Annotated in this window: 206 protein-coding genes, 1 tRNA gene, 2 pseudogenes and 1 riboswitch (1 of these 210 only partly in view); of the genes and pseudogenes, 134 read left to right on the plus strand and 75 right to left on the minus strand. The window is 73.7% G+C overall.

All coding sequences use genetic code 11. The annotated features are described in order from the left end of the window. Positions 1 to 169 precede the first annotated feature (169 nt). The 8 genes from BDZ31_RS16575 (at position 170) to cobM (ending at position 9480) form a co-directional block, all read left to right on the plus strand. Positions 170 to 865 (plus strand): VWA domain-containing protein, encoded by a 696-nt coding sequence (locus BDZ31_RS16575; protein ID WP_343075611.1) that lies wholly within the window; start codon positions 170 to 172, stop codon positions 863 to 865. Beyond that, positions 862 to 1485 carry a cob(I)yrinic acid a,c-diamide adenosyltransferase gene (cobO, locus tag BDZ31_RS16580; RefSeq protein WP_183343471.1) on the plus strand — a complete coding sequence of 208 codons (624 nt, stop codon included), beginning with the start codon at positions 862 to 864 and terminating at the stop codon, positions 1483 to 1485. Before BDZ31_RS16575 ends, cobO begins: the two co-directional genes overlap by 4 nt. Before the next feature lie 62 nt (positions 1486 to 1547). Then, positions 1548 to 2930, plus strand: coding sequence for an alkaline phosphatase family protein (locus BDZ31_RS16585; protein WP_183343472.1), 1383 nt, complete (start codon positions 1548 to 1550; stop codon positions 2928 to 2930). Further along, a complete protein-coding gene (locus tag BDZ31_RS16590; RefSeq protein ID WP_183343473.1) occupies positions 2927 to 4561 on the plus strand; it encodes a cobyrinic acid a,c-diamide synthase CobB in 1635 nt (544 codons plus the stop codon). Before BDZ31_RS16585 ends, BDZ31_RS16590 begins: the two co-directional genes overlap by 4 nt. After that, positions 4558 to 6567 (plus strand): bifunctional adenosylcobinamide kinase/adenosylcobinamide-phosphate guanylyltransferase, encoded by a 2010-nt coding sequence (locus tag BDZ31_RS16595; protein WP_183343474.1) that lies wholly within the window; start codon positions 4558 to 4560, stop codon positions 6565 to 6567. The genes BDZ31_RS16590 and BDZ31_RS16595 overlap by 4 nt, the downstream gene beginning before the upstream one ends. After that, a complete protein-coding gene (locus BDZ31_RS16600) occupies positions 6564 to 7244 on the plus strand; it encodes an adenosylcobinamide amidohydrolase (RefSeq protein ID WP_183343475.1) in 681 nt (226 codons plus the stop codon). The genes BDZ31_RS16595 and BDZ31_RS16600 overlap by 4 nt, the downstream gene beginning before the upstream one ends. Beyond that, positions 7241 to 8719: a precorrin-6Y C5,15-methyltransferase (decarboxylating) subunit CbiT gene (cbiT, locus tag BDZ31_RS16605; RefSeq protein ID WP_183343476.1), complete on the plus strand. Its 1479-nt coding sequence runs from the start codon at positions 7241 to 7243 to the stop codon at positions 8717 to 8719. The genes BDZ31_RS16600 and cbiT overlap by 4 nt, the downstream gene beginning before the upstream one ends. Next, entirely contained in the window at positions 8716 to 9480 is a 765-nt protein-coding gene (gene cobM / locus BDZ31_RS16610; protein ID WP_183343477.1) for a precorrin-4 C(11)-methyltransferase, read from the plus strand. Before cbiT ends, cobM begins: the two co-directional genes overlap by 4 nt. Here cobM and BDZ31_RS16615 read toward each other — a convergent pair. Beyond that, the gene (locus BDZ31_RS16615; RefSeq protein ID WP_183343478.1) at positions 9429 to 10769 is read right to left on the minus strand and encodes a cobalt-precorrin-5B (C(1))-methyltransferase; all 1341 of its coding nucleotides are present in this window, start codon (positions 10767 to 10769) and stop codon (positions 9429 to 9431) included. The genes cobM and BDZ31_RS16615 overlap by 52 nt on opposite strands. 236 nt (positions 10770 to 11005) lie before the next feature. On the opposite strand from BDZ31_RS16615, the gene BDZ31_RS16620 reads away from it, so the two are divergent. Further along, on the plus strand, positions 11006 to 11740 hold the full coding sequence (locus tag BDZ31_RS16620; RefSeq protein ID WP_183343479.1) for a cobalt-precorrin-6A reductase: 735 nt from the start codon (positions 11006 to 11008) through the stop codon (positions 11738 to 11740). Positions 11741 to 11889: 149 nt separating this feature from the next. Here the strand turns inward: BDZ31_RS16620 and BDZ31_RS16625 are convergent, their stop codons facing one another. The 8 genes from BDZ31_RS16625 to BDZ31_RS16660 form a co-directional block, all read right to left on the minus strand. Beyond that, on the minus strand, positions 11890 to 13710 hold the full coding sequence (locus BDZ31_RS16625; RefSeq protein WP_183343480.1) for a precorrin-2 C(20)-methyltransferase: 1821 nt from the start codon (positions 13708 to 13710) through the stop codon (positions 11890 to 11892). A 3-nt stretch (positions 13711 to 13713) separates the two neighbouring features. Beyond that, positions 13714 to 14346 carry a precorrin-8X methylmutase gene (locus tag BDZ31_RS16630; RefSeq protein WP_183343481.1) on the minus strand — a complete coding sequence of 211 codons (633 nt, stop codon included), beginning with the start codon at positions 14344 to 14346 and terminating at the stop codon, positions 13714 to 13716. Then, positions 14343 to 16184: a hypothetical protein gene (locus tag BDZ31_RS24570; RefSeq protein ID WP_221243138.1), complete on the minus strand. Its 1842-nt coding sequence runs from the start codon at positions 16182 to 16184 to the stop codon at positions 14343 to 14345. The genes BDZ31_RS16630 and BDZ31_RS24570 overlap by 4 nt, the downstream gene beginning before the upstream one ends. Positions 16185 to 16243: 59 nt before the next feature. Further along, positions 16244 to 16987, minus strand: a complete 744-nt coding sequence (locus tag BDZ31_RS16640) for a CbtA family protein (RefSeq protein WP_183343482.1) — start codon at positions 16985 to 16987, stop codon at positions 16244 to 16246. A gap of 10 nt (positions 16988 to 16997) precedes the next feature. Next, positions 16998 to 17216, minus strand: coding sequence for a CbtB domain-containing protein (locus tag BDZ31_RS16645; RefSeq protein WP_183343483.1), 219 nt, complete (start codon positions 17214 to 17216; stop codon positions 16998 to 17000). 33 nt (positions 17217 to 17249) lie between these two features. Then, positions 17250 to 17380, minus strand: a riboswitch (cobalamin riboswitch). A 102-nt stretch (positions 17381 to 17482) separates the two neighbouring features. Next, complete coding sequence (locus BDZ31_RS16650; protein ID WP_183343484.1) at positions 17483 to 17698, minus strand: hypothetical protein; 216 nt, start codon at positions 17696 to 17698, stop codon at positions 17483 to 17485. After that, positions 17695 to 18279: a BON domain-containing protein gene (locus tag BDZ31_RS16655; RefSeq protein WP_183343485.1), complete on the minus strand. Its 585-nt coding sequence runs from the start codon at positions 18277 to 18279 to the stop codon at positions 17695 to 17697. The genes BDZ31_RS16650 and BDZ31_RS16655 overlap by 4 nt, the downstream gene beginning before the upstream one ends. A gap of 99 nt (positions 18280 to 18378) precedes the next feature. Then, positions 18379 to 19020 carry a UdgX family uracil-DNA binding protein gene (locus BDZ31_RS16660; protein WP_183343486.1) on the minus strand — a complete coding sequence of 214 codons (642 nt, stop codon included), beginning with the start codon at positions 19018 to 19020 and terminating at the stop codon, positions 18379 to 18381. A 183-nt stretch (positions 19021 to 19203) separates the two neighbouring features. Between BDZ31_RS16660 and BDZ31_RS16665 the strand changes: the two genes are divergently transcribed. Both BDZ31_RS16665 and ligA read left to right on the plus strand, forming a co-directional pair. After that, the gene (locus BDZ31_RS16665; protein ID WP_221243139.1) at positions 19204 to 20070 is read left to right on the plus strand and encodes an SDR family oxidoreductase; all 867 of its coding nucleotides are present in this window, start codon (positions 19204 to 19206) and stop codon (positions 20068 to 20070) included. Between the two features lie 45 nt (positions 20071 to 20115). Beyond that, positions 20116 to 22155: an NAD-dependent DNA ligase LigA gene (gene ligA / locus BDZ31_RS16670; RefSeq protein WP_183343487.1), complete on the plus strand. Its 2040-nt coding sequence runs from the start codon at positions 20116 to 20118 to the stop codon at positions 22153 to 22155. A gap of 7 nt (positions 22156 to 22162) precedes the next feature. On the opposite strand, the gene BDZ31_RS16675 is transcribed toward ligA, so the two are convergent. From BDZ31_RS16675 to BDZ31_RS16685, 3 genes are all read right to left on the minus strand, one after another. Next, on the minus strand, positions 22163 to 22753 hold the full coding sequence (locus tag BDZ31_RS16675) for a TetR/AcrR family transcriptional regulator (RefSeq protein WP_183343488.1): 591 nt from the start codon (positions 22751 to 22753) through the stop codon (positions 22163 to 22165). Between the two features lie 125 nt (positions 22754 to 22878). After that, positions 22879 to 23565: a DUF8091 domain-containing protein gene (locus BDZ31_RS16680; protein WP_183343489.1), complete on the minus strand. Its 687-nt coding sequence runs from the start codon at positions 23563 to 23565 to the stop codon at positions 22879 to 22881. A gap of 15 nt (positions 23566 to 23580) precedes the next feature. Continuing rightward, positions 23581 to 23973 carry a DUF2237 family protein gene (locus BDZ31_RS16685; RefSeq protein ID WP_183343490.1) on the minus strand — a complete coding sequence of 131 codons (393 nt, stop codon included), beginning with the start codon at positions 23971 to 23973 and terminating at the stop codon, positions 23581 to 23583. A 135-nt stretch (positions 23974 to 24108) separates the two neighbouring features. Here BDZ31_RS16685 and BDZ31_RS16690 point away from each other — a divergent pair, with 135 nt between their 5' ends. From BDZ31_RS16690 to BDZ31_RS16725, 8 genes are all read left to right on the plus strand, one after another. Next, positions 24109 to 24456 (plus strand): luciferase domain-containing protein, encoded by a 348-nt coding sequence (locus tag BDZ31_RS16690; protein WP_183343491.1) that lies wholly within the window; start codon positions 24109 to 24111, stop codon positions 24454 to 24456. 197 nt (positions 24457 to 24653) lie between these two features. Further along, the gene (locus tag BDZ31_RS16695; protein WP_183343492.1) at positions 24654 to 26291 is read left to right on the plus strand and encodes a carboxypeptidase-like regulatory domain-containing protein; all 1638 of its coding nucleotides are present in this window, start codon (positions 24654 to 24656) and stop codon (positions 26289 to 26291) included. 74 nt (positions 26292 to 26365) lie between these two features. Continuing rightward, positions 26366 to 26956, plus strand: a complete 591-nt coding sequence (locus BDZ31_RS16700; protein WP_183343493.1) for a hypothetical protein — start codon at positions 26366 to 26368, stop codon at positions 26954 to 26956. Continuing rightward, entirely contained in the window at positions 26953 to 28236 is a 1284-nt protein-coding gene (locus BDZ31_RS16705; protein ID WP_183343494.1) for a sigma-70 RNA polymerase sigma factor region 4 domain-containing protein, read from the plus strand. Before BDZ31_RS16700 ends, BDZ31_RS16705 begins: the two co-directional genes overlap by 4 nt. Before the next feature lie 268 nt (positions 28237 to 28504). After that, the gene (locus tag BDZ31_RS16710) at positions 28505 to 36181 is read left to right on the plus strand and encodes a DUF11 domain-containing protein (protein ID WP_183343495.1); all 7677 of its coding nucleotides are present in this window, start codon (positions 28505 to 28507) and stop codon (positions 36179 to 36181) included. A 222-nt stretch (positions 36182 to 36403) separates the two neighbouring features. Further along, positions 36404 to 37447 carry an Atu2307/SP_0267 family LLM class monooxygenase gene (locus tag BDZ31_RS16715; RefSeq protein ID WP_183343496.1) on the plus strand — a complete coding sequence of 348 codons (1044 nt, stop codon included), beginning with the start codon at positions 36404 to 36406 and terminating at the stop codon, positions 37445 to 37447. Positions 37448 to 37650: 203 nt separating this feature from the next. Then, positions 37651 to 38511 carry a DUF6916 family protein gene (locus BDZ31_RS16720; RefSeq protein WP_183343497.1) on the plus strand — a complete coding sequence of 287 codons (861 nt, stop codon included), beginning with the start codon at positions 37651 to 37653 and terminating at the stop codon, positions 38509 to 38511. Then, positions 38508 to 38816, plus strand: coding sequence for a DUF6916 family protein (locus tag BDZ31_RS16725; protein WP_183343498.1), 309 nt, complete (start codon positions 38508 to 38510; stop codon positions 38814 to 38816). The genes BDZ31_RS16720 and BDZ31_RS16725 overlap by 4 nt, the downstream gene beginning before the upstream one ends. Before the next feature lie 102 nt (positions 38817 to 38918). Here the strand turns inward: BDZ31_RS16725 and BDZ31_RS16730 are convergent, their stop codons facing one another. The 4 genes from BDZ31_RS16730 to BDZ31_RS16745 are packed head-to-tail and all read right to left on the minus strand — an operon-like array spanning position 38919 to position 40935. Continuing rightward, on the minus strand, positions 38919 to 39425 hold the full coding sequence (locus BDZ31_RS16730) for a GNAT family N-acetyltransferase (protein WP_183343499.1): 507 nt from the start codon (positions 39423 to 39425) through the stop codon (positions 38919 to 38921). Next, positions 39419 to 39961 (minus strand): phage tail protein, encoded by a 543-nt coding sequence (locus BDZ31_RS16735; protein WP_183343500.1) that lies wholly within the window; start codon positions 39959 to 39961, stop codon positions 39419 to 39421. The genes BDZ31_RS16730 and BDZ31_RS16735 overlap by 7 nt, the downstream gene beginning before the upstream one ends. After that, positions 39958 to 40473 (minus strand): phage tail protein, encoded by a 516-nt coding sequence (locus BDZ31_RS16740; protein WP_183343501.1) that lies wholly within the window; start codon positions 40471 to 40473, stop codon positions 39958 to 39960. Before BDZ31_RS16740 ends, BDZ31_RS16735 begins: the two co-directional genes overlap by 4 nt. A 3-nt stretch (positions 40474 to 40476) precedes the next feature. Continuing rightward, a complete protein-coding gene (locus BDZ31_RS16745) occupies positions 40477 to 40935 on the minus strand; it encodes a phage tail protein (protein ID WP_246345378.1) in 459 nt (152 codons plus the stop codon). Positions 40936 to 41172: 237 nt separating this feature from the next. Here BDZ31_RS16745 and BDZ31_RS16750 point away from each other — a divergent pair, with 237 nt between their 5' ends. Then, positions 41173 to 48660, plus strand: coding sequence for a tandem-95 repeat protein (locus BDZ31_RS16750; RefSeq protein ID WP_183343503.1), 7488 nt, complete (start codon positions 41173 to 41175; stop codon positions 48658 to 48660). Positions 48661 to 48684: 24 nt separating this feature from the next. Here the strand turns inward: BDZ31_RS16750 and BDZ31_RS16755 are convergent, their stop codons facing one another. Both BDZ31_RS16755 and BDZ31_RS16760 read right to left on the minus strand, forming a co-directional pair. Then, a complete protein-coding gene (locus tag BDZ31_RS16755) occupies positions 48685 to 50184 on the minus strand; it encodes an MFS transporter (RefSeq protein ID WP_183343504.1) in 1500 nt (499 codons plus the stop codon). Between the two features lie 48 nt (positions 50185 to 50232). Next, positions 50233 to 50751 (minus strand): MarR family winged helix-turn-helix transcriptional regulator, encoded by a 519-nt coding sequence (locus tag BDZ31_RS16760; protein WP_183343505.1) that lies wholly within the window; start codon positions 50749 to 50751, stop codon positions 50233 to 50235. A gap of 246 nt (positions 50752 to 50997) precedes the next feature. Between BDZ31_RS16760 and gnd the strand changes: the two genes are divergently transcribed. The 4 genes from gnd to pgi are packed head-to-tail and all read left to right on the plus strand — an operon-like array spanning position 50998 to position 56115. Then, the gene (gene gnd, locus BDZ31_RS16765) at positions 50998 to 52011 is read left to right on the plus strand and encodes a phosphogluconate dehydrogenase (NAD(+)-dependent, decarboxylating) (protein ID WP_183343506.1); all 1014 of its coding nucleotides are present in this window, start codon (positions 50998 to 51000) and stop codon (positions 52009 to 52011) included. 5 nt (positions 52012 to 52016) lie between these two features. Continuing rightward, entirely contained in the window at positions 52017 to 53408 is a 1392-nt protein-coding gene (zwf, locus tag BDZ31_RS16770; protein ID WP_183343507.1) for a glucose-6-phosphate dehydrogenase, read from the plus strand. Then, a complete protein-coding gene (tal, locus tag BDZ31_RS16775; RefSeq protein WP_183343508.1) occupies positions 53405 to 54484 on the plus strand; it encodes a transaldolase in 1080 nt (359 codons plus the stop codon). Before zwf ends, tal begins: the two co-directional genes overlap by 4 nt. After that, the gene (pgi, locus tag BDZ31_RS16780) at positions 54481 to 56115 is read left to right on the plus strand and encodes a glucose-6-phosphate isomerase (RefSeq protein WP_343075612.1); all 1635 of its coding nucleotides are present in this window, start codon (positions 54481 to 54483) and stop codon (positions 56113 to 56115) included. Before tal ends, pgi begins: the two co-directional genes overlap by 4 nt. A gap of 87 nt (positions 56116 to 56202) precedes the next feature. Here pgi and BDZ31_RS16785 read toward each other — a convergent pair whose 3' ends face one another. Next, the gene (locus BDZ31_RS16785; RefSeq protein WP_183343509.1) at positions 56203 to 56550 is read right to left on the minus strand and encodes a type II toxin-antitoxin system PemK/MazF family toxin; all 348 of its coding nucleotides are present in this window, start codon (positions 56548 to 56550) and stop codon (positions 56203 to 56205) included. Continuing rightward, positions 56544 to 56780 carry a CopG family ribbon-helix-helix protein gene (locus BDZ31_RS16790; RefSeq protein WP_183343510.1) on the minus strand — a complete coding sequence of 79 codons (237 nt, stop codon included), beginning with the start codon at positions 56778 to 56780 and terminating at the stop codon, positions 56544 to 56546. The genes BDZ31_RS16785 and BDZ31_RS16790 overlap by 7 nt, the downstream gene beginning before the upstream one ends. A gap of 122 nt (positions 56781 to 56902) precedes the next feature. Here BDZ31_RS16790 and BDZ31_RS16795 point away from each other — a divergent pair, with 122 nt between their 5' ends. From BDZ31_RS16795 to BDZ31_RS16810, 4 genes are all read left to right on the plus strand, one after another. Continuing rightward, positions 56903 to 59692, plus strand: coding sequence for an ATP-binding protein (locus BDZ31_RS16795; RefSeq protein ID WP_183343511.1), 2790 nt, complete (start codon positions 56903 to 56905; stop codon positions 59690 to 59692). Between the two features lie 190 nt (positions 59693 to 59882). Further along, positions 59883 to 61577, plus strand: a complete 1695-nt coding sequence (locus tag BDZ31_RS16800) for an FAD-binding oxidoreductase (RefSeq protein ID WP_183343512.1) — start codon at positions 59883 to 59885, stop codon at positions 61575 to 61577. Positions 61578 to 61728: 151 nt separating this feature from the next. Continuing rightward, positions 61729 to 62313 carry a TetR/AcrR family transcriptional regulator gene (locus BDZ31_RS16805; RefSeq protein ID WP_183343513.1) on the plus strand — a complete coding sequence of 195 codons (585 nt, stop codon included), beginning with the start codon at positions 61729 to 61731 and terminating at the stop codon, positions 62311 to 62313. A 390-nt stretch (positions 62314 to 62703) separates the two neighbouring features. Beyond that, positions 62704 to 65730 (plus strand): glycosyl hydrolase, encoded by a 3027-nt coding sequence (locus tag BDZ31_RS16810; RefSeq protein WP_183343514.1) that lies wholly within the window; start codon positions 62704 to 62706, stop codon positions 65728 to 65730. Positions 65731 to 65802: 72 nt separating this feature from the next. Here BDZ31_RS16810 and BDZ31_RS16815 read toward each other — a convergent pair whose 3' ends face one another. Further along, a complete protein-coding gene (locus BDZ31_RS16815) occupies positions 65803 to 65985 on the minus strand; it encodes a hypothetical protein (RefSeq protein ID WP_183343515.1) in 183 nt (60 codons plus the stop codon). A gap of 98 nt (positions 65986 to 66083) precedes the next feature. Here BDZ31_RS16815 and BDZ31_RS16820 point away from each other — a divergent pair, with 98 nt between their 5' ends. Beyond that, positions 66084 to 66551, plus strand: coding sequence for a hypothetical protein (locus BDZ31_RS16820; RefSeq protein ID WP_183343516.1), 468 nt, complete (start codon positions 66084 to 66086; stop codon positions 66549 to 66551). A 15-nt stretch (positions 66552 to 66566) separates the two neighbouring features. Here the strand turns inward: BDZ31_RS16820 and BDZ31_RS16825 are convergent, their stop codons facing one another. Next, positions 66567 to 67007 (minus strand): DUF488 domain-containing protein, encoded by a 441-nt coding sequence (locus tag BDZ31_RS16825; RefSeq protein ID WP_183343517.1) that lies wholly within the window; start codon positions 67005 to 67007, stop codon positions 66567 to 66569. Between the two features lie 71 nt (positions 67008 to 67078). Here BDZ31_RS16825 and BDZ31_RS16830 point away from each other — a divergent pair, with 71 nt between their 5' ends. From BDZ31_RS16830 to BDZ31_RS16840, 3 genes are all read left to right on the plus strand, one after another. Next, entirely contained in the window at positions 67079 to 67759 is a 681-nt protein-coding gene (locus tag BDZ31_RS16830) for a class I SAM-dependent methyltransferase (protein ID WP_183343518.1), read from the plus strand. A 100-nt stretch (positions 67760 to 67859) separates the two neighbouring features. Continuing rightward, positions 67860 to 69125 (plus strand): L-2-hydroxyglutarate oxidase, encoded by a 1266-nt coding sequence (gene lhgO, locus BDZ31_RS16835; protein ID WP_183343519.1) that lies wholly within the window; start codon positions 67860 to 67862, stop codon positions 69123 to 69125. 66 nt (positions 69126 to 69191) lie between these two features. Beyond that, positions 69192 to 69473, plus strand: a complete 282-nt coding sequence (locus BDZ31_RS16840) for a hypothetical protein (protein WP_183343520.1) — start codon at positions 69192 to 69194, stop codon at positions 69471 to 69473. 60 nt (positions 69474 to 69533) lie between these two features. Here the strand turns inward: BDZ31_RS16840 and BDZ31_RS16845 are convergent, their stop codons facing one another. The 5 genes from BDZ31_RS16845 to BDZ31_RS25585 all read right to left on the minus strand — a co-directional run bounded on the left by BDZ31_RS16845 (position 69534) and on the right by BDZ31_RS25585 (position 73117). After that, positions 69534 to 69905 carry a cupin domain-containing protein gene (locus BDZ31_RS16845; protein WP_183343521.1) on the minus strand — a complete coding sequence of 124 codons (372 nt, stop codon included), beginning with the start codon at positions 69903 to 69905 and terminating at the stop codon, positions 69534 to 69536. Positions 69906 to 70009: 104 nt separating this feature from the next. Further along, a complete protein-coding gene (yaaA, locus tag BDZ31_RS16850; RefSeq protein ID WP_221243140.1) occupies positions 70010 to 70708 on the minus strand; it encodes a peroxide stress protein YaaA in 699 nt (232 codons plus the stop codon). Positions 70709 to 70822: 114 nt separating this feature from the next. Continuing rightward, the gene (locus tag BDZ31_RS16855; protein WP_183343522.1) at positions 70823 to 72169 is read right to left on the minus strand and encodes a cytochrome P450; all 1347 of its coding nucleotides are present in this window, start codon (positions 72167 to 72169) and stop codon (positions 70823 to 70825) included. Between the two features lie 92 nt (positions 72170 to 72261). Further along, positions 72262 to 72756 (minus strand): beta-class carbonic anhydrase, encoded by a 495-nt coding sequence (locus tag BDZ31_RS16860; protein ID WP_183343523.1) that lies wholly within the window; start codon positions 72754 to 72756, stop codon positions 72262 to 72264. A gap of 238 nt (positions 72757 to 72994) precedes the next feature. Then, a complete protein-coding gene (locus BDZ31_RS25585; protein ID WP_281381746.1) occupies positions 72995 to 73117 on the minus strand; it encodes a hypothetical protein in 123 nt (40 codons plus the stop codon). A gap of 26 nt (positions 73118 to 73143) precedes the next feature. Between BDZ31_RS25585 and tig the strand changes: the two genes are divergently transcribed. The 3 genes from tig (at position 73144) to clpX (ending at position 76660) form a co-directional block, all read left to right on the plus strand. Continuing rightward, positions 73144 to 74595 carry a trigger factor gene (tig, locus tag BDZ31_RS16865; RefSeq protein WP_183343524.1) on the plus strand — a complete coding sequence of 484 codons (1452 nt, stop codon included), beginning with the start codon at positions 73144 to 73146 and terminating at the stop codon, positions 74593 to 74595. A 161-nt stretch (positions 74596 to 74756) separates the two neighbouring features. Beyond that, a complete protein-coding gene (gene clpP / locus BDZ31_RS16870; protein WP_183343525.1) occupies positions 74757 to 75341 on the plus strand; it encodes an ATP-dependent Clp endopeptidase proteolytic subunit ClpP in 585 nt (194 codons plus the stop codon). 41 nt (positions 75342 to 75382) lie between these two features. After that, positions 75383 to 76660, plus strand: coding sequence for an ATP-dependent Clp protease ATP-binding subunit ClpX (clpX, locus tag BDZ31_RS16875; RefSeq protein WP_183343526.1), 1278 nt, complete (start codon positions 75383 to 75385; stop codon positions 76658 to 76660). A gap of 19 nt (positions 76661 to 76679) precedes the next feature. Here clpX and BDZ31_RS16880 read toward each other — a convergent pair whose 3' ends face one another. Together BDZ31_RS16880 and BDZ31_RS16885 are read right to left on the minus strand one after the other, a co-directional pair. Beyond that, positions 76680 to 77177, minus strand: coding sequence for a nucleotidyl transferase AbiEii/AbiGii toxin family protein (locus BDZ31_RS16880; protein WP_183343527.1), 498 nt, complete (start codon positions 77175 to 77177; stop codon positions 76680 to 76682). Then, on the minus strand, positions 77161 to 77499 hold the full coding sequence (locus BDZ31_RS16885) for a helix-turn-helix transcriptional regulator (RefSeq protein WP_183343528.1): 339 nt from the start codon (positions 77497 to 77499) through the stop codon (positions 77161 to 77163). The genes BDZ31_RS16880 and BDZ31_RS16885 overlap by 17 nt, the downstream gene beginning before the upstream one ends. Positions 77500 to 77685: 186 nt before the next feature. On the opposite strand from BDZ31_RS16885, the gene BDZ31_RS16890 reads away from it, so the two are divergent. The 14 genes from BDZ31_RS16890 (at position 77686) to rpmA (ending at position 91847) form a co-directional block, all read left to right on the plus strand. After that, positions 77686 to 80250, plus strand: a complete 2565-nt coding sequence (locus tag BDZ31_RS16890; RefSeq protein ID WP_183343529.1) for a valine--tRNA ligase — start codon at positions 77686 to 77688, stop codon at positions 80248 to 80250. 85 nt (positions 80251 to 80335) lie between these two features. Further along, complete coding sequence (locus BDZ31_RS16895; protein ID WP_183343530.1) at positions 80336 to 81601, plus strand: glutamate ligase domain-containing protein; 1266 nt, start codon at positions 80336 to 80338, stop codon at positions 81599 to 81601. Next, complete coding sequence (locus BDZ31_RS25590; RefSeq protein WP_281381747.1) at positions 81601 to 81726, plus strand: hypothetical protein; 126 nt, start codon at positions 81601 to 81603, stop codon at positions 81724 to 81726. Before BDZ31_RS16895 ends, BDZ31_RS25590 begins: the two co-directional genes overlap by 1 nt. A gap of 137 nt (positions 81727 to 81863) precedes the next feature. Then, positions 81864 to 82373, plus strand: coding sequence for a zinc ribbon domain-containing protein (locus tag BDZ31_RS16900; RefSeq protein ID WP_183343531.1), 510 nt, complete (start codon positions 81864 to 81866; stop codon positions 82371 to 82373). Positions 82374 to 82417: 44 nt separating this feature from the next. Next, positions 82418 to 82825, plus strand: coding sequence for a nucleoside-diphosphate kinase (gene ndk / locus BDZ31_RS16905; protein ID WP_183343532.1), 408 nt, complete (start codon positions 82418 to 82420; stop codon positions 82823 to 82825). Between the two features lie 10 nt (positions 82826 to 82835). Beyond that, the gene (locus BDZ31_RS16910; protein ID WP_281381752.1) at positions 82836 to 83396 is read left to right on the plus strand and encodes a Maf family protein; all 561 of its coding nucleotides are present in this window, start codon (positions 82836 to 82838) and stop codon (positions 83394 to 83396) included. 160 nt (positions 83397 to 83556) lie between these two features. Next, positions 83557 to 84609, plus strand: a complete 1053-nt coding sequence (locus BDZ31_RS16915) for a rod shape-determining protein (RefSeq protein WP_183343533.1) — start codon at positions 83557 to 83559, stop codon at positions 84607 to 84609. A 76-nt stretch (positions 84610 to 84685) separates the two neighbouring features. Further along, positions 84686 to 85546: a rod shape-determining protein MreC gene (gene mreC / locus BDZ31_RS16920; RefSeq protein ID WP_183343534.1), complete on the plus strand. Its 861-nt coding sequence runs from the start codon at positions 84686 to 84688 to the stop codon at positions 85544 to 85546. After that, positions 85543 to 86130, plus strand: coding sequence for a rod shape-determining protein MreD (mreD, locus tag BDZ31_RS16925; protein WP_183343535.1), 588 nt, complete (start codon positions 85543 to 85545; stop codon positions 86128 to 86130). Before mreC ends, mreD begins: the two co-directional genes overlap by 4 nt. After that, positions 86127 to 88139, plus strand: a complete 2013-nt coding sequence (mrdA, locus tag BDZ31_RS16930; protein WP_183343536.1) for a penicillin-binding protein 2 — start codon at positions 86127 to 86129, stop codon at positions 88137 to 88139. The genes mreD and mrdA overlap by 4 nt, the downstream gene beginning before the upstream one ends. Then, a complete protein-coding gene (gene rodA / locus BDZ31_RS16935) occupies positions 88136 to 89311 on the plus strand; it encodes a rod shape-determining protein RodA (protein ID WP_183343537.1) in 1176 nt (391 codons plus the stop codon). Before mrdA ends, rodA begins: the two co-directional genes overlap by 4 nt. Positions 89312 to 89326: 15 nt before the next feature. Continuing rightward, positions 89327 to 91228: an Rne/Rng family ribonuclease gene (locus BDZ31_RS16940; RefSeq protein WP_183343538.1), complete on the plus strand. Its 1902-nt coding sequence runs from the start codon at positions 89327 to 89329 to the stop codon at positions 91226 to 91228. Positions 91229 to 91242: 14 nt separating this feature from the next. After that, positions 91243 to 91584 (plus strand): 50S ribosomal protein L21, encoded by a 342-nt coding sequence (gene rplU / locus BDZ31_RS16945; protein WP_183343539.1) that lies wholly within the window; start codon positions 91243 to 91245, stop codon positions 91582 to 91584. Further along, positions 91584 to 91847 (plus strand): 50S ribosomal protein L27, encoded by a 264-nt coding sequence (rpmA, locus tag BDZ31_RS16950; protein ID WP_183343540.1) that lies wholly within the window; start codon positions 91584 to 91586, stop codon positions 91845 to 91847. Before rplU ends, rpmA begins: the two co-directional genes overlap by 1 nt. A gap of 64 nt (positions 91848 to 91911) precedes the next feature. Here the strand turns inward: rpmA and BDZ31_RS16955 are convergent, their stop codons facing one another. Continuing rightward, a complete protein-coding gene (locus tag BDZ31_RS16955) occupies positions 91912 to 92604 on the minus strand; it encodes an SDR family oxidoreductase (protein ID WP_183343541.1) in 693 nt (230 codons plus the stop codon). A gap of 162 nt (positions 92605 to 92766) precedes the next feature. Here BDZ31_RS16955 and BDZ31_RS16960 point away from each other — a divergent pair, with 162 nt between their 5' ends. From BDZ31_RS16960 to BDZ31_RS17000, 9 genes are all read left to right on the plus strand, one after another. After that, positions 92767 to 94443, plus strand: coding sequence for a catalase (locus tag BDZ31_RS16960; RefSeq protein ID WP_183343542.1), 1677 nt, complete (start codon positions 92767 to 92769; stop codon positions 94441 to 94443). Positions 94444 to 94518: 75 nt separating this feature from the next. Then, the gene (gene obgE, locus BDZ31_RS16965; RefSeq protein ID WP_183343543.1) at positions 94519 to 95802 is read left to right on the plus strand and encodes a GTPase ObgE; all 1284 of its coding nucleotides are present in this window, start codon (positions 94519 to 94521) and stop codon (positions 95800 to 95802) included. Positions 95803 to 95810: 8 nt separating this feature from the next. Then, the gene (locus BDZ31_RS16970) at positions 95811 to 96704 is read left to right on the plus strand and encodes an arginase family protein (RefSeq protein ID WP_183343544.1); all 894 of its coding nucleotides are present in this window, start codon (positions 95811 to 95813) and stop codon (positions 96702 to 96704) included. A gap of 156 nt (positions 96705 to 96860) precedes the next feature. Further along, entirely contained in the window at positions 96861 to 97952 is a 1092-nt protein-coding gene (gene proB, locus BDZ31_RS16975) for a glutamate 5-kinase (protein WP_183343545.1), read from the plus strand. Between the two features lie 420 nt (positions 97953 to 98372). Further along, positions 98373 to 100076: a biosynthetic-type acetolactate synthase large subunit gene (gene ilvB, locus BDZ31_RS16980; protein ID WP_183343546.1), complete on the plus strand. Its 1704-nt coding sequence runs from the start codon at positions 98373 to 98375 to the stop codon at positions 100074 to 100076. 159 nt (positions 100077 to 100235) lie between these two features. Further along, positions 100236 to 101507: a glutamate-5-semialdehyde dehydrogenase gene (locus BDZ31_RS16985; protein ID WP_183343547.1), complete on the plus strand. Its 1272-nt coding sequence runs from the start codon at positions 100236 to 100238 to the stop codon at positions 101505 to 101507. 19 nt (positions 101508 to 101526) lie between these two features. Then, the gene (gene nadD, locus BDZ31_RS16990; protein WP_183343548.1) at positions 101527 to 102147 is read left to right on the plus strand and encodes a nicotinate-nucleotide adenylyltransferase; all 621 of its coding nucleotides are present in this window, start codon (positions 101527 to 101529) and stop codon (positions 102145 to 102147) included. After that, positions 102144 to 102518 carry a ribosome silencing factor gene (rsfS, locus tag BDZ31_RS16995; protein ID WP_183343549.1) on the plus strand — a complete coding sequence of 125 codons (375 nt, stop codon included), beginning with the start codon at positions 102144 to 102146 and terminating at the stop codon, positions 102516 to 102518. Before nadD ends, rsfS begins: the two co-directional genes overlap by 4 nt. A 42-nt stretch (positions 102519 to 102560) precedes the next feature. Next, positions 102561 to 104060 carry a long-chain-fatty-acid--CoA ligase gene (locus BDZ31_RS17000; protein WP_183343550.1) on the plus strand — a complete coding sequence of 500 codons (1500 nt, stop codon included), beginning with the start codon at positions 102561 to 102563 and terminating at the stop codon, positions 104058 to 104060. A 56-nt stretch (positions 104061 to 104116) separates the two neighbouring features. Here the strand turns inward: BDZ31_RS17000 and BDZ31_RS17005 are convergent, their stop codons facing one another. Both BDZ31_RS17005 and BDZ31_RS17010 read right to left on the minus strand, forming a co-directional pair. Further along, entirely contained in the window at positions 104117 to 105004 is an 888-nt protein-coding gene (locus BDZ31_RS17005; RefSeq protein WP_343075614.1) for a type IV toxin-antitoxin system AbiEi family antitoxin domain-containing protein, read from the minus strand. A gap of 143 nt (positions 105005 to 105147) precedes the next feature. Further along, positions 105148 to 105666 carry a cupin domain-containing protein gene (locus BDZ31_RS17010; protein WP_183343551.1) on the minus strand — a complete coding sequence of 173 codons (519 nt, stop codon included), beginning with the start codon at positions 105664 to 105666 and terminating at the stop codon, positions 105148 to 105150. A 261-nt stretch (positions 105667 to 105927) separates the two neighbouring features. Between BDZ31_RS17010 and BDZ31_RS17015 the strand changes: the two genes are divergently transcribed. The 10 genes from BDZ31_RS17015 (at position 105928) to uppS (ending at position 117730) form a co-directional block, all read left to right on the plus strand. Continuing rightward, positions 105928 to 107316 (plus strand): TIM44-like domain-containing protein, encoded by a 1389-nt coding sequence (locus BDZ31_RS17015; RefSeq protein WP_183343552.1) that lies wholly within the window; start codon positions 105928 to 105930, stop codon positions 107314 to 107316. A gap of 128 nt (positions 107317 to 107444) precedes the next feature. Continuing rightward, positions 107445 to 108983 carry a serine protease gene (locus tag BDZ31_RS17020; RefSeq protein WP_183343553.1) on the plus strand — a complete coding sequence of 513 codons (1539 nt, stop codon included), beginning with the start codon at positions 107445 to 107447 and terminating at the stop codon, positions 108981 to 108983. A gap of 119 nt (positions 108984 to 109102) precedes the next feature. Beyond that, entirely contained in the window at positions 109103 to 110101 is a 999-nt protein-coding gene (locus BDZ31_RS17025; RefSeq protein ID WP_343075615.1) for an iron chelate uptake ABC transporter family permease subunit, read from the plus strand. Continuing rightward, positions 110101 to 111204, plus strand: coding sequence for a FecCD family ABC transporter permease (locus tag BDZ31_RS17030; protein ID WP_183343554.1), 1104 nt, complete (start codon positions 110101 to 110103; stop codon positions 111202 to 111204). The genes BDZ31_RS17025 and BDZ31_RS17030 overlap by 1 nt, the downstream gene beginning before the upstream one ends. Further along, on the plus strand, positions 111204 to 112025 hold the full coding sequence (locus BDZ31_RS17035) for an ABC transporter ATP-binding protein (RefSeq protein ID WP_183343555.1): 822 nt from the start codon (positions 111204 to 111206) through the stop codon (positions 112023 to 112025). Before BDZ31_RS17030 ends, BDZ31_RS17035 begins: the two co-directional genes overlap by 1 nt. Positions 112026 to 112454: 429 nt before the next feature. Next, positions 112455 to 113012 (plus strand): PadR family transcriptional regulator, encoded by a 558-nt coding sequence (locus BDZ31_RS17040; RefSeq protein WP_183343556.1) that lies wholly within the window; start codon positions 112455 to 112457, stop codon positions 113010 to 113012. A gap of 6 nt (positions 113013 to 113018) precedes the next feature. Then, entirely contained in the window at positions 113019 to 113762 is a 744-nt protein-coding gene (locus BDZ31_RS17045) for an ATP-binding cassette domain-containing protein (protein ID WP_183343557.1), read from the plus strand. A 9-nt stretch (positions 113763 to 113771) separates the two neighbouring features. Next, on the plus strand, positions 113772 to 114533 hold the full coding sequence (locus BDZ31_RS17050; protein WP_183343558.1) for an ABC transporter ATP-binding protein: 762 nt from the start codon (positions 113772 to 113774) through the stop codon (positions 114531 to 114533). Positions 114534 to 114536: 3 nt separating this feature from the next. Next, positions 114537 to 117089 carry an ABC transporter permease gene (locus BDZ31_RS17055; RefSeq protein ID WP_183343559.1) on the plus strand — a complete coding sequence of 851 codons (2553 nt, stop codon included), beginning with the start codon at positions 114537 to 114539 and terminating at the stop codon, positions 117087 to 117089. Continuing rightward, positions 117086 to 117730 carry a polyprenyl diphosphate synthase gene (uppS, locus tag BDZ31_RS17060; RefSeq protein WP_183343560.1) on the plus strand — a complete coding sequence of 215 codons (645 nt, stop codon included), beginning with the start codon at positions 117086 to 117088 and terminating at the stop codon, positions 117728 to 117730. The genes BDZ31_RS17055 and uppS overlap by 4 nt, the downstream gene beginning before the upstream one ends. Before the next feature lie 7 nt (positions 117731 to 117737). Here the strand turns inward: uppS and BDZ31_RS17065 are convergent, their stop codons facing one another. From BDZ31_RS17065 to BDZ31_RS17080, 4 genes are all read right to left on the minus strand, one after another. Then, a complete protein-coding gene (locus tag BDZ31_RS17065) occupies positions 117738 to 118826 on the minus strand; it encodes a DUF2600 family protein (RefSeq protein ID WP_183343561.1) in 1089 nt (362 codons plus the stop codon). Between the two features lie 94 nt (positions 118827 to 118920). Further along, positions 118921 to 119946, minus strand: a complete 1026-nt coding sequence (locus BDZ31_RS17070) for an ABC transporter substrate-binding protein (RefSeq protein ID WP_183343562.1) — start codon at positions 119944 to 119946, stop codon at positions 118921 to 118923. Beyond that, positions 119943 to 120680: an SIP domain-containing protein gene (locus BDZ31_RS17075; RefSeq protein WP_183343563.1), complete on the minus strand. Its 738-nt coding sequence runs from the start codon at positions 120678 to 120680 to the stop codon at positions 119943 to 119945. Before BDZ31_RS17075 ends, BDZ31_RS17070 begins: the two co-directional genes overlap by 4 nt. Positions 120681 to 120916: 236 nt before the next feature. Beyond that, positions 120917 to 122485 carry a PQQ-dependent sugar dehydrogenase gene (locus BDZ31_RS17080; protein WP_183343564.1) on the minus strand — a complete coding sequence of 523 codons (1569 nt, stop codon included), beginning with the start codon at positions 122483 to 122485 and terminating at the stop codon, positions 120917 to 120919. A gap of 117 nt (positions 122486 to 122602) precedes the next feature. Between BDZ31_RS17080 and BDZ31_RS17085 the strand changes: the two genes are divergently transcribed. Further along, positions 122603 to 123049, plus strand: coding sequence for a type II toxin-antitoxin system RatA family toxin (locus BDZ31_RS17085; protein WP_183343565.1), 447 nt, complete (start codon positions 122603 to 122605; stop codon positions 123047 to 123049). Between the two features lie 45 nt (positions 123050 to 123094). Here BDZ31_RS17085 and BDZ31_RS17090 read toward each other — a convergent pair whose 3' ends face one another. Beyond that, positions 123095 to 124081, minus strand: coding sequence for a helix-turn-helix transcriptional regulator (locus tag BDZ31_RS17090; protein WP_183343566.1), 987 nt, complete (start codon positions 124079 to 124081; stop codon positions 123095 to 123097). A gap of 67 nt (positions 124082 to 124148) precedes the next feature. Between BDZ31_RS17090 and BDZ31_RS17095 the strand changes: the two genes are divergently transcribed. The 14 genes from BDZ31_RS17095 to BDZ31_RS17160 all read left to right on the plus strand — a co-directional run bounded on the left by BDZ31_RS17095 (position 124149) and on the right by BDZ31_RS17160 (position 141432). Then, entirely contained in the window at positions 124149 to 125171 is a 1023-nt protein-coding gene (locus tag BDZ31_RS17095; RefSeq protein ID WP_183343567.1) for an ATP-binding cassette domain-containing protein, read from the plus strand. Then, the gene (locus BDZ31_RS17100) at positions 125168 to 125935 is read left to right on the plus strand and encodes an ABC transporter permease (protein ID WP_183343568.1); all 768 of its coding nucleotides are present in this window, start codon (positions 125168 to 125170) and stop codon (positions 125933 to 125935) included. The genes BDZ31_RS17095 and BDZ31_RS17100 overlap by 4 nt, the downstream gene beginning before the upstream one ends. Positions 125936 to 126046: 111 nt before the next feature. Further along, positions 126047 to 128509: a penicillin acylase family protein gene (locus tag BDZ31_RS17105; RefSeq protein WP_183343569.1), complete on the plus strand. Its 2463-nt coding sequence runs from the start codon at positions 126047 to 126049 to the stop codon at positions 128507 to 128509. Positions 128510 to 128728: 219 nt separating this feature from the next. Then, positions 128729 to 129442, plus strand: a complete 714-nt coding sequence (locus tag BDZ31_RS17110) for a GntR family transcriptional regulator (protein WP_183343570.1) — start codon at positions 128729 to 128731, stop codon at positions 129440 to 129442. Then, positions 129439 to 131166: a thiamine pyrophosphate-binding protein gene (locus BDZ31_RS17115; protein WP_183343571.1), complete on the plus strand. Its 1728-nt coding sequence runs from the start codon at positions 129439 to 129441 to the stop codon at positions 131164 to 131166. The genes BDZ31_RS17110 and BDZ31_RS17115 overlap by 4 nt, the downstream gene beginning before the upstream one ends. A 4-nt stretch (positions 131167 to 131170) precedes the next feature. Then, positions 131171 to 132355, plus strand: a complete 1185-nt coding sequence (locus BDZ31_RS17120) for a CaiB/BaiF CoA transferase family protein (protein ID WP_183343572.1) — start codon at positions 131171 to 131173, stop codon at positions 132353 to 132355. Continuing rightward, a complete protein-coding gene (locus BDZ31_RS17125; RefSeq protein ID WP_221243141.1) occupies positions 132352 to 133191 on the plus strand; it encodes a cyclase family protein in 840 nt (279 codons plus the stop codon). The genes BDZ31_RS17120 and BDZ31_RS17125 overlap by 4 nt, the downstream gene beginning before the upstream one ends. A gap of 32 nt (positions 133192 to 133223) precedes the next feature. Beyond that, on the plus strand, positions 133224 to 134393 hold the full coding sequence (locus tag BDZ31_RS17130) for a substrate-binding domain-containing protein (RefSeq protein ID WP_183343573.1): 1170 nt from the start codon (positions 133224 to 133226) through the stop codon (positions 134391 to 134393). A 6-nt stretch (positions 134394 to 134399) separates the two neighbouring features. Continuing rightward, positions 134400 to 136019: a sugar ABC transporter ATP-binding protein gene (locus tag BDZ31_RS17135; RefSeq protein WP_183343574.1), complete on the plus strand. Its 1620-nt coding sequence runs from the start codon at positions 134400 to 134402 to the stop codon at positions 136017 to 136019. Next, a complete protein-coding gene (locus tag BDZ31_RS17140; RefSeq protein WP_183343575.1) occupies positions 136016 to 137059 on the plus strand; it encodes an ABC transporter permease in 1044 nt (347 codons plus the stop codon). The genes BDZ31_RS17135 and BDZ31_RS17140 overlap by 4 nt, the downstream gene beginning before the upstream one ends. Before the next feature lie 2 nt (positions 137060 to 137061). Further along, on the plus strand, positions 137062 to 137793 hold the full coding sequence (locus BDZ31_RS26065) for a cyclase family protein (protein WP_183343576.1): 732 nt from the start codon (positions 137062 to 137064) through the stop codon (positions 137791 to 137793). Then, a complete protein-coding gene (locus tag BDZ31_RS17150; protein ID WP_183343577.1) occupies positions 137790 to 139268 on the plus strand; it encodes an FGGY family carbohydrate kinase in 1479 nt (492 codons plus the stop codon). Before BDZ31_RS26065 ends, BDZ31_RS17150 begins: the two co-directional genes overlap by 4 nt. A gap of 29 nt (positions 139269 to 139297) precedes the next feature. After that, positions 139298 to 140302, plus strand: coding sequence for a hotdog family protein (locus tag BDZ31_RS17155; protein ID WP_221243142.1), 1005 nt, complete (start codon positions 139298 to 139300; stop codon positions 140300 to 140302). A 131-nt stretch (positions 140303 to 140433) separates the two neighbouring features. After that, the gene (locus BDZ31_RS17160) at positions 140434 to 141432 is read left to right on the plus strand and encodes a sigma-70 family RNA polymerase sigma factor (protein WP_246345381.1); all 999 of its coding nucleotides are present in this window, start codon (positions 140434 to 140436) and stop codon (positions 141430 to 141432) included. Between the two features lie 40 nt (positions 141433 to 141472). Here the strand turns inward: BDZ31_RS17160 and BDZ31_RS17165 are convergent, their stop codons facing one another. Beyond that, positions 141473 to 141763 (minus strand): STAS domain-containing protein, encoded by a 291-nt coding sequence (locus tag BDZ31_RS17165; protein WP_183343580.1) that lies wholly within the window; start codon positions 141761 to 141763, stop codon positions 141473 to 141475. Positions 141764 to 141938: 175 nt separating this feature from the next. On the opposite strand from BDZ31_RS17165, the gene BDZ31_RS17170 reads away from it, so the two are divergent. Continuing rightward, positions 141939 to 142361: a VOC family protein gene (locus BDZ31_RS17170; protein ID WP_183343581.1), complete on the plus strand. Its 423-nt coding sequence runs from the start codon at positions 141939 to 141941 to the stop codon at positions 142359 to 142361. Here BDZ31_RS17170 and BDZ31_RS17175 read toward each other — a convergent pair. Continuing rightward, the gene (locus BDZ31_RS17175) at positions 142336 to 142602 is read right to left on the minus strand and encodes a hypothetical protein (RefSeq protein WP_183343582.1); all 267 of its coding nucleotides are present in this window, start codon (positions 142600 to 142602) and stop codon (positions 142336 to 142338) included. The two genes, BDZ31_RS17170 and BDZ31_RS17175, sit on opposite strands and share 26 nt — an antisense overlap. Positions 142603 to 142611: 9 nt before the next feature. After that, positions 142612 to 142812: a hypothetical protein gene (locus BDZ31_RS17180; protein WP_183343583.1), complete on the minus strand. Its 201-nt coding sequence runs from the start codon at positions 142810 to 142812 to the stop codon at positions 142612 to 142614. A 273-nt stretch (positions 142813 to 143085) separates the two neighbouring features. Here BDZ31_RS17180 and BDZ31_RS17185 point away from each other — a divergent pair, with 273 nt between their 5' ends. Beyond that, the gene (locus BDZ31_RS17185) at positions 143086 to 144489 is read left to right on the plus strand and encodes a transcriptional regulator (RefSeq protein ID WP_183343584.1); all 1404 of its coding nucleotides are present in this window, start codon (positions 143086 to 143088) and stop codon (positions 144487 to 144489) included. Here the strand turns inward: BDZ31_RS17185 and BDZ31_RS17190 are convergent. Continuing rightward, positions 144486 to 145202 carry a crotonase/enoyl-CoA hydratase family protein gene (locus BDZ31_RS17190; RefSeq protein ID WP_183343585.1) on the minus strand — a complete coding sequence of 239 codons (717 nt, stop codon included), beginning with the start codon at positions 145200 to 145202 and terminating at the stop codon, positions 144486 to 144488. The genes BDZ31_RS17185 and BDZ31_RS17190 overlap by 4 nt on opposite strands. Before the next feature lie 93 nt (positions 145203 to 145295). On the opposite strand from BDZ31_RS17190, the gene BDZ31_RS17195 reads away from it, so the two are divergent. From BDZ31_RS17195 to BDZ31_RS17205, 3 genes are all read left to right on the plus strand, one after another. Further along, entirely contained in the window at positions 145296 to 145889 is a 594-nt protein-coding gene (locus BDZ31_RS17195) for a TetR/AcrR family transcriptional regulator (protein WP_183343586.1), read from the plus strand. Between the two features lie 67 nt (positions 145890 to 145956). Further along, positions 145957 to 146205: a hypothetical protein gene (locus BDZ31_RS17200; protein WP_183343587.1), complete on the plus strand. Its 249-nt coding sequence runs from the start codon at positions 145957 to 145959 to the stop codon at positions 146203 to 146205. Between the two features lie 80 nt (positions 146206 to 146285). After that, complete coding sequence (locus BDZ31_RS17205) at positions 146286 to 147260, plus strand: non-homologous end-joining DNA ligase LigD (RefSeq protein ID WP_183343588.1); 975 nt, start codon at positions 146286 to 146288, stop codon at positions 147258 to 147260. A gap of 46 nt (positions 147261 to 147306) precedes the next feature. Here the strand turns inward: BDZ31_RS17205 and BDZ31_RS17210 are convergent, their stop codons facing one another. Both BDZ31_RS17210 and BDZ31_RS17215 read right to left on the minus strand, forming a co-directional pair. After that, positions 147307 to 149490, minus strand: a complete 2184-nt coding sequence (locus BDZ31_RS17210; RefSeq protein ID WP_183343589.1) for a prealbumin-like fold domain-containing protein — start codon at positions 149488 to 149490, stop codon at positions 147307 to 147309. Between the two features lie 121 nt (positions 149491 to 149611). After that, the gene (locus tag BDZ31_RS17215; RefSeq protein WP_183343590.1) at positions 149612 to 150565 is read right to left on the minus strand and encodes a trypsin-like serine protease; all 954 of its coding nucleotides are present in this window, start codon (positions 150563 to 150565) and stop codon (positions 149612 to 149614) included. Positions 150566 to 150662: 97 nt separating this feature from the next. Here BDZ31_RS17215 and BDZ31_RS17220 point away from each other — a divergent pair, with 97 nt between their 5' ends. Then, positions 150663 to 150992, plus strand: coding sequence for a hypothetical protein (locus tag BDZ31_RS17220; RefSeq protein WP_183343591.1), 330 nt, complete (start codon positions 150663 to 150665; stop codon positions 150990 to 150992). 22 nt (positions 150993 to 151014) lie between these two features. Here the strand turns inward: BDZ31_RS17220 and BDZ31_RS17225 are convergent, their stop codons facing one another. From BDZ31_RS17225 to BDZ31_RS17245, 5 genes are all read right to left on the minus strand, one after another. After that, positions 151015 to 153405 (minus strand): ATP-binding cassette domain-containing protein, encoded by a 2391-nt coding sequence (locus tag BDZ31_RS17225; RefSeq protein ID WP_183343592.1) that lies wholly within the window; start codon positions 153403 to 153405, stop codon positions 151015 to 151017. 15 nt (positions 153406 to 153420) lie between these two features. Then, complete coding sequence (locus BDZ31_RS17230) at positions 153421 to 153831, minus strand: VOC family protein (protein ID WP_183343593.1); 411 nt, start codon at positions 153829 to 153831, stop codon at positions 153421 to 153423. Positions 153832 to 153841: 10 nt separating this feature from the next. Continuing rightward, positions 153842 to 154285, minus strand: a complete 444-nt coding sequence (locus tag BDZ31_RS17235) for a helix-turn-helix domain-containing protein (RefSeq protein WP_183343594.1) — start codon at positions 154283 to 154285, stop codon at positions 153842 to 153844. After that, complete coding sequence (locus BDZ31_RS17240; RefSeq protein ID WP_183343595.1) at positions 154282 to 155376, minus strand: hemolysin family protein; 1095 nt, start codon at positions 155374 to 155376, stop codon at positions 154282 to 154284. Before BDZ31_RS17240 ends, BDZ31_RS17235 begins: the two co-directional genes overlap by 4 nt. 66 nt (positions 155377 to 155442) lie before the next feature. After that, positions 155443 to 155895, minus strand: a complete 453-nt coding sequence (locus BDZ31_RS17245; RefSeq protein ID WP_183343596.1) for an LIC_13387 family protein — start codon at positions 155893 to 155895, stop codon at positions 155443 to 155445. Between the two features lie 167 nt (positions 155896 to 156062). Between BDZ31_RS17245 and BDZ31_RS17250 the strand changes: the two genes are divergently transcribed. From BDZ31_RS17250 to BDZ31_RS17275, 6 genes are all read left to right on the plus strand, one after another. Beyond that, on the plus strand, positions 156063 to 156473 hold the full coding sequence (locus BDZ31_RS17250; protein ID WP_183343597.1) for an acyl-CoA thioesterase: 411 nt from the start codon (positions 156063 to 156065) through the stop codon (positions 156471 to 156473). 120 nt (positions 156474 to 156593) lie between these two features. Further along, positions 156594 to 157820, plus strand: a complete 1227-nt coding sequence (locus BDZ31_RS17255) for an ABC transporter substrate-binding protein (protein ID WP_183343598.1) — start codon at positions 156594 to 156596, stop codon at positions 157818 to 157820. A 24-nt stretch (positions 157821 to 157844) separates the two neighbouring features. Then, positions 157845 to 158717 (plus strand): branched-chain amino acid ABC transporter permease, encoded by an 873-nt coding sequence (locus tag BDZ31_RS17260; protein WP_183343599.1) that lies wholly within the window; start codon positions 157845 to 157847, stop codon positions 158715 to 158717. A 9-nt stretch (positions 158718 to 158726) separates the two neighbouring features. Beyond that, positions 158727 to 159773 (plus strand): branched-chain amino acid ABC transporter permease, encoded by a 1047-nt coding sequence (locus BDZ31_RS17265; protein WP_183343600.1) that lies wholly within the window; start codon positions 158727 to 158729, stop codon positions 159771 to 159773. After that, positions 159770 to 160537 (plus strand): ABC transporter ATP-binding protein, encoded by a 768-nt coding sequence (locus BDZ31_RS17270; RefSeq protein WP_183343754.1) that lies wholly within the window; start codon positions 159770 to 159772, stop codon positions 160535 to 160537. The genes BDZ31_RS17265 and BDZ31_RS17270 overlap by 4 nt, the downstream gene beginning before the upstream one ends. Next, complete coding sequence (locus tag BDZ31_RS17275; RefSeq protein WP_183343601.1) at positions 160537 to 161235, plus strand: ABC transporter ATP-binding protein; 699 nt, start codon at positions 160537 to 160539, stop codon at positions 161233 to 161235. The genes BDZ31_RS17270 and BDZ31_RS17275 overlap by 1 nt, the downstream gene beginning before the upstream one ends. A 47-nt stretch (positions 161236 to 161282) precedes the next feature. On the opposite strand, the gene BDZ31_RS17280 is transcribed toward BDZ31_RS17275, so the two are convergent. Together BDZ31_RS17280 and BDZ31_RS17285 are read right to left on the minus strand one after the other, a co-directional pair. After that, positions 161283 to 162389, minus strand: coding sequence for a phosphotransferase (locus BDZ31_RS17280; protein WP_183343602.1), 1107 nt, complete (start codon positions 162387 to 162389; stop codon positions 161283 to 161285). After that, positions 162376 to 163926 (minus strand): class I adenylate-forming enzyme family protein, encoded by a 1551-nt coding sequence (locus BDZ31_RS17285; RefSeq protein ID WP_183343603.1) that lies wholly within the window; start codon positions 163924 to 163926, stop codon positions 162376 to 162378. Before BDZ31_RS17285 ends, BDZ31_RS17280 begins: the two co-directional genes overlap by 14 nt. Before the next feature lie 122 nt (positions 163927 to 164048). Between BDZ31_RS17285 and BDZ31_RS26250 the strand changes: the two are divergent. The 4 genes and pseudogenes from BDZ31_RS26250 to BDZ31_RS17295 all read left to right on the plus strand — a co-directional run. Continuing rightward, positions 164049 to 164330: pseudogene (locus BDZ31_RS26250) on the plus strand (MBL fold metallo-hydrolase); the annotation flags it as partial. Between the two features lie 31 nt (positions 164331 to 164361). Next, positions 164362 to 165045, plus strand: a complete 684-nt coding sequence (locus BDZ31_RS25095; RefSeq protein ID WP_246345384.1) for an MBL fold metallo-hydrolase — start codon at positions 164362 to 164364, stop codon at positions 165043 to 165045. Between the two features lie 71 nt (positions 165046 to 165116). Continuing rightward, positions 165117 to 165533, plus strand: a complete 417-nt coding sequence (locus BDZ31_RS25100) for a nuclear transport factor 2 family protein (protein WP_246345386.1) — start codon at positions 165117 to 165119, stop codon at positions 165531 to 165533. 10 nt (positions 165534 to 165543) lie between these two features. Next, positions 165544 to 166563, plus strand: a complete 1020-nt coding sequence (locus tag BDZ31_RS17295) for an Rv3169 family protein (RefSeq protein ID WP_183343605.1) — start codon at positions 165544 to 165546, stop codon at positions 166561 to 166563. Between the two features lie 134 nt (positions 166564 to 166697). On the opposite strand, the gene BDZ31_RS17300 is transcribed toward BDZ31_RS17295, so the two are convergent. Both BDZ31_RS17300 and BDZ31_RS17305 read right to left on the minus strand, forming a co-directional pair. Next, positions 166698 to 167783: a phosphotransferase gene (locus tag BDZ31_RS17300; protein ID WP_183343606.1), complete on the minus strand. Its 1086-nt coding sequence runs from the start codon at positions 167781 to 167783 to the stop codon at positions 166698 to 166700. Then, entirely contained in the window at positions 167780 to 169345 is a 1566-nt protein-coding gene (locus tag BDZ31_RS17305) for a class I adenylate-forming enzyme family protein (RefSeq protein WP_183343607.1), read from the minus strand. Before BDZ31_RS17305 ends, BDZ31_RS17300 begins: the two co-directional genes overlap by 4 nt. 185 nt (positions 169346 to 169530) lie before the next feature. On the opposite strand from BDZ31_RS17305, the gene BDZ31_RS17310 reads away from it, so the two are divergent. Both BDZ31_RS17310 and BDZ31_RS17315 read left to right on the plus strand, forming a co-directional pair. Further along, the gene (locus BDZ31_RS17310; protein ID WP_183343608.1) at positions 169531 to 170712 is read left to right on the plus strand and encodes an ABC transporter substrate-binding protein; all 1182 of its coding nucleotides are present in this window, start codon (positions 169531 to 169533) and stop codon (positions 170710 to 170712) included. Positions 170713 to 171012: 300 nt separating this feature from the next. After that, positions 171013 to 171798, plus strand: a complete 786-nt coding sequence (locus BDZ31_RS17315; protein WP_183343609.1) for an IclR family transcriptional regulator domain-containing protein — start codon at positions 171013 to 171015, stop codon at positions 171796 to 171798. 65 nt (positions 171799 to 171863) lie between these two features. Here BDZ31_RS17315 and BDZ31_RS17320 read toward each other — a convergent pair whose 3' ends face one another. The 3 genes from BDZ31_RS17320 to BDZ31_RS17330 form a co-directional block, all read right to left on the minus strand. After that, positions 171864 to 172958, minus strand: coding sequence for a phosphotransferase (locus tag BDZ31_RS17320; RefSeq protein WP_183343610.1), 1095 nt, complete (start codon positions 172956 to 172958; stop codon positions 171864 to 171866). Further along, the gene (locus BDZ31_RS17325; protein WP_183343611.1) at positions 172955 to 174652 is read right to left on the minus strand and encodes a class I adenylate-forming enzyme family protein; all 1698 of its coding nucleotides are present in this window, start codon (positions 174650 to 174652) and stop codon (positions 172955 to 172957) included. Before BDZ31_RS17325 ends, BDZ31_RS17320 begins: the two co-directional genes overlap by 4 nt. Positions 174653 to 174743: 91 nt before the next feature. Next, positions 174744 to 175760: an MBL fold metallo-hydrolase gene (locus BDZ31_RS17330; protein ID WP_183343612.1), complete on the minus strand. Its 1017-nt coding sequence runs from the start codon at positions 175758 to 175760 to the stop codon at positions 174744 to 174746. Between the two features lie 16 nt (positions 175761 to 175776). Here BDZ31_RS17330 and BDZ31_RS17335 point away from each other — a divergent pair, with 16 nt between their 5' ends. From BDZ31_RS17335 to BDZ31_RS17345, 3 genes are read left to right on the plus strand one after another with little or no spacing between them, the layout of a single operon-like run. Continuing rightward, positions 175777 to 176916 (plus strand): CaiB/BaiF CoA transferase family protein, encoded by a 1140-nt coding sequence (locus tag BDZ31_RS17335; protein ID WP_221243143.1) that lies wholly within the window; start codon positions 175777 to 175779, stop codon positions 176914 to 176916. Continuing rightward, the gene (locus BDZ31_RS17340) at positions 176876 to 177319 is read left to right on the plus strand and encodes a nuclear transport factor 2 family protein (RefSeq protein WP_183343614.1); all 444 of its coding nucleotides are present in this window, start codon (positions 176876 to 176878) and stop codon (positions 177317 to 177319) included. The genes BDZ31_RS17335 and BDZ31_RS17340 overlap by 41 nt, the downstream gene beginning before the upstream one ends. Beyond that, a complete protein-coding gene (locus tag BDZ31_RS17345) occupies positions 177316 to 178107 on the plus strand; it encodes an enoyl-CoA hydratase/isomerase family protein (RefSeq protein ID WP_183343615.1) in 792 nt (263 codons plus the stop codon). The genes BDZ31_RS17340 and BDZ31_RS17345 overlap by 4 nt, the downstream gene beginning before the upstream one ends. A 7-nt stretch (positions 178108 to 178114) precedes the next feature. Here BDZ31_RS17345 and BDZ31_RS17350 read toward each other — a convergent pair whose 3' ends face one another. Both BDZ31_RS17350 and BDZ31_RS17355 read right to left on the minus strand, forming a co-directional pair. Then, positions 178115 to 178753 carry a TetR/AcrR family transcriptional regulator gene (locus BDZ31_RS17350; protein WP_183343616.1) on the minus strand — a complete coding sequence of 213 codons (639 nt, stop codon included), beginning with the start codon at positions 178751 to 178753 and terminating at the stop codon, positions 178115 to 178117. Between the two features lie 12 nt (positions 178754 to 178765). Beyond that, positions 178766 to 179926, minus strand: a complete 1161-nt coding sequence (locus tag BDZ31_RS17355) for an acyl-CoA dehydrogenase family protein (RefSeq protein WP_183343617.1) — start codon at positions 179924 to 179926, stop codon at positions 178766 to 178768. A gap of 68 nt (positions 179927 to 179994) precedes the next feature. Between BDZ31_RS17355 and BDZ31_RS17360 the strand changes: the two genes are divergently transcribed. Next, positions 179995 to 181578 (plus strand): 3-hydroxyacyl-CoA dehydrogenase NAD-binding domain-containing protein, encoded by a 1584-nt coding sequence (locus tag BDZ31_RS17360; protein ID WP_183343618.1) that lies wholly within the window; start codon positions 179995 to 179997, stop codon positions 181576 to 181578. A gap of 30 nt (positions 181579 to 181608) precedes the next feature. Here the strand turns inward: BDZ31_RS17360 and BDZ31_RS17365 are convergent, their stop codons facing one another. Continuing rightward, complete coding sequence (locus tag BDZ31_RS17365) at positions 181609 to 182409, minus strand: enoyl-CoA hydratase-related protein (RefSeq protein WP_183343619.1); 801 nt, start codon at positions 182407 to 182409, stop codon at positions 181609 to 181611. Positions 182410 to 182454: 45 nt separating this feature from the next. Here BDZ31_RS17365 and BDZ31_RS17370 point away from each other — a divergent pair, with 45 nt between their 5' ends. The 13 genes from BDZ31_RS17370 to BDZ31_RS17430 are packed head-to-tail and all read left to right on the plus strand — an operon-like array spanning position 182455 to position 194257. Next, complete coding sequence (locus BDZ31_RS17370) at positions 182455 to 183819, plus strand: zinc ribbon domain-containing protein (RefSeq protein WP_183343620.1); 1365 nt, start codon at positions 182455 to 182457, stop codon at positions 183817 to 183819. Then, positions 183819 to 185015: an acetyl-CoA acetyltransferase gene (locus BDZ31_RS17375; RefSeq protein ID WP_183343621.1), complete on the plus strand. Its 1197-nt coding sequence runs from the start codon at positions 183819 to 183821 to the stop codon at positions 185013 to 185015. The genes BDZ31_RS17370 and BDZ31_RS17375 overlap by 1 nt, the downstream gene beginning before the upstream one ends. Beyond that, positions 185012 to 185785, plus strand: coding sequence for a crotonase/enoyl-CoA hydratase family protein (locus BDZ31_RS17380; protein WP_183343622.1), 774 nt, complete (start codon positions 185012 to 185014; stop codon positions 185783 to 185785). The genes BDZ31_RS17375 and BDZ31_RS17380 overlap by 4 nt, the downstream gene beginning before the upstream one ends. A gap of 20 nt (positions 185786 to 185805) precedes the next feature. Further along, positions 185806 to 187086: a phytoene desaturase family protein gene (locus BDZ31_RS17385; protein WP_183343623.1), complete on the plus strand. Its 1281-nt coding sequence runs from the start codon at positions 185806 to 185808 to the stop codon at positions 187084 to 187086. Beyond that, a complete protein-coding gene (locus BDZ31_RS17390) occupies positions 187083 to 188318 on the plus strand; it encodes a CoA transferase (RefSeq protein WP_183343624.1) in 1236 nt (411 codons plus the stop codon). Before BDZ31_RS17385 ends, BDZ31_RS17390 begins: the two co-directional genes overlap by 4 nt. Beyond that, on the plus strand, positions 188315 to 189085 hold the full coding sequence (locus BDZ31_RS17395) for an enoyl-CoA hydratase/isomerase family protein (RefSeq protein ID WP_183343625.1): 771 nt from the start codon (positions 188315 to 188317) through the stop codon (positions 189083 to 189085). The genes BDZ31_RS17390 and BDZ31_RS17395 overlap by 4 nt, the downstream gene beginning before the upstream one ends. Further along, positions 189085 to 189891, plus strand: coding sequence for an enoyl-CoA hydratase/isomerase family protein (locus tag BDZ31_RS17400; RefSeq protein WP_183343626.1), 807 nt, complete (start codon positions 189085 to 189087; stop codon positions 189889 to 189891). The genes BDZ31_RS17395 and BDZ31_RS17400 overlap by 1 nt, the downstream gene beginning before the upstream one ends. Continuing rightward, entirely contained in the window at positions 189888 to 190598 is a 711-nt protein-coding gene (locus BDZ31_RS17405; protein WP_183343627.1) for an SDR family NAD(P)-dependent oxidoreductase, read from the plus strand. Before BDZ31_RS17400 ends, BDZ31_RS17405 begins: the two co-directional genes overlap by 4 nt. 51 nt (positions 190599 to 190649) lie before the next feature. Beyond that, positions 190650 to 191915 (plus strand): aromatic ring-hydroxylating oxygenase subunit alpha, encoded by a 1266-nt coding sequence (locus BDZ31_RS17410; RefSeq protein ID WP_183343628.1) that lies wholly within the window; start codon positions 190650 to 190652, stop codon positions 191913 to 191915. After that, on the plus strand, positions 191912 to 192409 hold the full coding sequence (locus BDZ31_RS17415) for an aromatic-ring-hydroxylating dioxygenase subunit beta (RefSeq protein WP_183343629.1): 498 nt from the start codon (positions 191912 to 191914) through the stop codon (positions 192407 to 192409). Before BDZ31_RS17410 ends, BDZ31_RS17415 begins: the two co-directional genes overlap by 4 nt. Then, positions 192409 to 192639: a hypothetical protein gene (locus tag BDZ31_RS17420; protein ID WP_183343630.1), complete on the plus strand. Its 231-nt coding sequence runs from the start codon at positions 192409 to 192411 to the stop codon at positions 192637 to 192639. Before BDZ31_RS17415 ends, BDZ31_RS17420 begins: the two co-directional genes overlap by 1 nt. Further along, complete coding sequence (locus tag BDZ31_RS17425; RefSeq protein WP_183343631.1) at positions 192639 to 194000, plus strand: FAD-dependent oxidoreductase; 1362 nt, start codon at positions 192639 to 192641, stop codon at positions 193998 to 194000. The genes BDZ31_RS17420 and BDZ31_RS17425 overlap by 1 nt, the downstream gene beginning before the upstream one ends. Further along, positions 193997 to 194257 (plus strand): 4Fe-4S dicluster domain-containing protein, encoded by a 261-nt coding sequence (locus tag BDZ31_RS17430; RefSeq protein WP_183343632.1) that lies wholly within the window; start codon positions 193997 to 193999, stop codon positions 194255 to 194257. Before BDZ31_RS17425 ends, BDZ31_RS17430 begins: the two co-directional genes overlap by 4 nt. A gap of 52 nt (positions 194258 to 194309) precedes the next feature. On the opposite strand, the gene BDZ31_RS17435 is transcribed toward BDZ31_RS17430, so the two are convergent. The 3 genes from BDZ31_RS17435 to BDZ31_RS17445 all read right to left on the minus strand — a co-directional run bounded on the left by BDZ31_RS17435 (position 194310) and on the right by BDZ31_RS17445 (position 197100). After that, the gene (locus BDZ31_RS17435) at positions 194310 to 195191 is read right to left on the minus strand and encodes an alpha/beta fold hydrolase (protein ID WP_183343633.1); all 882 of its coding nucleotides are present in this window, start codon (positions 195189 to 195191) and stop codon (positions 194310 to 194312) included. 83 nt (positions 195192 to 195274) lie between these two features. Beyond that, positions 195275 to 196105: an ABC transporter permease gene (locus tag BDZ31_RS17440; RefSeq protein ID WP_183343634.1), complete on the minus strand. Its 831-nt coding sequence runs from the start codon at positions 196103 to 196105 to the stop codon at positions 195275 to 195277. After that, positions 196102 to 197100: an ATP-binding cassette domain-containing protein gene (locus BDZ31_RS17445; RefSeq protein WP_183343635.1), complete on the minus strand. Its 999-nt coding sequence runs from the start codon at positions 197098 to 197100 to the stop codon at positions 196102 to 196104. Before BDZ31_RS17445 ends, BDZ31_RS17440 begins: the two co-directional genes overlap by 4 nt. 48 nt (positions 197101 to 197148) lie before the next feature. On the opposite strand from BDZ31_RS17445, the gene BDZ31_RS17450 reads away from it, so the two are divergent. Continuing rightward, positions 197149 to 197613 carry a MarR family winged helix-turn-helix transcriptional regulator gene (locus tag BDZ31_RS17450; protein ID WP_183343636.1) on the plus strand — a complete coding sequence of 155 codons (465 nt, stop codon included), beginning with the start codon at positions 197149 to 197151 and terminating at the stop codon, positions 197611 to 197613. Positions 197614 to 197638: 25 nt separating this feature from the next. On the opposite strand, the gene BDZ31_RS17455 is transcribed toward BDZ31_RS17450, so the two are convergent. Beyond that, positions 197639 to 198067 (minus strand): RidA family protein, encoded by a 429-nt coding sequence (locus BDZ31_RS17455; protein ID WP_183343637.1) that lies wholly within the window; start codon positions 198065 to 198067, stop codon positions 197639 to 197641. Positions 198068 to 198574: 507 nt separating this feature from the next. Here BDZ31_RS17455 and BDZ31_RS17460 point away from each other — a divergent pair. Continuing rightward, the gene (locus BDZ31_RS17460; RefSeq protein ID WP_183343638.1) at positions 198575 to 199930 is read left to right on the plus strand and encodes a tyrosine-type recombinase/integrase; all 1356 of its coding nucleotides are present in this window, start codon (positions 198575 to 198577) and stop codon (positions 199928 to 199930) included. Here the strand turns inward: BDZ31_RS17460 and BDZ31_RS26070 are convergent. The 3 genes from BDZ31_RS26070 to BDZ31_RS24575 form a co-directional block, all read right to left on the minus strand. Then, the gene (locus BDZ31_RS26070; protein ID WP_343075616.1) at positions 199869 to 200177 is read right to left on the minus strand and encodes a helix-turn-helix domain-containing protein; all 309 of its coding nucleotides are present in this window, start codon (positions 200175 to 200177) and stop codon (positions 199869 to 199871) included. The genes BDZ31_RS17460 and BDZ31_RS26070 overlap by 62 nt on opposite strands. 64 nt (positions 200178 to 200241) lie before the next feature. Further along, a complete protein-coding gene (locus tag BDZ31_RS17470) occupies positions 200242 to 200694 on the minus strand; it encodes a putative toxin-antitoxin system toxin component, PIN family (protein ID WP_183343640.1) in 453 nt (150 codons plus the stop codon). Continuing rightward, entirely contained in the window at positions 200694 to 201416 is a 723-nt protein-coding gene (locus BDZ31_RS24575; protein WP_221243144.1) for a hypothetical protein, read from the minus strand. The genes BDZ31_RS17470 and BDZ31_RS24575 overlap by 1 nt, the downstream gene beginning before the upstream one ends. A gap of 138 nt (positions 201417 to 201554) precedes the next feature. Between BDZ31_RS24575 and BDZ31_RS17480 the strand changes: the two genes are divergently transcribed. From BDZ31_RS17480 to BDZ31_RS17495, 4 genes are all read left to right on the plus strand, one after another. After that, on the plus strand, positions 201555 to 201830 hold the full coding sequence (locus BDZ31_RS17480) for a hypothetical protein (RefSeq protein WP_183343641.1): 276 nt from the start codon (positions 201555 to 201557) through the stop codon (positions 201828 to 201830). Beyond that, on the plus strand, positions 201830 to 202924 hold the full coding sequence (locus tag BDZ31_RS17485; RefSeq protein WP_183343642.1) for a hypothetical protein: 1095 nt from the start codon (positions 201830 to 201832) through the stop codon (positions 202922 to 202924). The genes BDZ31_RS17480 and BDZ31_RS17485 overlap by 1 nt, the downstream gene beginning before the upstream one ends. A gap of 222 nt (positions 202925 to 203146) precedes the next feature. Further along, positions 203147 to 203407, plus strand: coding sequence for a helix-turn-helix domain-containing protein (locus BDZ31_RS17490; RefSeq protein WP_183343643.1), 261 nt, complete (start codon positions 203147 to 203149; stop codon positions 203405 to 203407). After that, positions 203404 to 203643 carry a hypothetical protein gene (locus BDZ31_RS17495; RefSeq protein ID WP_183343644.1) on the plus strand — a complete coding sequence of 80 codons (240 nt, stop codon included), beginning with the start codon at positions 203404 to 203406 and terminating at the stop codon, positions 203641 to 203643. Before BDZ31_RS17490 ends, BDZ31_RS17495 begins: the two co-directional genes overlap by 4 nt. Positions 203644 to 204062: 419 nt before the next feature. Here BDZ31_RS17495 and BDZ31_RS17500 read toward each other — a convergent pair whose 3' ends face one another. Next, positions 204063 to 204395: a hypothetical protein gene (locus BDZ31_RS17500; protein ID WP_183343645.1), complete on the minus strand. Its 333-nt coding sequence runs from the start codon at positions 204393 to 204395 to the stop codon at positions 204063 to 204065. Positions 204396 to 204575: 180 nt separating this feature from the next. Further along, positions 204576 to 205955 carry a patatin-like phospholipase family protein gene (locus BDZ31_RS17505; protein WP_246345392.1) on the minus strand — a complete coding sequence of 460 codons (1380 nt, stop codon included), beginning with the start codon at positions 205953 to 205955 and terminating at the stop codon, positions 204576 to 204578. On the opposite strand from BDZ31_RS17505, the gene BDZ31_RS17510 reads away from it, so the two are divergent. From BDZ31_RS17510 to BDZ31_RS17525, 4 genes are all read left to right on the plus strand, one after another. Then, the gene (locus BDZ31_RS17510; protein WP_183343647.1) at positions 205876 to 206973 is read left to right on the plus strand and encodes a ComEC/Rec2 family competence protein; all 1098 of its coding nucleotides are present in this window, start codon (positions 205876 to 205878) and stop codon (positions 206971 to 206973) included. The two genes, BDZ31_RS17505 and BDZ31_RS17510, sit on opposite strands and share 80 nt — an antisense overlap. Beyond that, positions 206970 to 208643: a ThiF family adenylyltransferase gene (locus tag BDZ31_RS26075; RefSeq protein ID WP_183343648.1), complete on the plus strand. Its 1674-nt coding sequence runs from the start codon at positions 206970 to 206972 to the stop codon at positions 208641 to 208643. The genes BDZ31_RS17510 and BDZ31_RS26075 overlap by 4 nt, the downstream gene beginning before the upstream one ends. Further along, a complete protein-coding gene (locus BDZ31_RS17520; protein ID WP_183343649.1) occupies positions 208636 to 209136 on the plus strand; it encodes a Mov34/MPN/PAD-1 family protein in 501 nt (166 codons plus the stop codon). The genes BDZ31_RS26075 and BDZ31_RS17520 overlap by 8 nt, the downstream gene beginning before the upstream one ends. A 215-nt stretch (positions 209137 to 209351) precedes the next feature. Beyond that, entirely contained in the window at positions 209352 to 210731 is a 1380-nt protein-coding gene (locus tag BDZ31_RS17525; RefSeq protein ID WP_183343650.1) for a hypothetical protein, read from the plus strand. Positions 210732 to 210756: 25 nt separating this feature from the next. On the opposite strand, the gene BDZ31_RS17530 is transcribed toward BDZ31_RS17525, so the two are convergent. After that, positions 210757 to 211677 carry a DUF5677 domain-containing protein gene (locus BDZ31_RS17530; protein WP_183343651.1) on the minus strand — a complete coding sequence of 307 codons (921 nt, stop codon included), beginning with the start codon at positions 211675 to 211677 and terminating at the stop codon, positions 210757 to 210759. A 641-nt stretch (positions 211678 to 212318) separates the two neighbouring features. Between BDZ31_RS17530 and BDZ31_RS17535 the strand changes: the two genes are divergently transcribed. Both BDZ31_RS17535 and BDZ31_RS17540 read left to right on the plus strand, forming a co-directional pair. Beyond that, complete coding sequence (locus BDZ31_RS17535; protein ID WP_183343652.1) at positions 212319 to 212663, plus strand: helix-turn-helix domain-containing protein; 345 nt, start codon at positions 212319 to 212321, stop codon at positions 212661 to 212663. Further along, a complete protein-coding gene (locus BDZ31_RS17540) occupies positions 212656 to 213015 on the plus strand; it encodes a PIN domain-containing protein (RefSeq protein ID WP_183343653.1) in 360 nt (119 codons plus the stop codon). Before BDZ31_RS17535 ends, BDZ31_RS17540 begins: the two co-directional genes overlap by 8 nt. A 329-nt stretch (positions 213016 to 213344) precedes the next feature. Here the strand turns inward: BDZ31_RS17540 and BDZ31_RS17545 are convergent, their stop codons facing one another. The 5 genes from BDZ31_RS17545 to BDZ31_RS17565 all read right to left on the minus strand — a co-directional run bounded on the left by BDZ31_RS17545 (position 213345) and on the right by BDZ31_RS17565 (position 216992). After that, entirely contained in the window at positions 213345 to 214628 is a 1284-nt protein-coding gene (locus BDZ31_RS17545; RefSeq protein WP_183343654.1) for a hypothetical protein, read from the minus strand. Position 214629: 1 nt separating this feature from the next. Then, positions 214630 to 215478 (minus strand): hypothetical protein, encoded by an 849-nt coding sequence (locus BDZ31_RS17550; RefSeq protein WP_183343655.1) that lies wholly within the window; start codon positions 215476 to 215478, stop codon positions 214630 to 214632. 259 nt (positions 215479 to 215737) lie between these two features. Further along, positions 215738 to 215968 carry a ribbon-helix-helix protein, CopG family gene (locus tag BDZ31_RS17555; RefSeq protein WP_183343656.1) on the minus strand — a complete coding sequence of 77 codons (231 nt, stop codon included), beginning with the start codon at positions 215966 to 215968 and terminating at the stop codon, positions 215738 to 215740. 152 nt (positions 215969 to 216120) lie between these two features. Continuing rightward, positions 216121 to 216193, minus strand: a tRNA-Ala gene (locus tag BDZ31_RS17560). A gap of 70 nt (positions 216194 to 216263) precedes the next feature. Continuing rightward, entirely contained in the window at positions 216264 to 216992 is a 729-nt protein-coding gene (locus BDZ31_RS17565; protein WP_183343657.1) for a hypothetical protein, read from the minus strand. 108 nt (positions 216993 to 217100) lie between these two features. Between BDZ31_RS17565 and leuS the strand changes: the two genes are divergently transcribed. The 4 genes from leuS (at position 217101) to BDZ31_RS26255 (ending at position 223042) form a co-directional block, all read left to right on the plus strand. Continuing rightward, positions 217101 to 219563, plus strand: a complete 2463-nt coding sequence (gene leuS / locus BDZ31_RS17570) for a leucine--tRNA ligase (RefSeq protein ID WP_183343658.1) — start codon at positions 217101 to 217103, stop codon at positions 219561 to 219563. Between the two features lie 3 nt (positions 219564 to 219566). Then, on the plus strand, positions 219567 to 220190 hold the full coding sequence (locus BDZ31_RS17575; RefSeq protein WP_183343659.1) for an SLOG cluster 4 domain-containing protein: 624 nt from the start codon (positions 219567 to 219569) through the stop codon (positions 220188 to 220190). Positions 220191 to 220493: 303 nt separating this feature from the next. Continuing rightward, positions 220494 to 221249 (plus strand): helix-hairpin-helix domain-containing protein, encoded by a 756-nt coding sequence (locus tag BDZ31_RS17580; protein WP_183343660.1) that lies wholly within the window; start codon positions 220494 to 220496, stop codon positions 221247 to 221249. Then, positions 221246 to 223042, plus strand: a complete 1797-nt coding sequence (locus BDZ31_RS26255; RefSeq protein WP_246345396.1) for a ComEC/Rec2 family competence protein — start codon at positions 221246 to 221248, stop codon at positions 223040 to 223042. Before BDZ31_RS17580 ends, BDZ31_RS26255 begins: the two co-directional genes overlap by 4 nt. Before the next feature lie 14 nt (positions 223043 to 223056). On the opposite strand, the pseudogene BDZ31_RS17585 reads toward BDZ31_RS26255, so the two are convergent. Beyond that, positions 223057 to 225006, minus strand: a pseudogene (locus tag BDZ31_RS17585) (PH domain-containing protein); the annotation flags it as partial. Between the two features lie 152 nt (positions 225007 to 225158). Next, positions 225159 to 225408: the 3' portion of a PH domain-containing protein gene (locus tag BDZ31_RS17590; protein WP_343075617.1), read on the minus strand. It continues 191 nt past the right edge of the window; 250 of the gene's 441 nt are visible here — the last part of the coding sequence; its start codon lies off the right edge, out of view; its stop codon occupies positions 225159 to 225161.

Consider the following 225408-nt stretch of genomic DNA (forward strand, 5'->3'; position numbering starts at 1 on the left):
GGCCCGGGCCGTCCCCCCCCCCCCCCGCGCCCGCCCGGCCCCGGCCCCCCGCCCCGTCCCCCGCCCGGGGGGGGGGGGGGGGGGGGGGGGGCGGGGGGGGGGGGGGGGGGGGGGGGGGGGCACCCCCCCCCCCCCCCCCCCACTCCTCCCGGTCCCGCTCCACGAGCACGTGCGCGCGGGGCGGGAGGCGGTGCTGCTCTGCCTCGTGGTCGACGCATCCGGGTCGATGGGAGCGCGGCGACGGCTGGCGAAGGTCAAGGGTGCGCTGCTGGAGCTGCTGCGCGACGCCTACGCACGCCGTGACCGCGTCGCCGTGATCGCCTTCCGCGACGCGTTCGCGGAGACGATCGTGCGGCCCGGCGCGCCCCTGGCCGCCGCCGCGGAGGCGATCCGCACCCTCCCGACCGGCGGCCGCACGCCGCTGGCCGCCGGCTTGCGCGAGGCCGCGGCGGTCGTCCAGCGCGAGCGCGTCCGCGAGCCCGACCGTCGCGCCGTCGCGATCGTCCTCACCGACGGCCGCGTCCAGGATCCGCATGGCGCGGTGCCCGCCGCGGCGCGGACGCTCGGCACGGCCGCCGACGCCGTCCACGTCGTCGACACCGAGGAGGGCCCGGTGCGGCTCGGCCTCGCCGGCCGCGTCGCACTCGCCGCCGGCGGGCGGTTGCATCGGCTGACGGAGTCGCCGGCCGGACGCCGCACCGGCGCGGGCCGCGTCGCCGCGCCGACCCCGGACGTCCGCCGCTGCGGCACCGGCCGCGCCGCCACGCCGGCCACGGACGCTCGCAGCGCCGGAGCCGGCCGCAACGCCGTGGCGCCGGGCCTCCTTCCCACCGACCCATCCGCGATCCGCAGGAGCCCCGCATGACCGAGACCAGTCCGCTCGCCAAGCACGGCGGCGACGAGATCGACGTGCCGCACCGTCCCGGCGACAGGGGCAGTGCGGAGCCGAAGCGGCGCAAGCCGCGCGACAGAGCGCTCGTTGCGGTCTACACCGGGACGGGGAAGGGCAAGTCGACCGCCGCGTTCGGGATGCTGATGCGCTCGTGGGCGCGCGGGTACAGGTGCGGCGTCTTCCAGTTCGTGAAGTCGGGCAAGTGGAAGGTCGGCGAGGCGAGAGCCGCGGCGGCGCTCGGCGGGATCGACTGGGAGAAGATGGGCGACGGCTGGTCGTGGCTCTCCAGAGACCTCGACGAGTCGGCCGACCTCGCGCGCGCCGGCTGGGAGGGCGTGAAGCGGGCGATCGCGGAGGAGCGCTACGAGTTCCTGCTGCTCGACGAGATCACGTACCCGATCAAGTGGGGCTGGATCGACGTCGACGACGTCGTCGCGACGCTCCGCGACCGACCGGGCTTCCAGCACGTGATCGTCACCGGCCGCGACGCCGATCCGAAGCTGATCGAGCTGGCCGACCTCGTCAGCGAGGTCGTCAAGGTCAAGCATCCGATGGACCAGGGCATCCGCGCACAGCAGGGGATCGAGTGGTGAGCGCGGCCGGCGCGAGCCCACGGCGGGGCGCGGGCGCGGGGCCGGCGTGGGGCGATGCGTCGATGGCGCCGACGGTCCTCGTCATCCTCGACGGCGCGAGCGAGCCCGTGCGACCCGGCCTGCCGACCTGCCTCGAGCACGCGGCGACGCCGGCGCTCGACGCGCTCTGCGCCGAGGGCGTCGTCACGCGCGTGCGGACGGTCGCCCCCTGGCTCGCGCCCGGTTCGGAGAGCGCCATCCCCGCGCTCCTCGGCTGGATCCCGCCGGCCCCCGTCGACCGCGGGATGGTCGAGGCGGTCGCCTGGGAGATCCCGCTCGACGCGGGTTGCGGGGAGCGTGCCGCGGCGATCGTGGCGGGCGCGCCGACTGGCCGGGAGCGTGCTGCGGCAGGTGCGGCGGGTGGCGGGGAGCGGGCCGCGGCGGTCGCGGCGGGTGCGGCGGCTGGCGGCGAGCGTGCGTGCGCGAGGTCGGTGCGCGCGGCGGCCGGCGGGGAGCGTGCGCGGCCGGCTTCGGCGGTCGAGGCGCGCGGCGAGTGGGCGTGGCGGGTCGACGTGCGCGCGGAGGACGGCTCCCGCGCGGACGTCGGCGCCGTCCGCGCCGCGGTCGACACGCTCGATTTCGCGCTGCCCGACCACCGCGTCGTGCCGCTCGCCGGCCACCGCCTGCTCGTCGTCGGCCGACCGCCGCTGCCGCCGCTCGACGGCGCGGCCGCACCGCACGCCGTCGCTGCGCGGACCGGGGAGGTTGCCGCGAGCGGGGGCGCCGCCGCCGCGAGCGAACCTGCGGCCGGCACGGGCGCCGTCGCCGGCAAGGCTGCGGAAGGTGCCCTTGCGGGCCGTCATGCCCTCGATGTCTGGCCGGAGGGCGTCGTGCCGCCGCGGCTGCTGGACGCGCGCACGGTCGTCGTCGCCGCGCGCGGCGCTGCGGCGGGCATCGCGCGGCTGATGGGCGCGCGAGTCGTCGTGCCCGACGGCGCGACCGGACGGCCCGGCAGCGACCTGGCCGCGAAGACGGCCGCCGCGCTCGACGCCCTCGCGGCCGGTGCGAAGCAGGTCGTCGTTCACGTCGGCGGTCCCGACGAGGCGGCGCACGAGCGCGACGCCGCAGCGAAGGTCGCTGCGATCGAGGCGGCCGACCGCGACGTGATCGCGCCGCTGCGCACGGCCGTCGCGTCGGCCGGCGGCACGCTGCGCATCTGTCCCGACCACGGCTGCGACCCGGCCGACGGCCGCCACGATGCCGCGCCGGTGCCGCGCGTCGAGTGGACGGGCGGCTTGCTCGCGGAAGCCTCCGGGAGGCTCGACGGCATCGGCCGGGCACCCACCACGAGCGCAGGCGGCACCGTCGCGGATCGTGGCCACGCGAGGCCGACCCGCCTCACGGAGCGCGCGGTCGCGGGCCTGCCGATCGTCGAGCTGGAGCCGAGCGCGAGGGCGGCGGCGTGATCGCGCGGATCGTGATCGCCGGCACCGGCTCGGGCGCGGGCAAGACGACGGTCGCCTCGGGACTGATCGGCGCGCTGCGGGCGCGAGGCCTGCGCGTGCAGGGCTTCAAGGTCGGCCCCGATTACATCGACCCGAGCTACCACGCGCTCGCGTCGGGACGACCCGGGCGGAACCTCGATGCCTTCCTCTCCGGGACCGAGCTGATCGCGCCGCTGTTCCGTCACGGCGCGGCCGACGCCGACGTCGCGGTGATCGAAGGCGTGATGGGGCTGTTCGACGGCGCTTCGGGCAGAGGCGAGCTGGCCTCGACCGCGCAGGTCGCGAAGCTGCTGTGGGCACCGGTCGCGCTCGTCGTCGACGGCTCGGCGATGGCGCGCTCGGCGGCGGCGATCGTCCACGGCTTCCGCAGCTTCGACCCGGAGCTGGAGGTCGCGGGCGTGATCTTCAACCGCGTCGGCTCCGACGGCCACGAGCAGCTCCTGCGCGAGGCGGTCGCGCCGCTCGGCGTGCCGGTGCTCGGCGTCTTGCGCCGCGACGAGCGGATCGCGGCCCCCGAGCGCCACCTCGGCCTCGTGCCGGTCTCCGAGCGCGAGCCGCGCACGCGCGCGGCGCTCGACGTGCTCGCCGCCTCCCTCGCGGAGCGGGTCGACCTCGACGCCGTCCTCGCGCTCGCCCGCAGCGCCCCCGCCGTGCCGGGCGCGGCGTGGGATCCGGCGGCCGCGGTGGAGGGAAGCGGCGGCGTGGAATCCGCCGAGGCCGCCGGCGGCGGGGTGTCGGGCGCCGGATCGCCGGTGGGCGGTGGCGGGGCTGGAGCGGCGACGGGCGGCGGGGCTGGTGCGGCGACGGGCGGCGGGGCTGGTGCGGCGACGGGCGGCGGGGCTGGTGCGGCGACGGGCGGCGGGGCTGGTGCGGCGGCGGGCGGCGGGGCTGGTGCGGCGGCGGGCGGCGGGGCTGGTGCGGCGGCGGGCGGAGGCGGAGGCGGCCCGGCGCGCGTTCGCATCGCCCTCGCGGCGGGGCCGGCCTTCTCCTTCCACTACCGCGAGAACCTCGAGCTGCTGGAGGCGGCCGGTGCGGAGCTGCTGCCGTTCGATCCGCTCTCCGACGCCGCGCTCCCGGAGCAGTCCGACGCGCTCGTGCTCGCCGGCGGCTTCCCCGAGGTCTACGGCGCCGAGCTGGCGGACAACGCGCCGCTGCGCACCGCGGTCGTCGCGCACGTCGCCGCCGGACGACCGGTCCTCGCCGAGTGCGGTGGCCTGCTGTTCCTCGCCGAGCAGCTCGACGGCCACGAGATGTGCGGCGTGCTGCCGGTCCGCGCCGCGATGAGCAGACGCCTGACGCTCGGCTACCGCGAGGCGACCGCCGCGACCGCGACGCCGTGGCTCCCGGCCGGTGCGCGCCTGCGCGGCCACGAGTTCCACTACACGCAGGTCGAGGGCACAGGCGCCGAGAAGCCGCCGCCGGCGTGGACCCTCTCGGCGCGGGGTCAGGAGCGCGCGGAGGGCTTCGTCCGCGGCGCCGTCCAGGCCAGCTACCTGCACGTCCACTGGGCAGCCTTCCCCGAGGTCGCACGCCGGTTCGTGGCGGCGGCGCGCGAACGCCGCGGTGGGCGATCGGGGGAGGACGGGCGATGACCGTCGTGCTCGTGCTCGGCGGCACGCGCTCCGGCAAGAGCGCGCGCGCCGAGGAACTGGCGGCCGCCACCGGCATGCCGGTCCGCTACGTCGCGACCGCCGACGGCGCCGACCCCTCGCTCGCCGATCGGATCGCCGACCACGTCGCCCGCCGCCCGGCCGAGTGGACGACGGTCGAGGCCGGCGACGACCTCGCCGCCGCCGTCGAGCGGGCGGCCTGCTGCGCGGGCGCCGGAGGTGCGAGCGGCCCGAGTGCGGGCGGCGCGGGTGCGGGCGGCGCGGGTGCGGGCGGTGCTGGCGCGGGCGGCGCGCGCCGCGACGCCGTCGGGGCGCACGGCGATCGGCGTGCGACGTGCGCCCCGTGCTGCCTGCTCGTCGACGGGCTCGGCCCCTGGATCGCGACCGCGCTGCATCGCGCCGGAGCGTTCGACGACGCCTCCGACGCGCGGCTCGCGGTCGCGCGCGACGAGGTGACCGGCCAGGTCAGACGCGTCGTCGAGGCGCTTCTCGTCCTCACGGCTGCGGGCGGCGCCGCGATCGTCGTGGCGGAGCAGGCGGGGGAGGGCGTGCTGCCGCCCGACCGGGCGTCGCGCGCCTGGCTCGACCTGCTCGGCACCGCCACCCAGCGGCTGGCGGAGATCGCGGACCGCGTCGAGCTGATCGTCGCCGGCCGCCCGCTCGCGCTCGACGATGGCGGCGTTCGCGACCTGCGTCGATCTGCCTACCGCTCCGGTAGGCAGATTGACGCAGGTCTTGACTCCGACCGCGCCGCGCTGCGCAGCCGCGGCGACACCGCGGTCCGAGCGGGCGCCCCCGACGTCGCCGCGCTGCGCACGCACGGCGAGACTGCCGTCCGAGTGGGCGACGTCGACCTCGCCGAGCTGCGCACGCACGGTGACACGGCCGTCCGGGCGGGCGACGCCGACCATGCCGTCAACGTCCGCGCGGAGGGACCGCCGGGATGGCTGCGCATCGCGATCGAGCGGGCGCTCGCGGAGGACGCGACCCGCTACCCGTCCGAGATCGCGGCATGCGACGCGCTCGCCGCGCTCCACGGTCGCGCACCCGACGAGGTCGTCCCCGCCAACGGTGCCGCGCAGGCGCTGTGGCTGCTGCCGGCGGCGCTCAGACCGCGTCTGGCGGCTGTCGTCCATCCCGGCTTCACCGAATCCGAGGCTGCGTTGCGAGCGCACGGCGTCGAAGTCGTGCGCGTCCTGCGCGATCCCGCGTGCGGCTTCGCGCTCGACCCGGCCGCGGTGCCGGAGGCGGCCGACCTCGTGATCGTCGGCAATCCGGCATCGCCGAGCGGGACGCTCGACCCGGCCGCCGCGCTGCTCGCGCTGCGTCGGCCCGGGCGAACCGTCGTCGTCGACGAGGCGTTCATCGACCTCGTCCCCGGCGAGCCCGGGTCGCTGGCGCGCGAGCGGCTCGACGACGTGATCGTCGTGCGCAGCCTCACGAAGTCGCTCGCGATCCCCGGGCTGCGCGCCGGCTACGCGCTCGCTGCGCCGCCGCTGGCCGAGCGGCTGCGCGCCGTGCGGCCGCCATGGTCGGTCAACGCGCTCGCGCTGGCCGCGCTGGAGGCGGTCGCACGGCGACCCGAGCCGCTGGCCGAGCGCGCCGAGCTGACCCGCGTCGAGCAGGAGGACCTGCAGCGGCGGCTGGCGGAGATCGACGGCCTGCGCGCCTGGCCGAGCGTCGCCAACTACTGCCTCGTCGAGGTGGCCGACGGCGCGGCGGTCGCGACCGCGCTGCGCGCCCGCCGGATCGCCGTGCGCGAGGCGGCGAGCTTCCCCGGCCTCGACGCTCGTCACCTCCGGCTCACCGCCCGAGCCCCGGACGAGAACGCCCGCCTCTGCGCCGCGCTTGCCGCGGCGGTTTCGGAGCTCGCCCCGCACGACGCGGCCGCAGCGGCTGGCGAGCGCGCGGCGGTGGGCGGCGCGGACCGGGAGCGTCCCGCCGCCGAGCGCTCGGCCGCGGACGCGCCGACGGAGGAAACCGCATGAGCGCGCTGCGAGTCACGACGGCGCCGGGGACGCTGCTGGTCGACTTCGGCCAGCCGCGCCGGGTGCTCTCCTCGGCCGTGCTCGGCGGCGGGATCGGCGTCGCGCACGGTTGGCTCAACGCGACCGTCCCGACCGACTACGACCGGCTCGACCCCCACGCCGACCTGGCCGAGCGGGCTGCGGCGCTCGGATTCGCGCGGCCGCTGGTCGGGATGCTGACGGCGGTCGACGTCGCCCGCTGCGAGCGCGCGCGGCGCGGCGTCGCGACCGCCTTCGCGACGGTCGGCGTCGGCCATGCGCTTGCGGCCGCGGGCACGAGACCGCGGGTCGTGCCGGCGATCGGGACGATCAACCTGCTCGTCGTCGTCGACGCGCCGCTCGATGACGCCGCGCTCGCCGGGGCCGCGCAGACGGCGATCGAGGCGAAGGTACAGGCGCTCGCCGCCGCCGCGATCCCCGCGAGAAACGCCGACTGCCACGCGACCGGCACCGCCACCGACGCCTTCTGCATCGCCGCGCTGCCGGGCTCGACCGTCCCCTTCGCCGGCCCGGCGACGAGCGTCGGCGCCGACCTCGCCCAGGCGGTCCACGCCGCCGTGCTCGCCGGCGCCCGCGCCGACCGCGCCGACTTCGGCCCCCTGTACGAGACCGGCGCCGCAGGGGAGGCGCCGCGATGAGCGCGCCGGCTCGTCTGACCGTCGTCGGGATCGGCGCCGATGGGATCGCCGGGGTCGGCGAGGAGGCACGCGCGGCGCTGGCGGCGGCTCCGCTCGTCGTCGGCTCGGCCCGCCAGCTCGACCTGCTGCCGGCCGACGCCACCTCACCGACCGCGACCCGGCTCGCCTGGCCCTCGCCGCTGGAGCCGCTGCTCGACGCGCTCGCCGCCGGCGAGCACGGCGACGCCGCGATCCTCGCGAGCGGCGATCCGATGCTGCACGGCATCGGCGCCAGTCTCGCCCGGCGGGGCGTGCGGCCGGCCGCCGTCGCAGCCGGTGCGGCCGCGGACGCCACGCCGCCGCCCGCCACCGCCCCGGCAACCGCCCGGGCCGCCGCCGTCGCTCCGAGCGCCGCGCCCGCCGCCCGCGCGGCCGCCGACGCGCGGCGCGCGCCCGCCATCCTCCACGCGATCCCACATCCGTCCGCGTTCGCGCTCGCGTGCGCGCGGCTGGGGTGGGCGGCGGCTGAGGTCGAGCTGATCTCGGCGGTCGCGCGCGACCCCGCGCAGATCGCCCGTGCGCTGCAGCCCGGGCGCCGCCTGCTCGTCTACGCGACCGGAACGCACGGCGCCGCCGCCGTCGCCGGCCTCCTGACCGAGCACGGGTTCGGCGCCAGCCGCCTCGTCGTGCTGGAGCGGCTCGGCGACCCGGAGCGCGAGCGGCTCCACGACACGACCGCCCGCGCCTGGGGCGACCGCGAGGCCGACCCGCTCCACGCGGTCGCGGTCGAGCCGCGCGCCGACGACCCCGCCGCGCACCGCCCGCTGCCGCCGACGGGCGAGCCGCGCGCGGACGAGCCCGCCGCCCACCGTCCGCTCCCGCCGCGTCCGCTCCCGCCGACGACGCCCGGCCTGCCCGACGACGCCTTCGACCACGACGGCCAGCTGACGAAGCGCCACGTCCGCGCCGTCACGCTCGCCGCGCTCGCGCCGCTGCCCGGCGAGCTGCTGTGGGACGTCGGCGCAGGCAGCGGCTCGATCGCGATCGAGTGGCTGCGCGCGACCGCCCCGCTCGCCGCCGCCCCCGGCCGGGCGATCGCGTTCGAGGCGAACGCCGAGCGCGCCGCCCGCATCGAGCGCAACGCCCGCGCCCTCGGCGTCCCGCAGCTGACGATCGTCCACGGCAGCGCGCCGGCCGCGTTCGCCGATCCGCTCGTCACCCACTGCGCCCCGGACGCGATCTTCGTCGGCGGCGGCGCCACCGTCCCGGGTCTGCTGGAGGAGGCGTGGCACGCGCTGCGACCTGGCGGCCGGATCGTCGTCAACGCCGTCACGCTCGAGAGCCAGGCGCGGCTGCTCCAGGCCCGCGCCGAGCACGGCGGCACGCTCGCGCAGATCGCGATCTCCCACGCGGGCGCCGTCGGCGGCTTCACCGCGTGGCGAGGCCAACTGCCCGTCGTCCAATGGGAGGCCCGCAAGGAGGACCCGACCCCATGACCGTCCACTTCATCGGCGCCGGCCCCGGCGCGCCCGACCTGCTCACGCTCCGCGCCCAGCGGCTGATCGCCAGCAGCCCGGTCTGCCTCTACGCCGGCGCGCTCGTGCCGCCCGAGATCGTCGCCCACGCGCCGCGAGGCGCCCGCGTGGTCGACACGCAGCAGATGGAGCTGGACGAGATCGTCGAGGAGTTCGCGAGCGCCCACGCCGCCGGTCATGACGTCGCGCGGCTCCACTCGGGCGACCTCTCGATCTACTCGGCGCTCGGCGAGCAGACCCGCCGCCTCGACGCGCTCGGGATCGACTGGGACATGACGCCCGGCGTCCCGGCCTTCGCGGCCAGCTCGGCGGCGCTGAGACGCGAGCTGACGCTGCCGGGCGTCGCGCAGTCGGTGATCCTCACGCGCTATCGCAGACGGGCCTCGGCGATGCCCGACGGCGAGGAGCTGGCCGGCCTCGCCGCCCACGGCAGCACGCTCGTCCTCCACCTCGGCGTGCAGGCGATGGAGGAGCTGGTGGCGGTCGTCGAGCCGCACTACGGCGCCGACTGCCCGGTCGCCGTCGTCGCGCGCGCGAGCTGGCCCGACGAGACGATCCTCCGCGGGACGCTCGCGACGATCGCCGCCCAGGTCGCCGAGGCGGGCATCAGACGGACGGCGACGATCGTCGTCGGGCCGGTCCTCGACGGCGCCGGCGGCGAGAGCTTCCTCTATTCGAAGGGCCGCTCGCGGCCGGGCACCGGGGAGAGCCTGCCGGCGTGAGCGACGATCTCGCCCTCGCGGTCGACGACGAGCACCTCGGCCTCGACCGGCGCGTCGCCGAGCAGCTCGCGCACGACCCGCAGCGCCTCGTCGGCGACCCGCTGCGCCAGCGGCACCCCTGCGGCGCGTGCGAGCTGGAGCGCGTGCAGCGCGGTGTTGCCGTCGCGGATCGCGGCGGCCAGCGCCTCGTCGCCGCCGGCTTCGCGGGCCAGCCGCGCGAGCCGGTCGAGGTCGACCTGCGAGCGGGCCGAGTGGAGATCGAGATGGCCGGCGGCGAGCTTGGAGAGCTTCGCGAAGCCGCCCGCGAGCGTCAGCCGCGGCACCGGGTTGCGCGCGAGGTGCTTCAGCGTCGCGCCGGCGAAGTCGCCCATGTCGAGCAGCGCCGCGCCGGGGAGGTCGTACAACCGCTGCGCCGCGCGCTCGGAGGTGTCGCCGGTCGCGGCGATCGCGTGCCGCTGGCCGGTCGCGCGCGCGACGTCGATCCCGTGGCGGATCGACGCGATCCACGCCGAGCAGGAGTAGGGGACGACGACGCCGGTCGTGCCGAGGATCGACAGCCCGCCGACGATCCCCAGCCGCGGGTTCCACGTCTTCCTCGCCAGCTCCTCGCCGCCCTCGATGCCGATCGTCACGACGACGTCGCCGGGGTCGCCGTGGGCCGCGGCCAGCTCGGCGACGACGCCGCGCATCAGTCTCCGCGGGACCGGGTTGATCGCCGGCTCGCCGGGCGGGAGCTGGAGGCCGGGCAGCGTGATCGTGCCGACGCCGGGGCCGGCCGCGAAGACGACGCCGGATCCCGGCTCGCCGCGCCGGACCGTCGCCAGCACAAGCGCGCCGTGGGTGACGTCGGGGTCGTCGCCGGCATCCTTGACGACGCCGGCGGTGGCGGTGACGAGGGCGTTGGCGCTGACGACCGCGCCGGCGCTGACGTCGGCGCCGGCGCTGGTGCGCCCGTCGCCGTCGCGGCCCTCCGCGGCGCGCTCACGGGGCGAGGGCGAGCCGGCGCTTGCGCGCTCGTCACCGCCGCGGCTGTCGGCGGCGCGGTCGTGGGACACGGCCGGACTCGCGCCGCCGGCGGCCTCGATCCGCTCCACGGCGAGCGCGAAGGCCGGTTGCTGCCCGCCCGGCAGCGTGATCGTCACCGGGTCGGGGAAGGCGCCGGTCAGCAGCGCCGCGTAGGCGGCTTTCGTCGCCGCGGTCGCGCAGGCGCCCGTCGTCCAGCCCCGCCGCAGCGCGCTGCCGCGGCTTCCGTCGGTCGCGCGGTCGACCGGCTGAGCGCCGTCGCTCATCCGCTTGGCTCCACGGCGCGCCGGCGGTCGGCGGCGGGCGCGCGGCTGGGGCACCCGGCGGCGGGCCCGCCGGACGCCCGGCCGGTGCGGGAGGCGCGGTGCGGGCGGCCGGTGCGCGGGACGCGGTGCGGGCGGCCGGTGTCCGGGGCGCGGTGCGGGCGGCCGGTGTCCGGGGCGCGGTGCGGGCGGCCGGTGTCCGGGGCGCGGTGCGGGCGGCCGCTGCAGGAGGCGCGGCGATGCGCGTCCTGATCCTTGGCGGGACCGGGGAGGCGCGGGAGCTGGCGGCGCTGCTGCATCGCGACAACGTAGCGGTGATCTCGTCGCTCGCCGGGCGCGTCGCGCGGCCGCGGCTGCCGGTGGGGGAGGTGCGGGTCGGCGGCTTCGGCGGGCCGGCGAAGCTGGCGGAGTGGCTGACGCGTGAGCGGATCGGCTGCGTCGTCGACGCGACCCATCCCTTCGCCGAGCGGATCTCGGCCAGCGTCGCGCAGGCGGCCGGCCGTGCCGGCGTCCCGCTGCTGCGGCTGGCGCGGCCGGGCTGGAGCGAGCGGCCGGGCGACCGCTGGATCTGGGCCGACGACCTCGACGCCGCCGCCGCGCAGATCCCGTCGCTCGGCTCGCGCGTGCTGCTGACCACCGGTCGGCAGGGGCTGGCGGCGTTCGCGGACGGCGATGCCTTCTTCCTCGTCCGCTGCGTCGACCCGCCCGAGCCGCCGCTGCCGCGCGACCACGAGCTGCTGCTTGACCGCGGCCCCTACACGCTCGCGGGCGAGCTGGAGCTGATCGACCGCCACCGGCTCGACGTCGTCGTCACGAAGGACAGCGGCGGGAGGCTGACCGAGGCGAAGCTCGACGCCGCTCGCGCGCGCGACCTGCCGGTGATCGTCGTCCGCCGCCCGCCCTCCCCGGCCGGCGTGCAGGCAGTGGAGTCGGTCGCCGAGGCGCACGCCTGGGTGTTCGACGCCGCCGGCTGAGCGGTACCCGGTTGCTGCGGACGCCGGGCCGAGCGCGGCCGTTCCGCGCGCGTGGCGGGTCGCCGGGGCGGACGCTGGGCCGGGCGCCGGGCCGTGCGCGGCCGCTGCGGGCGCGGGGCCGGGCGCCGGGCCGCGGGCGAGCGCGCACCTCACTCCGGGTACGTCCGCGGCGTGTAGACGCGCGCCGGGCCGGCGCCGTTGCCGTCGCCGAAGACGCGCGTCCGCGACGAGCCGACGATCAGCAGCGTGCGCATGTCGACCGCCGCGGCGTCGAAGTCGCCGAGCGTCGCGATCGTCATCGTCTCGGTTGGCGCGCCGACCGCTCTCGCGACGACGACCGGCGTCTCCGGCGCGCGGTGCCGCAGCAGGATCGCCCGCGCTTCCTCCAGCTGCGTCGGCCGCGTCTTCGAGCGCGGGTTGTAGACGGCGAGCGCGAGATCGGCGACGCCGACCGCCTCCAGGCGGCGCTCGATCACCGACCACGGCTTGAGCACGTCCGACAGCGACAGGACGCAGAAGTCGTGGCCGAGCGGCGCGCCGGCCCGCGCCGCGGCCGCCTGCATCGCCGAGAGCCCCGGAACGATCCGCACGTCGACGTGCGCGAAGGCGTCGCCGCCGGCCTCGAGCTGCTCCATCACCGCGGCGGCCATCGCGAAGATGCCCGGGTCGCCGGAGGAGACGACCGCGACGCGCCCGCCGGCGGCCGCCAGCTCCAGGGCGTGGCGCGCGCGGTCGGCCTCGACGCGGTTGTCGCTCGCGTGGCGCTGCTGTCCGACCCGGGCCGGGACGCGGTCGACGTAGGTCTTGTACCCGACGAGATGCTCGGCCGCGGCCAGCTCGGCCCGCGCCTCCGGCGTGAGCCACCGCGGCCCGGCCGGTCCGAGACCGACGACGGCGACCGAGCCGGCTGCCGGCGCATCGCTCGGGTCGGCAGCCGCCGCCGGTACACCTGCGGTCACGCCGCTGGCGCCCGCCGTCGCACCACTGGCGCCCGCCGTCGCACCGCGCGCGCCCGCCGTCGCACCACTGGCGCCCGCCGTCGCACCACTGGCGCCGGCCGTCGCACCGGCGACGAGCCTGCCGGCCGCCACGCCCGGCTCGTCGGGTCTGTGGACCTGCGCCGTCGGCACGAGCACCAACGACATGTATGGGACTCTGCCGTCGACCGCGTGCAGCGCCTCGATCCGCTGCTCGGGCGCGCTCGCCCGCTCGACGTAGATGGCGCGGTCGGCGACCCCCGCCTCGTCGGCCGCGTCGCGCACCTTCGGGAAGGTGCGGCCGAGCTTCATCACGACCGCCGCGTCGGCGCTCTGGAGCCGGTCAGCGAGCTGCTCGGGCGGAAGCGTGCCGGGGACGGCCATGAAGACGTCGTCGCGCTTGACGAGCGGCGTCCCGGCGGCCGCCGCGGCGGCGCTGAAGGCGGTGACGGCCGGGATCACGGTGGTCTCGTAGCGAGGCGCGAGCCGCTCGTGGAAGTACATGTAGGAGCCGTAGAAGAACGGGTCGCCCTCGCACAGGATCGCGACGTCGCGCCCCGCGTCGAGATGGACGGCGAGCTCGGCGGCGGCCTCGTCGTAGAACTCGCGCAGCGCCGCTTCGTAGCCGCCCGGATGGGAGGTGAGCTCGGTGGTGACGGGGAATCTGAGCAGCACCTCGTCATGGTCGGGCCGCAGGTACGGCGCCGCGATCCGACGCGCGACCGATCTGCCGTGGCGCGCGCTCGGGTAGGCGATCACGTCGGCGTCGTGGATCGCGCGCGTCGCCTTGAGCGTCAGCAGCTCAGGGTCGCCCGGACCGACGCCGACCCCGAAGAGCCGCCCTCGCGCCTTGGCCGCGCCGCCGTCCGTCGCGCCGCCTCCCTTGGCGCCGCTGCTCGCCGCGCCGCCGCCCGCCGCGCCGCCGCCGTCCGCCGCGCCGCCGCTGCCCGCCGCGCCGCCGACGTCACCCCGCGTCTCGCTCGCATCACCCATCGCCTACTCCTGCTCGCTCGCGAGCGCGTTGACGGCGCCGCAGGCGATCGCGCTCCCGCCGCGGCGGCCGTGGACGACGAGGTGCTCGAGGCGGCTCTCGTGCTCGGCGAGCGCGACCTTCGACTCGGCCGCCCCGACGAAGCCGACCGGCACGCCGATCACCGCGGCCGGCCGCGGCGCGCCGGCCTCGACCAGCTCGAGCAGACGGAAGAGCGAGGTCGGGGCGTTGCCGATCACGACCAGCGACCCGGCGAGCCGCTCGCGCCACAGCTCCATCGCGGCGGCGCTGCGGGTCGTGCCGAGCTCCCGCGCCAGCTCCGGCACGCGCTCGTCGTTGAGCGTGCAGACGACCTCGTTGTCGGCCGGCAGCCGCTTCCGCGTGATCCCGGAGGCGACCATCATCGTGTCGCAGAGGATCGGCGCGCCGGCCCGCAGCGCGCCCTCGGCGGCGGCGCCGAAGCCGGCGGAGGCGGCGACGTCGGCACGCAGGTCGACCATCCCGCAGGAGTGGATCATCCGCACGACCGTCCGCGCGAGGATCGGGTCGAGCCCGTCGAGGTCGGCTTCTGCGCGGATGATCGCGAACGAGTTGCGGTAGATCTCCGCACCGTCGCGGATGTAGTCGGTCGTCGTCATGCGGCGGGTCTTTCGTTCGTGTCCGTGTCCAGCAGTTCGAGCGCGCGGGCGGCGTCGGCGGCGTCGCGCCAGCGACCTCCCGCGCGGAAGATCGTCAAGGTCGGCGATGGGCTCCCTGGCGACGGCTCGCGGCCACCGGCTCCGTCGTCGGCGACGACGCCGATCGCGACGTCGCGCTTCATCCCGCATCTGCGCGGGCAGGCCGACCAATGCTCGGCCGGTGCGCCGGCCCGGCGTCTGGCGGCGCGCACCGCCGCGGCCCCCCGCACGTCGACGAGCGCCCGCCGGCAGGCCCCAAGGCCCGAGCAGGCCGTCAGCCCCTCCCAGCCCGAGCCGCTCTCGACGACCAGCCCGAGCCGCTCCAGCTCGCGCGCGGCGGCATCGGCCGTGTCGGGCGGCAGGTCGACGAGCGTCACCGTGCGGGCGGTCGAGAGCCGCAGCGCGGAGGCGATCCAGGTGCCGGCGGCGGGTTCGGCCGGGCAGGCGGACTCGCTGTCGTCTTGCGCGCCGGCGCGTGCGGGGGGAGCGGCGGCGCGGGCGGCTTCGCCGCCGAGCGGCGTCACGGCTTCCGCGGTCGGGGCGGTCTCCTGCAGCAGCGCCGCCAGCCCCAGCAGCTGCGCGCGGTCGAGCCGGCCCAGCGGCGCCAGCGCCGTCAGCGCGATCCGTCCGTCGGGCTGGACACGGCGGCCGGGGGCGAAGTCCGGTCGTTTGGGGTTCTCTACGACCCCCAAACGACCGGAGTTCACTGCGCCGCCGAGCGCAGCGGCCAGCCGCGCGGCACCGTCGGGCAGGTCGGCGACGTGCCACGCGGTCGGGTCGAGCTCGTCGCGGAGCGCGAGAAACCCCCGTGCCGCGTCGAGCAGCGTCGCAACCGCCGCGAGCGACGCCGGCGCGGCGTCGGGAATGGCGGCCACGGAGCCAGGCGCGGCGGCCGCGGAGCCAGACGCGGCGGTCGCGGAGCCCGGAGCGGCGGCCGCGGAGTCAGGCGCGGCGGCCGCGGAGCCAGACGCGGCGGCCGCGGAGCCCGGAGCGGCGGCCGCGGAGCCAGGCGCGGCGGCCGCGGAGCCAGGCACGGCGTGGGCGGCGCCGGGCGCGGAGCTGGCGCCAGCGGCGGAGCTTGTGGCGCCCGGAGCGGCGGGCAGGGAGGCGGCGGCCGGGACGGTCAGCGTCGTCGGCGTGCCGGCGAGGTGCAGGCGGAGTACGACGCTCGCGGGCACGGCGCGACCGGCGGGGCCGAGTCCGCCGGACGCGCCGGGCCCGCCAGCGCCGTCGAGATTCGACATCGCGGCATCCGCGACGTCCCGGTCCGCGGCCGCGCCGGCAAGGTCGCGGTCCGCCGCTTCGTCACGCGCGGGGGCGGGCTGGTGGCCGAGGGCGTCTCGCGCCTCGGCCACCAGCGCCACGTCGCTCGCCGCGATGTCCGTCAAGCCGGCGCCGTCGTCGAGCGCGAACAGGAAGCGGCCGGGCAGCGCGGCGAGCGCGGGGTCGGCGCAGAGGGCGGCGTCGAAGGCGGCGACGAGCGGGTCGGTGTCGAGCAGCGAGTCGGGATGACGTCCCGCGAGCGGACTCGCGAGCAGGTTGCGCACGCGGTCGTGGGCCGGCGAGGGAAGCAGCCCACCCGCGGCGAGCACGCGCGCCAGCCCGCCCGCCGCGCCCCCATCGCACGCCCCTTCGGGCAGCCCTCGCAGCTGGACGCTGCCGCGCGAGGTCAGCTCGGCGAGGCCGTTGCCGAGCGCGGCGCCGGCGGCGAGCGCGTCGAGCTGGTCGGCGCGCAGCAGGCCGCCCGGCACGCGCACGCGCGCCAGTCGGCCGTCACCGGCGTCGTGCGGGCGCAGCACGCCGGGGCAGCGGTCGGCCGCCGGACGCGCGGGTGCACCGCTCCGTCCCCGCCGCACGGTCACGCCCCCGCGCTCACCATCTCGCGGCGGACGGCGCGCGGCTCGAGGACGCGCTCGGCGAGCGCGCCGAAGCCGAGGCCGAGCGCCAGCCACAGCGTCGCGTTGAGGCCGATCGAGGCGAGCCGGAACTCCCACAGCAGGTCCGGCGGGAAGCCGCTCGGGGTCTCCTGGACGCCGGGCAGCAGCAGCTCGGCGACGGCGACCGCGAGCAGGAACACCGCGCCGGCGGCGATCGCGGCGGTCCAGGCGCCGAGCCGCGGCGACAACTGCCGCCACAGACGCCACGCCGCGATCAGCGACAGCACCGAGATCGCGATCATCGCGACGAACAGCAGCGTCCGTCTGTCGATCGTGTCGGGGTTGCCGACCGTCGGCGGGTTGGCCGGGTACTTCGTCGAAGGGACGAGCGTGATCGCGAGGAAGGCGGCGAGCCCCAGCAGCGCCGCCGTCGCCCGCGCGCCGAGCGCGCCGACGCGGCCGTACGCCCACGCGAAGACGATCGCGAACAGCGAGCCGAGCGCGACGCCCATCACGACGGTGCCGGTCAGCAGGCCGATCGTGCTCTGGGTCGCGCGGCTGACGAGCTCGGGCTCGGCCGGCTCGCCGGCGGCCGCTGCCAGCGACTCCTCGAACGCGATCGCCTTGTCGATCTGCGGCTCGCCGAAGACGAGCGCGAACGCGAAGGCCGCGACGCCGGCGAGCGCGCCGGCGATCAGCCCCCGCACGAGCAGGGTGCGTGCCATCTCGGCCTCCTCAGTGGCAGGGGAAGCCGAGCAGGTGGCGGGCGTCGTGCACGAACTCGTGGACGCCGCTCCCGGAGACGAGCGAGAGGATCCCCTGCTCGCCGCCGACGAAGTAGACGAGCACGACCATCAGCACGCTGACCGCCAGCGCCCACGGCAGCAGCTCGCGCGGCGAGACGACCGGGGCCGGGAGCCGAGCGGAGCCACGCTCGGCGATGAGATCGGACATCTGAAGTACCTCCTCGGGATCACGCGTCCCGTCGTGGGTGGTCGCGTGACGGAGGAGTGTCTGGCTGACGGGCCCGCAGGCCCGATCACAGTGGCGCGACCGCGCCGGTCTCTCACCGGCTTCCTCGCACCGCCACGCAGTGGAGCGGCACTCTACCGGAGCGCGTGGCGGCGAGGCCCCCGTCGGGTGCGCCCGACCGACGCTGGCGCGCCGGCGCGCCCCGACCCGGGCGTGCCTGGCCGATGCGGGGCGGCGCGCGCCGGTCGCTACGGCACCGGGTCGGGCTCGGGCTCGACCTCGGGCGCCGGCGGCGGCTCGGGCTGCTCGGGCGCGGGCACCGGGTCACTCGGCACCGCCGGCTCCTTGGGGACCGCCGGGGTCGACGGCTCGCCGGGAACCGGCACGGCCGGCTGGTCTGGCACCGCCGGGGTCGACGGCTCGGCGGGCTGGGGGACCTCCAGCAGGATGCCTGGCGCGCTCATGTCTTCGCCCCGTTCCCGTGGTGCGCCGCGGCCCGTGCCCGCACGTCGGCCGGGTCGCTCGGCGGCGCGTGGGGCGCCGGCTGGTCCGGGGTGTGCAGCAGGTTCTCGACCCGCTCGACCCCGTCGACCGCGGCCGCGGCCTCGCCCAGCGCGGCGATCTGGTCGGGCCGCTCGACGGTCCCGCGCAGCTCGACGACGTGCTCGTGCACGTTGACGTTGACCGACCCCTTCGGCGCGTCGGCCGGGCGGAAGATCTCGGTCTCGACCTTGCGCGCGAGCGTCACCTCGTCGTAGTCGCGCGGCGGCGAGGGGTGGACCGCCTGCTCGGCACGATGGGCGGCGCCGCGAACCGGGCCGACGGCATGCTCGGCGCGGCGGGCGGCGTTGCGCGCCGAGCGGCGTCCGAGCGCGAGCGTGCGGTCGCGCGCGGTGTGGCGGCGGCGCCGGCCCCGCTCGGGGTCGAGGAAGTACGCGAGCATGGCGCCGGTCGCGCCGGCGGCGATCAGGCTGCCGCCGCGACGGGCCTGCCAGCGGCCCTCCGGTCTCCGGCGGCGGATCTCGATCGGCATGGTCAGCTGCATCGTGGGTCCCTCCTGCGTCGGTGGGCGGGAGTGCCTTTGACATGCCCGCAGCGCGTCGGCGAAAACCCCGTTCGCACCGCGCTCTCGCCATGCGCCAGCTCAGCCGTCGAGCACCGCCGCCACCCGCGCGAGGTCGGCGACGAAGGCGTCGTAGGCGGCGCGCCGCGCCGGCTCGTCGGGGGCACGCAGGATCGAGGAGGGATGGACGGTGACGCTCACGTCCTCGGCGAGCGGCGAGTCGAGCGGCCGGCCGCGGTCTCTCGTCACGCGCACGGCGGAGCCGAGCAGGCCCTGCGCGGCGACCGCGCCCATGCAGACGAGCACGCGCGGTCTGACGACGGCGAGCTCGGCGTCGAGCCACGGACGGCAGGCGGCGATCTGGAACGCCTCGGGCCGCTGGTGGATCCGCCGCTTGCCGCGCTGTCTGTAGCGGAAGTGCTTGACCGCGTTGGTGAGGTAGACGCGCTCGCGCGCGATCCCGGCGTCGGCGAGCGCGCGGTCGAGCAGGTGGCCGGCGGGCCCGACGAACGGGGCGCCCTCGACGTCCTCTCTGTCGCCCGGCTGCTCGCCGACGAGCACGACCTCGGCGCGCGCCGGGCCGTCGCCGAAGACGGCCTGCGTCGCGCCGGCCCACAGGTCGCAGGCGCGGCACTCCTGCACGGCCGAGCGCATGCGCGGCAGCGTCGGCCGCTCGGGGACCGGCGCGGGCGGGGCGGTCGCGCTGCGGGTCGCGGGCGCCATGGCCGCCCGCTACCCGCCGGCCGCCCGCCGAAACGCGCCGCCGCCGAAGACCTCTGTCGTCCGATGCACGCTGAGCGTGCACTGGATGACAGAGGTCCGCGGCCGGGAGGGCGGGGCCGGCGAACTGGCCGCGCGGCCAGGACCGGCGCCGGCGGCCGCGGGCGGGCACTAGGGTGCTGCGGCATGAGCGAGCTGAACCTGGCCGGACGGACGATCTTCATCTCGGGCGCGAGCCGCGGGATCGGGCTGGCGATCGCGCTGCGCGCCGCCCGCGACGGCGCCAACGTCGCGCTGATCGCGAAGACGGCCGAGCCGCATCCGAAGCTGGAGGGGACCGTCTACACCGCGGCCGAGCAGATCGAGGCGGCCGGCGGCAGCGCGCTCCCGATCGTCGGCGACATCCGCGACGAGGCGCAGGTCGAGGCGGCCGTCGCCCAGACGGTCGAGCGCTTCGGCGGGATCGACGTCTGCGTCAACAACGCCAGCGCGATCAACCTCGCCGGGATCGAGCAGCTGGAGATGAAGCGCTACGACCTGATGCAGGACATCAACGTGCGCGGCACCTTCGCGGTCTCCAAGGCATGCGTCCCGCACCTCGAGCAGGGGACCAACCCGCACATCCTCACGCTCTCGCCGCCGATCGACCTCGACCCGAGATGGCTGGCGCCGCACACCGCCTACACGATCGCCAAGTACGGCATGACGCTCGTCGCGCTCGGGCTGGCGCAGGAGCTGCGCGAGGCCGGCGTCGCCTCCAACGCGCTGTGGCCGCGGACGCTCGTCGCGACCGCCGCGGTCCAGAACCTGCTCGGCGGCGACGAGGCGATGCGCCGCGCCCGCACCCCCGACGTCTACGCCGACGCCGCCTACCACGTGCTGACGCGCCCGAGCCGCGAGCTGACCGGCCAGGCGCTGCTGTGCGAGGACGTGCTCGTCGCGGCCGGGATCACCGACCTGACGAGATACGCCCACGCCGGCGCCGACGCCGAGCTGGCCGTCGACCTGTTCGTCGACCGGGCCGACCCGCCGGGCATCGCGCAGGAGGCGTAGCCGACGGCGGGGCGCAGACGCCGGTCGCTGTCCTATGGTCGGGCTGTGACCGACTCCGCCCAGCAGCAGGCGACCGACCTCGCCGCCCAGATCGACCACCACCGCAAGCTGTACGCGCAAGGCGTCCCCGAGCTGGTCGACGCCGACTACGACGCGCTGGAGGAGCGGCTGCGGGAGCTGCTGGCGGCCAACCCGGACGTCGCGCTGGAGGACAACCCGCTCGAGCGGCCGTGGTCGCCGGAGCTCGTCGCCGGCCAGACGATCCGCCACAGCCGCCCGATGCTGTCGCTGGAGAAGGCGACGACGCCCGAGCAGCTGGAGGCGTTCGTCGCCCGCTTCCCCGGACAGGCCTTCCGCGTGACGCCCAAGCTCGACGGCATCAGCCTCGCGATCGCCTACAGAGACGGCGCGGTGGAGTACGTGGCGACGCGCGGCGACGGCCGCGACGGCGAGCGCGTGACCGAGAAGGCGCAGCTCGTCGTCTTCGGGCTGCCGGAGCGCCTGGAGGGTACGAGCGGGCGGATCGAGGTGCGCGGCGAGGCGGTGATGCTGCGCTCGACCTTCGACGCGTACAACGACACCCACCCCGACAGACCGCTCGTCAACCCGCGCAACGCCGCCGCGGGCACGCTCGTGCACAAGTCGCCGCAGGAGTGCGTCGCGAGAGGGCGGACGCTGCGCTTCTTCGCCTTCGACCTGTTCGAGGAGGACGGCAGCGCTCCGGCGGGCGCCGGCGAGGTCCCCGACGACCCGGCGGCACGGCTGCGCGCGCTCGGCTTCGACGTGCCGGACGTCTTCCCGGCCGCCGACGCCGACGAGCTGGCCAGGGCGATCGCGGAGATAGCGGAGCGGCGCTCCGGCTACGACTTCGACATCGACGGCGCCGTCGTGCGGCTCGCCTCCCGCCGCGCCTTCGAGGCGGCCGGCGCGACCGCCGCCGCCCCGCGCGGCGCGCTCGCGTGGAAGTACCCGGCCGAGGAGCGGATGACGAGACTGCTCGACGTCACCTGGCCGGTCGGCAAGATCGGCCGCGTCGTGCCGCGCGCGCAGGTCGAGCCGGTCTTCGTCGGCGGCACGACGGTCACGTACGCCTCGCTGCACAACCCGCGGCTGGTGCGCGAGCGCGACATCCGCGTCGGCGACACGGTGCGGATCATGCGCCGCGGCGACGTGATCCCGTTCATCGCCGGCTCGGTGCCGGAGAGACGGACGGGGGAGGAGCGCGAGATCGTGCTGCCGACCGACTGCCCGTCGTGCGGGACCGCGCTGGTCGTGCGCGGGACCGGCGAGGAGCTGTGGTGCGAGAACCTCCAGTGCCCGGCGCAGGCGGTGCGGCGGCTGATCCACTGGTCCTCGCGCCACGCCGCCGACATGGAGGGGGTCGGCACGACCTGGATCGAGAAGCTCGCCGACGACGGGGTGCTGGAGCGGCCCTCCGACTTCTACGGGCTGACGGTCGAGCAGCTGATGGCCTACGAGCGGATGGGCGAGACCTCCTCGGCGGCGATGGTCGCCTCGATCGACCGTTCGCGCGGCCTCGGGCTGCGGCGGGCGCTGATCGGGCTCGCGATCCCGATGGCCTCCGAGGGCGTCGCGAAGCGGCTCTGCCTCGCCGGCTTCGAGCGGATCGAGGAGATCATGGCGCTCGACGCCGAGCAGCTGGAGGCGATTCGCGACATCGGCCCGAAGGTCGCGGCCTCGCTGGTCGCCTACTTCTCGCGACCGGAGGTGCGTGACGAGATCGCCGCGCTGCGGGCCGCCGGCGTCGACCTCGACGTGCGCGACGAGGACCGGCCGATCGAGGTCGCCGACGCCGCCGAGACGCCGCTGAAGGGCGCCACGGTCGTCGTCACCGGCGCCTTCAGCGATCCCGACTCCGGCCAGAAGGTCCCGCGCCCGGCCGTCGTGCGGCTGCTGGAGCAGGCCGGCGCGACCTCGGCCTCGTCGGTCAGCAGATCGACGACCTACCTGATCGCCGGCGCCGACGTCGGCGCCTCCAAGACCGACAAGGCGGCGAGACTCGGCGTCGAGGTCGTCGACCAGGCGCAGGCGTGGGCGTGGCTGGCCGAGGCGGGAGTGCGCTGAGTCGTCGCTACGCGCCCTCGCGCAGGCCCGCCAGCAGCAGCCGCAGGTAGCGCTCGGGCTCGCGGCGCGTGCCGGGGGCGGAGGCGGCGCCGAGCATGCGGATCGCGATCAGCAGGTCCTCGGCGTCGAGCGTCCGCTCGAGCGTGCCGGCGGCGTGCGCTCGCGCGACGACGGGCGCGACGATCTCGAGCATCCGCTCGCGCATCCGCTCCCTGATCTCCGGGGAGGGCGGATGCTGCGCGAGCGCCTCGACGAGGCCGCGGTTCTGCTGCAGCTGGGCGAGCGCGGCGCGCAGGAAGCGCTCGAGCACGAGCGCGTCGTCGCCGGCGGCGAGCGCCGCGTCGCGGGCCTCGCCGAGCTGGTCGAGCAGCCCCGAGCTGACGGCGACGACGAGGTCGCCCTTCGTCGGGAAGTGGCGGTAGAGCGTCGCGATCCCGACCCGGGCGCGGCGGGCGATCTCGTCGACGCCGACCTGCAGGCCCTCGTCGCGGAAGGCTGCGGCGGCGGTCTCGATCAGCAGCGCGCGGTTGCGCAGCGCATCCCGGCGCGGCGCGCGGCCGGGCGCGGCGGCGCTGGCTCTCGGTCGCGCGGCGGGCATCGGCTCCACGATACCGGAGGGCAACCTTCGTTTTGCGGTTGGCCGCGTCCGCCCGACCGCCACCGCTACCGGGTCGCGAGTCGGCGTCGTGGCAGGAGTCGGCGGTCGCCGGACCCGGACGGCGATCAGCCCGGCGCGGCGAGCCGGTGCAGCGGGGCGCGGCCGCGCTTGCCGGCCGGCTCGAGCAGCTCGGCGAGCCGCAGGCAGTAGACGACCCGCTGCGCCAGCAGCGTCGGGCAGCCGGCGAGCGCTCTCAGCTCCCTCGTCGTGAACGGCTCGTCCGGCAGCGGCGGCAGCAGGCCGAGCAGGTCGGCCGGCTCGCGCAGCTCCACTCGCGAGGCGATCCCCGTCAGGCGCCGCTGGCCGGGATCCTTCGTGCGGCGCCGGACGCGCACCGGCTCGGGCCCGCGCACGTGGTCCTCGCGCGTCAGCACGACCTCCAGCGTCAGGTTGGGGTGGGCGAGCAGCGACGGGAACGTGACGAGCTTGTCGAACAGGTCCAGGGCGGTCGCGCGGCGCGGGGAGCGGCGCGCGCTGAGCACCTCGCCGTCGGCGTCGACGCGCACGATCCGGCGCTCGGCCGCGACAGGATGGACGATCCGCATGCGGTGGTCGTCGAGCAGCGCGTCGAGCTTCGGCCCGAGCGGGCCGAAGCCGCCGGTCTGGATCTCGACCAGCTCGCCGTCGGCGCGCACGAGGTCGATCACGAAGCGGCCGACCGGCACCTCGACGCGGTCGCCGGGGCGCGCGAGCGCATCCTTGACGGCGGCGTGCAGCGGCCCCTCGCGGAGCACTCCGATCCCGGACGACATCGACGCGGCCGGCGGCTACTCGATCAGCGAGCCTGGGTCGGCCGGCACGTCGACGGCGTGCTCGCGCAGCGCCTCCAGCGGCACGATCTCCAGCGCCTTCTCGTGCGTCGAGGCGAGCACGACGAAGGCGGCGGCGCCGTCGGCGTGCGCGCGCAGCCAGTTGGCGGCGGTGACGCACCAGCGGTCGCCCGGGACGAGGCCGGGGAAGTCGTACTCGGGCGCCGGCGTCGTGAGGTCGTTGCCGATGCCGCGCTGGTGCGCGAGGAACTCCGCGGTGACGACCGCGCAGATCGTGTGGCTGCCGCGGTCGGCCGGTCCGGTGTGGCAGCAGCCGTCGCGGAAGAAGCCGGTGACCGGGTCGGTGCCGCAGGGCTCCAGCTCGCCGCCCAGCACGTTGCGCTCGCTCATGGACGCAGTATCTCCGCGACGGCGGCGGCACGACACGTCGCGCAGCCGCGCCCGCGCGCCGGGCGCCCTTGACTTCAAGTCCGCTTGAAGGTGCATGATCGCGCTCCGACCGCTTCCGAGGAACGGAGACCAGCGATGACGACGACCACCGAGACCGACGCCAGAGCCCGCATCACCGCCGCCGTGACGGCCTGGCCGGGCGTCACGACCGCCGGCCCCGGCGAGCGGGGCGAGTTCTCGTTCATGCTCGGCCGCCGCGAGATCGGCCACCTGCACGGCAGTCGCGTCGCGCACTTCGCCTTCCAGCGCGAGCTGGGCGCCGAGCTGCGGGCACAGGGCCGGGTCGTGCCGCACCCGATCACCGACTCGCCGAGCCTCGGCGCCCGCCCGATCGCCGGCGCCGAGGACGAGCGCGAGGTGATCGAGCTGCTGCGGCTCAACTACGAGCGGATCGTCGCCCGCTACGGCCTGCCGCGGGAGTGATCGAGCCGGTTCGGCCCCGCCGCGGCGCGCTCGCGACCGCGGCGGGGCCGACTGCCGTCGCGCCTCACCGCTAACCTGCTCTGCCGGCGGGGGCGCCACCATCAGGACAAGAAGGCGCGACGGTGTTTGCATTGCAGCGAAGGATTCAAGGCCGTGGACGGGCGTCTGCCGCCCTGCTTCTGGCCGCGGCAGGCATCATGGCCGGCGGCGCGATCGCGGCTGCTCCGGCCGCGGCGGCGGGCGATCAGAGATACGACGTGTGGTCGTGCCGCGACCCGCTCGGCGGTCCGATCGGCACGAGCGCGTGGACGGTCGGCGCGGTCGGCGCGGCGAGCGGCGACGTGCTCGTCAGAGACGACTGCGCCGGCGGCGGCGCGCTCGAGCTGGCGCTCGCGCCCGGCCGCTCGTTCGATGCCGGCGTGCGCGGGATGGCGTCGATCGTCCCGCCGGCCGGGGCGCATGTCGACGCCTGGCACGTCGACTACGTCGCCGAGACCGCCGCGAGCGGCTACGAGGCGGCGGTCGGCACGCGGAAGGGGACGGCCGTCCAGAACACGTGGGGCTGCCTCGCGACCGGTGCGCCGCCGTGCGCGCTCGGCACCGACGCCGAGCCGGAGAGAACCGGCGAGGGCGGCACCCCCGTGCTCCACGCGATCGACCTGTGGGCCGGCTGCGTCGCGGGCCCCTGCGCGCCGGCGTCGGCGCCCGCGCGGCTGCGCCTGCTCGGCTCGCGGATCCAGATCCACGACCTCAGAGCGCCGGCCGCGCCGCAGCTGTCGGGGCCGGTCGTCGAGGAGCCGTCGGTCACCGGTCGCGCGACGCTCGTCGTCGAGAGCAGCGACGTCGGCGGCGGCGTCGCGGAGACGACCGTCTCGGTCGACGGCGGGCTGCCGCAGGTCAGCGCGTCGGCCGGCCCGGCCGGCACCTGCAGAGAGCCGTTCACCGTCCTGCAGCCCTGCCCGTCCTCGACGGCCCGCGCCTTCACGATCGACACGACCGCGCTCGAGAACGGCACCCACACCGTGGCGGGGACGGTCGTCGACGCCGCGCGCAACACGACGAGCTGGGGACCGGTCGCCTTCGAGGTGAAGCATCCGCCGAGAGATGGCGACAGAAGTGACGGCGACAGAAGAGACGGCGACGTCACGCCGCCGCCCGACCAGGAGCCGCCGGACACGACGCCGCCCGCCGGCAACGGGACGCCGGCGGTCAGATCCCCGCGCCTCAGACTGGCGCGCGCGCATGTCGTCCGCAAGCCCGGCCGCGCCGCGAAGCTGACCGGCACGCTCCGCACCCGCGCCGGCCAGCCGATCGCGGGCGCCCGCCTGACCGTCGTCTCGCAGGCGCTGGGCGCGGTCGCGGCGAGACCGCGCAGGCTGCCGGCCGTCAAGACGACCGCCGCCGGCCGCTTCGCCGTCAAGGTCAAGGGGCGCGGCGCCGTGCGCGTCACCGTCTCCTTCGCGCCGCGCGCCGGCGCCGCCGACACGGTCAGGGCGGCCGCGACGATCCGCGATCGGGCGTCGCTGACGATCGCGCGCTCGAAGGCGAGGCTGCGCAGAAACCAGGCGGTCGTGCTGCGCGGGAGACTGCGCGGCGCTGGCGCGGCGGCGCGCGGCGCCGTCGTCGAGCTGCAGGCGATCGTCAGCGGCGAATGGCGGACCGTCGGGACGGTCCGCGCCGACCGGCGCGGCCGCTACGCGTGGAGATATCGCTTCGTCAGCGTGACTCGCGACACGATCTTCACGTTCCGCTCGCTGGTGCGCAACACGCCGGGATGGCCGTGGCCGGAGCTGCGCTCCAGACGGCTGCACGTCCGCGTCGACGCGATCGACTGAGCGGGGGGAGAGGCGCGCAGCGACGCGACGTGTCGGGAGAGGGACCGCCCGACCGGAGGCCTGGAGACAGACCGATGTTGACCGCAACGAACCTGTTCGACGAGATCGAGGCACGCGACGAGCCCGCGCTCGCGCAGATGCTCGCCGACGCCGTCGCGCACGGCGCCGAGCTGACCGGCGATGCCGTGGCAGTAGAGCGCCGCCGCGGCAGCGACGCGCTGATGTGCGCCGCGGGCGAGCTGCTGCTCGAGGTCGCGCTGCTGGCGCAGGCATTGCAGAGCCAGGCGCCAAGGCTGGTGCGACCGCGCCATCCGCACCTGGTCGAGTCGCTCGAGCTGCTGCGCGACACCAGCGGCGCCTCGGCGCGGCTGCTGTGGCATGCGCTGGAGGCGCGCGCCTTCCGCGGCGAGGAGCTCGAGGCGGAGCGGGGCGGCGCCGTCCGCGTCGCCGGCGCGGTCCTGCGCGACGGCTGCCACCCGCTCGGCCTGCCGCCGCGGCCGCCGGTCTCGATCGCGCGCGCGGCGGCGTCGGAGCTGTTCCGCGCGATCGGCGCGATGCGCGAGGATGCGGTGATGGTCCCCGTCCACCTGAGCGCGTCGCTCGGCTACGTCGTCGCGCTGTACGCGCTCGCCGTCACGCTGCTGGAACGAGGCGAGCCGGCGTGACCGCCTTCGCGCTCCGCGGTCGTCGGACCGCCGCCGACGCGCTGCTGGAGCGCGAGTACGCCGAGCTGAAGCCGGAGATCGTCGCGACGGTCGCGGCCAAGCTCGCCGCCGCCAACGTGCGGCTCGACGCCGCCGATCTCGACGCCGCCTACAACCAGGCGTGGCACGCGCTGCACACGAAGCTGGCCGACGGCGAGGCGGTCGACAACCACAAGGGCCTGCTCGTCTCGATCGCCCACCGGCGCGCGCTCGACGAGCATCGCGCGATCCATCCCAGCCGCCGCGCCGATCCCGAGCAGCTCGACGAGCTGAGCGGCGAGCCCGACGTCGACCAGCGGCTCGACGACGAGATGCGGCTGCGGCAGTTCATCGCCGGGCTGCGCGAGCGGCTCGACCGGCGCGAGCTGCAGGCGGCGGCGCTCTGCTACGTCTACGAGTACTCCCGTCCGGAGGCCGCGAGGCTGATCGGCGTCGCGCCGAAGCGGATGGAGAAGATCATGGACGCGGTCTCGCGCAAGCTCGCGCCCGTGATCGGGGAGATCAGAGCCGGCGCCTGGTGCGAGGAGCACCATTCGCTCGTGAAGGCGTACGCGCTCGGCCTGCTCGACGAGGAGGGGGAGCGCTACGCGTTGGCGCGCGACCACCTCGCCGAGTGCTCCTCCTGCCGCCGCAGCGTGCTGCGCGTGCGCGGGATCGCGGCGATCGCGCCGCCGGTCCCGCTTGCGCTCGGCGCCATCGCGCTGCTCGGCGCGGGGGCGGGCGCGGCGGGCGTCGGCGCTCGCGGCGAGGGCGCCGCCGCCGGCAAGGAGGGCGGCCACAGCTTCCTGTCGGAGCCGAGAACGAAGCTCGCGGTCGCCGCGTCGGTCGCGGTCGCCGCGCTGATAGCGCTCATGCTGTCGCTGGGCGGCGGCGGCGAGGAGGAGCGGCCTTCGAGAGCCGGCGGCGAGACGACGCCGGCGGTCGACGCCCGCCAGCAGGCCGCCGCCGACGCGCGCGTGAGAGCGGCGCGGCAGGCGAGATCGAACGCCGCCGCCCGCGCCGCCCGCCGCGAGCGAGCGGCCGCCGCCCGGCGCAGAGCGGCGCGCGAGCGCCGCGCCGCCGCGGCCCGCAGGGCGGCGCTCGCCCGCGCGAACGCGACGCCGGCGCCGCCGCCGCCGCCCGCACCGGCGCCGCAGCCGGCGCCGGCCCCCGCGCCGCAGCCCGCCCCGACCCCCGCGCAGACACCGCCCCCCGAGCCACCGCCGGTCCGCGACGGCGCCGAGGAATTCGAGCTGCGCTGAGCGCCGGAACCGATGAGCGTCTACGCGCCAAGTTGGCGCGTCGGCGCGTCAGTTCGCGCACCTGACCCTTCAGCTCCTCGCCGAGTCAGCCGATCCCAGCCAAGGCGGTGCGACCAGGCACCGCGGTGCACGCACGCAGCGCCCTTGGCGCGCCGGCGTTCGCCGTCCCTCGCTCCGCATCGAGAAACACGGAGGAGGGAACGGCGGGGCGTCGCGCGACGGATGGGCGGCAGTGGCTCCCCATCCCCGACAAAAGGTGCTCAAACCGATGCACGCATCCGTGCGCTTCCGCGCGCTCGCGGCCACGCTCGGCCTCCTGCTCAGCCTCGCCGGGCTGCTCACCCTCGGCGCGCCGGCTCATGCCGCCGGCACGCCCAACCTGAGCGCGACGATCGACTCGACGAGAGTCCTCCATGGTGAAACGGTCCCCGTCCGCTTCACCGTGTCGAATCCCGCCGGTCAGCCGTACGGTTACAACTTGAGCTACCGGGTCGTGCTGCCCGAAGGCGTGACCTACAGGGGCGGCGGCCCGGTCGCGCCGACGCAGATCGCCGGGCCGGGGAGAGGGGAGACGACGCTGATCTTCCGCAACGTCTCCGACCTGTCGAGAAACGCGACGAACGTGCTCGCCTTCGAGGTCGACTACGACCCCGGCGTCTACGACGTCGGCGACAGATTCGACGTCACCGCCGAGGCGTTCGCCAACAGCGACCCGCGCCACGTGCCGAGATTCGACGGCGGCGGCGCGCCGGTCGGCCCGGCCGCCGACAGCTACACCGGCTGGACGGCCCCGCTGACGGGCACGACGACGATCAACGCGATCGAGGTCGAGAAGGACGAGCCCTCCTGGGAGGGCGAGATCCTGCGCGGCGTCCACGACCACCAGACCGTCTACACCGTCACGGTCCGCAACAACGAGATCAGACCGACGACCGGCGTCGACCTCGTCGACTACCTGCCGGCCGGCCTCGAGTTCCTCGGCTGCGGCGGCGCCGGCGTCGACAACAGCAGCGCCGAGGAGTACCCCGGCGCCGGCGAGATCGACGTCGAGTCGCTCGCCGGCTGCGTCGCGCCGCTGACGGTCGAGACGGTCGACGTCGACCCCGACGGCGCCGGCCCCCTGCCGAGAGCCGTCTACACCAAGGTCACCTGGGACGCCGGCACGCTCGCGCCCGGCGCCGAGCGCAGATTCCGCTACCGCGCCGCGATCCCGATCCGCGAGAACACGATGGACTGGGGCGGCGCCGCGCCGGCGATCGACGGCGCGCAGGCGGTCAACCTCGACAACAACAACGGCCCCGAGACGCGCGACGAGCAGGAGCTGACCAACTACGCGACCGCGAGCGGCGACTACGACGGCCGCGTGTCGGTCACCGACGGCTTCCACCTGACCCGCACCGCCGAGGACTGGGTCGTCCACAAGGAGGGCTCGACCGACCAGCTGGCCCAGGGCGGCCTGACGACGTGGACGCTCACCTTCGAGACCTCCGAGTACCGCTCGGTCAGAGACGCGACCGTCACCGACACGGTCCCCAACGGCCTCTGCCCGCTCGGCGCGATCAACCACACGACCGAGAACTCCGCCGACGACGACGAGTGCGACCCGGTGCCGGGCGAGCTGCCGACGGCGCCGTACACCGACGTTACCGAGAACTCCGACGGCACCTTCACGGTCACGTGGGACGCCGACGACTTCCCCGAGCTGGCGCAGACCGGCGTCAGCGACCGCTTCACGCTCAGATTCACGACGCGGACGCGCGCCAACTGGCAGAGAGACTTCGAGCCGACGACGCCGATCCTGACGCGCGACACGATCGAGAACAGAGTCAGAACGGAGGGCGTCGCGGTCGTCCGCTGCATCGACCCGACCAACTGCGATCCCTCCGGCACCGAGATCGTCCACGACGACGGCTACGGCACCGGCACGACGCTGCCCGACGAGAGCAGCGCCGGCCAGGTCGCCGAGCGTCCCGTGATCGAGAAGCGCGTCGCCGAGTCGGGCACCCAGTGCACGACCGCGACGTACGTGACGACGGTGCCGGTCTACCACCCGGGCGACCGCGTCTGCTGGAAGCTGCACGTCACCTTCCCGGTCGGCGTCGACACCTCGCCGCAGGCGATTCGCGACTTCCTGCCGCCGGGCGCGACCTTCGAGGCCGGCCAGGAGGGTCCGCTCAACAGACCGAACGGCCTCAACGACGTGAACGCGACCTTCCACGGCGCCGACGCCGCGAACGGCCTGCTCGCCTGGACGGTCGACAGCGGCACCGTGCCGACCGGCAGACGGGTCTTCGAGCGCTGGTTCTCGACGATCGTCGAGCCGGCTGGGCCGAACGCCGTCAACGGCGAGGTGCTCGGCAACCTGATGAAGTTCGCCTCCGAGAACACCGCCGGCGTCTCCGAGCCCCTGCGCGATGCGCGCGACATCAGACTGGTGACGCCGGTGGTCGATCTCGTCAAGGGCGTGCAGTCGATCGAGCGCTCCGGCAGAGGGACCGTCGGAGGCCCGTTCCCGGCGGACACCGACCACAGAGTCGTGCAGGCGCTCGACAGAGTCACCTACCGGCTCGACGTCACCAACAGCGGCGGCCAGGACGCCGAGAACGTCACCGTCTGGGACGTGCTGCCGAGCGACTACGACTGCACGCTGCCCGGCGTCACCGACTTCTCCCACGGCGGCATCTGCCTCGACGGCGGCGCGGACCCCGACCGGATCGTCTGGACCCTTCCGACGCTCGCCAGAGGCGCCACGACGACGCTCACCTACACCGCCGTCGTGCCGCACGACATCGGCCCCGCCCGCCAGCTCCACAACAGAGCCGGCGTCACGGCCTACTCGGGCCGCACGAACCTCGACGGCGACTACTGGTACTACCCGGCCGACAACATCGACCCGGACAACGCGCCGAGAGCGAACGCGCCGGCCGCCGACGACCCGAGCGACGTCTACACCAACGACGCCGCGATCTCCAAGAGCGCCACGACCTCGGTCGCGGAGACCGGCAACGCCAGAGCCGGCCAGGCGACGATCGGCGAGGAGATCACCTACACGGTCAGAGTGACGATCCCGGCCGGCACGACGCTCGGCTCCAACGCCGTCGTGACCGACCTGCTCGACAGCGCGACGCGCCAGCCGTACGTCAGCGACTCGGCGAGCGCGACGCTCGACGGCGCTCCGCTGCCGGCCGGCTTCACGCTCGACGACAGCGGCGCGACACCGGTCGTCAGATTCCCCGACGGCTTCAGAGTCGCTCCCGGCGACAGAGACGCCGTGCTCGAGATCAGCTTCAGAACGCTGGTCGCCGACGTCGCGGCCAACGCCCGCGGCACGACGCAGCTGTCGAACACGGCGACGCTGAGATGGACCGACCCGGACGCCGGGAACCGCACGAGAACGACTCCGGCGGTCAGAACGACGATCGTCGAGCCGCGGCTGTCGCAGAGCAAGAGCGACGACAGAAACCCCGACCGCGTCATCCCCGGCGAGATCGTCGCGTACACGGTCAGAACCTCGAACGCCTCCGGCACCGGTCTCTCGACCGCCCATCAGGTCGTCGTCACCGACGTCGTGCCGAGAGGCCTCACCCCGGTCGGCTCCGACGGCAGAGCGCTCGGCGACGGCGATGCCGTGCCCGAGACGCCGGGCGCCGTCTGGGATGAGACGACGAGAACGATCACGTACACGATCGCCAGCCTCGCCCCGGGCGCCAGCAGCGAGCTGAGATACCGCGCCCGGGTCGACGACCCGGCGATCGGCGGCGCCGAGCTGACCAACAGAGCGGCGGCGCGGACGCAGAGCCTTCCCGACACGGCGCCGGGCAGACGGACGACCGGCGCCGACTACGCGGCCAGCTCGCAGGACACGGTCCGCATCCAGGGCGCCCTGGTGGCCAAGTCGGTCACGCCGACGACCGCGACCATCGGCGAGCAGGTCAGATACGAGCTGCGCGTCTCGATACCGGCGAACATCGCGCTCTACGACGTGACGGTGACGGACCTGCTGCCGCAGCAGATCGCCTTCGACGACTACGTCGAGGAGAGATGCCTCAGCGGCTGCGACACCTACGCCGGGGTCCAGACCTACGACGCGGTCGCCAGAGGCGACGGCACGACGACGATCGCCTGGGACCTCGGCGACATCATCGACCCGCTCGAGCAGCCGCGCGAGGTCCTGCTGACCTACACCGGCCACGTGAAGGAGAGCGACGGCGCCGGCGACGAGATCGTCGCGGGCGACACAGCGGTCAACGTCGCGACCGTCGGCTCCAACCGCAGCGACAGAGGCGGCTTCGATCCGACCAGAATCCCGACGACGTTCGAGGACCGCTCGCCTGAGACGAGAGCGACCGTCACGGTGATCGAGCCGAGACTGTCGATCGACAAGCAGGTGCAGGTCGGCTCCGGCAGCTTCTCCGACGGCCCGGCGACCGCCCACGCCGACGACACGCTCACCTACCAGCTGGTGGTGAGAAACAGCGGCGGCTCGCCGGCCCACGACGTCACCGTCACCGATCGGCCCGACGTCGAGCTGACCGACGTGACGCCGATCGCACAGGCCGGTGTCAGCGTGACGAAGGAGTGGAGCGCGGCCGACCGCGAGATCAGATGGCTGATCGACGGCCCGATCCCGGCGAACGGGAGCCGGACGCTCAGATACACGGCGAGATTCGTCGCCGCCGACCAGCTCGGCGACGGGCAGGCGGCCGACAACACCGCCGCGATCCCGAGCTACTTCGGCATCGCCAGAAGCGAGCGCGACGACCACCCGGAGGTCGACTATCGCGACTACGACGACGGCGGCAGCGACGACGTGCGCGTGCTGCTCGACTTCCCGACGCTCGAGCTGACCAAGACGACCGGCCTCGGCGCCGGGCCGTCCTACCCGGAGACCGGGAACGCCGAGGTCGGCCAGGCCTACCCGTGGCGCGTCGTGGTCAGAAACACCTCCGCGACCGCGGCGGCGAGAGCGGTCGTCGTGACCGACACCCTGCCGGCGAACTGGTCGTACGCGACCGGCTCGTCCAGCGGCGCGGCCGAGCCCGAGGTGACGAGAAACGCGTCGGGCGACAGACTCGAGTGGACGATCGACTCGCTGGCGCCGAGCGCCACGGTGGCGATCGCCTACAGCGCGGTTCCGTCGCCGGCGGCCGCTGACCAGACCGGCGGCCTCGACCCGGCCGCGCACGTCAACACCGCGCTCGTCAGCTCCGCGAGAGACGAGGCCGGCAACAGCGGCAACGCCGACGGCCCGTACGGGACGCCGGAGGACGACGCGAGCGCGACGCTGCGGGTGCCCGAGCTGACGATCGCCAAGACGCCCAAGGGCGGCGCGGCGGTCGCGGGCACCGCGTCGAGCTTCGCGATCGCGGTCAGAAACGACGGCGAGGTCTCCGCCCGCAACGTGGAGATCGCCGACGTGCTGCCGGCCGGGCTGAGATACGAGGACGACAGCGCGACCTCCGTCCCGGCGGGCGCCATCACCGAGAGATCGGTCGATCCCGGACCCGGCGCGGGCGAGACGACGATCGTCTGGCACGTCGACGAGCTGGCGGCCGGCGCGACGACGACGATCACCCTCCCGGTGACCGTCGACGCCGACGTGCCCGACGGCACGACGCTGACGAACAGAGCGTCGGCGAGATCGGACGAGAAGCCCGGCCCGGTCGAGGACACCGGCAGCCTCGACGTGGCAGCCGAGACCGACCTCTCGATCGTCAAGAGCGGCGATGACAGATACGTGCCGGGCGAGGGCTACGAGTGGAGACTCCGCGTCCGCAACCTCGGCCCCTCCGACGCGCAGGACGTCGTCGTGACCGACCCGCTGCCGGCCGGGACGAGCTTCGTCTCGGCCGACGGCGGCTGCACGCATGCCGCGGGCACGGTCAGATGCGAGATCGGCACCGCGCCGGTCGGCTACGACAGAACGTTCACGCTGAGAGTCGCGGTCGACGAGGACGCGACCGGTCCGCTCGAGAACACCGCGACGGTCGCGACCACCACGACCGACACCGACCCCGACAACGACAGATCGACCCATGGGCCGACGGCCGACCCGCTCGCCGACGTGACCGTCGAGAAGACGGCGGAGCCGAGCGCGATCGCGAGATTCGGCCAGACCGTCTTCACGCTGACGGTCCGCAACGTCGGCCCGTCGGTCGCGCGCGACGTCGAGCTGGAGGACGCGCTGCCGGCCGGCCTCGGCTTCGTCGCGGTCGACGACAACCGCTGCACCGAGGCGGCGGGGACGATCGGCTGCGCCTTCGGCGACCTGCCGGTCGACGCCCCGATCGTCGTCCGCATCACCGCCACCGGCGAGCTGGAGGGCGCGTGGACGAACACGGCGACGGTCACGACGACGACGCCGCAGCCTCCGGGCGGCGGCGAGCCCGACAGCGACGACGCGATCGTGAACGTCGGCCCGGTCGCCGAGCTGGGGATCGTCAAGTCCGGCCCGGCGACGGTCGCCGCCGGCGGTGAGATCACCTGGCGGCTGGAGGTGACCAACAACGGGCCCGACCCGGCCACCGGCGTCACCGTGACCGACGCGCTGCCGGCCGGCACGACGTTCGTCGCGGCGAGCGCCGGCTGCGCCGAGGCCGGCGGGACGGTCACCTGCGCGGTCGGCGATCTCGCCGTCGGCGAGAGCGCGGCGCTGGAGATCACCGCGACCGCGCCGATCGCGCTCGCCTCGACGACGGTAGTCAACACGGCCGCGGTCAGAGGCGATCAGATCGACGAGGATCCGTCCAACGACCGCGACGAGGCGATCACCGAGATCGGCCCGTCGACCGACCTGGCGATCGTCAAGCAGGGCCCGGCCGAGGTCGCGGCGGGCGGCACGGCCGCCTGGACGCTCGTCGTCACCAACCACGGCCCGAGCACGGCGACCGGCGTCGTCGTCGCCGACGCGCTGCCGGCCGGCGTGACGTTCGGCTCGGCGACCCCGACCCAGGGCGCCGCCTGCACGGCCGTCGGCCAGCAGGTGACGTGCCCGATCGGGACGCTCGCCGCCGGCGCGAGCGCGCAGGTCCAGGTGACCGGCGCGGTCGACGCCGCGCTGGAGGGCCAGACGCTCGTCAACGTCGCCGCGGTGACCGGCGAGCAGCCCGACCCGAACCCGGGCAACGACAGAAGCGAGCTGCCGACGCGCGTCGGGCCGCCGGATGCGGGCAACTACGATCTCGCGCTCGACAAGCGGCTCGCGCCGGACGCGAGACCGGCGCTCGGCGCCACCTTCGGCTACGAGCTGGCGGTGACGAACGCCGGCCCGGCGAAGGGCGAGGCGGTGACGGTGACCGACACCGTGCCGAAGGCGCTGAAGGTGCGCTCGGCGAACGTGCCGGGCGGCAGCTGCTCCGTCAGAGGCCAGCTCGTCAGATGCGCGCTCGGCACGGTCGCGGCCGGTGAGACGCGGACGGTCGCGCTGCGCGTGACCGCGCTCGCTGCCGGCACGGTCCGCAACACCGCTACGGTCGCCGCGCAGGTGGCCGACCGCGATCCGGCCAACGACCGCTCGACCGCCACGGTGCGGATCGCGGCGCCGAGAGCGGCGCTGCGCCTGCAGAAGCGCGTGGTCGGGAGAGCGAGCGTCAGACGCGGGGCGGTCGTCCGCTACCGCATCAGAGCGACGAACGCGAGCCGCAACGCGGCGGCTGGCGTGGTCGTCTGCGATCGGCTCCCGCGCGGCCTCGCGGTCCGCTCGAAGGGCGGCGGCAGACTGCGCCGCGGCAACCTCTGCTGGACGGTCGGGATGCTGCCGGGCAGAGCGTCGCGGACGTTCACGTTCAGCGCGCGCGTGCTGTCGGACGCGAGCGGCGTGCGGATCGCGAACGTCGCGACGGTGACCGCCTCCAACGCGCCGCGCCGCAGAGCGCGGGCCGTCGTGCGGATCAGCGACGGCGGCATCCTGCCGGGCTTCGCGAGAGGCGGCGGCGTGACCGGGTAGGCGGGCGACGCGCGCCGGCAAGGTGTTGTGGCGACCCTCGGTCGGCGCGCCCGCCCCGCCCGCCCGCCAGCGTCGGGCCGTGACCGATACGGCCCGGCGCCGGCGGGCCGACCCGATGAGGTGCGATCTCTGGTCGCTGAGCGACCGGAAATCGCACCTCATCGCGGTCGGAACCTTGATTGGTTGATTGCGCACGCAACGAACCTGCTACCGTGAGCGATCATGGAACTCGGACTCGCCACCTTCGCCGACCTCGCCGCCGGCATCTCACCGCAGGAGCGGATGCGCAACCTGATCGAGGAAGCGCGGCTGGCCGACCAGCTCGGCCTCGACGTCTTCGCGATCGGCGAGCACCACCGCCCCGACTTCGCGGTCTCCGCGCCGGCCGTCGCACTCGGCGCCGCGGCCGTCGCGACGGAGCGGATCCGTCTCTCCAGCGCCGTCACCGTGCTCAGCTCCGACGACCCGGTGCGCGTCTTCCAGCAGTTCGCCGAGGTCGACCTGCTGTCGGGCGGCCGCGCCGAGATCATGGCCGGCCGCGGCTCGTTCATCGAGTCGTTCCCGCTGTTCGGCTACGACCTCGACGACTACGACGAGCTCTACGACGAGAAGCTCAGACTGCTGCTCGCGATCCGCGACGGCGAGCGCGTCACCTGGCAGGGGCGCCACCGCGCCCCGCTCCAGGAGGCCGGCGTCTGGCCGCGTCCGGTCCAGGACCCGCTCCCGGTCTGGGTCGCCGTCGGCGGCTCGCCGGAGTCGGTCGTGCGCGCCGGGACGCTCGGGCTGCCGCTGACGATCGCGATCATCGGCGGGCTGCCGGAGCGGTTCGCGCCGCTCGTCGAGCTCTACCGCGAGGCGTGGGCGGCCGCCGGACACGACCCGGCCGAGGCGCGCGTCGCGATCAACACCCACGCGTTCGTGGGGGAGACGCTGAAGGAGGCCGACGACGCCTTCGCCGTCCCGTACCTGCGGATGATGAACCGGATCGGCAGAGAGCGCGGCTGGCCGCCGTCCGGCCGCCAGCAGTACGAGGCGATGCGCTCGCCGCGCGCCGCGCTGGCCGTCGGCGAGCCGGAGGCGGTCGCCGAGAAGATCCTGATGGAGCACACGCTCTTCGACAACGATCGCTACATCGGCCAGATGAGCGTCGGCGCCGTCGAGCACAAGGACGTGCTGCGCTCGATGGAGCTGTTCGGCACCAAGGTCGCGCCGCTTGTCCGCGCCGAGGTCGCCCGCCGCGAGGCGAGCGCGGCGAGCCCGGCCTGAGCGGCGGTCGGCCGCGGCCTCGCCGGCTTGCGCGAGCCCCGGCCGCGGGCGGTGGCGCCGGCAGCGGCGAGCCCGGCCGCGGCCGGTCGCGAGCGACATTGAGCGGGCCCGGCTCGCGAGCGGCGCGCTCGTCGCGCAGGACTTCCGTCCAGTTCCGGCCAGGCGCGATTGAAGCCGGCCGGCGCGGTCGTCATGATCGGCGCGTGCAATCGCTTCGACTCGACCGGCGCGGCCTGCTGCAGGCGGGCGCCGCCGGCGCCGCCGCCGTCACCGTCGCGGGCGGCTGGCAGCTGACGGAGGGCGTCGCGCTCGCGGCGCCGCTGCCCGACCACCTCCGCCGCGCGACCTGGAGCAACCTCGCCGACGGCGCCTTCGAGCTGCTCGCCGGAGACCGCGCGCTGCCGCTGCGGCTGACGCGGGTCGCCGACCTGCCGGTCGCCGCGTCGATCCCGGCGCTGCGCGGCCACGACGGCGCCTTCCTGCTGACCTTCGACGGCCCCGCGGGGATCGAGGGCGGCCTCCACCGGCTGCGCCATGCGCAGCTCGGCGAGCTCGAGCTGTTCGTCGCGCCGGTCGCGAGGGAGGCGGCGACGCGCAGCTACGAGGCGGTCGTCGACCGCACGATCCGGATCGCCGGGATCAACGAGGAGCCGGTCGTCGTCGACCCGGCGCGCGTCGTCCAGCCGTCCGGCGGCCCGAGCCCCGCGGCCGTCGCGGCGTCCGGCGCGCCCGTGGCGGGGCGCCGCCCGGTCGCGCCCCGGCGCCCGCGCGTGACCCGCGCCGCCGTCAGACGCGGGACCGCCCGCCGCGTCGCGGTCGCGGAGCTGCGGCTCGCCGACGCCGGCGCGGTCGTCGCCGCGAGCGCGGCGCTGCGCCGCGACGGCAGGCTGGTCGCGCGCGCGACGGCGAGACCGCGCTCCGGCCCCGGCGGCCGCCGCCTGCGGCTGCGCTTCGCGGCGCGCAGAGGGCGGACGCTCGCCCGCGGCCGTCATCAGCTGACGGTGACGCTGGTCGCCCGCGACGGCACGCGCACGACCATCCGCCGGACGGTGACCGTCGCGTGATCGAGCACGACCTCGCGCAGCTGAGCGCCGAGCTGTTCGCGCCGCATGTCGGCGAGCCGTTCGCCGTGCGGGCGGAGGGGCAGATCGAGCTCACGCTGGTGCTGACCGAGGCGTGCACGCTGCGCGACGCCGCCTCCGGCGAGCGCCGCGCACCGTTCTCGCTGGCTTTCAGAGGCCCGGAGGCTCCGCTGCTGGCGCAGCAGATCGTGCCGCTCGAGCACCCGGTGCTCGGTCGGCTCGACCTCTTCCTGGTGCCGCTCGGCGTCGACGCCGACGGCGCTCGCTACGAGGCCGTCTTCACCTGAGCGACGGGCGCGGCGCGGTCGCGGGCGCCGGCGCGGGCCCGCGCGCGTACGGCGCGGGGCCTGCGCGGCGAGCATGCGGCGCGTGGCCCGGGATGCGCGCGGTCAGCTCGCGGCGCCGTGGCCGCCCGGCCGTCGCTCCCAGCGCTGGTAGACGCCCTCGTCGGCGACCGGCGTGAAGCCGAGCCGCGCGTAGAGCCGCTGCGCGGGGTTGGTGCGCTCGACGTGGATCGTCGCCGGCACCCCGCGCGCCTCGGCCTCGGCGAGCACCGGCTCCAGCAGCCGCTTCCCGATCCCGGCGCCGCGGAAGGCCGGCATCAGCGCGACGTCGACGATCCGCGTCTCCCGCTCCCAGCGGCCGACGAGCAGCCGCCCGGCCGGCACGCCGTCGACCAGCACCAGCTCGAAGGTCGTGTCGCGGTAGTGCGCGTAGTGGCGGCTCTGGGCGTCGAACTGCTGCGCGAGGAAGGCGGCCTTCTGCTCCGGCGTGAACGGCACAGGCGCCAGCTCGTGCTCGCGGGTGCTGGCGTAGAGCGCGAGCAGGAATGGCTGATCTGCCGGCTCGATCGGCCGCAGCGCGATCTCCGCCCGCCGGCCGCCGGTCGCTACCACCGCTGCGGGAAGACGCCCTGGAGCGCGATGCAGAATCTGAACGCGAGCGAGGGCGGGCGGTTGTTGTGCGGCCAGGTGCCGCCGGCCGGCGCCAGCGCCTGCGGCGACAGCGGGACGAGGCTGCCGCTCGTGTTCGACTGGTAGGCGTTGCCGGCGGTCGAGCGCGCCAGCGCGCGGTCGGACGCTGGCCCCTGCAGATCGGCGGGGACCGTGGCGGCGGCCGCCGCCGCGTGGTCGTGGGCGGGGATCTCGCTCTCCAGCAGCGTGACCGTCGCGCTGCCGAGGCGCTCGCCGCGCTCCGCCGTCGGAGCGCCTGGCGCCGGGTTGCCCGCTGAGTTGACGCCGATCGCCGCCGCACCGCGCAGGTCGGGCAGCGCGAAGGTGCTCTTCCCGTCGCCGCCGTAGTCGGTTCCGAGCAGGGAGAAGAGCGCCGTGTTCTGCGCGATCGGCATCTCCTGGCCGTCGCACGCGGCCCAGCCGCTGGGGGCGTAGTTGAAGCCGAAGACGCGGATCTCGGCGAGGAATGGATCGGTCATGCCTGGGAGGGGAACTCGCCGTAGAGGGAGATGACGTAGCTGACGGCCGTGCTCGGACCCATGTTGTCGTGCGGCTGCGAGCCGCCGGCCGGCGCGACGGCGTTGGCCGGCAGCGGCGTGTCGGGCGTCTCGCGCACGTACGGCGCGAGCGCCGGCGGGCTGGCGAGCAGCCGGCCGTCGGGGCCGTCGGCGACGCCGCCGCCTCTCGCCGCCATCAGCAGGTGCTGATGCTGCGGGATCTGCGCGACCGTCAGGGTGATCTGGTCGACCCCGCCCGCCTCGCCGAGCGCGTAGGGCTGCAAGAGCGCGGTGCCCGAGCTCATGTGGATGGGGACGCGTCCGCGCAGGTCGGGCAGCCGGAAGGTCTCCTCGCCGTCGCCGCCGTAGGTCGTGCCGATCGCGATGAAGAGCGACTCGTACTCTGCGATCGGGAGCAGCTGGCCGTCGCAGAATCTCCAGCCGTTCGGCTCGAAGTTGCCGGCGAACATGCGGATCTCACCGATGTATGGCATCGCTCAGTTCTGGCTGGGGAAGATGCCCGCGAGCGCGATGCACCAGTTGAGCGTCAGGTAGGGCTGCCGGTTCTCGTGCGGGAGCGTGCCGCCGCGGCCGGAGATCGTGGCAGGGTGGAGCGCCGTCGTCGGCGATCCTTCGCGGTAGAGGTTGGCGGCGGCAGCGAGCAGCCCCGGGGTCGACTGGTTGGCCGGCGCCGCCGAGGCGCGCATCGCGTGCGTGTGCTCGGGCAGCTCGCCGATCGTCAGGGTGTGGAACTCCGCGCCCATGGCCTGTCCCCGGAAGACGCCGTCGCCGACGTGGATCGGGACGCGTCCGCGCAGGTCGGGCAGGTTGAAGGTCGTCTGGGCGTTGCCGCCATAGGTCACGCCGAGCAGCGCGTACAGCGCCTGGTTCTGGTTGATCTGCAGCGTCTGGCCGTTGCAGAGCGCCCAGCCTCTCGGCGGGAAGGCAAAGCTCATCAGGCGCAGTTCGCCGAGGAAGGGAGTGTCGGACATCGCGTGACGGGGGACGGGAGGTCGGCGCAGCCTAGCGGGTGGGGCGGCGGCCGGCGCGGGAATCGGCCGATCCGGGCTGGCGCGGTGGAACATCCGTCCGCGACCTCTGGCGCAGCCGTCCGCGAGCGCCGATATATACCCTTTCGGCGCGTCGCCGCTCGGCGAGCGCTGATCGGTCGCCGCCTCCGAACGGACTCGCCTGTGCTCTGCAACCCCGCCGTCGCGCGCCACGCCTCGCTCGCGCGCCTCTCCTGCGCGCTCGTCGCGCTCGCCTGCGTCGCCGCCGCCGCGCCCGCGGCCGCCGCGGCGAGCGATCGCGCGCGGGAAGGCGCGCCGGTCGCGTCGGCGGCGGCTGCCGCGACGAGCGGCGCCGCGCGTGGCGGCGGGCCGGTCGCGTCAGGGGCGGCGGCCGCGCGCACGACCCGCGCCGCGGCGCAGCGAGCGGCGCTGCGCGCGCTGAGAGCGGGGCGCGGGAAGGCGCCGCTGATCGTCTTTCGCGGCGGCACGCCGTTGAAGCCGGGGACGCGGATCGCCTCCGCCGGGCTCGAGCGGCTCCCGCGCGCGCTCGCGCGCGGATCCCGGACGCGGGCGAAGCTGCTGGACGCCGCCGCGGTTCAGGTCGTCAGGGCGCCGCGGGTGGCGCGCGTCGGCGCCGAGCCGGCGTGGTTCTTCTACGCCGACGAGGCGCCGTTCCAGGCCTACCAGCACCGCGGCCGCGTCGTGCTCGTCGGCGTCCGCAGCGGACGCGTGACGGTCTCCAGACGGTTCTCGTGGCCGCCGCTGCTGAACGGCCGGATGCCGTGGTTCCTGCGCAGCCATGCGGGCTACCGCGACCCGCGCGCCCACGCCTTCACGCGCCTGTGGCGGCCGCAGCGGCCGCAGACGACGGCGCGGTCGAGGGGCCTCGCCGCGAGCGCGAGCGGCCCGCTCGGCGCCGTCGCGCCGCCCCTGCTGGGCCCGCTCGCCGGGGCGGCCGGCGCGACGACCGTCCCGACCGCCGCGCAGCGCCGCGTCGCCGGCGCGCTCGCCGACGAGGGCGCCTGCGCGATCCGCGTCGGCGACACGCTCGGCAACTTCTTCGACGCCAGCTCCTTCGACCGCACGCGCGCGCTGCTCGGCGGCTTCTTCAACGAGCTGGCCGGCGCCGACGGCCGCTTCGTCAGCGTCCGCTACCGCGTCGCGACCGGCACGACGCTGCGGCGCTACGTCGAGCGGCTGATCGCGCGGCGCGGCTGCGGCGAGCTGCTGCTGTACGTCGCCGGCGGCGGCTACCTGCGCGGCGAGCCGGCGATCAGCGTCGGCGTGAAGGGCCGGCGGGACGGCAGGGTCGAGCAGCAGGTCGTGACCGCCGCGAGCCTGCGCGCGCTGATCGCCGCCAACCCCGGAGCCCGCTTCCATCTGCTGCTCGACGCGCCCGGCTCCGGCGGCTTCCTGCGCCGGCTCGACGACCTGCCCAACCTGAAGCTGTTCCTCTCCTCGTCGCGGGCCGGCGAGACGAGCTTCGCCGCGCTGCCGACGCTCGTCGCGATCGACGGGACGCGGCTGCGCAACGGCTACAACGCCGACGGCCTGCTCGAGTTCTCCAACCGCGGCCTGCAGGGCCTGCGCTGCTTCCGCGACGACGCGGCCGAGGTCGACGCCGCGCTCGCCGCCCGCGCGCGCGGGCTGGCGCCGTCGTTCCTGGCGTGGATGCTGCGCCGCGCCTACGCGCTCTGCGGCGAGGGCAGCCTCGTCGAGGCGATCGGCGACGCGCCGCGCCCGTTGCTGGAGACGCCCGGCTACACGGTCGTCCCGCCGGCGCAGCTGCCGTCCGCGCCGCAGCCGGGAACGCCGCCGCCGCCGAAGCCGCCGCTCCCGATCGATCCGCCGCCGCCCGGCCCGGCGAACGCCGCCCCGACGGCCGCGCCGGTCTCCGTCGAGACCGAGGAGGACACGACGGTCGCCGTCGCGCTCGCCGGCGCCGACCCCGACGGCGACCCGCTCACGTACACGACCGCTGCGCACGTGCCCGGCGGCGCGGTCACCGGTGAGGGCGCGCAGCGGACCTTCACGCCGGCTGCCGACTTCAACGGGATCGCGACCTTCGACTACACCGTCTCCGACGGCCGCGGCGGCAGCGCGACGGCGACCGTCACCGTGACCGTCACGCCGGTCGACGACCCGCCTGTCGTCGACCCCGGCGCCGGCGCCGCGCGGTACACGGACAGCGACCCGCCGGTCGTCGTCGCCCCGGCGCTGACCGTCGCCGACGTCGACGACGAGCAGCTCGACCGCGCGACGGTGACGATCGCGGACGGCTACGAGCCCGGCGGCGACCGCCTCTCATTCACGGACCAGAACGGGATCGCGGGCGACTGGGACGCCGCCGCCGCGACGCTGACGCTGAGCGGCGCCGCGTCGCTCGCCGCCTACCAGGCGGCGCTGCGCACGGTCGCCTTCGACACGCCGCTGGCCGTCCCGTCGGAGGCTCCCCGCACGCTGCGCTTCGTCGTCGAGGGCGGCGGCGCCGCGTCGGCGCCGGCGACGCGCGGCCTGGAGGTCGACCGCCGCCATCCGCCGGTGCTCGGCGGCGCCGCCGTCGACGCGGCCTACACCGAGGGCGATCCGGCCGTCGCCGTCGCGCCGTGGCTGACGGTCTCCGACGCCGACAGCGCGACGCTCGCCTCGGCGACCGTCGCCCTCGCCGGAGCCGGTCACTTCCCGGCCGAGGACGAGCTGGTCTTCGACGCCCAGGCCGGCATCACCGGCAGCTTCGACGCCGCTGCCGGCGTGCTGGAGCTGACCGGGTCCGCCTCCGTCGCCGCGTGGCAGGCGGCGCTGCGGTCGGTCCGCTACCGCAACCTCAGCGAGGACCCGACGACGACCGACCGGGCGATCCGCTTCCGCGTCAGCGACGGCGAGGTCTGGAGCGACGAGCTGCTCGTCGGAGTGGGGGTGACCGCGGTCGACACGCCGCCCCGCCTGAGAGCCGGCGGCGGTGCGCCGACCTACGCCGAGGGCGACGCCGGCGTCGTCGTCGACCCGGCCGTCGAGGTCGTCGACCCCGACAGCGCGCAGCTGACCGGCGCGACGGTCGCGATCGGCGACGGCTACGACGCCGCCGGCGACGAGCTGCTGTTCGACGACCAGCGCGGGATCGCCGGGAGCTGGGACGGCGCCAGCGGGACGCTGGCGCTGACCGGATCGGCCTCGGTCGCCGACTACCAGGCGGCGCTGCGCACCGTGCGCTTCCGCAGCACGAGCGCGAACCCCGCGCCCGGCGCCCGCACCGTCTCGTTCACGGCCGCCGACGCGACCGGAAGCGGGACGCCCGTGACGACGACCGTCGCGTTCGACCTGCTCGACGACGCGCCGGTCGTGACGACCAGCGGCGGCGCCACCGTCTGGAGCGGCGGCGACGTCGCCGTCGACGGCGGCCTGACCGTCGCCGACCCTGACGACGTCCAGCTGACCGGCGCGACCGTCCGGATCGCCGCCGGCTACGTGGCGAGCGCCGACGCGCTCGTCTTCGCCGACCAGAGCGGCATCAGCGGCAGCTGGGACGCGCTCACCGGCACGCTGACGCTGACCGGCGCGGCCTCGCTCGCCCACTGGCAGACGGCGCTGCGCTCGGTCGCCTACCGCCACTCCGGGGCGCTGCTGGACAGCAGCGCCCGCACGGTCTCGTTCACGGTCGAGAACGCGCGCAGCTCGGCAGCGGCGACGAAGTCGATCACGTTCGGGGACGCGCCGGAGGTGACGTTGCCGGGCGGTGGGCTCTCCTACACCGAGAACGACACCGCGACGCCTGTCGACGCGACCCTGACCGTGACCGACGCCGACAGCGCGAGGCTGACGAGCGCCGCCGTGACGATCGAGGCCGGCCACGCGCCCGGCGAGGACGTGCTGTCGGCCGACGCCGGCGCCACGTCGATCGCGGTCGACTTCGACGCCGCCGCCGGCGCGCTGGAGCTGACCGGCGAGGCGGCGGTCGCCGACTACCAGCAGGTGCTGCGGACGGTCGCCTACCGCAACACGAGCGATGACCCGTCGACCGCGGCGCGAACGCTTCGCTTCACCGCGAGCGACGGCCAGCTGACCGGCGCCGCGACGACGACGGTGACGGTCACCGCCGTCAACGACCCGCCGGCGCTGACGACCAGCGACGGCAGCGCCTCCTACGTCGAGGACGACATGACCGGCGTCGCCGTCGATCCCGGCCTGACGATCGCCGACCCCGACAGCGCGCTGCTGACGGGCGGGACGGTCGAGATCGTCGGCGGGTTCGCCGCCGGTGAGGACCAGCTGGCGTTCATCAACCAGAACGGCATCACCGGCATCTGGTCGGCCGCGACGGGGACGCTGTCGCTCACCGGCGAGGCGACCGTCGACCAATGGCGCGACGCGCTGCGCTCGATCCGCTACCTGAACGCCGACACGATCGACCCGTCGACCGCGCCCCGCACCGTCTCCTTCCAGGTCTCCGACGGCAGCGACGCGAGCGCCGTGAGAACCCGCCAGGTGACCGTCACGGCCGTCAACGACGCGCCGCAGATCGCCTCCGGCGCGACGCTCGCCTACACCGAGAACGACCCCGCGACCGCGATCGACTCGGCGCTCACGCTGACCGACGGCGACAGCCCGACGCTGAGCGGCGCGACGGTGACGATCGGCGCCGGCCACGCCGCCGCCGAGGACGAGCTCGGCTTCGTCGACCAGAACGGGATCGCCGGCGCCTTCGACAGAGCGAGCGGCAGACTGACGCTGAGCGGCACGGCGAGCGTCGCCGACTACCGCGCCGCGCTGCGCTCGGTCACCTACGCCAACGTTTCCGAGGACCCGTCGGAGACGGCGCGCACGGTGACGTTCACGGTCGACGACGGCGGCGCCGTCGACGCGACGGCGAGCGCGACGGCGACGATCACGGTGGCGAAGGTCAACGACGCGCCGATCGTGCCCGACGCGAGCGCGAGCGCGGTCGGCAACACGCCGCTGTACTCCGGCACCACGGCGCCGGCCGGACTGCCGGCGACGACGGCGACCGGCGCCGCGGCCAACGTGCTGACCGGCGCCTCCGACGTCGACGGCCCCGGCCCGCTGCGCGTCGACGTCGCCGCCTCGCAGGCGACCGGCGACAGAGGCGGCGCGGTCGCCTGGAACGCCGACGGCAGCTACACCTACCGCCCCGCCGCCGGCGTCACCGGCAGCGAGCGGATCGAGTTCGTCGTGACCGACCAGGGCAGCCCGGCCGCCACGACGACCGCGACGTTGACGGTGACGATCGAGAAGCGCGTCTTCTACGTCGACAACGCGGCGCCGGCAGGCGGCGACGGCCGCGCCGAGATGCCGTTCACCACGCTCGCCGCGGCCGACACGGCCGCCGACGCGGCCGCCGACACGATCTACGTGTTCCACGGCGACGGCAGCGCGAACGGGCTCGGCGGCGGCGTCGCGCTGCTCGCCGGCCAGCGGCTGCTGGGCGAGTCCGAGACGCTGACGGTCGACGGCGCCGAGCTGCTCGCGGGCACGCCCGGCGCCCGCCCGCAGCTGACCGGCACCGTCACGCTCGCCTCCGGCAACGTCGTCGCCGGCCTCGCGATCCGCGCGACCGCCGCCGGCGCCCGCGCGATCGGCGGCACCGCCTCGGCCGTCGGCGGCACGCTGCGCGATCTGGCGATCAGAAGCGACGACGGCAGCGGCCTCGTGCTCGACGGGACGAGCGGGACGTGGACCGTCGATAGCGTCGCGGTCACGGCCCGAGGCGGGACCGGCATCGCGCTGCTCGGCGCCGGAGCCGTCGACTTCCGCGGGACCAACTCCGTGACGGTCGAGGCGGGCGCCGGGCTCGCCTTCGGCGGCACGCGGACCAGCGGCGCGATCGGCTCGGTCGCGGTCACCACCGCCGGCGCCGAGACCGGGATCTCCGTCACCGACGGGAGCGGCTCGCTGTCGATCCCGTCGCTCGCGATCCAGACCGGCGGCGTCGGCCTCTCGCTGGCCAGCTCCGAGGGGCTGGAGGTCGGCGGTCCGACGTCGACCGTCTCCGCCGGCGGCACGGCGGTCGTGACGGCCTCGACGCGAGCGCTGAGCAGCCCGCCGCGGATCGAGCTGGCGAGCGCGAGCTCCTCCGGCGGCAGCCACGGCCTCCGTCTGGCCGGCCTCGGCGCGACCGGCTCGTTCAGAGCGGCCGGCGGCGCGCTCTCCGGCCACATCGTCTCCGAGCTGACCGTCGACGGCGGCGCCGGCACCGTCGAGTACGGCGGCACGATCGGCGACGGCAGCGGCCTCAGCGCCGAGGTGCTCAACCGCACCGGCGGCGCCGTCACCCTCAGTGGCTCCGTCACCGACGGCGCGGACGCGGGCGGCGGCATCGTGCTGAGCGGCAGCAGCGGCGGCACGACGACCTTCACCAGCGACGTGGCGCTCTCGACCGGCGCCGGCGCGGCGATCAGGTTCACCGCCGGGGGCGGTCATGCGCTCGCCCTCACCGGCGGCAACCTCGGCGTCGCGACGACCACCGGCGCCGGTCTCGAGGCGACCGGCAGCGGCGGCACCGTCACCGTCACCGGCGCCAACAACCGAATCGCCTCGAACGGCGGCGGCACCGCGGTGCGGATCGCCGGAGCGACGATCGGCGCCGACGGCGTCACCCTGCGCTCCGTCACGCAGACCGGCGGGACGAACGCGATCGTCGTCGACGGAGCGGGCACGGCCGGTGCGTTCAGCGTCACCGGGGCCGGCGGCGACGGCAGCGGCGGCGTGATCCAGGACACGACCGGCGCGGCCGTCCTGCTGCACGACGTCAGCGCGCAGCTGAGATCGCTGTCGATCCTGCGCGCCGGCGACGACGGCATCCGCTACTCGGCCGACGGCGGCGCCCGGAGCGTGACGGTCGACGGCGTCACCGTCAGCGACAGCGCGGGCGATCACGTCCAGCTGACGAGCGGGCCGGCGTCGAACGCGACCGTGACCGCGACGGTGTCGCTGGCGAAGGTCGCCAACGCGGTCGGAGGCGGCGGCCACGGCGGCGGGCTCACCGTCAACCCGGGCGGGACCGGCAGCTGGGACGTCACGCTCTCCGACAACATGATCACCGGCGCCGCGGGCGAGGCGATCACGATCGACACGCCCGGCTCGCTGACCGACTCGCAGGCGGTCACCATCCGTGCCCGCCTGCTGGGCAACAGCATCGGCGCCGCGGCGATCGCCGGATCCGGCGCCTGGAGCGGCAACGGCGTCGGGATCCGCTCCAACGGCGACGCGACGGTGCGGGTCCGCCTCGAAGGCAACACGATCCGCCGCTACGCGACGGCGGGGATCGCGCTGATCCAGAACGACGGCAGAGGCGCGCTGCACGCGACGGTGGTCGGCAACACGCTCGCCAACCCGGACGGCGGCGGCCAGCCGGTCGACGGCATCACCGCCGTCGCGGGCGGTGCCGCCGCCGACGACGGCGGCACCCTCTGCGTGGCGCTCGGGCAGCCGCCGGCCAACCAGCTCGACGGCGCGACCGCCGCGGGCGGCTACGGGATCTGGCTGCGCCAGCGCGACCAGAGCACGATCCAGCTGCCCGGCTACAGCGGCACGCCGCGCGACACGACCGCCATCCTGAGCTACCTGAACGCCATCCAGCCGGGCACGAACCAGGCGCAGCACGTCCCGACCGGCGGCGGCTACGTCAACGCGGCCGGGGGCTGCCTGCAGCCGTAGCCGGCCTCGCGCCGGCCGCGCCGCTCACGTGCGCGGGGAGGCCGCGCCGCGCGCCGCCGCGGTCGCCGCGCGCCGCCGCCCGACCCGCGGCCGTCCGCTCAGCAGCGGCAGCGCGACCGCCCCGGCGACGAGCGCGAGCGCGGCCGAGATCGCGAAGGCGAGGCCGATCCCGCCGGCGAGCGCCTCGGCCGCGCTCGCGCCGCCGTCGCGCAGCGCGTCGGAGCGGGAGGCCGAGGCGGTCGCCAGCACCGCCAGCCCGATCGCGCCGCCGATCTGCTGGGTCGTGTTCGCCAGGCCGGAGGCGAGGCCGGCGTCGGCGGTCGGCGCGTTCGCCATCGCGAGCGTCGAGAGCGCCGGCATCAGCAGCCCGCCGCCGATCCCCAGCGGCAGCAGGGCCGGGAAGACGTCGAGCCAGTAGCTGCCGTCGGCCGGGGCGCGCTGCAGCCACAGCAGGCCGGCGGCGATCAGCAGCAGCCCCGGCAGCGCCGTCGCCTTCGGGCCGATCCGCGCCATCAGCCGCGCGGTGAAGCCGAGCGACGTGGCGCCGATCGCGAGCGCGATCGGGACCATCGCGAAGCCGACCTGCAGCGGCGAGAGGCCGAGCACGAGCTGGAGCTGGAGCGCGAGCATGAACTGCATCCCGAACATGCCGGCGATGGCCAGCGCCTGGACGAGATTGGCGGCCGCGAGGTCGGGGACCCGCAGCAGCCGCAGCGGCATCAGCGGGTGGGCGGCGCGCGTCTCGCGCAGCAGGAAGAGGCCGAGCAGCGCGAGCGCGAGCGGACCGAGCAGCAGCGTGCGGGCGGTGCCGAAGCCGTGCTCGCCGGCCGCGACGATCGCGTAGATCCCGAGCATCTGCGCGGCGACGATCAGGAGCGCGCCCGGCACGTCGGCGCCGGCACGCAGACCGAGCGGCTCGTCGCGCTCGAGCACGCGCGCGGCGACCGCGATCGTCACCAGCCCGATCGGGAGGTTGACGAAGAAGATCCAGTGCCACGAGAGCGCGTCGACGAGCAGGCCGCCGGCGACCAGCCCGAGCGAGGCGCCGGCCGAGCCGACGAAGGCGTAGATCGCGATCGCGCGCCCGCGCTCGCGCGCCGTGGGGAAGAGCGCGACGATCATGCCGAGGATCACCGAGGAGGCGAACGCGCCGCCGACGCCCTGCACGAAGCGGGCGGCGATCAGCGTCTCCTGGCTGCGGGCCAGCCCGCACAGCAGCGACGCGAGCAGGAACAGCCACAGCCCTCCGAGGAAGACGCGCTTGCGGCCGAGCAGGTCGCCGACGCGGCCGGCGAGCAGCAGCAGGCCGCCGAACGCGATCAGGTAGCCGTTGACGAGCCAGGCGAGGCCCGCCTGCGAGAAGTCGAGCTCCTGCTGGATCGATGCCTGCGCGACGGAGACGATCGTCGTGTCGAGCACGATCATCAGGAAGCCGGCGCAGAGGGCGATCAGCGCGGTCCAGCGGGTTCGCGGCGCGGCGGCGGCCGGCCGCGGGATGTCGGATGCGACGACGGGTTCGGTCATGAAAGCGACCGTACCAGATCGTCTTGTACAAAACTATCTTGCGCGGATCTATCTGCCGCGCCGCGCGCGCCGTCTGACCGGCTGCGTCGTCGCCGCCGGCTCGGCCAGACGGCCGCCGACGAGCGTCGCGAGCGCGTCGAGGAAGGTCTCGCGGTCGCTCGCCGGGAGCGTCGAGAGCACGTCCTCGTGGACCAGGTGGATGATCGCGTCGGCCTCGCGCAGCTTTCTGCGGCCGGCAGGCGTCAGCTCGATCACGCGCGCGCGGCGGTCGGTCGGGGAGGGGCGGCGCTCCGCGAGGCCGGCCTGCTCCAGCTCGTCAACGGTCACGACCATCGTCGTTTTGTCGAGGCCGACCGCTCTGACGAGGTCGCTCTGGGTGCGGCCGCCGTCGGCGGCGGCGATCAGCACCTGGTGGGTGCGGGGGGACAGACCGATCCGCTCCAGCTGCGCCATCAGCTCGGTCGTCAGCGTGAAGCTCGCGCGCGACAGCAGCCAGCAGAGGTTGGTGCTCAGCGGCTCCGCTTCGCGCGTCGCCGCGGCGGCGTCTGAGACGGCTTTCGTGGCCATCGCAGAAGCGTAGCGTTCGAGACCTTCTCGAACGGGACGATCTGCGGCGCGCCGCGTGCGGACGCCCCGCTCGTCGGGCGCCGCGCCCCCACGAACGGGGGGAATTCGGTCGGTTCGCGCGAAGAACCCGTGCAGTCGGGCCGAATCGGCGGGCGCCGACCGAGACGCGAGCCGCCCCGCCACGTAGGCTGGAGATGACGGCAGCACAGAGGCGCCGGCGTGACTGGCGGGAAAGGAGCGGAGCGGATGCAGCTCGGCATGGTCGGACTGGGCCGGATGGGCGCGAACATGGTGCGCCGGCTGATGCGGGACGGCCACACCGCCGTCGCGTACGACCGCAACCAGGAGGCGGTCGCGCAGCTCGCCGGGGAGGGGGCGACCGGCGCCGCGACGCTGGAGGAGTTCGTCGCCAAGCTCGACACGCCGCGCAACGTCTGGCTGATGGTCCCGGCCGCGGTCGTCGACGCGACGCTCGCCGACCTCGTCCCGCTGCTCGACGCCGACGACACGATCGTCGACGGCGGCAACTCCTACTACCGCGACGACATCCGCCGCGCGAAGGAGGTCGCCGAGCGCGGCATCCACTACGTCGACGCCGGCACCAGCGGCGGCGTCTTCGGCCTCGAGCGCGGCTACTCGCTGATGGTCGGCGGCGACGACGCCGCCTTCAGACGGCTGGAGCCGGTCTTCGCCTCGCTCGCGCCCGGCGTCGAGGCGGCGCCGCGCACGCCCGGCAAGGCGGGTGAGCTGCACCCCGGCGAGGCCGGCTACCTCCACTGCGGCCCGGCCGGCGCCGGCCACTTCGTGAAGATGGTCCACAACGGGATCGAGTACGGGATGATGGCCGCCTACGCCGAGGGGCTGAACATCATCAAGAACGCCGACGTCGGCCTGCGCGAGCACGCGATAGACGCCGAGACGGCGCCGCTGACCGACCCCGAGGCCTACCAGTACAAGATCGACCTGTCGGCGGTCACCGAGGTGTGGCGGCGCGGCAGCGTCGTCGCCTCGTGGCTGCTCGACCTGACCGCGGCCGCGCTCGCCGAGGACCCCGACCTCGACGGCTTCTCCGGCCGCGTCTCGGACTCCGGCGAGGGCCGCTGGACGGCGCTCGCGGCGGTCGAGGAGGGCGTGCCGGCGCCGGTGCTGACGAACGCGCTCTACTCGCGCTTCGCCTCGCGCGAGCTCGACCTCTACGCCAACAAGGTCCAATCGGCGATGCGCGCCCAGTTCGGCGGCCACGCCGAGAAGAGAGCGTAGAGCCGATGGCCGACTCCGCCCGCGAGCCCTGCGACGCGCTCGTCTTCTTCGGCGCGACCGGGGACCTCGCCTACAAGCAGATCTTCCCGGCGCTGCAGTCGATGATCCGCCACGGCAAGCTCGACGCGCCGGTGATCGGCGTCGCGAAGGCCGGCTGGACGCTGGAGGACCTGCGCAGACGGGCGCACGACTCGCTCAGCGAGCACGGCGGCGTCGACGACGACGCCTTCGCGCAGCTGACCGCGCAGCTCCGCTACATCGACGGCGACTACGGCGACCCGGAGACGTTCGCGGCATTGCGCCGCGAGCTGGGGGAGGCGAGACGGCCGCTCCACTACCTCGCGATCCCGCCGTCGCTGTTCGGCACGGTCGTCGAGGCGCTCGGCTCCTCCGGCAGCGCCGACGGCGCTCGCGTCGTCGTCGAGAAGCCGTTCGGGCGCGATCTCGAATCGGCCCGCAGGCTGAACGCGACCCTGTCGTCGGTCTTCCCTGAGTCGCGGATCTTCCGCATCGACCACTACCTCGGCAAGGAGCCGGTCGAGAACCTCCTCTACTTCCGCTTCGCGAACGCCTTCCTGGAGCCGATCTGGAACCGCGACCACGTCCGCTCCGTCCAGATCACGATGGCCGAGTCGTTCGGCGTCGCCGGCCGCGGCGCCTTCTACGAGCAGGCCGGCGCGATCCGCGACGTCGTCCAGAACCACATGCTGCAGGTGCTGGCGCTGCTGGCGATGGACCCGCCGAGCCCGAACGCCCGCGACGGGATCCGCAACGAGAAGGCGCGGCTGATGGCCTCGATCCGGCCGCTGGCGCCCGCGGACGTCGTGCGCGGCCAGTTCGACGGCTACCGCGACGAGCCGGGCGTCGCCGCCGACTCGACCGTCGAGACCTTCGCGGCCGTGAGGCTGGCCGTCGACAACTGGCGCTGGGCTGGCGTGCCGTTCCTGATCCGCGCCGGCAAGCGGCTGCCGGTCACCGCGACCGAGGTGCTCGTCACGCTCAACCACCCGGCGGCGACGATCTTCGACCGCGAGGCCGACACGGAGCGCAACCACGTGCGCTTCACGCTCAGCCCCGACGTCGAGCTCGCGCTCGGCGCGCGCGCGAAGCGGCCGGGCGAGGCGATGGTCGGCGAGGACGTGCAGCTCGTCGCGCAGCGCTTCGAGCCGCAGGCGCTGCCGCCCTACGAGCGGCTGCTCGGCGACGCGATGCGCGGCGACCAGACGCTGTTCGCGCGCGAGGACACGGTGGAAGCCGCGTGGAGGGTCGTCGGTGGCATCCTGGGAGACACGACCCCGCTGCACGTCTACGGACCGGGCACCTGGGGGCCGGCGGAGGCCGACCGCCTCCTGCCGCGCGACGACTGCTGGCACGAACCGAGAGGAACGACACGATGACCCCCACCAGAGCGCTGCACGACCTCGGCCAGAGCCTCTGGATCGACAACATCACGCGCGAGATGCTCGACGACGGCACGCTCGCCGCCCACATCGCCGAGCGCGACGTGACCGGGCTGACCTCCAACCCGACGATCTTCGACAACGCGATCGGCGGCGGCTCCGCCTACGACGAGGCGATCGCGGCCTCGGCGGCGGCCGGCAGAAGCGGGGAGGAGGCGTTCTTCGACCTCGCGCTCGACGACATCACGCGCGCCGCCGACCTCTTCCGCCCGATCCACGACAAGACCGCCGGCGTCGACGGCTTCGTCTCGCTGGAGGTCTCGCCGCTGCTGGCGCGCGACACCGCCGCGACGCTCGCGCAGGCGAAGGAGCTGCACGACCGCGGCGACCGGCCCAACCTCTTCATCAAGATCCCCGGCACGCCCGAGGGCCTGCCCGCGATCGAGGAGGCGATCTTCGCCGGCGTCCCGGTCAACGTGACGCTGCTGTTCGACGCGAGGCAGTACCTCGCCGCCGCCGACGCCTACCTGAGAGGGATCGAGCGGCGCGTCGCGGCGGGGCTGAACCCGCACGTCGAGTCGGTCGCGTCGATCTTCATCAGCCGCTGGGACGTCGCGGTGAAGGACTCCGCGCCGGAGGGGATGAAGAACCGGCTCGGGATCGCGGTCGTGCAGCAGGCGTACGTCGCCTACCTCGAGCTGCTCGCCTCCGCGCGGATGCAGCGGCTGATGAACGAGGGCGCGCGGCCGCAGCGGGCACTGTGGGCGTCGACCGGGACGAAGGACCCGGAGGCCTCCGACACGCTCTACATCGAGGCGTTCGCCTCGCCGCTGACGGTCAACACGATGCCGGAGAAGACGCTGCTCGCCTTCGCCGACCACGGCAAGGTGGGGGAGCCGCTCGCGCGTGACGGCGGCGACTCCAAGGAGGTGCTGGCGGCGTTCGAGGCGGCCGGGACCTCCGTCGACGCGCTCGCCGATCGGCTCCAGGTCGAGGGCGCCGACGCCTTCGTCACGTCGTGGAGCAGCCTGCTGGAGCGGATCGCCGACAAGAGCAAGGCGCTGACCGCGTGATCGGCGCGGCGACGGAGGCCGCCTGGGCGGCGCTGGAGCGCCATCGCGACGAGCTGGGGGAGGTCGACCTGCGCGAGCTGTTCGCGCAGGACCCCGGCCGCGGCGAGCGGCTCGCGGCCGAGGGCGCGGGGCTCTACCTCGACTACTCCAAGCAGCTGATCGTCGACGAGACGGTGCGGCTGCTGCTGGAGCTGGCCGAGGTCGCCGGCGTCGCCGCGCGCCGCGACGCGATGTTCGCGGGCGAGAAGATCAACGTGACCGAGGGCCGCGCGGTGCTGCACACGGCGCTGCGCGCCCCGCGCGACGCGGTGATCGAGGTCGACGGCGAGAACGTCGTCCCGGCCGTCCACGCCGTGCTCGACAAGATGGCGGCGTTCGCCGAGCGGGTCCGCTCCGGGGAGTGGAAGGGCCACACCGGCAAGCCGATCAGAGCGGTCGTCAACATCGGCATCGGCGGCTCGGACCTTGGGCCGGCGATGGCGACGATCGCCCTCGCCGACGTCGCGCGGCACGACATCGTCAGCCGCTTCGTCTCCAACGTCGACGGCGACGACTTCGCCGAGACGACGCGCGACCTCGACCCCGAGGAGACGCTGTTCGTCGTCGCCTCGAAGACCTTCACGACGCTGGAGACGCTGACCAACGCCCACACCGCGCGCGACTGGCTGCTGTCGTCGCCGGCCTTCGGCGGCGAGGAGTCGGCGGTCGCCAAGCACTTCGTCGCCGTCTCGACCAACGCCGCCGAGGTCGCCAGGTTCGGCATCGACGTCGACAACATGTTCGAGTTGTGGGACTGGGTCGGCGGCCGCTACTCGTACCCGTCGGCGATCGGCCTGTCGCTGATGGTCGCGATCGGGCCGGAGGCCTTCCGCGCCATGCTCGGCGGCTTCCACGCGATGGACGAGCACTTCCGCACGACGCCGTTCGAGCGCAACCTGCCGGTCCTGCTCGCGCTCGTCGGAATCTGGAACGGCAACCTGCTCGGCCACGAGACGGTCGCGGTGCTGCCGTACGCCCAGTACCTGTCGCGCTTCACCGCCTACCTCCAGCAGCTTGAGATGGAGTCGAACGGCAAGCACGTCGACCTCGATGGGAACCCCGTGAGACGCGACACGGGCACGATCGTCTGGGGCGAGCCGGGCACCAACGGCCAGCACGCCTTCTACCAGCTGATGCACCAGGGGACGCGGATCGTGCCGGCCGACTTCATCGGCTTCGCCCGCCCGGCCCACCGGCTCGGCCGCCACCACGACCTGCTGATGGCCAACCTCTTCGCGCAGACCGAGGCGCTGGCGTTCGGCCGCACCGCCGAGGAGGTCGCGGCGGAGGGCGGGCCGGCCGAGCAGGTCCCGCACCGCGTGACCGAGGGCAACCGCCCGACGAGCACGATCCTCGCCGACCGCCTCGACCCCGCGACGCTCGGCGCGCTGGTGGCGCTGTACGAGCACAAGGTCTTCGTCCAGGGCGCGATCTGGGGGATCGACTCGTTCGACCAGTGGGGCGTCGAGCTCGGCAAGAAGCTCGCCAACGCGATCATCCCCGAGCTGGAGTCGCCCGAGGAGCCCGAGCTGTCCCACGACTCCTCCACCAACGCCCTCATCCGCCGCTACCGCGCCCGGCGGGGCGGCTGACCACTCGCGGCGGCCCGTCCGCTGACCCGCCGCCGCGTCAGCGGCGGCGGCGGAGGGCGACGTCGATTCGCCGCGGTACCGCTGCCGTCAGCCGCGGCCGAGCACGACGTCGATCCCCGCCAGCACGAGGCGCAGGTCACCCGACGACAGCCGGCCGACGCGCTCCGACAGCAGCATGCGATCGATGGTCGTGATCTGCGAGACGTTCGCGACCGAGTCCTGCGGCAGGCCGGTCCGCTCGGCCGGCAGCAGCACGTTGCCTGGCGCCGCCGCGAGACGGAGATCGCTGGTGAGCGGGACGACGACGGCCGTCGCGATGCGGCTCGCGTTGAACGGGTCGCCCTGCACGACGGCGACCGGCCGACGGAAGCCGGGCGCGGAGCCGACCGGGTCGTCGAGCGACGCCCAGCAGACATCGCCCTGGCTGATCACCATTCGCTGTCGGAGAGCGTGCGGCGCGCCGCCTCGGCGCCGAACCGCTCGTGCTCGGCGGCGAGCTCGTCGGCGACCTCGTTCAAGGCGCGGGTGACGGCGCCGGGGTCGCGGCGCGCGACGTAGTCGGCCAGCGCCTCGCGGTAGACCTCGCTGCGGCTCTTGCCGAGCCTGTCCGCGAGCGCGTCGGCCTGATGGAAGAGATCGTCGGGGATCGACACGGCCGTCTTCATCCCAAAGGTATAACCGGGGCCCCGCCGCACCCGGGACCTTTGTCATCCAGCTGTTGGTGAGCAGCAGTTGGATGACAGAGGTCTCCCGGCGGGGGTCGGAAATCGGCGATGATGCCGCGCCTATGGCACGGACGCTGGTGGCACGGGGTGAGGAGGTCGCCGCGCTCGACGCGGCGCTGGCCGGCGCCGCGGCCGGCAGCGGGTCGCTGACGCTGGTCGAGGGGCCGGCGGGGATCGGCAAGAGCGCGCTGCTCGACCACGTGCGGGAGCGCGCCGCGGCGCAGGACGCGCTCGTGCTGGAGGCGCGCGCCAGCGAGCTCGACCGCGGCTTCGGCTTCGGCGTCGTGCTGCAGCTGTTCGACCCGCTGCTCGCGGCCGCGGGCCCGGAGCGGCGCGCGGCGCTGCTGTCGGGGGCGGCCGCGCACGCGGCGCTGGTGCTGGCGCCCGAGCGCGGCGATCGCGCCGACGAGGCCGGCTACGCCGTTCTCCACGGCCTCTACTGGCTGGTCGCCAACCTCGCCGAGGAGCGGCCGCTGGCGCTGCTCGTCGACGATCTGCACTGGGCCGACGTGCCGTCGCTGCGCTTCCTCGAGTACCTCGCACGGCGGCTCGACGGGCTGCGCGCGACCGTCGCCGGCGCGCTGCGCCCGCATGAGCCGGGCGCGCCCGCGGAGCTGCTGCGCGTGCTGGCGGGCGGCCCCGCGGCGCGCGTCCTGCGACCGGCGCCGCTCGGCTCCGACGCCGCCGGCGAGCTGCTCGCCGACGCCCTCGGCAGCGCCCCCGACGCCGCCTTCCGCGACGCGGCGCTGGAGGCGACCGGCGGCAACCCGCTGCTGCTGTCGGTGCTCGCGCGCGAGGCCGACGCGCTCGGTCTCGCCGGCACCGCCGCCGACAGCGCCCGCGCCGCGGAGCTCGGCGCCGCCGGCGTCGCGCCCGCGATCGAGCGGCGGCTGCTCGCGCTCGGACCCGACGCGGTCGCGGTCGCGCGCGCGGCGGCGGTCGTCGGCGAGCGCGGCAGCACGGCCGACGTCGGCGCGCTCGCCGGCCTCGACGCCGACGCCTGCCGCGCGGCGCTCGACCGGCTCGCGCTCGCCAGGGTCGTGCGCGAGGGCTTCGTCTTCGTCCACCCGCTCGTCAAGGCGGCGGTGCTGGAGGCGACCCCGCCGGTCGACCGGATGCGGCTCCACCGGCTCGCCGCGACGCGGCTGCGCGAGCGCGGCGCCCGCCCGGCGGAGACGGCGCTCCACTGGCTCGCCGCCGAGCCGGCCGCCGACGCCCAGGCGGTCGCCGATCTGCGCGCCGCCGCCGCGGCCGCGACCGCCGAGGGCGCCCCCGAGACGGCCGTCGACCTGCTCGCGCGGGCGCTCGCCGAGCCGCCTGCGCGCGAGCTGCGCCCGCGGGTCCTGCTGGAGCTGGGCGAGCTGGAGGCGCGCATGCAGCGGCCGACCGCGGCCGGTCGGCTGCGCGAGGCGCTCGACGGCGGGCTGGTCGGCGACGACGCCGCCCGCGCCCGCGCCTCGCTCGGCAACTACCTCGTCAACAACGATCCCGCCGCGGCGCTCGACGAGGTCGCGCGCGGACTCGACGAGGCGCGCGACCCGGCGCTGCGGCTGCGGCTGGAGGCGTTCGCGATCGAGGCGCTGATCTTCGTCGACGCCTTCGCGCCCGAGCGGGAGGCCCGCTTCGCCGCCGGCCGCGACGACCCCGACGCCTCGCCGGTGATGCTCGCCCACCTGGCCGTCGACGACGCCTGCGCCGGCCGCCCGCGCGCCGCGGTGCTCGAGCGGGCCGCGCGCGCCCATGCCGGCGGCGCGCTGCTGGAGCAGATCGGCCCGGCCAGCTCGACCTGGAACCTGACGACCCACGCCTTCCGCTTCGCCGAGGCGCCGGAGCCGTGCGCCGAGGTGCTGCGCGACGGCGAGCGGCTCGTGCGCGAGCGCGGCCTGCCGGTCAACCCGTTCATCGAGCATGCGTGGGCCTACTGGCATCGCGACTTCGGCTCGGTCGCGACGGGGGCGGCGCGCGCTCGGCTGGGGCTCGAGGCCGTCCGCGAGATGGGGGTCGAGCTGACGACGACGGCGATCGCCGCGATCGTCGCCGAGAACCTCGTCCACCTCGACCGGCTCGACGAGGCGGCGGCCGAGATCGACGTCGACATGGGGGCGGCGAGAGACACGTACATCGAGCCGTTCGCGCTCACGACGCGCGGCTACGTCCGCTTCCTCCAGCGCCGCTTCGACGAGGCCGAGGCCGACCTGCGCCGCGTCGTCGCGCTCTGCGACGCGCGCGGCTGGCGCTCCCCGCACGCCGCGCTGCAGCGGCTGCGGCTCGCCGAGCTGCTGGCGGCGAAGGGCGAGCGCGCGGAGGCGCTGGCGCTGATGGACCACGACGTGCGGGTCGCGCGCGCGGCGGGGCTCGACGGCGCGCTCGGCTCGGCGCTGCTCGTGCGCGCGCTCGCGCTGGAGGGCGACGACGCGATCGACGGGCTGCGCGAGGCGGTCGCGGTGCTCGAGCCGACGCCGTACCGGTTGGAGCTGGGCTGGGCGCTCCACGACCTCGGGGCGAGACTGCGCGTCCGCGGCGCCCGCCGCGACGCGCGCGAGCCGCTGCGGCGGGCGCTCGACCTCGCGGCCCGGACCGAGTCGACGCGGCTGGCGCGCCACGCCCGCGAGGAGCTGGAGGCGACCGGCGCGCAGCCGCGCCGCGAGCTGCTGTCCGGCGTCGAGGCGCTGACGCCGGCCGAGCGCCGCGTCGCCGAGCTGGCCGCCGAGGGCCTCACCAACCGCCAGATCGCCGAGTCGCTGTGGGTGACCCACAAGACGGTCGAGATGCACCTCGGCCGCTCCTACGGCAAGCTCGGCATCCGCTCCCGCCGCCAGCTCGCCGGCGTGCTGCAGCCGGCGGCGGCGTAACGCGGCCGCGGCCGCGGGTGCGCTCGGGCGCGTGGGCCGCCGGTCGCCTCGCCCGCGGCCGCGGCGCCGCTCGGGTGCCGTGGGCCGCCGGTCGTCTCGCCCGCGGCCGCGGCGCCGCTCGGGTGCCGTGGGCCGCCGGTCGCCCCGCCAACCGAGTGATACAAACCGGCCGCGACTGTAACATCGACCCATGGTCGATTTCGCCGACTTCACGCTCCCCGACGACCCCGCCGCCGCCTGGGCGGCGCCCGGCGCCGAGCCGCTCGTCAGCCCGCGCGTGCGAGCGCTGATCGCGCAGGTCTTCGGGATCGACGGCGCGATCGACGGCGGCGATGCGGCCACGAAGCGCGCAGACGTCGTCGCGACTGGCGACGAGCGCGCCGCGAATGGCGGCGGCGCTGCCGCGGGCGGGGCGGCCCGGGACGGCGCGTCCGCTCTCCCGCCGAGCCCCCTCTCTTCGGCCGCTCATGCCGCCCTCGCGTCGGCGGTCGGGGCCGACCACGTCCGCACCGACGACGCGGCTCGGGCGGCGCACGCGAACGGGATGTCGTACCTCGACCTGGTCCGGCGCGGCCGCGCCAGCGCGGCGGACGGTCCGCCGGCGCCGCCGGACGCGGTCGTCGAGCCGGCCGACGAGCGGCAGGTGGCGGCGGTGCTGGCGACGGCCTCCGAGCATGCGGTCGCGGTCGTCCCGTTCGGCGGCGGCACGAGCGTCGTCGGCGGCGTCGCGCCCGAGCGCGGGCCGTTCGGGGCCGTCGTCGCACTCGACCTGCGCCGGCTCGACCGCCTCGTCGAGCTGGACGAGGTCTCCCGCACCGCGACGCTCCAAGCCGGCCTCACCGGTCCGCGCGCGGAGGCGCTGCTGGCCGCGCGCGGCTTCACGCTCGGCCATCTTCCGCAGAGCTTCGAGCGGGCGACGATCGGCGGCTACGCCGCGACCCGCTCGGCCGGCCAGCTGTCGACCGGCTGGGGCCGCTTCGACGCGCTCGTCGAGCGGCTGCGCGCGGTGACCCCGGCAGGGACGCTCTCGCTCGGGCGTGCGCCGGGCAGCGCCGCCGGGCCCGACCTGCGCCAGCTGCTGCTCGGCTCCGAGGGCGCCTTCGGCGTCATCACCGAGGTCACCGTCCGGATCCGTCCGCTGCCGCAGGTCCGCCGCCACGAGGGCTGGCGGGTCGACTCGTTCGCCGCCGGGACCGCGCTGCTGCGGCGGCTGGCGCAGGACGGCCCGCGCCCCGATCTCGCGCGGCTCTCCGACGAGGCCGAGACCGCGCTCGGAGTCGCGACCGCCGGCGAGCAGGCGGGTGAGGGCTGTCTGCTGCTGGTCGGCTGGGAGGGGAGCGAGGCCGACGTCGCCGGCCGCGCGCTCGCGACGGCGGCGCTACTGCGCGAGGCCGGCGCCGTCCCGCTCGGCGAGGAGGCGGCGGCGTCGTGGCGCAGCGGTCGCTTCAGAGCGCCGCGCCTGCGCGACGAGCTGCTGCCGCTCGGCCTGGTCGTCGAGACGCTGGAGACGGCGACCAGCTGGCGCGATCTCGAAGCGGTCCATGCAGCCGTCGGCGAGGCGCTGCGCGGCGCGCTCGCCGACGCGACGCCGCTGGTCGCCTGCCACATCTCGCACCTCTACGCCGCCGGCGCGTCGCTCTACTTCTCGGTGATCGCCCGGCAGGATTCGGCCGACCCGGTCGGCCAATGGCGCGCCGCGAAGCGCGCGGCCGGCGACGCGATCGCCGCCGCCGGCGCCACGATCACCCACCACCACGCCGTCGGCGCCGACCACGCCCCCTGGCTGGCGGACGAGGTCGGCGAGCCGGGCGTCGCGCTGCTCCGCGCCGTCAAGTCCCACCTCGACCCGGCGGGCGTGATGAACCCGGGCAAGCTGCTGCCCTGAGCCGCGCCGCCGCGCCGCCGCGCCGCCCCGCCGCCGCCTGCGGGGGAGCGCCGACGCGACGCTCCGGTCGCGTGAGGGTCTCCACGACCACCGGACGACCGGAGTGTCGCGTTGGCGCTCTCGCCCGCGCGCGGCCGTGTAGGGTCCCGGAATGTCCACGGACGGGCGGATGGCGGCGGAGGCGCGGCGCGGCGTGCTGGTCGCGACGGCGCGCACGCTGTTCGCAGTCCACGGTTACGAGCGGCTGTCGATGGCCCAGCTCGCGCGAGCGGCCGGGATCTCGAAGCCGCTGCTCTACCACTACTTCCCGAGCAAGCAGGCGCTGTTCGCCGCCGCGCTCCAGCAGACGGCGGACGAGCTGGGCGCGGCGCTGCGGCCCGATCCGTCGCGGCCGCCGACCGACCAGCTCGCCGCCGGGCTGCTCTCACTGCTCGAGTGGGTCGACGCCAACCAGGCGCAGGCGGCCGCGCTGCTGCGCAGCCTCGCGGTCGTCGAGGTCGCCGAGCTGGTCGCGGAGGCGCGCGGCGCGATCGCCCTGCGGATCCTCGACGGCCTTGGACCGGACGGCGGCAGCGACCGCGCGGCCGTCCAGCTCGCCGTCCACGCCTGGCTGCGCACGGTGGAGGGCGCCTGCCTCGCGTGGGTCGAGCGCGGCCTCTCCGTCACGCCCGCCGAGCTGCAGGGAGTCCTGCTCGGCTCGCTCGGCGGCTCGCTGATGGGCGCCGGCCAGCGCTGAGCCGCGCCGCGCCCGCGCCGCCCGCGCCCGCGCGCCGCCCGCGCCCGCGCGCCGCCCGCGCCCGCGCGCCGCCCGCGCGCAGCCCGCGCCCGCGCGCCGCCCGCGCCGCACGCCGCCCGCGCCCGTGCGCCGGTCTTGTACCGCGCCCACGCGCCGCCCGCGCGCCGCCCGCGCCCGCGCACCGCCCGCGCTCCGCTCCGGCGCCGCGCCCGAGCCCCGAGCCCGCGCGCCGCCTCCCGACACCCCGCGCCCACGCGCCAACATGAGCGGTTGTGATCGAAAAGGATCGTGCATGGTTGACTTCGATCAAGGGCGTTCATAGAGTCGCTCACGTTCAGATCGCGGGGTCGGGGTACGTCCCCGCGAGGTCGTTCACGAGGAGAGACACGGATGAGTGATCCCCGCACGCCCAGCGTCGGCGAGCTGTCGCGTCGACGGCTGCTCCAGCTCGGCGCCGTCGCCGCCGGAGCCGGAGCGCTCGCCTCCGCCGAGGGCGCCGCCGCGCAGGGCAAGGGCAACGGCCTCGGTCAGGGCGGCAGGGCCGGCGGCGGTGGGAACGTCCCGGGCATCGGCCGTTTCGCCGCGCCCGACCGCGCGGTCCAGCCGAGGTTCCGCTGGTGGTGGCCGCACGGCATGGTCGACCACGCCGAGATCGCGCGCGAGATCGACCAGATCGCCGACGCCGGCTTCGGCGGCGTCGAGATCGCCGACGTCCACCACTCCGTCAAGACGCCGCTCGACCCGGCCGGGACCGGCTGGGGGACGCCGACGTGGGTCGCCGCGGTCGAGGTCGCGCTGAAGCAGGCCCGCAAGCGCGGCGTGATCGTCGACATGACGCTCGGCCCGAGCTGGCCGGCCTCGACGCCGACGATCACCCCCGACAGCGACGCCGCCGTCAAGGAGGTCGCGCACGGCCTGCAGCCGCTCGCGGCGGGGACGACCTACGACGGCGCCGTCCCCGAGCCGGTCGTCGCGCCCCACGGCGCCGCCACGCGCAAGCAGCTGCTGCGCGTCGAGGCCGCCCAGGTGATGGCCGGCAGAGAGACGACGAGACGGCCGATCGGCATCGTCCGCGACAGCCTCGTCGACCTGACCGACACGGTCCGCGACGGCCGCATCGCCTTCACCGCCCCCGCCGCCGGCACGCAGTGGGTGCTGATCTCCTACTGGGAGCGCGGCTCGGGCCAGCAGCCGGAGGGCGGCCCGCACACCGAGCCCGAGTCGTACGTGATCGACCACTTCAGCGCCGCCGGTACGCAGACGATGATCGACTTCTGCGAGCGGACGCTGCTGACACGCGAGGTCCGCAGGCTGCTGCGCGACGTCGGCGGCACCATCTTCGAGGACTCGATCGAGATGGAGACCGACGCGACGCTGTGGACGCCGCGGATGGCGCAGGAGTTCGCCGCCTTCAAGGGCTATGAGCTGATGCCGGTGCTGGCCGCCGTCGTCGAGCAGGACGAGAAGTACGTCTTCGACTTCGACGACGCGACCCACGGCCGCATCCGCACCGACTACAACGACACGCTCTCGCAGCTGTACATCGACAACCACCTGCTGAAGCTGCAGCGGTGGGCGCGCGGCTTCGGCATGGGGCTGCGGATGCAGCCCTACGGCCTCGAGACCGACGCGGTGACGAAGGCGGCGCTGCTCGACGTCCCCGAGGGCGAGTCGCTCGGCTTCAAGAACCTCGACGACTTCCGCTCGCTGGCCGGCGGCCGCGACGCCGGCGGCAGACTGGTCCTCTCCAACGAGGCCGGCGGCCTCGCCGGCGGCGCCTACAGCACCGCCTGGGACGTGACGCTCAAGAGACTGATGCCGCAGTACGCGGCCGGCATGAACCAGGCGGTCTTCCACGGCTTCGCCTACCGCGACGTGCCGAACGTCAGATGGCCCGGCTTCGCCGCCTTCAGCCCCTACAACGGCGGGCCCGGCTACGGCGAGGCGTGGGGCCCGCGCCAGCCGACGTGGGGCCACGTGCCCGACATCTCGGCCTACCTCGCCCGCGTCCAGCACATCCTGCAGCTCGGCCGCCACCAGGTCGACGTCGCCTTCCTGCGCCAGAAGGGCTACGCCGGCTCCGGCTTCGGCGCCGCCTGGTTCACCAGCGACGGCGGACCGATCGGCTGGACGCACAACTTCCTCAGCCCGCGCACGCTGCACCTGCCGCTGATGCGGGTCCGCGGCGGCCGCCTGGCGCCCGACGGCGCGAACTACAAGGTGCTCGTCTTCGAGGGCGACGCTTTTGCCGGTCGCGAGCCCGCGCTCCAGCTCGACACGGCCGAGCGGCTGCTGTCGTTCGCGCAGGCGGGCCTGCCGATCGTCGTCGTCGGCGACTGGAGCAGACCGGTCACGCCCGGCCTGGCGCGTTCGGGCCAGCTGGCGCAGCTGAAGTCGCTGGTCGACGAGCTGCTGGCGCAGCCGACCGTCCGCAACGTCGCGGACCGCCCGAACATCCCGGAGGGGCTGGCGTCGCTCGGCATCCCGCGCGACGTCGAGCACGCGGAGAGATCGCCGCTGCTGCACGACCATCGCGTGCTGCCCGGGGCCGACCTGTACTACCTCGTCAACGGCCACGCGAGCACGCTCGTCGACCACGACGTGACGTTCGCGCCCAGCGGCCGCGGCGACGTCACGCCGTTCCTGCTCGACGCCTGGACCGGCGAGATCGCCCCCGTCGCGGAGTGGGAGGAGGTCGGTGGCCGCATCCGCATGCGCGTGCGGCTGAAGCCCGGGCAGACGACGATCGTCGCGCTCGCGCGGCGCGGCTGGTGGCAGGAGCTGCTCGGCTCCGCGACGCACGCGACCGCGACCGAGGCCGACGAGATCCGCTTCGCCGACCGGCGCCTGGAGATCCGCTCCGCGCAGGCCGGCAGCTACGCGACGACGCTCGCCGGCGGCCGCACCGTCCGCGCGGCGATCGGCCCGGTGCCGGCGCCGATCGCGCTGGAGTCGTGGTCGCTGGAGGTCGAGGACTGGCAGCCGGGGCGCAAGCCCTACGAGACGAGCAGAACGCGTCGCAAGGTGCCGCTGTCCGCGCTGGCGCCGTGGACGGCGATCCCCGGGCTCGAGGAGGTCTCCGGCATCGGCCGCTACACGGCGACAATCACGCTCGGCAGGGAATGGCGGGGCGAGATCGGCGCGAAGCTCGACCTGGGGGAGGTGTTCGACACCTTCCGCGTGCGGGTCAACGGGAAGCCGCTCGGCCCGCTCGACCAGGTCGACACGGTCGTCGACCTCGGCGACCGGCTGAAGCCAGGCCGCAACACGATCGAGGTCGAGGTCGCGACGACGCTGCTCAACCGCCTGCGCGTCACCGACCCGACCGTCTTCGGCGGCAACAGACCGCAGAGCTACGGACTGATCGGCCCGGTGCGCCTGCTGCCGTACGGTCGCGCGACGCTCCCGAAGCGCTGAGCGACCGTCGCGCCGGCCGGTCCGTTCGCGGGCCGGCCGGTCGCGCCCGCCCGCGGGCGGGCAGGGCGCCCGCTAGCGCAGGTCGCCGTCCTCGTGGCGCAGCGCGCGGGCGTCGCGCAGGTCGAGGCGCGGGGAGCCGCACGCGGCGTTGTGGCAGACGATCGCACGACCGTCGCCGCCGGAGTGGAAGTGGACCGGCTCCGGGCGGGTGTTGCTCTCGAAGAGCCGGCCGATGACGGAGATGAACGAAGGCATGTTGCTTTCTGGTCGAGTGGTGCGTCGGTACACCAATCAAGGTAGGTATCGAAGCGCCGGAGATGTGTGAGGGCGCGCACCTCCTACAGTGAGGGGCCGTGTCCGAGAGGCCCGACAGCCGACTGACCCCCGCCGAGCGGATCCTGCGCCGCAGCGCGGACGACACCCAGCACGGCAGACCGCTCTCCTCGCGCGCCCGGCAGGCGCAGCGCAGCGTCGAGAACTACCTGAAGGGCGGCAACCCGCCGCGCTGGATGGAGCGGATCGCCGAGATCGACGCCCGTACGGCGCGCGAGCTGGGCGAGCTGGAGGAGGCGTGGCAGGCGCTGCGCGCCGAGCACGACGGCGACCGCGAGGCGTTCGCCGCGGCGTGGCGGGCGGTCGCTCACGCGCGCGACTTCGACGAGCTGAACGCGCTGATCCGCCAGCACAACGACTGGTACCCGGTCGAGCGCGACCTCCCGTTCGACCCGCGCACCGGCGAGTACCTGAAGGTCCACGGCCGCTCCTACCTGCGCCCGCTGCTCGGCCCCGAGTGGGTGCTGGAGCGGTTCCCGGCCGAGTAGCCGCCGGGCGCGCCGTCAGAGGTCGACGACCTCCAGCCCCGGCACGCGCTCGCGCAGCAGCTCGGCGAGCACGCGGCGGTGGCAGCCCGACGGCTCGGCCTCGAGGCAGAGGAGCGCGGTCGCCGGGCCGCCGCGCGTCAGCTCGGCGGCGAGCGCGTCGAGCTCGGCGGCGGCGTTCGCCTCGGCGTGTGCGCGATAGCGGCGGGCGGCCTCGCGGACGGCGCTGCGACGGTAGAACGACCGGATCTCCGGCGGCGTCCCCAGCGAGCGGCGGTGCTCGTAGGCGATCCCGTGCGCGGCGAGCCGCTCGCCGAGCTTCGTCTTCGACATCCCCGGCCGCCGCGACTGCGGCCGCTCGCGCACGTCGAGGACCCGCACGACGCCGGCCGCCTCCAGCTCCGCGACGAGCGCCTCCGGCGCGAGCCGCTCGTACCCGATCGTCCACAGGGTCGGCATGGAGTTCACCGTAGCGCGGCCCGCCGCGGGCGCCGTCGCCCGCGGGCGCCGACCGGGCGTAGACTCGGCAGATGGCCGACCAGACGCCGACCCAGCCGCCGCAGCCCGTCAGCCACCCGCTCTTCGCCCGCTTCTACGCCCGCGTGCTCGCGCGCAACGAGCCGGCCGAGATGCGCGACCACCGGGTCGCGCTGCTCGCCGGCCTGCGCGGCCGCGTCGTCGAGGTCGGCGCCGGTTCGGGCGCGAACTTCGCGCACTACCCGACGACCGTCGACGAGGTGGTCGCCGTCGAGCCCGAGCCGTACCTGCGCGACGAGGCGCGCGCCGCGGCCGCGAGCGCGCCGGTGCCGGTGACCGTCGTCGAGGGCGTCGCCGACGCGCTCCCGCTCGAGGACGGCTCGTGCGACGCCGCCGTCGCCTGCCTCGTGCTCTGCTCGGTGCCCGACCAGGGGCAGGCGCTCGCGGAGATGCGGCGCGTCCTGAGACGGCCCGACGGGGAGCTGCGCTTCTTCGAGCACGTGCTCGCGAAGAAGCCGCGGACGGCCCGCCTCCAACGCGTCGTCGACCGGCTCTTCTGGCCGCGCGCCTTCGGCGGCTGCCACACCGCCCGCGACACCGGTGCGGCGATCGCGGCGGCCGGCTTCGAGATCGTCGAGCAGCGGCGGGTCAAGGCGCCCGCGCTGACGCCGCCGCCGGTCTCCGTGCAGCTCGCCGGTCGCGCACGGCTTCCGCACGACCCGTCGGCTGTGTAGCATCGCTTGACGGTGCACCACCGTCCGCGCGCCCGAACCGGGCACGCGCCGCCGACAAGCGACAGACCTCCCCGAACCCGGGCGCCGGCGGCGCCATGCCATGACTGCCACCACCGACACCACCAGCACCACGGACACGACCGGCCTCCACGGCGCCCACGACCTCGTCGTCGTCGGCGCCGGCATCGTCGGCCTCGCCGTCGCGCGCGAGCTGCTGCACCGCCATCCGCGGCTGAAGCTCGTCGTCGTCGACAAGGAGCAGCAGGTCGGCCGGCACCAGACCGGCCACAACAGCGGCGTGATCCACGCCGGGATCTACTACCAGCCGGGTTCGCTGAAGGCGCGGCTGTGCGTCGAGGGCGCCGCCGCCCTGTTCGACTACTGCGAGCGCAAGGAGATCGCGTTCGACCGCTGCGGCAAGGTGATCGTCGCGCTCTCCGACGCGGAGCTGGGCCGGCTCGACGAGCTCGAGCGGCGCGGCCGCGCCAACGGCGTCCCGGGCCTCAGACGGCTCGACGCCGCCGGCCTGCGCGAGGTCGAGCCGCATGCCGCGGGCGTCGCCGCACTCCACTCGCCGAACACCGCGATCGTCGACTTCCCCGCGGTGGCGCGCGGGCTCGCCGACGACGTCGTCGCGGCCGGCGGGCGGCTCGCGCTCGGGCGCGAGGTGACCGGCGTCGAGCGCGGCAGCGGCGGCGGCGTCGTGCTGCGCGACGCCGACGGCGGCGGGATCGGGGCCAGACGCGTCGTCTTCTGCGCCGGCCTCTGGGCCGACCGCCTCGCGCGCGCCGCCGGCGCCGACCCGGACCCGCGGATCGTCCCCTTCCGCGGCCAGTACATGACGCTCGCGCCGCAGGCCCGCAGCCTCGTCAAGGGCCTGATCTACCCGGTTCCGGACCCGTCGCTGCCGTTCCTCGGCGTCCACCTCACCAAGCACGTCTCCGGCGAGGTGTGGGCAGGTCCGAGCGCGCTGCTGGTCGGCGCCCGCGACGCCTACCGCCTCGGCCGCCTGCGCGGCGCCGACCTCGCCGACACGCTCGGCTGGCCGGGGACGTGGCGGGTGATGGCGAGATACTGGCGCAGCGGCCTCGACGAGATCCGCCTCGCCGCGAGCAGAGCGGCCTTCGCGCGCGCCTGCGCCCAATACGTCCCGCAGCTGCGACCGGAGGATCTGCTGCCCGGCCAGGCCGGCGTCCGCGCCCAGGCGGTATCGCGCGACGGCAGGCTGGTCGACGACTTCGTCTTCTCCGACGCGCCGGGCGAGCTGCACGTCCGCAACGCGCCGTCGCCGGCGGCGACCTCGGCGCTCGCGATCGCCGGCATGATCGCCGACCGCGCCGAGGAGGCGCTGTCGCTCGCGCGCTGACCGACTGTGCCGGTCCGCGTCCGCAACGGGGCCCGGACCGGCACCGCCCGCGCTACGCTGCGGGTCGTGAGTGGCGATTCGCTCGACGCGCTCAGTTCAGAGCAGCTGCATGACCTCGCGGTCAAGCGCGCGCGGCGCCATCTCGACGTCGCCTTCTTCTGGCGCCTGATGAAGTACCTGCCGGCCGCCGAGGCGGGGGCGGGGGAGATCGACGAGGCCGACGCCGACCTCGACTCGCTGACCGCCCACGTCGACGACGTGACGACCTCAGGCAGAGGCGAGGTCGGCGACCTGCTGCGCCCGTTCTACCTCGAGTACCTGCGCGAGCACGGCGTCACGGGGCCGTAGGAGGGCGGCCCGCGGCGTCGCCGGCAGCCGTCCGGCTCGCGCCGGCCGGCCGCCGCGTCGTCAATGTCTCTTCGCGTAGTCCCCGAACTCGCCGAAGTCGAGCATCGTGCAGGTCTCGTCGCCGAGCACCTCGGCGTCGTGGCCGGGCGCGATCGCGAAGACGTCGCCGGGGTGGATCGTCATCTCTCTCCCGTCGTCCATCCGGACCCGCATCTGGCCCGAGAGGCAATAGCCGAGATGGGAGACCTGGCAGCTGTCGGTGCCGGCGATCGGCTTGACGTCGTCGGACCAGCGCCAGCCGGGCTCGAAGCTCCCGCAGCCGACGATGTGGCCGTTCATGTCGAGCGCGTCCGCTCTGCCGTGGGCCATGAACGGGCGGGACTCGTCGGGGACGTCGAAGCGCTTGACCACGGTGGTCGCGGTGGTGGCCATGGGCTCCTCCTTCTGTCGGGAGACCGACGCTACTCCTCGCTCCACCGACCGCCACCCGCCCGTCGCGCGGGGGCGCCGAGACGCGGCGGCCGGGCGCGTTCGCCTCAGCGCTCGAGCACGTCGAGCGACCAGGCGGCGCCGGGGCGCTCCGGCTCGCGCAGCTCGGCCTCCATCCCGGCGGCGGCGACGATCGAGGCGGCGTCGGCCGGCGTCCGCGGCGCCGCGCTGGCGAGCAGCAGCTCGCGCGCGACGTCGCCGCGGGTCGCCTTCGCCATGTGCGAGATCACCTGACGCGACCCGTCGGGCTTGACGCTGAAGGCGCGCACCTCGACCCGCGCCGCCGCCCGCGGCTTCCAGACGGAGGCGTAGCCGCCGGAGCGGCAGTCGACGACCAGCTCGCGCGGCCTGTCGCGCGCGGCCAGCGCCTCCGCGACGAGCGGGCGCCAGGCGCCGGCGAGCCCGCCGATCCCGTCGACCCTGTCGCCGATCGGCAGCTTGTAGCGGGGGATGCGGTCGGCGAGCGAGAGCAGCCCCCACAGCCCGCTGGCGATCAGGACCGCGCGGGCGGCCCGCCGTCTCGCCGCGACCGGGAGCGAGGCGACGTCGAGGCGACCGTAGAGGACGCCGTCGTAGACCTTCCACGCCGGCGCCGCGGGCGCGGTCGCGAGCGCCGGGTCGAGCGCGTCGAGGAGCTGCGCGCGCAGCGGGCCGAGCGCGTCGGCGAACGAGAGCGAGTCGAGGTCGACCGCTCTGCCGGATCTCGGCGCGGCCTTCCCCTCGGAGGGCGGGAGCAGGAGCAGCATGAGAGCCGCAAGTCTGCCGCTTCCTCGCCGCTCGCGCCGGCCCGCCGCCACGAGCTGCGTCGATCCGCACCCCTCCACGGGGTCGGATCGACACAGCTCACGACCGCGCGGCCGTCACGCCCGCTCGCGCACGAGCTTCACGCCGCGTCCCGGCACGAGCGTCACGCCGGTCGCGCGGATCGGCTCCGGGCGCCGCGACGCAAGCCGCAGCGGCGAGCGGGCCAGCACGCGCAGGATCGTCTCCAGCTCGAACTGGGCGAAGCTGGCGCCGATGCACCGCCGCACCCCGCCGCCGAACGGCAGCCAGCCGTAGGAGGGAACCGCGGCGTCGCCGAGGAACCGCTCCGGCCGGAAGCGGGTCGGCTCCGGGTAGATGTCGGCGCGGTGGTGGGTGAGCGCGATCGAGGCCAGCAGGCCGGCTCCGGCGGGCACGTCGTGGTCGCCGATCCGCACCGGCTCGGTCACGACGCGCCCGACGAACGGCACGACCGGGCGGATCCGCAGGACCTCCTGGCAGACGGCGCGCACGTAGTCGTCGTCGGGGGCCGCGCGCATCCGCGCGAGCACAGCCGGGTTGCGCAGCAGCAGGTCGACCGCCCAGGTGAGCGCCGTCGCGGTCGTCTCGTGGCCGGCGGCGACGAGCGTCATCAGCTCGTCGCGCAGCTCGCCGTCGCCCATCGGCGTGCCGTCCTCGTGGGTCGCCTGGACGAGCATCGAGAGGATGTCGGAGCGCTGCGACAGCTGGTCGTCGCCGAGCGCGCGGCGGTCGGCGATCTCGGCGTAGAGGAGCTGGTCGACGGCGTCGCGGCGCGACTCGAACTGCTCGCGCAGGCGGATCGGGCCGACGTTGACCGTCGCGATCGAGCCCCAGAAGACGACGTGGCGCGCGGCGTCGATGTAGCGCGGCAGCAGCCGCCGCATCTCGTCCTTGCGCGCCGCGTCGCTGATGCCGAAGACGACGTCGAGGATCACCTCCAGCGTCAGCGCCTGCATCCGCCGGTCGAGCCGGAAGGTCTCGCCGACCGGCCAGGCGGCCGCCTCGCGCTCGGCCAGCTCGTCGATCAGCTCGCCGTAGGCGCGCAGCCGCTCGCCGTGGAACGGCGGCAGCAGCAGCTTGCGCTGCCGCATGTGCGGCGCGCGGTCGAGCGTCAGCAGCGACCAGCGGCCGAGGACCGGCTTCAGCGGGCGGTTGGCGAGCCCGGCGAGGAAGACGTCCGGTCTGCCGGTGACGACCTGCTTGACGAGCTCGGGCGAGCTGAAGACGAGCGAGGGGGAGAAGCCGGGCACGCGCATCGTGAACGGCTCGCCGAAGCGCTCGTGGGCGCGCAGCGCGGTGCCGATCGGGTCGCGCGCGACCGCGGCGATCTGCAGCAGCGGCGGCAGCTTCGGCCCCGGCGGCAGCGCGCCGCGCGGCGGATAGGCGGGGACCGGGATGGTCGGATCGATCGTCGTCGTGCTCATCGCGCCCCTCTTCGCTCGGTCGGTTGGCTGGCCAGCCAAAGCGGCCGCCGGAGCATAGCGCCGCCGCCCGCCGCCTTCGAGCGGGAACCGTCTCAGCCGATCTCGCGCAGCCGCCCGCTCGTCAAGTCGTGGACGAACCCGCGGACGCGGTCGACGTGCAGCAGGAAGGGGCTCGCCTCGACGCGCGCGATCGACTGGCGCACGTCGGTGTCGACGTCGCCGCCGAACGCCTCCGCCGGCCAGCTCGGCTTCAGCCCCGTCTCGCGCCGCAGCTCGTCGCGGAACTCCTCCTCGTCGAGCAGCTCCAGCTCGCACCCGGTGTGGTGGATCAGCATCACCTCCTCGGTCCCGAGCACGCGCTGCGAGATCGCCAGCGAGCGGATCGTGTCGTCGGTGACGACGCCGCCGGCGTTGCGCAGCACGTGCGCGTCCCCGGGCCCGATCCCGAGCAGCGCGAGCGGGTCGACGCCGGCATCCATGCAGAGGACGACCGCGAGGCGCAGGTGCGGCGTGCGCGAGCCGGTCGCCTCGATCGGCTGGGGCGGGCGCGACTGGGCCTTGCGGAGCAGCTCGTCGATGACGCTCATACGACCTCCGAATCGCTCGCCGACGCTCCCAAAATAGATGAAAACCGGGGGTCGTACCTGACGCCGTTCGGCAAACGCGCGCGCAAACGCGTGCGCGCGCACGCGCACGCGCGCGCGATGCCGCGCGGCTGCCCTCGGGACCGCGCCGATCGTCGCTGCCCGGCCAGCCGATCGCCCGGCCAGCCGATCGCCCGGCCAGCCGATCGCCCGGCCAGCCGATCGCCCGGCCAGCCGATCGTCAGGCGCGCTCGCGCACGCGCGCGAGCGCCCATCTGCCCCACGCGGAGGCGAGATCGGCGGCGCCCGCGACGAGGAAGCCGGCGGGCCCGGTCAGGAGACGCGCGAGGAGCCGGGAGGTCACCCGCCCACGGTATCGTTCGCGGCCTCATGCCTGAAGCCCTCAAGACCAACGTCACCGAGCTTCCCGAGTCGCGCGTCCGCGTCGAGGCCGAAGTTCCCGCCGCCGAGGTGGAGAAGAGCCTCGCCCGCGCAGCGAAGCAGCTCGCCCGCGACATGCGCGTGCCGGGCTTCCGCAAGGGGAAGGTCCCGCCCCAGGTCGTCATCCGCCGCGTCGGTCGCGAGTACGTCCTCGACGAGGCGGTCCGCACGTCGATCGGGACGTGGTACTCGCAGGCGATCGACGAGGCGCGCATCCATCCCGTCGGCGAGCCGAGACTCGACCTCGGCGACCTCCCGGCGCAGGGCGGGGCGCTCAGCTTCACGATCGAGATCGGCGTCCGCCCGACGGCGACGCTCGGCGAGTACAAGGGCCTGGAGGTCGGCAAGCGCGAGGCCGACGTCGACGACGAGCGCGTCGAGCACGAGCTCGAGCACCTGCGCGAGCACCTCGGCAGACTCGAGACGGCCGAGCGCGCCGCGAGAGAGGGCGACTTCGTCGTCGTCGACTACGTCGGCTCGATCGACGACGTCCCGTTCGAGGGAGGCGAGGGCCGCGACCAGCTGATCGAGATCGGCGGCGGCCGCCTGATCCCGGGCTTCGAGGAGCAGCTCGTCGGCATCTCCGCCGGCGACGAGCGCACGATCGAGGTCAGATTCCCCGACGACTACGGCGCCGACCATCTCGCCGGCAGAGACGCCCGCTTCGCGATCTCCGCCAAGGAGGTCCGCGAGAGAGTCCTGCCCGAGCTCGACGACGACCTCGCCTCCGACGCCGCCGGCTTCGACACGCTCGACGAGCTGAAGGACGACATCCGCAGACGGATCGCCTCCCAGGAGGAGCAGGCGATCGAGAACGAGTTCCGCGAGGCGGTCCTCGACGCGGCCGTCGAGAACGCGACGATCGAGGTCCCGCAGGCGCTCGTCGAGGCGCGCGCCCAGGAGCTGTGGGACCAGACGGCGCGCACGCTGCAGCAGCGCGGCCTCTCGAAGGATGCCTACATGCAGATGTCGGGCAGAAGCGAGGAGGAGATCCTCGAGGAGGCGAAGCCCGACGCCGACCAGGCGCTGCGCCGCGAGGCCGTCCTCGCCGCCGTCATCGAGGCCGAGTCGATCGACCCGACCGACGAGGAGCTCGCCGAGGCGTTGGAGCACACCGCCTCGCACGAGAGAACGACCGGCGCCAAGCTGCTCGAGCGCGTCAAGAAGCGCGGCAACATCGACGCGCTGAAGGAGGACGTCGCGACGACGAAGGCGCTCGACCTGCTCGTCGAGCAGGCGAAGCCGGTCGCGCCCGACGCCGCTCCGAGAAGAGCGGAGAGAGCGAGCGCGGCGAGAAGAGCGGCCGCCAGAAGATCCGCCGGCGAGAGAAGAGCCGCGAGACCGAGAGCCGCCAGAAGAGCGGCGAGAAGAGCGGCCAGAAGAGCCGCCTCCGACGCCTGAGCGCGCCCTTCGGCGGCCGGATCGATCCGGCCGCCGCACGCCGCTCCGGCACCATCGGAGCGGCCCGATCCCTGTTGCTAGACTCGCCCCACCGGACGGGCCAGAGCACTCGGCTCTCCCCGGAAGGATTCGAGCCGAGGAAGCGAAACAAAGCGAGGACTATGAGCCCCCTGGTACCGATGGTCGTTGAGCAGACGTCACGTGGCGAGCGCGCCTTCGACATCTACTCGCGCCTCCTCAACGAGCGCATCATCTTCCTCGGGACCCCGGTCGACGACCAGATCGCGAACCTGATCGTCGCGCAGCTGCTGCACCTGGAGTCCGAGGATCCCGACAAGGACATCTCGCTCTACATCAACTCGCCGGGCGGCTCCGTGTACGCGGGTCTCGCGATCTACGACACGATGCAGTTCATCAAGCCCGACGTGCAGACGATCTGCGTCGGCATCGCGATGTCGATGGGCGCGCTGCTGCTGTCCGGCGGCGCCGAGGGCAAGCGCATGGCGCTGCCGAACTCGAAGATCCTCATCCACCAGGTCTCGTCGAGCTTCCAGGGTCAGGCGACTGACATCGAGATCCATGCGAGAGAGATCATCGACATCCGCCGTCGTCTCGACGAGATCATCGCCCACCACTCCGGCAAGCCCGTCGAAGAGGTCAAGAAGGACACGGAGCGCGACTACTTCATGAGCGCGGAAGAGGCGAGAGACTACGGCATCATCGACCGGGTGATCTCGCAGCACTAAGGTAAACGCGTGCAGGTGCCGACTCCTGGGGAGTGACCGACATGGCACGACCGACAGATTCCAACGAACAGCTTCTCTGCTCCTTCTGCGGCAAGTCCCAGCGACAGGTCAAGAAGCTGATCGCCGGTCCCGGCGTCTACATCTGCGACGAGTGCATCGACCTCTGCAACGAGATCATCGATGAGGAGCTGACCGCTCCGCCGACGTTCGACATCGAGAACCTGCCGAAGCCGCGCCAGATCTACGACGTGCTCAACGAGTACGTCGTCGGTCAGGAAGCGGCGAAGCGGACGCTCTCCGTGGCGGTCTACAACCACTACAAGCGCGTCCAGATGATGCAGTCCGATGACGACGACATCGAGCTGCAGAAGTCGAACATCCTGCTGCTCGGGCCGACCGGCTGCGGCAAGACGCTGCTGGCCCAGACGCTCGCGAAGATCCTCAACGTCCCGTTCGCGATCGCCGACGCGACCGCCCTCACCGAGGCCGGCTACGTCGGCGAGGACGTCGAGAACATCCTCCTGAAGCTGATCCAGGCGGCCGACTACGACGTCAAGAAGGCCGAGACCGGGATCATCTACATCGACGAGGTCGACAAGATCGCCCGCAAGGCCGACAACCCGTCGATCACGCGCGACGTCTCCGGCGAGGGCGTGCAGCAGGCGCTGCTGAAGATCCTCGAGGGGACGACCGCGTCGGTCCCGCCGCAGGGCGGCAGGAAGCACCCCCATCAGGAGTTCCTGACGATCGACACGACGAACATCCTGTTCGTCTGCGGTGGCGCCTTCGCCAACCTCGACAAGGTGATCGAGCGGCGCGTCGGCCACCAGGGCGTCGGCTTCGGCGCCCAGATCCAGGAGAAGGCGCAGCGCGACCTCGGCAACACCTTCGAGAACTGCCTGCCCGAGGATCTCGTCCACTACGGCCTGATCCCCGAGTTCATCGGCCGTCTGCCGGTGATGTCGGCCGTCCATCAGCTCTCCAGAGAGGAGCTGATGACGATCCTGACCGAGCCGCGCAACGCGCTCGTCAAGCAGTTCCAGCGCTTCTTCCAGTTCGACGGGATCGAGCTCGTCTTCGCCGACGAGGCGCTCCAGTCGGTCGCGGACAAGGCGCTGGAGCGCGAGACCGGCGCCCGCGGCCTGCGCTCGATCATCGAGGAGGTCCTGCTCGAGGTCCAGTTCGAGCTCCCCTCCCGCCGCGACGTGAAGAAGTGCGTCGTGACGAAGGAAGTGATCGAGAGGGGCATCAGCCCGACGCTCGTCACCGAGGCCGTCGACGACGACGGCACCGGCGACCTGCGCGAAGAGTCGGCCTGACCGCCGGCTCTCCGCGCCGTCAGCCCGATCGCCGCACGCGCTTGACCGCTTCGAGCGCGTCGATGTCGGCGAGGTCCTGCGGGCGCCCGGCCGCGCGCTTCATCGACAGCAGGTCGTCGATGTCGACCACGCGGATCTCGGCGCCGTCGAGGTCGACGACGTCGGCGCGCTCGCGCATCCGCTCGTAGGGCGGGGCGCCGTCCGGTCTCAGCAGCAGGTCGAGCGGTCCGGCGTCCGTGTCCAGGGTCAGGATCGTTATGCGCTTGAGCGTCGCCGCGTCGGGGACGAAGGGCACCTCTTCCCCGACGCCGCGGAGGCGTGCTCTCAGCTCGATCAGCACCGTGCCCAGCCGTTCGAGGTTGGCGGCGTTGGTCGCGTAGGTGATGTCGAGGTCCTTGGTCGTGCGGCCGTAGCCCTGGACTGCGACGGCGACGCCGCCGACGACGACGAAGTCGGTGCCCGAGCCCGCCAGCCGGTGGAGCAGCTCGACGAGCTGAAGCTCAGGAGCGCTCGCCACGGGACCGGGCTCCGGCGCGGGTGAGCAGCGAGACCGTCGCGATCTGACGGTCGAGCGCACGGATGCGCTCGGCCGGGTCGAGCGCGAGCTGGGCGCGGATCAGGCTCTCGTCGACCGTCGCGAGGCCGACCGGGATGGCGCGGAGCTCCATCCGGTGGCCGGTCGCGGCGACGACTCCGGCGACCGTCTCGAACGTCGGGTTGGCGTCGGCCCGTTCGAGGCGGGCGATGACGGGCTGGGTGGTGCCGAGGCGCTCGGCGAGCTGGGCCTGGGTCAGGCCGGCGCTCAGCCGCGCCTCCTTGACGAGCGTCGAAGGGGACATGGCGACATGCTCGGCGGCTCTGCGCATGATGTCTACAGCATATGCGTTTCAAGCAATACTGATGCGGCAGGATCACCGCTGGAGCGGGAGGCGCGCGGCCGTTCGCCTCGACCGTGCGCACGGGCGCGCGTTCGCCGCGGCGGGGACGCGGCAGATTCGCGCGCTCGCAATACACTTCCGGCACACATGTCCGAGCTGGAGACCAAGACCCGATACGACGCCGCCGAGGCCGAGCCGCGCATCCTGCGCCGCTGGCTCGATTCCGGGCTGTTCCATCCCGAGCCCAAGGGCAGCGCAGACGAGAACTACTCGATCGCCGTGCCGCCGCCGAACGTCACCGGCGCCCTGCACATGGGCCATGCGCTCAACGGGTCGATCCAGGACGCGCTGATCCGCTTCAACCGCGCGCAGGGCAAGCGCGCGAAGTGGATCGCCGGCACCGACCACGCCGGCATCGCGACGCAGAAGCAGGTCGAGAAGCAGCTGGCGGGGGAGGGGACCACGCGCCACGAGATCGGGCGCGACGCCTTCACCGAGCGCGTCTGGAGATGGCGCGAGCAGTACGGCAGCACGATCATCGACCAGTTCCAGCGGCTGGGCGCCTCGCTCGACTACGACGACGAGCGCTTCACGCTCGACGAGCGCTACGTCGAGGCGGTCCTGAAGGTCTTCGTCGACCTCTACGAGAAGGGCCTGATCTACCGCGACAACTACATGGTCAACTGGGATCCCGGCAGCCAGTCGGCGATCTCGGACCTGGAGGTCGAGGAGCGCGAAGAGGTCGACACGCTCTTCTACGTCGACTACCCGCTCGCCTCGGGCGAGGGCACGATCACGGTCGCGACGGTGCGGCCGGAGACGATGCTGGCCGACACTGCGATCGCGGTCAACCCCGGCGACGAGCGCTACGCCGCGCTGATCGGCCAGGAGGCGATCCTGCCGCTGGTCGGCCGCCGCCTGACGATCATCGCCGACGACTACGTCAAGCCGGAGTTCGGCACCGGCGCGCTGAAGATCACCCCCGGCCACGACCCGAACGACTTCGAGATCGGCCGCCGCCACGGGCTCGAGGAGCTGACCGTGATCGGCGAGGACGGCCGCATGAACGCCGACGCCGGCCGCTTCGCCGGGCTGACGGTAAAGGAGGCGCAGGTCGCCGTCGTCGAGGCGCTGAAGGCCGAGGGCGCGATCTCCAGAACCGAGGAGTACCCGCACGTCGTGCCGTTCTCGCACCGCTCCGGCGAGCGGATCGAGCCGCTGATCTCGCTCCAGTGGTTCATGAGAATGGACGAGCTGGCGCAGCCCGCGATCGACGCCGTCAAGGACGGCCGGGTCAGGATCCACCCCGAGCGCTGGACCAAGGTCTATCTCGACTGGATGGAGAACATCCGGCCGTGGTGCATCTCCCGCCAGCTGTGGTGGGGCCACCAGATCCCCGTCTGGTACCGCGGGGAGGAGACCTACGTCGGCACGACGCCGCCGGAGGGCGACGGCTGGGAGCGCGACCCCGACGTGCTCGACACCTGGTTCTCGAGCGCGCTGTGGCCGTTCGCGACGCTCGGCTGGCCGCGGGAGACGCCGGAGCTGAAGGCCTTCTACCCGACCGACGTGCTCTCGACGGCGCGCGACATCCTCTTCCTGTGGGTCGCGCGGATGATCATGATGGGCCTCGAGTTCGCCGGCGACATCCCCTTCAGAGACGTCTACATCCACTCCGTCATCCAGGCGCCCGACGGCCGCCGGATGTCGAAGTCGCTCGGCACCGGCATCGACCCGCTCGACGAGATCGAGCAGCACGGCGCCGACGGCGTCCGCTTCGGACTGCTCGCGATGTCCTCCTCACAGGACGTCCGCTACTCGGCCGAGAAGGTCCAGCAGGGCCAGCAGCTCGCGAACAAGCTGTGGAACGCCTCGCGCCTGGTCCTCACGCGGATCGACGACGATGCTCGCGCCGCCGCGAGGCCCCGCGCCGTCGAGGACCGCTGGATCCTCTCGCGGCTGGCCGCCACGCAGCGCGAGGTCGCCGAGCGGATCGCGGCGTTCGACTTCTCCCACGCCGTGCTCGGCCTCTACGACTTCGTCTACGGCGAGCTGTGCGACTGGTACCTGGAGCTCGTCAAGCCGCGTCTGTACGAGGCCGAGGGCGAGGAGCGCGACGACCTCGCCGCGACGCTCCTGCACGTCCTGACCGAGACGCTCCAGACGGCGCACCCGGTGATCCCGTTCGTGACCGAGGAGATCTGGTCGCACACGCCCGGCGCCGAGGGGCTGCTGGCGGCGCGGGTCGCCCCGGCGCCCGACCCGGGGGCGGCCGACCCCGACGCCGAGCGGGCGATCGCGGCGGCGATCGAGGCGGTGCAGGCGCTGCGCGGCTGGCGCGACAGCGTCGGCGCGCCCGCCGGCGCCCGCATCCCGGCGCGGATCGACGCCGAGGGCTACGGCGAGACGGCAGCGCACGTCGCCCGCCTGGCGCGCCTCGAGCTGACCGACCCGTCCGAGTACGGCGACGAGCAGCCGGTCGCGCAGGTGACGATCCCCGGCGGCGCGGTCAGCGTCTTCGCCTCCGACGCCGTCGACCTCGGCGCCGCCGAGCGCAAGCTGGCCGAGCGGCGCGTGACGCTCGAGAAGGAGATCGCCCGCTGCGAGGGCAAGCTCTCCAACGACGGCTTCGTCGCGAAGGCGCCGGAGCCGGTCGTGCAGGCCGAGCGCGACAAGCTCGCCGCGCTGCGCGAGGAGCTGGCGTCTCTGTGAGTGCGGAATCGCTCGGCCTGCGGCCTCGGATTCCGTGCGCGAACTCGCCTGCGGCTCCTTCGCGCGCGCTGCTGGAGGCACGATCGTGACCGCCGCCTGGAGCCTGGAGGAGGCCGAGCGCTACCTGCTCGGCCTGGAGCTGTTCGGGATGCGCTTCGGCCTCGACCGGATGCGCCGCCTGATGACCGCGCTCGACCGGCCCGAGCAGCGCTTCGACACGATCCACGTCGTCGGCACCAACGGCAAGTCGTCGACGGTGCGGATGACCGCGGCGATCCTGCAGCGCCACGGCCTGCGCGCCGGCGCCTACCTGTCGCCGCACCTCGTCTCCTTCACCGAGCGGATACGGGTCGACGACGCCGACGCCGACCCGCGCGAGTTCGCGCGGGCCGTCCAGCGCGCCGCCCACGCCGCCGCGCTCGTCGACCGCACCCAGCGCGACGACGACAGGGTGACCCAGTTCGAGGCGCTGACCGCGGCCGCCTTCAGCGAGCTGGCCGCGCGCGAGGTCGACGTGGCGGTGATCGAGGCCGGCCTCGGCGGCCGCTGGGACGCGACCAACGTCCTGCCGAGCTCGGTCCAGGTGCTGACCAACGTCGGCCTGGAGCACACCCGCTGGCTCGGCCCGACCGTGCGCGACATCGCGCGCGAGAAGCTCGCCGTCGTGCGCGACGGCGCGACGCTCGTGATCGGCGGCGACCTCCATCCCGACGCCCGCGACGAGGCCGAGCTGACGGCAGAGCGCCACGGCGCGAAGCTGGTCGTCGCGCCGGCCGAGCCGGGCGTCGAGGTCGCGGCGCCGGGCGGCTTCCAGCGCCGCAACTTCGCGCTCGCGCGCGCCGCCGCGACCGCCTATCTGGAGCGCCGCGGCGACGTCGCGCTCGATCTCGCCGCCGTCCGCGCCGCCGCCGGCGCCGTGGCGGTGCCGGGACGGATGCAGGTCGCCGGCCACGAGCCGCTGACGGTCTTCGACGGCGCCCACAATCCGGCCGGGATCGCCGCCGTCGCCGAGTCGCTGCCGCAGCTGACCGCCGGTCGGCGGCTCGTCGCGGTCGTCTCGGTGCTCGACGACAAGGACGCGGCCGCGATGCTGCGCGACCTGCTGGGGCATTGCGACGCGGTCGTCTTCACCCGCAACCACAGCCCGCGGGCGCTGCCGCCGGCGACGCTCGCCTCGCTCGCCGAGCAGCTCGACGGCCCGCCGAGCGAGCTGCAGAGCGACCCGCGCAGAGCGCTCGCGCGGGCGCGCGAGCTGGCCGGCGCCGGCGGCGTCGTGCTCGCGACCGGCTCGATCTACCTGATCGCGGACCTGCTGCGCCCCGCCGGCCAGCGGACCGCTTCGATCTTGTGATGGCCCCTGACGACCCGCAACCGCCGAAGTTCCTGCCGATGATGGGGCTCGTCGCCGCGATCGTGGCGATCGTGATCCTCGTCTTCTTCGCGATCGGCTACCTCTTCGGCCGCATGTTCCTGTAGCGGCGAGGCGACCGACGCGGGCGGCGGCGGTCGCCCGATCGCCGCTTTGCAGGAGCTTCCCGACGGTCAGCGAATCGTCTGAATGCGCCACCGCGGCGCCACCGCACCCGGACCCCGGCTAAACTCAGCCCGCACTCATGACCCCGTTCGCAATCTTCGGCATCGAGAACAGCGGCCTCAACCTGGCCGTCAACCTCGTGCTCCTCTTCCTCGTCGTCCTGTGGATCGCGCTGATCTACTGGACGTTCGCCGACGCGCGGCGCCGGATCGAGGATCCGATGCTGATCGGCTGCGCCACGGCGGCATCGCTCTTCCCGTTCGTCGGGACGATGGTCTACACGATCGTGCGGCCGCCGGAGTACCTCGACGACGTGCGCGAGCGGGAGCTCGAGATGCAGGCCGCCGAGGCCCGTCTCGCGCAGCTCGGCTATCACCTCTGCCCGCACTGCGACTTCGAGGTGGAGAAGGACTTCCTGCGCTGCCCGAACTGCCTGCGCAAGCTGAAGGACCCGTGCCGCAGCTGCGGCAAGCCGCTCGACCCGCTGTGGAAGATGTGCCCGTATTGCGAGACCGAGGTCGAGTCGACCGCAGCACCGCGCCGCGCGCGGCGGCGGCGCGCCGAGGGCGCGCCCGAGCCGACGCCGTGACGCGGCCCACCTCTCGTCGAGAACCGACCCCCTGAAGGAGCCCCATGAGCCGGACCCTGATCCTGGTCAAGCCGGATGCCTTTGCCCGCGGCCTGACCGGTGAGATCCTCGCCCGCTTCGAGCGCAAGGGCCTGTCGATCGTCGCGCTGGAGAAGCAGACGCTGACGCGCGAGGTCGCCGAGACCCACTACGCCGAGCACAAGGAGCGCCCCTTCTTCGGCGAGCTGGTCGACTTCATCACCTCCGGTCCGCTCGTCGCCGCCGTCCTGGAGGGCCACGAGGCCGTCAAGGCCGCGCGCCAGGTGATCGGCGCGACCAACCCGCTCGAGGCCGCGACCGGCTCGATCCGCGGCGACTTCGCGCTCGAGGTCGGCCAGAACATGGTCCACGGCTCGGACTCCGACGAGTCGGCGGCCCGCGAGGCGGCGATCTTCTTCCCGAACCTGGGCTGACCTGCCGCTTCTGCTCGCATCGCGCTCTCCCCAGCGGAGAGCGATCCTGACGCAGCTGGGCATCCCGTTCGAGGCGTGCCCGGCTGACGTCGAGGAGCTGACCGACGGCGACCCCGAGCAGGTCGCCGTCGAGAACGCGCGCCGCAAGGCGCTCGCGCTCGCCGCGCGGCGCCCCGACGCGACCGTGCTCGGCGTCGACACGATCGTCGTGCTCGGCGACGGGATCCACGGCAAGCCCTCCGACGCCGACGCCGCGCGCGCCACGCTCGCCGCGCTCGCCGGCCGCGACCACGTCGTCGTCAGCGGCCTCTGCGCCGTCCGGCCAGGCGCCGCCGACACGCCCCTGACCGCCGTCGCGCACACGCTCGTCCGCTTCCGCGACGTCGACGCGCGGACGCTCGACTGGTACGTCGAGACGGGGGAGTGGAGAGAGCGCGCCGGCGGCTACGCGATCCAGGGCAAGGGCGCCGCGCTGGTCGCCGGGATCGACGGCGACTACCTCAACGTCGTCGGCCTGCCGGTCGCCGCGTTGCTGGAGCTTCTGCCAGAGATCCTGCACGCGCGCTCCTGAGTCCGCAATTTGCAGCGCCTTCGCGCCACCGCAAGGGTGTTTGCAGCTCGGAGCGCGGTCACAGGTCCGCTACACTCCGGCCCGGGACGGGGCCCCTGTCGGACCGCGTGATCCGGCACCTCTCCGGCCCTTCCTTCCCCTTTCCCCTCTCTCAGCGCGCATGGGCTTCTTCAGCTACTTGACCGGGTTCGGCGGCCGCGACATGGCCGTCGACCTCGGGACCGCCAACACGCTCGTCTACGTCCGCGGCCGCGGCATCGTCCTCTCGGAGCCGTCGGTCGTCGCCGTCGACTCGCGCTCGGGCGAGGTCCACGCGGTCGGGATCGAGGCGAAGCGGATGCTCGGGCGCACGCCCGGCACGATCTCCGCGATCCGCCCGCTGAAGGACGGCGTGATCGCCGACTTCGAGGTGACGGAGGAGATGCTCCGCCACTTCATCCAGAAGGTCCACCAGAACCGGTGGGCGCATCCAAGGGTCGTCGTCTGCGTCCCCTCGGGCGTCACCGGCGTCGAGAAGCGCGCCGTCGAGGAGGCATGCCTGTCGGCCGGCGCGCGCCAGGCCTACCTGATCGAGGAGCCGATGGCGGCCGCCATCGGCGCCGGCCTGCCGGTCGGCGAGCCGACCGGTTCGATGGTCGTCGACATCGGCGGCGGCACCTCGGAGGTCGCCGTCATCTCGCTCGGCGGGATCGTGGTCTCGCAGTCGATCCGCGTCGGCGGCGACGAGCTCGACGAGGCGATCATCAACTACGTCAAGCGCGAGTACAAGCTGCTGATCGGCCAGCAGACGGCCGAGGAAGTGAAGCTGGAGATCGGCTCGGCCTTCGACATGGACGAGGAGGTCCAGGCCGAGATCCGCGGCCGCGACATGGTCTCCGGCCTGCCGAAGACGGTCGTCCTGACCAGCGAGGAGATCCGCGCGGCGCTCGAGGAGCCGATCTCGCAGATCATCGACGCGGTCAAGGAGACGCTCGACCGGACCCCTCCGGAGCTCGCATCCGACATCATGGACCGCGGCATCATGCTCGCGGGCGGCGGCGCCCTGCTGCAGGGGCTCGACGAGCGCCTCCGTCACGAGACGCAGATGCCGGCGCATTTGGCGGAATCTCCGCTGACGTGCGTGGCGGTCGGCTCGGGTCGCTCGCTCGAGGAGTTCGAAGCGATCCACCGGTCAAGCAAGAATTCGAAGAACAACCGGCGCCGGCGGTATTGATGACCGGCGCGGGAGCTTCCACCCCCTTGGAGACACGCGACCCGTGTATGACAGACAAGTACGCCGCCGGCGAGCCGTGCTCATCGCGCTCGTCGTGGTCTCCCTGATCCTCCTGACCGCATACTTCGGCGAGTCGGCCGGGAGCCCGCTGCACACCGTGCAGCGCGGCGTCATCCAGGTCCTGTCCCCGATACAGGAAGGCGCGAGCCGCGCGCTCAAGCCGGCGCGCGACCTGTTCGGCTGGTTCGGCGACACGCTCGACGCCAAGAAGGAGCGCGACCAGCTGAGAGCCCAGCGCGACGCGCTGCTGGCGGAGGAGATCGACTACCAGGTCGCGATCCGCGAGAACAGGCAGCTGCGCGCGCTCGTCAGAATGGACGGCAACCACGGTCTCGGCTCCTACGAGAAGGAGACGGCGCGGATCATCGTGCGCTCGCCCAACAACCTGCTGCGCGACACGCTCCAGGTCGACAAGGGGACCAGCTCCGGCGTGCACGTCGGCCAGGCGGTGATCGCCGGCGGCGGGCTCGTCGGCCAGGTCACGACGGCGGCCGGCGGCACGGCGGTCGTGACGCTCATCACCGATCAGAGATCGGCCGTCGGCGCGAAGGTGCTGAACAGAGGCGGCAGAGGCGACATCGGCCTCGTCAAGCCGTCGATCGGCGACCCGCTCGACCTGCTCGTCCAGCAGCTGCCGCGCGACACGAAGGTGAGAGTCGGCGACAACGTCGTCACCTCCGGCGTGATCGACCCGAGATTCCCGTCGCCCTACCCGCCCAACATCCCGATCGGGCGCGTCACGAAGGTCGACCCGGCGGAGCTGGAGTCCAACAACCAGATCCACATCTCGCCGATCGCCGACCTGCGCCACCTCGACTTCGTCCAGATCCTCACGACGCCCCCGCCGGGCGGCGAGGAGCGGGCGCAGGTGCCGTGACCGCGATGGCCGACGGCTGGCAGCTTCCCGCGCGGCTCGCCGCGCTCGGCTTCTTCGGCGTGATCGTCCAGGTCGCGGCGGTCTCGCAGATCAGCATCCTCGGCGTCTCGGTCGACCTCGCGCCGCTGATGGTCGCCGCCGTCGGCCTGCTCGCCGGCTCGCTGCCGGGCGCGATCTTCGGCTTCGCCGTCGGCCTCTTCGTCGACCTCGCGCTGGTCCAGACGCTCGGCGTCACGTCGCTGCTGTTCATCGTGATCGGCTACGCCGCCGGCCGCCTGCGCGAGCTGCGCGACCCGGCGCACGGCCTCGTGCCGGTGATGGTCGGGGCGGTCGCGACCGCGATCTCGACGGTCGGCTTCGCGCTGATGCAGTTCCTGCTCGGGATCGAGGCGCCCGTCTCGTGGCTGCTGCTGCGTCAGGTCGTGATCGCGATCCTGCTCGGCGCGCTGTTCGCGCTGCCGGTCCACGCGCTCGTGCGGCGGGTCGTCAGCGGCGCGCTGCCCGACGATCCGCGCCGTCGGCGCCGGCGCGCCTACACGACCGGCGGCCTCTCGCCGCTCTCCCGACCCTCCGAGGGCCGATGATCGAGTCGCCTGACGATCGCCGGGGGCAGCTGTCGCCGCAGTTGGCGATGCGGGTGGCGATCCTTGGCGGGATCGCGTTCGCGATCTTCGGGATCATCTTCTTCCGGCTGTGGTTCCTGCAGGTGCTGTCGGGCGATCAGTACCTGGCGGAGGCGTCGAGCAACCGCGTGCGGAGAGTGACGATCCAGGCGCCGCGCGGGGAGATGATCGATCGCAACGGGAACGTGCTGGTGCGCAACCGCTCCGCGGTGTCGATCGTCGCCTCGCCGACGCGGCTGCCGGATGCCGAGGATCCGGCGCGCGAGCGGCTGTTCAGACGGTTGAGCTGGGTGCTGGGCGTCTCGACGAGACCGAGAGCGTGCAGATTCGGGTCGGGCAGAACGAGAGAGGTCAAGCGGCGGATGCCGCTGCAGTGCAGAGTCGAGCAGTCGATCGGCGCGCTGCCCTACGCCGATGTGGTGGTCGAGCCGGACGCGAGCACGGCGGTCTACACGTACCTGGCCGAGCGGGCGCGGGAGTTCCCGGGGGTCGAGACGCGGACGGCGTGGGTGCGCGAGTACCCCCACAGAACGGTCGGGGCGCATCTGTTCGGGACGGTCGGCCAGATCGACGAGGAGGGGTTGAGAAACCCGAAGTTCCGCGGGGTGAGAGGCGGGACGGTCGTCGGCAAGAACGGGCTGGAGTACGTCTACGACCACTATCTGCGCGGCCAGAACGGCTGGCAGCGGATCCAGGTCGACGCGCATGGGCGCGCGACGGGCAGACCGCTGCGGTCGACCGAGCCGGTGAAGGGCAACGACCTGAAGCTCTCGGTCGACCTCGACCTGCTCAGGGTCGGGCAGCAGGCGCTCGTGAACGGCAAGCAGCTGGCGCAGCAGAACGGCAACCCGGCCAACGGCGGCGCCTTCGTCGCGATGAACCCGGACACGGGCGAGGTCTACGCGATGGGCTCGGACCCGTCGTACGACCCGAGCCTGTTCGCGCAGCCGATCATCCCCGAGAGGGAGTACAACGAGCTGCGCGACGATCCCGACAGGCCGCTCTTCAACCGCGCCACGCAGGGCACGTTCGCGATCGGCTCGACCTTCAAGCCGGTCACGATCGCCGCGGCGCTCGCGGCCGGGAAGACCCACGTCGGCGAGATCTGGAACGACACGGGCAGCTGGAGAAGCGGCGCCCAGGTCCGCTACAACGCCGGCAGAACGATCTACGGGTCGGTCGACCTCGTCGACGCGCTCTCGGTCTCGGTCGACACCTTCTTCTACGACCTCGGCGCGCGGCTCAACGTCGACCCGAGCGGCAACCCGCACGGCGGCCCGCTGCAGGAGTGGGCGCGCAAGTTCGGCTTCGGCGCGCCGACCGGCGTCGACATCGGCAACGAGGCTGGCGGCACGATCCCCGACCCGGACCACATCCGGGAGCTGCAGGACGCCGAGCGCAGATGCCGGCGCAGAGACAGAAGAGACAACTGCTACATCGCCGACCTCAACGAGACCTGGACGGTCGGCGACAACGTCTCCTTCGCGATCGGACAGGGCGACTTCCTCGCCACGCCGCTCCAGCTGGCGACCGCCTACGCCGCGATCAGAAACGGCGGCACGATCGTCAGACCGCATCTGTGGATGGAGGCGCTCAACGCCAGAGAAGAGGTCGTCGACCGCTACACGGTCAAGCCAGGGCGGAGAATCGAGATCCCCGCGATCGACACGATCCGCGAGGGCCTGATCAAGTCGACGACCGATCCCAGAGGCACCTCGACCGACGTCTTCGCCGGGTTCGGCAAGCCGGTCTACGGCAAGACCGGCACCGCTGAGATCGTCAACAGACCGGACCAGTCGTGGTACGTCGCCTACGTCCCCGACGAGCAGAGACCGATCGTCGTCGCGGCCGTGATCCAGAACGGCGGCTTCGGCGCGCAGGCGGCGGCGCCGGCGGTCCGGCAGATCCTCTCGCAATGGTTCTACGGCAACCCCGGCAGAGCCGTCGCAGGAAGCTCGACGACGAATTGAGCGCGACGCCGATCAAGCGCAGCGTCGACGAGGCGACCCGCGGGTCGTCGCGGCCGCGGCTGCTGTTCGACCCGCTGCTGCTGATCGCGACGATCGGCCTCGTGGTCATCTCGGTCGTCGCGATCGACGGCTCGACGACCGGCGGCCTCGCCAGCCGCCAGATCGGCTACGCGGTCGTCGGGGCGATTCTGATGATCGCGATCAGCCGCTTCGACTACTCGCGGCTGCGCGAGTTCAAGCTCGGCGTCTACGGGCTGATGATCGCGCTCAACATCCTGCCGCTGCTGCTCGCCGCCGCCACGCGCGGGGCGCGCAGCTGGATCGCGCTGCCGTTCTTCAGATTCCAGCCCTCCGAGCTGGGCAAGGTGCTGCTGATCGTCGCGCTGGCCGCGTTCATCGTCGACCGCTATCGCCGCCTCGGCGAGCGCGAGACGACCGCGCGCCTGATGCTGCTGGCGCTCGGGCCGGCGGCGCTCGTGATGGCCCAGCCCGACCTCGGCTCGGCGAGCGTCTACGTCGTCGCCGCGCTGACGATGCTGTTCATCGCCGGCACGCCCGGCCGTCACATCGCGAGCCTGATCGGCCTCTTCGCCGTCTCGCTCGTGCTCGTGCTCGCCGTCGCGCCGGCGGTCGGCGTCAACGTCCTGAAGCCGTACCAGATCGATCGGCTCACGGGCTTCCTCAGCCCCTCCAACGACCAGAGCACCACGACCTACCAGGTCAACCAGAGCAAGATCGCGATCGGCTCCGGCGAGAAGACCGGTCGCGGGCTGGAGAGATCGACGCAGACCAACCTGAGCTTCCTGCCCGAGCACCACACCGACTTCATCTTCTCGGTCGTGGGCGAGCGGTGGGGGTTCGCGGGAGCCGCGCTGGTCCTGTCGCTGTACGCGTTGCTGATCTGGCGGACGTTGCGCCTGATCACCATGTCGAAGAACCTCTTCGGCTCGCTGATCGCGGCAGGAATCCTGGCGATGCTGATGTATCAGCTGCTCGTGAACGTCGGGATGACGATCGGGATCATGCCGATCACCGGTGTCACGCTTCCGCTGATGAGCTACGGCGGCTCCTCCTACTTGACAACGTTCATCGCCCTCGGGCTTCTCCAGGCGATCCACATCCAAGCGCGGATCGCACAGGGATCGAAGGGCCGCGGGCTCGTCCTTTCATAAGGGAATGCACCAACCGTGAAGAAGCAAGTGCTTGTCAGCGTCGACCGGGGAGAGACCCGCGTCGCGCTGCTCGAAGCGACGGGTGACGTCGCTGCCCCCGCCAGAAGATCCGGCCGCCGGCGCCGCAGATCAGCCAACCCGGCCGCCGGCTACCGCGTCGCGGAGCTCTACCTCGAGCGCCGCGGCAGCCGCTCGATCGTCGGCAACATCTACAAAGGCAAGGTCGACAACGTCCTGGCCGGCCTCGAGGCCGCCTTCGTCGACATCGGCCTGGAGAAGAACGGCTTCCTGCACGTCGACGAGATCGTCATGCCGGGCGTCGAGGTCGCCAAGCGCGGCCGCGGCTCGGGCAGGGACGGCCAGAAGATCCACGACCTGCTGAAGCCCGGCCAGGAGGTCGTCGTCCAGGTCGTCAAGGACCCGCTCAAGACGAAGGGCGCGCGCCTTTCGATGGAGCTGACGATCCCCGGCCGCTACATGGTCTACACGCCGCAGGGCGAGGGCGTCGGCGTCTCCAGGCGCCTGCCCGACAAGGAGCGCGACCGGCTCCGCAAGGAGGCCGCCAGACTCGACCTCGGCGGTGGCGGCGCGATCATCCGCACGGCCGCCTACGGCGCCAGACGCGAGGACTTCGAGCGCGAGCTGCAGTACCTCTTCAAGCTCAACGAGGTGCTGGAGAAGCGCGTCGAGGAGACGCAGGCGCCCGACCTCGTCTTCCAGGAGGCCGACCTCTCGGTCCGCGTCGTGCGCGACGTCTTCTCCGAGCACTTCGAGCGCGCGATCGTCGACGACCCCAAGCAGCACCAGCGGCTCGTCTCGTTCTTCACCCGCACCGCGCCCGAGCTCGTCGACCGCGTCGAGCTGTGGGAGGACGACACGCCGCTGTTCGAGCGCTACGGCGTCGAGAGGGAGATCCAGGGGACGCTGACCAGACGCGTCGACCTGCCCTCCGGCGGCTACCTCGTGATCGACTACGCCGAGGCGCTGACGGTGATCGACGTCAACACCGGCTCGTTCATCGGCCGCGGCAGAGGCGCGCGGCTGGAGGACACGATCACGAGAACCAACCTGGAGGCGGCCGAGGAGGCCGTCCGCCAGCTGCGCCTGCGCGACATCGGCGGCATCATCGTCATCGACTTCATCGACATGGCCCGCGCGCGCAACCGCGACGCCGTCCTGAAGACGCTGCGCAAGGCGCTCGACGAGGACCGCACGAAGACGTTCGTCGTCGAGATCTCGCCGCTGGGCCTGGTCGAGATGACGCGCCAGAACGTCACCGAGGGCGTGCGCGAGATCATGACCCGCGCCTGCCCGACCTGCGAGGGCGAGGGCGTGATCCGCTCCGAGGACACGATCGCGATCGACTTCGAGCGCAGACTGCGCGACATCGCCAAGGAGCACGCGGCCGAGGCGCTGCTGCTCCAGATCAACCCGCGCGTCGGCGCGGTCTTCACCGGCAACGGCGCCCGCATCCTCCGCCAGCTGGAGGAGGAGACCGGCAAGTGGTTCCACTTCGAGGGCTCCGAGGGGCTGCCGCTCGACCACTTCGCGATCACCTTCGAGGGCTCGCGCGAGGACGTCGCCGAGCGCGCGCTGCCGTTCCGCGAGGGCGACGAGGTGCTCGTCTCGATCGTCGAGCCGCACATGTACAACGTCGACGACGCGGTCGCGAAGATCGACGGCTACATCGTCTCGGTGACCGGCGGCGGCCGCCACGTCGGCGAGAAGCGGCTCGTCCGGATCGAGGAGGTCGGGCGCACCGCGGCGACCGCCACGCTGGTCGGAAACGACTCCTCAGACGGGGAGGACGGCGGCGAATCGCAGGATGGCGTAGAATCCACCGCTCGGCGCCGCGGCCGCAGAGGCGGACGGCGCCGTTCCCGTGCAACGGCGGACTCTTCCGCCGCGACCGAGTGACAGACAGAGAATCCATGTACGCGATCGTGAAGACCGGTGGCAAGCAGTACCGCGTCGAGGAGGGCCAGACCCTGCTCGTCGAGCGGCTGGCCGCCGACGAGGGCGCGACCGTTGCACTCGATCCGCTGCTCTTCCGCGGTGACGACCAGATCCTCGACGGCGACGACCTCGCGCAGGTCACGGTCGAGGCCAAGGTCGTCGCGCATGAGCGCGGTCCGAAGCTTCGGGTCGTCAAGTTCAAGCCGAAGCGCGGCTACAAGCGCCGCGCCGGCCACCGCCAGGAGCTCACCCGCATCCAGATCACGTCGATCAAGGCGGGCGCGGGCAGAGCTGCCGCGAAGAGAGAGGCTGCCTGATGGCGCATAAGAAGGGACTCGGCTCCTCCCGCAACGGTCGCGACTCGAACGCGAAGCGCCTCGGCGTGAAGGTGTTCGCCGGCGAGACCGTCTACGGCGGCGAGATCATCGTCCGCCAGCGCGGCACGAGATTCAAGCCGGGCGAGGGCACGGGCATCGGCAAGGACGACACGATCTACGCGAAGGCGGCCGGCAAGGTCGACTTCAGAACCGGTCGTCGCGGCCGCGTGATCTCCGTCGTGCCGGCCCCGTCGGCCGAGTAGCCGCGAGCCGCATCTGAGTCGTTCGAGCGCCCGGCCCCGCCGGGCGCTCGTCGTTGCGGGGCCCTTACCGCTCCTGCTCGGTCGGGCGGATCAGGATCTCGTTGACGTCGACGTGCGGCGGGCGGGTGACCGCCCACATCACCGCGTCGGCGACGTCGGCCGAGCCGAGCGGCTCGGAGCCCGGCGCTCTCGCGTCCCAGAACGGCGTCTCGACGGCGCCGGGGGAGAGCAGTGTCACGCGCACCCCGCTGCCGTTCAGGTCCTGGCGGGCGGCCTCGGACATCGCCGTCACCGCCCACTTCGTCGCCGAGTAGAGCGAGCCCGGCATCGCCTTGCGCCCGGCGACCGAGCCGGTCAGCAGCAGGTGGCCCCGCGACTCGCGCAGCGCGGGGATCGCCGCCCGCACGGTGTAGGCGGCGCCGAGCACGTTCGTCAGCACCATCGCTCTCCACTGCTCGGGATCGCCTTCCAGGAAGCCGCGCGGACCGCCGAAGCCGGCGTTCGCGAAGACGACGTCGATCCGCCCGAAGGCGTCGAGCGCTGCGGCGACGAGCGCCTGCTGCTGCGACCACTCGGTCACGTCGCAGGGGACCGACAGCGCCCGCTCCGGCCCGCCCAGCTCGGCCGCCAGCGCGTCGAGCGGCCCCTGCGAGCGCGCGGCGAGCACGACGCGGTAGCCCTCGGCGGAGGCCTGGCGCGCGGTCGCCGCGCCGATGCCGGTCGAGGCGCCGGTGATGAGGAAGACGGGGTCGGACATGCTCGCTCCAGGGTCGCCGGGGTCGGTGATCGCTCAATGCTGCCCGCTGCGGCGGCCGGTACGCCGGCTGACGCCGCCGGTTGAGGGCGCCGGACGGCGGGGAGTCGGAGGGGACGGGCCGCTTCCGCGTCCCGCCGACCCAACGACGACAGGAGCGCTTCGATGTCCGACGTCGCCAGCCAGCCGCCGGCCGAGGGTGACGACCGCAAGGTCCTCACCAACCGCCAGGGCCATCCGGTCCACGACAACCAGAACCAGCGGACCGTCGGCGCGCGCGGACCGGCGACGCTGGAGAACTATCAGTTCCTCGAGAAGATCAGCCACTTCGACCGCGAGCGCGTCCCCGAGCGGGTCGTCCACGCCCGCGGCGCGACAGCCTTCGGCTCCTTCGAGGCGTACGGCAGCGTCGGCGACGAGCCGATCGCGCCGCACACGCGCGCGAAGCTGTTCCAGGAAGCCGGCAAGCGGACCGACATAGCGATCCGCTTCTCGACCGTCGCAGGCGGCCGCGACTCCTCGGAGGCCGTTCGCGACCCGCGCGGCTTCGCGGTCAAGTTCTACACCGAGGACGGCAACTGGGATCTCGTCGGCAACAACATCGGCGTCTTCTTCATCCGCGACGCGATCAAGTTCCCCGACTTCATCCACTCGCAGAAGCCCGACCCGGTCACCTTCGAGCGCCAGGTGCCCAACCGCGTCTTCGACTTCTGGTCCCAGACGCCGGAGGCGCTCCACATGATCACGCTGATCCTCAGCCCGCGCGGGATCCCGGCCAGCTACCGCCACATGCAGGGCTTCGGCGTCAACACCTACAAGTGGGTCAACGAGGAGGGCAGAACGCAGCTGGTCAAGTATCACTGGCTGCCGAGACAGGGCGTGCGCAGCTGGTCGCAGGCCGACGCCGACGTGATGCAGGCGCAGGAGCTCGGCTGCCACACGAGAGACCTCTACGACGCGATCGCGCGCGGCGACTTCCCGCAATGGGAGCTGAACGTCCAGCTGATGAGCGACGACGAGCACCCCGAGCTCGACTTCGACCCGCTCGACGACACGAAGGTCTGGCCCGAGGAGGCGTTCCCGCTGCGGCCGGTCGGCCTCATGACGCTGAACAGAGCGCCGCGCAACTTCTTCGCCGAGAGCGAGCAGATCGCCTTCGGCACCGGCGTGCTCGTCGACGGGCTCGACTTCTCCGACGACAAGATGCTGGTCGGGCGGACCTTCTCCTACTCAGACACGCAGCGCCACCGCGTCGGCGCCAACTACCTCCAGCTGCCGGTCAACCAGGCCAGAAACGCGGAGGTCCGCACCAACCAGCGCGACGGCGAGATGGCCTACTACGTCGACGACGGCGGCGAGAACCCGTCGGTCAACTACGAACCGTCGATCATCGGCGGCCTGCGCGAGGCGCAGGAGCCCAGCCACGACGAGCAGGGGCCGTTGATCGAGGGCCGCCTGACGCGCAAACGGATCCCGCGGACGAACGACTACGCGCAGGCCGGCGAGCGCTACCTGCTCTCCGAGCAGTGGGAGAAGGACGACCTCGTCGCCAACCTGATCGACGGCCTGTCGCAGTGCGACCGCGCGATCCAGGAGCGGATGATCTGGCACCTCTACCTCGCCGAGGACGAGCTCGGGCAGCGGGTCGGCGAGGGGATCGGGATCGTCGCCGACGACGTGCGCCACCTGAAGCCGCTGCAGAGCCAGGGATGGGGCGAGGCCGAGCAGCGGCGGCTCGACAACCTCGGCAGAAACGGGCCGCGCGACGTCGAGGGCCACGTGATGACCCATTGCGTCCCGAACGAGCGCGACGTGCGGACGCAGGAGGGCGCGCCCGCGTAGCGCCGCGCACGGGCGGCCGCCGCCTCCGGCGCACGGCCGCCCTCGCGCCGGGCCGACCTGCCACGATTGGGGGCGATGCTCTCCGATCGCGCCCGAATCCACGTCCAGGCCGGCCGCGGCGGCGACGGCTGCATGTCGTTCCGCCGCGAGTCGCGCGTGCCGAAGGGCGGTCCCGACGGCGGCGACGGCGGCCGCGGCGGCGACGTCGTGCTGCTCTGCGACGACTCGCTGCGCGACCTCCAGTTCTTCCGCCGCTCAGCCCACTTCAAGGCGCGCAGAGGCGGCCACGGCCAGGGCAGACTGCGCCACGGCGCCGACGGCGAGGACCTCGTCATCAGAGTGCCGCCCGGCACCGTCGTCGAGCTGGAGGACGGCACCCGCCACGACCTCGTCGTCCCCGGACAGCGGGCGGTCGTCGCAAGAGGCGGCGGCGGCGCGCGCGGCAACAAGCACTTCGCGACCCCGACGCGGCAGGCGCCGCGCTTCGCCGAGCGGGGCCTGCCCGGCGAGGAGGGATGGCTGGAGCTGCGGTTGAAGCTGCTCGCCGACGTCGGCCTCGTCGGCCTGCCGAACGCCGGCAAGTCGTCGCTGCTCTCCAGCATGACGGCGGCGCGGCCGAAGGTCGCCGACTATCCCTTCACGACGCTGGAGCCGGTGCTGGGGACGATCGAGGGCGACGACCGGCAGCTGGTCGTCGCCGACATCCCGGGGCTGATCGAGGGCGCCAGCGACGGCGCCGGCCTCGGCCACGACTTCCTCGCGCACGTCGAGCGCACGCGGCTGCTGGTCCACGTGCTCGACCTCGCGCCGATCGACGGCAGCGACCCGGTCGAGAACCACGCGACGATCGAGCAGGAGCTGGCCGCCCACGACGCCCGCCTCGCCGGGCTGCCGCGGATCCTCGCGCTGTCGAAGGTCGACCTCGTCACCGGCGAGGACGCCGACGCCGCCGCGGCGGCGTGGCGGGCGCGGCTGGGGGAGGAGGTGCCGATCGTGCGCACCTCCAGCGCGACCCGCGAGGGGCTCGACACGCTCAAGAAGCTGCTGCTCCAGCACGTCCCGGTGACGCCGCATGCCGAGGTCGCCGATGTCGAAGGCCTCGCCGAGCACAAGGTCTTCCGCCCGGCGGCCAGACGCGGCTTCCACGTCGAGGCGATCGGCGCGGAGGGCTACCGCGTCGTCGGCGCCGGGGTCGACCGGCTCGTCTCCCGCTACGACGTCGACAACGAGGAGGCGATGGCCTACCTCGAGACGCGGCTGCGCTCGATCGGCGTCATCAGAGCGCTCGAGGATGCCGGCTTCGAGCCCGGCGACGACGTCGAGATCGGCGGCATCACCTTCGAGCTGGATCCGTCGTAGAGGTCGCCGTGGCCGGCTCCTGGACCCTGCTCGGCGCGCCGCTCGACTCGGCCGGCGCCGGCGAGGGGGAGGAGCGCGCGCCGGCGGCGCTGCGCGCGGCCGGGATCGCCGAAGCCGTCGGCGCGAGCGCGGACCGCGGCGACGTCACCGGGCTGCTGCGCCCGGCCGAGCGCGATCCCGGCAGCGGGATCGTCGCCTTCGCCGCGCTCGTCGGCGCTTCCCGCGCGCTGCGCGACGCGGTCGCCGAGGTGGCGCGCGGCGGCGGTCGCCCGCTCGTGCTCGGCGGCGACTGCGCGCTGCTGCCGGGTGCGCTCGCCGGCTGCCGCGCCGCCGGGCTCGAGCCCGGGCTGTGGGTGGTCGACGGCCATCCCGACGCGATGGACGGCGACAGCTCGCCGACCGGCGAGGCGGCCGACATGGACGTCGCGATCGTCTGCGGACGGGGACCGGCCGAGCTGATCGCGCTCGCCGGGAACGGGGCGGTGCCGCTCGTCGACCCGGCGCGCTGCGCGGTGCTCGGCCTGCGGCCGCGGGGCGCCGATCCCGGCAACGACGCCGACCTGGCGCAGCTCGACGAGCGCATCTGGCGCCGCGACGCGCCGGCGATCGTCGCCGCTGCCGGCGGCCCGGCGATGGCCGGGCTGGAGGCCGCGGCGCGGCTGGCCGCCGGACCGGCGTGGCTGCACCTCGACCTCGACGTGCTCGACGCGGAGGCGATGCCGGCCGTCAGCTATCCGCAGCCGCTCGGCCTCGCCTGGGAGGAGCTGGAGGAGCTGCTGGCGCCGCTCGCCGGCGCGCCCGGGCTGATCGGCTGCTCGATCAGCGACCTGCGGAGCGACCTCGACCCCGACGGCCGCTTCGCCGCCCGCGCCGTCGCGCTGCTGGGGCGCGTGCTGCGGTAGGGCGGCCCGCCGGCGGGGCCCGCGCGCCGCTCGCCCGCGCTCCGCTCGCGCCGCCCGCCCGCTCGCCCCCCGCTCCGCTCGCGCGCCGCCCGCGCGCCGTGCCCGCCGCGGCGCCCGCCACCGGCCGCGCCGCGCCCTCTAAGCTCCCTGCTCGCCATGGGCATCGTCGTCATCAAGCTGGGCTCGAGCATCGTCTGCGACGACGCGGGCCATCCCCGCCGCGAGGTGCTGGAGCAGGTCTGCGACGACGCCGCGGCGCTGCATGCCGGCGGCCGCGACGTCGTGATCGTCACCAGCGGCGCGATCGCCCGCGGGATGGGCGTGATGGGACTCGGGATGCGGCCGCGCGCGGTCGACGAGCTGCAGGCGGCGAGCGCCGTCGGCCAGGGTCAGCTCTATCGCGTCTACGACGAGCTGCTGACCGAGCGCAGAGTCGCGACCGCGCAGGTGCTGCTGACCTTCTTCGACATCAGCGCCCGCACGCACTACCTCAACGCCCGCCAGACGCTGCAGAAGCTGCTCGACTGGCGCGTCGTCCCGGTCATCAACGAGAACGACACGACGACGACCGACGAGATCTCCTTCGGCGACAACGACTTCCTCGCCGCCCAGGTCTCGATCCTGCTCGGCGCCGAGCAGCTCGTGCTGCTGACCTCGACCGACGGCCTCTACACCGCCGACCCGCGGCTCGACCCCTCCGCCGAGATCGTCCCGCTGGTCGAGGACTTCGACGCGCTCGCCGAGCTCGACATCCGCCAGACGACGACGACGCTCGGCTCCGGCGGGATGCGCTCGAAGGTCGTCGCAGCCGAGATGGCGACCGCGTCGGGCATCCCGGCCGTCGTCGCGAACGGGAAGACCGCCGGCATCGTCGCCGCCGCCGTCGCCGGCGAGCCGGTCGGGACCCGCTTCCCGGCGCGCGACGCCGGCTACTCGAGCTTCAAGCTGTGGCTGAAGTACGCCAAGCAGGCGCGCGGCCGGCTGGCCGTCGACGCCGGCGCCGCGCGCGCGCTGCGCGAGGGCGGCACGTCGCTGCTCCCGGTCGGGATCACCGAGGTCGGCGGCGGCTTCGACGCCGGCGACGCCGTCGAGGTCGTCCACGACGGCGCGGTCGTCGGGAAGGGGATCACGAACTACTCGGCGGCCGAGCTGCGCAGGGTGCAGGGGATGAAGTCGGCCGAGGCGCGCGCCATCCTGCCGCGCGCCAGCGACGAGGCGATCCACCGCGACTACTTCGTGCTGGCGTAGCGGCGCGGCCGCGCGGCGCCGTCCGCGCGGCCCGCGCCGCGCCGTCCCGCCCGCGCCGACCACCCGCCCGCGCCGCGCCGTCCCGCCCGCGCCGACCACCCGCCCGCGCCGCGCCGCCCGCCCGGATCCGTCCCGCCCGGCTGGCATTTCGCCGCTGTTTGCGGCATCCTTGTGCAGAAGTGACGCACCTGCGCGCACACGCCGACCGACTTACGAGCGCGATCCGCGTTCTCGTCGGCGTACGCGTATCCGGCTGACATAGCTCGCCGACCGCACGACTCCGTCGTCCCACGCCGTGCCCCGCGCGCGGCCGCCGCACCAGTCACCGTCGTCTCGCACAAGGAGCAGGCCGATGCGCCTCCGCACCCTCGCCGTACTCAACCCGACCGTCCTCGCCACCGCTCATGAAGGGAGCGCCCGATGCGCGGCGCCGACGCCCTGACGAAGGCCCTCGCGCGGGAGGGCGTCGACACCGTCTTCGGGATCCCCGGCGGCGCCAGCCTGCCGATCTACGACGCGCTCGTCGACAGCGAGATCCGCCACGTGCTGATGCGCCACGAGGCCGGCGCCGGGCACGCGGCGCAGGGGTACGCGCGCGCGACGGGCCGCGTCGGCGTCGCGCTGGCGACCTCCGGCCCCGGCGCCACCAACCTGATGACGCCGATCTGCGACGCGTACATGGACTCGACGCCGACCGTCTTCTTGACCGGCCAGGTGCGGACCGACCTGCGCGGCACGAACGCCTTCCAGGAGGCCGACGTGATCGGGATGACGGCGCCGATGGTCAAGCACGCGATCGCGGTCGAGTCGGCCGACGAGCTGGCGCAGGCGGTCCACGACGCCTTCCACCTCGCGCGCAGCGGCCGCCCCGGACCGGTCGTGCTCGACATCCCCTCCGACATCGCGCGCGCCCCCGCGCGCGACCGGGAGCCGCACCCGCCCAACACGCCCGGCCACTGCCCGACGACGAAGCCCAACGGGAAGCAGGTGCGGCTGGCGGCGCAGGCGATCGCGGCGGCGCGGCGGCCGGTCCTCTACGCCGGCGGCGGCGTCGTCCACGCCGAGGCGGCCGCGGAGCTGACGGCGCTGGCGCGGCTCGCCGACCTGCCGGTGACGACGACGCTGATGGCGCTCGGCGCCTTCCCCGCCTCTGACCGCCGCTTCCTCGGGATGCTGGGGATGCACGGCACCCGCACCGCCAACTGGGCGGTCGACGAGGCCGACCTGATCGTCTGCGTCGGCGCCCGCTTCGACGACCGCGTCACCGGCGCGTTGGAGCAGTTCGCGCCGCACGCGAAGGTGATCCACCTCGACGTCGACCCGAGCGAGATCGGCAAGCTGCGCGCCGTCCACGTCCCGATCGTCGCCGACGCCAAGCGCGGCCTGGCGGCGATCGCCGACGCCTACGCCCAGCTCGACCCGGCGCCCGACGCCGGCCGCCTCGCCGCCTGGTGGCAGCGGATCGACGCCTGGCGCGCCGACGAGCCGTTCGACGTGCCGGCCCCGGGCTGGTCGGGCGGCGAGGGACCGGGGGAGGGGATCGACCCCCATGCGCTGCTCGACGCCGTGCAGGCGGCGACCGGCGGGGCGGCGATCGTCTCGACCGACGTCGGCCAGCACCAGATGTGGGCGGCCGGTCGGCTGCGCTTCGAGCGGCCGCGCCGCTGGCTGACCTCGGGCGGCCACGGCACGATGGGCTACGGCCTGCCGGCGGCGCTCGGCGCGCAGGCGGCCGAGCCGGAGTCGACCGTCGTCTGCGTCAGCGGGGAGGGCTCGCTGCTGATGAACGTGCAGGAGCTGGCGACCGCCGCCGAGGAGGGGCTGCCGGTCAAGGTCGTGCTGATGCACAACGCCTCGCTCGGGATGGTCCGCCAGCAGCAGGACATGTTCTGGGGCGGCCGCCGTCACTCGGTCGACCTCGGCGCCTCGCCCGACTGGCCGACGCTCGCCCGCGCCTTCGGCGTCGCCGGCCGCCGCGTGACCGATCCCGACGAGGTCGCCGACGCCGTCGCCGAGACGCTCGCCGAGCCCGGCCCGGCCCTGCTGGAGGCCCGCATCGCCCCGACCGCCGACTGCCTCCCGATGTTCCGCCCCGGCGGTCCCGCGCGCGAGATGATCGGCTGAGCCCGCGCCCGCGCGTCGCCTGCGACCCGCGCCGGGGAGGAGTGGCGCTCAGGGGGCGCATATCACCCCCAAGGCGCCGCTCCTCCGGCCGGGCGCAGGCCGGGCGCGGGAGGCGGCCCGGTCCGGCGGCCGGGGCGCGCGGCCGGGTACCATGGGCAGATGGCCATCTCGACGCCCACCTCGGTCACCGACATCTGCCTCGCCGCCAAGGCCGCCGCAAAGCCGCTCGCCGCGCTCGGCGCCGACGTGAAGGACCGCGCGCTGCACGCGATCGCGGACGCGCTGGTGGCCCGGACGCCAGAGATCCTGGAGGCGAACGCGAAGGACCTCGAGGCCGGGCGCGCCAACGAGATCGGCGACGCGCTGCTCGACCGGCTCGCGCTCGACGCTGAGCGGATCGAGGGGATCGCCGCCGGCACGCGCGCGATCGCCGCGCTGCCCGATCCCGTCGGCGAGACGATCGACGGCCACCGCCTCCCCAACGGCGTCGACGTCCGCCGCGTCCGCGTCCCCTTCGGCGTCGTCGCCGTCGTCTACGAGGCGCGCCCGAACGTGACGATCGACGCCGCCGGACTGGCGCTCAAGTCGGGCAACGCGATCGTGCTGCGCGGCTCCTCGACCGCGATCCACTCCAACCGCGTGCTGGCCGCGATCGCCTCCGAGGCGGCGACCGCCGCCGGCGTGCCGGAGGGCGCGATCCAGCTGGTCGCCGGCGGCGGACGCGAGGAGCTGGCCGAGCTGGCGACGCAGGACGGCGTCGTCGACCTGATCTTCCCGCGCGGCGGCGAGGGGCTGAAGAACGCGCTGAAGGCGGTCGCGACCGTCCCGGTGATCTACGCCGCCTCCGGCAACTGCCACCTCTACGTCGACGCGAGCGCGAAGCTCGACGACGCCGAGGCGATCCTGATCAACGGCAAGACGCAGCGCCCCGGCGTCTGCAACGCGCTCGAGACGCTGCTCGTCCACGCCGACGCCGCCGCCGAGTTCCTGCCGCGCGCCGCGAAGGCGCTCCACGCCGCCGGCGTCGAGCTGCGCGGCGACGAGCGGGCGCGGGCGCTGGCCGGCCCCGGCATCCCGATCGCGCTCGCGACCGAGGAGGACTGGGCGACTGAGTACCTCGCGCTGACGCTGGCGATCCGCGTCGTCGACTCCGCCGCGGAGGCGATCGACCACGTCGGCCGCTACGGCTCGGGCCACTCGGAGGCGATCGTGACGCAGTCGACCGACGCGGCGCGCGCCTTCCAGCTCGGCGTCGACGCCGCCTGCGTCTACGTCAACGCCTCGACCCGCTTCACCGACGGCGGCGAGTTCGGGATGGGGGCGGAGATCGGCAACTCGACGCAGAAGCTGCACGCCCGCGGCCCGATCGGCGTGCGCGAGCTGACGACGTTCAAGTACCTGATCGAGGGCACCGGTCAGGTGCGCGCCTGACGCGGCCCGATCGGAGCGCATGCGCGTCGGCATCCTTGGCGGGACGTTCAACCCGCCGCATCTCGCACACCTGGTCTGCGCCCAGGAGGCGCACAGCCAGCTGGGGCTCGACCGGGTGCTGCTGATGCCGGCGGGCGAGCCCCCGCACAAGACGGTCGCGCCCGGCGACCCCTCGCCCGAGCAGCGCTTCGAGCTCTGCCGGCTGGCGGTCGCAGGCGACGAGCGGTTCGAGGTGTCGCGGATCGAGCTGGAGCGCCCCGGCCGCTCCTACACGGCCGATACCCTGCGGCTGTTGCACGAGCGAGCGCCCGAGGACGAGCTGGTCTTCATCGTCGGCGGCGACATGGCCGCCAGCTTCCCGAGCTGGCGCGAGCCGGAGGCGGTCCTGTCGCTGGCGACGCTCGCGGTCGCCGAGCGGCGCGGCTCCAAGCGCGACGCGATCGAGCGGGCGCTCGAGCCGCTCGCCGGCTCCGAGCGGGTGACGTACTTCGACATGCCCCGGATCGACCTCTCCTCCTCGGAGCTGCGCGCGCGCGTCGCGCAGGGACGGCCGATCCGCTATCTGGTCCCCGACGCCGTCGCCGAGGCGATCGCGGCGGAGGGGCTGTACCACGGTGTGCGGGGGGAGGTGACGACATGACACACAATGAACTGGAAGGCGCTCGGATGGCGGCCGCGATCGCGGAGTACGCCGACGACAGAAAGGCGACCGACATCGTCGAGTTGGACCTGCGCGGCGTGCTCGGGTACGCGGACTACTTCGTGGTCTGCTCCGGCAACAGCGACCGTCAGGTGAAGGCGATCCACGACGGGATCCACGAGCGGATGAAGAGAGAGCACGGCCTGCTGCCGCGCCGCGTCGAGGGACTGCCGCAAGCGCAGTGGGTCCTGATGGATTATCTCGACGTGGTGGTTCACATCTTCACGCCGGACACCCGCGAGTTCTATCGGCTCGAGCAGCTGTGGGGCGAGGCCCCAGCCCGCGCAGTGGGGTCCGGTGCGGAGTCCTGATCGCCCTGCACTGAGGAATCCGACGAGGAGACGGGAGACGACATGGGGCGCAATCTTGCGAGCCTGCTGACCGACACCGCCGCGAAGCACGGGGACCGCATCGCCGTGAAGCTCGACGACGTGGCGCTGAACTACACGGTCATCGCAGAGGGCAGCGCGCGCATCGCGGGGCTCCTGCACGAGAAGGGCTTCCGGCCCGGCGACCGCGTCGGGCTGATGCTCCCCAACGTCCCCTTCTTCCCGCCGATCTACTACGCGATCCTGCGCGCCGGCGGGATCGTCGTGCCGATGAACGTGCTGCTCAAGCAGCGCGAGGTCGCCTACTACCTGCGCGACTCCGGCGCCAAGCTGCTGTTCGGCTGGCACGACTTCGCCGGCGAGGCGGCGCCAGGGGCGCAGGAGGCCGGCGCCGAGTTCATATCGGTCGGGCACGACTTCGCCCAGGTCGCCTTCGCCGCCGAGCCGCGCCACGAGATCGCCGAGGTCGGCGACGACGACGCGGCCGTGCTGCTCTACACCTCCGGCACGACCGGCCAGCCGAAGGGCGCCGAGCTGACCCACGCCAACCTGATCGCCAACGTCGAGACGACCGTCGACACGCTGATCCAGGTCGACCACGACGACGTGATCCTTGGCGCGCTGCCGCTCTTCCACTCCTTCGGCCAGACCTGCGCGATGAACGTCGCGACGGCGGTCGGGGCGACGCTGACCCTGATCCCGCGCTTCGACCCGCTGAAGGCGCTCCAGATCGTCGAGCGCGACAGGGTGACGGTCTTCGAGGGCGTCCCGACGATGTACAACGCGATGCTGGCCGTGCCGGAGGAGGCGCGCGCCGGCCTCGACCTGTCGTCGCTGAGGCTGTGCGTCTCGGGCGGCTCGGCGCTGCCCGGCGAGGTGCTGAAGGAGTTCGACGCGACCTTCGACTGCAAGATCCTCGAGGGCTACGGGCTGTCGGAGACCTCGCCGGTCGCCTCCTTCAACCATCCCGACAGACCGCGCAAGGTCGGCTCGATCGGGACGGCGATCCGCGGCGTCGAGATGAGAGCGGTCGACGAGGACGGCGCCGAGGTGCCGACCGGCGAGGTCGGCGAGATCGTGATCCGCGGCCACAACGTGATGAAGGGCTACTGGGGCAAGCCGGAGGCGACCGACGCCGTCATGAGAGACGGCTGGTTCCACACCGGCGACCTCGCGAAGGTCGACGAGGAGGGCTACTTCTTCATCGTCGACCGCAAGAAGGACATGATCATCCGCGGCGGCTACAACGTCTACCCGCGCGAGGTCGAGGAGATCCTCTACGAGCATCCGTCGGTCGCCGAGGCGGCGGTGGTCGGCGTCCCCGACAGGGAGTGGGGCGAGGAGGTCGGCGCCTGCGTCGCGCTGAAGCCCGGCGAGCAGGTCGACCCCGACCAGCTGCGCGAGTACGTCAAGGAGCGGGTCGCCGCCTACAAGTACCCGCGCCACGTCTGGCTCGTCACCGAGCTGCCGAAGGGGCCGACCGGCAAGATCCTCAAGCGCGAGATCGAGGTGCCGGGCGCGTAGGCGGCGTCGCGCGATGAGGTGCGAGTTTCGGTCGCTCAGCGACCAGAGATCGCACCTCATCGGCCGTCGAGCACCCGACGGAGCTGGGTTGCGACCGCTGCGGGGCGCTCGGCCACGTCGTGGTGGGTGAACCGGAGCACCGTCCAGCCGGCAGCGGACAGCGCGTTCCCCTTCTCGCGGTCGCGCTGGAAGGCGCGTCGGTGGCGGTGGAACGCCCACCCGTCCAGCTCGACCGCGACCCGTTCGCGCGGCCAGACGGCGTCGACCTCGAAGCGCAGCACGCGGTGGTTGAGGCGCGGCCGCGGCAGGCCGGCCTCGGCGGTCAGGCCGAGGAAGCGCCGTTCCAAGGCGGACCGGTCCAGCTGGACCCCGTGGGCGGCATGTTCGGCGAGGACGGCGCGGAGGCGGGCGTGGCCGGGGCCGGTTCGCGTTCGCGTCCGCTCGATCGCCGCTTCGAGCGCATGGAGGTCGAGCAGCCGCCGGCGCTCTGCTTCCGCGAGGACGCTCGCCAGGCGGTCTTGGGAGAGGACGGCGGCAAGGTCGACCACGGTCCGGGGCAGGCTCGTGAGCGGGATGTCGTCCACCGTCGTCAGGTCGTCCGCGGTGAGTGCGGGCGCGCGGTGCACGCGGTAGGTCGAGGTGCTCTGGGCCCGGGTGGAGGTCGTCACGTCGATCCGGCCCCACCGAAGCGGCGCCAGCTCGTGCAGCCACGCCGCGCTGCGATGGCTCAGCGCCGCGCCGGGGCCGGCAGCCAGCACCGCGGCGAGCGCGTGCCCTTGCGGTGCGAGCCGCCGGTGCCCGACCACGTAGACGCCGCGGTGGAGGCGGGTCAGGGAGCCGCGGGCGAGCCGCGCCTTCACCATCGCCGGCGTGACGCCGACGGCCTCGAGCTGCCGCCGCGCCACCACACCCCACTGCGAATTCGCCAGTTCGACGAGGTCCACGTCCGTATGAGGTGCGACGTTTGGTCGCTGGGCGACCGGAAGTCGCACCTCATGGGCGCGCTGGGAGTCGGGCGCGGCGGTCACCGGGCGAGGATGACCGCCGGGCGTGTTGCGGCGCTACGCGTCTTCGCGCAGCGCCGCGCTCAGCCTCTGACGGCGATCGAGGGCGGGGCGCCGTTCTTGAAGAGGGTCGCGATCAGGATCTCGATCTCGACCTTGCCGCGATTGGCGGCGTGGTGGATCGTGCCGGGCTTCTCGACGATCCAGTCGCCGGTGCGGATCTGGCCTCGCTGGCCGGCTCCGATCGTGCGCACGAGCTTGGCACCGGCGGCGGAGTCCGGGTCGCCGCGGCGGATCTCGACGGCGCCGCGGACGACCCAGTAGGTCAGCGTCCCTCGCGCGATCTGAGCGATCTGCGTCCCGGGGTGGCGGTGGAGCGCGAGCTCGGCGCCGGGCGCGACCGTCACGCGCGAGAGGCCGAGCGTCCGACCCTTCGCGCCGGCGGGGTCGCGGGTCTCCGCGAGGGCGGTGCGGACGACCGGCGCGGGCTCTGCGGTCGCGGCGCGCAGGGCGGTCGTCGCGACGGAGCCGCCGACGGCGGCCAGCGCCAGGGCGGCGATCAGCAGCAGGGTGGCGCGCACGCGGCGCGGGTGCAGGGTCACGACGGTCTCGTCCTCCGGATCGGGTCGGTCTCTTCCCGCGTCATCGGCAGGACGGTCCGGGAACTGGACCGGCCGCCCGATGCAGGAGGGGCGGCCGGCGCCGGATCGGCCAGCGCCGGCGGCTTGGGCGGCGCCCGTGTGGCGGCGACGAGTGGGACCGGAGCGGCGAGCGCGGACGCGCACCCGGTGGGAGGCGCACCGCCGGGCGCGGACGCGCGCCCGGTGGGAGGCGCACCGCCGGGCGCGATACGGTGGAGTGAGATGTCCGTCCATTTGCCCTCCGCTTCGATCGCCCGCCGCCTGCTCGCCGCGCTGCCCGCGGCGCTCGCAGTCCTGCTGCTGAGCGCGCCGGCCGCGCTGGCCGCCGCCGGCGGCGGCTCCTCCGGCTTCCGCGGCGGTGGCGGAGGAGGCGGCTTCGGGGGCGGCGGGAGCTTCGGCGGTGGCGGCGCCCGCGGGACGGGCGCCGGCGGCAGCCCGATCGTCGTGCTCGCGCTCGTCGGCGTCGTCGCGATCTTCTTCGTCGTCGCCGCGGTGATCGCGGGCATCAAGGTCGCCCGCTACAACCGCCGCCGCCGCGAGCACGAGCGCAGAGTCGAGCTGGCCGCCGCGGTCGCCGCCGACGACGATCCGGCCTTCGCGCCCGACGCCGTCCGCGAGAGCGCGGCCAACATGTTCATGGCCGCGCAGCACGCCTGGGACGCCCGCGACGACCGCGCGCTGGCGGAGCTGCTCGTCCCCGACCTGCTGGTCGAATGGCGCCGGCGGCTCGACGACTTCGCCCGCAAGGGCTGGCACAACCGCGTCGAGGTGCTGGAGCTGAGATCGATCGAGTACCTCGGCCTGACCAACCGCGAAGGGGAGAGGGACGACCGCGTCACCGTCCGCATCAGCGCCCGCCTGCGCGACTACGTCGTGATGCGCAACGGGATGATCCTGAAGCGCAACGAGGCCGGCTCCGACACGGTCGAGCTGACCGAGTTCTGGACGCTCGCCAAGCGGCACGACGGCAACGGCTGGATCATCGCCTCGATCGAGACCGACGCCGAGGGCCAGCACGTGCTCGACGCGGAGATCGTCGCCTCGCCGTGGAGCGACGAGCGGCGGATGGCCGACGCCTCGCTGCTCGAGGTCGCCGCGCTCGACAAGCTGCCGGAGGGCGTCAGCACCGCGGAGGTCGCCGACCTCGACTACGCCGGCGACGCGCGCACGGCCGCGCTCGACCTGTCGCTGGTCGACGGCCGCTGGGCGCCCGACGTGCTGGAAGCATCGGTCCGCCGCGCCGTCGCCGCGTGGGCCGAGGCAGTCGACGGCGCCGACGCCGACCTGCTCGACGTCGCGACGCCGCAGGCGGCCCGGGAGCTGCTGCACCCGGGCGACCCCTCCGGCCGCACGCGCCTCGTGATCCGCGGCCCGCAGGTCCGCCATCTGACGATCGCCGCGCTGAACCCGGCCGCCGAGCCGCCGGAGATGACGGTCGAGGTCGAGGTCGTCGGCCGCCGCTACGTCGAGGACCGCGACACCGCGGCGGTGCTCAGCGGCAGCAAGGAGCGCGCCGTCACCTCGACCGAGCGCTGGACGCTCGCCCTCGCCGGTCCCGACGACCGCCCGTGGCAGGTCGTCGACGCGGCCGCGGGATCGTTCACCGCCTGACCGAGCGGCTGACGCACCCTCAAACGGTGGTCGCCTCGTCGTTAAGGTGCTCCGCCATGCATCATCGAACGTCACGACGGACCGCTCGCGGCGCGCTCCTCGCGGCCGCGGCCCTGGTCGCTCTCGCCATGGGCGCGTCCGCCGCTTCGGCGAGCGACGGCACGCTGCGGCTGGGTCCGCAGCAGCCGATCGGCAAGAAGCCGGCGATCGTCGGCGGGACGGCGATCCCCGTCACGCAGGCGCCGTGGCAGGTCTACGTCCGCTCCGACCTCGACGGCGGCCGAACGTACGCCTGCGGCGGCTCGATCGTCGACGCGACCCACGTCGTCACCGCCGGCCACTGCGTCTACGACCCGACGACCGCGACGCGCGTCGGCACCGCCGCCCTGACGGTCGTCGCCGGCATCTCGAACGTCAACGCGCCCGAGTCGACGAGACAGGAGCGCGGCGTCGCCGCGATCCGCGTCCACCCCGGCTACCGCTACACGGCCGACAACGGCGGCGTCGCACCCGACGACGTCGCGGTGCTCGCGCTGTCGGCTCCGCTCGACCTCCGCGGACCGGCCGTGCGGGCGATCGCGCTGGTCGGGAGCGGCGCCTACCCGGCGCTGGGGACGGTCGCGACGATCACCGGCTTCGGCCGCCAGGCCGCCGGCGTCGCCCCCGACGGCGGGCTCTACGCCGTCGGCACGACGATCGGCGATCCGCTGCTCTGCGGCGGCGCCGACAACGCCGTCGTCGACTGCGTCGCCAGCCAGGTCGGCTCGGCCTGCGAGGGCGACAGCGGCGGCCCGCTGACGATCGCCGGCGCGCTCGCCGGCGTCGCCAGCTTCGTCACGACGACCGGTCCGACCGGCACGTGCGGGGTCGGTTCGTGGAACGGCTACACCAACCTCGCCGCGCCGGAGATCCGCGCGTTCGTGCTCGGCGACGACGACCCGCCGATCGCACCGCGCGGCGGCAGCGACGTGAGCGCCGTCGGCGTCTTCCAGGCCGGCGGCACGATGACCTGCTCGCCCGGCACCTGGAGCGGCGCGCCGACGTTCGCGTACACCTTCCTCGACACGCGCAACGGCGAGGTGCTGCAGAGCGGCCCAAGCGCCGCCTACGCATTCGGCGACGGCGACGTCGGCCGCACGGTCGCCTGCCAGCCGGCGGCGACCAACGCCGGCGGCACCGGCATCACCCGCACGGCGGCCTCGCCGGCGATCGCGGCGAGACCGTCGCAGCCGGCGCCGCAGCCGAGACCCGCGCCGCAGCCGAGCAGACCGGCCGCGCGCAGACCGGCGCTGCGCCTGTCGGTCAATGCCTCCGCGAAGCGCGCGCGGCCGGGCGCGACCGTCCGCCACGCGATCACGGTCGCCAACCGCGGGCGCGCGGCGGCGACGCGCGTCGTCGTCTGCTCGGCGCCCGGCCGCGGCCTCGCGTTCCGCAAGCTGCCGAGCGCGGCGACGAGATCGCGCGGCCGCGCCTGCTGGTCGCTGCGGACCGTCGGAGCCGGCGGCAGACGGACCGTCCGCGTGACGCTGCGGGTCGCCCGCTCGGCGCGGCCGGCCGTCGCGCGCAACGCCGTCTCGGTGCGCTCGGCGAACGCCGGTCGCAGAGCGGTCCGGGCCGGCGTGCGGGTGCTCGCGGTCCAGCGGGGCGTCCCGGTCAGGCTCCGCTGAGCAGGCGCCGGGACGGCGCGGCGGTCCCGGCCGGTGCGGCTGGAGCCTGGCCCGCCGGCGCGCCAGCCCGACCCGCCCGGATCGCATGGAAGGGGCGGATTAGGGTAGCCTAACTCGCCGTGTCGCCGCCGTCCCGCAGCGCCGGTCTGATCGCCGCCTCGCTGGCGCTCGCCGTCGCCGTCATGCTGAGCCTCGCGCTCGGCGCCAAGTCGATCCCGCTCGCGGACGTCGTGCACGATCTGTTCCAGAACGACGGCTCGCAGAACGCGACGATCGTCCACGAGTTGCGGATCCCGCGCACGCTGCTGGGGCTGGCGGTCGGGATCGCGCTCGGCCTCGCCGGCGCGCTGATGCAGGCGCTGACGCGCAACCCGCTCGCCGACCCCGGCCTGCTCGGCGTCAACGCCGGCGCCGCGGCGGCGGTCGTCGCCGCGGTCGGGATCTTCGGGATCAGCGGCCTCGCCGGCTACGTCTGGTTCGCGTTCCTCGGCGCCGGGCTGGCGGCGGTCGTCGTCTACCTGCTCGCCGCCGGCGGGAGCGGCGGCGCGACTCCGGTCCGCCTCGCGCTCGCCGGCACGGCCGTGACCGCGGCGCTGCTCGCGCTGACGCAGGCGATCACGCTGCTCGACAGAGAGGCGTTCGAGACCTGGCGGTTCTGGTGGGTCGGCTCGCTCGCCGGCCGCGACTCCGAGACGCTCGCCGGGGTCGCGCCGTTCCTGATCGCCGGCACCGTGCTGGCGCTGCTGCTCGCGCGCCCGCTCAACGCGCTCGCGCTCGGCGACGACGCCGGCCGCGCGCTCGGCGCCCACGTCCACCGCACGCGTCTGCTCGGCGGCGTCGCGATCACGCTGCTGTGCGGCGCGGCGACCGCCGCCGCCGGCCCGATCGCGTTCATCGGGCTGACGATCCCGCACATCGCGCGCGCGATCGTCGGCCCCGACCAACGCTGGGTGCTCGCGTACTCGGTCGTGCTCGCGCCGCTGCTGCTGCTCGTCGCCGACGTCGTCGGACGGCTGCTGGTGCGGCCCGGCGAGTTGCAGGTCGGGATCGTCTGCGCCTTCGTCGGCGCGCCGGTCTTCCTGATGCTGGTCCGCCGGCGGAGGATCGCGCAGCTCTGATGGCGCAGCTGCTCGCAGAGCCGCCGAGCCCGCCGGAGCCGCCGCGCGCGGTCCGCGTCGAGGTCCGCGGCCGCGTGCTGCGGACGCCGGGCGGCGCCGTCGCGGTGCGGGTCGACCCGCGCACCGTCGCCGTCTGCCTAGTGCTCGTCGCGCTGCTGCTGGCGCTGGCGGTCGTCGGCGTCGGCACCGGCGACTACCCGCTGTCGGCCGGCGAGGTGATCTCGACGCTGCTCGGCGGCGGCGACCAGTCGAGCGCGTTCATCGTCGAGACGCTGCGACTGCCGCGCGTGCTGTGCGCGCTGCTGGTCGGCGGGGCGCTCGGCCTCGCCGGCGCGATCTTCCAGACGATCACGCGCAACCCGCTCGGCAGCCCCGACGTCGTCGGCTTCACCTACGGCTCGGCGGCCGGCGCGGTCGCGGCGATCACGCTGCTCGGCGTCGACGGCCCCGGCGTCTCGGCCGGCGCGGTCGCCGGCGGCCTGGCGACGGCGGCGCTCGTGCTCGCGCTGGCGTGGCGCCACGGGATCCAGGGCTACCGGCTCGTGCTCGTCGGGATCGGCCTCGGGCTGCTGCTGCGGTCGCTGACCGACTACCTCCTGACGCGCGCCAGATACGAGGACGCGGTCAGCGCCGTGATCTGGATCACCGGCAGCCTCAACGGCCGCGGCTGGGAGCAGGTGCGGCCGCTCGCGCTCGCGCTCGCGCTGCTGATCCCGGCGGCGCTGCTGCTGGGCCGCACGCTGCGGACGCTGGAGCTCGGCGACGAGCTGGCGCGGGCGCTCGGCGCCCCGGTCGAGCGCGGCCGCGTCGCGCTGGTCGTCGTCGCCGTCGCGCTGACGGCCGTCGCGACCGCCGCCGCCGGCCCGATCGCCTTCGTCGCGCTCTCAGCGCCGCAGATCGCGCGGCGGCTGACGCGCGCCCCCGGCCCCAACCTCGTCGCCTCGATGCTGCTGGGCGCGGTCCTCCTGCAGGGCAGCGACCTCGCGGCGCAGCGGCTGTGGCCGGGGCGCGACCTGCCGGTCGGCGTCGTCACCGGCGTCGTCGGCGGGCTCTTCCTCTGCTGGCTGCTGGCCCGCGAATGGCGCGGGAGGCGCCGCACATGATGAGCAGCACGACCACAACCGCGGGCGACGCCCGCCTCTCGGGCCGCGACCTGCGGCTCGGCTACGACGAGCGGCTCGTCGTCGACGGCCTCGACGTGACGGTTCCGGACGGATCGTTCACCGTCGTCGTCGGCCCGAACGCCTGCGGCAAGTCGACGCTGCTGCGCGCGCTGGCGCGGATGCTGAAGCCGCGCGCCGGCACCGTCCTGCTCGACGGCGACGACATCCGCTCGCAGCCGGCGAAGGCGGTCGCGCGGCGGCTCGGCCTGCTGCCGCAGAGCCCGACCGCGCCCGACGCGATCACCGTCGCCGATCTCGTGGCGCGCGGCCGCTACCCGCATCAGCGGCTGCTGCGCCAGTGGGGCCCCGAGGACGAGCGCGCCGTCTCGGAGGCGCTCGCGGCGACCGGCACGACCGCGCTCGCCGAGCGGGCCGTCGACGAGCTGTCGGGCGGCCAGCGCCAGCGCGTCTGGCTGGCGATGGCGCTGGCGCAGGAGACGCCGCTGCTGCTGCTCGACGAGCCGACGACCTTCCTCGACATCGCCCATCAGATCGAGGTGCTCGACCTCTGCGCCGACCTGCGCGACCGCCATGGCCGCACGCTCGTCGCCGTGCTCCACGACCTCAACCACGCCTGCCGCTACGCGACCCACCTGATCGCGATGCGCGACGGCGCGATCGTCGCGGAGGGCGCGCCGGCCGAGGTCGTCGACGCGGCGCTGGTCGAGGCGGTCTTCGGCTTGCCGTGCCGCGTGATCGACGATCCCGAGACGGGGACGCCGCTGGTCGTGCCGGCCGCGCGCGCCCGGCGCGAGGGCTGAGCCGCAAGAGGAGGGTGACGACCGCGGCTCCGGGTGCGTCGGGGGGTGACGAGCACCGGAGCCGCGGGCGCCGTGACGCGCGTCGCGGCGGGAGTGCGCAGGTCGGTTGTCGAAGGGCCGAGCCGGGGGGAACGGCGGGCTCTCCTGACGCCTGCGGCGGAACCGCCGCGCCGACGAGCCGGATCCAGGGGAGCGGAACCGGCAGGTCGTTCGCGCGTATGGCTACAGAGGAGATCATGCCCCGTTCTCGCCCCTCGCAACAGTCCGATCAGTAGTCCGTCGCGGACTAGGGGGCCCCGCGGGGCATTCCGGCGCCCCGGGGCGGCACGCTGCCGCTTGCTTCCGTCGACCGCGTTCTCTAGCCTCGCTCGCACCGGTCACACCTCCGATGGGCGGAGCGGGACCAGGGGGAGGAGCAGCTTCAGGGGCATGAAGTCCAACGTCAAGTCGGCCGTGCTGAGCTTGGTGATCGAGCGCCCGACCGGCGGCGCCGACGTCTGCCGCCGCTTCGAGGACCGTTTCGAGGGACTGCTGGAATCGCGTCGCAACCACATCTACGACGCGCTCGCGCAGCTCGCCCGCGGCGGCCTCGTCGAGCGCATACCGCTCGAGGAGAGCGACGCCGACGACCGCGGCAGGCTGCTCGGCTTCCGCGCGACCGCGAAGGGCGCGCGCGCCTACCGCAGCTGGATACGGCAGCAGATCCCCGCTTCCAAGGAGGCTCGCCAGGAGGCGCTGGTGCGCATCGCCGCGACGCAGGCGCACGACGTCGACAACGCGCTGCGGCTGCTGGCCGAGTACGAGCGCGCGGTGCTCGACGTCGCCCGCCGCGCGCTGCCCGCGCCCGACGGCACCGTGATCGACGAGCTGCTCGCGGAGGAGCGCCAGGACGTCGCCGAGGCCGAGCTGCGCTGGATCCGGCGCGCCCGCGCGCGCCTGCGCGAGAGCGCCGGCCGCGCATGGGCCGCGGTCGAGCACTCGGCGTGAGCGACGATGAGCCTGCTCGTCCTCGACGGGGTCACGAAGCGGTTCGCGCGCGGCGGCAGGCGGCGGCGTGAGCGCCTCGCGCTGCACGACGCGTCGCTGGAGCTGCGCGCCGGCGAGCTCGTCTCGGTCTGGGGCCAGCGCCGCTCCGGCCGCACGACGCTGCTGCGCGTCGCCGGCGGCGTCGTGGCGCCGACCTGCGGCGCGGTCCGCTTCGACGGGCGCGACCTGCGCGAGCGGTCGATGCTCGGCGTTCCGGGCGGGATCGGCTACTGCCAGCGGGAGTTCTCCTCGGTGATCGGCGAGGCGGTCGTCGAGCACGTCGCCGCGCCGCTGCTCGGCGGGCGTCGAACGACGGCCGAGGCGGAGGCGGCCGCGTACCGTGCGCTGCGGCGCGTCGGCGCCACCGGCTGCGCCGAGCTGGAGCCGGACGAGCTCGACCACGGCGAGACGATCCGCGTCGCGATCGCGCGGGCGCTGGTGAGCGGGCCGCGCCTGCTGCTGATCGACGAGCCGGCGGTCGGGCTGGCGCCGACGGCGAGCGGCGCCGGCGCGCTGTACCGGCTGCTGGAGTCGCTCGCGCACGACGACGGGATCGCGGTGCTGACGACCGTCGACGAGGCGAGCGGCCTGTGCGGTGCCGACCGCGCGCTGACGATCGACGCCGGCGAGCTGCACGGCCAGCTGACGCCGCCGGCGCCGGTCGCGGCGGTCTTCGAGCTCGACGCGCGCCGCGCCCGTCCCTCCGCCTGACGCCCGTCGATGCTCGCGCTCGAAGCGGTCGTCAAGCACTTCGCCGAGGGCGACGAGGTCGTCCGCGCCGTCGACGGCGTCGAGCTGCGCGTCGCGGCCGGCGAGGTCGTCGCGCTGTACGGGCCGAGCGGCTCGGGGAAGTCGACGCTGCTGCAGCTGGCGGCCGCGCTGCTGCGGCCGGACGCCGGGCGGGTGACCTTCGAGGGCCGCGACCTCGCGCGCCTCTCCGGCGCCGCGGCCGCCGACTACCGGCGCGACGAGCTCGGCTTCATCATGCAGGAGTTCCATCTGATGAAGGGCGTGAGCGCGGTCGAGAACGCCGGCACGAAGCTGCTCGCGGCCTCCGTCGACCCGGCGGCCGCGCGCCGGCGGGCGACCGAGTGGCTCGACCGCGTCGGCCTTGGGCATCGCGTCTCGGCGCCGCCGGAGCGGCTGTCGGGCGGCGAGCGCCAGCGGGTCGCGATCGCACGGGCGCTGACCAACGAGCCGCGCCTGATCCTCGCCGACGAGCCGACCGGCAGCCTCGACAGCAGACGCGGCGAGGAGATCCTGCGGCTGCTGCGCGAGATCGCGCGCGACCGCGGCGCCGGCGTGCTGCTCGTCACCCACGACCCGCGCGCCGCCGAGGTCGCCGACCGCGTCGAGCGGCTGGTCGACGGCCGGCTGGCGGCCGGCGGCGGCGGGGAGGAGGCGCCAGCGGCGCGCGGCGGCGCGGTGGTCGGCGGCGCGGCCGGCGAGCCGGTCTCGCCGCCCGGCGCGACCGGGAGCTGACCGGTGCTGCCGCTGCGGACGCTGCTCTACTTCTACCGCCGCCGCCTGCGCGTCCACTGGATGCAGGAGCTGCTGGCGGCGGTCGGGATCGCGACCGGCGTCGCGCTCGTCTTCGGGGTCCAGGTCGCGAACACGAGCATCACCGGCTCCGCGCGCCAGATCGTCGAGGGCATCACCGGCGAGGCGACGCTCCAGCTCTCCGCGCGCGACACGACCGGGTTCGACCGGGAGGTGCTCGCGGCGGTGAAGGCCGCGCCCGGGGTGGAGCGGGCGGCCGGCGTGCTCGAGCAGCGCGCGACGGTCGCGTACGAGGGCCGCCGCATCTCGGTCGACCTCGTCGGGATCGACCGCGACCTGCCGCGGCTCGGCGGGACCGGCGCGCGCAGCTTCCAGCTCGGCGGGCTGCTGCTCCAGCGCGCGATCGCGCTGCCGGAGGCGGTCGGCGACGTGCTCGAGCTGCCGGCGCTCGCGACCGGCTCGCCCGCCGCGCACGTCGCGCTCGGCGTCCGCGGCCGGGCGCGCTCGATCGAGGTGGCGGCCGTGCTCGGGCGCGAGTCGATCGGCGGGCTGTCGGGCTCGACGCTGGCGGTCGTCTCGCTCCCGTACGCGCAGGACCTGGCGCGGCTGCCGGGGCGGCTGTCGCGCCTCTTCGTCGTCGCCGAGCCCGGGAGGGAGCAGCAGGCGCGCGCCTCGCTGGAGCGGATCGCCGCCGACCGGCTGACCGTCTCGTCGATCGACCACGAGACCCGCCTGCTGGAGCAGGCGACCGGGCCGATCGACCAGTCGACCGGGCTGTTCGCGGCGATCAGCGCCTTCGTCGGCGTGCTGTTCGTCTTCAACGCGATGCTGCTGACCGTCCCCGAGCGGCGCCGCTTCATCGCCGACCTGCGGATCCTTGGCTACCGCCCCGGCCAGATCGTCCAGATCCTGCTCTCGCAGGCGGCGGCGCTCGGGCTCGCGGCGTCGGCGGTCGGCGTCGTCGTCGGCTATCTGCTGTCGCGGACGGCGGCGCAGCACCCGCCGGGCTACCTCGCGCTCGCCTTCCCGATCGGGCTCGAGCCGGTGATCGAGCCGGCCGCGATCGTGCTCGCGCTGGTCGGCGGCGTCGCGGCCGCGTGCCTCGCGGCGGCCCAGCCGCTGCTCGACCTGCGCGCCGGCCGGGCCGTCGACGCCGTCTTCGGCGAGCACGGCGAGCCGGGGCACGCGATCAGCCGCCGGACCCGCGTCGCGATGGCGTACGCCGGCACGCTGCTGATCGCCGCGGCGACGGTCGTCGCGCTCGCTGCCCCGTCGCTGACGGTCGTCGGCGTCGGCCTGCTCGCGCTCGCCGTCGTGCTGTTCGTGCCGGCGGCCTTCACGGCCGTCCTGTGGCTGGCCGAGCGGGTCGCGCTGCGCGGGCGCTTCAACATGCTCCTGCTGGCCGTGCGGGCGCTGCGCGCGACGACCGTCCGCTCGCTCGCGCTGGCGGCGACCGGCGCGGTCGCCGTCTTCGGGACCGTCGCGATCGAAGGCGCCCACGACAACCTCCTCGACGGGCTCTACGAGGACTACGCCGAGTACGCCGGCACCGCCGACGTGTGGGTGTCGACGCCCGACGACGACCTCGCGCTGCAGCCGTTCGACGCCGACGGGATGGCGGCGCAGGTCGCGGGCGTCGACGGGGTGCGGGCAGTGCGCGAGTACCGCGGCGGGCTGCTCGACCTCGGCGATCGGCGCGTGTGGGTGATCGGCCGGCCGCCCGAGGACGCGATGCCGGTGCCGCGCAGCCAGATCGTCGACGGCGATCCCGACGCGGCGATGCGACGGCTGCGCGCGGGCGGCTGGATCACGGTCTCGCGCCAGCTCGCCGAGACGCAGGAGGCCGGCGTCGGCGACCTGTTCGCGCTGCCGACGCCGACCGGCACCGCGCGCTTCAGGATCGCCGCGACGACGACCAACCTTGGCTGGGGCGCCGGCGCCGTCGTGCTCAACGGCGACGACCACCGCGCGCGCTGGCCGCGCGAGTCGCCGACGGCGCTCGAGGTCGACGTCGAGCCCGGCGCCGACCCCGCCGCCGTCGCCGCGGCGATCGACACGGCGCTCGGTCCGGGGAGCGCGCTGCAGGTGCAGGCGACCGCCGACCGCATGGCGCACGCGAATGCGCTCGCACGCGACGGCCTGGCGCGCCTCTCGCAGATCGCGCTGCTGCTGCTGATCGCGGCGGTGCTCGCGATGGCGTCGGCGATGGGCGCGGGGATCTGGCAGCGCCGGGCGACCTTCGCGCAGCTGCGGATCGAGGGCTTCCGCGCCGCGAAGCTGTGGCGCGCGCTGCTGCTGGAGACCGGGATCGTGCTCGGCACCGGCTGCCTCACCGGCGCGCTGGCCGGCATCTACGGGCACTGGCTGGGGAACCGCTGGCTGGAGCTGACGACCGGCTATCCGGCGCCGTTCGACGTGACCGCGGGCCAGACGGTCCTCACCTGCGTGCTGGTCGCGGCGGCGGCGCTGGCCGTGAGCGCGGTGCCCGGCTACCTCGTCGCACGGACGCCGGCGCGGCTGGGGCTTGACGCGACGTGAGCGGCCGGCGCCCGCGCTACGTCGCGATCATCACCGACGGCAACGGCCGCTGGGCGCAGCGCCGCGGCCTGCCGGTGTGGGAGGGCCACCGGGCCGGCGCGGAGAACGTGCGCGAGCGGCTGCGCGACGCCGCCGAGCTCGGGATCGAGGAGCTGACGATCTACGCCTTCTCGACCGAGAACTGGTCGCGCTCGCCGGAGGAGGTCGCGAACCTGATGACGCTGATGCGCGTCTACGTCGAGCGCGAGACGCCGCGGCTGCACGCCGAGGGGGTCCGCATGCGGTTCATCGGCCGGCGCGCCGACCCGCTCCCGGCCGACGTGATCGCGGCGATGGAGTGGGCTGAGGAGCTGACCGCGGGCAACGACCGGCTGACCTTCTTCGTCCCGTTCAACTACGGCGGCCGCGCCGAGATCGTCGACGCCGCGCGCACCTTCACGGGCAGCAGCGAGGAGGAGTTCCGCCGCCACCTCTACGCGCCGGAGATGCACGACCCCGAGCTGCTGATCCGCACGAGCGGCGAGCAGCGGCTGTCGAACTACCTCCTGTGGCAGGCGGCCGGCGCACGGCTCGTCTTCCGTGACGAGCTGTGGCCCGACTTCGGCCGGGAGGCGTTCGAGGAGTCGCTGCGGACGGGATGAGCGCCGGTCATCCGCGCGCCCGCCGGCGCAGGCGCATCGTCGCGCGGATCGGGGCGACCAGCGGGCCGAGCCGCGCGACGACCGCGTCGGCGACCGGTGCCGCCCACGCCGTCTCGGCGCCGCGCGCGCTGACGTAGTACGCGCCGATGCCGTCGACGATCGCGCGATGGCGCCGGCCGCGGCGGAGTGCGCCGAGGCGGTCGGCGGCGTCGCCGGCGATCGCGGCGAGGCGGTCGGCGGCCTCGGCGCTCTCGGCGTAGCGGGCGATCGCGCTGACGTCGCCGCTGGCGGCGTCGCGGTCGCGGTCGACGAGGCTGTCGAGCAGCGAGCTGAGCGCGCACGCCGCCGGGAAGTAGGCGGCGTCGACGCGGTCGGCCTCAGCGCTCGTCGTGCGCGCGTCGGCGGCCGCCGCGAACAGCGCGTAGACGCCGACCGACGAGATGCCGCCGGCCGCCAGCTCCCACCAGCGGTAGCGCGGGTCGATGCCCTGCTCGGCCGCCCACGCCTCCAGCCGCGCGCCGCCGTCCAGCGGCGCCGCGTGCGTGTGGCTCTGCGCCTCGCCGCAGCGGGTGGCCGCGCGCAGCGCCGCGGCGCGGACCGGCTCGGCCGCCGGCAGCGCGTCGTAGGCGTGGCGGGCGGCGGCGACAAGTGTGGCGAGGTAGCCGCCGTCGTCGCGCCGCGGATGGAGCGCGTACCAGTCGTCCGGTCCGCTGTCTCCGAGCAGCACGGCGCGCAGCGACCGGTGCAGCCGCAGGTTGTTGGCGAGCGGGTCCGCGACCGGCTGCTCGCCGAGCGTGTCGAGGTAGTCGTACATCGCCTGGAAGGCGACGCACAGCCGCACGACCGCTCGCTGGCGGCGCGGCGGCGCCAGCAGCGCGAAGACCGTCGATCCCTCGACGTTCAGGCGCTCCTCGGCGAGCGTCGCGACCGCCTGCCGGCGCAGGACCGGGTCGGGCACCGCCGCGGCGGCTCGCCGCCAGGGGCGGATCTCGGCGTGGGCTTGGGGGAGGATCGTCAGCCAGTAGCGGACGAGGGCGGCGGCGACCGTCTGCGCATCGCGCAGCGGAGCACCGCCCGACGGGCGAGTGAGCTCCATCCCGCGACCGTTCCACACCGCCGATCGGCGTGCCTCCGATCGGCGGTGTCCGGCGCGGGCGGCGCCGCGCTGGCAGCGCGGCGGCGGGCGCGGGTCAGGCCTTCGCGACGGCGTCCGCGAGCTGGGGCACGAGTCTGCCGAGCGCCCACGGGACGCTCGTGACGGTGCCGGCGGCGAGGCCCATCGCGGTGTCCATGTCGTCGATCACGACGGCGCCGCCGCGTCTGACGACGTCGAGCTGCTGGTAGGTCGCCATTCTTCTCAGCGCGCCGGCCGAGGCGGCGTTGTAGGCGAGCACGATCAGCGTGTCGACCTCCATCACCTCGAATCGCTCCGGGCTGAGATAGGCGTAGAAGTCGTCGCCGACCATCTCGGCGATCGCGGCCGGCTGTCTCATCCCCAGCGACGTGACGAGGCGGCCGCGCGAGTCGGTGTCGGCGAAGACCGACATCTGCCCGTCGGCGACGGGCGTCACGACCATCGCCGTCTTGTCGGCGAACTCGGGGTGCGCTCTGCGCGCCTCGGCGTATCTCGCCTCCAGCGCGTCGACCAGCCTCTGCGCCTCCGCTCTCAGCCCGAGCGCGGCGCCGGTCTGGAGCGCCGCATCGGCCGGCGGAAGCCCGTAGGAGGGATAGCCGGCAGGCGTCGAGACGATCGGCGCGATCTGCGCCAGCCGGTCGCGGTCGGCTCTTCTGAGGTCGTGCGTGACGGAGACGATCAGGTCGGGGCGCAGCGCCGCGATCTCCTCGAACGGGACCTCCTCGCCGGTGAACAGCTTCGGTCTCGCGTCGCCGAGCGCGTCGAGCGACCACGGGCCGACGCCGCGCTTCCACTCCGGGATCCACTGGATCAGGCCGACCGGCACGACGCCGAGGGCCAGCATCGTGTCGTGGTCGTTGTAGCCGTAGCAGACGACCCGCTCGGGAGCCCGCTCGACCGTCGTGGTGCCGTATCTGTCCTTGACCGTGACCGGGAACGTCCCGGCCGAGGTGGCGCTGGTCCCGGCCGTGGTGCCGCTCCCGCCGCCGTCGTCGCTGCCGCAGGCGGCCAGCGCCGCGGCGGCCGCGGCGCCGGCGGCGCCGAGCAGGAAGGAGCGGCGGGTGGGCAGGGGACGGGTCATCGGGTCCATTCCTTGGTCTTGTCGTGCTTCCAGTAGCCGAGCACGTGGAGGTCGGCGCGCGGGATGCCGCGCTCGTCGCGCAGGTGGTCGCGCACCTGCCGCATCACGCCCGACTCGCCGGCGCCCCATGCGCGGCCGCGGCCGTCGGGCAGCGGGAGCGCCCGCACCGCGTCGGCGAGCGCGAGCGTCTCGCCGGCCGGCGCCCCGTCGCGGTGGACCCAGCGCAGGTCGAGCTTGCCGGCGCAGGAGATCGGCTGGCGCTCCTCGCCGTCGGCGACCTCGACGACCGCTATCGCGCGGTGGAAGGAGGGCAGCGTCTCGGCGATCGCGGCGAGCGCCGGCAGGCCGGTCTCGTCGGCGACCAGCAGCGTCCACGCGCAGCCGTCGTCGCCGGCGGCCCAGTGGGTGCGCGGGCCGGCGTAGCCGAGCCGGTCCCCGACGGTCGCGCGGGCCGCCCACGCGCTCGCGATCCCGTGGTCGCCGTGGACGACGAAGTCGACGTCGAGCGTGCCGGCGGCCGGATCGTGGCTGCGGACGGTGTAGTTGCGCGCGTGCGGCTCGGGCACGCCGGCGGGGAAGCGCCAGCCCTGCTCGGGCAGGACGACCTCGCCGTCGGCGTCGGGCCACAGCAGCGTGATGATCTCGCCGGGCTGCTCGACCGGGAAGTCGCAGAGGCCGGTGGCGGCGAGCGTGACGCGGACCATCCGGGGCGTCAGCGGCGTGACGGCGCGCACCTCGGCGACGCCGGTGCGCAGCGGAAAGGGGCGCGCGGCCGGCCGGCTGCGCGCGCGTGGCGCGGCATGAGAGGACAGGGCGAAACTCCTTCGCGACGAACTTAGGGCACCCTAACACACTGGGCCGGCCGCTTCGAGCGACCCGCGCCGGCCGCCCGTCGCGCGCGGCGCGCAAATCCGCGGGTCGCAGGGCGGAAGAGCGGGCCGCGGCGCCGGTGCGCTCAGGCGGCCGGACCTCACCGGGCGCGGACGGTGGCGCGTCGCAGCGCCGAGCCGGACCCGTCGAGCGGCCGGGCGCGGACCCGGAGGGCGATCGCCGGCCGTCTGCCGCCGCGCACGGCCCGCCGCAGCGCGCTCCGCGCTCGCGGGGTGAGGCGCACGAGCAGGCGCACCCGCTCGTCGCCGCGGGCGATCGCGCCTGCGCGGCGCAGCGCGATCCTCCGTCTGCCGAGGCGCAGCGTCGCGGTGGCCGTCAGGCGGCAGGCGACGGCGCAGCGCGCCCGCACGACGACGCCGCCGTTGCGCAGCACGCGCTGCCGCCGGACCTGCGCGACCCGCAGGTCGAGCGGTCTGGCGACCGGACCGGGGACGACCGTGCCGCCGCCTCCTCCGCCGCCGACCGGCGGCTCGGGGAGGCCGCCGCCCGGCGGAGCCGCCGGGGCGCAGGGGATCCGCAGGTCGTCCTCGACGAGCCGGAAGAGGCCGTCGCGGGTCGTCGCGTAGAGGCAGCCGCCGGCGTCCTCGCCGAACGACGTCAGCCCCGACACCGTCACGCCGGGCAGCTCGCGGTCGGTCGCCAGCGCGTCCTGCGGGACGGCGCTGCGCAGCGCGCGCTTGAAGTGGTCGCCGTAGACGAGGCGGCCGTAGAGCGACGGCAGCGACGGGTCGCGCACGACGTGGCCGGCGACGATCGAGCGCCAGCCGTCGGACTGGAACTTGTCGAGGATCGGCAGGACGCCGACGTCGCACGGCTGCGCGACGCTGCCCGCCATGAAGCTGCCCTCGCAGCGGTCCCAGCCGAAGTCGGCGGCGCGGCCGGCGCCGCCGCTCGCCGGCAGCCAGTCGATCTCCTCGGTCGTGCCCTGGCCGACGTCGCCGACGACGAGGTCGCCGGTCGCGCGGTCGAAGCTGAAGCGGAACGGGTTGCGCAGGCCCTGCGCCCAGACGAGCGCGGCGTTCCCGCCCTCGGCCGCGAACGGGTTGTCGGCCGGGACGGTGTAGGGGCCGACGACGCCGCCGCGCGGGTCGAGCCGCAGGATCTTCCCGAGCAGGCTCCTGCGGTCGCGGGCGTTCGCGCCTCTGGCACCGTCGCCGGGCGCGAGGTAGAGCATGCCGTCGCGTCCGAACTGGAGCTGGCCGCCGTTGTGGTTGTCGGCGCCGGGATGGGGGATCGTCAGGACCGTCCGCCGCGAGGCCGGGACGGCGGCGTCGCCGGTCGACGCGCGCAGCTCCGCGACGCGGTTGTCGCCCTGTCTGTCGGTGTAGTAGACGTAGAAGAGGCGGCTGGTCTGGAAGTCGGGCGGGAAGGCGATCGACAGCAGGCCCTCCTCGTAGCTCGCCTTGACGACGTCGGTCAGGTCGACGAAGACGCTCGTCGCGCCGCCGCGCACGACCTTGACGACGCCGCCCTGCTCGACGACGTACAGCCGCTCGCCGTCGCCCGGCGCGCCCGCGACGTGGACCGGCTGCGAGAAGCCGTCCGCGACGCGCTGCAGCCGCACCTCCGCGCTGGCCGCCGGCGCCGTCGCCAGCGCCGCGCACGACCATGCGGCCGCGACTGCCGCTGCTCCCCGAAGCCGTCTCATCGGCGCTGGATCTTGCCGTGCGGAGAGGACGCCAAACCGCGCCGGCGCGGGCGGCCCGCACCCGCCCGCACCCGCCCGCACCCGTCCGCGCCCGCCCGAGCTCGTATCCTGCGGCCCATGAGCCTCCACGGTGAGCACACGGTCGAGATCGCGGCGCCGATCGAGCGCGTCTGGGAGATCGCGGCAGACCTCGAGCGGGCGCCCGAGTGGCAGACCTCGCTCGTCTCCGTCGACGTGCTGGAGCGCGACGGCGACGGCCGTCCCGCGCTGGTCGAGACCGTCTCCGACGCGAAGGTCAAGACGGTCAAGGCGCGGCTGCGGTTCTCCTACGCGCCGCCGGGCCGGATCGACACGCGCCAGGAGAAGGGCGACCTGAAGGCGTTGACCGGGCACTGGACCTTCGCCGACATCGGCGGCGGGCGCACGCGCGCGACGTACGCGCTCGACGTCGACCCCGGCCGGATGCTGGGGATGCTGCTGCGCGGGCCGGCCGTCGACCGCGTCCGCCAGGTGCTGGTCGACGACGCGGCCGAGGAGCTGAAGGCGCGCGCCGAGCGCGGCTGAGCGGCCCGGCCGCCCGCGCGCGCCGAGTGCGAGCGGCCGCGCCGCCTACCCGAGCGCCACGCCGGCGGCGCGCGCGAAGCGGATCGCCAGCCGGCCGAAGGCGTCGCGCAGCTCGGCCGGCGCGAGCACCTCGAAGGGGACGCCGAGCGTCGCGACGCGGACGGCGATCCAGTCGAGCTCGTCGGCGCTGGTGCTGAAGTCGCAGCGGCCGTCGGGGCGGGGCTCGAACGAGCCCCAGATCGTCGGGAAGCGCTCGCGCATCTCCTCGGCCGTCGCGTCGAGGATGATCCGCGCCTGCCACCGCTGCTGCTCGGCGGCGAACCGCTTCGCGTCGGAGAAGCCGCGCGTCACGTAGGTCGCCGGGTCGCCGCCCGGCAGCTCGCGCGCGGCGAAGCGGGTGCCGGCGGGAGAGGGGCGCTCCATCCGGTCGAGACGGAAGCTGCGCCAGTCGCGCCGCTCGCAGTCCCACGCGACGAGGTACCAGCGGCGGCCGATGTTGACGAGGCTGTTGGGCTCGACGCGGCGGCGGCTGTCGGCGCCGTCGCGGCTGCGGTAGCCGAACCGAAGTCGCTCGCGATCGCGGCAGGCGGCGGCGATCACCGTCAGCGCCTCCGGGTCGACGGTCGGGCCGCTGGTCGGCGGCAGCGGCGCGGTCGCCGAGCGCAGCGCGTTGACGCGCCGGCGCAGGTGGGCGGGGAGGACCTGCTCGAGCTTCAGCAGCGCCCGCACGGAGGTCTCCTCGATCCCGGTCACCGACGCGCTCGCCGCGCCGCTGAGGCCGACGGCGATCGCGACCGTCTCGTCGTCGTCGAGCAGCAGCGGCGGCATCGCCGTGCCGGCGCGCAGCCGGTAGCCGCCGGAGGGGCCGGTCAGCGCGTCGACCGGGTAGCCGAGCTCGCGCAGCCGCTCGACGTCGCGGCGGATCGTGCGCCCGGAGACGCCGAGCCGGTCGGCCAGCTCCCGGCCCGACCAATCGCGCCGCGTCTGCAGCAGCGCGAGCAGCTTCAGCAGTCGTCCCGAGGTCTCGGTCATTGCTGACCTGCAAGATGTCAGGTATTGCGGTCGCGACCTGGCCTAAACCCTCCGTAGCCTGCTCCGCATGGCAACGAGAACCGAAGAGAAGGTGACCGAACGGGCCGCGCCGGGGCCCGTTTCCGCCGGGGAGGCGGCGATCAGCGTGCGCGGGCTGGTCAAGTCGTTCGGAGAGGTGCGCGCGGTCGACGGGGTCGACCTGGAGGTGCGGACCGGCACGGTCCTCGGTCTGCTCGGCCCCAACGGCGCCGGCAAGACGACGACGGTCCGCATGCTGACCACGCTGCTGAAGCCCGACGCCGGCGAGATCCGCGTCGTCGGCCTCGACGCGGTCAAGCAGGCGGCGGAGCTGCGCGAGCGGATCGGCCTCGCCGGCCAGTACGCGGCCGTTGACGAGAACCTGACCGGCTCCGAGAACCTGACGATGGTCGGGCGCCTGTACGGGATGAGCCGAGCGCAGGCGAAGCGGCGCGCGGCGGAGCTGCTGGCGCGCTTCGAGCTGACCGACGCGGCGAAGCGGCCGGCGAGAGGCTACTCCGGCGGCATGCGCCGCCGGCTCGACCTCGCGGCGGCGCTGGTCGCGCGGCCGCCGGTGCTGTTCCTCGACGAGCCGACGACCGGCCTGGACCCGCGCAGCCGCCTGTCGCTGTGGGAGACGATCGAGGACCTCGTCAGAGACGGGACGACCGTCCTGCTGACGACGCAGTACCTCGACGAGGCCGACCGCCTCGCCGACAAGATCGCGGTGATCGACCGCGGCACGGTGATCGCCGAGGGCACCTCCGACGAGCTGAAGGACCGCGTCGGCGGCGAGCGGCTCGAGGTGACGCTCGACGACCGCGAGCAGGCGGAGACGGCGATCGAGGCGCTCGCCCCGCTCGCCGACGAGCGGCCGGTCGTCGAGGCCGGCGTGGTGAAGCTGACGGTGCGCGAGCGGCGCGGCGTGATCGTCGATGCGGTCGACCGGCTGAAGGCCGTCGACGTCGGCGTCGACGACCTTGGCCTGCGCCGACCGACGCTCGACGACGTGTTCCTGACGCTGACCGGCCACGCGGCCGAGGGCGACGACCAGAACGGAGCGACGCGATGAGGCGGCTGGTGTCCGACACGATGGTGATCGCGGAGCGCAACCTCGTGCGCCTGCCGCGCTCGCCCGACCTGCTGCTCGCGTTCACCGTCCAGCCGGTGATGTTCGTGCTGCTGTTCGTCTACGTCTTCGGCGGCGCGATCAGCACGCCCGGCTACGACTACGTCGACTTCCTGATCCCGGGCATCATCGTCCAGAACATCGCCTTCGGCGGGTTCACGACGGCGCTCGGGCTCTCCGAGGACATGACGAAGGGCCTGATCGACCGCTTCCGCTCGCTGCCGATGGCGCGCGCCGCGGTGCTCGCCGGGCGGACGCTCGCCGACGTCGCGACCAACCTGCTGTCGTGCGCGGTGCTGCTGATCACCGGCCTGATCATCGGCTTCTCGTTCGACGCGAGCATCGGCGAGATCGTGCTCGGCTTCCTGCTCCTGCTGCTGTTCGGGTACGCCTTCTCGTGGATCTTCGCACTGCTGGGGCTGGGGGTCTCCTCGCCGGAGGCGGCCAACTCGCTCGGCTTCATCGCCGTCTTCCCGCTGACGTTCATCTCCTCGGCGTTCGTGCCGGCGGAGTCGATGCCGGCGGCGCTGGAGTGGTTCGCCGAGATCAACCCGTTCACGATCGTCGTCGACGCGATGCGCTCGCTGTGGCTCGGCGCGCCGGCCGGCAACAGCGTCTGGGGCGCGTTCGCGTGGGCGTTCGCGCTGATCGCGATCTTCGCCCCGCTGGCCGTCGCGCGCTACCGCCGCGCGGCCGGCAGAGCGTGAGCTGAGCGGAGCCGGCCGCCCCGCGGACCGCGGGGCGGCCGGTGTCCGTCTGAAAACACCGATGGGTCTGCATCTGGAAGTGCATTGACGATGCGGACTACGGTCGCGTTCATGAGATGTCGTCGCCCCGTCGCGCGCGCCGCTGCGATCTGCGCCGCCGCCCTCCTCGCCCTCTCCGCGAACGCCGCCGCGAAGGACTACGCCGGCACCGCGCTCAACATCATCCCGTCGGGCCAGTGGGGCAGCGCGGGAGCGCCGCCGGCCGCCAGCGAGCAGGCGGAGATGTACGACGGGCTCACGCCGCTGTTCGACCAGGTCGGCGCCGCCGACCTGAGGCGGTTCTTCAAGCCGCAGACCTTCGGGACCAGAGGCCAGTGCCCGTGCACGGTCGAGAGAGTGCCGCGCAGAGGCGTGAGAATCGTGCGCGACAGATACAACGTCCCGCACATCACCGGGCGAAACCGGCTCGACCTCGACTGGGCGGCCGGCTGGGTGCTGGCGACCGACCGCGCGCTGCTGATGAGCCTCGGCCGCTACCCGGCCCGCTTCGCCGCGCTCGACGCGCCCGGCGTCGACGCCTTCAGCCTCGTCACGAGCCTCTCCAGCGTGCAGGTGACCGCGCAGGCCGACCGCATCATCGAGCGCGAGCAGACGCGGGCGCTGAGGGCGCGCGGCAGAGAGGGCCGCGCGCTGCTGCGCGACATCGACGAGTACGTCAAGGGGATCAACGCCCGCCTGCGGCACGACGGCTCGACGCAGGCGCCGTGGAGACGGGTCGACGTCTACGCGATCAACGCGCTCGCCGGCCAGATCTTCGGCCAGGGCGGGGGAGACGAGACACGTCGCTCGATGCTGCTCGACGGGCTGACGAGAAAGCTCGGCGCCGCCGCCGGCAGACGGGTCTTCGACGACCTCTCCCAGCGCGTCGACGACGACACGTCGGTGACGATCGGCAAGCGCTTCCCGTACGGCGCGGTGCCGAAACGGGCGCCGGGCAGCGCCGTCGTCGACAACGGCTCGATGAGCCCGACCGCGCTCGCCGCGACCGCCAACGCGACGGTCGCCCACAGAGACATGTCGAACTTCCTGATCGTCTCGGGCAGACGCTCGACCAACGGCCACCCGCTGTTCGTCGCCGGCCCCCAGATCGGCTACTTCTATCCCGGCCTGACGCTCGAGATGGATTTGAGAGCGCCGGGGATCCAGGCCCGCGGCGCGGCGATGCCGGGCGGCGCCGGCAACCTCCTGATCGGCCGCGGCCCGGACTTCGCCTGGTCGCTCACCTCGGCGGGCTCGGACACCAACGACCAGTTCGTCGAGACGCTCTGCGGCGGCTCGGACGCCAAGTACCTCTACAGGGGCAGATGCCGCCGGATGGGCTTCGTCGACGCCGGCACGATCGTCGGCAGAGGCGCCGTCAAGTACCGCACGACCGTCCACGGCCCGGTGCTCGGCTACGCGACGGTGAAGGGGCGACGGGTCGCGATCTCCTTCCAGCGCTCCAGCCGCGGCAAGGACATCCTCTGGCAGCTCGCCTTCAAGCGCTTCACCGACGGCCGCGTGACCGGCGTCAGATCGTTCTTCGCCGCCGCCGCGACCTCGCCGTTCACCTTCAACGTCGGCTACGCCGACGACCGCGACATCGCGATGTACTCGACCGGCCTGCTGCCGATCCGCGACAGACGGACCGACCCACGCCTGCCGACGATCGGCACCGGCAGATACGAGTGGAAGGGCTGGCTGCCGGCCAGAGCCCACCCGCAGGTCGTCAACCCGCGCTCCGGCCAGCTCGTCAACTGGAACAACAAGCCGGCCGCCGGCTTCCCGTCGGCCGACGACAACTGGTCGCAGGGCTCGACCCAGCGCAACCAGATGCTGGAGGCCGGCCTGAAGCAGAGATCGAAGCACGACCTCGCCTCCGTCACCGCGGCGATGAACGCGGCGGCGACCCAGGACCTGCGCGTCCAGGGCACGCTGCTCGACGGGATCGGCGCCGTGCTCGCCGGCTCGCCGGCGCCGAGCGCCCGCTCCCAGCAGCTGCTCGACCTGCTCGTGAGATGGCGCGCCGCAGGCGCCAGCCGGCTCGACCGCGACCTCGACGGGCTGATCGACGCCGGCCCGGCCGCGGCGATCGTCGACGAGCTCTACCCGCGGATCGCCGACAAGGTCTTCGAGTCGCTGCTCGGCGCCGACCTGACCGCCCAGCTGACGTCGCTGACCGGCCGCACGAACGGGCCGGCCAGCGGCTTCACCGGCGGTCGCATCAACTACCTCGACAAGGACCTGCGGGCGCTGACCGGCACGAGATTCCGCTCGCCGTTGGGCACGCGCTTCTGCGGATCGGGCGACCTGGCGGCCTGTCGCGCGTCGATCTGGCAGGCGTTCGAGGAGGCCGGCGCGGCGCTCGCCGCGGCGAGAGGCTCCGAGGACCCGGCGCAGTGGACCTCCGACGCGACGCGCGAGCGGATCAGATTCGCCCCAGGCCTGCTGCCGACGACGATCCGCTACACCAACCGCCCGAGCGGCATCCAGCAGGTGATCACCTTCACCGGCCACCGCAGGATCCGCAGGTAGCCCGACGGGGTCGGCGGGCGCTCGGGTGCCTGCCGGCACGGCCTTCCCGCCGCGCGCTGCCGCGGTGACGGATCACGGCCGCGGCGCTTCGGCGCCGCGGCGCTCGCACGTGGTCGGTCGTGTGACCGATCTCGCTCTTTGGCGCCGTCGCGCTCACATCTGCTTGACATCTCGGTCTAGATGTCTATACAAATGCGGACGTTGTCTAGACCTTTGGTGATGGCTTCCGTTCCCGCACACCAGCAGATCCGCGACGAGCTGATCGCAGAGATCGAGTCCGGCGCCCTTGGGCCCGGAGCGAGACTGCCCGGCGAGATCGCGCTCGCCAAGCGCTTCGGCGTCACGCGCATGACGCTGCGCCAGGCGCTCGCCGCGATGGTCAACGACGGGATGCTCGTCCGCCGTCAAGGCGTCGGCACGTTCGTCGCCCAGGACGCCGCGAGGCGCCGCAACATGACGCGCCTCACGGGCTTCCGCGAGGACATGCGCAACGAGGGGCGCCCGGTCGAGACGCGCATGCTCGCGCAGGAGATCCGGCCGGCGACCGCCGAGGTCGCCACCCCGCTCGGACTCGAGGAGGGGGCGCACGTGACGCTCGTCGAGCGGCTGCGGCTCGTCGGCGGGGAGCCGGTCGTGATCCAGCGCTCGTGGATCCCCTACGAGCGCTGTCCCGAGCTGTGGCGCGAGCCGCTCGTCGAGGGATCGCTGTACGCGACGCTCCAGACCCGCTGGGCCGTCGAGCTGCGGCGGGCGGACCAGTCCTTCAGCGCCGTGGAGGCGAGCAGCGAGCAGGCCGCCCTGCTCGACGTCGCGCCCGGCGCGCCACTGCTGCAGGTCGAGCGGCTCACGCTCGACGACGCCAACGTGCCCGTCGAGGTCGCGCAGAGCTGGATGCGGCCCGGGTTCGGCATCACCACGCACATCGAACGATGAATGGAGTTCCCCTGTCCACCAAGACCCTGACCGGCGGCGAGCTCGTCGTGGAGACCCTTGCCGCGCTCGGCGTCGAGGCCGTGTTTGGCGTGCCGGGAGGCCAGACGCTCGCGATCACCGACGCGATCCTCGACCGCTCGGACATGCGCTTCGTGACCGCACGCCACGAGGGCGCCGCGGCGTGCATGGCCGACGCCGTCGGTCGCATGACCGGCAGACCGGGCGTCTGCATCGCCACCACCGGCCCCGGCGCCACGAATCTGCTGACCGGCGTCGGCGGCGCGTTCCGGGACTCCAGCCCGGTCCTCGTGCTGACGTGCAACAACCGCCTGCCGGATCTCGGCCGCGATGACGCCCAGAACGCCGACCACGTCGCGATCTTCCAGTCGCTGGTCAAGTGGGCCAAGCTCGTCTCCCACCCCAACACGATCGTGCAGATCGTGCAGGAGGCGTTCCTCAAGGCGACGACCGGGAACCCGGGCCCCGTGCTGATCGACTTCGCCCGCGACGTGATCGAGGCGGAGCTGGACCCGTCGATGCTCGACGCGGTCGCTCCGACGGCCGCGATGACCGCGCTCGAGCGCGAGCGCAGCGCCGGCGACCCGGCACGCGTGCGGCTCGCCGCCGAGCAGCTCGCGGCCGCCGAGCGCCCCGTCATCTGGCTCGGCAACGGCGCCAAGCTGTCGGGCGCCGGCGAGGCCGCGCTGCAGCTCGCCGAGCAGCTCGACGCGCCGGTCATCACGACCTTCAACGGGATGGGCGTCGTCCCGACCACGCACCCCAACGTCTACGGCGCGCTGACGCGCATGGGCACCGAGCTCTCCTCGCGCGCGCTGGCCGGCGCCGACCTGCTGCTGGCCGTCGGCAACTCGATGAACGCGATCTCAACCGGCCGCTGGTCGATGCAGCTGCCGGAGCGGATCCTCCAGGTCGACGTCGACGCCTTCACCGTCGGCCGCTACTACGGTCCGCGCACGACGAGCGTGCTCGGCGACGCGCGCGCGGTGCTCGAGCAGCTGACCGCGGCGACCACCGGCGCCCCCGGCGACGCGGCCGCCAAGCGCAAGGCGCGCCTGGCCGAGCTCGCCGCGGCGCGCGCCGACTGGCTGGAGCGCACCGCCACCACCGCCACGGCGCAGCCGAACACCGTCGGCCCCGACGCGATCATGCGCGTCGTCCGCGAGGCGGTCCCGGACGAGACGGTCGCCGTCTTCGACGCCGGCAACCCGGGCGTCTGGTCGTACCTGTGGCCGATCCGCGCGGTCGACACGTACCTCAAGCCGGTCGGCTTCGGCAACATGGGCTTCGCCGTCCCGGCCGCCGTCGGCGCCTCGACCGTCGCGCCCGAGACGCCGATCGTCGCCTTCGTCGGCGACGGCTCGCTCGGCATGAGCCTCGGCGAGCTGGAGACGCTCGCGCGCGAGCAGACCAACGCCGTGATCGTCGTGATGAACGACAGCGGCTACGGCAACATCCGCCAGGAGCAGGTCGTCCACTACGGCGACACGCGCACGATCGGCGTCGACTTCGGCGACGTCGACTACGCGGCCGTGGCGCGCGCCTGCGGGGTCGACGCGGTCCGCGTCACCGACGAGCAGGCGCTCGCCGACGCCGTCCGCGCGGCGATCGCCAAGCCCGGCCCGTACGTCGTCGAGGTCGTCCAGGACCCCGAGATCAACGCCTGGACCTACCCGCTGTTCAAGTCCTACGAGCTGGAGGACTAGGACGATGCCGGGGCCCCTCGACGGGATTCGCGTGCTCGACCTCTCCCGCTTCATCGCGGGCCCGTTCTGCGCGCAGATGCTCGGCGACATGGGCGCCGACGTGATCAAGGTCGAGCGCCCCAGCGGCGAGGACGCACGCCACCACGCGCCGTTCTACAAGGGCGAGAGCGTCTACACGATGGTCTTCAACCGCAACAAGCGCGGGGTGACGCTGAGCACGCGCCACCCGCGGGCGCAGCGCCTCCTCGAGGGGCTCGTGAAGTCCTCCGACGTGCTGGTGGAGAACTTCCGTCCCGGCACGCTGGAGGCGATGGGCTTCGGCTACGAGCGGCTGCGCGAGCTCAACCCGCGGCTGGTGATCACCTCGATCTCCGGCTTCGGGCAGACCGGGCCGCTCGCCGAGCGGGCCCTCTTCGACGCGATCGCGCAGGCGACGTCGGGCCTGATGTCGATGACCGGCGCGGCGGGCAACCCGACGTTGACCGGCACCTACGTCGCCGACTACATCGCGGGGCTGCACGGCGTGATCGGCACGCTGCTCGCGCTCCAGCACCGCGAGCGCACCGGCGAGGGCCAGGTCGTCGACGTCGGCTCGCTCGACGCGCTCTTCTCGTGCCTGGGCACCGCGCCCTCGGCGCAGGCGATGCTCGGCGAGATCCCGACCCGCACCGCCAGCTCGCGCGACGTGCTGACCGGCCCGGCGAACGTCTTCGCCGCCCGCGACGGGCACATCTACCTGCACGCCGGCACCAACCCGCTGTTCCCGCGCCTCTGCGAGGTGATGGGACGGCCCGAGCTGGCCGCCGACGAGCGCTTCAGAGACGTGCCCAGCCGGATGGCCAACATCGACGCGATCGAGGCCGAGGTGAGCGCGTGGCTGGCGGAGCGCACCGTCGAGGAGGCGGGCGAGGAGCTGACGCGCGTCGGCATCCCATGGGGCAGAGTGGCGACGATCGAGGAGGTCGTCGCCTCGCCGCAGATCGCCGCGCGCGAGATGCTCGTCGAGGTCGAGCACCCGACGCTCGGGCCGCTGACCGTGCCCGGCATCCCGGTCAAGCTCAGCGACAGCCCCGGCACGGTGCGCAAGGCGCCGCCGCTGGTCGGCGAGGACACCGACGAGGTCTACCGCGAGCTGCTGGGCCTCGACGACGCCGAGCTGGCGCGGCTGCGCGAGGACGGCGCGATATGAGCCTGCCGGTCTCGCTCGAGGCGCTCGCGCTGCCCAGACGAGGCGTCATGTACGACCTCAGCTCGGGCTGGTGGCCCGGCATGCCGCTCGCCGAGGGGCACCCGCCGTTCCAGGTGCTGACCTACCGCTCGCCGGCCGGTCAGCGCAACCAGGGAGACGTCTCGTTCCTGCAGGACAACCCGCTCAACTTCGGGTGGGTCTCCGAGCTGCTGATGTGCACGATGCACACCGGCACGCACATCGACGCGCTCGCGCACACCACCTGCGGCCCGGACGCCGCCTGGCACGGAGGCCACAGCTCGCACACCGAGCTGGGCGACTTCGGGCCGATGAGCAAGGACGCGTCCGAGCTGCCGCCGATGGTCGCGCGGGGCGTCTCGCTGGACATCCCCGGCGCGCTGGGCGTCGAGCAGCTCGAGTCCGGCCAGCCGGTCGGCGTCGAGCAGCTGGAGGCCGCCTGCGCGCGCCAGCGGGTCGAGATCCGCAGGGGCGACGTCGCCCTGATCCGGACCGGCACGATGCTGCACTGGCCCGACGTCGAGCGGATGCCGGTCGGCGCCGGCCTCGATCACGACGGCGCCCTCTGGCTCGCCGAGCGCGGGATCGCCGCCGTCGGCGGCGACACGGCCGTCGTGGAGGCGCAGCCCTCCGGCCGCCGGGGCGACCCCCAGCCCGTCCATCGCGCGTTGATCTTCGAGCGCGGCATCCCGATCGTCGAGTGGGTGAGCCAAGAGGAGCTCGCGCGCGACGGGGTGTCCGAGTTCCTGTTCGTCTGTCTGCCCTTGAGCATCAAGGGCGCCACTGGCTCGCTGGTCCGGCCTCTGGCCATCGCCTAGCGGCGAGCCGTACCCCCGGAGGAGGGAGAGAAGTGCGAAGCAATTCCGTTCATTCGGCCGCTCGTCGGCTCGGCGGCGTCGTCGCCACCGCGACGACGATCGCCCTGCTGGCCGCCGGCTGCGGCTCGTCGGACGACGACGGCGCCAGCACGACGCCGGCCGGCAGCGGCGGCGGCGCGACGTCGGCCGGCCTCGACGAGGCCCGCACCCCGACGCCGAACGCCTACGAGGGCCCGACCGACCCGGTCAGAAAGCCGGCGAGGCTGACGATCGGCATCGTCACCTGCTCGTCGCAGCTGTCGGGCTGCGTGTCGGCCGCCGACGGCATCGAGGAGGCCGCCAGAGCGGCCGGCTTCACCCCGCGCATGTACGACGGCGGCGGCACGCCGCAGAAGCAGAACGCGGCGATCCTCGACGCGATCTCGGCCGGCGCCGACGTCGTCGCCACGACCGCGATCGACCCCAACCTCGTGCAGCAGGGGCTGCGCGCCGCCAGAAGAGCCGGCGTGCTCGTCGTCTCGGGCTCCAACGGCATCGACTCCCCGAACCCGGTGAGAGAGCCGGAGGCCGGCAAGCTCGGCTACGCCTTCGACGTCGCGCCCGACTACGCCGAGCTGGGCCGCAAGGCGGCCGCGTGGATCATCGGCGACTCCGACGGCAAGGCCAACGTCGGCCTCTTCTCCGACCGCCAGTTCCCGTCGGTGATCGCCTTCGAGGAGGGCCTGCTGGAGGGCCTCGAGCAGTGCGGCGACTGCACGGTCTCCGAGCCGCAGACCTTCAACGGCACGCAGGTCGGCACGACGCTCGGCAACCAGACGACCGGCTTCCTGCGCTCCAACCCCGACGTCGACTACGTCTTCTCGCCCTACGACCCGGCGGCGGCCGCGCAGGTCACCGCGATCGCGCAGGCGGGGATGGCCAACAGAGTCAAGATCGTCGGCGTCCTCGGCTCCCAGCAGAACCTCGAGTTCATCCGCCAGGGCCAGGTGCAGGCCGCCGACGCCGCCTACGACAACCGCTACATGGGCTACATGGTCGTCGACGGCATCATCCGGACGCTCGCGAGAGCACCGCTGTTCAGACCACACGGCGGCAACCTGCCGGGGGTCATCCTCGACGAGACCAACCTGCCCGAGGCCGGCAGAGACTGGACGGCCGACTTCGACTACGTGTCGGAGTTCACCTCCCTCTGGAGAGGCTGACGGACCATGCCGGTCGCCGTCCAGGGCATTCGCAAGGCGTTCCCGGGCACGCTGGCGCTCGACGGCGTCGACCTGACGGTCGGCGCCGGCGAGGTGCACGCGCTGCTGGGCGCCAACGGGAGCGGCAAGTCGACGCTCGTCAAGACGCTGACGGGCGTCTACCAGCCGGACGCGGGCACGATCGACGTCGGCGACCGGCAGCTGCGCGCGATCGGCTCGCCGACCGAGGCCGGCGAGCTCGGCATCGCGGTCGTCCACCAGGAGTCGCCGCTGGTCGACATGCTGACCGTCAGCGAGTGCGTCGCGCTCTTCCGCGGCTATCCGACGACGGGCGGCCGCGTGCGCTGGAAGCAGCTGCACTGCGAGACGGCGCAGCTGCTGGAGCGCTTCGACGTGCGCGTCGACCCGCGCGCGCTGGCCGGCCTGCTGTCGCCGGCCGAGCGCGCGCTCGTGACGCTCGCGATCGCGCTCGACCGCGTCAGCGCCGGCCTCCAGCTGCTCGTGCTCGACGAGGTCACCGCCGCGCTTCCCGAAGACCAGGCGCAGACCTACCTCGAGCGCGTCGGCGAGCTCGCGCGGGCCGGCACGCCGGTGCTGACCGTCACCCACCGGCTCGGCGAGCTGCACGGGCTGGCGACGCACGTGACGGTGCTGCGCGACGGCCGCGTCGTCCACCAGGATCGCGCCGGCGCGGTCGACGACGAGGCGCTCGTGCGGCTGATGGTCGGCGGCGATCCGGCGGCCGCGGCGCAGGCCGCGCCGGCCGGGAAGGCGGGCGACGGAGCCGGGGAGGCCGGCGCGACCGACGTCCCGACCGCGACGGCCGCCGGGGTCCCGACCGCGACGGCCGCCGGCGGCGCGCGCCCGGCGGCCGGCGAGGGGGCGCGGCTGTGGACCGGCCGGCGCGGGCGCGGCGGCGAGCGGGTGCTCGCCGTGCGCGCGCTCGCCGGCGAGGTCGTGCGCGACGCCAGCTTCGAGCTGCGCGCCGGCGAGATCGTCGGCGTCGGCGGCCTCGCGGAGGCCGGCGTCGCCGAGCTGCCGCAGCTGCTGTCGGGCGCCGCGCGGCGCACCGGCGGCTCGATCGAGGTCGACGGGCGGCCGCTGCCGCCCGGCCCCGACCCGCGCGCGGCGATCGACGCCGGGCTGGCGCTGCTGCCGGCCGACCGGCTGCGCTCGGGCGGCGTCGCCTCGCTGCCGGTGCGCGAGAACGTCGTGCTGCCCGACGCCGGCCGCTACTGGCACCGCCGCCGCGCCGAGCGCACCGCCCTGCGGCACGTGATCGAGGACCTCGACGTGCGCCCGCCGTCGGCCGACGCGCTGTTCGGCGCGCTCTCGGGCGGCAACCAGCAGAAGATCCTGCTGGCCAAGTGGCTGCTCGTCGGTCCGTCGGTGCTCGTGCTCGACGACCCGACCCAGGGCGTCGACCCCGGGGCGCGCGCGACGATCTTCTCCCTCCTGCGCGCCGCCGCCGCGGAGGGCCTCGCAGTCCTGCTGTTCTCGACCGAGCTGGAGCAGCTCGTCTCGATGTGCTCGCGCGTCCTCGTCCTGCGGGACGGGACGGTCGCCAAGCAGCTGTCGGGCGACGAGCTGACCCGCGAAACCGTCTCGAAGTGGTGCTACGCATGAACTCAACGAAGAGCCACGCCCCCGCCGCCGCGGGCGACGCCCCGGCGGCTGCGGCGCCCGCGGCCCTCGGCGCGCGCCGGGCGCCGTCGCCGCGCTCGATCGCGACGACGATCTTCAGCAGATACGCGACCGTGCTGCTGCTGATCGTGCTGATCGTCGTCTTCAGCCTGGCGACCGACAAGTTCCTCACGACGCAGAACTGGCAGAACCTGATCGTCACCCAGGCGGTCGTCGCCTGCCTGGCGCTGGCGGCGATCCTGCCGCTGGTGGCGGGCGAGTTCGACCTCTCGCTCGGCTACCTCGTCGGCGCGCTGGCGATGCTCGGCGCCTACCTCGCCAAGCACGGAGCCGGCATCGTGGCGATCGTCGCCGCGATGCTCGCCGCCGGTCTGCTGATGGGCCTCTTCAACGGCATGCTGACCGTCTGGTTCAAGATCAGCTCGTTCATCGCGACGCTCGGCGTCGGCATCCTGCTGTCGGGCGTGACGCTCGGCCTCTCCGACGGCGAGGTGCTGTTCTCCGGCATCCCGACGACCCTGACCGACCTTGGCTCCGGCTCGTTCCTCGGCATCGGCACGACCGTCTGGCTGGCGCTGCTGCTCGCCGCGATCCTGCTGTACGTGCTCGAGCACACGCCGTTCGGCCGCCGCCTCTACGCGGTCGGCGGCTCCGAGCGCGTCGCCTTCCTCGCCGGCGTGCGGACCGGGCGCGTGAAGATGATCGCCTTCGGCGGCGCCGGCCTGCTCGTCGCCGTCGGCGCGATCTTCTCGCTCGCCCAGAGCGGCGCGGCCAACCCCGGCTTCGGCGCCGACCTGCTGCTGCCCGCCTACGCGGCCGCCTTCCTCGGCGTCACGACCTACCGCCCGGGCTACTACAACGTGCCCGGCACGATCGTCGCGATCATCCTGCTGGCGGTCGGCTTCAACGGCCTCAACCTGCTCGGCGCGCCCTTCTGGGTCCAGCCGATCTTCAACGGCGCGGTCCTGCTGATCGCGGTCATCACGGCGCGCGCAGAGTCGCGCGCGGTCAAGGTCGGGTAGACGTGGCCGGCACGACCTCGATCGACGCGATCGCCGCGGCGTTCGCCGGCAGCCGCCTCGTCGACCTGACGCGGCGGCTGGAGCCGGGGATCCCGTCGTATCCGACCCATCCCAAGTACCACCAGATGCCGTGGCCGGCGATGGGCGACCCGGCCGAGATGAATCAGCTCGTGCTCGGCGAGCACACCGGCACCCACGTCGACGCGCCCTCGCACTTCGTCGCCGAGGGCGACCCGGCCCGGCGCCACATCGACGAGCTCGCGCTGGAGGGCTTCATGGGCCGCGCGGTGACGATGCGCTTCGGTCCATTCAAGCCGACCGACGCGATGGTCACGCGCGCCGAGATCGAGGCGTGGGAGGCCGAGCACGTCGCGGTCCGCGCCGGCGACATCGTGCTCGTCGACTTCCAGTGGGAGGGGCGCTGGCGGCGCGTGCCGGAGGGCTTCGACTTCCTCGACCGCTGGCCGGGCCTCTCACGCGACGCCGCCGAGCTGCTGCGCGACCGCGGCGTCAAGGCCGTCGGGACCGATTGCGTCAGCCTCGATCCGGGCAACGGCGGGGAAGGCCTCGCCGCGCACTACACGCTGCTGGCGGCGGGCGTCCTGATCATGGAGAACGTCGCCAACATGGCGCAGCTGCCCGACGAGAGCTACCTGATCGCGCTGCCGCTGCCGATCGCCAACGGCACCGGCTCGCCGGTGCGGGCCGTGGCGCTGGTGCCGGACGCCTCGTGAGCGGTCCGGTGGGGGCGGGCGCCGCAACGCCCGCCGTGATCGCCGTCGACGCCGGCAGCTCGCGGCTGCGGGTCTCGCTCGTCGCGCTGGAGGACGGCGCCGTGCTCGCCTCCGAGGCGGTGCCGACGCGCTCGGCCGACGGGGAGCTCGACGCCGACGCCGCCTGGCGCGACCTGGTCGGCCTGCTCGGCGTGCTCGACCGCGCCGGCGCCGACGTGCAGGCGCTCGGCGTCGCCGCCCAGCTCGGCACCGTGCTCGTCGACGAGCGCGGCGTGCCGGTGCGCCCGGCGATGCTGTGGGGCGACGTGCGCGCCGTGGCGGAGGCGCGGGAGCTGGAGGAGCTGCTCGACGACGAGCTGCGCGCCGCGATCGGCCGCCGGCCGACCGCCGAGCTGCCCGTCGCCAAGCTGCGGCGCCTCGCCGTGCGCGAGCCGGAGGCGCTGGCGCGGGCGCGCTGGGCGCTCTCGTTCAAGGACGCGCTCGTCCACCGGCTCACCGGCCGGGCGGTCTCCGACGCGGCGCACGCCTCCTACAGCGGCCTCTTCGACGTGCGGGCGCGCGCGTGGGCGCCGGCGGTCGCCGCGGCGGCCGGGGTCGACCCGGCGCTGCTGCCCCCGACCGCGCCCGGCGCGGCCGTCGCCGGCGGCCTCGACGCCGAGGTCGCGCGCGCGACCGGCCTCGCTGCCGGGCTGCCGGTCGCCGTCGGCGGTCCGGACGGGACGCTCGGCGCGCTCGGGGCCGGCGCCGCGCGCGCCGGCGTGACCGTCGACGTCGCCGGCACGACCGACGTGCTGCTGCACACGCTCGACCGCCCGCTCGCCGACCCGGCGCGCGCGGTCGTGCTCAACGCGCACGTCGTCGAGGGGCTGTGGACGGTCGGCGGCCCGACCGGCCCGACCGGCGGCGCGGTCGAGTGGACGGCGCGGCTGCTCGGCTACGACGACGCCGCCGCGGCGCACGCCGCGCTCGGCGCGGCGGCCGAGGCGGTCGCGCCCGCGGCGGCGCCGCTGTTCGTCACCTCGCTGGCGGGGAGCCGCTTCCCGACGTGGCGGACCGAGGACACCGGCCTGCTCGCCGGCATGCGCTTCGAGCACGGCCCGGCCCACGTGCTGCGCGCCGCTCAGGAGGGCGCCGCGCAGACGGTCGGCGCCGGCATCGACGCGCTGCGCGAGCTGGGCGTCGAGATCGGCGAGGTCGTCGTCGTCGGCGGCGCCGCGGCGCGTCCGGCGACCCTGCAGCTGCGCAGCGACGCCTGGGGCCTGCCCGTCGTCGGCCTCGCCAACCGCGAGGCGACGACGGTCGGCGCCGCCATGCTCGCGGCGGTCGCGGCCGGCCGGTTCGCGACGCTCGCGCAGGCCGCCGACGCGCTCGTGCGGCGCGCGGGGCGCCACACGCCGCGGCCGGAGACGGCGGCGGCCTGCGAGGCGGCGCGGCTGCGCTGGCGCGACGTGCAGCGCCGCCACTTCGGACCATGAGAGCTGAGACGAGCAGCGAGGAGAGAGCAGTGACGATCGGACGGAACCTGACCGATCCCTCGCGCGCACTGGCGCGCGTCGAGCTCGAGGCGGGCCTGAAGGAGCCCGTCTACGAGCAGATCGAGATCCCGGAGGCGTTCGGCCCCGTCGACGTGCTCGTCGACGACCTCAAGATCAAGCGCTTCGCCTTCGTCGCCGACGACTTCGGCGACTGGTACCTGAACGACAGCCCGTGGGGAACGCGGATCGGCCAGCCCGGCCTGCTGGCAAACGACCTGCTGCAGCTGTTCACGACGCGGTACGCGCCGAGCAGGGTCGTCGGCCTGCACACGGTCGAGGAGCTGTGGTGGGAGCAGCCGGTCCGGCTCGGCCAGGTCGTGCGGCTGAGCGGCCGCTACACCGACCGCTACGAGCAGCGCGGCCAGGGGTCGGTCGTGATGGAGGCCGAGGCCCGCGACCTCGACGGCACGGTGCTGATCAGGCATCGCGGCGTCGAGATCATGCGGACGGTGCCGGGCGAGGTCGGCGGCCGCGGCAGCACCGGCGGGGGCGGCGGCGCGGCCGACCGCCGCATCACCGGCGAGGTCGACCCGTCGCTGCCGCCGGTCGAGCGGCTCGGCGCCGACGCCGTCGCCGGGCAGGGCCTCGCGCCGCTGGCCAAGGAGGTCACGTTCGAGCAGATGGCCGTCTTCTCGCGGCTCGGCGAGTTCGTGCGCAACATCCACAACGACCTCGAGAAGGCGCGCGAGGAGGCGCAGCTCGACGTGCCGATCGTCCAGGGCCAGCAGCAGGTCTGCTACCTCGCCGAGCGGGCGGTGCGCGCGCTCGGCGCCGGCTGGTTCACGACCGGCCACCTGAAGGCGAAGTTCCTGCGCCCGGTGCGCGCCTTCGAGACGATCGAGGTCGCCGGCGTCGTGCGCGACGTCGCCCGCACCGACCGCGGCGCGCGCGTCGACCTCGACCTCTGGATCCGCGACGCGGAGGGCAGGCTCGTCACGGTCGCGTGGGCCGACGGCGAGCTGCTGGGCGCCTGAGCGGACGGCGGCGCGCGGCCGGGCGCCGGCGGGCGCGACGCGCGCCGGCGCGCCCCCGGGCGGTGTCAGCGCGCTCGGCGGGCGTCGCCGCGGACTTCACGCCGCCGGCGCGAGCCCCTAGCATGGGCCAGATGGAGGGAACCGTCGCCCACATCAGCGCCGACTTCGGCGCGCTCGAGCGCCACCGCCGCGAGCTGACGGCGTACTGCTACCGGATGCTCGGCTCGCCGTTCGAGGCCGAGGACGCGGTCCAGGAGACGCTGCTGCGGGCGTGGAGAGCGCTCGACCGCTTCGAGGGCCGCTCGGCGGTCCGCTCGTGGCTCTACCGGATCGCGACCAACGTCTGCCTCGACATGCTCGACGGCCGCAAGCGCCGTGCGCTGCCGATGGACCTTGGCCCGGCGCGCGATCCCGGCGGCCCGGTCGGCGGCACGCGCGCCGCGATCGAGTGGGTCGAGCCGGCCCCCGACGAGCTGCTCGTCGCGCCCGACGGCGACCCGGCCGAGGTCGCGGAGGCGCGCGAGACGATCCGGCTCGCCTTCGTCGCCGCGCTCCAGCACCTGCCGCCGCGCCAGCGCGCCGTGCTGATCCTCTGCGAGGTGCTGCGCTGGAAGGCGGCCGAGGCGGCCGAGCTGCTCGACACGAGCGTCGCGTCGGTCAACAGCGCGCTGCAGCGGGCGCGCGCGACGCTGGAGCAGAGCGACCTGAACGCCGTCAGCTCCCCGCGGCCAACCGAGCTGGGCGACGAGGAGAGAGCGCTGCTGGCCCGCTACGTCGAGGCGTTCGAGGGCTACGACATGGAGGCGCTCGCGTCGCTGATCCAGGAGGACGCGGAGCAGTCGATGCCGCCGTACGAGCTGTGGCTGAGCGGCCGCGACGACATCCTGCGCTGGTGGAACGGCCCCGGCATCGGCTGCAAGGGCTCGCGCGTGATCCCGACGATCGCCGCCAACGGCGCGCCGGCCTTCGGCCAGTACCGCGTCAGCCAGAGCGGCAGCGGCCACGACCCGTGGGCGCTGCAGGTGCTGGAGCTCGACGCCGGCAGGATCGTCGGCTTCACCTTCTTCCTCGACACCGACGCGGTCTTCCCGCTGTTCGGGCTGCCGGCGCACCTGCCGCCGGGCTCCTGACCGGCAGCGCCGACGCGCGGCCGCACGCCGCGCGCCGGCGTCACTCCAGCAGCACGTCGCGCAAGCCCATGAACGCGACCAGCTCGCGCAGCGGCGCAGAGGCGTTGCAGAGGCGGACGGTGCAGCCGTTGCGGCGCGCGGCGAGCTGCATCCGCGCGAGCGCGTCGACGGCGACGGCGTCGGCGCGGACGCCGCCGACGTCGCAGAGGACCAGCTCGGGCTGCGAGGCGGTGACCGCCGCGCAGAAGCGCTCGTACAGCGAGGGCAGATCGGCGCGCTCCAGCGGCCCCCGGATCGCGAAGGAGATCGTCCTCGGCAGCGTGTCGGTCATCGACGGTAGGACGGCCGCCGCGGGTGGAAGTCATCGGTCGGGCTGGCGCGTCGCCGGTCGCGCCGTCGCCCGCGCTTGCGCTTTCATCGCCCGACCGATGAGTCGCGGGGGCTCCCTTCGTTGAAGGGAGCAGGAGGCCGGGCAGCCGGCCAGAACGACAGAAGGAGGCAGCACCATGGAGTTCAAGCTCGAGCTGATCGTCGTCCCGGTCTCGGACGTCGACGTGTCGAAGGCGTTCTACGTCGAGCAGGCCGGCTTCCAGCTCGACGTCGACCACAGCGCCGGGGAGGAGTTCCGCGTCGTCCAGCTGACGCCGCCCGGGTCCGCCTGCTCGATCACGATCGGCAAGGGGATCCAGAGATCGCCGCCGGGCTCGGCACATGGGCTGCACCTCGTCGTGCGCGACATCGAGGCCGCGCGCTCGGAGCTCGTCGCACGCGGCCTCGACGTCAGCGACTTCTTCCACTTCGGCCCGAGCGGGCAGACCAGCGGTCTCGATCCCGAGCGCCGCGACTACGGCACGTTCGCGACGTTCAGCGACCCGGACGGCAACAGCTGGCTGCTGCAGGAGGTCAGAAGAGCGGCCGTACGCGACTGACCGGGTCGCAGCTGAGCCGGGCGGCCTGCGTGACGCGCTGGAGGTCGTGCGCGGCGGCCTCCTCGCGGTCGAGCGCGGCGCGGTAGGCGGCGTGCGCTCCGGCGCGCTGGGCCGGGGCGGCGTCGCACCAGGCGTGGAACGCCTCGTGGCAGAGCAGCTGGGCGGCCTGCCATGACTGGAAGACCTCGTCGATCAGGCGGGTGCCGATCGCGACGAGGTCGTCGGCGGTGGCGGCGGGCATCGTCGCTCCTCAGCGGCCGTCGTCGGCGTCGCCGGTCGTCGGCTCGGGCGGACATCGCACGAGCGACGCGACGACGCGGTCGCGCTGGCTGGCGCGCTCCGCGCGGCTGCGCGTCCACGCCGTGCGCGCACCCGCGCCTCCGGTCCCGGTCGGCGTCTCCGCCCACCTCCGCGTCGGCCCGCGCGCCGTCTTCGGTTCGGTCTCCTCCATCGGATGCATGTTCCGACCTCCCGATCGGCTCGAAGTCCCGGGGGCAGGGGTCCCTCCGGGCCGGTCGCCAGACGTTGTAGAGGCGATGCCGTTACGCCAGCGTTTCACGGGCGCTTGTGGGCTCGTCGGCGATCGCCTACGGTGGCCCGGAGGAGCACGGTTGTGAGTTCGTATCCGTGGCTGGCGCTCGACGCGGGAACGCCGCCGTCCGAACACGCTCGTCGACTACGGGCTGCATGGGAGCGTTTCCTGGACGTCGGTGACGCGCCTTACGTGCGCGAGCCGATCGCCGCGTCGTGGGCCCGGTCGCTGGCGGCGGGCGTCGACCCGCGGTGCGGCCGCGCGGCGCCGCTGGGCGCCGACCTCCACGAGGTCGCCGCCCGCTGGGAGGCCCATCCGCTCGCGACGGCGATGCCGCAGATCCGCGCGCTGCTCGGCCCGGTCGCGGGCGAGACGGCGCATCTGATCGCGGTCAGCGACGCCGACGGGCTGCTGCTGTGGGTCGCGGGCGAGCCGCGCGACCGCATCCGCGCCGCCGACGCGCTCAACTTCGCCGAGGGCGCGGTCTGGAGCGAGGGCGGGACGGGCACGAACGCGATCGGCACCGCGATCGCGGCCGACCACGCCGTCCAGGTGTTCGCCGCCGAGCACTTCAACGAGCTGATCCAGGGCTGGACGTGCGCGGCGGCGCCGGTGCACGACCCCGACACGCGCGAGGTCGTCGGCGCGGTCGACCTCACGGGCCACATGAGCGCGGTCCATCCCTTCGCGTTCGCGTGCGCCGCGGTGACGGCCGAGGCGATCGAGTCGCATCTGCGCGGGCTCCTGCACGCGCGCGACGCGCGCCTGCGCTCGCGCTACGAGGAGCGGGTCGGCGGCACGCACGGGCCGTGCGCCCTGGTGACGCCGAGCGGGCGCGTGATCGGCGGCCGCGGCGCCTGGCCGGAGCGGGAGCGGCTGGAGATCGCGCCGGGCGGGGGCGAGCTGGTGCTCCCGTCGGGCGTGCGGGCGGTCGCCGAGCCGCTCGGCCGCGAGGAGGCGTTCCTCGTCCGCAGAGTCGACGCGATCCGGTCGGCCCACCGGCCGCTGCTGAAGCTGTGCATGCTCGGGCGCGACCAGGCCAGCGTCTCGGTCGCCGACCGCCCGCTGACGGTCAGCCGCCGCGACACCGAGATCCTCGCGCTGCTGATCGCGAGTCCGGCCGGGATGACGAGCGAGGAGCTGGCCGCCGACCTGTACGGCGACGACGGACAGCCCGGCACCGCGCGCGTGCAGATCCACCGGCTGCGCAGAGCGCTCGGGCGGTGGATCGACACCGACCCGTATCGCCTGACGACGGCGGTCGAGTCCGACGTCGCGCGCGTGCAGGGGCTGCTCGACCGCGGCGCCGTGCGCGACGCGGCCGAGCGCTACGACGGCCCGCTGCTGCCGCGCTCGGAGGCGCCCGGGGTCCGGCGCGAGCGGGAGCGGCTGGAGAGCTGGCTGCGCCAGGCGGTGATGACCGCGGAGGAGCCGGAGGCGCTGTGGGCCTGGGTCCAGACGCCGTCGGGCGAGGAGGAGATGCCGGCATGGAAGCGGCTGCTCGCCGACCTCGACTTCGAGGACCCGCGCCGCGCCCTCGCCGCCGCCCGCGTCAACTCGCTGCGGGCGGCGTATCCGGGCGGGCGGGCCGGCTAGCCGGAGGCCTGCGCGGCGAGCAGGCGGTCGACCGTCACCTCGGCGGCGATCGCCTCGCGCACGGCGCTCAGCGCCTCCGCACGGGCGCGCAGCTTCGTCGCCGCGTGCGCGGCCGGGCTCAGCTGCGCGAGCGTGGCGGCCGTCTCGTGCGCGGCGGCGTCGAGCTCGGCGGGCGCGACGACCTGGTCGAGGAAGCCGGCCGCGACCGCCGCGCGCGGCTCGTACAGCGTCGCGCTGACGACCGCGCGGTCGAAGTGGGCGGGGGCGAGCCGCTGGCGCGCCAGCTCGATCGCCCACGCCGGGACGGTGATGCCGATCTGCACCTCGTTGAGCCCGATCCGGAAGGGGCCCTCGGCGCCGATGCGGGCGTCGGCGGCGAGCAGGAAGAACGAGCCGGCCGCGATCGCGTGGCCGCTGCAGGCGACGACCACCGGCGTCGGGAAGGCGAGGACCCGCTCGGCGAGCGTCGCCCCGAGCCGCACCATCTCCAGCGCCTGCCGCTCGTCGCCGGAGGCGAAGACGCCGAGGTCGAAGCCGGCCGAGAAGCGGCCTTCGCGGCCTTTCAGCACGACCACCGCCTCGTCGCGCTCGGCTTGGTCGAGCGCCTCGTGGAGCGTGCGCAGCATCGCGATCGACAGCGCGTTCGCCTTGCCGTCGTCGAGCGCCACGGTCGCGATCCGCCCTTCGAGCGCGTAGGTCGCCAACTCGGTCATCGTCGTCTCCCATCGGGTGTCGGGCTTGTCGGCAGAGTAAACGTAACACTGTTCCGAAACAATGTCACGAAACAGCGGTAGGATTCGCGGCCGATGCCCCGCCCGAAGACCCGGACCCCCGAGCTGCGCGACCGCGTGCTGGCCGTCGCGATCGAGCTGCTTTCGCGGGAGGGCGCGGGCGCGCTGACCGCGCGTGCCGTCGCGCAGGGCGCCGGGACCTCGACGCCCGCCGTCTACGAGCTGTTCGGCGACAAGGGCGGCCTCGTGCGCGCCGTCTTCTTCGAGGGCTTCCGCCGGCTCCACCGCCGGCTGCGGGCGCTGCCCGAGAGCGGCGACCCGCGCGCCGACCTCGTCGCGCTCGCCGCCGGCTACCGCGCCTTCGTCGTCGAGAATCCGATCCTGGCCGAGGTGATGCTGTCGCGGCCGTTCACCGACTTCTCGCCGGGGCCGGAGGAGGCCGGGGCGAGCGGCTCGGTGCGGACGCTGATCGTCGAGCGCGTCAACCGGGCGATCGAGGCCGGCGCGATCGCCGGCGATCCGATCGACGTCGCGCACACGCTGGTCGCGCTCGTGCAAGGGCTCGCGGCCGCCGAGAACGGGCAGCGGCTCGGCACGACGCCGGCCTCGGTCGACCGCCGCTGGGCGCTTGCCGTCGAGGCGCTGCTCGACGGGCTCGCGGCGACGTAGATGGACCGCCGCGGCGCGCCGCGATTGGCCCTTTCGCACGATCGTCGGGGGCGTTACGTTCGGCTCCATGGCGACGCCGGACCTCAGCGGCCTGGGGATCGCGCTCGCCGCCTCCGTGCGCTGGGCGGCGCTGCGCGCCGGCGCGCTCGCCGCGGCGACGGCGGCCGTCGGCTTCCACGCCGTCAACCACTGGGTCGACCTCGGCGCCGAGGAACCCGGCACCCACGCCGGCGTGATCGGCGCGCTGTCGCAGACCTCGCTGGCGATCGTCTGCGCCGTCCTGCTCGTCGTCGTCATCCGCCAGCACCCGCGCTGACCGGCGCGGCGACGTGCGCTCAAGCGGTGCATGCCGGCCGCGCCGCGCTGCCGTCGGAAGCCCGCGCTACGGTGAGCAGCGTGGAACCGAGAGCGGGCGACGAGCGGCGCGGCGCCGTCGAGCTGACCAACCTCGACCAGCCGCTGTTCGACGGCGCCGAGGCGACGAAGGGCGACCTCGTCGACTACCTCGACAGCGTCGCCGAGCGGCTGATCGGCGAGCTGCGCGGCCGCCCGCTCTCGGTGATGCGGGCGCTGCGCGGCCGCAAGCCGTTCATGCAGAAGAACGTCCCCAGAAACGTCCCGCCGTGGGTCGAGACGGTCGCGATCTGGGCCGAGGCGTCGAAGCGCGAGGTCGTCTACGCGCTCTGCGACGACCGCGAGACGCTGCGCTGGTTCGCCAACCAGCGCGCGGTCGAGTACCACCCGACGCTCGTCCGCCTCGACCTGCCCGACCATCCGCAGACCCACCTCGTGCTCGACCTCGACCCGCCGGCGGGCGCGCCGTTCGCCGCCGTCGTCGAGACGGCGCGGCTCGTGCGCCGGGCGCTCGCGGAGGCGGGGCTCGCCGGCGCGGTCAAGACCAGCGGCGCGAAGGGCCTCCACGTCGTCGTCCCGATCGCGCAGCCGGCGACCGGCGAGGAGATCGCCGCCGCGACCCGCGCGCTGGCGGCGCGCGCCGAGCGGCTCGACCCCGCGACCGCGACGACCGCCTATGTGCTCGCCGACCGCGGCGGCAAGGTCTTCGTCGACGCGACCCGCGCCGGCGGCGCCACGGTCGTCGCCGCCTACAGCCCGCGGATCCGGCCCGGCACCACGGTCTCGTTCCCGGTCGCGTGGGACGAGCTCGAGCGGGTCGTCCCGTCGGACTTCACGATCCGCACCGTCCCGGCGCTGCTCGGCGACGGCGACCCGTGGGCCGCGCAGCTGCCCGCGCCGCAGCCGCTTCCGGGCGAGCTGGTCGAGGAGGGGCGCGCGATCCCGGTCGCCCGCGTCGCCGCGATGCACGAGGGCAAGCGCCGCGCCCGCGCGCGGCGCAAGGCCGAGGGCGGGTGAGCGCCGGGCGCGGCGCCCGGCGTCCGTGCGCCCCGCGCGGCGGCGCTCACCCCGTGTATCTCGGCCGCGGACCGGGGCGGCGGATGCTCAGCACCGCGCTCGCTCTGTTGTTGCGCAGGTTCGGCTCGGCGGAGGAGGTCGAGACGGCGACGTGGTTGACGAGGCGGCCGCGCCGCGGCGCGATCGCGATCGCGGTCAGGACGACGCGTCTGCCCGGTCGCAGCGCGCGCACGTGGCAGGTGATCGGCCGTCTGCCGGTGTCGCACCGCCCGCGTGAGATGCGCACGCTGACGATCTCCCTGGCGCGCGGGCCGATCTCGACGCCCGAGACGTTGCGGGCTGTGTGGGGGCCGCGGTTGCTGACGACGATCGTGTAGCGGACGCGCTGGCCGGGCCGCGCGACCGGCGTCGAGACGCGCTTGGTGACGCGCAGGTCGGCGCGCGGTCGGTTGGCTCTGGCGAGCCCGAGCACGCCGCCCTGCGGCGGAACGGTCGCCGGCGGTGTCGGCGCGATCGGCGGGAAGACGATCGGCGGCTGCTCGGCGGTTGCTCTCATGCGGTTGGTGAAGGTGCAGTCGAGCACCGGCTCGCGGGCCGTCAGCGCGACGTCGATCCGGCCGCGCCCGCTGCCGACGGGAACGCCGTTGCAGACGACGGACTCGATCGCCCACGAGCCGTCGGCCGCCGGCTCGGGGCCGGTCTCGACGATCGTGTAGTCGCCGAGCGGGAGGCCGGTCGTGTCGTCGCCGGTCGCGCGCACGGTCGTCCCGGGTGCGCGGGTCGTCGCCCGCTGCTGCCAGCTGCGCGAGAGGTCGTCGTCGCGCGTGACCTCGAAGCCGAACGTGCCGACGCCGCCGACCGTCCGCTTGCCGATCCGGATCGCGCCGGCCGCTTGGAAGCGGTTGGTCAGCTGGCAGGCGCTGCCCTGGGCGTCCGCGAGCGTGATCGACACGGGCAATCCGGTGCCGCGCTCTTCGCCGTCGCAGACGATCGAGCTGAGCGACCAGCTGCCGGCCGCCGTCGCCTCGGGCACGGTCTCGTCGATCGCGTAGCTCCCGGGCGCCAGCGTCAGCGGCGGCGCCGCGACCGCGACGCCCGGCGCCTCGGTCCGGATCGTCTGGCGCTGCGTGGCGTCGCCTCCGCTGACGGCGAGACCGAAGCTGTCGACGGCCCCGAGCGTCAGCTTCGACAGCAGCAGCGTCGCCGCCGGTGGCGGCGCGAGCGCGTTGACGTACGTGCACGTGACGGTGTCGCCGGCGGCCAGTCTGATGCTCGCCGCCGCGGTGGCGACGTCGGTCGCCGCGACGCTCTCGCCGGAGCTCGAGATGCACGACAGGTCGGTCAGCCGCCAGCCTGGCGGCTGCTCCTCGCGGATCGTCCACGGCTCGTCGCCGGCGCGGGTCGCGGCCCGGTAGAAGGTCGCCTCGCCGGACAGCCCGTGCGTCGCGCTGAGCGTGAAGTCCCGCGCGGGCGTGAAGGAGACGTTGCCGACGAAGCGGAAGCTCTGCGTCGCGCTCGCCTGCGGGTCGTCGACGACCTTCCGCACGACGATCGTGCCGCTCGTCGGCGGCGGCTTGACGTAGTAGGCGTAGCAGAAGACGTGCCGCGCGCCGCTCGGATAGCTGATCCACTCGACGTTGTCGCCGTTGTAGTTGTCGGTCGCGCAGCGCAGCGCGCCGAAGCCGTACTCGGAGGGATACGTCCGGTCGAGGACCGGATCGTCGGGCGTCCCGCCCTGCAGCCACAGCGAGCTGCCGGTCGCGGCGCGTCTCGCCTGCTCGCGCGTCAGCTCGATCGTGACCGCGCCGGCGAGGCTCTGGCCGGTCGGCTGGCCCGCGACGTCGAGCAGCGGGGTGGCCGCTCTCGTGACGATGCGCGTGTCGAACGGGTCGACGACGCGCGCGAGCGCGCCCCACGGGCCGACGACCGCCCTGGTCGCGTAGCTGCGGCCGAGCGTGAAGCTCCAGTCCGGCAGCGGCGTGCAGCGCGCCTGGCCCAGCTGCTCCTTGAGCGGCTCGGTTGCCTCGCCGGCGACGTAGAGCGAGTCGGGACCGAGGTCGCGCAGGCTCTCCTGGATGTTGTTGCGCGCGCGGTTGGCGCTGATGTCGGGGTAGTCCGGGCACCAGCGCGCCGCGAAGGTGACGAGCCGCACCGGCTCCTGCGCGCTCGCCGCGGCGGCGCCGACCGCTCCGGCCGCCGCGACGGCGATCGCGAGCCAACCGGCCAGCACGACGACGGATCCTGCCCGACCGCGAGATCCCATGTCCCGCGGTCTACCCGAAAGCGGTGCGACATTGACGCGGCGAGTCAGCCGCTCGACCTGTGCGGGCCGGTGCGGCGCCGGCGTCCGCTCAGCGCGGCCGCGCGCCGGAGCCGACGACGTCGACGCCGGCCAGCCCGCGGACGGTCCGCTGGATCAGCTTGCGCAGCGTCGGGCTCGCTACGCGCGCGAAGGTCGTCGGGTTGCGGCTGCAGCCCGAGCGCTTCCACGTCGACTTGGCGTAGTTGGTGATGCCGACGAGGCGGAAGGCGGGGCCGCCCGCGGTGCGGACCGGCACCGCCCAGCCGCTGCCGCTGTCGCCGCGGCAGGTGCCGCGGCCGCGCGGCGTGCCGGAGGCGCAGACCTTGATCGCGCCGAGCCAGGTCGCCGTGCGACGGGCGCAGGCGGCGTCGCCGAGCCGCCGCATCGAGACCGACAGCAGGCGGTCGGACGGTCTCGCCCGCCGCGGCTCGAAGTAGCCCCAGCTGGCGACGACCCCGGTCCGGCCCGGTCGCCACGTCGCCGCCTCGCGCGGCCCGGCGAGCTTGATCGGCACGGCGGCGGCCGGCGCCGCGAGCCGCAGCAGCGCGACGTCGTAGTGCGCGCGTCTGCGGTCGAACAGCGGCCTGCCGCCGCGCGTGACGAAGGCGAGCCGTCCGCCGCGGCGGACGAGGTAGTGGACCGACAGGACGCCGATCGCCTGCCCCTCGGCGCTCGACAGCGTCCCGCGGCCGACGATCGCCTCGATCCGCGCCCCCTGCGCGAAGCCGAGCCGTCTGAACGGCGTGCGGTGGACGCAGTGGGCGGCGGTGAGGACGACGGTCGGCGCGATCAGCGTGCCGCCGCACAGGTAGCGCTGCCGGCCGTCGCCGCCGTAGCGCGCGCCGTTGTACGCGAGCGCGACGCTCCACGACGCCTTCTCGATCGCGATCGCTCTGCCGCCGAGGACGGCGGGGGCGGGGGCGGGGGCGAGCAGCAGGGCGATGGCGGCGAGCGCCGCGGCGGCCGCGCAGCGCAGCGCGGCGGGGATCTCAGTCCAGGTCACCGCGGGCACGGTAACGATCGTTCACGCCCGGAGGCACGCCGAGGCGCCAGCAGGTCGGCGCTCGGACACCTGCCGCGACCGCTAGTTTCAAACGCCCATGGAAGAAGAGCTGCCCACCTTCTCCTACGTGATCGAACCGCTGCCGCCGAGCCAGCTCGGCCGCCGCTGGCGCTGGCAGCTCTACCGCGGCGAGCGCCTCCTCGCCGCCGGCTGGCACTACGGCCAGCGCCAGGCGCTCGGCGCGCTGCGCACCGCGACCTCCCGCGCGCTGCACGAGCTCGCGGGCATCGTCGCGCTGCGCCCGGAGCGCGCGACGACCGAGGGCCGCTTCGCCGCCGGCCTCACCGTCCAGCTCACCTGCGGCGAGCTGCGCTGCATCCTCGCGCCCCGCCTGGAGCCGACGGCCGCCGCCGCGCGCTCGGCGTGACGGCGCGGCAGCGGCGGTCCGGTCAGGCGCCGACGTAGTCGGCGAGGTGCTTGCCGGTCAGCGTCGAGCGGTCGGCGACGAGGTCGGCCGGCGTCCCCTCGAAGACGACCCTGCCGCCGTCGTGGCCGGCGCCGGGGCCGAGGTCGACGATCCAATCGGCGTGGGCCATCACGGCCTGGTGGTGCTCGATCACGATCACCGACTTGCCGGCGTCGACGAGCCGGTCGAGCAGGCCGAGCAGCTGCTCGACGTCGGCGAGGTGGAGGCCGGTCGTCGGCTCGTCGAGGACGTAGACGCCGCCTCTCTCGGCCATGTGCGTCGCCAGCTTCAGCCGCTGCCGCTCGCCGCCGGAGAGCGTCGTCAGCGGCTGGCCGAGCGTGAGGTAGCCGAGGCCGACGTCGGCGAGCCGCTCGAGGATCTTGTGCGCGGCCGGCGTGCGCGCCTCGCCGTCGCCGAAGAAGGCCGCGGCCTCGTCGACTGACATCGCGAGCACCTCGCTGATGTCCCTGCCGCCGAGGTGGTAGTCGAGCACCGACGCCTGGAAGCGCTTGCCCTCGCACTCCTCGCAGGTCGTCGCGATGCTGGCCATGATCCCGAGGTCGGTGTAGATCACGCCGGCGCCGTTGCAGGCCGGGCAGGCGCCCTCGGAGTTGGCGCTGAACAGCGCCGGCTTGACGCCGTTGGCTCTCGCGAACGCCTTGCGGATCGGGTCGAGAAGTCTCGTGTACGTCGCCGGGTTGCTCCGCCGCGAGCCGCGGATCGCGGTCTGGTCGATCGCCACGACGCCGTCGCGCCCGGCGACCGAGCCGTGGATCAGCGAGCTCTTGCCCGAGCCGGCGACGCCGGTCACGACGACGAGCACGCCGAGTGGGATGTCGACGTCGACGTCCCGCAGGTTGTGAGTGCTCGCGCCGCGCACCTCGAGCCTGCCCGACGGCTCGCGCACCGCCTCCTTCAGCGAGGCGCGGTCGTCGAGGTGGCGGCCGGTGAGCGTGTCGCTGGCGCGCAGCCCCTCGACGTCGCCTTCGAACATCACCTCGCCGCCCTCGCTGCCGGCGCGCGGGCCGAGGTCGACGACGTGGTCGGCGATCGCGATCGTCTCCGGCTTGTGCTCGACGACGAGGACGGTGTTGCCCTTGTCGCGCAGCTGCAGCAGCAGCCTGTTCATCCGCTCGATGTCGTGCGGATGCAGGCCGATCGTCGGCTCGTCGAAGACGTAGGTGACGTCGGTCAGCGACGAGCCGAGGTGGCGGATCATCTTCGTGCGCTGGGCCTCCCCGCCCGAGAGCGTGCCCGACGGCCGCTCGAGGCTGAGGTAGCCGAGGCCGATCTCGACGAACGAGTCGAGCGTGTGCTGGAGCGTCGCCAGCAGCGGCGCGACCGACGGCTCGTCGAGGGCGCGCACCCAGTCGGCGAGGTCGCTGATCTGCATCGCGCACGCCTCGGCGATGTTGATACCGGCGATCTTCGACGAGAGCGCCGCCGCGCTGAGGCGGGTGCCGCCGCAGTCCGGGCAGGTCGTGAAGGTGACCGCCCGGTCGACGAAGGCGCGGATGTGCGGCTGCATCGCCTCGCGGTCCTTCGACAGGAACGACTTCTGGATCTGCGGGATCAGGCCCGCGTACGTCAGGTTGACCCCGTCGACCTTGATTCTCGTCGGCTCCCGGTAGAGCAGGTCGTGGAGCTCCCTTCTGTTGAACTTCGCGATCGGCTTGTCCGGGTCGAAGTAGCCGCAGCCGCGGTAGATCCGGCCGTACCAGCCGTCCATGCTGTAGCCGGGGATCGTCAGCGCGCCCTCGTTGAGCGACTTGCTGTCGTCGTAGAGCGCGGAGAGGTCGAAGTCGTTGACCGAGCCGCGGCCCTCGCAGCGCGGGCACATGCCGCCGGTGCGCGTGAAGCTCGCCTTCTCGGTCTTGGACTTGCCGCCGCGGTCTACGGTGATCGCGCCGCTCGCTCTGACCGAGGCGACGTTGAAGGAGAACGCCTGCGGCGAGCCGATGTGCGGCTCGCCGAGGCGGCTGTAGAGGATGCGCAGCATCGCGTGCGCGTCGGTGGCGGTGCCGACCGTGGAGCGGGGGTCTGCGCCCATCCGCTCCTGGTCGACGATGATCGCGGTCGTCAGGCCGTCGAGGACGTCGACGTCGGGCCGCGCCTGCGTCGGCATGAAGCCCTGCACGAAGGCGCTGTAGGTCTCGTTGATCAGCCGCTGGGACTCCGCGGCGATCGTGCTGAAGACCAGCGAGCTCTTGCCCGAGCCGGAGACGCCGGTGAAGACCGTCAGCCGGCGCTTCGGGAGCTCGATGCTGACGTCCTTGAGGTTGTTCTCGCGCGCGCCGTGCACGCGGATCAGGTCGTGGCTGTCGGCGGCGTGCAGCTCCGGCGACTGCGTGTCGGTCCTCGTGGCCGTGCTCATCGCGTCTCGTTCACCTCAGTCCTTCTGCTGGATGCGGATCATGTTGCCGGCGGGGTCGCGGACGGCGCAGTCGCGCACCCCGTACGGCTGGTCGGTCGGCTCCTGCACGATCTCGACGTCGCCGGCCTGCAGCCGCTCGAAGGTGCCGTCGAGGTCGGGGGTCGCGAGCAGCAGGGAGGCGTAGGTGCCCTTCGCCATCATCGCGGCGATCATCTGGCGCTCGTCGTCGGTGATGCCGGGATCGGCGCCGGGCGGGTTGAGGACGATCGACGTGCCGGGCTGGTCGACCGGGCCGACCGTGATCCAGCGCATGCCCTCATAGCCGACGTCGTTGCGGACCTCGAAGCCGAGCAGGTCGCGGTAGAAGGCGAGCGACGCCTCCGCGTCGTTGTGCGGGAGGAAGCTCGCGTGAATGGTGATGTCCATGGCGGTCACGCTAATTCGGTCGGCCGACGGGCGCTTCTCGATTCCTGACCGGTCGCGTCACCTGCTTGGCGACGCACGACGGTATTCCCGCCGTGGCAAGCGCCTGCTCGCGGCGGTACTCGCTCGGCGGCATCCCGACCAGCGCGGCGAAGCGGCTGCTGAAGGTGCCCAGCGACGAGCAGCCGACCTCGAAGCAGACCTCGGTCACGGTCAGGTCGCCGCGCCGCAGCAGCGCCATCGCGCGCTCGATCCGCCGCGTCATCACGTAGCTGTAGGGCGACTCGCCGTAGGCGAGCCTGAACTGGCGGCTGAGATGCCCGGCCGACATGTGCACGCCGCGCGCGAGCGCCTCGACGTCCAGCGGCTGCGCGTACTCGCGGTCGATCCGGTCGCGCACACGACGCAGCCGCGCGAGGTCGCTCAGGCGCTGGGCCGAGGCCGGTCTGCTGCTCACCTGCGAGATCGTGGCAGATACGGCCTCAGCCGGTGGCGCGGGAGCGGCTGCTGGACGGCCGGGCGGTCGAACTCGTCGTCGATCGGGCCGACGATCTGCTCCAGCACGTCCTCGAGCGCGACGAGCCCGGCCGGGACGCCGTCGTCGCGCTCGACGACGGCCACCTGGGCCCGGTGCGCGCGCAGGCGGTCGAGCACGTCGTCGAGCAGCGTCGCGGCCGGCACGCGCTCGACCGGGCGCGACAGCGCGGCCGGCGGGCGGTCGCGGCGCTCGGCCAGCAGCAGGTCCTTCGCGTGCAGGATCCCGACGACCCGTTCGCGCCCGCCCGCGCGCGTGCAGACGGGGAGGCGCGTGCGGCCGCAGTCGCGGATCGCGCCGATCGCCTCCTCCCAGGTCGCGTCGGAGGCGACGCGGTGCACCTCCCGCCACGGGACCATCGCCTCGTCCGCGCGGATGTCGCCGAACGTGAAGACGTTGTCGGTGAACTGCTGCTCCTCGGGGGCGATCATGCCCTCCCGGCCGCTCTCGGCGACGAGCGCGCGCAGCTCGGTCTCGCTGTGCGGCGAGTGGCCGGCCTCCCGCGCGGGCGGGATGCCGAACGGCCGCAGCAGCAGGTTGCCGAGGCCGTTGAGGAGGTCGACGAGCGGGCGCGTGACCGCGTAGAAGGCGCGCATCGGCGGCGCGACGAGCAGCACGATCCGCTCGGTGCGCGCGATCGCGACGCTCTTGGGGGAGAGCTCGCCGACGACCACGTGCAGCATGGTGATCAGCAGGAAGGCCAGCCCCGCGGAGAGGCCGATCCCGCCGAGGCGCGCGTGGTCGCCGAGCAGCGGCGCGAGCAGCCGCTCGAAGGCGCGCTCGCCGAGCGCGCCGAGCCCGAGCGAGGCGACCGTGATGCCGAGCTGGCAGGCTGCGAGGTAGGCGTCGATCCGCTCGACCGCGTGCCGCACCGACCGCGCGCCGGGGCGCCCGCTGCGCTCGAGCTCGTCGACGCGTGTCGGGCGCAGGCGCGTCAGCGAGAACTCCGCGGCGACGAAGAACCCGTTGGCGAGGAGCAGCAGCAGCGCGAGGACGAGCTGGACGGCGGGCATCGGCGGTCACGTGCGAGCTACCCGCAACGGCGCGCCGGCTGACGCCGACCGGGCCGATCGGCCCCCTCACCTCGCGAGCAGTGCGGAGACGGTGAAGCAGGTGGTCGACGCGGCGGTTATCAGCGTCGGCCCGTAGAACCAGAATCGCAGCGAGATCGCCAGATAGACGGCGGGGAAGGCGATCGTGAGCGGGCGCAGGCCGCCGACCTCGCCGATCAGGGCGAAGTCGTGGGTGGCGAGCATGAGGCAGAGCAGCCCGAACGTGAACGCGCCGATGCCGTGGCTGAGATGGATGCCGAGCCACATCCGCCACATCGACGGCTTCGCGCCGCCCACACCGAACATCCGCACCAAGCGGACGCCGGAGCCCTCCATCGCGCGGACGACGGAGCGGTCGGCGGGGGCGAAGAAGGTCAGGCGGACCGTGTCGAGCAGCGTCGCGAGCGCGTGTCCGCCGCCGGCCGCCATCAACGGGATCGTCCCCGCGACGAACCACGCCTGGGCGGCGCCCGCGCTCACGGACGGCGCCTGACGTCGCGCATCAAACCGGAACGGGGATCGTTCATCGCTCCACTATACGGGTGTGTTCAGATGCGGTGGCGTCGCCGTCGTCGCGCATACTCGGCGCATGAATCCGAACGATCCGAGTGCGCGCGCGGCGCGCGGCCGCTCCGAGGTGGCATGCGATGGCTGAGTTCGTCCACACGCTGCGCGTCCGCTACGCGGAGTGCGACATGCAGGGGCACGCCTTCAACGCGCAGTACTTCACCTGGCTCGACATCGCGCATACGGAGCTGTGGCGCGCGACCGTCGGGCCGTATCAGGAGCTGGTCGCGGCGGGCTTCGAGATCGTCGTCGCGGAGGCGTCGGCGCGCTTCCGCAGCCCCGCTCGCTTCGACGACGAGATCGACATCGCGGTCGCGGTCGAGGCGCTGAGCAGATCGTCGATGACGACCGGTCACACGATCCGGCGCGGCGGCGACCTGCTCGCCGAGTGCTCGCTGCGGCACGTCTGCGTCGACGCGCGGGAGCTGCGCAAGACGCCGTGGCCGGACGCGGTGCGCAGCGCCTTCGAGCCGCTGCTCGCCGCCGGGTAGCCGGGCGCCTCCGCCCGTCCATCCGTCAGTCCCGAACACCGGTTGGGGTGAGCCCGGCCGGTTGGGATCGTCGCCGCGGCACTGGGTTCGACCCCAATCGGCGACGGAGGAGTGACAGTGATGGAGTCAAGAGTGCTCGCGCGACGGACGCGCGGCGTCATCGCGGCGCTGGCGACCGGTGCGCTGCTCGTCACCGCGGGCTGCGGGTCGAGCGACGGCGGCGCTGAGACCGGCGGCTCGGCGAGCGAGAAGGGCGAGATAGTGCTCGGCGCGACCGGTCCGCTGACCGGGCCGGCGGCGTCGCTCGGCGAGCTCTACAAGGGCATGCAGGCCAAGTTCGACGAGATCAACAGAGCCGGCGGCATCGACGGCAACACGATCAAGCTGGCGATCAAGGACGACCAGCTCAACCCGGCGACGACGCCGGGCGTCGCGCGGCAGCTGGTCGAGGGCGACGACATCTCGATGATGTGCGGCACCGCGGGCTCGCCGACGACCGTCTCGATCATGCCGTACCTGAAGGCGCGCAACATCGCGCTCGTCGCCGCCGCGGGCTCCTCGGAGCTGACCGACGACAACGCCTACCTGCCGCTGCCGACCTATCCGTCGCTGGCCGCCGGCGTCACCAAGCACGGCGTCGAGGAGATGGGCAAGAGAAGCGTCGCGATCGCCTACACCGACGACGCCGTCGGCAACCCGACGCTCGCCGGCGCGACGTGGCAGCTCGAGCAGATGGGGATCGAGCCGGTCGCCACCGTCAAGTTCAACGGCGTGGCGCCCGACCAGAGCGCGACCGTCGCGAAGCTCAAGAGCTCCGGCGCCGACTTCGTCGTGATCAACAACACGGCGCCGATCGTCGCCGGCATCATCCGCGCCGCGGCGAAGATCGGCTACAAGCCGCAGTGGGGCGTCCTGTGGCCGGCGCTCAACCGCAACCTGGTCGAGCTCAGCGGCGGGACGATCGACGACAACGTGATCTTCGCCTCGCCCTTCCTGCTCGGCGACGACGACAGGGCGAGCGGCTTCCGCGAGGCGCTGAAGGCCTCCAGCCCCAACGCCGACGCGACCGACAGCATCGTGATGCTCGGCTGGGTCACCGCGACGGCCTGCGCCGAGGTGATCGAGCGCGCGGTCGAGGCGGCCGGCGGCGGCAAGCCCTCGCGCGAGCAGATCGTCGAGGCGATGCCGGGCCTGACGTACTCCGACGACTACATCTCCAACCTCAGATGGACCGAGGAGAACCACACGGTCAGAGGCGAGGCGCTGATCGTCGGCATCGAGGGCGGCAGATTCAAGGCGCTGACCGACTTCCAGCCGCTGCCGGACGCCCCCGAGCACGAGGGCTGAGCGCCGCCTGACAGGGAGCAGATCATGGACCTCTTCGAAACGAGCCTGATCTCAGGCGTCGTCAGCGGGCTGCTCTACGCGCTCGCCGGCGTCGGCCTGGTGGTCATCTACCGGGTCTCCGGCTACGTCAGCTTCGCCCAGGGCGACATCGCCGCGGTCGCGCTCTACCTCGGCTTCTGGCTCCATCAGGGCGGCGTCCCGTACCTGCTCGTCGCGGTCGCGGTGGTGGTGGCGGGCGCGGCGCTCGGCGGCCTGATCGGCCGCTTCGTCGTCGTCCCGATGGAGCGGTTCGGGATCCTCGCGGCGGCGATGGCGACGATCGCCGTCGGAATCACGATCCAGGGCCTCGAGAACGCCTTCATCGGCGGCGAGGCCCGTCCCTTCCCGTCCGCGGGCGAGGGCGCGGCGCTGACGATCGGCTCGGTCACGCTGACATGGGCCGACGTGATCTCGTTCGTCGTCTGCGGCGCGATCGTCGCGGTGCTCGCCGCCGGCTTCAAGCGCACGCGCGTCGGGATCGCGATGCGCGCGGTCCACGACAACCCGAGCGCCGCCGAGCTGCTCGGCGTCGCGTCGATCTCGCTGAAGCGGATGAGCTGGATCGTCTCCGGCGCGCTCGCCGGCGTGACCGGCCTCTTCATCGCGCCGATCTACTCGCTGACGCCGACGAGCGTCAACGCGATTGTCGTCTTCGGCTTCGCGGCGATCGTCGTCGGCGGCTTCGACTCGATCGCGGGCGCCGTCGTCGCCGGCATCGCGATCGGCATCGCGACCAACCTGACGGCCGCCTACATCAGCACCGACCTCGTGACGCTGTCGCTGTTCCTGATGCTCGTCACCGTCCTGCTGGTGCGCCCGCAGGGGCTGTTCGGCCGACGACCGATGGCACGGGTGTAGGAGGAGCAGATGAGCACGACGAACGCCGCCGCGACGTCCCCCAACGGACGCGCGCCGCAGATGGCGCGGATCGCGGCCTCCGTGCGGACCGGCCGAGGAGCGCTGCTCCCCGGCCGCCTGCTGCTGCTCGCCGTCGTCGCCGCGGTCGTGCTGCTCGCCGGCATGACCGGCGACAGCCCGCTGACGTACTCGCTGGTGATCGGGACGATCTACGGGATCGCGATCCTCGGCAACAACGCGATCACCGCGACGCTCGGCGAGATCAACCTGAGCGCCGGCGCCTTCATGGCGATCGGCGCCTACACCGCCGCGTACACGCTGAGAGAGGGGTGGGCGCTGCCCGCCGTCGTGCTCGCGGTCGTCGTCGTGAGCATCGTGCTCGGCGCGCTGATCGCGATCCCGACCGTGCGGCTGACCGGCCTCTTCACGGCGCTGGCGACCTTCGCGCTCGCCTACGCGATCCCCGACCTCACGATCGCGCTGTCGAGCATCACCGGCGGCGACGCCGGGACCGCGATCACCCCGCCGATCGTCGGCGGCACGCTGATCGACGGCTCCTCGACGACGCTGCTCGCGATCGTGGTGATCCTCTTCGTCGCGCTCGCCGCCGTGAGCCTGTGGATGTTCAGCCGCTCGGTCGGCAGCAGGCTGCTGACCGTCGGCGAGTCGCCGCACGCGGCGCGCAGCTTCGGGCTGCGCTCGACGCTGCTGAAGATCGGCGTCTGGACCTGGGCGGCGCTGCTCGGCGGCATCGCCGGGCTCTGCTACGCGCTCGCGGTCGGCTTCCTCAACCCGACCGTGTTCACGCTCTTCCTGTCGATCTCGCTGCTGGCGGGCGGCCTCGTCGGCGGCTCGCGGAGCGTCGTCGGCGCGTGGCTGGGAGGGCTGCTGGTCGGGACGCTGCCGCCGAACATCCAGTCGGTCGTGCCGGCCTCCGCGAGCGGGATCGTCTTCGGCGTCGTCCTGCTGCTCGCGCTGCTGGCGGGCAGCGGAGGCCTCGGACAGGTGCTCGAACGGTGGCTGGTCGCACCGCTGATGCGGAGGAAGGGACGATGACGACGGAGATGCTGCGCGGAGAGGGCGTCTGCATGCGCTTCGGCGGCGTGCACGCGCTGAGAGAGGTCGACGTCGCGCTGGCGCCGGGACGGCGGCTCGGCCTGATCGGGCCCAACGGCTCCGGGAAGACGACGCTGCTGAACGTGCTGAGCGGCGTCTACCGCGCCAGCGCGGGCGCGATCCGCTTCGGGGAGCGGCCGATCGAGCGGCTGGGGCCCGGTGCGCGGGCGCGGCTCGGGATCGTCCGCACCTTCCAGCACCCACAGCTCGCCGCCAGCCTCACGATCGCGGAGAACGTCCGCCTCGGCGCGGCGCTGGGACGGCGGGTCCGCGGCTCCTCGGCGGCCGAGGAGGCCGCGCGCAGCGAGGCGGCGCTCGAGCGGTTCGGCTGCGCCGCCTATGCGGAGGGCCTGCCGGACGAGGTCCCGTACGGCGTGCGCAAGATGGCCGAGGTGGCGCGCGGCGCGGCGGCCGATCCGGCCGTGCTGCTGCTCGACGAGCCGGCGGCCGGGCTCAGCCGCGAGGAGCGCGCCGAGCTGATCGCCGCGATCGAGGCGTACTGCGGCGACCATCCGCAGGTCGCGGTCTGCCTCGTCGAGCACGACGTCCCGCTCGTCACCGCGCTCTGCCCGGAGCTGCTCGTGCTGGCTGCCGGCCAGGCGCTGGCCTCCGGGCCGGCCGAGGAGGTCGTCCGCGACGAGCAGGTCCGCGTCGCCTACCTCGGCGAGAACGTGCAGGTCGGCTCCAAGGAAGAGGTCCGCTGATGCTTCGCGCCGTCAACCTCCATGCCGGCTACCGCAGCGGCGTCCCAGTGCTGCACGGCATCGACCTCGACGTCGGCGCCGGCGCGGCGCTCGGCGTGATCGGGCGCAACGGCGCCGGCAAGACCTGCCTGGCGCAGACGCTCACGGGCGCGCTGCGCGCGATCGACGGCAGCGTGCTGCTCGGCGGCGACGACGTGACCGCGAAGGACAGCCGCGCGCGGGTGCGCGCCCGGCTGTCGCACGTCCCCGAGGGGCGGATGATCTTCGCCGACCTCTCCGTCCAGGAGAACCTCGAGGTCGCCGCCTACGGCGCCGGCGTCAAGCTCGGCGCGGCGGAGCTGCGCGCGGTCCAGGAGCGCTTCCCGATCCTCGAGCGCAAGGCGCACGACCGCGCCGGCTCGCTGAGCGGCGGCGAGCAGCAGTGGCTGGCGATCGGCCGGGCGCTCGTGCAGCAGCCGCGTGCGATCGTGCTCGACGAGCCGTCGCTGGGGCTCTCGCCGGTCGCGATCGACGGGCTCGCGGAGGCGCTCGTCGGCATCCGCCAGACGGGTGTCGCGCTGATCCTGATGGAGCAGAACCCGTACCTGCTGAAGGCGGTCTGCGACGAGGTGCTGCTGCTCGACCAGGGGCGCGTCACCCGCTCGCTCGACGGCGAGGCCGGCGAGCAGCTGGTCGCCGAGGCCTACTTCGGCGGCTGAGCGCGCCGCCGTGGCGCGCCCGGCGGCGCGCCACGGCGGCGGGGCGGTCAGCGGGCCGCCCGCGCCTCGCGCAGCGCCCGGCGCGCCAGCTCGGGCACGCCGCTCTCCAGCGCGAGCGCGTAGGGGTCGTCGGTCGTGCCGCGGACGGCCTGCGCGTAGATCGTCTCCAGCCCGATCGCGCCGCGCCAGAACGCGAACGTCGTGTACCAGCCGACGTCGCGGAGCGGCCGGCCCGATCCGGCGGCGTAGCGCTCGGCCAGCTCGGCGCGGCCGGGGAAGTCGCCGCCGGCGACCGCGCCGGCGAGCGAGAGGATCGCGCCGTCGTCGTCGCCGGGCTCCGGCCACGACGCCAGCAGCCAGCCGAGGTCGACGAGCGGGTCGCCGACGGTCGCGATCTCCCAGTCGAGGATCGCGGCCAGCCGCGCCGGCGCCTCCGGCGCGAAGACGACGTTGCCGAGGCGGTAGTCGCCGTGGACGACGGTCGTGTCGGCCTGGCGCGGGCGGTTGGCGGCCAGCCACGCCAGCACCTGCTCGACCTCGGGGAGGTCGCGCGCGCGGCGCTGCTCCCAGATGCGGCTCCAGCGCCGCAGCTGCCGCTCCAGGAACCGCTCGCCGTCGCCGAAGGCGGCGATCGCCGGCGCGCGCGCGTCGACGCGGTGGAGCTCGACGAGGCCGTCGACCAGCTCGTCGGCGATCCGGCGCCGCTGCGCAGGCGGGTCGAGCGCGGAGGGCAGCGTCGAGGTGATCACATGCCCCTCGACCTTCGCCATCACGTAGAACGGCACGTCGAGCAGCTCGCGGTCGTCGGCGGTCAGCAGCACCTCGGGCGCGCGCGCCCCGGTGCCGTCGAGCGCGGCCAGGAACCGCGCCTCGCGCAGCACGTCGTGGGCGCCGGGGGCGAACGGCGGGCGCGGCGGACGGCGCAGCACCGCCTCCGTCCCGCCGCGCCGCAGCAGGAAGGTCACGTTCGAGTGGCCCTCGCCGAGCAGCTCGGCCTCGAGCGGGCCGCTGCCGATCCCGTGCTCGTCGAGCAGCCGCTCCAGCGGCTCGCGCACCAGCAGCGGCGGCAGCGGCAGGCCGGCGGCCTCGGCGTGCGTGTCGACGACGACGCGCGAGCGCGCGGCCGCCTCCGGCGCGCGGTCAGCGGCGCTCACGCGCCGGCACCAGCAGGAACTTCTGGACCTTCCCGGAGGTCGTGCGGGGAAGCGGCTCCTGCCGGATCTCCCACTCGTGCGGGACCTTGAAGTTGGCGAGCCGCTCGCGGCAGAGCGCCTCGAGCTCGCCCTGGTCGACCGCGTCGGGCTCCTCGACGACGACGATCGCGCGGCCGACCTCGCCGTAGCGGTCGTGCGGGACGCCGACGACGGCGGCCTCCCTGACCGCCGGATGGGCGCCGAGGACGCGCTCGATCTCGGCCGGGTAGACGTTCAGGCCGCCGCTGATGATCATGTCCTTCACGCGGCCCGCGATGTAGAGGAAGCCGTCGTCGTCGACCCAGCCGCGGTCGCCGGTGTGCAGCCAGCCGTCGACGAGCGTCGTGCCGGTCGCGTCGCGGCGGCCGAGGTAGCCGTGGGTGACGGCCGGCGAGCGGCAGATGATCTGCCCGGGCTCGCCGGGCGGCGTGTCGGCGCCGTGCTCGTCGACGACCCGCACGACCGCGCTGATCGAGGCGCGCCCGGCCGAGCCGCGCTTGGAGATCGCGTGCTCGCCGTCGAGGTAGGTCATGATCGTCGGGAACTCGGTCAGCCCGTAGCCCTGCAGGAACTGGCATCTCGGGAGCCGGCGCTGGAGGTCCTCGATCGCCTCGATCGGGACGTGCTCGCCGCCGCAGAGGATCAGCCGCAGCGACGACATGTCGCGCCGCTCGAGGCTGTCGCCTTCGAGCACGAGGCGCAGCACGGAGGGGACGAGCAGGACGATCGAGATCCGATGGCGCTCGACCAGCTCGCAGAACTCCTCGCCGCTGAAGCCGCCGCTGCGCCGCAGCACGACCGTGCCGCCCCGCCACCAGGTCGCGACCGTGTAGTCGTGGAAGCCGGCGCCCCAGCAGAGCGCCGGCACGACGAGGTGGACGTCCTGCTCGGTCATCGAGAACTCGGCGACCTGGGTCAGCGCGTTGAAGAGGATGTTGCCGTGCGAGTGCATCGCGGCCTTCGGGAGGCCGGTCGTGCCGGAGGTGTACTGGAGCAGGAAGAGGTCCTCGGGGGAGGTCGGCGCGATCGGCGCGTCGGCCGCCGCGCCGGCGGCGACGAGCTCCTCGTAGCGGAGCGCGTCGGTCGCGCCGTCGGTCAGCGAGATCGTCCGCAGGTCGGGGGAGAGGTCGTCGGCGATCGCGTCGACGACGTCGTCGAAGGCCGGCTCGTGGACGAGCCAGCGGGCGCCCGAGTCGTCGAGCGCGTAGGCGATCTCCGGGCCCTTCAGGAAGTAGTTGAGCGGCACCGCGACGCCGCCGAGATGGGCGATCGCGTAGTACAGCTCGACGTACTCGGGGCGGTTGTAGAGCAGGATCGCGCAGCGATCCTCCGCTCTGAAGCCGGCGTTCGCGAGCCCCGTCGCGAGCCGGCGCACGCGCGCTTCGAGCTCGCCGTAGCTGATGCTGCGGTCCTCGAAGACCAGGGCGGCGCGGTCGGCGTCGCCCTGGCGTGCCAGGCGGTTGCGATACAGCGAGTCGGCAAGCCCGTAGAGGCCCATCGCTCTCCTCCTTGTCAGCGGGGCGTCGACGCTATCCGTCACCTCGGCGGCGCTCCAACCGCCTTTCGGATATCTCGCATGCCGCTGGCGCGGCGGCGGTCGGGCGGCGACGCTCACCGGCGATGAACGGATTGCGGTCGCGCTTTCACCGCGTCGAGCTGGAGTCGGGATATGCGGTCGGCTCGGTCAACGCCTGGCTGGTCGACGGCGACCCGTTCACGCTGATCGACGCCGGCAGCCTGCTGCCGGGCGCGATCGGCCGCCTGGAGGCGGCGTGCGCCGGGCTCGGCCGCACCGTCGAGCAGATCGAGCAGGTGGTGATCACCCACCACCACGTCGACCACGTCGGGCTGGCCGCCGAGGTCGTGCGCCGCTCCGGCGCGACCGTGGCGGCGCTGGAGCAGGTCGCGCTATCTCGGCGACTACGACGCCCAGGTGGCGCGGGACGTCGCGTTCGCGCGCGTCGCGCTGTCGGTCCACGGCTTCCCCGCCGAGATCGCGCACGAGACCGGCTCGCGGCTGGGGGCGGAGGCCCGCTGGGCCGCGGGTGTGCGGGTCGACCGGCCGCTGGCGGCCGGCGACGCCGTGACGATCGGCGGGGGCGTGTTCGAGGCGCTCCACCGGCCCGGCCACAGCGAGAGCGACACCGTCTTCCTCGACGCCGCGAACGGCATCGTGATCAGCGGCGACCACCTGATGCGCGACCACGCCTCGATGCCGATGCTCGACCGTCCGATGGACTGCGCGTCGGGCTACGCCGAGGAGGCCGCCCGCTGCGAGCGGCTGGTGCGCTACCGCCGCTCGCTGACCGCGTCGCTCGCCGACCTCGACGGCTTCGTCGTCCCCGGCCACGGGCCGCCGTTCGAGCGGCCGCGCGAGGCGATCGCGAGCCATCTCGCCTTCCAGGACGAGCAGGCGCGGCGGGTGCTCGACCTGTTCGCGCCGGGCGAGGCGCTGAGCGCCTGCGCGGTCGCCCGGCGGCTGTGGCCGAGAACGGCCTTCTCCTGGCCGTGGCTCAGCGCGAGCACGATCGTCGGCCTGCTCGGGCGGCTCGCGGCCGACGAGCTGCTCGTGCCGACGCCGCTCGCGGACGGCGTGACCGGCTACCGGCCGAGATAGTCGGATGGGCCTCGCGACGTCGGCGATGCTGTGGTCGTGTGCGTCGCGTTGACAACCCCGGGAGGAGAGGCATGAGCGCCACCGCACCTTCGCTGACCGACGAGCAGATCTTCAAGGCGACCCGCGACTGCATCGCCGCGTGGAACAGCCTCGACGTCGAGGCGACGCTCGCGACCTACACCGACGACGTCGTCTACAACGACCCGAAGACGCGCGGCAGGATCGTCGGCAAGGACGACCTGCGCCGGTACCTGACGAAGTTCTTCAAGGTCTGGGACATGCAGTTCACGGTCGTCGAGGAGCATCGCCTCGCCGGCCAGGACGCCCAGCTGTGCATGTGGGACTGCAGAATCACCCATCGCGCCGGCGGCGAGACGATCACGGTCAGCGGCATGGACATCTGCGGCGTGCGCGGCAACCAGCTCTGCCGCGACGAGGCGTTCATGGACACGCTGCCGCTCGAGCCGCTGATCGCGGCGCAGCGGTAGGGAGGAGGCCATGACCACCCTGACCGTCGACCAGGACCTGCTGATCGGCGAGCCGCCGGTCGGCAGCAGCGAGCGGTTCTTCGACCGCTTCTACTTCAACCTCCACGGCCCGGAGCCGACGCCGCTGATCATGATCGGCGCGGGCTCGTATCCCAACCGGCAGGTCGTCGACGGCTACCTGATCCGCGTCGACGGCGGCAGGCAGCGCAACGTCCGCTTCTCGAACGAGAGCGGCCGGCTGCCGGCGACCGGCGTCGGGCCGCTGTCGTGGGAGATCGTCGAGCCGCTGAGGGCGTGGCGGCTCGTCGTCGGCGAGAACCCGGCCGGCTTCGAGCTCGACGTCGTCTGGCGGGCGCGCACGAACCCGTGGGAGACCGAGCGGATCGTGCTCGACGACGGGCGCGGCGGCGTCAGCGACTTCGCCCACTTCTTCCAGTCCGGCAGCTACGAGGGCACGCTGGTGCTCGACGGGGAGCGGCGCGACGTCACCGGCTGGCTCGGCCAGCGCGACCGCTCGCGCGGCGTGCGGCTGGTCTCCGAGCGCGGCGGCCTGCACACCTGGATCCAGGCCCAGTTCCCCGACTGCTCGGTCGCCGTCCTCTTCAACCTCGACCGGGAGAACGCGGTCACCCACTGCGACGGCGCGGTGCTGGGCGTCGACGGCGTCGACGATCCGCTCGTCTCCGGCCGCCACGCGGTCGAGATCGACGACGGCCTCGACTGCCCGCGCGCGGCGTTCGAGTTCACGACCGCCTCCGGGCGGACCCTGCGGCTCGACGTCGACGCGACGCCCGGCGGCGGCTTCCTCTCCGGCGGCGGCTACGGCGGCTGGCACGGCAGGCGGCGCGGAGCCGACGTGGTCGAGCACGAGACGTGGACGCTCGACGGCACCGTCACGCCGCGCACGCTCGACACGCCGATGACCGACCGCCCGGCGCGGTTCGTCCTCGACGGCGCGACGGAGGGAGTCGGCGTCTTCGAGTTCGCCGTGACCCGCAGCCCGAGATACGTCTACCGGCCGTCGCTCTGACGGCCGGGCCGCCGCCCACCGAGCGGAACGAGAAGCGCCCCGCTCCGGCGGGGCCTTCGCCCTGCGCTCAGCGGGGCGGGCGGGCGGGCGGCGCGGGCCGGCGCGGGCCAGCGCGGCGCGGCGGGGGCCGGCGCCTACCGCGCCGCGGCGACGGCCTGCTGGGCGCGCTCGGCGAGCTCGGGCACGCCGTGCTCGAGCCGATGGATGAACGGGTCGGTCGTCGTGCCGGCGAGCGCGCGCTTGTAGAACGACTCGAGCCCGACCGCGGCGCGCCAGAACGCGAACGCCGTGTACCAGGCGAGGTCCGCCACCGAGCGGCCGGAGCGCTCGGCGTAGCGCTCGGCGAGCGCGGCGCGGCCGGGGAAGCCGCCCTTGCCGATGCCGCGCGCCTCCGACAGCAGCGTGCCGGTGGCGTCGCCCTCCTCGGGCCAGGTCGACAGCAGCCAGCCGACGTCGCACAGCGGGTCGCCGAGCGTCGCCAGCTCCCAGTCGAGCACGCCGGCGATCGTCGCCGGCGCGCGGCGCGCCCACATCACGTTCGCGGGCCGGAAGTCGCCGTGCACGAGCGCGACGTCGTTGGAGCGCGGGCGCTGCGCGACCAGCCAGTCGCCGACGCGCTCGATCGCCTCGATGTCGCGGGTCCGATGGCGGTCCCAGATCGCGAGGAAACGGCGCAGCTGGCGGTCGAGGTAGCCGTCGGGGCGCCCGAGCGCCGCCAACTCCGGCCGGCGCACGTCGAGCGCGTGGAGGTCGGCGAGCGTGTCGACCATGCGGTCGGCGATCCCGGCGCGGCCGGCGGGGTCGTCGAGCTGCGCCGGGACCTCCGCGGTGATCACGTCGCCCTCCAGCTCGGCCATCACGTAGAACGGCACGCCGAGCACGTCGCTCTCCTCGCGGACGAGCAGGACCTCCGGGACCGGGACGGCCGTCGGCGCGAGCGCCCGCGCGATCCGCGCCTCGCGCACCATGTCATGCGCGCTCTCCTGGTAGGGCGGCCGCGGCGGCCGCCGCAGGACGGCGCGGAAGCCCTCCCGGGCGATCAGGAAGGTGACGTTCGAGTGGCCGTTGCCGATCTCGCGCGCCTCCAGCGGGCCCGTGCCGAGGCCGTGCTCGTCGAGCAGCGCCTCGAGCGGCCGCCGCACGAGCAGCGGCGCCAGCGGCAGCGCGGCCGCCTGCTCCGGCGTGTCGACGATCGACGGGACGGCGGCGCCGGCGGTCACGCGCCACCGACGCGGGTCGCGGTGCCCTGCCAGTAGCGCTCGCGCAGGACCGTGCGCTGGAGCTTCCCGGCGCCGCTGCGCGGGAGCGCGTCGACCGCCTCGACCGAGGTCACCTTCTTCACCGGGCCGACCCGCTCGCGGGTGTGCGCGATCAGCGCCTGCTCGTCGAGCTCGGCGCCGGGCGCCAGCACGACGACGGCCTTCGGCGTCTCGCCCCAGCGCGGGTGCGGCACGCCGATCACGCACGCCTCGGCGATCGAGGGATGCTCGGCGAGCGCCGCCTCCAGCTCGGCCGGCCAGATGTTGTAGCCGCCCGAGATGATCATGTCGTCCTTGCGGTCGGCGAGGTAGAGGAAGCCGTCCTCGTCGAGGTAGCCCATGTCGCGCGTCAGGACGCTGCCGTCGGGCAGGCGCCGGGCGCGCGTCGCCTCCTCGTCGCCCCAGATCCCGCTCATCGCGCCGGGCGAGCGGACCGCGACCTCGCCGAGCTCGCCGACGGGCAGGTCGCGGCCCTCGTCGTCGACGATCCGGATCGCGACGGTCGGATGCGGCCGGCCGGCCGAGCGCAGCCGGCGCCGCTCGCGCTCGCTGCCGTCGGGGCGGTGCTGGTGGGGCAGCAGCATCGTCACCGGCGCGACCTCGCTCTGCGCGTACATCTGGTGGAGGCAGTCGCCGAACAGCTCGACGGCGCGCCGCATCGTCTCCGGGGCGATCGGCGAGCCGGCGTAGGTGAGGCAGCGCAGGCTCGTGAGGTCGCGCTCCCAGGCGCTCGGCTCGTCGAGCACCATCGCGATCATCGTCGGGACCATCGCGGCGTAGGTCGCGCGGCGCTCCTCGACGAGCTCGGCGAAGCGCGCGGCGTCGAAGCTCGGCATCGGCGCCACGGTCGCGCCGACCATCAGCATGCCCCACAGGTAGGCGACGGCCAGGTGGGCGAGCGAGCCGGCGGCGAGGTAGCAGTCGCGCTCGTCGATCGTCGGCGTCATCCAGCGCCAGCCGTCGTTGTAGCGCAGCCACGCGTCGACGGTGTGGTACATCGCCTTCGGCCGGCCAGTTGTGCCGCTGGAGAAGCGGATGATGTGGACGTCGTCGCCGCGCACCTCGACCCGCGGGTCGCGCGCCTGCGAGGAGGCGAGCAGCGCGTCGTAGGAGATCGTCCCCGGCCCGCCGTCGCCGCCCAGCACGACGATCGCCGCGAGGCCCGCGAGCTCGTCGCGGTGCGGCTCGATCCGCTCCAGCAGCCGGTGGTCGACGATCAGCACGCGCGCGTCGAGCAGGCGCAGCAGGTAGGCGTTGGTCTCGCCGGTGTAGTACGTGTACAGCGTCGCGACCGGCGTGTTGCCGAGCGCGCAGGCCGCGGCGATCTCGACCGTCTCGAAGACGTTGTCGGAGAGCACGGCGACCCGGTCGGAGGGCCGCACGCCGAGATCGCTCAGCCCGCAGGCGAGCCGACAGGCGCGTTCGTACAGCTCGGCGTAGGTGAGCGTCCGCCCCTCGAACCAGACCGCGTCGTTGGCGGCGTAGCTGCGTGCGGAGGTCCGTACCACCGTGGCGAAGTCCATGGCGCGCAGGATATGCCCGGCCTCCGAGCCGGCCATCGGCGTCCGGCAGTGCCGGACGCTCGGGCGCGCGCCGACCTGTCCGCCACTCACGGACGCCGTTTGGCCCCGGCCGCGCCCCGCCGCGACGGTCGGTCGCCGTCGATCCCCTACGACGGAGGAGAAAGATGCGAGGACGGAAGTCGGCCGTGTGCGGACTCCTGGTCGGCGCGGCGTTCGCGGCCGGCTGCGGGTCCGGCGAGGAGAGCTCGTCGACCGGCGGCGGGGACGGGGAGATCGTCGTCGGCACGATCATGCCGCTGTCGGGCCCGCAGCAGGCGCTCAGCAACTCCTACGCCGGCATGCGCGCGGCCTTCGCCGACGTCAACGACAGGGGCGGCATCGGCGGCCACAGGGTCAAGATCGTCGTCCGCGACGACCAGTTCAAACCCGCGCAGACGCCGAAGGCGGCGCGCGAGCTGGTCGAGGGCGAGAACGTCGTGATGCTCTGCTCCAACCAGGGTTCCGGCGGGCTGACGGCGATCGCGCCGTACCTCCAGGCCAAGCGGGTGGGGAGCGTCGCCCAGAGCGGCGAGCCGGCGCTGTTCCCGCCCGACTCGACCGCCTTCCAGATGCTGACGCCGTACGGCATGGCGGCGGCGCGGCTGGTCGACCACTTCACCGGCGAGCGCGGGCTGAGGAAGGTCGCGATCGCCTACACCGAGGACGGCGTCGGCCTGCCGTTCCGCGAGGGCGCGGAGCTGCAGCTGGAGCGCGCCGGCCTGAAGCCGGCGGCGGTCGTGAAGTTCAACGCGGCCGCCACCGACCTCGCGCCGGCCGCCGCCAAGCTGAAGGCGTCGGGCGCCGACGTCGTCGTCGTCAACCACGTCGCGCCCGTGATCGGCCAGCTCGCCCGCGCGACCGCCCGCGTCGGCTACACGCCGCAGTGGGGCCTCACGTTCGCGGCGCAGAACAGACAGCTGCTCGAGCTGGGCGGCGCGGCGCTCGACGGCAAGGTCGTGTTCGCGACGCCCTTCCCGACCGCCGACGACCCCGTGCTCGCCGACTACCGCGCCTCGATGGAGAGACGCTTCCCGGAGGTCGACGCCGAGGACTTCCTCAGCATCGAGGGCTTCGCGGCCGGCAAGGTCTGCGCCGGCGTGCTCGAACAGGCGGTCGAGGCAGCGGGCGGCAAGACGCCCTCGCGCGAGCAGGTGCTCGACGCGCTCGCGTCGTTCTCGCTCGACGAGGGCGGCGTGCGCGGGCTGAGATGGACCGCGGAGGACCACACCGGCCCGCGCGGCCTGCAGTTGATCGAGCCCGACGGCGACGGCTTCAGACAGGTCTCGCCGTTCGAGAACGCGCCTGAGGTCCCGGTCGGCGACCACTGACGCACCGCGACCTGTCGCGCGCCGCGGGGGAAGATGGCGCGCGACAGGCACGCCGGACTTAATGACCGGACACGCTGTCTGATACGATCGCCGGCATGTGGAGGAGGGAGCTTGGAGAGCTGCCGATCCGCTGCCGTCCCAGCGACGGTCGCACCCCGCTGCGGCTGCGATGGCGGCGGGTCCCGGGCGACGCCGTTGGCCCCTCGTGGGCGTCGCGGCCGGGATGTTCGCACATGTTGTCCGGTCAGGAAGTTCCGTGCGGGCGGTCGAAGGCCCGCGCCGGAGGAGAGGAGAGAGTCGGTGCTCAACACTGTCGCCCGGGTCGGCAAGGTGCTGAAGCTGTTCACGACCGACAGGCCGGAGTGGGGGGTGACGGAGGTTTCCCTCGCCCTCTCGCTGCCGAAGTCGAACGCCCATGACATGCTCGCGAGCCTGGCCGGGATCGGCCTGCTCGAGCGGCTTCCGAGCGGTCGCTACCGGCTCGGCTGGCGGCTGCTGGCGATGAGCCGCAACCTCGTCGAGGCCGACGGCTTCCAGCGCCACGCCGACGCCGTGACGCGGCAGATGGCGCACCGCCTCGGCCAGGCGTCGAGCGTGGCGACCTGGGACGGCCGGCGCCTCGTCTGCGTCGCCGTCGCGGGGCGCCCGGCCGGCATCGGCCTGCCCGAGCGCACGCCCGGCGTGCGGCTGCCCGGCCACTCGACGGCGCTCGGCAAGATGCTGCTCGCCCATCGGCGCTGGGACGAGGTCGAGGAGCGCGCCACGACCGACGGGCTGCCCGCCTTCACGCGCGCGACCGTCGGCTCGGTCCGGGAGCTGCAGGCGCAGCTCGAGGCGGCCCGCAGGGACGGCGTCGCGTTCGACTTCGAGGAGAACCACGCCGGGCTCTCGTGCGTGGCGGCGCCGGTGCGCGACGCCAGCTCGCGCGTCGTCGCGGCGCTGAGCGTCTCGATGCCGACGCAGCTGCTGCGCCGCGCCGAGCCGCAGTACGCGCGCGCCGTCAGCGTCGCGGCGCAGCGCCTCACCGGCATGCTCAGCGCCGAGAGCGCCGAGAGCGCGGGCGACTCGCTCTCGATCCCCGCGTAGGCGCCGTCACGCCGCGCGCGGCGCGTCGCGCCGCGGGCGTCGCGCCGCGCGCGGAGGCCTGGGCCTCACGCCGCGCGCGTCGCGTCGCGGGCGCGGTCGGCGAGCTCCGGCACGCCGACCGCGAGCTCGCGCAGGAAGGCGTCCTCGACGGCGCCGTCGAGGGCGCGCTCCAGCAGCGCCTCCAGGCCGATCGCCGTCCGCCACAGCGCGAGCGTCATGTACCAGCCGAGCCCGGCGACCGACCGGCCCGATCGCTCCGCGTAGCGCGCCGCCATCTCCGCGCGCGTGGGGAAGCCGCCGGCCGCGACCGTCCCCGCCATCGTCAGCAGCGTGCCGGCCTCGTCGCCGGGGTCGGGCCAGGTCGTCAGCATCCAGGCCAGGTCGCAGAGCGGATCGCCGATCGTCGCCAGCTCCCAGTCGAGGACGGCGCGCAGCCGCGTCGCGGGACCGGCCGAGAAGACGACGTTCGCGAGCCGGTAGTCGCCGTGGACGAGCGTCGCGGGGGCGGCCGGCTCGGGCCGGTTGGCCTGCAGCCAGCGCGTCACCTCGTCGAGCGCCGGGACCTCGCGGGTGCGGTGGCGCTCCCAGATCCCGGCCCAGCGGCGCAGGTGGCGCTCGAGGAAGTCGGCCGCCCTCCCGATCTCCCGCAGGCCGGTCGACTCCAGCTCCAGCGCGTGCAGCTCCACGAGCGCATCGACCAGCTCGTCGGCGATCGCGTCGCGCGCGCCGGGCCGGTCGAGCTCGGCCGGGAGCGCCGAGGTGATGACCGCGCCCGGGACCTCCTCCATCACGTAGAAGGGGGCGCCGATCACCGACGCGTCGGGGCAGGCGAGCAGCAGCCGCGGCGCGCGCGCCGCGGTCGGCCCGAGCAGCTCCAGCAGGCGCGCCTCGTGCAGCACGCCGCGCCGTCCCCGCAGCCCCAAGGAGCGCGGCGGCCGGCGCAGCACGGCCCGCGCCCCGTGCCGGCGGAGCGCGAGCGTCACGTTCGACTCGCCCTCGCCGATCACGACGACGTCGAGCGGCCCGCTGCCGATGCCGTGGCGGTCGAGCAGCGCCTCCAGCGGCCGCCGGACGATCAGGGGCGGGCTCGGCAGCGCCGCCGCCTGCTGCGGGGTGTCGACGACCGTCGCCGGCGTCGCGGGCTGCGAAGGCGGGCTCACGCGGGGCTGCTCAGCCGCTCCTGCGCCCGCGTCACGAGGCGGAACTTCTGGACCTTCCCCGTCGGCGTCATCGGCAGCTCCTCGGCGCTCGCGAACAGCACGTGCTTGGGCACCTTGAAGCGCGCCAGTCTCTGCTTGCACAAGGCGATCACCTCCTCCTCGGTGACGGTCGCGCCGGGCGCGCGCACGATCCAGACCAGCCCGATCTCGCCCCAGCGGTCGTCGGGCACGCCGATCGCGAACGCCTGGCTGATGCCGTCGTGGGCGCACAGCAGCTCCTCGATCTCCTTCGGCATCACCAGCTCGCCGCCGCTCTTGTAGAGCTCCTTGCTGCGCCCGGTCACCTGGAGGTAGCCGTCGGGCGTGATGCGGCCGAGGTCGCCCGAGAAGACCCAGCCGTCGCGCAGCGTCTGCGCCGTCTCCTCGGGTTTGCCCCAGAAGGCGGTCATCATCGTCGGGCCGCGGGAGATCAGCTCGCCCTCCTCGCCGTCCGCGAGCCGGGCGCCGGTCGCCGGGTCGGCGACGGCGTACTCGACGAGCGCGCCGCCGCGCTCCGGCAGCCCGGCGGCGCCGGCGAGCTTCGGGCGGCCGACGGTCGTCACGTGCCGCTCGATCGGGTCCTCGGGCAGCGTCAGCGTCATCGCCCCGCCGCACTCGGTCATGCCGTAGCCGGTCGTCATCTCCGTCACGCCGAGGTCGTCGCGGCAGCGCTCGTAGAGCCACGCGGGGGCGGGCGCGGCGCCCGACAGCAGCGCGGTCAGCGAGGAGAGGTCGCGCCGCTTGCGGTCGGGGTGCTCGAGCAGCGCGACGGTCATCGTCGGCACGCACAGCATGTCGTCGGCGCGGTGCTGCTCGATCGCGCGCAGGTACTCGCCGGGGTCGAAGCCGGTCTGCATCACGACGGCGCCGCCGACGAGCATCGTCGCGAGCAGCCCCTCGACGTAGCCGAACATGTGGTAGCAGGGCAGCGAGAACAACACGCGGCGGCCGTCCTGGAAGGCGCGCGTGAGGGCGCTGCCGTAGGCGGTCCGCTGGACGGCGTCGTGGGTCACGAGGACGCCCTTGGGGCTGCCGGTCGTGCCGGACGTGTAGAGCATGTCGCCGACGTCGCCGGGGGCGCGCCGGCCGGCCGCGCTGGCGCCGGGGTTGCGGTCGCCGAGCTGCGCGAGCTCGTCGAGCGTCATCGCCCCGTCGCGTTCCCGGCCATCGGTCGACAGCACGACGACGTGTCTGAGGTCGGGCAGCGCCTCGCCGCCGCCCCGCTCCCAGCCGGGCGCGATCTCGTCGAGCATCGCGAGGTAGTCCATCCCGTCGAAGCCGGTCATCGTGATCAGCACCGAGCACTGCGACTGGCGCAGCACGTACGCCAGCTCCTCCCTGCGGTAGCGGAAGTTGAGCGGCACGCTGATCGCGCCCGTCCGCGCGGCGGCGAACTTCGCCGGCACGAACTCGGGGTAGTTGGTCATCAGGATCCCGACGCGATGCTCGGGGCCGATGCCGAGCGCGGCGAGGCCGTCGGCGAGCCGGACGGAGAGGTCGCGGACCTGCGCGTAGGTCCAGGTGACGTCGTCGGTGACGACCAGCGGGCGGTCCGCGTAGCGGTCGGCGCACCGGTCGAGGCGCGCGTCGAGCGCCATCGGCTCCCACGGCGTGAAGCGGGTCTCCAGCTCTTGGCGGCGCGCGGCGATCTCCATCGGTTCCTCCGGGTCGGGGGCGGTCGCGCCAGGCTCCCAACCGCGGCTGGGGAGCGCACAGCCCGTCCGGACATCATGGACGCCGGGTTCGTCAGCTGCGGTGGAAGCGGACGACGTCGCCGCTGCGGTCCTCGGCGACGACGCCGTCGGCGATCAGCAGGCCGAGGTGGCCGAGCACCTCCGACAGCGTCAGGAACGCCTGGGTGATCGCGATCGGCCCCCAGCGGGCGGTCGCCAGCTCATGCGCCGACAACGGCCCGCCGGCGAGCAGGTCGTGGAAGTGGGCGGCCCGTCGCTCCTGCGCGCGCAGCCGCTCGTCGATCAGCTCGCGATGGCCGGTCACGGGCTCCCCGTGGCCGCCGAGCCCGACCTCGAAGGCCAGCTCGCGCGTCGCCTTCAGGGACGCGCGGTACTGCAGCAGCGGCTCGGGCCGGCGACCGTCCCACGCGCCGAGCGGGCGCGTGATGACGGCGTTGGAGGAGACGCCGCTGAGCAGGTGGTCGCCGGTCAGCGCGATCCCGCCCTCGGCGTCGTGCAGGACGATGTCCGACGGCGAGTGGCCGGGCCGGTGGAGCACCGTGAACGCGCGGTCGCGCAGCGCGAGCCGCTCGCCGTCGCGCAGCGGCCGGTGGACCGGCGCCGAGCAGCCGTAGCCGCGCACGACGTCGGCGACCGCCCGCAGCGCGTCGGCGACGTGGGGCTCGACGCCGTGGTGGAGCATCAGCCGCCGCGCGTCGTCGTCGTCGAGCACGCCGTGCTCGTCCCATCTGCTCAGCACCGGCGCGAGCGCGTCGAGGCACGCGATCTCGACGTCGGCGCGCTCGGCGATCGCGCGCGCGAGGCCGGTGTGGTCGATGTGCTGGTGGGTGACGACGACGAGGCCGAGGCCGGCGAGCCGGTGGCCGCGCGCGGCGAGCAGCCGCTCGAGCAGCCCGAGCCCGGTCGCGACGTTGGGGCCGCAGTCGACCAGCGTCAGCGGCTCGTCCTCGATCAGGTAGACGTTGACCGGGCCGACGCCGAACGGGGTCGGCAGGACGAGCGCGTGGATGCCGGCCGCGGCGGCGACGGCGTTGGCCTCCGCTGTGAATGATACGTTCTGTCCGGACACGATGTCTGGAGAGGATATGGCACAGGCAGGCCCGTTGGAAGGCGTCCGCGTCGTCGAGATCGGCTCGATCGGCCCCGGGCCGTTCGCGGCGATGCTGCTCGCGGACATGGGCGCCGACGTGGTGCGGCTGGAGCGGCCCGCTGGAGACGGGCTCGGCAGCGGCGCCTGGAACCTGACCAACCGCAACCGCCGCTCGGTCGGAATCGACCTGAAGGCCGACGGCGCGGCCGAGCTCGTGCTGCGGCTCTGCGCGGGCGCCGACGCCCTCATCGAGGGCTTCCGCCCGGGCGTGATGGAGCGGCTCGGGCTCGGTCCCGAGGCGGTCCACGCGCGCAATCCGCGGCTCGTCTACGGCCGCATGACCGGCTACGGCCAGGAGGGGCCGCTGAGCCAGGTCGCCGGCCACGACGTCAACTACATCGCGGTCGCGGGCGCGCTCGGCGCGATGCGGCGCAGCGGCGAGCGCCCGCTCCCGCCGCTCAACCTCGTCGGCGACTACGGCGGCGGCGCGATGTTCCTCGCCTTCGGACTGGTCTGCGGGATCGTCGAGGCGCGCGCCTCGGGCCGCGGGCAGGTCGTCGACGCGGCGATGGTCGACGGCACGGCCGTGCTGACGACGATCGTCCACGCGCTGCGCGCCGGCGGCCAGTGGCCGGGGGCGCCCGGCGAGAACCTGCTCGACTCCGGCGCCCACTTCTACGAGGTCTACGAGACGGCCGACGGCGAGCACGTCGCGGTCGGGGCGATCGAGCCGCAGTTCTACGCCCGCCTGCTGGAGCTGCTCGAGCTGCCGGCGGAGGAGATGCCGCAGCACGACCGCGCCCGCTGGCCGGAGCTCAAGGAGCGGATCGCCGCCGTGATCGGGAGCCGCACGCGCGCCGAGTGGGCCGAGCTGCTGGAGGGCGAGGAGGCGTGCGCGACCGCCGTCTACCGGCCCGAGGAGGCGCCGGCCCACCCGCACAACGTCGCGCGGTCGACCTTCGCCGAGTTCGCGGGCGTGGTGCAGCCGGCGCCCGCGCCGCGCTTTAGCCGCACGCCGGGGACGCTGCGGATCCCGCCGCGGCAGCCCGGCGCCGACACCGACGCTGCGCTGGCCGAGTGGGGGGTGAGCGCCGATGAGATCGCAGGGCTTCGCGATGCCGGCGTCGTCGGCTGAGGCGCTCAGACGGGCGGTCGAGCGGCTCTACGAGGCGCTCGGCGGCGGCGACGGCGAGGTCGTCCTGTCGCTGCTGGCGCCGGAGTTCGAGGGCCGCATCGCCGCTGGCATGCCCGCCGGCGCGGGCGTCCACCGCGGCGCCGAGGCGATGGTGCGCGACGGCTGGTGGTCGATCGGGCGCGCCTTCAAGGTCGTCGCGGAGCCGCAGGAGTGGGTGCCGTGCGCCGACGGGAGGCTGCTCGTCACCGGCGCCTACCGCGGCGTCGCGCGCGGGACCAGCGCCCGCGTCGACGCGCGCTTCGCGCATCTGTGGAGCGGCGGCGCCGGCGGCCTGACGGCGCTGGAGCAGTGGACCGACACGGCGCTGTGGCGCGTCGCGCTGAGCGAGGGAGGGGATCGATGAGCGCGTCGGAGGTCGTCTCGCTCCGCTTCGAGGACGGGCTCGCGCGCCTCCGCCTGCGGCGGCCCGAGGCCCGCAACGCGATCGACCGCGCGATGGCCTACCAGCTGCTCGACGCGGCGTCGGCGTGCGCGGCCCGCGCCGGCCTGCGCGCCGTCCTCATCGAGGCGGACGGCCCCGACTTCACCGTCGGCGGCGACCTGCGCCACCTGCACGGCGTCGGCGACGAGCTGCCGACCGAGCTGCAGCGGATGATCTCCCGCTATCACGCCGCGCTGGCGCAGCTCGGCGCGCTGGAAGCCCCCGTCGTCACCGCGGTGCAGGGCGCCGCGGCCGGCGGCGGGCTGGGGCTGCTGTGGTGCGCCGACCTCGTGATCGCCGCCGACGACGCGCGGTTGGCCTCGGGCTTCGCGCGGCTGGGGATGAGCGGCGACGGCGGCAGCTCGTGGGCGGTCACGCGGCTCGCCGGCGCGCGGCGGGCGTGGGAGTTCCTCGCCGAGGGCCGGGTGCTGACGGCGGCCGAGGCGGCCGACTGGGGACTTGTCAGCCGCGTCGTGCCCGCGGCAGAGTTGGCCGCCGAGGCTGAGCGGACCGCACGGCGGCTGGCGGAGGGCCCGACGCGCGCCTTCGCCCACCTGCGCCGTCTGATCGGCGCGGCGAGCGCCAGCTCGTGGGCGGAGCAGCTCGACACCGAACGGCGGGTGATGGCCGAGCTGGCGCTGACAGCCGACGTGCGCAACGGCATCGCCGCCTTCGTCGAGCGGCGCGAGCCGCGCTTCGGCGGGCGCTGATCGCGACCTACGCGCCGGTGCGGACCGGCGCGTAGAGCGTGTTCCAGACGATCGCCGTGTACGCGTCGATCTGGGTGCGCAGCTGCGCCGGTCTGAGGCCGCGCAGGAAGACGTGGAAGGCGCGCTCGGCCATCCACGTCAGCCACTGCGCCGTCTCGGCCGGCGGCAGGTCGGGGTCGATGAACCCGGCCGCCTGGCCGTTGCGGATGTGCTTGCGCAGGCTGGCGATGTTCGCACCCATCATCGCGTTGACCAGCTCGCGCACGCTCGGGTCGTACTCGGCGGCGTCGTAGGTCGCGGCCATCAGCGGGGCGTGGGGGTGGTAGACCTCGACGACCCTCGCCAGCGCGGCGCGCAGGTCCTCGCGCGAGGAGTCGGCGTCGATCTCCCACCAGCCCGACACCGCCGCGGCGATCTCGCTCTCGATCTCGCCGAACCAGGCGCGCAGCAGGTCGCCCTTGTCCTCGAAGTAGACGTAGTAGGTCGAGCGCGACATGCCGGCCTCCTGGACCATCCGCTCGACGCTGATCTCGGTGAAGCTCTCGCCGTCGTCCAGCAGGCGCTGGACGACCTCGAGGAGGCGGTCGCGGATGGCCTCGCGCCGGGCGGCGCGTCTGCTCTGCGGCTTGCGTGTCGCGGACGGCATCGCCGCGACAGTCTAAAGACCGTACGTCTTCGCGATCACATCAAGCATGATCTCGTCCGCGCCGGCGCCGATCCGGTACAGCCGCAGGTCGCGCATGATCCGCTCGACCGGGTACTCGCTGACGTAGCCGGCGCCGCCGTGGATCTGCACGCACTCGTCGGCGACCATCCAGGCGACCTGCGCCGCCTTCAGCTTGCTCATCGAGATCTCGCGGACGTTGTACCTGCCGGCGGCGTAGTCGGCGGCGGTCGCGTAGATCAGGCGGCGGGTCGCCTCCAGCTCCATCGCCATCCGCGCGAACTTGTGGCGGATCGCCTGGTGGCTGCCGAGCGGCTTGCCGAAGGTCCGGCGCTCGAGCGCGTACTGGAGCGTCAGGTCGAAGGCGCGCTGGGCGTAGGCGAGGCAGCCGGCGGAGGCGATCGCGCGCTCGGCCTGCAGCTCCCACATGATCTGGTGGAAGCCGCGGCCGACCTCGCCGAGCACCGCCTCCGGGCCGACGCGCACGTCCTGGAGCGCGATCAGCGCGGTGTCGGAGGCGTGCATGCCCATCTTCTGGAGCGGCTTCTCCAGCACGATCCCGGGCGTGTCCATCGGGATCAGGAAGGTCGTGAAGCCGTCGTAGCCGGCGTCGGGGTCGGTCTTGACGACCGTCAGCATCATGCCGGCGCGATGGCCGTTGGTGATGTAGGTCTTGGCGCCGTTGATGACCCAGTCGTCGCCGTCGCGGACCGCGCGGGTCGTGATCGCCGCGACGTCGGAGCCGGCGTCGGGCTCGGTGATCCCGAGCGCGAAGATCGTCTCGCCGGCGATCCCGGCCGGGAGCCAGCGCCGCTTCTGCTCCTTGGTGCCGAACTCGAGCAGCGGCGGCATCACCATGTCGGTGTGGACGGAGAGCCCCATCAGCAGGCCGCCGGAGCCGCCGCGCGCGATCTCCTCGGCGAGCACGATGTTGGTGAAGTAGTCGCCGCCCTGGCCGCCGTACTCCTCGGGCATCGACAGCCCGAGGAAGCCCAGCTCGCCCATCCGCCGCACGATCGCGTCCGGGTAGGTCGTCTGCTCCCAGGCCGCGGCGTGCGGCGCGATCTCGCGGTCGACGAACGAGCGGATCGACTCGCGCAGCTGGTCGTGGACGTCGCTGAAGATCGACGTCGAGGGATGCTCGAGGGTGCTCATCGGTTGATCGTACAGTATGTCCGGACACTATGAATGAGCAGAGTGCCCGATGCGGTACCGTCGCCGCCATGGCTATCCCGAACACGATCGGCGTCGTCGGCGCGGGCACGATGGGCGCGGGCATCGCGCAGCTCGCCGCGCAGGCCGGCGCCCGGACGCTGCTGCACGACCCCGTCCCGGAGGCGCTCGAGCGCGGGCTCGCGACGATCGCCGCGGGTCTCGACCGGCAGGTCTCCAGAGGGCGGCTCGACGCCGCCGAGGCGGCGGCGATCCGCGCCCGCGTCGAGCCGGCCGCCTCGCTCGATGCGCTCGCGCCGTGCGGGCTGGTGATCGAGGCGGCGCCCGAGCGCCTCGAACTGAAGCTCGACCTGTTCGCGCGGCTCGCCGAGATCACCGCTCCCGACTGCGTCTTCGCGACCAACACCTCGTCGCTGTCGGTCGCCGAGATCGCGGCGGGGACGCCGCGGCCGGAGCGCGTCGTCGGCCTGCACTTCTTCAACCCCGCGCCGGTGATGCGGCTCGCCGAGGTCGTCCCCGGCGTCGCGACCGCGCCGGAGGTCGTCGCGACCGCGCGCGCGGTCGGCGAGGCGATGGGCAAGCGCGTGATCGACGCCGCCGACGTCGCCGGCTTCCTCGTCAACCGCGTCAACCGACCGTTCTTCCTGGAGGCGCTGCGGGTCGTCCAGGACGGCCAGGCGACGGTCGAGCAGGTCGACCGCGCGATGCGGATGGGCGGCGGCTTCCGGATGGGCCCGTTCGAGCTGATGGACCTGATCGGGATCGAGACCAACCACGCCGTCGCCGAGGGCTTCTACCGCCAGACGCTGGAGCCGCGCTACCGGCCCTCGCCGCTCGCGGCGCGGATGGTCGCCGCCGGGCGCCTCGGCCGCAAGACGGGGCAGGGCTGGTACCGCTACGGCGACGGGGATGGCCGCCCGGCCGACCCCGAGCCGCCGGCCGCCGGCGGCGGCGACGGCCGTCCGCTCGCGATCGACGGCGACGGTCCGGCGCTCGACGCGCTGCGCACGGCCGCGCGCGCCGCCGGCTGGGACGTCGGCGCGCACGCCGAGCCGTACCTCGCGATCGCCGCGGCTGGCGCGGCTGGCGCGGCGGGTGCGGGCGGCGCGGCTGGCGCGGGCGGCGCGGCGGGTGCGGGCGGCGCGGCTGGCGCGGGCGGGACCGCCCCGCGCGCGCTGTTCCTCGCCGGCGCCTCGCTCCACCTCAGCGACCCGCGCGCGGTCGGGATCCACCTGCTGGCGCCCTTCGACGGCGCGCGGCTGGTCGAGCTGACGCGCACGGAGGCGAGCGATCCGGTCGCCGCCGAGCGCGCCGAGGAGCTGGTGCGGACGCTCGGCCGCCATCCCGAGTGGGTCGGCGACGGGCCGGGCCTCGTGCTCGGCCGCGTCGTCGCGCAGCTCGTCAACGAGGCCGCCTTCCTGATCGGCGAGGGCAACGGCGCGCCGGAGGACGTCGACGCCGGGATGGAGCTGGGCGTCAACCACCCGCGCGGGCCGGTCGCCTGGTCGGCGGCGCTCGGAGGCGCGCACGTGCTCGCGATCCTCGACGGGCTCCAGCAGGAGCTGCGGGAGGAGCGCTACCGCGCCGCGCCGCTGCTGCGCCGGCGCGCGGCGCTCGGGCTCGCGCTCGCGTGAGGCGGCGGCCGCGGCGCTCGCCTCGCCGCCTCAGCGGCCGGTGAAGCGCGGGCGGCGCTTCTCCTTGAAGGCGGCGACGCCCTCGGCGTAGTCGGCGGTCGTCGCGTGCCGCTGCTGGACGCGGGCCTCCAGCTCCAGCAGCGGCTCCAGCTCGCCGCCGAGCGAGGCGTTGACGATCTCCTTGATCGACGCGAGCGCTGTCGTCGGCATCGCGGCGAGGCGGGCGGCGAGCCGCTCGCCGGCGGCGCGCAGCTCGTCGTCGGCGACGACCTCGTTGACGATGCCCCACTCGTGCGCGGTCGCCGCCGGCAGCTTCTCGCCGAGCATCGCGAGCTGGGCGGCGCGGGCCGGCCCGACGCGCGCGACGAGGTGGGGGAGGACGCCGCCGTCCGGCATCACGGCGATGTGGATGAACGCCAGCAGGAAGGTCGCCGACTCGGCCGCGACGACGAGGTCGCAGGCGAGCGCGAGCGAGCAGCCGAGGCCGGCGGCGGCGCCGTGGACGGCGGCGACGGCCGGCTTCGGCATCCGCCGCAGCTCCAGCACGATCGGGTTGTAGATCTGCTCCAGGCGGCTGTGCAGGTCGGGCGACCCGTCCGGCTCCAGCTCGCGCGGGACCTTCACGTCGGCGCCGGCGCAGAAGGCGCGGCCGGCGCCGGTGATCAGCACGGCGCGGACCGCGTCGTCGGTCGCGGCGGAGCGCAGCGCGGCAAGCAGCTCGCGGCCCATCTCCGGGGTCCAGGCGTTGAGCGCCTCGGGGCGGTTCAGCTCGATGTGGGCGACGGCCCCGGCGCGCTGAACGCGGATGTCGGTGGCGTGTACGGGATGCACGGACGCAATTGTACGGCCTGTCCGGACGCTGTGTACGGTCTGTGTATGGCTCACGGAATCCTCTCCTACGGCGCCTACGTGCCCCGGCACCGCCTGCGCCACGCCGAGCTCGGCGCAGCGCTCGGGAGCGGCGGCGGCAGCGGCGCCCGCGCGGTGGCGTCCTACGACGAGGACAGCACCACGATGGGCGTCGAGGCGGCGCGCGCGGCGCTCGCGAACGGCGCCGCGCCGACGGCGATCCACTTCGCCACCACGGCGCCCGCCTACGCCGACAAGACCAACGCGACCGCGATCCACGCGGCGCTCGACCTCGACCGCCAGGGGTTCGCGGTTGACCTCGTCGGCTCGGCCCGCGGCGCGGTCGGCGCGCTGCGCCAGGCGGCGGCCGGCGGCGGGCTCGCCGTGCTCAGCGACCTGCGCACCGGCCGTCCCGGCTCGGCCGACGAGCGGGCCGGCGGCGACGCGGCGGCGGCCTTCCTGTTCGGCGCCGGCGAGCCGATCGCGACCGTGCTGGCGGAGGCGTCGGCGACCGCCGAGTTCCTCGACCGCTGGCGCAGGCCCGGCGAGCTGGCGAGCGGGCAGTGGGAGGAGCGCTTCGGCGTCGAGGCCTACCTGCCGCTGATCGCCGACGCCGTCGGCCGCGCGCTCGCCGAGGCGGGGGTCGAGGAGCCCGATCGCGTGATCGTCTCCTCGCCGCACGCGCGCGCGGCCGCGACCGCCGCCAAGCGGCATCCCGGGCGGATCGCGGAGGAGGCGCCGGCGATCGGCTACAGCGGCGCCGCCGACCCGGGGCTGCGGCTCGCCGCGGCGCTCGACCGCGCCCGACCGGGGGAGACGATCCTGCTGGTCGTCGCCGCCGACGGCTGCGACGCGACGGTGCTGCGCGTCGAGCCGGCGATCGAGCGCGCGCGGCCGGCCAGGACGGTCGCGCAGCTGGTCGAGGGCGGGCGCGACCTGCGGTACGCGACCTACCTGACGTGGCGCGGGCTGCTCGAGCGCGAGCCGCCGCGCCGGCCCGAGCCGGGCCGCCCGGCCGGGCCGCCCTCCCACCGCTCCGAGCGCTGGAAGTTCGCGTTCGTCGGCTCGCGCTGCACCGCCTGCGGGCAGGTCCACGTCCCGCCGCGGCGCGTCTGCGTCAACTGCCGGGCGGTCGACGCGATGGAGCGCGCGCCGCTGTCGCGGCAACCCGGCCGCGTCGCGACCTACACGGTCGACCGGCTCGCCTTCTCGCCCTCGCCGCCGATGATCGACGTCGTCGTCGACTTCGAGGGCGGCGGCCGCTACACGCTCGAGGCCGCCGACGCGTCGCCGGAGGAGATCGAGATCGGGACGCCGCTGGAGCTGACCTTCCGCCGGCTCTACACCAGCGGCGGCGTGCACAACTACTTCTGGAAGGCGAGGCCAGCCTGATGGCGAGCAGAGGCATCAAGGATCGCGTCGCGATCGTCGGCATGGGCTGCACGGCGTTCGGCGAGCACTGGGACAGAAGCGCCGACGACCTGCTCGTCGACGCGACGCAGCAGTGCTTCGCCTCGACGCCCGCGCTGCCGAAGGAGGAGGTCGACGCCTACTGGCTCGGGACGATGAACTCGGGCCAGTCGGGGACCGTGCTGTCGAAGCCGCTCGGGATCGACTACAAGCCCGTCACGCGCGTGGAGAACATGTGCGCGACCGGCTCGGAGGCGTTCCGCAACGCTTGCTACGCCGTCGCCGCCGGCGCCTACGACCGCGTGATGGCGGTCGGCGTCGAGAAGCTGAAGGACACCGGCTACTCCGGCCTCGTCCGCTCCAACGTCGCCGGCGACGGCACCGCGCCGGAGGAGACGCTGACCGCGCCGGCGGCCTTCTCGCTGCTCGACCCGGCCTACTGCCGCAAGTACGACGTCGACCCGGCGGCGATGCGCGACGCGATGACCCACGTCGCGTGGAAGAACCACGTCAACGGGGCGAAGAACGAGCGGGCGCAGTTCCGCAAGGAGGTGCCGAAGGAGAAGATCGACGCCGGCGCCGGCCGCGTCGCCGGCCGGCTCGGGGTGATGGACTGCTCGGGCGTCTCCGACGGCGCCGCCTGCGCGCTGATCGTGCGCGCCGAGGACGCCTACAGATACACCGACAGGCCGATGTTCGTGAAGGCGCTGTCGGTGATCGCGGGACCGGCCAGTGGACCGATCGACCCCGGCTACGACTACACGACCTTCGACGAGGTCGTCGCCTCGGCGCGGGACGCCTACGCGCAGGCCGGCATCACCGACCCGCGCCGGCAGCTGTCGCTCGCCGAGGTCCACGACTGCTTCACGCCGACCGAGCTGGTGCTGATGGAGGACATGGGCTTCTCCGCGTGCGGGGAGGCGTGGAGAGACGAGCTCGACGGCGCCTTCGACCTCGACGGCGAGCTGCCGGTCAACCCCGACGGCGGGCTGAAGTCGTTCGGGCACCCGGTCGGCGCGAGCGGCCTGCGGATGCTGTTCGAGTGCTGGCTGCAGTTCCGCGGCGAGGCCGGCGCACGGCAGATCGCCGACGCCAGGCTCGGCCTCACGCACAACCTCGGCGGGCGCCCCGGCACGTGCGTCTCGTTCATCTCGATCGTCGGGGCGGAGCTGGGATGAGCGCCTCCGCGCCGCTGCTGACCGAGCGCCGCGGGCCGGTGCTCGTGATCACGCTCAACCGCCCGGAGGTCCGCAACGCGGTCGACCGTCCGCTCGCGGAGGGGATCGCCGCCGCGCTCGACCGGCTCGACGCCGAGGACGACCTGCGCGTCGGCGTGCTGACCGGCGCCGGCAGAGGGTTCTGCGCCGGCATGGACCTGAAGCGGTTCGCCGAGACCGGCGAGCGGCCGTGGGTCGGCGACCGCGGCTTCGGCGGGATCGTCCGCCGGGCCTCGGAGAAGCCGCTGATCGCCGCGCTGGAGGGGTTCGCCGTCGCCGGCGGCCTCGAGATCGCGCTCGCCTGCGACCTGCTCGTCGCCGCCCGTGGCACCAAGCTCGGGATCCCAGAGTCCAAGCGCGGCCTCGTCGCCGCCGGCGGCGGGCTGCGGCGGCTGCCGCGCCTGCTGCCCTCCGCGCTGGCGATGGAGCTGGCGCTGACCGGCGGGCTGATCACCGCCGAGCGCGCGTGGGAGGTCGGCGCGCTCAACCGCCTCACCGAGCCCGGCGAGGCGCTCGCGACCGCGCTCGAGCTGGCCGCCGAGATCGGCGCGAACGCGCCGCTGGCGCTGATCGGCGCCAAGCGGATCCTGCAGCGGCAGTGGTCGTGGGACGACGCCGAGTTCTGGGAGCGCCAAGCCGAGATCGTCGAGCCGATCGCAACCTCCAAGGACGCCCGCGAGGGCGCCCGCGCCTTCACCGAGAAGCGCCCGCCGGTCTGGCGCGGACGCTGACGCAGAGAGACGGGAGAGCAATGTCTGAGCACACGGACGTACTGGTGATCGGGGCCGGGATGGGCGGCGTCTGCGCCGCCGCGCGGCTCGCCGCCGCCGGCCGCAGACCGCTGCTGGTCGAGCGCGCCGATCGCGTCGGCGGCCGCGCCTCCTCGTTCGAGCAGGACGGCTACACGATCAACACCGGCGCGGTCGCGATCGAGTACGGCGGCGCGATGGAGGAGACCTTCAGGGAGGTCGGCGCCGAGTTCGCGCTGCGCTTCCCCGACCCGGCGAACGTCTTCCGCGTCGGCGGCAAGACGGTCAACCCGGCGAAGGGCGGCTGGGCCTTCCTGCTCGACCGGATCACGAAGAAGGGCGCGAAGGTCCTCACCCAGCTCGGCAGCGCCAAGCGCGGCGACTACCCCGAGGAGCAGCTGACGCTCGAGCAGTGGATCGCCAGAGCGACCTCCAACGAGACGGTCCACCGCCTCTTCCGCAACCTCGCCGCCGCGATCTTCGCCGTCAACGCCGACGAGATCCCGGCGAAGGCGTTCCTGACGTACTTCATGGAGAAGGGGGCCTTCCGCAAGTTCGGCTTCCACCCCGACGGGACGATCGGCGTCTGCCGGGCGCTCGCCGACGTCGTCGAGCGCGACGGCGGCCGCATCTGGCTGGAGAGCGAGGTCGTCGCGCTGCACAGCGAGGAGGGCCGCGTCACCGGCGCGACGATCCGCCGCGGCGGCGAGGAGATCGAGGTCGGCTGCGCCGCCGTCGTCTCCAACGCCGGCCCCGACGCGACGATCGCGCTCGCCGGCGAGGAGGCGCTCGGCGCCGACTACGTCGCCTCGATCCGCAGGCTGTCGAAGCCGACCGCCAACTTCATCATCCACGTCGCCAGCGACGAGCCGCTGCTCGACACGCCCGGGCTGATCGTCTTCTCCAACACCGAGCGCGTCTGCAACGCCGGCAACATGACCGCGACCTGCCCCGAGCTGGCGCCGGAGGGCAAGCACCTGACCGTCGTCTACGCGGTGCCGCGGCCGGCGGTCGGCCCGTTCGACGCGGAGCGCGAGCTGCAGCTGTCGCTCGACGAGCTGCGCGCCGAGCTGCCGGGGATGGCCGAGGCGGAGGTGATCGACGCGCGCGTCATGCAGGGCGACTGGCCGGCGCAGCGGGCGCTCTCCGGCTACGAGATGCCGCGCGAGACACCGCTCGACAACCTCTGGAACGTCGGCGACGGCGTGCGCGACTATGGCAGCGGCGGCACCCAGTCGTGCGCGGAGACCGCGCGCGACGTCGTCGCGGAGATCCTTGGATGAGCGGCGTGCTGTCGGGCATGCGCGTCGTCGAGGGCTCCGCGTTCGTCGCGGCGCCGCTCGGCGGCATGACGCTCGCCCAGCTCGGCGCCGACGTGATCCGCTTCGACCAGATCGGCGGCGGCCTCGACCGCGACCGCTGGCCCCTCGCCCCCGACGGTCAGAGCCTCTTCTGGGCCGGGTTGAACAAGGGGAAGCGGTCGATCCAGCTCGACCTCCGCTCCGACGAGGGGCGCGAGCTGGCGCAGGCGCTGATCACCGCGTCGGGCGAGGACGCCGGCCTCTTCCTGACCAACTTCCCCGCGCGCGGCTGGCTCGCCCACGACGTGCTGCAGGCGCGCCGCCGCGACCTCGTGATGGTCGCGCTGACCGGCAACCCGGACGGCTCCAGCGAGGTCGACTACACCGTCAACCCCGCGACCGGGTTCCCGTGGGCGACCGGCCCGCGCAACCTCGCCGAGCCGCTCAACAGCGTGCTGCCGGCGTGGGACGTGGCGATGGGCACGCTGGCGACGACCGGACTGCTCGCCGCCGAGCGGCGGCGAGCGCGGACCGGGGAGGGGACGCTGGTGCGGCTGGCGCTCTCCGACGTCGCCTTCGCGATGGTCGGCAACCTCGGCCGCATCGCCGAGGCGCAGCTCGGCGGCCGCGACCAGCCCAAGGACGGCAACTACCTCTACGGCGCCTTCGGCCACGACTTCGAGACCCGCGACGGCCGGCGCGTGATGGTCGTCGCGCTGACGGCGCGGCAGTGGCGGGCGCTGCAGGACGTGACCGGGCTCCACGAGGCGTGTGCGAGCGTCGAGCGGGCGACGGGGTACGACCTCGGCACCGAGGCCGGTCGCTTCGAGGGGCGGGACCTGATCGCCGCGCTGCTACGGCCGTGGTTCGCGCAGCGCGAGATGCGCGAGATCCGCGTCGCGTTCGCCGGCACCGGCGTCTCGTGGGGGCCGTACCAGACGTTCAAGCAGCTGGTCGAGGAGGACGATCGCTGCTCGACCGCCAACCCGCTCTTCAGCGAGGTCGAGCATCCCGGCCTGGGCAGGTACCTGATGCCCGGCTCGCCGCTGCACTTCGCCGACCTGGAGCGCCAGCCGGCGCGCCGCGCGCCGCTGCTGGGCGAGCACACCGAGGAGATCCTCGCGGAGGTGCTCGGCTGCGGCGACGCCGAGATCGGCCGGCTGCTGGAGCGCGGCGTCGTCGCCGGAACACGAGAGAGGAGCACGGTCGCATGAGCGGCGAGCAACCCGTCCTGACGCAGGTGGCCGACGGCGTCGGCCGCATCACGCTCAACCGCCCGCAGGCGATGAACGCGATCACGGTCGAGCTGGCCGAGGGCCTGGCGGCCGCGCTGGAAGCGCTGGCGCCGGAGGTCGCCGTGATCGAGATCCGCGGCGCCGGCGGCAACTTCTGCGTCGGCGGCGACTTCAAGCAGCTGGAGGCGCTGCGGGCGCGGGGCCCGGAGGCGATGGCGGAGCTGTTCGCCGCCTTCGGGCGCGCCTGCGCGCTCGTCGCGACGGTCGAGGTGCCGGTCGTGGCGGTCGTCGAGGGCTACGCGATGGCCGGCGGGTTCGAGCTGATGCAGGCAGCCGATCTCGCGCTCGTCGCCGAGGAGGCGAAGCTCGCCGACAACCATTCGAACTTCGGCCAGGTGCCCGGCGGCGGCGGCTCGCAGCTGCTGCCGCGGCTGGTCGGCCGGCAGCGCGCGAGCGCGCACATCCTGCTCGGCGAGCGGCTCTCCGGCGCGGAGGCGGCGGCGTGGGGGCTGGCCCACCGGGCCGTGCCGGCAGCGCGGCTCGACGCGGTCGCGGCCGAGGTGGTCGCGAGGCTCGCCGGCAAGTCGCGGGCGGCGCAGGCGCGCACGAAGCGGCTGATCCGCGAGGGCCTCGAGCTGCCGCTCGCCGACGGGCTCGCGCTCGAGCGCCGGGTCGTCGTCGAGCACCTGACGGGTGAGGATGCCGGCGCGGGGATCGCGTCGTTCACAGGCGGAGGGAGAACGTGATGTCCGAGACGCTGATCGCCGACGGGCCGGTCCTGCTCGAGCTCGACGGCGCCGTCGCGCACCTGCGCTTCAACCGGCCGGAGGCCTCCAACGGCCTCGACGTGCCGCTGCTGCGCGCGCTGTATGAGGCGGTGATGCGGATCCACGGCGAGCCGCGCGCCCGCGCGGTGCTGGTGACCGGGGAGGGGAGGCACTTCTGCGCCGGCGGCGACGTCAAGACCTTCGCCGCCAAGGGCGAGGCGCTGCCCGACTACCTGCGCGAGGCGACCAGCTGGCTGCAGATCTCCGCCTCGGCGCTGATCCGGCTGCGGGCGCCGGTGATCGCCGCCGTCCACGGCTTCGCGGCCGGCGGCGGCGGGCTCGGGCTGGTCTGCGCCTCCGATCTCGTGATCGCCGAGCGCTCGGCGACGTTCATGCTCGGCGCGACGCGCGTCGGGATGGCGCCCGACGCCGGCGGCTCGGTCACGCTGACCCATCTCGTCGGCTTCCGCAAGGCGATGGAGATCGCGCTCACCAACCCGGCGATCGAGGCAGAGGAGGCGCTGCGGATCGGGCTGATCACGCGCGTCGTCGACGACGGCGCCGCGCGCGCGGAGGGGATGGCGCTCGCGCGCGAGCTGGCCGCCGGGCCGACGCTCGCCTACGGGCAGACGAAGCGGCTGCTGTGGGAGGGCCTCGGCGCGACGGTCGAGGCGCGGCTGCCCGACGAGGCGCGGACGGTCGCCGAGCTGTCGGGGAGCGAGGACGCGCGCGAGGGCCTCGCGGCGGTGATCGAGCGGCGCGCGCCGGAGTACCGGGGCCGATGAGACGCACGGCACTGGTGACCGGCGGCTCGTACGGCATCGGCGCCGCGATCGCGGAGCGCCTCGTCGCCGACGGCGCGGAGGTGATCCTCACCGGCCGCAAGCTCGACGCGGCGCGGCAGCAGGCGGAGCGGATCGGCGCGCGCGCCGTCGCCTTCGACGTCGCCGACCACGCCGCGACCGTCGCGGCGATCGAGCGGCTCGGCCCCGTCGACATCCTCGTCAACAACGCCGGCGCCGATCACTTCGGCTGGTTCACGCAGGTCCCCTACGAGACGTGGAAGCGGATTCTCGCCGTCAACCTCGACGGCGTGCTGTCGTGCACGCAGGCGGTGCTGCCCGGGATGCAGGAGAGCGGCTGGGGGCGGATCGTCACGGTCGGCTCGGAGGCCGGCCGGATCGGCTCGAAGGGCAACGCCGCCTACGCGGCGGCCAAGGGCGCGGTGATCGCCTTCACGAAGTCGATCGCGCGCGAGAACGCGCGCTTCGCGATCACCGCCAACGTCTGCTCGCCGGGGCCGATCGAGACGCCGCTGCTGCGCGAGATGAGCGAGCACGCGATCGCGGTCGTGACCGAGCAGACGCAGCTGAAGCGGCTCGGGACGCCGCAGGAGGTCGCCGCCGCCGTCTCGTTCCTGGTCTCGGAGGAGGCGTCGTACGTCACCGGCGAGAACCTCGGCGTCTCCGGCGGGATGGCGCTCGGCGGTTGATCGGACATCTTGTTCGGACACACTGTCCATTTTCGTGTTAGGATGGAGCGCATGAGTACTGTCGACGCCACAGCCGGATGGGATCGGCTCATCGAGCACGACCGCGTCCACGGCTCGCTCTACACCGACCCGGCGATCTACGAGGCCGAGCTCGAGCGGATCTGGTACCGGACGTGGGTCTTCGTCGGCCACGTCAGCGAGGTGCCGGAGCCCAACGACTACGTCGTCAAGTCGATCGGACCCCAGCCGGTGATCATGACCCGCGACAAGCAGGGCGAGATCCACCTGCTGCTCAACCGCTGCACCCACCGGGCCAACCTCGTCTGCGACGCCCCGAGAGGCAACTCGAGCGCCTTCCGCTGCCCGTACCACGGCTGGACCTTCTCGAACACGGGGAGACTGCTCGGCTACCCGTTCAACAGCGGCTACGACGGGCGCGAGGCGAAGCGGGAGCTCGGCCTCGGGCGGGTGGCGCGGATCGGCATCTACGAGGGCTTCGTCTTCGGCTCCTTCGCGGAGGAGGGGCCGACGCTGCTGGAGCACCTCGGCGCGGCGCGGGAGGCGCTCGACCGCCTCGTCGCGCTGTCGCCGAGCGGCGAGCTCGACCTGAGCGCCGGCTGGCTCCAGCACAAGGTGAAGGCGAACTGGAAGATGCTGGTCGAGAACGAGACCGACGGCTACCACCCGCAGTTCGTCCACTCGTCGATCTTCAGCGTCGCGCAGAGCGGCATCGGCGAGCTCTACGGCGAGGAGTCGACGGCGCTGTCGCGCGACCTCGGCAACGGCCACACCGAGAACGACCTGCGGCCGGAGTTCCGTCGCATCGGGCAGCCGCTCGGCTGGTTCGGGACGACGCCCGACCGCGTGCCCGACTACGTCGCGCAGCTGGAGGCGGCGAAGGGGGTCGAGCAGGCGCGCGAGCTGCTGATCGACGGCTCGCCGCACGTGATGCTGTTCCCGAACCTCTTCATCGCGGAGATCCAGCTGTTCGTGATCCAGCCGCTGGCGGTCGACGAGACCGTCCAGCACGTCACCGCGGTCCAGTACAAGGGCGCGCCGGACATGAACCGCCGGATGCTGCAGCAGACGATCGGGTCGGTCGGCCCGGCCGGCTTCCTGCTCGCCGACGACTCCGAGATGTACGAGCGCAACCAGCGCGGCGTCCACGCCCGCTCGCCGGAGTGGGTCGTGCTCAAGCGCGGGACGCACCGCGAGCGCCTCGACGAGGACGGCCACCTCGTCGGCGACGCGACCGACGAGGTCCCGCAGCGCGCGATCTGGAGGCACTACCGCCGGCTGATGGAGGCGGGGGCATGAGCGGCGCGACGGTGAACCGCGACCTGCTGCTGGAGGTCGAGCAGTTCGTCTACCGCGAGGCGCGGATGCAGGACGAGCACGACTACGACGGGTGGGAGGCGCTCTGGACCGACGACGCGCTCTACTGGGTGCCGGCCAACGGCGACGCGATCGACCCGACGAGGGAGATGTCGATCATCTTCGACAACCGCTCGCGGATCGCGACGCGCGTCAAGCAGCTGAAGACCGGCAAGCGCCACGCGCAGGCGCCGCCGTCGCGGACCCGCCGGGTCGTCTCCAACGTCGAGCTGCTCGACGGCGCGGGCGACGGCGGCGAGCTGGTCGTCGGCGCGAACTTCGTCCTCTACGAGTCGCGCGAGCGCGGCGTCACGCTGTGGGCGGGCCGCAGCACGTACAGGCTGCGCCCGACCGGCGACGGTCTGCGGATGGCGTACAAGAAGATCGAGCTGGTCAACAACGACCGCGCGATCTTCACGCTCGCGTTCCTGATCTGATGGGCGTCGGGGAGGTCGTCAGCGAGTTCGCGGCGGTCGCGGTGTCGATCGACCACGAGGGCAACGGTCCGCGGCTGCGGATCGAGGATCTCAAGACCGGCCACGTCGGCTACCTCGACGCGCTCGAGCTGGAGACGCTGGCGTGGCTGCCCGAGGGCGCGCTCCACCCGCTGCTCGACCCGTCGCTGCACCGCTGGCGCAAGCCGGCGCCGAACGGAGGCCATCACTGATGCGGATTGCGATCGTCGGGGCGGGGCCGTCGGGCTTCTTCGCCGCCGGCCATCTCCTCGCCGCAGGGCACGAGGTCGACCTCTTCGACCGCCTGCCGACGCCGTGGGGGCTGGTGCGCGGCGGCGTCGCGCCCGACCACCCGAACATCAAGTCGGTCTCGCGCGTCTTCGAGAAGATCGCGAGCCGGCCGGGCTTCCGCTTCTTCGGCAACGTCGAGGTCGGCCGCGACGTCGCGCACGAGCAACTGCTCGACTGGCACCACGCCGTCGTCTACGCCGTCGGCACGGCGATCGACCGGCGCAGCGGCGTGCCGGGCGAGGAGCTGCCGGGGTCGCACTCGGCGACCGAGTTCGTCGGCTGGTACAACGGCCACCCGGACTTCCGCGACCGCCGCTTCGACCTCTCCGGCGAGCGCGCGATCGTGATCGGCAACGGCAACGTCGCGATCGACGTCGCGCGGATGCTGACGCTGACGGGCGACGAGCTGGCGGTCACCGACGCCGCCGATCACGCGATCGAGGCGCTCGCCGCGTCGCGGATCCGCGAGATCGTCGTGCTCGGCCGGCGCGGCCCGCACCAGGCGGCCTTCACCAACCCGGAGCTGCTCGAGCTGGGCGAGCTGAGCGATGCCGACGTCGTCGTCGATCCTCGCGATCTGGAGGTCGACCCGCTCGTCGCCGACGCCGAGCTCGACGAGACGGTCGAGCAGACGCTGGAGATCCTTGGCGGCTACGCGCGGCGGCGGCCGTCGGCGGCGGCGCGCAAGCGCGTCGTGCTGCGCTTCCTCGCCTCGCCGGTCGAGCTCGTCGGCGACGGGCGGGTGGAGGCGGTGAGGGTCGTCCGCAACCGCCTCGTGCGCGACGAGCGGGGCGTCGTGCGGGCGCAGCCGACCGAGGTGACGGAGGAGCTGCCCGCCGGGATCGTCTTCCGCGCGATCGGCTACCGGGGCGTCGCGGTTCCGGGCCTCCCGTTCGACGAGCGGAGCGGCCTGATCCCCAACGACGGCCGCGGTCGCGTGACCGGCGCCGCGCGCACCTACGTCGCCGGCTGGATCAAGCGCGGCCCGTCCGGCGTGATCGGGACGAACAAGAGATGCGCGATCGACACGGCGAAGGCGCTGCTGGAGGACGCCGAGGCCGGCGTGCTCGGCAGCCGCCCGGTGCCGGAGGCCGACGCGGTGGAGCGGGCGCTGCGCGAGCGGGTGCCCGACCTCGTCGACCAGGCCGGCTGGCAGTCGATCGACGCCGCCGAGCGCGCCGCCGGCGAGCCCGCCGGCCGGCCGCGCGTGAAGCTGACGACGGTCGCCGAGCTGCTGCAGGCGGCGGGGGCGGCGGCCGGGAAGGAGGCCGCACTGCGATGAGCTACGTGATCACCGACAGATGCGTCGGCAACAAGGACGCCTCCTGCACCGAGGTCTGCCCCGTCGACTGCATCCACCCGACCCCCGACGAAGCGGGCTTCGCGGAGGCCGAGATGCTCTACATCGATCCGGGCGAGTGCATCGACTGCGACGCCTGCTTCGAGTCCTGCCCCGTCAAGGCGATCTACCCGAAGGGCCAGCTTCCCGCCGACCTCGTCCACTTCGCCGAGATCAACGCGGCGAGGTTCGCGGCGTGAGCGCGGGCGGGCGAGGAGGGGAAGATCCGCTCGTCCTGGCCGAGCTGCGCGGTCACCGGGCGGCCCGCCCGCGCGCGGGCGCGGTCGCCGTGACGAAGTCGCGCATCAGCGCGGCGGCCTGGGGCGCGTGGGTCTCCAGCAGGAGATGGCCGGCGTCGAAGACGTGGGCCTCCATGCGCGGCAGGTCGTGCATCCACGACAGCGTCTCGGCGATGTCGAAGAAGGCGTCGTGCCGCCCCCACAGCATCAGCGCCGGCGGCTGCGCCGCGGCGAGGTAGTCGCCGATCGCGTCGAACCGGTCGACGTGACGGGCGTAGTCGGCGACGAGGTTGCGCTGCGCGTCGCGGCGGCCGGGCAGTGACATGACGCGCCAGTCCTCTTCCCAGGCGTCGGGGGAGATGCGGGCCGCGACGTCGGAGGGGACGCCGGCGACGTACTGGTCGCGGATCCCGTCGAGCGTCAGATGAGCGGTGGCGGCCGCCTCGTTGCGCGGGTTGGGGTCGGCCCAGAAGGCGAGCGTGTCGCCCCACTGAGGGCCGAAGCCGGTGCGGTGGGCGTTGGCGTTCTGGACGATCAGCCCGAGCACCTGGTCGGGCTGCTCCATCGCGATCGTGAGGCCGACCGGCGCCCCGAAGTCGTGCAGGTAGATGTAGCGCGGGCCGACCGCGAGGTGCTCGAGCAGATCGGCGATCACCCCGGCGAAGGCCGCGAACGAGGTCGCGGGCAGCGGATCGGAGTCGCCGAAGCCGGGCAGGTCCGGCACAACGACCTCCGCATGGTCGGCCAACGCGGGGATGACGCCGTGGAAGCCGCGGGCCGAGTTCGGGAATCCGTGCAGCAGCAGGACGGTCGGCCGTGCGGGATCGCCGGCGTGGAGGTACGACAGGTTGGTCCCATGCGCGGTCCGGAAGCGCCTCCGCCGAACATCTCCCATCGGGCGAGCCTAACAGCGCCCAGCGCGCCGGACCGCGGCGCACGTGCGACGCGACGCGGCGGCGGAGCCACTGCCGCGCTCGGTCACGAGGCGCGGTAGCCACGCCAGGTCAGCGGCGCGAACAGCGCCGTGATCGCCGCCGCCTCGACGAGCACGAGGACGACGTCGCCTGCCTCTGACGTGCCGGACAGCAGTCCGCGGACGGCGGTCGTGAGGTGGGAGATGGGGTTGAGGCCGACGACCGTCTCGAGCGCCGCGGGCAGCGTCGCGGGGTCGACGAAGACGTTGCTGAGGAAGACCAGGAGGAAGACGCCGGTCATGCCGGTTCCCTGGACCGCGCTCTCGCTGCGCAGCGCCAGCGCGCAGGCGGTGAGGATCCACGACACCGCGAAGGCGAAGATCACCACGAGCGCGACGCCGGCGAGCAGGCCGGCGACGCCGCCGTCGGCGTCGAAGCCGAGCACGAGGCCGACTGCCACGACGGTGGTGGCGGCGAGCGTCGAGCGCACCGCGTCGCCCGCGACGCCGCCGACGAGCGGGGCGCCAGTCCAGACCGGCAGTGAGCGGAAGCGGTCGATGACGCCGCGGCCGCGGTCGGCCGCCAGCGCGATGCCGGCGTAGGGCGTCGTCAGCAGGACGGCCATCACGAGCACGCCGGGGAGCACGAATTGGAGGTACGCGCCAGGCGAGCCGTCGATCGCGCCGCCGAACAGGTACGTGAACGAGACCAGCAGCAGGACCGGTCCGATCGTCGCGTCGACCAGCTGCTCGGGGACGTGGCGGATCTTGAGCAGGCCGCGCCACGCGAAGGCGGCGCTGGCCGCGACGGCGCCGGCCGGATTCGGGGCCGTGCCGTCGTCGACGATGTCGGCGACGTGCGTGGGCGCGACGGGGGATGACGTCGGGGTCTTCATGCGGCCACCGCCTCGGCGGTCGTCTCGTCGCGGCCGGTGAGCGCGAGGAAGACCTCGTCGAGCGTCGGACGGCCGATCGAGAACTCCGTCAGCTCGACGCCGCCGTCGGTGAGCGCGGCGAGCGCTCTCGCCGCCTCCCGCTCTCCTGCGGGGCGCACGGACAACGCGAGCGGGTCGTCCCCGAGCGTGACCTCGCCGCCCGTCGCGGCGGCGAGCAGCTCGGCCGCGGCGTCGCGCGTGTCCGCATCGGCGACGCGCACGCGAACGGCGCCCGACCCGACCGAGGCCTTCAGCTGAGCCGGCGTGCCCTCGGCGACGACGCGGCCGCGGTCGAGGACCGCGATACGGTGCGCGAGCGCGTCGGCCTCCTCCAGCTGCTGGGTGGTCAGCAGCACGGTCGTGCCGCGTCTGGTGAGCGCCCGCACGACCGCCCAGACGCGCAGGCGCCCGACCGGGTCGAGCCCGGTCGTCGGCTCGTCGAGGAACAGCACGCGCGGCGTGACGACGAGGCTGGCCGCGAGGTCGAGCCGCCGACGCATCCCACCGGAGTAGGTCTTCACGAGCCGGCCGGCGTCGTCGGCCAGCTCGAACGCTGCGAGCAGTCGCCGCGCGCGTTGCCGAGCGCGGTCTCCGCGGAGCCCGAGCAGCCTGGCGATCAGCACGAGGTTCTCCTCGCCGCTCATCGCGTCGTCGACCGACGCGAGCTGACCGGTGAGGCCGATCAGCCGCCGCACGCGAGCACCGTCGTCGCGCACGTCGACCCCTTCGATCAGCACGGTGCCGGCATCGGGCGCCGTCAACGTCGCGAGCATCCGCACGGCGGTCGTCTTGCCGGCCCCGTTGGGACCGAGCAGGCAGTAGACCATGCCGCGCGGGACGCGCAGATCGAGGCCGTCGACCGCGACGACGTCGTCGAAGCGCTTCACCAGCCCGCGAGCGACGATCGCCGGCAGATCTCCTTCCCGTGCGACCGCGGGGTCGTCTCCCAGTTCCATCACGCTAGCCTCCATCGTCGAAACCGTTCACGATGAAGCTACCACATGATGAATGATCTTCACGATCTCGGAAGGCGGACCGCTGCGCTCGACAAGGTGATCGAGCTGAGCGTGCTGCTCAACGACGACATGGACCGCGATCTCGCGCGGCGCAACCTGACGCGGTCCCGTGTCCACGTCGTGTGGCTGATCAGCCAGCACGGCCCGATGACCCAGCGAGACCTCGCCGCAGTGATCGGCGTGAGCGCCCGCAACGTCACCGGGCTCGTCGACGGCCTCGAGCGCACCGGCTTCGTCCGTCGCGAGCCGCACCCCTCCGACCGGCGCGCACTGCTCGTCACGCTCACGCCGCACGGCGAGGAGACGGCCGCGGACCTCCAGCGCGGCTACGTCGAGCTCGCCGGCCAGCTGTTCGGCAGCCTCCCGCCGCGCCGCCTCGACGAGCTGACGAAGGGCCTCGACCACGTCCTCGCCGAGCTGCGAAGAGCGATCGCCGAGGCGGAGAGCGGGTGAGGATGCCGATCTCGGGTGCGACCGGCTAGTCCGGCGTGGGGGGCTCGTGGTCGACGACGGCGGCGATCGCCTCGAGCTCGACGAGCTGGTCGTCGTAGCCAAGGACGGTGACGCCCATCAGCGTGCTCGGGACGTCGTGGTCGCCGAACGCGTCGCGGACGACCTCCCAGGCGGTGACGAGGTCGGCCTGGTCGCTGGAGGCGACGAGCACGCGGGTGCTGATGACGTCCTCGATCGCGGCGTCCGCGTCGGCGAGCGCGGTGCGCAGGTTCTCGACGCAACGCTGCGCCTGGCCCGCGTAGTCGCCGACGGCGACGGTCGCGCCGTCGGCGTCGAGCGGGCAGGAGCCGGCGAGGAAGATCAGCCGCGCGTCGGCCGGCGCGGTCGCGGCGTACGCGTACTCGGCGACGTTCGAGAGTCTGGCGGAGCGGATCAGGGTTACGGCGCGGGGCATCGTGGTCCTCGGTTCGGGGTGGACGGCCGGTTGGCGTCCGGCCGGCCCGACCGCCGCCAGCGTCTCGACAAGGAGGTCGGATCGGCAGACTAGTCGGAGTCGGGCGTGAGCGCCCCGTGCCGTCGAAACCGATCGCGGCCGGCGGGTCGGCGCCGACGAGCGTCCAGGTGCGGATGCGGTCGTTGTCGTGAGACGGAGGAGACCAAGGCGCTCCTGCACCTGCTGATCGAGGACCTCCAGGTCAACAGCCGGGCGGAAATCCTCCCCAAATACAAAGTCGCCGCGCAAATGGCTTGCGCGGCGACTTGTGAAGTGGAGCTAGTCGGGCTCGAACCGACGACCTTCGCGCTGCCAGTGCGAAAGAGGCATGCTGGAGCGTGTATCTGGCTCTGGTGAGTATGGGAGCAAACGGCGCTGTGACGGGACATTCGGCGCCGTTTGGTACCCAAAGTGGTACCCAATCGCGTTGGTACCCAGTGTGGTACCCAATGCGATACGGCGGCTCCGATGCCCCTGTCGCAGACACCGTCGGTCGTTGTTCGTGAGTTCGTCGAAGGCAAGCCCTACTTCGAGGCGAAGTGGCGCGACGCGCGGGGGAGACAGTGCAAGCGCCGTCTCGGTCAGGCGTGGGTCGAGCCCGACGGCGATGGCGGCTGGAAGAAGCGCAGAGGCCGCGTCCCCGACGGCTGGCTCGACGAGCGCGAGGCCCAAGTGCTCGCCGCCGCAAAGGTCGCCGAGGTCGAACGCGAGCGCATCGCTGTTGAGCGTGCCGCCGAGCGCGCGAACATCCCGACCTTCCGTTCGGTCGCCCTTGAATGGCTCGCGTGGAAGCGCGACGTCAAGGGCGCCGCCCCTTCGACGCTCGTCAACGACGAGGCCATGCTGCGCGACGCCGGCGCCCGCCACCGCCCAGGTAGCGGCATCGCGAAGGGCCGCATCATGGCCGCGTTCGCCGACCAGGAGATCGACGCGATCGACCCCAGAGCCGTCGCGACGTTCCTGCGCCAGCTCGACGCCGAGGGCATGACGCCCGCGCACGTCAACGAGCACCGCTCGGTTCTCCACGCGATCTTCAACTACGCGATGAAGCCAGACACCTACGGCTTGTCCGCGAACCCGGCCAGCAGCACCGACAAGCGAGCGACCCCGCCGCCGCCGGCGTTGGACTTCTACGAAGTCGAGGAGTTGGAGGCACTCGCGCGCGCATGCGAGCGCGGCGAGCAGCGGGGGAGAGCCCCGCACTACAGAGGCCGCCCGAACGTCGTCTCAGACGAGGAGACGGCCGCGCGTCGCGTCGAGGACCACCAAGACGCCGAACTCTTCCGCGTGAAGTTCTACTCCGGCATGCGCTTCGGCGAAGTGCTCGCGCTCAGATGGCGCCACGTCCACTTCGCCGCGGATCTGTCCGGCGCCGTCCTCGATGTTCAGAGAGCGATCAGCGCCGGCGTCGAGAAGGACCCGAAGGGCAGACGCGGCCGCCAGCTCCCGCTCCCGCGCCCCGGCGCCGCCGCCCTGGCCCGCCTCGGCCGCCGCGACGACTTCACCAGCCCCGACGACTACGTCTTCTGCAACCGCTTCGGAGACCACCTCGACCCATCAGCGTTGCGGCGCCGCTACAAGCGGGCCGCCGCCGCGGCGGGCCTGCGCCCGATCAGGCTCCACGGCCTCCGCCACTCCGCCGGCTCCATCCTCGCCCGCGCCGTCCCCCTCGTCACGGTTCGCGACGTCCTCGGTCACGCCGACCTCCGCACGACCAACCGCTACCTCCACACGAAGATCGACCCGGCGGCGATCCTGGCCGTCAACGTCGCGTTCGGCGCGGACGGCGACGGGGAGACCGTGCCGATGGAGCCGCCGGACTGACGCTCGCCCGCCCGTGGGCGCCGTCGCCGGCGGGCTGCAGCGTCCGCTCGATCTCGTCGCGCACGAACCGCACCGTCCGCCCGAGCCGAGCGCACGGCAGGACCCCGCGCCGCGCGAACTCGTAGACGGTCGATACCGGCAGTTCGAGCAGCTCGGCGACCTCTCTCGCGGTCATCACGTCAGCCCGCGTGAGGCGGGGGCGTGACGGGGCTGCGGTGGTCTCGGCGGTGAGCGGGTCGGGTCTCATCTAACCCCGTCGGGAATCCGCTGCAATCCACCCCTGCGAGTTCGCCTGCACCGGGACCGCGTCGCTACGCGGGTGAAGCCCTGCCGCCCGCGCGCGGATGCTCGCCTTCATCGAGCTGATCTAGAAACGCGCGTGCCGAGAGAACCGGTGGTTCAGGCTGCTCGAGGCCAAGAAGATGCCGATCGCCCGAGACGATCGCATCCACTCCCTCCGCTCGCGCGAGGGCGACGAGGTAGTCGTCGCCGGGATCCGGGGTCGCGCCTGGCGTTGGGGCTGGATCGTCGGCAAGGACGGCGAGTCGAGCGACGGCTCGCACGTAACCATGGGCCTGATCGAGCGAGGCGTACCGGCGAAACTTCTCGCGCATCAAGACGCGCTCCAGCTCAGCCAAAAGCTGAGGTGAGACGACCAGCTCGAATCTGCCGGCAGCAAGCGCTCGATACAAGGCCGCCGGGGCACCGCGCGGCGAGATGAGCGCCGCGATCAGGACATTCGGGTCGACGACAACCCGCGCCACTACTCGCGTGCGGCGTGCTTCTCTTCGTCGGCCAGCTTGAGTGCCTCGACCTCGGTCAAGTCACTTCCGCGCCAGACCTCTTCGACCACGTCCAGACCGAGATAGCTGCGCAGCGCATCCTCGACGACCTGCGACTGGTCGCGGTGGCTTCGCGAAGCGACGACCTGCGCCGCCTGCAGGACCTCGTCGTCCAAGTAGAGCGTTGTCGGTCGACGCGCCATCTTGTCCAGTATGGCACGAGGCCAGTCGCTGAATCGCGTTGGCGTGCCTCGATATCGCCTGGGGATGCGCCAAGACGCCGGTGGGGCTGAGACAACGGTGCAATGAGCAACCACACTGCCGGGCACAGCATCGCGCAGCGTGAAGGAACAGCGCTGCTGCGCAGTCCCGTACTGGAAGCGTTCGAGGTCGAGCGTGCGCAGCTCCGCGCGCGGCTCGCGGCCCTCGACAAGGCCGAGGCGGTCGTCGCTGAGGCATACCCCGACGAGGGAGAGATTCCATTGTCGACGGAGCCGCGCGTCCCTCCCCGCGGACAGAGACGCTCCACACAGGCCGGCCGATTCGAGCCCACGAGACCTACACAAGACGAGATCGTCCGATTGGTCTCTGGGCGGGACAGACCGGTGACCCGCAGAGAAGTCGTCGACGCGCTCGGCGGGAGCGTTGACAACGTCGGCCGAAAGCTGCAAACCCTTCACAAGAAGGGGCGATTGAAAGGCCATGGTCACGGCGGTGCTCGCGCCTACTCCGCTGTCCCGGCGCTCAGATTCGCACCTCGCGCTCCATCAGAGCCGGCCGCGAGCGAACCGACCCGACGGAACACGGAGGCCGGGAAGCGAGCGCCTCAGCAGCGTCCGACGGTGGCCGTCGACGAGTACCTCGCCTCTCGCGCGGCCTCCCAACGAGCCATCCCGCTGAAGCAAGCGGAACCTGTCGGAGATCCCTTGTTCGATGCGATCCGTGCGCATGGTCCCATCACGGTTCTGCAGCTCCAGCAGTTGATGCCCAGTAAGAGCCTTGCGCAGATCGTCAACGAAGGACGCTCCCTCGTAGCGCGGGGGCTGATCACGTCGGACGGCGACGGCGCAACACGCATCTACTGCGTCACGGCTCCGCCAACTAAAGGAGCAGCATGATGCCGGCAAACGAGTTCTCCAAGAAGCGCCGACCGCGAGGACGACAGGCCCCGCCGGCCGAGCTGGCGGCGACGCTCGTCAGACGAGGTGCACGTCGCGGCGTGAACATTGGTCCTTCCAGCGCGCGCAGACTCGCGGCGCAGGGCCAGGCCCGGGCAATGCGCACCGTCGATGACGTATGCACCATTATTCAGACCGCTCGGAGCGAAGGAAAACGTCTCGACTTCGGAGGCGGGCTCCGGCGCCTCAACGAAGCCGGTGGGGACGTTCAACAGGCGATCGACCGTTTGCGCTTCGGCCATACCGAGATGCACCCCGGTGTCCAGAAGGTCAGCCGCTACGCCGCTGAACGCGGCATCGAGTTGACCGCGTGGACGATCCGCTTCTACGTGCGACATCGTGGCGAGGAGGGCGCTCGCGCTCACATCGCCGGTCTCGCGAACATCATGGATGCGGCCGCCGTACTCGGCGAGGAGTGCAGTCTGGGAACCGCGCTGTGGCGTTTGAGCGACGCGGATGGCGACAGCGGGCTCGCCGTCGAACGCCTTGTCAGCAGACATCAGCGCACGATGGCGCGTTGGGGCAAGCGATGCGAAGTCGCAGTAACGCCTCGTGACCAACACGAAGCTGCAAAGGCCCGCGCGACCTGTGCCTGCCGGCGCTGCCTCGACGCTCTCGCTCGCCAGCTCGAGAACTACATCGGCGTGATGATCCGGAACGACGCGGCAATTCGGATCCTTGATCCCGACGAGGCTCGCGGCGCGGCCAGCGAAGCACTCATGCGGGCCGTGGAGACGTGGCCCGGCGGCAGGTCCTTCACCGGATGGTTCTCAGGTGTCTTCAGACGCCACGTCGGCCACATCCACTCCCGGAGAGCCCACGAGGAGTGGTCCATGCTTTCCCTCGATCAGCCGATCGGCGGAGATCGCCTGGGCAATCCGGTGACGATAGGTGACCTGGTGCCGGACCGCACGGTCGACCCAGCCACGATCGTGGTCTGGCGCGAGACCCTTCGCGAACGATTCGGCGAGATCCGCGCAGAGCGCGAGGCGCGTTCAGATGAGTACGACGTCTTCGGTGCGCAGGCTGCTTAGGCGCTGCCCACGATTGGTACACAATCGTTACGTTCGCAGCCTCCGGACTACCTATGGTCATGAAGTGAACTGAGAAAAGTTGGGGCCCGGAGGTGCTGGAACACCTCCGGAGCCCCGTGCACAGGAGAAACGAGGTCTCCCATGCGCACCAAGCGTAACCCACGGTCGTGGCCCGATCGCCGCGCCGGAATCCCTGTCGCCGCCGGCTTCGAGGTCTGAGCGATGGCCGTCATTCACTCGCCGGAGCACGTCGTGCTCGGCCGAGCTCTCCGCGAGTTCCGCGCCCGCCGCGGCCTGTCGCAGGAATCGTTCGGCTTCAGCGCCGGCATGCACCGCAACTACGTCGGCGCGATCGAGCGCGGCGAGGTCAACCCGACGTTCAAGATCCTCCTCAAGCTCGCCGGCGCGCTCGAAGCCCCGCTCAGCGACCTGATCCGCCTCTACGAGGATCGGATCGCAGAGGGGAGGAGCAGCACCAGATGACGATGCACACGACCACCGTCCGCTTCGACCCCGAGACCTGGGCTCGCCTGAAACTGGTCACGACCGAGCTCGGCATCGCCACCGCCGACTACATCCGAGCCGCGACGCTCCAGCGCCTCGAACGCACGGCGTACGAGGCACGGGTGCTTGCCCTGGAGAGTCGCGTCAAGCGCGTCGAGCAGCTTGTCGCCCTCATCTTGCGCCGCTGGGGTCTCGTGTCGCGAGCCTCGACGTGACGGACCCGCATGGCATAGCGCCCAGGGGCCGCTTCGACCGGGCATGGGGGGAACCGAGTGCCGTCGGCTCGTCCTCATCGCCGCCTGCACGCACGAAAGCCGCACGTAGCTCTGACCGAACCGGCTTTCCCCGTAGACCGTCACGCAGGTTCGGTCAGCGATGGACTGGAAGACAAAGCGTCCCGTCCTGTCTGCGATATCGCTGACCGAACTACTTGGGCGAAAGTTCGGTCGCAGGTAGCTATACGAGCGGCGTTTCGGCGTTGTCGCGGCAAGCGGAAACCCAGCTATGACGGGAAATCCCGTCGAGCCACCGCCCTCCGCCGAACCGCCGAAGGCACGGTGACATAGTTATAGAACGACGGTGGAGTCGTTCTCCGTCCGAGAGCGAGGACGGAGCCCAACTGCGAGCGGACCGCTCAACCCTCGTCGTCGGGCGGCAAGGAGACGCCGTAAATCTCTTCGAACTCGACGATCTCGTCCGCCCTCGCCGGTCGGCTCCCGAGCTTCGCATGGATCTCGCCGAGCGTGGGCTCGCCGGGCGCTTCCAAGTAGTCGAGGACGTCGACGACGAGGCGATAGACCTGCGTCTCCCACATGCCAAGCCGCTCCGCGACCTCCCGCGGTGTCACGCCCTCGCCGATCAACGCGACCGCCCGCCGTTCGCATTCGTCGAGCGCTGGCAGCCGCGAGGCCTCGCAGGCCAGCGACCGCATATCGAACCCTCCGACATCAGATGGCTGCTGCGTCATCGCACCCTTGCGCGATCCTTCGGCACAGATTGAGACGAGCGCGGCATCCCGCACTCACCTTCGCAGCAGGTCCACATAGGGGCAACAGCAAATCGCTGGGACCCGCAGCATGGAGCGCAGTTTCGTTAGCCGACGCTCGCCACCGCCAGAGGACGCCCTTTGCGCTCAGCCGACGGACCGCTACCGCCGGCGTGCACTCCGGCGTTTACCGTCTGCCAGCTCCATCAGAAGGCGGTGAGCCTGCTCGGCGGAAAGGTCGGCGTACGCCCGCCATCGCGGGGCGGCGACCGCGAGACTCGGCCGCAGATGACGCAGACGCACGTGGGCAGACCAGTAGCCGTGGTACATGAGGAGTTCGGCTTCTTCTGGCAGAAAGCGGTCGAGGTCAGTGCGCAGGTCGGCGAGCGCATCCGCGAAGCCGACCGGCAGCGCGCCATCGGCGGCGTCGGCGATCGCCGACGCCGAGCCCGGTGGCCGGAAGCGCGAGGGTTCTTTGTCGATCTGGACCAGCAGACCGTCGAGCTGTCCGGCGAGCAACTGGTCGACGAACCACCGCACACGGCTCGCGCGCGTTTGGACGTACTGTGCGCTCTGGCTGCGTCTAAGCGACCGTGCCCAGCCGAAGTGCCGCGGTTCCATTCGGAGCGGGCCGGACGCATCGACCGCGAGCACGAAGTCACACGGACGGGCGCTGGGCGGTCGGCCGGCGTTCCAACCTTGGAACCACTCCAAGCCGAGGTTGTCGTAGACGCCACCGTCGACCAGGGACAGCTCTGGCGGCGGGTCTTTCAACCCGAGACCTGCCGTGCGCAGATGCACTGGCGGGAAAAGAAATGGCACGGCGGTTGACGCGGCCAGCGCAAGCGACATAGACAAGGTCGGCGGTGCGTCGGTGTAGCCGAACTCCCAGCCGCCGACGAAGTCCTGGGAGACGCGGAAGGCGCGGCCGGAGGACAGGTCGGTGCTCGTCAGGATCACCTGCAGCGCGTCGGGCAGATCAGCCACCCGCTGTGCGTTGAGAAGATGCTTGGTCATCGTCATGCCGAGCGCCGATCCAAGGCGCCGGCGCTTGGGAGCCACCCGCGTGACCACCCAGCGGCCGATCCCTCGATTGCGCAGATTCTTACGAGTGACGACCTCGAGGAAAGGGCCCGATACGTGCGCCTCGAACGCAGAGGTCGTGAAGTTCGCGGCTGCAAGTGCTGGCCAGCGGTCAGCGAGGACGGCAGCCGCAACTGACCCACCCGACACGGCGGAGACCGCCCGAACCTTTGCGAGCTGGCCTGACTCGGCGAGATATCGGGCGACGCCGAGTGCGAACAGCGCAGCGCGGAAGCCTCCGCCGCTCAGGCACAGGCCGATCGCCGGTCCGGTTCCGTCCGTGTCGGAGGCTATGTTGCTTGGTCCAGAACTGTCAGACACAGGAAAAAGGCGCACAAGGGCGACGTGACGCCGGACCGGAAGGGGCTGTTGACGGACGATGGCTGATCTCGAAGTGATCTTTGCAAACGTCGGGCAGGGCGACTGCACCCTGATCCGTCTTCCGGATGACGAGTACATGCTCGTCGACGTCTATCGGTGCCCGGACCACGGCATCGACATCTTCAAGCTCCTCGACGACGTCCTGCCCGACGGCGGTGACGGCCGTAAGCGCCTTAAGTATCTCGTCATCACGCACGCGCACGACGACCACATCACCGGGATCGGCGATCTCTACGACCGCTACGAGGTCGAGTGGCTGTGGCTGCCGCAGCATGAGGACCGCAAACAGATCGCGAAGCACTTCGGTGACTACCAGGACGTCGAGGATCGGCATCCCGACGACAAGATCTACCGGCCCCAGGGCAGCCGGAGCCCGCTCGACGTCGACCTCGGCGAGGGCGTCACCGTGCGGTGCTTCTCCCCTCCCGGCTACATCGAGATCGACGAGTCGCTGACCGAGGAAGAGGCCAAGAAGCTCGTCCACGAGAACTGTCTGGTGATTCGTCTCTGTTACGAGGGCGTGTCAGTCATGCTCACCGGGGACTCCGACGTTGCCGGCTGGAAGCGCGTCGTTGGCTACTACGAGGGTCGCACCGACGAGGAGACCGGGACCGAGGTCCTTGACTCGACCGTGCTGCACGCCAGCCACCATGGCTCGCGAACGTTCATCAAAGAGAACGGCGAGGACTCAGAGGCCTGGCTCGACGGACTGGAGCTCATCGCCCCCGAAGCGGTCATCGTGTCGGTGGGCGAGGACAACCGTCACAGCCATCCGCACGAGGACATGATGGCGGCATACCGCGACCAGGCGGGGGTCGACAACGTCTTTGAGACCTGCCAAACCGGCACGATCGTGCTCGAGGTCGATGCGGGCGGGACCTACCGGGTGGTTCTCGACAACGGCCGCTTCGTCGAGGATTACGGCTGGGAGGACGACGACGGCGACGATGGTGATGATGCTCACGACCGTGGCAGCGGTGGCGGGGGGATGGCGCTGGCCGGCGTGGCCGCTGGGGCTATGACCGCCGCGGCAATCGCCAAGCGCCGTCGCGCCAGGGGCAGCCGCACGCGTCTCGACGACGAACCGGCGGCGTGAAACCGTGGTTCGAGCGGTTTCCGGACACGTACACCGCCGAACGCGGATTCTGGCTCGGTAAGCGATTCGAAGAGGCCGACATTCGCCGGGACGGAGTCGTCTTCATAGGGACGATCATCGTCCGCGTCGGCGGGGAAGAGGGCCTGGAGCGACACGCCTTCAACCTCAAGGTGGTGTACCCACCGGGCTACCCGTACGTCGCGCCGCGAATCGAGTTCATCGACCCGCCGATCAAGCGGGCACGTCACCAGAGCGTCAACGGTAGTCCGTGCTTGTTCCCGCCGAGCGCATGGACGCGGACGTTGTCGGCGAGCGAATTGCACCTCGCGATCGAGCGCTGGCTTGCCTATCACCTTTCCGGGCACTTCCCGCGAGAACTGGCGGTCTACGAGCTGCCGGAGTACTTCCCATGGACTCCGTTCAGCGTTCTCACCACCCCTTCGGCTCTTGAGCGGGCCACCGACCGCCGCTATGGCCGGTTCACGGTCGATGAACTCGTAGGCCATGACCTCGGCGTCCTGTGGACAATCGACCAGCAGAGAGTGGGCACGGAACTGCTCGATGCGCTCGCGCCTGGGTCTAGCCGCAACACCAGACGGCACACGGGTCGGTGGTTTCGCCTCGATCAGGAGCCGCCGCCGTTCGAGAACACGAACGAGCTTCAGCAACTGCTCGGTCGCGCCGGGCACCGCGTGGATTTTCGTCGGCGCCCCAACAGCAAGGAACTCATCGGTCTTATCTTCCCGGACGACGCTCTCGGCGAGGAGCGACTGCTCATGCTGGACTTCGGTGTGCAGTCCAGAAAGGCGCTGGCCGCCGTTGGAAAGGGCTGGTCCGTCCGATGTCCATCGCTGTACGTCGTCTCCACGGAGGAGCTGTTTCGCCGCCTTAGCGGAGTTCGTGACGTCTCCGCGTTGAGGTCCACGACGATCGGTTGCTTGGGCCTCGGTGCAATTGGCTCGCCGCTCGTGACGGCCTTGGCCCGAGAGGGCGTAGGGAACTTCATCCTCTGTGACCCTGACCGCCTGCACCCGGGCAACCTCGCACGGCATGCGCTCGACTTGGCGAGCATTGGCGAGTTCAAGGCAGAGGCGGTCGACGAGCAGCTCGCGCGCATCAATCCTTGGGTTCGCACTCGCACGGAAACCGAGAATCTCTCACATCCCGATGTCCTCGCCAGCCTCGTCGCCGGCGCCGGTCTCGTGGTCGCAGCGATCGGCGACGACCTCCAGGAGGAGCTTCTGAGCGAGGCCATCCGTGCGTCAGACAACCGCCCACCCATGTTGCTTGCGCGCACGCTCCACGGCGGCGCTGTGTTCCGCGTGGCACTGCTCCGCGCCGGAGTTGACGCCTGCATTACATGCTTGGCCTCATACCGCGCGACTGGGGACGTGCAGTGGATTGACGTCCCGGCGACGGGCTTCCCCGACGTCTTCGACACCGGCTGTGCCGCGCCAGCACGACCAGGGGCGGGCATCACTTCCCAGCACGCCGCGATCTTCGCTGCGGCCCGGGCTCTTGACGTCCTCGAAGGACGCGCCGATGACACCAACCACTGGCTCTGGGTCGAGCGCGCAGTCCCCGATGCCGACTCGCGTCTCGCTGTGGCGGGCACCCTTCACACCTCGGTGTTCAGTCCCCGGCCGGATTGCGGAGCGTGCGGTGTTTGAACACGTCGTAATCGGGTTCGGCGTGCGCGCCGCGCTCGCCGGTCACGCTCGTTCCAGGCCGGGCGAAGAAACCGGCGGAATCCTGATCGGCCACCCAGATGGCGCAACGCTTCGCGTCACGCGTGCCAGCCCGCCCGGACCGAATGCACTCCATCGACGTTTTCGGTTCTCACGGGATACGCGATACTTGCAGCGCTACCTCGATGAGGTCGTTGACCGCACCGATGCCCAAGAAGACTACGTCGGGGAGTGGCATGTGCACCCGGCACTCGACACCCTGCCGAGCTGCGTCGACCGGCGTTCGCTGTGGCGCATCGCGCGGCGCACCAACTACGCGACTGATAGCCCTGTGCTTGTGATCGTTGAGGAGAGCCCGCCTGAGCGCCGAGTCCGCGCGTACGGCTTCGAGGTCCACCCTCGCCGTGTTTGGTCCGAACTTCCGGTCACGTACCAATCAGCGGCTGCGGGTAGCGCTGAGAACGGCGAGAGCTAGAACTCAGACGCCCTCTCCGCGTAACCCGGGTCGCCCTGTCGGTTGTGCGCCTCTTCGCCCGATGAAACCCACATCAGAGGAACGTCCCCGTCAATGGCCAGGCGTTGGCGCCGGGACCGACTCGCCGCGTCTTCGCGGACGGCGAAATAAACGTACCGATACACTAGAACGCTCGTGATGCGACGAGTCGAGACGAGAAAGAGAAGTGGCGCCCAGTGACCGAGTCGGAGGCTGACGAGCGCTTCGTGCTCCTGCTGGGTAGCACGACTAACGACACGGTTCTTAGCAAGCTCAAAGCGGCTGGCATCTTGTACGTCGAAAAGCGCCTCGAGTCGAACCCGGAGAATTGGCGCACCATTACGGGTATGCTGCAAAATGAACAGTTGCTGGCAGTAATTGTCAAGCTGACCGGAAAGAATCTGGCGGCAGCGATGACTCACGACTACTGCGAGGCGGCAAGAGCGCTCGCGGACCAGTTGGGCAGAGTCCGGCATATGGTCCTCGTCCACGAATCGCTGTTGGGTCCCGATGAACGAGTTCCTCCGCCGGATGCGTTGGTGATGGACCCAGACGACGAACGCATACCTTGGTTCCTTTCGCGCCATGACCATCCCTTCGCACGGCCATCCGACGAGTTGTTGGCAAAGGCGTTCGAATATCTCAGATCGGCAAATGTGAGCGTTCTCCCGTACGAGACAAACGCTGAGCTCTCCGTGATCTCAGCCGCGTTCCTCGACGACTACGAGCAAAACCTGTTGTTTCGCATCTATGTTCCCGCGGGTCGCCTCTACTCGGATGAAGCCGACAAGCTCATGTCTCTCTTTCACGACTGGATGCATCGCGTGAAGAGACAGCGGGTTCGTAGAGGTGGTTATGAAACGCCCGACGGACAGGTCTTCGAGTTCTTTGGTGAAAGTGCCGTAAGCGCCGGCGAGGTCGCCGTTCAGTTCAACGACTTCTCAGAGTTCTTGGACCTTTGTCTTGCGAACAACGACGAAGCCGCTTCGTGGTTGGTGAGAAGTGGCATCGAGCCGCGACGGGCCGATGCGCTGGCCCTTCGCTACGCCAAGGAGGGCCGGCGGATCGATCGTGACATGCGGCAGGCACGGGATGAGTTGCTGGTCAGGCTGCGCTACGAGCTTGAAGAAGAGCTGTCCGACACCTTCGATGAGACTGTCGGGGCGAGCGACCTGGACCGGCTCCTCCGTCAGTTGGTGCCCGAGCCGGGCATGGGTGTTCAGGCACTCTCACCTAGCATCAGCTCGGGCTCGTCGCGGGGCGAGATCAACGTCTCGGTTGTCCAGCAGGTCTTCGAGCACGTTGAGGGGACGGTCATCGGAACCGTCACTGGGACGGCCAACCTCGGAACCAATCCGCGTGAACTGTTGAGTCTTGTCGAGCGTTTTGCTGACGCGGACCAACGGCAGGCTCTTACGACTTCTATCTACGAAGTCGAAGACGCCGGAGCGCCTGCCGACAAGCGAATCGTCGCGCGTCAGCGGCTGAAGAAGTTCTTGGCTGACCTCGGGGGAAAGGTGGAGGACTCCGTGATCAGAGTCATGCAGGCCTATCTTGAGAGCAGAATCGGCATTTGAATCGGAGCGGACGCAGCGGTTGCTGTCACGTCGGCGAGTAGTGCTTGCGGAGATCGTCGTCGAGTCCTCCCCGCGCCGCGAACTCACTGAAGAGGGCGCAAAGGTGTTGGCTTGCTCGGACGGTGTGCTTCGCGACATCGCTGAAGGCAGCCGTGTCGAGGTCGTGTGGAAGGACGCTCATCGCGTCGAGGCATGCTTCTGCCACCAGGCGTGAGAGCACGAATGCGGCGATCGGGGCGATCCCCGCGTAGGTGGAGTCGAGGCGCAACTCGCCTTCGGCACTCGCCAGATGGAACGCGCGCAGCTCGTTCCATGTGGGGTGAACGTAGGTGGAATGGGAGACGAACAACGCCTCGTACAGCCAGTACTGGTCGAGATCCTCGAACCGTCTGCGGACATCGGGTCCCCAGCTGTTGGGTCGTGAGGGCACGTCGTCCCACGAAAGTCCCGCTGCCTTCAGTTCAGCAGCGATGTGGTTCTCGATCCCCTGGCGAAGCTGTCTCGCCGTTCCATCTTCGGAAGTTGCGGCAGCTCGTTGCAGCCACGCTCTCCATCTCGCGAACGAGTCGGCGCGAAACCGTCGGTAGGAGATGGGGTCCGACTTCCACACAAGCCAACGGAGAGTGATCGCGGTCTCCCCAAGGCACCGGGACAGTGGCGAGTGCGCTTCTGACCCATCGGCCTGAGTCGAGTCGAAGATGGCCCGTGTGAGCTTTCCCACACGGACGAGCAGTCCGCCGATTACTGCCTCGTCGAGAGTCAGCCCGATTGGGGTTCCGTCCGATCTGCGGCTGGCTTTCTCCACAAGCAGTTGGCAGAGTCGTCCGGCACGAGCAAGCATCTGCCATCCGAGTTCGTCGAACTCGCCTCGGTCGTCGGTCTCGCTGAGGTGACCGGTATCTATGCGTATGGCTGGAATACCCAGCGTGGTGAGGCTTGTCGGCACGTCATCAGCGACTTCATCGCGGTGCGAACCGTCTCGTGGCATGCCTTCCGCCTGGCATCTCGCGCACAGCATCCCCCCGCAGCAGGAAACGATCCACCGCGATGCTGACCCCACGGACTGGACCCAGCGCATCACAGATCGTGCAACGCGACGGCTCCTCGGAGAGGCTATGGCCGAGCCGCGATTCTATGCTGGAGACGAGACCCCCGACACACTGCGGGCATGCGACGAGTTCCGGAGCGAGAGGCATCCAATATCCGGGCCCTGCGCCGGTCCCGAAGTGGGGGCAGTAGCGCTTCTCGTCGGCTTCGTTGAACTGCCGAATCAGTTCATCCGCCCATGCGGGACGCTCCTGTTCGGGGAACGGCCCAACCGCAAATCCGCCCGACTCGACCGCGTGCCGGATCAGCGCAAGGACGGCGTCGTCCGCTGCGTCTTTGTGTTCGACCATGTTCCGACTCTATGGGCCGAGTCGGAGGGATGCTCACGGCGCTCGCTCGGGTGCCTGGTGATGTCGCGGGAGTGGATGCGCGGAGGCCTCTGTCAACCGCCGTACGCTGTTCGGCAGGAGCCGACTGACTGCGCATCGCAAGTGATAGCACAGATGTGCAGGTAGGACAGGTTGTGGTAGTGTCCTGATCATGAAGACCTTGCATCTCGATCCTGATCGGCGCGAGCGCGCGAGCCTCGTGGTAGAGGAGATCGAGCGGCTGCTCGGCGAGGGCAAGCGGATTGCTGTCACCGTCGCGGAGGAGCACGAGCTGCTTTCGCCGCAGCAGGCGGCTGACCGGCTCGGCTTCTCGCGTCAGCACGTTGTGCGGTTGATCGAGGCGGGGGAGTTGGAGGGGCGCAAGCTGCCGGGCTCGAGCTATTGGCGGATCCCGCTCGCGACGGTGCTCGCATTTGAGGAGCGTCGGGAGCGGGCAGGCGAGCGGGCGGATGGGTTCGCGCGCTCGCTGGATGAGCAGGGCGCACCGCTTGAGTGAGCGCAGGCCGCCGCGGGCGGTGCTCGACTCGGATGTCATCTTCTCGCGGGTGCTCTATCAGCTGCTCGGGCGGCTCGCGCTGCAGCAGCGGTTGCTCACGCTGATCTGGAGCGAGGAACTGCTCGCTGAGGCCGACCGGGTGCTCACGGAGCGCAAGCCGCTGCCAGCGGCCGTGGCCGCACAGTGGGTCGGGTACCTTCGCGAGGCGTTTCCGCATGAGCGCGTTGACGTGGGCACCGCGCGGGCGGACGTCGATTTGAGGTCGCTGACCAGTGACTCCGACGACGAGCACATCTGCGCACTCGCAGTCGCCGGCGACGCCGACCTGCTGCTGACCTTCGACCGCGGCTAAGTGCACGAGCGGCTACAAGCACACGGCGTCGTGGTGCTTGATCCCGACACCTACCTCACCGAATTGCTCGCCGAGGAGCCGGACGCGGTGCTCGCCTCCGTCACAGCGACGGCGCGAGCATGGGGCGGAGGCCGCAGCGTCGTCGGAGCTGACCGAGGCGCTCGCCCGCGCCCGCGCCAAACGGTTCGCCGCGCGTCTTCGCTCAACCGCTGCAGGTCTCTAGGCGAAGCCGGCGCGTCAGCAAACGAGCGAGATAGCGTTTCGGCTCCGTCGCGGAAGTCAGAGGCAGACATGTGCCTCGTCGACGGGTGGAACTTCGCCGCGCTGCGTCAGTCGCGGTCGTCCTGGACAACGGCAGACGCTGCGGCGTCGGTGAAGGCATGATCGACGGGCCGCGGCGCTGGGACGGCTTTCGGCGCCGAAGGTGGCTCCTGCAGCTCGAAGGGCATCTGTTCGGCGAGCGGGCGCAACGCCTCATCGGTCGCGAGCGTCTCGCGCAGGCCGTTGAGCAGCGCCGCGACGTCACGCCACGCACCGAGTGCGGCTTCGCGCGTCGGTGCCAGCGCTTCATGCACGAATCTGTTTCGCAAGTAGTAGCCAGTTCTCCACCAGCTCGTCCAGCTGGACCTGCCCTGCCGGAGGTCGATCTCGATGCTGAGCAGGTCGGCGACGTGGTGCTCAACGCGGTTTCTGAAGCCCGCATTGATCGCTCTGCCAATGCGTTCTGCCGACCAGCCCTTCATCGGGCCGCCCACGCGCAAGAGAGTCGTCACGGCCAGCTCGACCGCCGCGCTGCTCAGCACGATGGCCTGGGCCGGCTTGCCGGCACGCAGGTCGCCACCCGCCTCGTGTAGAAGCTCGAACACCGGGAGGAATGCGAGCCTCCCGCGGTTGTAGGCCTCGAGCAGCCGCGCGGCGTCCTCGAACTGCCTTTCGGAGACGAACTCCTGGTCAGGGAGGTTGGGCAGGAGGTCGTGCACGAAAATCGGAAAGGTCGTGCCCTGACGCTGCACCGTGTCGCCCGCGGAAGGCGGATCATGCGGCCCGGCGAGCTCGACGATCACGGGCACCATCCCCGCGAGCTCGCGATCGGCGACCGGCGCGATCCACCAGATACCGGTCGTGAGACCAAGGATTGCGAGGATCCGGTTGAAGTCCGCTCGCACCAACTCGTAGAGCGCTCGCGCGTTCTCGTCCTCGGGATGGCGCGGGACTCCGTCGACGCCGACGAATCGCGTCAACGCCGCAATGGTGATCGGCTTCTGGATGCCTCTCTTCCGCCATCTCTTCACCGTGCGCTGACGAGCACGATGCTCCTCTGGAGTGACGAGTGGCTCGACCCAGTCGCTGAACGCCTCGTCCGCCGCCATCAGCGGTACGTGGGATCTGACCCAGCCACGACGCAACATCCAGCGGGTGCCCGGTCCGAGATCGTCAGGAAGATCGAGGTCCTCCGGCAGCTGAAGCACCGTGCGGATTTCGTCGCTGTCCCAGCCCTCCCAGTGCGCCGCGCGTTCTTCGTAGAGCAATCCGCCGCTCTGCTCTCGAAGCCCGAGGTCAAACGGCAGCTCGATCACGAAGGTGACCGCGAAGATCGATCGGTCGTCAGCCATGTCACGTCTCCTGAGCCGTGCTGGCGGCCGGCGGCGCAATGCTCGCGCGCATCTGCTCCAGGGACGCGAGGTAGTCGGCGTATTGCGTTGACAAGACCGTGCCGCCTGCGAGCAGCTGTGTCTCGAGCGTTCGCAGCGCGTGCGTGATTCGGCGGATCACGTCGATGTGCTTGGCGAGCCATGCTGGAACGTCCACGCTCGCGGTCGCGACATCAAGATGTCGAGCCCGAGCGCTGAGCGAGCCGAGGGCGACAAGCGCGTTGACGTATGCGGCCACGATCGCCCCGGACGATGGCGCGAATGGACCGACGGCCAAGTAGAGGTTCGAGTCGGTCTGGTAGGGGCCCTCTGTCACGGCGCCACTCAGCCTCGCGCCAGGAAGACGCGGATGCGTTCCGTGTTCGGTGAAGTGATCGTGAACCGCGGTGGAGCGGGCAACGCCGAGCTTCTTGCGCACCGCGCTCGGGGTGAACTCCCGGAACGTCTTGTCGGTGCTGACCCAAAGGTCGGCCTGTTGTGGATCCTTCGCGAAGAGCTCCACCAGATCAATCGCTTCGTACACGGGACGCAGCACTGTGTACGCCTGCGGAAGGTAGAGGTGCGAGATCAGGTGCACACCCGCGAGCAGGTCGGTGGTCGCGCGCGCGAGCATGTGACAGATCGCCAGCGTCAGCGAATCGCTCGTGAGCGAAGGTCCACTGACGCTGCGGAGCAGTTCCAGCAGCGGCTCCGCCGCAGCGCTGAAATCATCGAGGATGGAGACGCCATCGACGCCGACGCCGACGCCGGCGGCGTCCAAGTCGCCGAGCAGTTCGCGGATGCTCGCAGGGCTTGGCTGGATGAACGCCATGTGCTGCATTCGCCAAGTAAAGGGTGTCGCGGTGCCTGAAGGCGCCGGTCGGGCCGCGGCGGGCAGGCGCGCGAACGGCTAGGCCGTGCGGATGTCGGCGGACGTGTAAACCAGATAGTGGCCTGGCTACAAGGCGAGACCCCAGCGCGTTCTCGTGCCGCAGAGTGGCTCGCGGGCTTGGATCGGGCTGCGTAACTACGGATCGCGCTCGCAGCTGATGTCGTGGTCCGTCGATGAGCGGTACCTTCGCCGCGCCTCGTCAGTCGCGGTCGTCTTGGATCAGGGCAGACGCTGCGGCGTCGGTGAAGGCGTGATCGGCGGGCAGACCGGTGATCACGCCGTTGATCGTGGCCGTCGTGTCGTCGTCGAGTGCCTTCATCCACCGCTCGGCCGCGTGCGCGAAGAACTCGCCGCGAGAGACGCCAAGCCGTCTCGCCGCGTCATCGACCCGATGCAGCGTCTCTTCCGGAACCGAGATCGTCGTCTCCATGGGGAGGAGTCTGACTCGGCACGCCCGCCCGCGCGACATCACGGCTGAGCGCCGTTTGGTACCCAATCCTGGTACCCAATGCCCGCCGGCACCCCAAGTTCGCCTCCCACCAAAACGACGAAACCCCCGCGTCTGCGGGGGTTCCGTTCCGATGGAGCTAGTCGGGCTCGAACCGACGACCTTCGCGCTGCCAGCGCGACGCTCTCCCAGCTGAGCTATAGCCCCAGGAGGAGATGAAGTGTACCGTGCTCGCGCCGACGATGTCTGGTGGCGTCGCGGGCGGGGGAGCGGCCCGTCAGCGCTGGGGGATGAACTCCGGGACGTCGAGGTCGTCGTCGGAGCGGCGGCGGGTGCCGTTGCGCGGGGCGCGGTCGCGCTCCCAGCCGCGGTCGCGTGAGCGATCGGCCTCGCGTGAGCGGCGGCGCGCCGGCTCGGGGTCGGGGTCGACCTCGGAGATCCGCGACGACAGCTGGTGGTGGACCTTCAGGACGTCGCGCAGCAGGCGCTCGGCGTTCGCTCTCAGCGAGCCGCCCAGCTCGCGCAGGTTCTCGGTCAGCTCGACGCCCTCGGCGCGCACGTCGCCGGCGACGACGCGGGCCTCGCTCGCCAGCTCGCGCGCGCGGCGCTCGCCGTCGGCGCGCTTGTCGGCCGCCCACGCCTCGGCCTCCTTGCGGATCTCGCGCGCGTCGTGCTCGGCTGCCGCTCGGACCTCCGCGGCCTCGGCGGTCGCGGTCGTCTTCACGCGCGCGGCCTCGCCTCTGGCCTCGGCGACGAGGCGCTCGGCGAGCTTTCTCGCCTCGGCGACGATGTCGCCGGCCTCCTCCTCGGCCGCGGCGACGCGGAAGCCGGCGGCGCGGTCGGCCTCGGCGATCCGCTCGCGCATCCGTTCCTCGGCCTCGGCGCGCAGTCTCGCCGCGGTCTCCTCGGCGGCGGAGATGATCATCGCGACGCGGTTGGCGGAGACGGACGCCGGCTGCTGCGCCTCCGTCGGCGCGCCGGGAGTGGGGGAGGACTCGTCGGCCATCGTGGGCATGGTAAAGGGCCGGCGCCGCCGGCTCTTTCAGGCGCGTCCGCGTGCGCGCGCGACCACGCCCCGGCCGGCCCAGCGGCGCACGATACCCTTCGACGCCGAATGACCGAACTGCGCGAGCTGAGATACGAGCCGAAGGCGATCGAGCCGAAGTGGCAGCGGGTGTGGGAAGAGGAGCGCACCTGGGAGGCCTCCAACGAGGACGACGGCCGCCCGAAGCACTACGTGCTCGAGATGCTGCCGTACCCCAGCGGCGAGCCCCACATGGGCCACCTCAAGAACTACGCCCTCGGCGACGCCGTCGCGCACTTCAGCCGCCGCATCGGCCGGCGCGTGCTGCACCCGATGGGCTACGACGCCTTCGGCCTGCCCGCCGAGAACAACGCGATCAAGACCGGCGAGCACCCGCGCGAGGCGACCGCGAAGTCGATCGCCTCCTTCCAGCGCCAGTTCAGAGAGTGGGGCATCTCGATCGACTGGTCGCGCGAGTTCGGCACCCACGAGCCCCGCTACTACCGCTGGACCCAGTGGCTGTTCCTGCAGCTGCAGGAGCGCGGCCTCGCGTACAAGAGAGAGGGCGCCGTCAACTGGTGCCCGAACGACCAGACCGTCCTCGCCAACGAGCAGGTCGTCGACGGCCGCTGCGAGCGCTGCGGCTTCGAGGTCGAGCAGCGCCAGCTCGAGCAGTGGTACTTCCGCATCACCGACTACGCCGACCGGCTGCTGGAGGATCTCGACGAGATCCAGTGGCCCGAGCACGTCAAGACGATGCAGCGCAACTGGATCGGGCGCTCGGAGGGCGCGCAGGTCGCCTTCCACAACCCCGACCTCGGCATCGACTACCCGGTCTTCACGACCCGCCCCGACACGCTCTTCGGCGCGACCTTCTTCGTCATGTCGCCCGAGCACCCCGACGTGCTCAGGCTGGCCGCCGGCACCGAGCACGAGCAGGCGGTGCGCGACTACGTCAGGCACGCGCAGACGGAGTCGGCCGAGGAGCGCGGTGCCGCCGACAAGGCGAAGACCGGCGTCCCGCTCGGCCGCTCGGTCGTCAACCCCGTCAACGGCGAGTCGATCCCGATGTGGGTCGCCGACTACGTCCTGATGGAGTACGGCACCGGCGCGATCATGGCCGTCCCGGGCCACGACGAGCGCGACCACGAGTTCGCGACCGTCCACGGCCTGCCGATCAAGCGCGTGATCGCCGGCCCGGAGGGCGAGGACGAGCTGCCCTACAGCGGCGACGGCACGATCGTCGACTCCCACCCCGACTTCGACGGGCTGCCCAACCGCGAGGCGCTGAGCGCGATCGTCGCCTGGCTCGACCGCGAGGGCAAGGGCCACAGATCGATCAACTACCGCCTGCGCGACTGGCTCGTCTCGCGCCAGCGCTACTGGGGCTGTCCGATCCCCGTCGTCTACTGCGACGCCTGCGGGATGGAGCCGGTGCCGACCGACCAGCTGCCGGTCGAGCTGCCCGACGTCAGCGACTACAAGCCGAGAGGACGCTCGCCGCTGGCGGCCGCCGAGGAGTGGGTCGCGACGACCTGCCCGAGATGCGGCGGCCCCGCCCGGCGCGAGACGGACACGATGGACACGTTCGTCGACTCCTCCTGGTACTTCCTGCGCTACTGCGATGCCAACAACGACGCGGCGGCGTGGGATCGCGACGTCCTCAACCGCTGGATGCCGGTCGACCAGTACATCGGCGGCGTCGAGCACGCGATCCTCCACCTGCTGTACGCGCGCTTCTTCACGAAGGCGTTCGCCGACATGGAGCTGCTCGACTTCCAGGAGCCGTTCCAGGCGCTCTTCACCCAGGGCATGATCACGCGCGACGGCGCCAAGATGTCCAAGTCGAAGGGCAACGTCATCAGCCCGGCGACCTACGTCGACAGATACGGCGCCGACACAGCCCGCTGCTACATCCTCTTCATCGGCCCGCCCGACCAGGACGCGGACTGGTCTGACGAAGGCGTCGAGGGCGTCCACCGCTTCCTCGCGCGCCTGTGGCGTCTCGGCGTCGAGGTCGGCGTCGGGCCGGCCGACTCGCCGGCGACCGGCGCCGCCTTGAGCGACGCCGACGGCGCGCTGGCGCGCAAGGCCCACTGGGCGATCGACAAGGTCACGGCCGACGTCTCCGGCCGCTTCGCCTTCAACACCGCGATCTCGGCGGTGATGGAGCTCGTCAACGAGTGCTACCGCCACCGCGAGCAGGCATCGCCGGAGGTGCAGCGGTTCGCGGTCGCGACGGCGGCCTCGCTGATCTTCCCGTTCGCTCCCCACACCGCCAGCGAGGTCTACGAGCTGGTGACCGGCGGGCGCGTCTGGGAGCAGCCGTGGCCGAGAGCCGACCCGGCGATGCTGACGACCGACACCTTCGAGCTCGTCGCGCAGGTCAACGGCAAGGTCCGCGACCGCCTCACCGCGCCGACCGACGCGACGAAGGACCAGCTCGAGCAGCTCGCCCGCACCGCCCCGAACGTCGTCGCGCACGTCGACGGCAAGGAGGTCGTGAAGGTGATCGTCGTGCCGGGCAAGCTCGTCAACCTCGTCGTTCGGTAGCCCATGGAATCGGGGGCTGCGCGCGTCGCTGAGCGCGCGCACGTCGCCGTGATCGGCCCCGGCGACCCGTCGGAGGAGGAGCGCGCGCAGGCCTTCAAGGTCGGCGCGCTGCTCGGCCGCGCGGGTGCCGTCGTCGTCTGCGGCGGCCTCGGCGGGGTGATGGAGGAGGTCTGTCGCGGCGCGAGGTCGGCGGTGGGGGCGGGCGGTCGTGCTGAGGCGGGCGGTCGCGCTGGGGCGGGCGGCCGCACTGGGGCGGGCGGCCGCGGCGGCGAGGCGGCACCCGACATCGGCGCCCGCTCCACCGGCGCGCCAGCCGAGCCGGTCACGATCGGCATCCTGCCGGGGCTCGACCGCCGCGACGCCAACCCGTTCGTCGACGTCGCGATCCCGACCGGGCTCGGAGAGCTGCGCAACGGACTGGTCGTGCGCGCCTCCGACGCGGTGATCGCGATCGGCGGCGCCTTCGGCACGCTGTCGGAGATCGCGCTCGCGCTGAAGGCCGGCAGACGGGTCGTCGGCCTCGGCACGTGGGAGCTGGCGCGCGACGGCGTCGCCGACACCACCGTCGTCGCCGCGACCGATCCCGCCGACGCCGTCGCGATCGCGCTCGACGCCGCGCGGCGCTGAGGCGGGCTGCGGGCGCGGTCGACGCGACCGACCGTCGGTCCTCGCGCGGCGCAGCTGCGCTCGGCGGAGGGCGGGGCGAGCGACCGACCCTTGGTCCTCGCGCGGCGCAGCTGCGCTCGGCGGAGGGCGGGGCGAGCGACCGACCCTTGGTCCTCGCGCGGCGCAGCTGAGATCGGCGGAGGGCGGGGCGAGCGTGGTGTGCGGTCCTTGCGAATCGCGGCTCATTCTCCGCAGCGGCGCGTGCGTCGCTGCGCGAAGACGCGTGGCGCCGGCACGGCGCGCGGCCGTAGCGTGGGGCGAACCGTGCCGCAGCCGACCAAGCCCCAACTCGCGCTCTACGCCGCCTTCGCGATCGCCGTCCTGGTGATCGGCTCCCGCTTCCTGCGCGAGAGCGGCGACGGGACTGGCGGCGCCGCGCCGCCGGCGCTCGACATGGGGGCGGGCTCGCCGGACGGCGCGTCGGGGGCGGGCGGGGCGCCCGCCGGGGGCGGAGTGGCGGCGGGCGGGGCCGATCCGCTCGCGGGCGGTGGGGCCGTGGACGGCGGTGCGGCGGCGGGCGGCGATGCGGCGGCGCTCGCGGGCGAGGGCGCGCTCGTCGTCGACGTGAAGGGGGCGGTCAGGAGGCCCGGCGTCTACCGGCTCGCTGCCGGGGCGCGCGCGATCGACGCCGTCCGACGGGCCGGCGGCATGACCGGCCGCGCGGACCGGCTCGGCGTCAACCTCGCGGCGCGGCTGAGCGACGGCGGCGAGGTCGTCGTGCCGCGACGCGGACAGGGCGGCGCGCTCGGGGTCGGCGGCGTGCCGTCTTCCGGTGGCGGCGCGCCGGGCGGAGCGAGCGGAAGCGGCGCCGGCGACCCGGCAGGGCCGCTGCAGATCGACATCAACACCGCCAGCGCCCAGGAGCTGGAGCAGCTCGACGGCGTCGGACCGGCGACGGCGGCGAAGATCATCGCCTACCGAGAGCTCCACGGCGGCTTCCGCTCGATAGAGGAGCTCGACGAGGTCTCGGGGATCGGCGAGGCGAAGCTCGCCGCGATCCGCACCCAGCTCGGCAGATGACGGCGAGGATCGCCCTCGCCGCGGCGCGGGCGCTCGAGACGCTCCGCGCGCATCCACGTCACGTCGTGCTCGCGGCCTTCGTCGCCGGCCTGCTCGCGATCGGGCTCGAGCCGGGACCGGTCATCCTGCTCGCCGTCGCGGCGGCGGTGTTCGCCGGACGGGCCGGAGTCGCCGCGCTCGCGGCGGCCGCGGTCGTCGTCGGCGCGATCGGCGGTCAGGCGCGCCTCGCTGCACTCGACCGCACCGTGCTGCCGCCGCTGTTCGGCGCGACCGTCGTCGCCGAGGCCGAGATGCTCGAGCAGCCCCGCCCGCTCCAGCACGGCGCGACCGTGCTCGTGACGCTGCGCGCGCTGGCGGTTGAGCCCGGCGCGGCCGGCGGCTCGGGGGCGGCGGGAGGGAGCGTCGGGGCGGGGGAGGCCGGCGGCTTTTGGCCGCGAGCGGGAGGGAGCGCGCTGGCGGGCGAGGTCGGCGCGGCCGGCGGCTCCTGGCCGCGAGCGGACGGGAGCGCGCTGGCGGTCGAGGCCGGCGCGGCCGGCGGCTCCGGGCTGGCGGCGCGCGGGCAGGCGGCGGCGGCCGTGGTTCCCGGCGCGGCGGGGGAGCGGGTGATGGTGCGGGTGCGCAGCTCGACGCCGTGGCCGGAGGCGGCGACCGGCGCGGTCGTGCGGCTGCGGGGACGGCTGCGAGCGCTCGGCCCGTTCGAGCGCCACTACGCGCGCAAGGGCGCCCACGCGGCGGTGACGCTCGACGCCGCGGTCGCGACCGGCGGGCGCCGCGGCGGCATCTGGCGGCTGGTCGACGAGATCCGCGGCCGGGCCGAGCGGGCGCTCGCGGAAGGGCTGCCGGCGGCGCAGGCGGCGCTGCTGCGCGGGATGGTGCTCGGGCAGGACGAGGCGCTCGACGACCGCACCCGCGACGAGTTCCGCGACTCGGGGCTCGCGCACATCCTCGCCGCATCCGGGCAGAACGTGGCGCTGCTGCTCGCGCTCGCGCTCCCGCTGCTGACCTTCGCCGGCCTCGGGCTGCGCGCGCGGCTCGCCGTCGCCCTGCTGCTGATCGCGCTGTACGTGCCGCTCGCCGGCGGCGGGCCGTCGATCCAGCGCGCCGGCGTGATGGGCGCCGCGACGACCGTCGCGGCGCTCGCGGGTCGGCCGTCGTCGCGCTGGTACGCGCTGCTGCTCGCGGCTGCGGCCACCCTGCTGCTCAACCCGCGCGCCTCGAGCGATCCCGGCTGGCAGCTGAGCTTCGTCGCCGTCGCCGCGATCGCGCTGGCGACGCCGGCGGCGAGCGCGCTGCTGCGGCGCCGCGGCGCGCCCGCGGCGCTCGCCGACGCCACTGCGATCGCGTTCGCGGCGACGCTCGGGACCGCGCCGCTGCTCGCGTTCCACTTCGAGCAGTTCTCGGCCGTCTCGCTGCCGGCGAACGTCGTCGCCGCGCCGGCGATCGCGCCGGTGATGTGGCTCGGGATGCTCGCGGCGGCGGTCGGCCAGGCCGCCCCGGCCATCGCGCTGCCGCTCAACGCCGTCAACGCCTACCTGCTCGCGTTCGTCGGCGCGGTCGCGCATGTCGCCGCCGGCCTGCCGTACGCGAGCGTCGAGGTCGTCGTGCCCGGAATCCGCGGGCTGATCAGCCTCTATCTCGCCGCGGCGCTGCTCGTCGCGCTGCTGCGTTCCGGCGCCGCGCCGTGGCGGCTCGCGTCGTCGGGGCGCTGGACGAGGAACGGCGCGAGCAGGCCCGGAACGGCCTCCTCGGCAAACGCGACGGCCTCCTCAGAGCCGACGTCGACGACCCGATAGCCGCCGCTTCCGGCCGCCGTCGTCGCCGTCAGGGTCGCCAGGCCCGCACGACGTTGGAAGGGGGAGCGCGACACCGTCCACCCGATCACGCCGTCCCGCTCCAGCGCGTACGTCCGTCGCACGAACGTCCCGTGGCGGGTGACGAGATGATCTCCCGCGACGCGATGCCCCAGCGAGCGGTACGCGTCGCGCCCGAGCAGCAGCGCCGGCACGGCCGCCGGAACGCCGACGAGCGGCGCCCAACCCGGCAGCAGGTCGAGCAGCAGCGGCCCGGCCGCGGCCAGCGCCGCGGCGAGCCCGACCGTCGCCCCTGCCGCCCGCACCAGCCGCCGCCGGAGCGCCGCGCGTGGATGCGGCGCGAGGTCGGCGAACAACCCCGGCACCTCCGTGTCGGCAGGTGGCGCGGATGGGGTGGGGCCGCTCCGGTCGGCCGGCTCGGCGCGTGGCGTGGGTGCGGTCCGGGTGGGCGGGCGGTCGGGGAGCGGCGTGGATCCGCTCCGGTCGGGTCGACGGTCGGCGAATGGCGTGGGTGCGGTCGGGGCGGCCGGGTGGTCGGGGAGCGGCGTGGATCCGCTCCGGTCGGGTCGACGGTCGGCGAATGGCGGCGGTGCGGTCGGGGCGGGCGGGGAGTCAGCGAAGGGCGCGGGTGCGTTCCGGGCGGGTGGACGGTCGGCGGGTGGCGTGGCGGCGCCGGGGGCACGCAGGACGGCTGCGGCGACCTGCTGCGCGTCGGTGCGCGGGGCGGCTGGGAGGAGGGCGTCGACGCGGGCGCTCTTGCCGTCGTCGGAGCCCTTGAGGCCGCTGACGATCGCGAGCAGCGACGCGCCGTCCGCGGCCCGCAGCGGCAGCGGCTGCGCCAGCTCGACGCCGCGCAGGCGCCGCTGCTCGATCGTGATCGAGCGCGCCGTCAGCAGGCCCCGCCGAACGTGAAGCGTGCCGCCGGGTTCGCGCGTCAACCGGAAGCCCCACCAGCTCTCGACGAAGACGGCGGTCGCCGCGACGACGCCGACGACGATCGCGACGAGCAGCAGCACCGTGACCGTCAACAGCAGCGGCAGGTCGTCGGCGCGGTCGAGCCCGTCGGTCGCCGCGTCACGGATGAAGCCCTCGCCGCCGAACGCGTCGAGCGCCTGGATGCCCGCGCCGAGCACGATCACCGGCAGCGCCAGCGTCCACGGCGACAGCAGGTGATACGGCAGCCACCTCCACCGGATCGTCGCCAGCGGCGCCTCCCCGACCACCGCGCCGCCCGCCGGGAGATCGTTGGCCCACCCGCCGCCCACGGACGCGCCGCCCGTCCACGTACCGCCGGCGGACATGCCGTCCGCCGTTGCGTCGCCCGCCGTCGCGGCGCCCGCCGTCGCGTCGCCCGCGGAGGCGCCGTCCGTCGCCGCGCCGCCCGCCGTCGCGTCGCCCGCGGAGGCGCCGTCCGCCGCCGCGCCGCCCGCCGTCGCGCCGCCCGCCGCTGAGCCGGCGCTGCGTGCCGCGGCGTCGGCTGGCTCCGCGACGGCGCGCGTCGTCGGGGCCGCGGCGGCCTGCGCGGGTGGTGTCGTCATGGCGCCGGACAGAAGCTCGGCGCGCAGGCGGGCGCCCTCGGGGGCGGGGACGGCGTCGAGTCTCAGACGCGCCTGGCCTGCCCGGCCGGTGCCGACCTCGACGGTGGTGAGGCCGAAGAGGCGGTGCAGCGGCTTGGCGGTGACGTTGACGGTGCGGATCCGGTCGCGCGGGATCGACAGCTCGCTGCGTCGCAGCAGGCCGGATCGGACCTCGACGCGCTCGGCGGTGACGCGATAGCGGGTCGTCGCCCAGCTGACGAGGTCGAGCGCCGCGCGGACGCCGGCGCCGCCGAAGATCACCGCGAGCGCGATCGCCACCTGGACGTTGAGGTCGCCGCCGCCGATCACGAGCACGAACACGAGCGGCACGAGCGAGCCGGCGAGACGGACGCCGTGGACGGCGACCATCCGTCCCGCCAGCCGGCGCCAGCCGTCCGGGTCGCTCGCCGGCGACGGGTGCGCGGCGGCCTGCACGCTCCCGCCCGGCCCGCCCCCGCTCAGCCCGCCCCCGCTCGGCGCGCGCTCGCCGCCTGCCCCGAAGCGGTCGGACGCGTCGCCGCTCACGTCGCGTCGCCCGGGATCGCCTGGGTCGTGGCGGTCAGGCGGTCGACGACCTCGACGGCGAGCGCGTGGTCGAGGCCGTCGATCGTGATCTCGCCCTTCGCCGACGCGGTCGTGACGGTCACGGTCGCCAGGCCGAACAGCTGCTGCAGCGGCCCGCGGACGGTGTCGACCGTCTGCACGCGCGACAGCGGCGCGACCCGCCACTCCTGCCACGCCCAGCCGGCGGCCGCGTAGACCGCCTCGTCG

The sequence above is a fragment of the Conexibacter arvalis genome (assembly GCF_014199525.1).
Classification (GTDB): domain Bacteria; phylum Actinomycetota; class Thermoleophilia; order Solirubrobacterales; family Solirubrobacteraceae; genus Conexibacter; species Conexibacter arvalis.

Excerpts from the sequence above, each read along its gene's own strand:
- BDZ31_RS16735 (WP_183343500.1), bottom strand. The coding sequence starts at position 39,961 with ATGACCGATCCATTCCTCGCCGAGATCCGCGTCTTCGGCTTCAACTAC.
- BDZ31_RS16960 (WP_183343542.1), top strand. The coding sequence starts at position 92,767 with ATGTCCGACGTCGCCAGCCAGCCGCCGGCCGAGGGTGACGACCGCAAG.
- BDZ31_RS17340 (WP_183343614.1), top strand. The coding sequence starts at position 176,876 with ATGAGATCGCAGGGCTTCGCGATGCCGGCGTCGTCGGCTGAGGCGCTC.
- BDZ31_RS17375 (WP_183343621.1), top strand. The coding sequence starts at position 183,819 with ATGGCGAGCAGAGGCATCAAGGATCGCGTCGCGATCGTCGGCATGGGC.
- BDZ31_RS16795 (WP_183343511.1), top strand. The coding sequence starts at position 56,903 with ATGGCACGGACGCTGGTGGCACGGGGTGAGGAGGTCGCCGCGCTCGAC.
- rpmA (WP_183343540.1), top strand. The coding sequence starts at position 91,584 with ATGGCGCATAAGAAGGGACTCGGCTCCTCCCGCAACGGTCGCGACTCG.
- BDZ31_RS17500 (WP_183343645.1), bottom strand. The coding sequence starts at position 204,395 with ATGACGCAGCAGCCATCTGATGTCGGAGGGTTCGATATGCGGTCGCTG.
- BDZ31_RS17180 (WP_183343583.1), bottom strand. The coding sequence starts at position 142,812 with ATGGAGGAGACCGAACCGAAGACGGCGCGCGGGCCGACGCGGAGGTGG.
- BDZ31_RS17495 (WP_183343644.1), top strand. The coding sequence starts at position 203,404 with ATGACGATGCACACGACCACCGTCCGCTTCGACCCCGAGACCTGGGCT.
- BDZ31_RS17565 (WP_183343657.1), bottom strand. The coding sequence starts at position 216,992 with ATGGCCGACGAGTCCTCCCCCACTCCCGGCGCGCCGACGGAGGCGCAG.
- BDZ31_RS16710 (WP_183343495.1), top strand. The coding sequence starts at position 28,505 with ATGCACGCATCCGTGCGCTTCCGCGCGCTCGCGGCCACGCTCGGCCTC.
- BDZ31_RS16625 (WP_183343480.1), bottom strand. The coding sequence starts at position 13,710 with ATGGGTGATGCGAGCGAGACGCGGGGTGACGTCGGCGGCGCGGCGGGC.
- BDZ31_RS17070 (WP_183343562.1), bottom strand. The coding sequence starts at position 119,946 with ATGACCCGTCCCCTGCCCACCCGCCGCTCCTTCCTGCTCGGCGCCGCC.
- BDZ31_RS17380 (WP_183343622.1), top strand. The coding sequence starts at position 185,012 with ATGAGCGCCTCCGCGCCGCTGCTGACCGAGCGCCGCGGGCCGGTGCTC.
- tig (WP_183343524.1), top strand. The coding sequence starts at position 73,144 with ATGCCTGAAGCCCTCAAGACCAACGTCACCGAGCTTCCCGAGTCGCGC.
- BDZ31_RS24575 (WP_221243144.1), bottom strand. The coding sequence starts at position 201,416 with ATGGCCTTTCAATCGCCCCTTCTTGTGAAGGGTTTGCAGCTTTCGGCC.
- BDZ31_RS16615 (WP_183343478.1), bottom strand. The coding sequence starts at position 10,769 with ATGAGCGACGGCGCTCAGCCGGTCGACCGCGCGACCGACGGAAGCCGC.
- BDZ31_RS16680 (WP_183343489.1), bottom strand. The coding sequence starts at position 23,565 with ATGTCGTCCGGGATCGGAGTGCTCCGCGAGGGGCCGCTGCACGCCGCC.
- BDZ31_RS17265 (WP_183343600.1), top strand. The coding sequence starts at position 158,727 with ATGAGCACGACGAACGCCGCCGCGACGTCCCCCAACGGACGCGCGCCG.
- BDZ31_RS16755 (WP_183343504.1), bottom strand. The coding sequence starts at position 50,184 with ATGACCGAACCCGTCGTCGCATCCGACATCCCGCGGCCGGCCGCCGCC.
- BDZ31_RS16805 (WP_183343513.1), top strand. The coding sequence starts at position 61,729 with ATGTCCACGGACGGGCGGATGGCGGCGGAGGCGCGGCGCGGCGTGCTG.
- BDZ31_RS17035 (WP_183343555.1), top strand. The coding sequence starts at position 111,204 with ATGAGCAGCACGACCACAACCGCGGGCGACGCCCGCCTCTCGGGCCGC.
- BDZ31_RS16640 (WP_183343482.1), bottom strand. The coding sequence starts at position 16,987 with ATGGCACGCACCCTGCTCGTGCGGGGGCTGATCGCCGGCGCGCTCGCC.
- BDZ31_RS17335 (WP_221243143.1), top strand. The coding sequence starts at position 175,777 with ATGGCACAGGCAGGCCCGTTGGAAGGCGTCCGCGTCGTCGAGATCGGC.
- BDZ31_RS17425 (WP_183343631.1), top strand. The coding sequence starts at position 192,639 with ATGCGGATTGCGATCGTCGGGGCGGGGCCGTCGGGCTTCTTCGCCGCC.
- BDZ31_RS16915 (WP_183343533.1), top strand. The coding sequence starts at position 83,557 with ATGGGCTTCTTCAGCTACTTGACCGGGTTCGGCGGCCGCGACATGGCC.
- BDZ31_RS17000 (WP_183343550.1), top strand. The coding sequence starts at position 102,561 with ATGGGGCGCAATCTTGCGAGCCTGCTGACCGACACCGCCGCGAAGCAC.
- BDZ31_RS17545 (WP_183343654.1), bottom strand. The coding sequence starts at position 214,628 with ATGGCTGACGACCGATCGATCTTCGCGGTCACCTTCGTGATCGAGCTG.
- BDZ31_RS17165 (WP_183343580.1), bottom strand. The coding sequence starts at position 141,763 with ATGACCGACACGCTGCCGAGGACGATCTCCTTCGCGATCCGGGGGCCG.
- leuS (WP_183343658.1), top strand. The coding sequence starts at position 217,101 with ATGACCGAACTGCGCGAGCTGAGATACGAGCCGAAGGCGATCGAGCCG.
- BDZ31_RS17135 (WP_183343574.1), top strand. The coding sequence starts at position 134,400 with ATGCCGGTCGCCGTCCAGGGCATTCGCAAGGCGTTCCCGGGCACGCTG.
- ilvB (WP_183343546.1), top strand. The coding sequence starts at position 98,373 with ATGCGCGGCGCCGACGCCCTGACGAAGGCCCTCGCGCGGGAGGGCGTC.
- BDZ31_RS17345 (WP_183343615.1), top strand. The coding sequence starts at position 177,316 with ATGAGCGCGTCGGAGGTCGTCTCGCTCCGCTTCGAGGACGGGCTCGCG.
- zwf (WP_183343507.1), top strand. The coding sequence starts at position 52,017 with ATGGCCGACTCCGCCCGCGAGCCCTGCGACGCGCTCGTCTTCTTCGGC.
- BDZ31_RS16885 (WP_183343528.1), bottom strand. The coding sequence starts at position 77,499 with ATGTCCCCTTCGACGCTCGTCAAGGAGGCGCGGCTGAGCGCCGGCCTG.
- gnd (WP_183343506.1), top strand. The coding sequence starts at position 50,998 with ATGCAGCTCGGCATGGTCGGACTGGGCCGGATGGGCGCGAACATGGTG.
- BDZ31_RS17110 (WP_183343570.1), top strand. The coding sequence starts at position 128,729 with ATGGCTTCCGTTCCCGCACACCAGCAGATCCGCGACGAGCTGATCGCA.
- cobO (WP_183343471.1), top strand. The coding sequence starts at position 862 with ATGACCGAGACCAGTCCGCTCGCCAAGCACGGCGGCGACGAGATCGAC.
- BDZ31_RS16655 (WP_183343485.1), bottom strand. The coding sequence starts at position 18,279 with ATGCAGCTGACCATGCCGATCGAGATCCGCCGCCGGAGACCGGAGGGC.
- BDZ31_RS17535 (WP_183343652.1), top strand. The coding sequence starts at position 212,319 with ATGAAGACCTTGCATCTCGATCCTGATCGGCGCGAGCGCGCGAGCCTC.
- BDZ31_RS16900 (WP_183343531.1), top strand. The coding sequence starts at position 81,864 with ATGACCCCGTTCGCAATCTTCGGCATCGAGAACAGCGGCCTCAACCTG.
- BDZ31_RS17095 (WP_183343567.1), top strand. The coding sequence starts at position 124,149 with ATGGCAACGAGAACCGAAGAGAAGGTGACCGAACGGGCCGCGCCGGGG.
- BDZ31_RS16665 (WP_221243139.1), top strand. The coding sequence starts at position 19,204 with ATGAGCGAGCTGAACCTGGCCGGACGGACGATCTTCATCTCGGGCGCG.
- BDZ31_RS17450 (WP_183343636.1), top strand. The coding sequence starts at position 197,149 with ATGAATGATCTTCACGATCTCGGAAGGCGGACCGCTGCGCTCGACAAG.
- BDZ31_RS17085 (WP_183343565.1), top strand. The coding sequence starts at position 122,603 with ATGAGCCTCCACGGTGAGCACACGGTCGAGATCGCGGCGCCGATCGAG.
- BDZ31_RS16595 (WP_183343474.1), top strand. The coding sequence starts at position 4,558 with ATGACCGTCGTGCTCGTGCTCGGCGGCACGCGCTCCGGCAAGAGCGCG.
- BDZ31_RS17415 (WP_183343629.1), top strand. The coding sequence starts at position 191,912 with ATGAGCGGCGCGACGGTGAACCGCGACCTGCTGCTGGAGGTCGAGCAG.
- BDZ31_RS17505 (WP_246345392.1), bottom strand. The coding sequence starts at position 205,955 with ATGTACTCGTCATCCGGAAGACGGATCAGGGTGCAGTCGCCCTGCCCG.
- BDZ31_RS16650 (WP_183343484.1), bottom strand. The coding sequence starts at position 17,698 with ATGAGCGCGCCAGGCATCCTGCTGGAGGTCCCCCAGCCCGCCGAGCCG.
- BDZ31_RS17370 (WP_183343620.1), top strand. The coding sequence starts at position 182,455 with ATGGCTCACGGAATCCTCTCCTACGGCGCCTACGTGCCCCGGCACCGC.
- BDZ31_RS16645 (WP_183343483.1), bottom strand. The coding sequence starts at position 17,216 with ATGTCCGATCTCATCGCCGAGCGTGGCTCCGCTCGGCTCCCGGCCCCG.
- BDZ31_RS16620 (WP_183343479.1), top strand. The coding sequence starts at position 11,006 with ATGCGCGTCCTGATCCTTGGCGGGACCGGGGAGGCGCGGGAGCTGGCG.
- tal (WP_183343508.1), top strand. The coding sequence starts at position 53,405 with ATGACCCCCACCAGAGCGCTGCACGACCTCGGCCAGAGCCTCTGGATC.
- BDZ31_RS26255 (WP_246345396.1), top strand. The coding sequence starts at position 221,246 with ATGACGGCGAGGATCGCCCTCGCCGCGGCGCGGGCGCTCGAGACGCTC.
- BDZ31_RS17430 (WP_183343632.1), top strand. The coding sequence starts at position 193,997 with ATGAGCTACGTGATCACCGACAGATGCGTCGGCAACAAGGACGCCTCC.
- BDZ31_RS16695 (WP_183343492.1), top strand. The coding sequence starts at position 24,654 with ATGGCCGGCGGCGCGATCGCGGCTGCTCCGGCCGCGGCGGCGGGCGAT.
- BDZ31_RS16800 (WP_183343512.1), top strand. The coding sequence starts at position 59,883 with ATGGTCGATTTCGCCGACTTCACGCTCCCCGACGACCCCGCCGCCGCC.
- BDZ31_RS17285 (WP_183343603.1), bottom strand. The coding sequence starts at position 163,926 with ATGGGCCTCTACGGGCTTGCCGACTCGCTGTATCGCAACCGCCTGGCA.
- BDZ31_RS17125 (WP_221243141.1), top strand. The coding sequence starts at position 132,352 with ATGAGCCTGCCGGTCTCGCTCGAGGCGCTCGCGCTGCCCAGACGAGGC.
- BDZ31_RS25590 (WP_281381747.1), top strand. The coding sequence starts at position 81,601 with ATGGCCCCTGACGACCCGCAACCGCCGAAGTTCCTGCCGATGATGGGG.
- BDZ31_RS17225 (WP_183343592.1), bottom strand. The coding sequence starts at position 153,405 with ATGAGCACGGCCACGAGGACCGACACGCAGTCGCCGGAGCTGCACGCC.
- BDZ31_RS17195 (WP_183343586.1), top strand. The coding sequence starts at position 145,296 with ATGCCCCGCCCGAAGACCCGGACCCCCGAGCTGCGCGACCGCGTGCTG.
- BDZ31_RS16790 (WP_183343510.1), bottom strand. The coding sequence starts at position 56,780 with ATGAAGACGGCCGTGTCGATCCCCGACGATCTCTTCCATCAGGCCGAC.
- cobM (WP_183343477.1), top strand. The coding sequence starts at position 8,716 with ATGACCGTCCACTTCATCGGCGCCGGCCCCGGCGCGCCCGACCTGCTC.
- BDZ31_RS16815 (WP_183343515.1), bottom strand. The coding sequence starts at position 65,985 with ATGCCTTCGTTCATCTCCGTCATCGGCCGGCTCTTCGAGAGCAACACC.
- BDZ31_RS17275 (WP_183343601.1), top strand. The coding sequence starts at position 160,537 with ATGCTTCGCGCCGTCAACCTCCATGCCGGCTACCGCAGCGGCGTCCCA.
- BDZ31_RS16890 (WP_183343529.1), top strand. The coding sequence starts at position 77,686 with ATGTCCGAGCTGGAGACCAAGACCCGATACGACGCCGCCGAGGCCGAG.
- cbiT (WP_183343476.1), top strand. The coding sequence starts at position 7,241 with ATGAGCGCGCCGGCTCGTCTGACCGTCGTCGGGATCGGCGCCGATGGG.
- BDZ31_RS17435 (WP_183343633.1), bottom strand. The coding sequence starts at position 195,191 with ATGGGAGATGTTCGGCGGAGGCGCTTCCGGACCGCGCATGGGACCAAC.
- BDZ31_RS17445 (WP_183343635.1), bottom strand. The coding sequence starts at position 197,100 with ATGGAACTGGGAGACGACCCCGCGGTCGCACGGGAAGGAGATCTGCCG.
- yaaA (WP_221243140.1), bottom strand. The coding sequence starts at position 70,708 with ATGCTGCTCCTGCTCCCGCCCTCCGAGGGGAAGGCCGCGCCGAGATCC.
- BDZ31_RS16845 (WP_183343521.1), bottom strand. The coding sequence starts at position 69,905 with ATGGCCACCACCGCGACCACCGTGGTCAAGCGCTTCGACGTCCCCGAC.
- BDZ31_RS17050 (WP_183343558.1), top strand. The coding sequence starts at position 113,772 with ATGCTCGCGCTCGAAGCGGTCGTCAAGCACTTCGCCGAGGGCGACGAG.
- BDZ31_RS16855 (WP_183343522.1), bottom strand. The coding sequence starts at position 72,169 with ATGAGCACGACGACGATCGATCCGACCATCCCGGTCCCCGCCTATCCG.
- BDZ31_RS16715 (WP_183343496.1), top strand. The coding sequence starts at position 36,404 with ATGGAACTCGGACTCGCCACCTTCGCCGACCTCGCCGCCGGCATCTCA.
- BDZ31_RS17360 (WP_183343618.1), top strand. The coding sequence starts at position 179,995 with ATGGCTATCCCGAACACGATCGGCGTCGTCGGCGCGGGCACGATGGGC.
- rsfS (WP_183343549.1), top strand. The coding sequence starts at position 102,144 with ATGACACACAATGAACTGGAAGGCGCTCGGATGGCGGCCGCGATCGCG.
- BDZ31_RS17305 (WP_183343607.1), bottom strand. The coding sequence starts at position 169,345 with ATGGACTTCGCCACGGTGGTACGGACCTCCGCACGCAGCTACGCCGCC.
- BDZ31_RS16955 (WP_183343541.1), bottom strand. The coding sequence starts at position 92,604 with ATGTCCGACCCCGTCTTCCTCATCACCGGCGCCTCGACCGGCATCGGC.
- BDZ31_RS16785 (WP_183343509.1), bottom strand. The coding sequence starts at position 56,550 with ATGGTGATCAGCCAGGGCGATGTCTGCTGGGCGTCGCTCGACGACCCG.
- BDZ31_RS17220 (WP_183343591.1), top strand. The coding sequence starts at position 150,663 with ATGGAAGAAGAGCTGCCCACCTTCTCCTACGTGATCGAACCGCTGCCG.
- BDZ31_RS17510 (WP_183343647.1), top strand. The coding sequence starts at position 205,876 with ATGGCTGATCTCGAAGTGATCTTTGCAAACGTCGGGCAGGGCGACTGC.
- BDZ31_RS16760 (WP_183343505.1), bottom strand. The coding sequence starts at position 50,751 with ATGGCCACGAAAGCCGTCTCAGACGCCGCCGCGGCGACGCGCGAAGCG.
- BDZ31_RS16585 (WP_183343472.1), top strand. The coding sequence starts at position 1,548 with ATGGCGCCGACGGTCCTCGTCATCCTCGACGGCGCGAGCGAGCCCGTG.
- clpX (WP_183343526.1), top strand. The coding sequence starts at position 75,383 with ATGGCACGACCGACAGATTCCAACGAACAGCTTCTCTGCTCCTTCTGC.
- BDZ31_RS17575 (WP_183343659.1), top strand. The coding sequence starts at position 219,567 with ATGGAATCGGGGGCTGCGCGCGTCGCTGAGCGCGCGCACGTCGCCGTG.
- BDZ31_RS17080 (WP_183343564.1), bottom strand. The coding sequence starts at position 122,485 with ATGAGACGGCTTCGGGGAGCAGCGGCAGTCGCGGCCGCATGGTCGTGC.
- BDZ31_RS17455 (WP_183343637.1), bottom strand. The coding sequence starts at position 198,067 with ATGCCCCGCGCCGTAACCCTGATCCGCTCCGCCAGACTCTCGAACGTC.
- obgE (WP_183343543.1), top strand. The coding sequence starts at position 94,519 with ATGCTCTCCGATCGCGCCCGAATCCACGTCCAGGCCGGCCGCGGCGGC.
- BDZ31_RS17355 (WP_183343617.1), bottom strand. The coding sequence starts at position 179,926 with ATGAGCACCCTCGAGCATCCCTCGACGTCGATCTTCAGCGACGTCCAC.
- BDZ31_RS17040 (WP_183343556.1), top strand. The coding sequence starts at position 112,455 with ATGAAGTCCAACGTCAAGTCGGCCGTGCTGAGCTTGGTGATCGAGCGC.
- BDZ31_RS16825 (WP_183343517.1), bottom strand. The coding sequence starts at position 67,007 with ATGCCGACCCTGTGGACGATCGGGTACGAGCGGCTCGCGCCGGAGGCG.
- BDZ31_RS17440 (WP_183343634.1), bottom strand. The coding sequence starts at position 196,105 with ATGAAGACCCCGACGTCATCCCCCGTCGCGCCCACGCACGTCGCCGAC.
- BDZ31_RS17395 (WP_183343625.1), top strand. The coding sequence starts at position 188,315 with ATGAGCGGCGAGCAACCCGTCCTGACGCAGGTGGCCGACGGCGTCGGC.
- clpP (WP_183343525.1), top strand. The coding sequence starts at position 74,757 with ATGAGCCCCCTGGTACCGATGGTCGTTGAGCAGACGTCACGTGGCGAG.
- lhgO (WP_183343519.1), top strand. The coding sequence starts at position 67,860 with ATGACTGCCACCACCGACACCACCAGCACCACGGACACGACCGGCCTC.
- BDZ31_RS16745 (WP_246345378.1), bottom strand. The coding sequence starts at position 40,935 with ATGAGCTTTGCCTTCCCGCCGAGAGGCTGGGCGCTCTGCAACGGCCAG.
- BDZ31_RS17385 (WP_183343623.1), top strand. The coding sequence starts at position 185,806 with ATGTCTGAGCACACGGACGTACTGGTGATCGGGGCCGGGATGGGCGGC.
- BDZ31_RS17190 (WP_183343585.1), bottom strand. The coding sequence starts at position 145,202 with ATGACCGAGTTGGCGACCTACGCGCTCGAAGGGCGGATCGCGACCGTG.
- BDZ31_RS17410 (WP_183343628.1), top strand. The coding sequence starts at position 190,650 with ATGAGTACTGTCGACGCCACAGCCGGATGGGATCGGCTCATCGAGCAC.
- BDZ31_RS16600 (WP_183343475.1), top strand. The coding sequence starts at position 6,564 with ATGAGCGCGCTGCGAGTCACGACGGCGCCGGGGACGCTGCTGGTCGAC.
- nadD (WP_183343548.1), top strand. The coding sequence starts at position 101,527 with ATGCGCGTCGGCATCCTTGGCGGGACGTTCAACCCGCCGCATCTCGCA.
- BDZ31_RS17555 (WP_183343656.1), bottom strand. The coding sequence starts at position 215,968 with ATGGAGACGACGATCTCGGTTCCGGAAGAGACGCTGCATCGGGTCGAT.
- BDZ31_RS16740 (WP_183343501.1), bottom strand. The coding sequence starts at position 40,473 with ATGCCATACATCGGTGAGATCCGCATGTTCGCCGGCAACTTCGAGCCG.
- BDZ31_RS17015 (WP_183343552.1), top strand. The coding sequence starts at position 105,928 with ATGTCCGTCCATTTGCCCTCCGCTTCGATCGCCCGCCGCCTGCTCGCC.
- BDZ31_RS17170 (WP_183343581.1), top strand. The coding sequence starts at position 141,939 with ATGGAGTTCAAGCTCGAGCTGATCGTCGTCCCGGTCTCGGACGTCGAC.
- BDZ31_RS17350 (WP_183343616.1), bottom strand. The coding sequence starts at position 178,753 with ATGCCGTCCGCGACACGCAAGCCGCAGAGCAGACGCGCCGCCCGGCGC.
- BDZ31_RS17100 (WP_183343568.1), top strand. The coding sequence starts at position 125,168 with ATGAGGCGGCTGGTGTCCGACACGATGGTGATCGCGGAGCGCAACCTC.
- BDZ31_RS17065 (WP_183343561.1), bottom strand. The coding sequence starts at position 118,826 with ATGGAGCTCACTCGCCCGTCGGGCGGTGCTCCGCTGCGCGATGCGCAG.
- BDZ31_RS16860 (WP_183343523.1), bottom strand. The coding sequence starts at position 72,756 with ATGAGCGTCATCGACGAGCTGCTCCGCAAGGCCCAGTCGCGCCCGCCC.
- BDZ31_RS17270 (WP_183343754.1), top strand. The coding sequence starts at position 159,770 with ATGACGACGGAGATGCTGCGCGGAGAGGGCGTCTGCATGCGCTTCGGC.
- BDZ31_RS17420 (WP_183343630.1), top strand. The coding sequence starts at position 192,409 with ATGGGCGTCGGGGAGGTCGTCAGCGAGTTCGCGGCGGTCGCGGTGTCG.
- BDZ31_RS17325 (WP_183343611.1), bottom strand. The coding sequence starts at position 174,652 with ATGGAGATCGCCGCGCGCCGCCAAGAGCTGGAGACCCGCTTCACGCCG.
- BDZ31_RS17045 (WP_183343557.1), top strand. The coding sequence starts at position 113,019 with ATGAGCCTGCTCGTCCTCGACGGGGTCACGAAGCGGTTCGCGCGCGGC.
- BDZ31_RS17250 (WP_183343597.1), top strand. The coding sequence starts at position 156,063 with ATGGCTGAGTTCGTCCACACGCTGCGCGTCCGCTACGCGGAGTGCGAC.
- BDZ31_RS16630 (WP_183343481.1), bottom strand. The coding sequence starts at position 14,346 with ATGACGACGACCGACTACATCCGCGACGGTGCGGAGATCTACCGCAAC.
- BDZ31_RS17485 (WP_183343642.1), top strand. The coding sequence starts at position 201,830 with ATGCCGGCAAACGAGTTCTCCAAGAAGCGCCGACCGCGAGGACGACAG.
- BDZ31_RS17400 (WP_183343626.1), top strand. The coding sequence starts at position 189,085 with ATGTCCGAGACGCTGATCGCCGACGGGCCGGTCCTGCTCGAGCTCGAC.
- BDZ31_RS17255 (WP_183343598.1), top strand. The coding sequence starts at position 156,594 with ATGGAGTCAAGAGTGCTCGCGCGACGGACGCGCGGCGTCATCGCGGCG.
- BDZ31_RS17230 (WP_183343593.1), bottom strand. The coding sequence starts at position 153,831 with ATGGACATCACCATTCACGCGAGCTTCCTCCCGCACAACGACGCGGAG.
- BDZ31_RS17115 (WP_183343571.1), top strand. The coding sequence starts at position 129,439 with ATGAATGGAGTTCCCCTGTCCACCAAGACCCTGACCGGCGGCGAGCTC.
- BDZ31_RS26070 (WP_343075616.1), bottom strand. The coding sequence starts at position 200,177 with ATGAGACCCGACCCGCTCACCGCCGAGACCACCGCAGCCCCGTCACGC.
- mrdA (WP_183343536.1), top strand. The coding sequence starts at position 86,127 with ATGATCGAGTCGCCTGACGATCGCCGGGGGCAGCTGTCGCCGCAGTTG.
- BDZ31_RS17390 (WP_183343624.1), top strand. The coding sequence starts at position 187,083 with ATGAGCGGCGTGCTGTCGGGCATGCGCGTCGTCGAGGGCTCCGCGTTC.
- BDZ31_RS17490 (WP_183343643.1), top strand. The coding sequence starts at position 203,147 with ATGGCCGTCATTCACTCGCCGGAGCACGTCGTGCTCGGCCGAGCTCTC.
- BDZ31_RS17160 (WP_246345381.1), top strand. The coding sequence starts at position 140,434 with ATGGAGGGAACCGTCGCCCACATCAGCGCCGACTTCGGCGCGCTCGAG.
- BDZ31_RS25100 (WP_246345386.1), top strand. The coding sequence starts at position 165,117 with ATGAGCGCCACCGCACCTTCGCTGACCGACGAGCAGATCTTCAAGGCG.
- BDZ31_RS16690 (WP_183343491.1), top strand. The coding sequence starts at position 24,109 with ATGACGACGACCACCGAGACCGACGCCAGAGCCCGCATCACCGCCGCC.
- BDZ31_RS16660 (WP_183343486.1), bottom strand. The coding sequence starts at position 19,020 with ATGGCGCCCGCGACCCGCAGCGCGACCGCCCCGCCCGCGCCGGTCCCC.
- proB (WP_183343545.1), top strand. The coding sequence starts at position 96,861 with ATGGGCATCGTCGTCATCAAGCTGGGCTCGAGCATCGTCTGCGACGAC.
- BDZ31_RS17175 (WP_183343582.1), bottom strand. The coding sequence starts at position 142,602 with ATGCCCGCCGCCACCGCCGACGACCTCGTCGCGATCGGCACCCGCCTG.
- BDZ31_RS17405 (WP_183343627.1), top strand. The coding sequence starts at position 189,888 with ATGAGACGCACGGCACTGGTGACCGGCGGCTCGTACGGCATCGGCGCC.
- BDZ31_RS17030 (WP_183343554.1), top strand. The coding sequence starts at position 110,101 with ATGGCGCAGCTGCTCGCAGAGCCGCCGAGCCCGCCGGAGCCGCCGCGC.
- BDZ31_RS17140 (WP_183343575.1), top strand. The coding sequence starts at position 136,016 with ATGAACTCAACGAAGAGCCACGCCCCCGCCGCCGCGGGCGACGCCCCG.
- BDZ31_RS17090 (WP_183343566.1), bottom strand. The coding sequence starts at position 124,081 with ATGACCGAGACCTCGGGACGACTGCTGAAGCTGCTCGCGCTGCTGCAG.
- ndk (WP_183343532.1), top strand. The coding sequence starts at position 82,418 with ATGAGCCGGACCCTGATCCTGGTCAAGCCGGATGCCTTTGCCCGCGGC.
- BDZ31_RS17295 (WP_183343605.1), top strand. The coding sequence starts at position 165,544 with ATGACCACCCTGACCGTCGACCAGGACCTGCTGATCGGCGAGCCGCCG.
- BDZ31_RS17260 (WP_183343599.1), top strand. The coding sequence starts at position 157,845 with ATGGACCTCTTCGAAACGAGCCTGATCTCAGGCGTCGTCAGCGGGCTG.
- BDZ31_RS16985 (WP_183343547.1), top strand. The coding sequence starts at position 100,236 with ATGGCCATCTCGACGCCCACCTCGGTCACCGACATCTGCCTCGCCGCC.
- BDZ31_RS17200 (WP_183343587.1), top strand. The coding sequence starts at position 145,957 with ATGGCGACGCCGGACCTCAGCGGCCTGGGGATCGCGCTCGCCGCCTCC.
- BDZ31_RS16700 (WP_183343493.1), top strand. The coding sequence starts at position 26,366 with ATGTTGACCGCAACGAACCTGTTCGACGAGATCGAGGCACGCGACGAG.
- rplU (WP_183343539.1), top strand. The coding sequence starts at position 91,243 with ATGTACGCGATCGTGAAGACCGGTGGCAAGCAGTACCGCGTCGAGGAG.
- BDZ31_RS16810 (WP_183343514.1), top strand. The coding sequence starts at position 62,704 with ATGAGTGATCCCCGCACGCCCAGCGTCGGCGAGCTGTCGCGTCGACGG.
- BDZ31_RS17550 (WP_183343655.1), bottom strand. The coding sequence starts at position 215,478 with ATGGCGTTCATCCAGCCAAGCCCTGCGAGCATCCGCGAACTGCTCGGC.
- BDZ31_RS17460 (WP_183343638.1), top strand. The coding sequence starts at position 198,575 with ATGCCCCTGTCGCAGACACCGTCGGTCGTTGTTCGTGAGTTCGTCGAA.
- BDZ31_RS17020 (WP_183343553.1), top strand. The coding sequence starts at position 107,445 with ATGGGCGCGTCCGCCGCTTCGGCGAGCGACGGCACGCTGCGGCTGGGT.
- BDZ31_RS16830 (WP_183343518.1), top strand. The coding sequence starts at position 67,079 with ATGGCCGACCAGACGCCGACCCAGCCGCCGCAGCCCGTCAGCCACCCG.
- BDZ31_RS16685 (WP_183343490.1), bottom strand. The coding sequence starts at position 23,973 with ATGAGCGAGCGCAACGTGCTGGGCGGCGAGCTGGAGCCCTGCGGCACC.
- BDZ31_RS17240 (WP_183343595.1), bottom strand. The coding sequence starts at position 155,376 with ATGCCCGCCGTCCAGCTCGTCCTCGCGCTGCTGCTGCTCCTCGCCAAC.
- BDZ31_RS17105 (WP_183343569.1), top strand. The coding sequence starts at position 126,047 with ATGAGATGTCGTCGCCCCGTCGCGCGCGCCGCTGCGATCTGCGCCGCC.
- BDZ31_RS16675 (WP_183343488.1), bottom strand. The coding sequence starts at position 22,753 with ATGCCCGCCGCGCGACCGAGAGCCAGCGCCGCCGCGCCCGGCCGCGCG.
- BDZ31_RS17120 (WP_183343572.1), top strand. The coding sequence starts at position 131,171 with ATGCCGGGGCCCCTCGACGGGATTCGCGTGCTCGACCTCTCCCGCTTC.